At 61.8% G+C, this 174,131-nt stretch carries 144 protein-coding genes, 5 tRNA genes and 1 other annotated feature; of the genes, 78 read left to right on the forward strand and 71 right to left on the reverse strand.

Features of this window, described 5'->3' with window-relative positions; genetic code table 11:
• Window positions 1-15 precede the first annotated feature (15 nt).
• Window positions 16-663, reverse strand: coding sequence for an HAD family hydrolase (locus AACQ95_RS13590; RefSeq protein WP_241278759.1), 648 nt, complete (start codon window positions 661-663; stop codon window positions 16-18).
• Entirely contained in the window at window positions 663-1,607 is a 945-nt protein-coding gene (gene rluC / locus AACQ95_RS13595; RefSeq protein ID WP_216640157.1) for a 23S rRNA pseudouridine(955/2504/2580) synthase RluC, read from the reverse strand. The genes AACQ95_RS13590 and rluC overlap by 1 nt, the downstream gene beginning before the upstream one ends.
• 413 nt (window positions 1,608-2,020) lie before the next feature.
• Here rluC and rne point away from each other — a divergent pair, with 413 nt between their 5' ends.
• Window positions 2,021-5,185 (forward strand): ribonuclease E, encoded by a 3,165-nt coding sequence (rne, locus tag AACQ95_RS13600; RefSeq protein ID WP_241278760.1) that lies wholly within the window; start codon window positions 2,021-2,023, stop codon window positions 5,183-5,185.
• 822 nt (window positions 5,186-6,007) lie between these two features.
• Here the strand turns inward: rne and AACQ95_RS13605 are convergent.
• From AACQ95_RS13605 to apbC, 4 genes are all read right to left on the reverse strand, one after another.
• Window positions 6,008-7,480: an inorganic phosphate transporter gene (locus tag AACQ95_RS13605; RefSeq protein WP_042866360.1), complete on the reverse strand. Its 1,473-nt coding sequence runs from the start codon at window positions 7,478-7,480 to the stop codon at window positions 6,008-6,010.
• 422 nt (window positions 7,481-7,902) lie between these two features.
• Window positions 7,903-8,484: a dCTP deaminase gene (dcd, locus tag AACQ95_RS13610; RefSeq protein ID WP_043134827.1), complete on the reverse strand. Its 582-nt coding sequence runs from the start codon at window positions 8,482-8,484 to the stop codon at window positions 7,903-7,905.
• Between the two features lie 63 nt (window positions 8,485-8,547).
• On the reverse strand, window positions 8,548-9,192 hold the full coding sequence (gene udk / locus AACQ95_RS13615) for a uridine kinase (protein WP_042866357.1): 645 nt from the start codon (window positions 9,190-9,192) through the stop codon (window positions 8,548-8,550).
• Between the two features lie 109 nt (window positions 9,193-9,301).
• The gene (gene apbC / locus AACQ95_RS13620; protein ID WP_241278761.1) at window positions 9,302-10,384 is read right to left on the reverse strand and encodes an iron-sulfur cluster carrier protein ApbC; all 1,083 of its coding nucleotides are present in this window, start codon (window positions 10,382-10,384) and stop codon (window positions 9,302-9,304) included.
• A 186-nt stretch (window positions 10,385-10,570) separates the two neighbouring features.
• On the opposite strand from apbC, the gene metG reads away from it, so the two are divergent.
• Together metG and AACQ95_RS13630 are read left to right on the forward strand one after the other, a co-directional pair.
• Entirely contained in the window at window positions 10,571-12,604 is a 2,034-nt protein-coding gene (metG, locus tag AACQ95_RS13625) for a methionine--tRNA ligase (protein WP_241278762.1), read from the forward strand.
• A 195-nt stretch (window positions 12,605-12,799) separates the two neighbouring features.
• Window positions 12,800-13,435 carry a glutathione S-transferase family protein gene (locus AACQ95_RS13630; RefSeq protein WP_241278763.1) on the forward strand — a complete coding sequence of 212 codons (636 nt, stop codon included), beginning with the start codon at window positions 12,800-12,802 and terminating at the stop codon, window positions 13,433-13,435.
• A gap of 69 nt (window positions 13,436-13,504) precedes the next feature.
• Here AACQ95_RS13630 and AACQ95_RS13635 read toward each other — a convergent pair whose 3' ends face one another.
• On the reverse strand, window positions 13,505-13,777 hold the full coding sequence (locus AACQ95_RS13635) for an acylphosphatase (protein ID WP_043134832.1): 273 nt from the start codon (window positions 13,775-13,777) through the stop codon (window positions 13,505-13,507).
• An 85-nt stretch (window positions 13,778-13,862) separates the two neighbouring features.
• Between AACQ95_RS13635 and AACQ95_RS13640 the strand changes: the two genes are divergently transcribed.
• A complete protein-coding gene (locus tag AACQ95_RS13640; RefSeq protein WP_241278764.1) occupies window positions 13,863-15,293 on the forward strand; it encodes a methyl-accepting chemotaxis protein in 1,431 nt (476 codons plus the stop codon).
• Between the two features lie 114 nt (window positions 15,294-15,407).
• Window positions 15,408-16,598: a class I SAM-dependent methyltransferase gene (locus AACQ95_RS13645; protein WP_241278765.1), complete on the forward strand. Its 1,191-nt coding sequence runs from the start codon at window positions 15,408-15,410 to the stop codon at window positions 16,596-16,598.
• A gap of 461 nt (window positions 16,599-17,059) precedes the next feature.
• On the opposite strand, the gene AACQ95_RS13650 is transcribed toward AACQ95_RS13645, so the two are convergent.
• A complete protein-coding gene (locus AACQ95_RS13650; RefSeq protein WP_241278766.1) occupies window positions 17,060-17,704 on the reverse strand; it encodes a glutathione S-transferase family protein in 645 nt (214 codons plus the stop codon).
• 265 nt (window positions 17,705-17,969) lie between these two features.
• Here AACQ95_RS13650 and AACQ95_RS13655 point away from each other — a divergent pair, with 265 nt between their 5' ends.
• The 4 genes from AACQ95_RS13655 (at window position 17,970) to AACQ95_RS13670 (ending at window position 22,400) form a co-directional block, all read left to right on the forward strand.
• Window positions 17,970-19,154 carry an acyltransferase family protein gene (locus tag AACQ95_RS13655; protein ID WP_241278767.1) on the forward strand — a complete coding sequence of 395 codons (1,185 nt, stop codon included), beginning with the start codon at window positions 17,970-17,972 and terminating at the stop codon, window positions 19,152-19,154.
• 400 nt (window positions 19,155-19,554) lie between these two features.
• On the forward strand, window positions 19,555-20,592 hold the full coding sequence (gene selD, locus AACQ95_RS13660) for a selenide, water dikinase SelD (RefSeq protein ID WP_098984077.1): 1,038 nt from the start codon (window positions 19,555-19,557) through the stop codon (window positions 20,590-20,592).
• Window positions 20,593-20,620: 28 nt separating this feature from the next.
• The gene (gene mnmH, locus AACQ95_RS13665) at window positions 20,621-21,736 is read left to right on the forward strand and encodes a tRNA 2-selenouridine(34) synthase MnmH (protein WP_241278768.1); all 1,116 of its coding nucleotides are present in this window, start codon (window positions 20,621-20,623) and stop codon (window positions 21,734-21,736) included.
• 31 nt (window positions 21,737-21,767) lie between these two features.
• Window positions 21,768-22,400 carry an MBL fold metallo-hydrolase gene (locus tag AACQ95_RS13670; protein ID WP_241278769.1) on the forward strand — a complete coding sequence of 211 codons (633 nt, stop codon included), beginning with the start codon at window positions 21,768-21,770 and terminating at the stop codon, window positions 22,398-22,400.
• A gap of 1 nt (window position 22,401) precedes the next feature.
• Here AACQ95_RS13670 and AACQ95_RS13675 read toward each other — a convergent pair whose 3' ends face one another.
• From AACQ95_RS13675 to AACQ95_RS13705, 7 genes are all read right to left on the reverse strand, one after another.
• Window positions 22,402-23,403 (reverse strand): response regulator, encoded by a 1,002-nt coding sequence (locus tag AACQ95_RS13675; RefSeq protein ID WP_043555675.1) that lies wholly within the window; start codon window positions 23,401-23,403, stop codon window positions 22,402-22,404.
• Window positions 23,400-26,570, reverse strand: coding sequence for a hybrid sensor histidine kinase/response regulator (locus tag AACQ95_RS13680; RefSeq protein WP_241278770.1), 3,171 nt, complete (start codon window positions 26,568-26,570; stop codon window positions 23,400-23,402). Before AACQ95_RS13680 ends, AACQ95_RS13675 begins: the two co-directional genes overlap by 4 nt.
• Before the next feature lie 205 nt (window positions 26,571-26,775).
• A complete protein-coding gene (rplY, locus tag AACQ95_RS13685; RefSeq protein ID WP_042037696.1) occupies window positions 26,776-27,063 on the reverse strand; it encodes a 50S ribosomal protein L25 in 288 nt (95 codons plus the stop codon).
• Window positions 27,064-27,169: 106 nt separating this feature from the next.
• Window positions 27,170-28,027, reverse strand: coding sequence for a hypothetical protein (locus tag AACQ95_RS13690; RefSeq protein WP_241278771.1), 858 nt, complete (start codon window positions 28,025-28,027; stop codon window positions 27,170-27,172).
• Window positions 28,028-28,123: 96 nt separating this feature from the next.
• On the reverse strand, window positions 28,124-32,053 hold the full coding sequence (hrpA, locus tag AACQ95_RS13695; RefSeq protein WP_241278772.1) for an ATP-dependent RNA helicase HrpA: 3,930 nt from the start codon (window positions 32,051-32,053) through the stop codon (window positions 28,124-28,126).
• A 215-nt stretch (window positions 32,054-32,268) separates the two neighbouring features.
• A complete protein-coding gene (locus AACQ95_RS13700) occupies window positions 32,269-32,691 on the reverse strand; it encodes a CBS domain-containing protein (protein WP_043555667.1) in 423 nt (140 codons plus the stop codon).
• Window positions 32,692-32,776: 85 nt separating this feature from the next.
• The gene (locus AACQ95_RS13705; protein WP_043134848.1) at window positions 32,777-33,847 is read right to left on the reverse strand and encodes a helix-turn-helix transcriptional regulator; all 1,071 of its coding nucleotides are present in this window, start codon (window positions 33,845-33,847) and stop codon (window positions 32,777-32,779) included.
• Window positions 33,848-34,469: 622 nt separating this feature from the next.
• On the opposite strand from AACQ95_RS13705, the gene AACQ95_RS13710 reads away from it, so the two are divergent.
• A complete protein-coding gene (locus tag AACQ95_RS13710) occupies window positions 34,470-35,792 on the forward strand; it encodes a YjiH family protein (protein WP_241278773.1) in 1,323 nt (440 codons plus the stop codon).
• 305 nt (window positions 35,793-36,097) lie between these two features.
• On the opposite strand, the gene AACQ95_RS13715 is transcribed toward AACQ95_RS13710, so the two are convergent.
• From AACQ95_RS13715 to AACQ95_RS13730, 4 genes are all read right to left on the reverse strand, one after another.
• Window positions 36,098-36,427 (reverse strand): YbaB/EbfC family nucleoid-associated protein, encoded by a 330-nt coding sequence (locus AACQ95_RS13715; RefSeq protein WP_042037688.1) that lies wholly within the window; start codon window positions 36,425-36,427, stop codon window positions 36,098-36,100.
• A 125-nt stretch (window positions 36,428-36,552) separates the two neighbouring features.
• Complete coding sequence (gene dnaX, locus AACQ95_RS13720) at window positions 36,553-39,072, reverse strand: DNA polymerase III subunit gamma/tau (protein ID WP_241278774.1); 2,520 nt, start codon at window positions 39,070-39,072, stop codon at window positions 36,553-36,555.
• 179 nt (window positions 39,073-39,251) lie between these two features.
• The gene (apt, locus tag AACQ95_RS13725) at window positions 39,252-39,797 is read right to left on the reverse strand and encodes an adenine phosphoribosyltransferase (protein ID WP_043134853.1); all 546 of its coding nucleotides are present in this window, start codon (window positions 39,795-39,797) and stop codon (window positions 39,252-39,254) included.
• A 132-nt stretch (window positions 39,798-39,929) separates the two neighbouring features.
• The gene (locus AACQ95_RS13730) at window positions 39,930-40,307 is read right to left on the reverse strand and encodes a YbaN family protein (RefSeq protein ID WP_042871295.1); all 378 of its coding nucleotides are present in this window, start codon (window positions 40,305-40,307) and stop codon (window positions 39,930-39,932) included.
• Between the two features lie 176 nt (window positions 40,308-40,483).
• On the opposite strand from AACQ95_RS13730, the gene dusC reads away from it, so the two are divergent.
• The 3 genes from dusC to AACQ95_RS13745 all read left to right on the forward strand — a co-directional run bounded on the left by dusC (window position 40,484) and on the right by AACQ95_RS13745 (window position 42,747).
• Complete coding sequence (gene dusC, locus AACQ95_RS13735) at window positions 40,484-41,428, forward strand: tRNA dihydrouridine(16) synthase DusC (protein ID WP_241278775.1); 945 nt, start codon at window positions 40,484-40,486, stop codon at window positions 41,426-41,428.
• Window positions 41,429-41,525: 97 nt separating this feature from the next.
• Window positions 41,526-41,894: a TraR/DksA family transcriptional regulator gene (locus tag AACQ95_RS13740; protein ID WP_241278776.1), complete on the forward strand. Its 369-nt coding sequence runs from the start codon at window positions 41,526-41,528 to the stop codon at window positions 41,892-41,894.
• 94 nt (window positions 41,895-41,988) lie between these two features.
• Complete coding sequence (locus tag AACQ95_RS13745; RefSeq protein ID WP_241278777.1) at window positions 41,989-42,747, forward strand: substrate-binding periplasmic protein; 759 nt, start codon at window positions 41,989-41,991, stop codon at window positions 42,745-42,747.
• Window positions 42,748-42,804: 57 nt separating this feature from the next.
• On the opposite strand, the gene rnd is transcribed toward AACQ95_RS13745, so the two are convergent.
• From rnd to AACQ95_RS13780, 7 genes are all read right to left on the reverse strand, one after another.
• On the reverse strand, window positions 42,805-43,917 hold the full coding sequence (rnd, locus tag AACQ95_RS13750) for a ribonuclease D (RefSeq protein ID WP_241278778.1): 1,113 nt from the start codon (window positions 43,915-43,917) through the stop codon (window positions 42,805-42,807).
• Between the two features lie 81 nt (window positions 43,918-43,998).
• Window positions 43,999-45,678: a long-chain-fatty-acid--CoA ligase FadD gene (gene fadD / locus AACQ95_RS13755; protein WP_103470893.1), complete on the reverse strand. Its 1,680-nt coding sequence runs from the start codon at window positions 45,676-45,678 to the stop codon at window positions 43,999-44,001.
• A gap of 198 nt (window positions 45,679-45,876) precedes the next feature.
• Entirely contained in the window at window positions 45,877-46,728 is an 852-nt protein-coding gene (locus AACQ95_RS13760; protein WP_241278779.1) for an alpha/beta fold hydrolase, read from the reverse strand.
• Between the two features lie 8 nt (window positions 46,729-46,736).
• A complete protein-coding gene (locus AACQ95_RS13765) occupies window positions 46,737-47,252 on the reverse strand; it encodes a Slp family lipoprotein (RefSeq protein ID WP_098984091.1) in 516 nt (171 codons plus the stop codon).
• 106 nt (window positions 47,253-47,358) lie between these two features.
• Window positions 47,359-48,057, reverse strand: a complete 699-nt coding sequence (gene tsaB / locus AACQ95_RS13770) for a tRNA (adenosine(37)-N6)-threonylcarbamoyltransferase complex dimerization subunit type 1 TsaB (protein WP_241278780.1) — start codon at window positions 48,055-48,057, stop codon at window positions 47,359-47,361.
• Window positions 48,058-48,252: 195 nt separating this feature from the next.
• On the reverse strand, window positions 48,253-50,163 hold the full coding sequence (locus AACQ95_RS13775) for an ATP-dependent DNA helicase (RefSeq protein ID WP_241278781.1): 1,911 nt from the start codon (window positions 50,161-50,163) through the stop codon (window positions 48,253-48,255).
• Window positions 50,164-50,230: 67 nt separating this feature from the next.
• Window positions 50,231-50,473 carry a hypothetical protein gene (locus AACQ95_RS13780; RefSeq protein WP_043134867.1) on the reverse strand — a complete coding sequence of 81 codons (243 nt, stop codon included), beginning with the start codon at window positions 50,471-50,473 and terminating at the stop codon, window positions 50,231-50,233.
• 186 nt (window positions 50,474-50,659) lie between these two features.
• Window positions 50,660-50,788, forward strand: a sequence feature (His leader region).
• 25 nt (window positions 50,789-50,813) lie between these two features.
• Here AACQ95_RS13780 and hisG point away from each other — a divergent pair.
• The 11 genes from hisG (at window position 50,814) to hisIE (ending at window position 65,677) form a co-directional block, all read left to right on the forward strand.
• Window positions 50,814-51,710, forward strand: a complete 897-nt coding sequence (hisG, locus tag AACQ95_RS13785) for an ATP phosphoribosyltransferase (protein ID WP_043134870.1) — start codon at window positions 50,814-50,816, stop codon at window positions 51,708-51,710.
• A 12-nt stretch (window positions 51,711-51,722) separates the two neighbouring features.
• Complete coding sequence (gene hisD / locus AACQ95_RS13790; protein ID WP_241278782.1) at window positions 51,723-53,033, forward strand: histidinol dehydrogenase; 1,311 nt, start codon at window positions 51,723-51,725, stop codon at window positions 53,031-53,033.
• Window positions 53,030-54,130, forward strand: coding sequence for a histidinol-phosphate transaminase (hisC, locus tag AACQ95_RS13795; RefSeq protein ID WP_241278783.1), 1,101 nt, complete (start codon window positions 53,030-53,032; stop codon window positions 54,128-54,130). Before hisD ends, hisC begins: the two co-directional genes overlap by 4 nt.
• Window positions 54,131-54,141: 11 nt before the next feature.
• Window positions 54,142-55,251, forward strand: a complete 1,110-nt coding sequence (gene hisB / locus AACQ95_RS13800) for a bifunctional histidinol-phosphatase/imidazoleglycerol-phosphate dehydratase HisB (RefSeq protein ID WP_043134875.1) — start codon at window positions 54,142-54,144, stop codon at window positions 55,249-55,251.
• Between the two features lie 85 nt (window positions 55,252-55,336).
• Entirely contained in the window at window positions 55,337-55,960 is a 624-nt protein-coding gene (gene hisH, locus AACQ95_RS13805) for an imidazole glycerol phosphate synthase subunit HisH (RefSeq protein ID WP_241278784.1), read from the forward strand.
• Window positions 55,961-55,965: 5 nt separating this feature from the next.
• Window positions 55,966-56,712, forward strand: coding sequence for a 1-(5-phosphoribosyl)-5-[(5-phosphoribosylamino)methylideneamino]imidazole-4-carboxamide isomerase (hisA, locus tag AACQ95_RS13810; protein ID WP_241278785.1), 747 nt, complete (start codon window positions 55,966-55,968; stop codon window positions 56,710-56,712).
• A 153-nt stretch (window positions 56,713-56,865) separates the two neighbouring features.
• A complete protein-coding gene (locus AACQ95_RS13815) occupies window positions 56,866-57,975 on the forward strand; it encodes a response regulator (RefSeq protein WP_241278786.1) in 1,110 nt (369 codons plus the stop codon).
• Window positions 57,968-60,127 (forward strand): PAS domain-containing protein, encoded by a 2,160-nt coding sequence (locus AACQ95_RS13820; protein WP_241278787.1) that lies wholly within the window; start codon window positions 57,968-57,970, stop codon window positions 60,125-60,127. Before AACQ95_RS13815 ends, AACQ95_RS13820 begins: the two co-directional genes overlap by 8 nt.
• A complete protein-coding gene (locus AACQ95_RS13825; RefSeq protein WP_241278788.1) occupies window positions 60,124-64,095 on the forward strand; it encodes a PAS domain S-box protein in 3,972 nt (1,323 codons plus the stop codon). The genes AACQ95_RS13820 and AACQ95_RS13825 overlap by 4 nt, the downstream gene beginning before the upstream one ends.
• A 180-nt stretch (window positions 64,096-64,275) precedes the next feature.
• Window positions 64,276-65,049 carry an imidazole glycerol phosphate synthase subunit HisF gene (hisF, locus tag AACQ95_RS13830; protein WP_241278789.1) on the forward strand — a complete coding sequence of 258 codons (774 nt, stop codon included), beginning with the start codon at window positions 64,276-64,278 and terminating at the stop codon, window positions 65,047-65,049.
• Window positions 65,042-65,677, forward strand: a complete 636-nt coding sequence (gene hisIE, locus AACQ95_RS13835; protein ID WP_098984102.1) for a bifunctional phosphoribosyl-AMP cyclohydrolase/phosphoribosyl-ATP diphosphatase HisIE — start codon at window positions 65,042-65,044, stop codon at window positions 65,675-65,677. Before hisF ends, hisIE begins: the two co-directional genes overlap by 8 nt.
• Before the next feature lie 173 nt (window positions 65,678-65,850).
• Here hisIE and AACQ95_RS13845 read toward each other — a convergent pair whose 3' ends face one another.
• Entirely contained in the window at window positions 65,851-67,476 is a 1,626-nt protein-coding gene (locus AACQ95_RS13845; RefSeq protein WP_241278790.1) for an acyl-CoA synthetase, read from the reverse strand.
• A gap of 614 nt (window positions 67,477-68,090) precedes the next feature.
• Between AACQ95_RS13845 and AACQ95_RS13850 the strand changes: the two genes are divergently transcribed.
• Window positions 68,091-69,617 (forward strand): YfcC family protein, encoded by a 1,527-nt coding sequence (locus AACQ95_RS13850; protein ID WP_277604352.1) that lies wholly within the window; start codon window positions 68,091-68,093, stop codon window positions 69,615-69,617.
• Window positions 69,618-69,710: 93 nt separating this feature from the next.
• Here the strand turns inward: AACQ95_RS13850 and AACQ95_RS13855 are convergent, their stop codons facing one another.
• On the reverse strand, window positions 69,711-69,899 hold the full coding sequence (locus AACQ95_RS13855) for a hypothetical protein (RefSeq protein ID WP_043134896.1): 189 nt from the start codon (window positions 69,897-69,899) through the stop codon (window positions 69,711-69,713).
• A gap of 620 nt (window positions 69,900-70,519) precedes the next feature.
• Between AACQ95_RS13855 and AACQ95_RS13860 the strand changes: the two genes are divergently transcribed.
• Window positions 70,520-71,065, forward strand: coding sequence for a glycine zipper 2TM domain-containing protein (locus tag AACQ95_RS13860; protein ID WP_043134898.1), 546 nt, complete (start codon window positions 70,520-70,522; stop codon window positions 71,063-71,065).
• Window positions 71,066-71,228: 163 nt separating this feature from the next.
• Here AACQ95_RS13860 and AACQ95_RS13865 read toward each other — a convergent pair whose 3' ends face one another.
• The 5 genes from AACQ95_RS13865 to xdhA form a co-directional block, all read right to left on the reverse strand.
• A complete protein-coding gene (locus tag AACQ95_RS13865) occupies window positions 71,229-74,447 on the reverse strand; it encodes an ExeM/NucH family extracellular endonuclease (protein WP_241278792.1) in 3,219 nt (1,072 codons plus the stop codon).
• Between the two features lie 48 nt (window positions 74,448-74,495).
• Window positions 74,496-74,825 carry a hypothetical protein gene (locus tag AACQ95_RS13870; RefSeq protein ID WP_241278793.1) on the reverse strand — a complete coding sequence of 110 codons (330 nt, stop codon included), beginning with the start codon at window positions 74,823-74,825 and terminating at the stop codon, window positions 74,496-74,498.
• A 264-nt stretch (window positions 74,826-75,089) separates the two neighbouring features.
• Entirely contained in the window at window positions 75,090-75,575 is a 486-nt protein-coding gene (xdhC, locus tag AACQ95_RS13875) for a xanthine dehydrogenase iron sulfur-binding subunit XdhC (RefSeq protein WP_241278794.1), read from the reverse strand.
• Window positions 75,572-76,450 carry a xanthine dehydrogenase FAD-binding subunit XdhB gene (gene xdhB, locus AACQ95_RS13880; protein ID WP_241278795.1) on the reverse strand — a complete coding sequence of 293 codons (879 nt, stop codon included), beginning with the start codon at window positions 76,448-76,450 and terminating at the stop codon, window positions 75,572-75,574. Before xdhB ends, xdhC begins: the two co-directional genes overlap by 4 nt.
• A complete protein-coding gene (gene xdhA / locus AACQ95_RS13885) occupies window positions 76,443-78,761 on the reverse strand; it encodes a xanthine dehydrogenase molybdenum-binding subunit XdhA (RefSeq protein ID WP_241278796.1) in 2,319 nt (772 codons plus the stop codon). Before xdhA ends, xdhB begins: the two co-directional genes overlap by 8 nt.
• Between xdhA and AACQ95_RS13890 the strand changes: the two genes are divergently transcribed.
• Window positions 78,762-78,968, forward strand: a complete 207-nt coding sequence (locus tag AACQ95_RS13890) for a hypothetical protein (RefSeq protein ID WP_241278797.1) — start codon at window positions 78,762-78,764, stop codon at window positions 78,966-78,968.
• A 99-nt stretch (window positions 78,969-79,067) separates the two neighbouring features.
• Here AACQ95_RS13890 and AACQ95_RS13895 read toward each other — a convergent pair whose 3' ends face one another.
• The 8 genes from AACQ95_RS13895 to mocA form a co-directional block, all read right to left on the reverse strand.
• Window positions 79,068-80,369 (reverse strand): NCS2 family permease, encoded by a 1,302-nt coding sequence (locus AACQ95_RS13895; protein WP_172955440.1) that lies wholly within the window; start codon window positions 80,367-80,369, stop codon window positions 79,068-79,070.
• Window positions 80,370-80,735: 366 nt separating this feature from the next.
• Window positions 80,736-82,052: a guanine deaminase gene (gene guaD / locus AACQ95_RS13900; RefSeq protein ID WP_241278798.1), complete on the reverse strand. Its 1,317-nt coding sequence runs from the start codon at window positions 82,050-82,052 to the stop codon at window positions 80,736-80,738.
• A 51-nt stretch (window positions 82,053-82,103) separates the two neighbouring features.
• Complete coding sequence (locus AACQ95_RS13905) at window positions 82,104-83,621, reverse strand: nucleobase:cation symporter-2 family protein (RefSeq protein ID WP_241278799.1); 1,518 nt, start codon at window positions 83,619-83,621, stop codon at window positions 82,104-82,106.
• Between the two features lie 95 nt (window positions 83,622-83,716).
• The gene (locus AACQ95_RS13910) at window positions 83,717-86,614 is read right to left on the reverse strand and encodes a molybdopterin-dependent oxidoreductase Mo/Fe-S-binding subunit (protein WP_241278800.1); all 2,898 of its coding nucleotides are present in this window, start codon (window positions 86,612-86,614) and stop codon (window positions 83,717-83,719) included.
• Window positions 86,611-87,387, reverse strand: a complete 777-nt coding sequence (gene ygfM, locus AACQ95_RS13915) for a molybdopterin-dependent oxidoreductase FAD-binding subunit (protein ID WP_241278801.1) — start codon at window positions 87,385-87,387, stop codon at window positions 86,611-86,613. The genes AACQ95_RS13910 and ygfM overlap by 4 nt, the downstream gene beginning before the upstream one ends.
• 80 nt (window positions 87,388-87,467) lie before the next feature.
• Entirely contained in the window at window positions 87,468-88,796 is a 1,329-nt protein-coding gene (gene ssnA, locus AACQ95_RS13920; protein WP_241278802.1) for a putative aminohydrolase SsnA, read from the reverse strand.
• Between the two features lie 27 nt (window positions 88,797-88,823).
• Window positions 88,824-91,931 (reverse strand): putative selenate reductase subunit YgfK, encoded by a 3,108-nt coding sequence (gene ygfK / locus AACQ95_RS13925; RefSeq protein ID WP_241278803.1) that lies wholly within the window; start codon window positions 91,929-91,931, stop codon window positions 88,824-88,826.
• Between the two features lie 404 nt (window positions 91,932-92,335).
• Window positions 92,336-92,974, reverse strand: a complete 639-nt coding sequence (gene mocA, locus AACQ95_RS13930) for a molybdenum cofactor cytidylyltransferase (protein WP_339357902.1) — start codon at window positions 92,972-92,974, stop codon at window positions 92,336-92,338.
• Here mocA and yqeC point away from each other — a divergent pair.
• Entirely contained in the window at window positions 92,967-93,821 is an 855-nt protein-coding gene (gene yqeC, locus AACQ95_RS13935) for a selenium cofactor biosynthesis protein YqeC (protein ID WP_241278804.1), read from the forward strand. The genes mocA and yqeC overlap by 8 nt on opposite strands.
• Before the next feature lie 27 nt (window positions 93,822-93,848).
• A complete protein-coding gene (gene yqeB, locus AACQ95_RS13940) occupies window positions 93,849-95,441 on the forward strand; it encodes a selenium-dependent molybdenum cofactor biosynthesis protein YqeB (RefSeq protein ID WP_241278805.1) in 1,593 nt (530 codons plus the stop codon).
• A 69-nt stretch (window positions 95,442-95,510) separates the two neighbouring features.
• Here the strand turns inward: yqeB and AACQ95_RS13945 are convergent, their stop codons facing one another.
• The 12 genes from AACQ95_RS13945 to fadI all read right to left on the reverse strand — a co-directional run bounded on the left by AACQ95_RS13945 (window position 95,511) and on the right by fadI (window position 111,126).
• Window positions 95,511-96,434 carry a DMT family transporter gene (locus AACQ95_RS13945; protein WP_241278806.1) on the reverse strand — a complete coding sequence of 308 codons (924 nt, stop codon included), beginning with the start codon at window positions 96,432-96,434 and terminating at the stop codon, window positions 95,511-95,513.
• 154 nt (window positions 96,435-96,588) lie between these two features.
• Window positions 96,589-97,521, reverse strand: a complete 933-nt coding sequence (arcC, locus tag AACQ95_RS13950; protein ID WP_241278807.1) for a carbamate kinase — start codon at window positions 97,519-97,521, stop codon at window positions 96,589-96,591.
• A 95-nt stretch (window positions 97,522-97,616) separates the two neighbouring features.
• Window positions 97,617-99,041, reverse strand: coding sequence for a dihydropyrimidinase (gene hydA / locus AACQ95_RS13955; protein ID WP_241278808.1), 1,425 nt, complete (start codon window positions 99,039-99,041; stop codon window positions 97,617-97,619).
• Window positions 99,042-99,151: 110 nt separating this feature from the next.
• Window positions 99,152-100,369, reverse strand: coding sequence for a YgeY family selenium metabolism-linked hydrolase (locus AACQ95_RS13960; RefSeq protein ID WP_241278809.1), 1,218 nt, complete (start codon window positions 100,367-100,369; stop codon window positions 99,152-99,154).
• 124 nt (window positions 100,370-100,493) lie between these two features.
• Window positions 100,494-101,693 carry a diaminopropionate ammonia-lyase gene (dpaL, locus tag AACQ95_RS13965; RefSeq protein WP_241278810.1) on the reverse strand — a complete coding sequence of 400 codons (1,200 nt, stop codon included), beginning with the start codon at window positions 101,691-101,693 and terminating at the stop codon, window positions 100,494-100,496.
• A gap of 125 nt (window positions 101,694-101,818) precedes the next feature.
• Window positions 101,819-103,006 carry a knotted carbamoyltransferase YgeW gene (gene ygeW / locus AACQ95_RS13970; RefSeq protein ID WP_098984120.1) on the reverse strand — a complete coding sequence of 396 codons (1,188 nt, stop codon included), beginning with the start codon at window positions 103,004-103,006 and terminating at the stop codon, window positions 101,819-101,821.
• Between the two features lie 416 nt (window positions 103,007-103,422).
• Complete coding sequence (locus AACQ95_RS13975) at window positions 103,423-105,387, reverse strand: sigma 54-interacting transcriptional regulator (RefSeq protein ID WP_241278811.1); 1,965 nt, start codon at window positions 105,385-105,387, stop codon at window positions 103,423-103,425.
• A gap of 215 nt (window positions 105,388-105,602) precedes the next feature.
• Complete coding sequence (locus tag AACQ95_RS13980) at window positions 105,603-106,487, reverse strand: AEC family transporter (protein WP_043555611.1); 885 nt, start codon at window positions 106,485-106,487, stop codon at window positions 105,603-105,605.
• Window positions 106,488-106,499: 12 nt separating this feature from the next.
• On the reverse strand, window positions 106,500-107,057 hold the full coding sequence (locus tag AACQ95_RS13985) for a YaeQ family protein (RefSeq protein WP_103470832.1): 558 nt from the start codon (window positions 107,055-107,057) through the stop codon (window positions 106,500-106,502).
• Between the two features lie 193 nt (window positions 107,058-107,250).
• Complete coding sequence (locus tag AACQ95_RS13990) at window positions 107,251-107,391, reverse strand: TIGR02808 family protein (protein WP_005301193.1); 141 nt, start codon at window positions 107,389-107,391, stop codon at window positions 107,251-107,253.
• 301 nt (window positions 107,392-107,692) lie between these two features.
• A complete protein-coding gene (gene fadJ, locus AACQ95_RS13995; RefSeq protein ID WP_241278812.1) occupies window positions 107,693-109,816 on the reverse strand; it encodes a fatty acid oxidation complex subunit alpha FadJ in 2,124 nt (707 codons plus the stop codon).
• Window positions 109,816-111,126 (reverse strand): acetyl-CoA C-acyltransferase FadI, encoded by a 1,311-nt coding sequence (gene fadI, locus AACQ95_RS14000; protein WP_065402336.1) that lies wholly within the window; start codon window positions 111,124-111,126, stop codon window positions 109,816-109,818. The genes fadJ and fadI overlap by 1 nt, the downstream gene beginning before the upstream one ends.
• 182 nt (window positions 111,127-111,308) lie before the next feature.
• Here fadI and AACQ95_RS14005 point away from each other — a divergent pair, with 182 nt between their 5' ends.
• From AACQ95_RS14005 to AACQ95_RS14055, 11 genes are all read left to right on the forward strand, one after another.
• The gene (locus AACQ95_RS14005) at window positions 111,309-112,259 is read left to right on the forward strand and encodes an AAA family ATPase (RefSeq protein WP_103470834.1); all 951 of its coding nucleotides are present in this window, start codon (window positions 111,309-111,311) and stop codon (window positions 112,257-112,259) included.
• Window positions 112,256-113,146: a DUF58 domain-containing protein gene (locus tag AACQ95_RS14010; protein ID WP_241278850.1), complete on the forward strand. Its 891-nt coding sequence runs from the start codon at window positions 112,256-112,258 to the stop codon at window positions 113,144-113,146. The genes AACQ95_RS14005 and AACQ95_RS14010 overlap by 4 nt, the downstream gene beginning before the upstream one ends.
• A complete protein-coding gene (locus tag AACQ95_RS14015) occupies window positions 113,131-113,688 on the forward strand; it encodes a DUF4381 domain-containing protein (protein WP_241278813.1) in 558 nt (185 codons plus the stop codon). Before AACQ95_RS14010 ends, AACQ95_RS14015 begins: the two co-directional genes overlap by 16 nt.
• The gene (locus AACQ95_RS14020; protein WP_241278814.1) at window positions 113,685-114,692 is read left to right on the forward strand and encodes a VWA domain-containing protein; all 1,008 of its coding nucleotides are present in this window, start codon (window positions 113,685-113,687) and stop codon (window positions 114,690-114,692) included. Before AACQ95_RS14015 ends, AACQ95_RS14020 begins: the two co-directional genes overlap by 4 nt.
• Before the next feature lie 24 nt (window positions 114,693-114,716).
• Window positions 114,717-116,234, forward strand: coding sequence for a VWA domain-containing protein (locus AACQ95_RS14025; RefSeq protein WP_241278815.1), 1,518 nt, complete (start codon window positions 114,717-114,719; stop codon window positions 116,232-116,234).
• The gene (locus tag AACQ95_RS14030; protein WP_445290535.1) at window positions 116,231-117,760 is read left to right on the forward strand and encodes a BatD family protein; all 1,530 of its coding nucleotides are present in this window, start codon (window positions 116,231-116,233) and stop codon (window positions 117,758-117,760) included. Before AACQ95_RS14025 ends, AACQ95_RS14030 begins: the two co-directional genes overlap by 4 nt.
• Window positions 117,761-117,795: 35 nt before the next feature.
• Window positions 117,796-118,386, forward strand: a complete 591-nt coding sequence (locus AACQ95_RS14035) for a sigma-70 family RNA polymerase sigma factor (RefSeq protein ID WP_084214051.1) — start codon at window positions 117,796-117,798, stop codon at window positions 118,384-118,386.
• The gene (locus AACQ95_RS14040; RefSeq protein ID WP_241278816.1) at window positions 118,379-119,122 is read left to right on the forward strand and encodes a DUF3379 domain-containing protein; all 744 of its coding nucleotides are present in this window, start codon (window positions 118,379-118,381) and stop codon (window positions 119,120-119,122) included. The genes AACQ95_RS14035 and AACQ95_RS14040 overlap by 8 nt, the downstream gene beginning before the upstream one ends.
• A 409-nt stretch (window positions 119,123-119,531) precedes the next feature.
• The gene (locus AACQ95_RS14045; RefSeq protein WP_043555597.1) at window positions 119,532-120,830 is read left to right on the forward strand and encodes an outer membrane protein transport protein; all 1,299 of its coding nucleotides are present in this window, start codon (window positions 119,532-119,534) and stop codon (window positions 120,828-120,830) included.
• A 253-nt stretch (window positions 120,831-121,083) separates the two neighbouring features.
• The gene (locus AACQ95_RS14050; RefSeq protein WP_241278817.1) at window positions 121,084-122,340 is read left to right on the forward strand and encodes an outer membrane protein transport protein; all 1,257 of its coding nucleotides are present in this window, start codon (window positions 121,084-121,086) and stop codon (window positions 122,338-122,340) included.
• Window positions 122,341-122,469: 129 nt separating this feature from the next.
• Window positions 122,470-123,693 carry an EAL and HDOD domain-containing protein gene (locus AACQ95_RS14055; RefSeq protein ID WP_043137665.1) on the forward strand — a complete coding sequence of 408 codons (1,224 nt, stop codon included), beginning with the start codon at window positions 122,470-122,472 and terminating at the stop codon, window positions 123,691-123,693.
• On the opposite strand, the gene AACQ95_RS14060 is transcribed toward AACQ95_RS14055, so the two are convergent.
• Window positions 123,690-124,853: a thiolase family protein gene (locus tag AACQ95_RS14060; protein WP_043137724.1), complete on the reverse strand. Its 1,164-nt coding sequence runs from the start codon at window positions 124,851-124,853 to the stop codon at window positions 123,690-123,692. The genes AACQ95_RS14055 and AACQ95_RS14060 overlap by 4 nt on opposite strands.
• A 133-nt stretch (window positions 124,854-124,986) precedes the next feature.
• Here AACQ95_RS14060 and AACQ95_RS14065 point away from each other — a divergent pair, with 133 nt between their 5' ends.
• Complete coding sequence (locus tag AACQ95_RS14065; protein WP_043137723.1) at window positions 124,987-125,382, forward strand: MerR family transcriptional regulator; 396 nt, start codon at window positions 124,987-124,989, stop codon at window positions 125,380-125,382.
• 295 nt (window positions 125,383-125,677) lie between these two features.
• Here AACQ95_RS14065 and AACQ95_RS14070 read toward each other — a convergent pair whose 3' ends face one another.
• Complete coding sequence (locus AACQ95_RS14070; RefSeq protein WP_098984132.1) at window positions 125,678-126,922, reverse strand: dicarboxylate/amino acid:cation symporter; 1,245 nt, start codon at window positions 126,920-126,922, stop codon at window positions 125,678-125,680.
• A gap of 269 nt (window positions 126,923-127,191) precedes the next feature.
• On the opposite strand from AACQ95_RS14070, the gene ppnP reads away from it, so the two are divergent.
• From ppnP to AACQ95_RS14085, 3 genes are all read left to right on the forward strand, one after another.
• Window positions 127,192-127,476, forward strand: a complete 285-nt coding sequence (gene ppnP, locus AACQ95_RS14075; protein WP_181003535.1) for a pyrimidine/purine nucleoside phosphorylase — start codon at window positions 127,192-127,194, stop codon at window positions 127,474-127,476.
• Between the two features lie 213 nt (window positions 127,477-127,689).
• Complete coding sequence (locus tag AACQ95_RS14080) at window positions 127,690-129,072, forward strand: L-serine ammonia-lyase (RefSeq protein ID WP_065402345.1); 1,383 nt, start codon at window positions 127,690-127,692, stop codon at window positions 129,070-129,072.
• 276 nt (window positions 129,073-129,348) lie between these two features.
• Complete coding sequence (locus tag AACQ95_RS14085) at window positions 129,349-130,719, forward strand: L-serine ammonia-lyase (RefSeq protein WP_043138795.1); 1,371 nt, start codon at window positions 129,349-129,351, stop codon at window positions 130,717-130,719.
• Between the two features lie 175 nt (window positions 130,720-130,894).
• On the opposite strand, the gene AACQ95_RS14090 is transcribed toward AACQ95_RS14085, so the two are convergent.
• Together AACQ95_RS14090 and AACQ95_RS14095 are read right to left on the reverse strand one after the other, a co-directional pair.
• A complete protein-coding gene (locus AACQ95_RS14090; RefSeq protein WP_241278818.1) occupies window positions 130,895-131,854 on the reverse strand; it encodes a lytic murein transglycosylase in 960 nt (319 codons plus the stop codon).
• Complete coding sequence (locus AACQ95_RS14095) at window positions 131,854-132,132, reverse strand: YcgL domain-containing protein (RefSeq protein WP_043138797.1); 279 nt, start codon at window positions 132,130-132,132, stop codon at window positions 131,854-131,856. The genes AACQ95_RS14090 and AACQ95_RS14095 overlap by 1 nt, the downstream gene beginning before the upstream one ends.
• A 107-nt stretch (window positions 132,133-132,239) precedes the next feature.
• Here AACQ95_RS14095 and minC point away from each other — a divergent pair, with 107 nt between their 5' ends.
• From minC to mtgA, 5 genes are all read left to right on the forward strand, one after another.
• A complete protein-coding gene (minC, locus tag AACQ95_RS14100) occupies window positions 132,240-132,956 on the forward strand; it encodes a septum site-determining protein MinC (RefSeq protein WP_241278819.1) in 717 nt (238 codons plus the stop codon).
• A gap of 18 nt (window positions 132,957-132,974) precedes the next feature.
• Window positions 132,975-133,787, forward strand: coding sequence for a septum site-determining protein MinD (gene minD / locus AACQ95_RS14105; RefSeq protein WP_098984135.1), 813 nt, complete (start codon window positions 132,975-132,977; stop codon window positions 133,785-133,787).
• Between the two features lie 2 nt (window positions 133,788-133,789).
• On the forward strand, window positions 133,790-134,056 hold the full coding sequence (gene minE / locus AACQ95_RS14110) for a cell division topological specificity factor MinE (protein WP_005311265.1): 267 nt from the start codon (window positions 133,790-133,792) through the stop codon (window positions 134,054-134,056).
• Between the two features lie 195 nt (window positions 134,057-134,251).
• On the forward strand, window positions 134,252-134,578 hold the full coding sequence (locus AACQ95_RS14115) for an HI1450 family dsDNA-mimic protein (RefSeq protein ID WP_241278820.1): 327 nt from the start codon (window positions 134,252-134,254) through the stop codon (window positions 134,576-134,578).
• A gap of 53 nt (window positions 134,579-134,631) precedes the next feature.
• Entirely contained in the window at window positions 134,632-135,339 is a 708-nt protein-coding gene (gene mtgA, locus AACQ95_RS14120; protein ID WP_241278852.1) for a monofunctional biosynthetic peptidoglycan transglycosylase, read from the forward strand.
• Between the two features lie 117 nt (window positions 135,340-135,456).
• Here the strand turns inward: mtgA and AACQ95_RS14125 are convergent, their stop codons facing one another.
• The gene (locus AACQ95_RS14125; RefSeq protein WP_241278821.1) at window positions 135,457-135,594 is read right to left on the reverse strand and encodes a hypothetical protein; all 138 of its coding nucleotides are present in this window, start codon (window positions 135,592-135,594) and stop codon (window positions 135,457-135,459) included.
• 173 nt (window positions 135,595-135,767) lie between these two features.
• On the opposite strand from AACQ95_RS14125, the gene AACQ95_RS14130 reads away from it, so the two are divergent.
• Window positions 135,768-136,091, forward strand: a complete 324-nt coding sequence (locus tag AACQ95_RS14130; protein WP_043138804.1) for an HI1450 family dsDNA-mimic protein — start codon at window positions 135,768-135,770, stop codon at window positions 136,089-136,091.
• A 39-nt stretch (window positions 136,092-136,130) separates the two neighbouring features.
• Here AACQ95_RS14130 and AACQ95_RS14135 read toward each other — a convergent pair whose 3' ends face one another.
• Together AACQ95_RS14135 and AACQ95_RS14140 are read right to left on the reverse strand one after the other, a co-directional pair.
• Entirely contained in the window at window positions 136,131-136,442 is a 312-nt protein-coding gene (locus AACQ95_RS14135) for a DUF1289 domain-containing protein (RefSeq protein ID WP_043555578.1), read from the reverse strand.
• Window positions 136,443-137,315 (reverse strand): CvfB family protein, encoded by an 873-nt coding sequence (locus AACQ95_RS14140; protein ID WP_241278853.1) that lies wholly within the window; start codon window positions 137,313-137,315, stop codon window positions 136,443-136,445.
• A gap of 212 nt (window positions 137,316-137,527) precedes the next feature.
• On the opposite strand from AACQ95_RS14140, the gene AACQ95_RS14145 reads away from it, so the two are divergent.
• The 4 genes from AACQ95_RS14145 (at window position 137,528) to AACQ95_RS14160 (ending at window position 139,911) form a co-directional block, all read left to right on the forward strand.
• Window positions 137,528-138,742, forward strand: coding sequence for a UPF0149 family protein (locus tag AACQ95_RS14145; RefSeq protein ID WP_241278822.1), 1,215 nt, complete (start codon window positions 137,528-137,530; stop codon window positions 138,740-138,742).
• 170 nt (window positions 138,743-138,912) lie between these two features.
• Window positions 138,913-139,383: a MarR family winged helix-turn-helix transcriptional regulator gene (locus tag AACQ95_RS14150; protein WP_043138813.1), complete on the forward strand. Its 471-nt coding sequence runs from the start codon at window positions 138,913-138,915 to the stop codon at window positions 139,381-139,383.
• Complete coding sequence (locus tag AACQ95_RS14155) at window positions 139,380-139,568, forward strand: DUF4250 domain-containing protein (RefSeq protein ID WP_043138815.1); 189 nt, start codon at window positions 139,380-139,382, stop codon at window positions 139,566-139,568. Before AACQ95_RS14150 ends, AACQ95_RS14155 begins: the two co-directional genes overlap by 4 nt.
• Window positions 139,569-139,731: 163 nt before the next feature.
• Window positions 139,732-139,911, forward strand: coding sequence for a hypothetical protein (locus AACQ95_RS14160; RefSeq protein ID WP_043138817.1), 180 nt, complete (start codon window positions 139,732-139,734; stop codon window positions 139,909-139,911).
• A gap of 132 nt (window positions 139,912-140,043) precedes the next feature.
• Here the strand turns inward: AACQ95_RS14160 and AACQ95_RS14165 are convergent, their stop codons facing one another.
• Window positions 140,044-140,631 (reverse strand): FMN-dependent NADH-azoreductase, encoded by a 588-nt coding sequence (locus AACQ95_RS14165; RefSeq protein ID WP_241278823.1) that lies wholly within the window; start codon window positions 140,629-140,631, stop codon window positions 140,044-140,046.
• Between the two features lie 224 nt (window positions 140,632-140,855).
• Here AACQ95_RS14165 and AACQ95_RS14170 point away from each other — a divergent pair, with 224 nt between their 5' ends.
• From AACQ95_RS14170 to AACQ95_RS14190, 5 genes are all read left to right on the forward strand, one after another.
• Window positions 140,856-141,746, forward strand: coding sequence for a DMT family transporter (locus tag AACQ95_RS14170; RefSeq protein WP_241278854.1), 891 nt, complete (start codon window positions 140,856-140,858; stop codon window positions 141,744-141,746).
• A gap of 85 nt (window positions 141,747-141,831) precedes the next feature.
• On the forward strand, window positions 141,832-143,010 hold the full coding sequence (purT, locus tag AACQ95_RS14175) for a formate-dependent phosphoribosylglycinamide formyltransferase (protein ID WP_241278824.1): 1,179 nt from the start codon (window positions 141,832-141,834) through the stop codon (window positions 143,008-143,010).
• A 127-nt stretch (window positions 143,011-143,137) separates the two neighbouring features.
• Entirely contained in the window at window positions 143,138-143,797 is a 660-nt protein-coding gene (hxpB, locus tag AACQ95_RS14180) for a hexitol phosphatase HxpB (RefSeq protein ID WP_241278825.1), read from the forward strand.
• Window positions 143,798-143,951: 154 nt separating this feature from the next.
• Window positions 143,952-144,155, forward strand: coding sequence for a CPXCG motif-containing cysteine-rich protein (locus AACQ95_RS14185; RefSeq protein WP_005301298.1), 204 nt, complete (start codon window positions 143,952-143,954; stop codon window positions 144,153-144,155).
• A 63-nt stretch (window positions 144,156-144,218) separates the two neighbouring features.
• Window positions 144,219-144,698 carry a hypothetical protein gene (locus AACQ95_RS14190; RefSeq protein ID WP_241278826.1) on the forward strand — a complete coding sequence of 160 codons (480 nt, stop codon included), beginning with the start codon at window positions 144,219-144,221 and terminating at the stop codon, window positions 144,696-144,698.
• Between the two features lie 124 nt (window positions 144,699-144,822).
• On the opposite strand, the gene ribE2 is transcribed toward AACQ95_RS14190, so the two are convergent.
• Entirely contained in the window at window positions 144,823-145,440 is a 618-nt protein-coding gene (gene ribE2, locus AACQ95_RS14195) for a riboflavin synthase E2 (protein ID WP_241278827.1), read from the reverse strand.
• Window positions 145,441-145,570: 130 nt separating this feature from the next.
• Here ribE2 and AACQ95_RS14200 point away from each other — a divergent pair, with 130 nt between their 5' ends.
• The 7 genes from AACQ95_RS14200 (at window position 145,571) to AACQ95_RS14230 (ending at window position 147,957) form a co-directional block, all read left to right on the forward strand.
• On the forward strand, window positions 145,571-145,777 hold the full coding sequence (locus AACQ95_RS14200) for a YaeP family protein (protein WP_042037351.1): 207 nt from the start codon (window positions 145,571-145,573) through the stop codon (window positions 145,775-145,777).
• A 150-nt stretch (window positions 145,778-145,927) separates the two neighbouring features.
• The gene (locus tag AACQ95_RS14205) at window positions 145,928-147,307 is read left to right on the forward strand and encodes an MATE family efflux transporter (protein ID WP_241278828.1); all 1,380 of its coding nucleotides are present in this window, start codon (window positions 145,928-145,930) and stop codon (window positions 147,305-147,307) included.
• Between the two features lie 172 nt (window positions 147,308-147,479).
• Window positions 147,480-147,556: transfer RNA gene (locus tag AACQ95_RS14210), tRNA-Val, on the forward strand.
• Between the two features lie 11 nt (window positions 147,557-147,567).
• Window positions 147,568-147,644, forward strand: a tRNA-Val gene (locus AACQ95_RS14215).
• A gap of 15 nt (window positions 147,645-147,659) precedes the next feature.
• A tRNA-Val gene (locus AACQ95_RS14220) sits at window positions 147,660-147,736 on the forward strand.
• 33 nt (window positions 147,737-147,769) lie between these two features.
• A tRNA-Val gene (locus tag AACQ95_RS14225) sits at window positions 147,770-147,846 on the forward strand.
• A 34-nt stretch (window positions 147,847-147,880) separates the two neighbouring features.
• Window positions 147,881-147,957: transfer RNA gene (locus tag AACQ95_RS14230), tRNA-Val, on the forward strand.
• Window positions 147,958-148,089: 132 nt separating this feature from the next.
• On the opposite strand, the gene AACQ95_RS14235 is transcribed toward AACQ95_RS14230, so the two are convergent.
• Window positions 148,090-150,537, reverse strand: a complete 2,448-nt coding sequence (locus AACQ95_RS14235) for a DNA polymerase II (protein WP_241278829.1) — start codon at window positions 150,535-150,537, stop codon at window positions 148,090-148,092.
• A 183-nt stretch (window positions 150,538-150,720) separates the two neighbouring features.
• Between AACQ95_RS14235 and AACQ95_RS14240 the strand changes: the two genes are divergently transcribed.
• The 3 genes from AACQ95_RS14240 to AACQ95_RS14250 all read left to right on the forward strand — a co-directional run bounded on the left by AACQ95_RS14240 (window position 150,721) and on the right by AACQ95_RS14250 (window position 153,173).
• Complete coding sequence (locus AACQ95_RS14240; RefSeq protein ID WP_098984147.1) at window positions 150,721-151,212, forward strand: prolyl-tRNA synthetase associated domain-containing protein; 492 nt, start codon at window positions 150,721-150,723, stop codon at window positions 151,210-151,212.
• 216 nt (window positions 151,213-151,428) lie between these two features.
• Complete coding sequence (locus tag AACQ95_RS14245; protein ID WP_241278830.1) at window positions 151,429-152,667, forward strand: GGDEF domain-containing protein; 1,239 nt, start codon at window positions 151,429-151,431, stop codon at window positions 152,665-152,667.
• Window positions 152,664-153,173 (forward strand): GNAT family N-acetyltransferase, encoded by a 510-nt coding sequence (locus AACQ95_RS14250; RefSeq protein ID WP_241278831.1) that lies wholly within the window; start codon window positions 152,664-152,666, stop codon window positions 153,171-153,173. The genes AACQ95_RS14245 and AACQ95_RS14250 overlap by 4 nt, the downstream gene beginning before the upstream one ends.
• A gap of 96 nt (window positions 153,174-153,269) precedes the next feature.
• Here the strand turns inward: AACQ95_RS14250 and AACQ95_RS14255 are convergent, their stop codons facing one another.
• The 4 genes from AACQ95_RS14255 to AACQ95_RS14270 form a co-directional block, all read right to left on the reverse strand.
• A complete protein-coding gene (locus tag AACQ95_RS14255) occupies window positions 153,270-154,130 on the reverse strand; it encodes a PA4780 family RIO1-like protein kinase (protein WP_241278832.1) in 861 nt (286 codons plus the stop codon).
• 178 nt (window positions 154,131-154,308) lie between these two features.
• The gene (locus AACQ95_RS14260) at window positions 154,309-155,304 is read right to left on the reverse strand and encodes an LpxL/LpxP family acyltransferase (RefSeq protein ID WP_181003536.1); all 996 of its coding nucleotides are present in this window, start codon (window positions 155,302-155,304) and stop codon (window positions 154,309-154,311) included.
• 139 nt (window positions 155,305-155,443) lie between these two features.
• A complete protein-coding gene (lpxM, locus tag AACQ95_RS14265; RefSeq protein WP_241278833.1) occupies window positions 155,444-156,433 on the reverse strand; it encodes a lauroyl-Kdo(2)-lipid IV(A) myristoyltransferase in 990 nt (329 codons plus the stop codon).
• A gap of 276 nt (window positions 156,434-156,709) precedes the next feature.
• Entirely contained in the window at window positions 156,710-157,702 is a 993-nt protein-coding gene (locus AACQ95_RS14270) for a TDT family transporter (RefSeq protein ID WP_241278834.1), read from the reverse strand.
• 99 nt (window positions 157,703-157,801) lie between these two features.
• On the opposite strand from AACQ95_RS14270, the gene AACQ95_RS14275 reads away from it, so the two are divergent.
• Complete coding sequence (locus AACQ95_RS14275; protein ID WP_043555550.1) at window positions 157,802-158,731, forward strand: LysR substrate-binding domain-containing protein; 930 nt, start codon at window positions 157,802-157,804, stop codon at window positions 158,729-158,731.
• 101 nt (window positions 158,732-158,832) lie between these two features.
• Here the strand turns inward: AACQ95_RS14275 and AACQ95_RS14280 are convergent, their stop codons facing one another.
• The 3 genes from AACQ95_RS14280 to AACQ95_RS14290 form a co-directional block, all read right to left on the reverse strand.
• Window positions 158,833-159,822 (reverse strand): Gfo/Idh/MocA family protein, encoded by a 990-nt coding sequence (locus AACQ95_RS14280; RefSeq protein ID WP_241278835.1) that lies wholly within the window; start codon window positions 159,820-159,822, stop codon window positions 158,833-158,835.
• Window positions 159,823-159,843: 21 nt separating this feature from the next.
• Entirely contained in the window at window positions 159,844-160,689 is an 846-nt protein-coding gene (nfo, locus tag AACQ95_RS14285) for a deoxyribonuclease IV (RefSeq protein ID WP_241278836.1), read from the reverse strand.
• A gap of 142 nt (window positions 160,690-160,831) precedes the next feature.
• Window positions 160,832-161,752: a LysR family transcriptional regulator gene (locus AACQ95_RS14290; protein ID WP_339357904.1), complete on the reverse strand. Its 921-nt coding sequence runs from the start codon at window positions 161,750-161,752 to the stop codon at window positions 160,832-160,834.
• A 130-nt stretch (window positions 161,753-161,882) separates the two neighbouring features.
• Between AACQ95_RS14290 and AACQ95_RS14295 the strand changes: the two genes are divergently transcribed.
• The gene (locus AACQ95_RS14295) at window positions 161,883-162,641 is read left to right on the forward strand and encodes an SDR family NAD(P)-dependent oxidoreductase (RefSeq protein ID WP_241278838.1); all 759 of its coding nucleotides are present in this window, start codon (window positions 161,883-161,885) and stop codon (window positions 162,639-162,641) included.
• Between the two features lie 123 nt (window positions 162,642-162,764).
• Here the strand turns inward: AACQ95_RS14295 and AACQ95_RS14300 are convergent, their stop codons facing one another.
• Window positions 162,765-164,198, reverse strand: coding sequence for a glycoside hydrolase family 1 protein (locus AACQ95_RS14300; protein WP_241278839.1), 1,434 nt, complete (start codon window positions 164,196-164,198; stop codon window positions 162,765-162,767).
• Between the two features lie 165 nt (window positions 164,199-164,363).
• Between AACQ95_RS14300 and AACQ95_RS14305 the strand changes: the two genes are divergently transcribed.
• The 7 genes from AACQ95_RS14305 (at window position 164,364) to AACQ95_RS14335 (ending at window position 173,705) form a co-directional block, all read left to right on the forward strand.
• Complete coding sequence (locus AACQ95_RS14305) at window positions 164,364-165,242, forward strand: LysR family transcriptional regulator (RefSeq protein WP_103470861.1); 879 nt, start codon at window positions 164,364-164,366, stop codon at window positions 165,240-165,242.
• Between the two features lie 251 nt (window positions 165,243-165,493).
• Window positions 165,494-167,140, forward strand: coding sequence for a sensor domain-containing diguanylate cyclase (locus tag AACQ95_RS14310; protein WP_241278840.1), 1,647 nt, complete (start codon window positions 165,494-165,496; stop codon window positions 167,138-167,140).
• Between the two features lie 1,050 nt (window positions 167,141-168,190).
• Window positions 168,191-168,736 carry a phage tail protein gene (locus AACQ95_RS14315; RefSeq protein ID WP_241278841.1) on the forward strand — a complete coding sequence of 182 codons (546 nt, stop codon included), beginning with the start codon at window positions 168,191-168,193 and terminating at the stop codon, window positions 168,734-168,736.
• Between the two features lie 35 nt (window positions 168,737-168,771).
• On the forward strand, window positions 168,772-169,347 hold the full coding sequence (locus AACQ95_RS14320) for a phage tail protein (protein ID WP_241278842.1): 576 nt from the start codon (window positions 168,772-168,774) through the stop codon (window positions 169,345-169,347).
• 30 nt (window positions 169,348-169,377) lie between these two features.
• Window positions 169,378-169,929, forward strand: coding sequence for a phage tail protein (locus AACQ95_RS14325; protein ID WP_241278843.1), 552 nt, complete (start codon window positions 169,378-169,380; stop codon window positions 169,927-169,929).
• 35 nt (window positions 169,930-169,964) lie between these two features.
• Window positions 169,965-170,462, forward strand: a complete 498-nt coding sequence (locus AACQ95_RS14330) for a GNAT family N-acetyltransferase (protein WP_241278844.1) — start codon at window positions 169,965-169,967, stop codon at window positions 170,460-170,462.
• Between the two features lie 114 nt (window positions 170,463-170,576).
• Window positions 170,577-173,705, forward strand: a complete 3,129-nt coding sequence (locus AACQ95_RS14335; protein WP_277604356.1) for an autotransporter domain-containing protein — start codon at window positions 170,577-170,579, stop codon at window positions 173,703-173,705.
• Window positions 173,706-174,131: the final 426 nt, after the last annotated feature.

Raw genomic sequence — 174,131 nt, forward strand, 5'->3', positions numbered from 1 at the left:
CCGCTATATCGCAGGCTAACCCAACAACCGCTTGAGCTCATCCATGGTATCGACAACGGCAAGCGGATCATGTGCCTGCAACCGGCGCTTGTCATGCACGCCCCAGCTCACCCCGATCCGCGGCATGGCCAGCGCCTCTGCCATCGCCATGTCGTGGATGGAGTCGCCAATCATCACCGCCTGGTGCGCAGCCAAGCCCAGCTCATCCAGAATTTGCGTCAGCATCAAGGGATCGGGTTTGGAGTTGGCCTCGTCCGCACCACGGGTGGCGGCAAACAGCGGCCGCAGTCCGGTATCATCCAGCACCCGATCCAGGCCACGGCGCGACTTGCCGGTGGCCACCGCCAGCGCTATCCCCTGCCCGTGCCAGTGGTGCAGCAGCTCGCTCGCCCCGACAAACAGCGGGCTGGGCGTGGCGTCATGCACATAATGGTGACGATAGCGGGCGATCAGGGCGTTGGCCTGCTCACCACCCGGCGCCAGCGCAAACAGCTGTGGAATGCCGACCTCCAGGCTGAGCCCTATGATCTGATGCGTCTCTATCGCCGTGGGCACTGGCTCGCCACAATCGCGAGCCGCCCCCGCGACGCAGGCGACAATCCGGCCCACCGAGTCCATCAGGGTACCGTCCCAGTCGAAAATGGCGAGTCGGACCGCCTTCATCAGCGAGCCAGCTTGTTCAGGAAGTTGTCGAGTTCAGGCGCGAGCGGGGCTTCCACCTGCATCTCGCGGCCGTCGACCGGATGGGTAAAGCTCAGCTTCCAGGCATGCAAAAACAGCCGTTTCAGCCCTTGGCTGCGCATTTTCTCGTCAAAGGCCGCTTCCCCATACTTGTCATCACAGGCGATGGGATGACCGGCATGCTGGGTATGTACCCGGATCTGGTGGGTACGGCCGGTGATCGGGCTGCACTCGACCAGGGTGGCCTCGGCAAATTGACGGGCGATGCGGAAACGGGTTTCCGATGGCTTGCCGTCACTGCTGACCCGCACCACGCGTTCACCTGATTGCAGATCGTTCTTGCGCAGCGGCGCATTGACCACCTTGACGTGGGGCTGCCATTGGCCGCGCACCAGCGCCAGATACTGTTTGCGCATGGTCTTGACTCGCAGTTGCTCGTGCAGGCTGCGCAGGGCGCTGCGCTTCTTGGCAACCAGCAGTACGCCTGAGGTGTCGCGATCCAGCCTGTGTACCAGCTCCAGGAAGCGGGCATCCGGGCGCAGGGCGCGCAGCCCCTCGATGACGCCGAAGCTCAAGCCACTGCCGCCGTGCACGGCCATGCCGGACGGTTTGTTGAGCACTATCATGGCATCGTCTTCAAACAGGATCTGGCTCTCCAGACGCTGGATGCTGCCGAGGTTGGCCGAGGGCAGTTCGTTTTTCTCGGCAACCCGCACGGGAGGAACCCGCACCTCGTCGCCTGGGCACAGTTTGTATTCCGGTTTGATGCGCTTTTTGTTGACGCGCACTTCCCCTTTTCGAAGGATGCGATAAATCAGGCTCTTGGGGACGCCCTTTAGCTGAGTCTTGAGAAAATTGTCGATGCGCTGCCCTTCATGCTCAGCTTCGATGGTGAGCAGCTGCACTTGTTGTTGTATCTGTGTCATGGCGCGGATTTTAACACTGCCGGCGGTCCTTGGCTGCATGCTTTGTTGAAAAATGGCGCCTTGCTATAAAAGTGGTTTAAATGGGATAATAAACAAGGTTTTGTCATTGTGTTCAAGCCTTGTACTAAGTGGCCAAAATTTATGCCACCCAATCCCGAAACACCGTGTATATAAGAACATGACGGTTCCCGGGTGCGAGGTACAGCGCATGGAGAACACAAACAGAACCGATTATTTGTCTCCACACCGGCATCCTTAATTCATGCCTTCTCGAGAAGGCCGAACCAGAGCGCCCTTAGTTTGCGCCTCATGCATACCCCAACCGGGAGGTTGCCCAAGTATGCTGAAGACCCGAGGCCGGCGCCGGCAGGATCCTGTGGAGGAAATCAAAATGACAAAATAACGAGAACTCAATGAAAAGAATGCTAATCAACGCGACTCAGGAAGAGGAGTTGCGCGTAGCGCTGGTTGACGGACAACAGCTCTACGATTTGGATATTGAAAGTCCGGGACACGAGCAGAAAAAAGCGAACATCTACAAGGGTAAAATCACCCGCGTAGAACCCAGTCTCGAAGCTGCTTTTGTCGACTATGGCGCCGAGCGTCACGGTTTCCTGCCATTAAAGGAGATCGCCCGCAATTACTTCCCCTCCGGTTACTCCTATCAGGGTCGTCCCAATATCAAAGAAGTGGTCCGCGAAGGCCAGGAAGTGATCGTCCAGATCGATAAGGAAGAGCGTGGCACCAAGGGTGCAGCCCTCACCACCTTTATCAGCCTGGCCGGCAGCTACCTGGTGCTGATGCCGAACAACCCCCGTGCCGGTGGTATCTCCCGCCGCATCGAGGGTGATGAAAGGACAGAACTGAAAGAAGCCCTGAGCGGCCTGACAGTGCCGGACGGCATGGGTCTCATCGTGCGTACCGCCGGTGTGGGTAAATCCCCGGAAGAGCTGGAATGGGATCTCAACGTTCTGCTCAACCACTGGGATTCCATCCACAAGGCGTCACAGGACCGTACTGCCCCCGTGCTTATCCACCAGGAAAGCAACGTGATCGTGCGCGCCATTCGTGACTACCTGCGTCGCGATGTCGGCGAGATCCTGATCGACGACCCTGTCATCTTTGAACGTGCCCGTGCTCACATCGAGCTGGTTCGTCCCGATTTCCTCAACCGCGTGAAGCTGTACAAGGGTGAAGTTGCCCTGTTCAACCACTTCCAGATTGAGAGCCAAATCGAGTCGGCCTTCCAGCGCGAAGTGCGCCTGCCCTCCGGCGGCAGCATAGTCATAGACCCGACCGAAGCACTGACCTCCATCGATATCAACTCCTCCCGCGCCACCAAGGGCGGCGATATCGAAGAGACGGCGCTGCAAACCAACCTGGAAGCGGCCGACGAGATTGCCCGTCAATTGCGTCTGCGCGACCTGGGGGGTCTGATCGTCATCGACTTCATCGACATGACACCAGTTCGCCATCAACGCGAAGTGGAAAACCGTCTGCGTGAAGCCGTGCATCAGGATCGCGCCCGCATCCAGCTGGGCCGGATCTCCCGTTTCGGTCTGCTGGAGATGTCTCGCCAGCGTCTGCGTCCCTCCCTCAACGAGTCAAGCAGCCACATCTGCCCCCGTTGCCAGGGTCAAGGGGTCATTCGTGACAACGAATCACTGGCCTTGTCCATCCTGCGTCTCATCGAAGAAGAGGCCATGAAGGACAACACCGAGCAGGTTCATGCTCAGGTGCCGGTCGATGTTGCCGCCTATCTGCTCAACGAGAAGCGCGCCTCCATCGCCAGTTTGGAACAGCGTAATGAAGTACGTCTGTACATCATTCCGAACCAGCATCTGGAAACCCCGCACTACGAAGTGACCCGCATTCGTCAGAACGAGATCCCGGAAGCGGCCAGCTACGAGCTGAAAACCGAGATTGCCAAGCCGGTCTACCAGCCGAAGCAGGCTCAGGTGATCGAACGCGAGCAACCGCTGCTGCAAGGCTTCGTCCAGGCTCCTCAACCGGCCGCCCCTGCTGCTCCTGCGCCCGTCGCGGCACAGCCACAGGTTGCCGCCGAAGCGGGTCTGTTTGGCAAGCTGTTCAAGGCCATCTCCGGCTTGTTCGGTTCCGACACCGCCCCTGCCGACGTGAAGGCTCCTGCCGAGAAACCGGCTGCGCCGCGGGAAGCGCGCAAGGATGAAGGTCATCGTCACCAGCGTGATGAAAACCGTGGCCGTGGCCAGCGTCCCCGTCGCGACGACAACCGCAGCAACCGCAACACGGCGGAAGCCGGCGAGAAGCGCGAAGGTGCGGCCAATCGCGAGGGTGGTGAGAACCGCAATCGTCGTCCGCGTAAAGAACGCGAACCGCGTCAAGAGCGTGAGCCCCGTCAGGAACGTGAAGCCCGCGGTGAAGTGCGCACTGAACAGCGCATAGAACGTGAGCCCCGCGAACCTCGTCAGGAACGCGAACCGCGCGCCCCGCGTCCGGCTCGTGAGCCCCGTGCACCGCGTGAGCCCCGTGCCGAGCTGGTCGTTGAAGCGGTAGAAACCGTTGAAACTGCCGTCGTCAGTGCCGAGCCCCAGCAGGAAAAAGAGCAGAAAGTCGCCGAACGCCGCGAACGTCGTCAACTGCGCAAGCAGATCCGTGCCGATGTCCCGGCCAGCAACCCTGCTGCCCAGCCGACTGATGAGCCGGTTGCTGCCGTGGCCGATGCCGCTGACACAGTGGAACAGAGTGACGAACAGGCCGACGGCCAGCGTCGTTCCCGTCGTACGCCGCGCAGCCAGCGTATCGAAGGTCAACGCCGCAAGCGCATCAACGAAGATGCCCGCAGTCAGCGCGATGATGAAGAGCAGCAAGCAGACACCCCTATCCTGACCACGGCAGCCCAGGCTGATGCGGCTCAGGTGAAAGTGGAAGAGCCGGCTGTGCCCGTCATCACGATCCCTAGCGCCGAAGCCATTGCCGCCGCCGTACAAGCCTCTGCTGCACTGACCGAACATGTGGTAGTGGAAGCCGTTGCCGAGGAAGCCCGTGAGCAAGCCGAAGCCGTGGCGATCGCCGCCCCCGTCGTGACCGAAGCCCAGGTTGAAGCTGCCCCTGTTGTGGCTGCCGAGCCGGTTGTCGCAGACGTGGTGGCCACAGCTGTGGTTGCCGAAGCGAGCGTCGTTGTCGCACCTGCTGACGACGTCGTTGCGACTGTGGCCCCTGTCATCGAGGCGGCTGCCGAGGTTGTTGCCCCCGTTGTCGTGGAAGCTGCAGCTGAACCAGCGCCCCAGGTTGCTGAACCTGTTGCTGCCGTGGTCGCCGAGCCAGTCGCAGCCGTGGTTGTTGCTCAGGCAGAGCCGGTAGCACCCGCTGCCGTTGCTGCGCCTGTGGTCAACCAGGCCAAGAAAGGCGCCGGTCTGCTGGCCGGTGCCCGCAAGGCTTCTGCCCCGATGGCAACGCCGGCGGCGGCCCCAGCCCTGCCTGCGCAGGCACCTGTCGAGCAGGCACCGCTGGTGCGCAATGACGTGACAAGCTCTGGCCGTCATGGTGGCAGCACGGCTGCTGTCAACGTGGCAACCAGCCCGGCTGGTCGTCCTTGATTGCCAGCCAGCTAGCCTGATGGAAAAGAGCCACACACTGTGTGGCTCTTTTTTTATCTTCCGTTTGGGCTCGGGTATTAACCGAGTCACTGACTCCCAGCCTTCCCCCATCGCTTCTCTCTTGTCACCAGAGCTTCTCCTTCCACGTCCACCAATACAAGAAGAGAGTCGCCCTCTGTACGGCCCAATAAGCTGCAACGCCTGGTTACCTCTCTCTGTCACATCCGAGCCACTGGTGACCCAAGCCAAGATCTCGTCCTTTATCCCCCTGCTGCTGATGAGTCACCCTGTGTGCCCGTCAGACTTGTTGTCCATGCCCTGTGACGGTATCCGTCAATGAATAGCACCCTGGCCTGGAGAGATATCCTGGCCACCCATAAACTCGGCTTGCCCCAGGTGACAACGCTCCCGCGCGCAGCGCCAAGCACAGACAACAGAATGAGAGGTTGCCGCCTTCTCGCTCTCTTGCCTCCCCGCTTCAATCCCTATCAAACACTGAGTAAGACCTTCTGTCTTGTAACGGATGGTACACAGCGCAGCATAGGAGCGTCCGGGTTTGACGTCCCTATTGCTGTAGACAGTCGTTGAGTAGGCTGGATTATTCACTTCGCTCAATCTGTGTTGTTATGTGTTTAACACTACAAGTTTGATGGCATATAAAGAGTCAGCAGCATCAGAAGCAAGTCATCAACTCTCTTCCTGCCCGTCAGCCCGGGCCAGATGATCTGCACTCTCCCAGCCAAAAAACGGGGCTGCGCGGGATCTGCGGACATGAAAAAAGGGCCCGTAGGCCCTTCGTCAATATATGAGGTTGCGCTGCTATCAGCCGCCAAACAGGTGGTGGCTGATGAGGAACAGGCCACCAGAGAGCAGCATGGTGAGCGGCAGGGTCAGCACCCAGGCCATCAGTATGGTCTTGATGGTCTGGCTCTGCAGGCCTGACTTGTTCGCCACCATGGTCCCCGCTACCGCAGAGGAGAGGATATGGGTGGTGGAGACGGGCATACCGGTCAAACTGGCAACACCGATGGAGGCAGCTGCCGTGATCTGGGCGGCGATGCCCTGGCTGTACGTCATGCCGGTGGAGCCAATCTTCTCGCCGACCGTGTAGACGATGCGACGCCAGCCCACCATGGTACCGCAACCCAGCGCCAGTGCGATGGAGACGATAACCCAGGTCGGAGCATATTCGGCGGTCGCCGTCAGATCCTTGCGCCATTTAGCCAGATCGGTCAGCTCCTTGGCAGGCAACGGCAGCTTGGAGACCTTGCGCGCGGTGTCGTCGATACACAGCAGCAGACGGCGCACTTCACGACGGTCGGTCAGATCCAGCTCTTCATAGGTCCGTACCTGGCCGAGACGATTGTCCAGGGTTGCCATGGCTTGCAGTGCGCCATTCGCCGCACAATGGGTCATCAGCTCTTCCTGGGCCTGAGCAGGCACCTTGAAGTCCACCACATGAGCAACCTGCTCATGGTTGCGCTGATAGATCTCCATGATGCGCTGGTTGGCATCCTGGGTGCGATCCAGATCGTAGGAACGGCTGTTCATGTCCAGAGCGAAATAGGCGGGTGCCATGCAGATCAGCACCAGCATCACCAGACCGATGCCCTTCTGGCCATCGTTGGAGCCGTGCACGAAGCTCACGCCCATGGCGGAAGCGACCAGAGTGAGGCGAGCCCAGAACGGCGGATGCTTCTTGCCGTCCACCAGCAGGCGCTCTTCCGGGGTCTTGTGGATCTTGCTGCCCAGCCAGACTCGCTTCATGGCAAACAGCAACAGGGCTGCCACGACAAAGCCGACGGTCGGAGAGATGATCAGGGAAAGCATGATGTCGATCGCTTTGGCGACGTTGATACCCTGAGTCAGCGGCTGATGGTTGAGCCAGGCATAGGCACCGCCCACCCCCAGGATGGAACCGATCAGCGTGTGAGAACTGGAGGCCGGAATGCCCAGGAACCAGGTCCCCAGATTCCAGACAATGGCGGAAAACAGCAGGGAGAACACCATGATCAAACCCTGGGTGGAATCCATGCCCAACAGCAAATCAATCGGCAGCAAGTGGACAATGGCATAGGCTACGCCCAGACCGCCGAACATGACGCCAAAAAAGTTGAAGATCCCGGATGCGACGACCGCCAGGTGAGCCGGCATCGCCTTGGTATAGATAACCGTTGCTACCGCGTTGGCGGTATCGTGAAAGCCATTGATGAATTCATAGGCCAACACAAAAAAAACGGCCAATACCAAACCGATTGACCATAACAAACCCAAACCACTAAACATTTCAAACATAAAAACGAACCTGTTTATGAGTTGCGGCGGATTATGCCAGAAGGCTGGTTGCGCCATACCCGTTGTTGAAATATTTCAGTAAGAAAAAAAAAGAGCATTCTCTCAAAAAATAGCTTAGAGCCAGCAATCATGCGGCTTGTCCATGATTAATTAAACAGATCCAAGCTGACAAAAGCAGTCTCCAAACGGGAACAATTCATCACGATATCGCCCGGCGGCACCGGATCTTGCTCGGCGTCACCGTCAGCTTTCGACCGACAGAATCGCGACATCTGTACAAAGGGCAAGCAAAAGCAAGCCACTCCCCTGCCCCATCACACCCGTCCCATCTTGCCTTGCCGCCCAAATCCGACGGCGAAGGGCGCCAGTGGCGCCCTCTTGTTTAACAGATTGCAACCGGATCCGCTGTCGACCCGCCGATCTCAATCCTGATTCATACGGCTGGCAACGGCGCCCTGCTGGCTCTTGTACTTGGCATTTTCCCGCTTGTTGTAGGGACGTGCCGCTGCCCCGGAGAGCATCTCGAAGTTCAGTGCGCCTATCTTCATCTTGGGACGCAGCGCCAGCGGCAACTTGCCGCCGTTGTAGAACTCCAGCACGATGCGGCCGGACCAGCCCGGATCAATCCTGTGAGCGGTGACGTGCACCATCAAGCCGAGACGGGCCAGGGAGGAGCGGCCATCCAGCCAGCCGACGATGTCGGCTGGCAGAGTAACGGATTCATAAGTCACCGCCAGTGCCAGTTGGCCCGGGTGCAGATAGAAGGCTTCCCCATCTGCGATGTGGATCTCGTCGCTCATCACCCGATCGATGGCGTCGGCCATCTCGCTGCTCGGGCCGCTCAAGTCGATATAGGGGGCCGTGTGATCGCGAAACACTCTAAACTCGTTGCCCAGCAGCACATCGACGCTGACGCCACTGATCCGCTCAACACCGGGTCTTGGCTCAATGACGATCTTGCCTTCATCCAGATGACGTTCAATATCGGTATCACAAAGGCGCATTGGGCGACTCTCCTGACAAAATGTTCATTTAAAAAAGCCGGGCATCACCCGGCTTGTTTCATCTTAACCAATCAACATGTGGCGTATACGCGCCTTGAGCATGTCGATGGCGATGCGGTTCTTGCCACCGCGTGGCACTATCACGTCCGCGTACTGCTTGGAAGGCTCGATAAACTGCAGGAACATGGGACGTACCGTCTTCTGATACTGCTTGAGCACGGAATCCATGGTACGACCGCGCTCTTGCACGTCACGCACCAGACGGCGCAGCAGACAGATATCCAGCGGGGTATCCATGAAGATGGAGGCATCCATCAGATCCCGCAAGCGGCTGTCGGTCAGCAGCAGGATCCCTTCCAGAATGATCACTCGGCGCGGGGCGAAGGGGGTCACCTCGCTCATGCGGGTGTGCTCTGTGTAGGAGTACTGGGGAATGTTGACCGCGTCGCCTTTCACCAGCTGGCTCAGGTGCTGTACCAGCAGATCGTGATCCAGGGCATTGGGGTGGTCATAGTTGGTCTTGACCCGCTCTTCCATGGTCAGGTGGGTCTGATCACGGTAGTAGCAATCTTCGGTGATCACACCAATCTGACCCGCGCCCAGTTCGGCCACCAGCTCTTCATAAATGGTTTGGGCTATGAGGCTCTTGCCGGACGCGGATGCGCCAGCAATACCGATGATCACACACGAATGTTGAGTATCAGACATTGAAAATACCTAAAGAGAAGAGCAGTGGGGATTGTTTAAACCGATCCATTATATAAAAAAGGGTGAGCCATGCCCACCCTCAAATCCACCTCAACCACACGACAGCCGATTATTCATCCACCGCCATCGTATAAAGGGGGGTCGCAATCGGTTTACCGCTGAAATAGAGCTCGGCACCCACTCGACGAGCCAGTTTCATATAGGCCTGAGCCAGGCTTCCTTCCGGTGCGCCGAACACGGTCGGGCAGCCATCATCCATGTGCTGGCGGATATCTATGTGCAGCGGCAGCTGACCAAGCAGTGCCACATGATACTGCTCCGCCATCTTCTGGCCGCCGCCGGTACCGAACAGGGGCTCGTGATGACCGCAGGCGCTGCAGACGTGATAACTCATGTTTTCTATGATGCCGAGCACGGGCACATTGACCTTGTTGAACATGGCGACCCCCTTGCGGGCATCCGTCAGCGCCACGTCCTGGGGCGTGGTCACGATCACCGCCGCCGAGGTCGGCACCTGCTGGGCCAAGGTGAGCTGGATGTCACCCGTGCCTGGCGGCATGTCCACCACCAGATAATCCACTTCGCCCCAGCGGGTCTCGTGCAGGATCTGGGCCAGCGCCTTGCTCGCCATGGGGCCGCGCCAGATGGTGGCATCCTGCTCGTCCACCAGATAACCGATGCTGTTGCTCTTGAGGCCGCAGGCCATCACAGGCTCCATCAGCTTGCCGTCATGGCTGACGGGGCGCTCCTTGACCGTGCCCATCATGGTCGGAATGGAGGGGCCATAGATGTCCGCATCCAGAATGGCGACTCGCGCGCCCTCCTTTTGCAGCGCCAGCGCCAGGTTGACGGCCGTGGTGGACTTGCCCACCCCGCCCTTGCCTGAGGCGACCACCAGGATGTTGCGAATGCCCTGCACCGCCGCCAGCCCTTGCGCCCGCGGCAGGCTGGCCACCTCTATGTCACACACCCAGTCGATGCGGGTAGCGCCGGTGGCGCTGCGCAACCGGGCATCGAAGTCCTGCTTGATCTGCTCAAACAGGGAACGCCCAGCAAAGGGCAACACCAGCCTGATGGTCAGGCTTTGCCCTTGCTGCGCTGCACTGCGTACAAACCCGGCCGCAACCAGATCCTTGCCCCACCCTGTCGGCTTAAATTCGGCCAGGATCTGTTTTACTGAATCAATCACCATTAACTCCTCATTATCTTGTCATTATCTTGAGGTGAACGGTTACCGCACACAAATCAGTGGCTTGCCTGCTTGCCAACCAGCGCGAGCACCAGGGCGGACAGCGCCACAACCCTAGGCAGGCTACCCCCAATTCGGGTAACATGCACGGCACTGTATCATCCCAACAAGCACATCAAGAACGACTATATGGCAACTGATCCTCGTACAATGCTGGTAACCTGCGCCCTCCCCTATGCCAATGGCTCCATCCATCTTGGCCACATGCTGGAACACATCCAGGCCGATATCTGGGTTCGTTATCAGCGAATGCGCGGCCATCAGGTGCACTTCATCTGTGCCGATGATGCCCACGGCACCCCCATCATGCTCAAGGCACAACAGCTGGGGATCACCCCGGAAGAGATGATCGCGGCCGTCTCCAAAGAGCACCAGACCGACTTCGCCGGCTTCAACATAAGCTTTGACAACTATCACTCCACCCACAGCGACGAGAACCGCGAGCTGGCGGAGCTGATCTACGGTCGTCTGAAAGGCGGTGACTTCATCAAGGGTCGCACCATAACCCAGCTGTTCGATCCAGAAAAATCCATGTTCCTGCCGGACCGCTTCGTCAAGGGCACCTGCCCCAAGTGCAAGTCTCCGGAGCAGTACGGCGACAACTGCGACAGCTGCGGCGCCACCTACAGTCCGACCGAGCTCATAAATCCGAAATCCGCCGTCTCGGGCGCCACGCCTGTGATGAAGGACTCAGAGCACTTCTTCTTCGACCTGCCGCAGTTTGAAACCTGGCTGGCCGGCTGGGTGCGCGGTTCCGGCGCCATTCAGGAAGAGATGGCCAACAAGATGCAGGAGTGGTTCGAGAGCGGCCTGCAGCAGTGGGACATCACCCGCGACGCCCCCTATTTTGGTTTCGAGATCCCGGGCGCCCCCGGCAAGTACTTCTACGTCTGGCTGGATGCCCCCATCGGCTACATGGCGTCGTTCAAGAACCTGTGCAACAAGCGCGGCGACATCGATTTCGACAGCTACTGGAAGAAAGACTCCACCGCCGAGCTCTATCACTTCATCGGCAAGGACATCGCCTACTTCCACTGCCTGTTCTGGCCATCCATGCTGGAAGGCGCGGGTTTCCGCAAGCCGACCAAGGTCAACGTGCACGGCTATGTGACCGTCAACGGCGCCAAGATGTCCAAGTCCAAGGGCACCTTCATCAAGGCCTCCACCTACCTGAACCACCTGGATCCTGAGTGCCTGCGCTACTACTACGCCGCCAAGCTCAACAGCCGCATCGACGATCTGGACCTGAACCTGGATGACTTCGTGGCACGGGTCAACGCCGACGTGGTCAACAAGCTGGTCAATCTGGCCTCCCGCAATGCCGGCTTTATCGCCAAGCGGTTCGACGGCAAGCTGGCCGCGACCTGTGCCGAGCCCGAGCTCTATGCCGAGTTCGCCAACGCCAGTGCCTCCATCAGCGATGCCTATGAAGCACGCGAATTCAGCCGCGCCATCCGCGAGATCATGGCACTGGCCGACAAGGCCAACCGCTACGTGGACGAGAAGGCGCCCTGGGTGCTGGCCAAGCAGGAAGGCGCAGACGCCGAGCTGCAAGCGGTCTGCTCCGTGGGCATCAACCTGTTCCGGGTACTGATGGCCTACCTCAAGCCGGTCATGCCGCTGCTGGCCGAGCGCGCCGAACTCTTCCTGGGTGAGACCCTCACCTGGGATGGCGTGGCCCTGCCGCTGTGCAACCACCAGCTGGCCCCGTTCAAGGCGCTGTTCGCCCGCATCGAGCCCGCCAAGATTGAAGCCATGATAGAGGCCTCCAAGGAAGATCTGGCCAAGGAGCAGGCACCGAAAGTGACAGGCCCGCTGGCAGACGACCCCATCAGTGAAACCATCTCCTATGAAGATTTCGCCAAGCTGGATCTGCGGGTGGCGCTGATCAAGAAGGCCGAAGCCGTACCGGAAGCGGACAAGCTGCTCAAGCTGCAACTGGATCTGGGCGGTGAAACCCGTCAGGTATTCGCCGGGATCAAGTCCGCCTACAACCCGGAAGATCTGGAAGGCAAGCTGACCGTGATAGTGGCCAACCTGGCGCCGCGCAAGATGCGCTTTGGCATGTCCGAAGGCATGGTGCTGGCCGCAGGCCCGGGCGGCAAGGATCTCTGGATCTTGGAACCGCAGGAAGGCGCCCAGCCAGGCATGCGCGTCAAATAAGCGCGCTGGCTGCAACCCCCATGAAAAGAGAGGCCATCCGGCCTCTCTTTTTTTATCCCCTTTTCCCAGGGCATGGCAGCTGCACCCCATCGTCAGCACTCCCATATGGGCTTGTTGCCACCGCGCAATTTGCCTAGACTGCCTGTTCACCTCGGGTCGCACATGGGCCCCCCCACCATCAGGCAAGGAGCAAGCATGATCACCTTATACGGAACCCCAGTCAGTCGAGCCCTGCGCATATCCTGGTTACTGGAAGAGTTGGGCGTGGCGTGGCAATTTCAGTTTCTCGACTTCGCCAAGGGCGAGAATCGCAGCGACTGGTTTCTGGCGCTGAACCCGAGCGGCAAGATGCCGGTGCTCAAAGACGGGGATTTCGTGCTGACCGAATCCGCCGCCATCATGCAGTACCTGGCCGAAGTCTATGGCCCGGATTGGCTGCCAGCCAGAGGGACGCAAGCCTCGGCGCTGCACGCCAGGTGGGTCAGCTTCATCACCTGCGAGCTGGAGCAGCCGCTGTGGACCATAGGCAAGCACAAGTTTGCCCTGCCGGAGCCACAGCGCCTGCCAGCCATCTTCCCCACCGCCAAGTGGGAGTTCGACAAGGCGGCGGCCATCGCCGAGTCCTGGGTGCCCGAGCAGGGCTACCTGCTGGGGGCGCAGATCACCATAGCGGACCTGCTGCTGGCCCATACCCTGATGTGGGCCACCCGCTTCGAGCAGACCATTTTGCCCAAGCTGGCCGCCTATCGGGATCGTCTGGCCAAACGCCCCGCCCTGCAAGCCGTGCTGGCCAAGACCCAGGCCATCGCCGACGCCGCCCAGGCCGGCTGACGCCAACATGCACAAACGGGAGCCCCGATGGCTCCCGTTTTTATGCGTGGTATGGCGGTTTCACTCCGCTCAATTGGTATGAAAGCCACTCCCTTTGGGCGGCAGCGCCTCTTCATACTCCATCCGGGTCACCTCGGCGGTGCGCGGCCCGTGTTCCAGCCAGCCCAGCATCATCTGCACCCCGTGCTCGGGCCCGCAGATCAGGATCTCCACCGATCCGTCCTCCAGGTTGTAGGCGTGGCCACGCAGTCCCAGTTGCAGCGCCCGCTCCCGGGTGAAGTAGCGAAATCCCACCCCTTGCACCTGACCCCAGACGCGCACGACAAACGATTGCTCTCCCATTTCTCACACCTTCCCCTTAAGAAATTTCCCCCCAAGGCGATAATGAGCGCGACACTCTCTTCCCCTTGCAGGACGCAATACCATTATGAAAGAAGTAAAGTTTCGGTGGGTTGACCGTTATCTCATTCACCTCACGATCAGCGAAAAATTTCTCATCACCTTCTGGTGCCCTCTGTTGTTCATCGCCTTGCTCACCGGGTACCTGCTGGCCGACGGCCATGATCAGCAGATGCAGATTCGGCTGGATCAACTCAAGCAAAGGGTCGAGACCAGCGCCCAGCTGGTGAGCCAGCACGCCAGCCTCACCCTGCCCGCCGATCTCATCCTCAGCCCGACCGGCAGTGCCGGCCTGAGCCAGCAGGGCGACCACTACCGTTTCAGCGCCAGCGCAGGTCAGGCCGGTTTCGTGACCGGCAGCCTGGATGCGGGGCGTTACTCCATGTGGGACGGCCAGGGCACCACCCTCACCATCATCGCCGTGCTGGCAGCCTTGCTGGCCCTCATCACCCACTACCTGATGACCTTTGTCTCCGGCGCCCTCTACTCCACCAACAAGGCGTTGCAGACCGTGGCCGACGGGGATCTCACCTTCCGCCTCAATTTCTTCCCGGTGCGGGACGAGTTCTCCATCCTGGCGGGCAGCATAGACAGATTCACCGACCGCCAGCACAAGATAGTACAGCTAGTGGAAGAATCCGCCGAGGCGCTCACCATGGCCGCCGACGAATTTCGCGATCACGCCAGCGAAGGGGAAACCATGGCCCGCTCCCAGCGCCAGCACATGGACTCCCTGGCCGCCGCCATGGAGCAGATGTCCGCCGCCATTCGTGAAGTGGCCCGCAATGCCAACGACACCCTGCAGCAGACTCGCCAGTCCAGCGAAGAGGCGGCCAACGGCGCCGAGCGGGTGGCTCGCACCATCAGCGCCATCCGCACCCTGGCCGACGAGATAGGCAACGCCTCAGGCGCCGTCGAACGGCTGACCCACAACGCCAACCGCATCAACGAGGTGGTCAACGTCATCAACGCCATCTCCCAGCAGACCAACCTGCTGGCACTCAATGCCGCCATCGAGGCGGCCCGCGCCGGCGAGCAGGGTCGCGGCTTTGCGGTGGTGGCCGATGAGGTGCGCACCCTCGCCAGCCGCACCCAGCAAGCCACGGTGGAGATCCAGCAGATGATCGAAGAGCTGCAGGCAGGCACAGGTGCCCTTAACGACATCATGGAGAAGACAGTTGGCCGCGCCGCCAGCAGCCAAGCGCTGATCAGCGAAGTGGGGCTCGACATCGACAAGCTCAGCAACCACAGCGATGCCGTGCTGGAGATGAGCACCCAGATAGCCACCTCCAGCGAGGAGCAGAGCTCGGTCGCCGAGGAGATCACCCGCAACCTGGATCAGGTGCGCCACGAAGCGGGCCAGGTAGAGGAATCTGCCAGCGCCTCTGTGGCCGGCACCGCCGGCCTCAAGGCCACCGCCACCGAGCTGGCCCAGGCATTGAAGGGGCTCAAGATCTGATCTGAAGCTGATGCCGGATCAGACAAGCCGGGCTCTCTTGCCAAGGTTGTTTGAGTTTTACCAGCGGGCCACATAGAATGTGGCCCCTTTTCTTTTTACCATCGGCAAACATCCATGAGCGTTTTCATCTATCTCGTCAAAGGCCGCGAAAAATCCCTGCTGCGCCGTCACCCCTGGATCTTCTCCAAGGGGATTGAGCGGGTTGAAGGCAACCCCGTTGACGGCGATACCGTCGAGATTTACGCCAACGATGGCAAATGGCTCGCCCGTGGTGCCTGGTCAGGCAGCTCCCAGATCCGTGCCCGGGTCTGGACCTTCGATAAAGAGGAGACTGTCGATCTCGACTTCTTCCTGCGTCGCCTCAAATATGCCCAGGAGTCCCGGGATCCGCTGATCAAGCGCCAGGGCCTCACCGGCTATCGCCTCTGCGCCGCCGAATCCGACGGCCTGCCGGGTCTGACCATAGACCGTTATGCCGATTTCCTGGTGTGCCAGATCCTCTCAGCCGGTGCCGAGTTCCAGCGCGAGCTCATCACCCAGGCGCTGCGTACCCTCTACCCCGAGTGCAACATCTATGAGCGCTCCGACGTGGCGGTACGCAAGAAGGAAGGGCTGAAAGAGCGTACCGGCGTCATCCATGGCGAGACCCCGACCGAGCCTGTGGTGATCGAAGAAAACGGCGTCAAGATCCTGGTGGACGTCCGCAACGGCCACAAAACCGGCTTCTATCTGGATCAGCGCGACAACCGTCAGGCTGTCTCCAAGTACACCTCGGCTAAGCGGGTGCTCAACTGCTTCAGCTACACAGGTGGCTTTGGCATCTATGCCCTCAAGGGTGGCGCCAAGGAAGTGGTCAACGTGGATCTATCCCAGACTGCGCTGGACATCGCCCGCCAGAACGCCGAGCTGAATGGGCTGGATATCTCCAACACCCAGTTCATCCGTCACGATGTGTTCAAGCTGCTGCGCGAATACCGCGAGAAGGGCGAGAAATTCGACGTCATAGTGCTGGATCCGCCCAAGTTTGCCGAGAGCAAGGCCCAGCTGCTGGGTGCCTGCCGTGGCTACAAGGACATCAACATGCTGGCGTTCCAGCTGCTGGCGCCGGGTGGCGTGCTCTTGACCTACTCCTGCTCCGGCCTGATGGAGCAGAGCCTGTTCCAGAAGATAGTGGCCGATGCGGCGCTCGACGCCGGTCGCGATGCCCAGATCCTGGAGCTCCTGTCCCAGGCTTCCGATCACCCGATCGGCACCGCCTATCCGGAAGGTTTCTACCTCAAGGGTCTGGTGGTGCGCGCCCGCTAAGAGCCGCCAACCAGAGTTGGCCGCCTCTTGACCCCGGTTCCAGACCCGGGCTTGGTCCAGCAAGCCAGTCATCAAAAGGCCCGCTATCGCTAGCGGGCCTTTTTTGCGCTGTACTCCAAAGAGATAACGCCGCTCACTCCCTTTCCTCGGCTTGCCGCTGCCATCCCTCTAGCGTGCTTTTCCAGCCCTTTAACCAAGCTCTGTGCTCACAGCATCCCCCCAGGGAATGGTACTCAGCCCACCTAGGGGAACCTGACCGACCTTTTATTTATGCAAAAATATGAAAATAAAATCACCACCATTGGAAAATCCTCGGGGAAATATCGGCATATATCGCATCGAAAATCACTCTGCTGCATAAATCAGTTTTCCCCCTCTCCTGATCCCGGCCATTCCCCCATTTCGGCTGCACATCATCTCTGAGTCGGCAGCAGGCCTGTCGTCGGGCTCAAGCACCCGGCTCAGTCACGGGCCGGCGCCCCCAGCGGGAAATAGTGCCGAAATGGCCGCGCCTCATCCACCACGCGCACCACAGAGGGCCGGCTCAGCAGGCGGGCACGGTAGGCCCGCAGTCTGGCGTGGGAGTGCGGTATCTCATGGGCCCAGTCGGCATAGAAGAGCGAGGGGGCGGCAGCGCAATCGGCCAGGCTGAAGCCATCGCCGGCGATCCAGTGACGTCCTTCGAGTCGCTGATCGAGCCAGGGGTAGATCTGGTCGAGCAGCTCGCGGGCCTCCATCACGCCATAGCCGTCGCGCTCGGCCTGCGGGCGCAGCGCATCCAGCACCACTTTCTGCATCGGCGTCATCACATAGTTGTCGAAGACGCGATCCAGCATGTGAACCTCCAGACCCGCATCGCCAGCCAGGATCAGGCTGATGGGGCCCGGATGGTGCGCCTGCAGATGCGCGACTATGGTGCTGCTCTCGAGGATGCAGCGCCCGTCATCCAGCAGCACGGGGAAGCGCTTGAGCGGCCAGAGGGCGGCAAGCTCGGCGTTGGCCGCCGGGTTTTCAAGATTCTGATAGTCAAACGGAGTGGCATTCTCGTAGAGGGCGATCAGCACCTTCTGGCTGTAGGATGAGAAGGGATGGGCATAGAGTTTCATCGGGCGTGCTCCTTGCGATCAGATGGACGACATCCCTAGTCTAGATCCCCACGCCAGCCCCTGATCTTGCACCCATACAGCTGGCTGTTTTTGCGTAATAAACGCATATTTATGACGAAAATCACACCCGTATGACTCTCTTTTAGATAGGGTGATCCCGCCTGTGGCCAGCATGAGTCCAGGCTGCTGGGGCATCAGGCTCGATGCCCCAGCACAACAACAAAATCGATGTCAGGCCAAGCTGAACATCGCAAGGGATCCCGATATGAATCAATCATTGCCGCTGTTGACGCCGCTGCGGGGCATAGCTGCCCTGATGGTGGTGCTGTTCCATGCCCGCTTGCTGCTCTTTCCCCAGTGGATGGAGCCGATCGCCGGCCACACCCAACTCATCGAGAACGGCTACCTCTGGGTCGATCTCTTCTTTATTTTGAGCGGCCTGGTGCTGGCCCACGTCTACGGTGAGACCTTCAGCCGCACACCCCGCACCCAGGGCTATGGCCGTTTTCTCTGGCTGCGGCTGACCCGCGTCTACCCCCTCTACTTTGTGACCCTGGTGCTGCTGGTGGGCTGGGAGCTTTACAAGGCCCGCCATGGGGTAGGCTTCTATGCCGGCCCGCTGTTCAAGATGTGGGAGTGGGAGGGAATGCCTCCCTTCGGCTCCCCCTTCACCCCGGCCGAGGCCCTGCCAAGCGCATTCCTGCTGCTGCAGGTAGTGACCGATCACGGATTGACCTGGAACTTCGCCGCCTGGTCCCTGAGCGTGGAGTGGATAAGCTACCTGCTGTTCCCGCTGCTCATTCCGCTCGCCGTGACCCGCAGTCGCTGGAGCCATCTCGCGCCCCTGTTGGCGCTGACGGTGCTGGCCTTTATCGTGCACAGCCGGGGCACCCTGGATGTCACCAGCGGCGCGCTGGCGGTGGGACGCGGGGTGAGTGAATTCGTGCTCGGCCTCTGGCTGCTGCCCAGGGTCAGGGCCGCGCGACACTTGCCCATGATGCAACGGGATCTGCCGCTGCTGATCGCCTTTGTGCTGCCCTTCGCGCTGATGCAGTTCACCATGACGCCGCAGCTGACCCTGCTGCTGATCAGTTCCTACGTGCTGCTGATCTGGATTGCGGCCTCCCAGGGGGATCGCCGGAGCCCGCTGCTGCGTCTGCTGGACAACCGCTTCACCAACTGGCTGGGGGATCTCTCCTACTCCATCTACCTGCTGCACGCGCTGGTGCTGCTCACCGGGTGCGAAATGATTCACTATCTGGCGCCGGGGCTCACCGACTGGTGGTATGCCCAGACCCACCCGCTGCTGGGGGTAGTGGCGACCCTGTTGATGCTGGCCATACTGATCGGCCTCTCGGCCCTTAGCTACAACCTGCTGGAGCGACCGCTGCAACGGCGCCTGCGTCGCTGGGGCAAGGCTCGCCAGCCAGTGATGGAGCAAGCCGGGTAAGGTTCTCCACCCAAACATGGCCCCGAAGTGAGACAGGCTCGGCCTCATCGGGACAACACAGGGGGATATGCCTCACCACCAGCGCATGGCGAAGGCTGTCCCCTCTCTCATTTTTCCCGCCAATCCCCTGCGCTTTGTGTTAATTCCAGTTCGAACCAGAGAGGGCATTTGTGGCATAATGGCCCGTCCTGTGGCCCTTGGCGGGGCTGCTCTGGCGCACCATGTCGCCCCTCCTCCCCCGTCCGGCTTGGCGGCCTTCCCATGGCTGCCTGAAATCGTTGCCCCTGTTGGCACCGAGGCCACCCATTTTTTGCGGTATCTTGTCTGCCTGTCTACAAGGCGACGGATGACCGCCCATTGACCAAGACGGCTCCACAGAGCCTCTGCATAAGGGGTAAGTATGTCTTCCATTCGTCTGACCCAATACAGCCACGGCGCTGGCTGCGGCTGCAAAATTTCTCCCAAGGTGCTCGACACCATTCTCAAGAGCCAGATCCCGGGCTTTGACGACCCGACCCTGGTGGTCGGCAACAGCAGCAAGGATGACGCGGCCGTGGTCGATATCGGCAACGGTCAGGGTATCGTCTCTACCACCGACTTCTTCATGCCCATCGTCGATGACCCCTTCACCTTCGGTCGCATCGCCGCCACCAACGCCATCAGCGACATCTACGCCATGGGCGGCAAGCCCATCGTCGCCATCGCCATCCTCGGCTGGCCCATCAATACGCTCGCTCCCGAGATTGCGCAGCAGGTGATCGACGGCGGCCGTCAGGTGTGCCATGAAGCGGGCATCTCGCTCGCCGGCGGCCACAGCATAGACGCCCCCGAGCCCATCTTCGGCCTCGCGGTGACTGGCATAGTGCCGCTCGATGCCATCAAGCAGAATGACACCGCCCAGGTGGGCGACATCCTCTATCTGACCAAGCCCCTTGGCATCGGCATACTCACCACGGCCCAGAAGAAGGGCAAGCTCAAGCCAGAGCACGAGCAGCTGGCCCCCAACGCCATGTGCACCCTCAACAAGATTGGCCAGCGCTTTGCCGAACTGCCCGGCGTGCACGCCATGACGGACGTGACCGGATTTGGTCTGGCGGGTCACCTGCTGGAGATGTGCGAAGGATCAGGGGTGTGCGCCACCCTCGATTTCAAGGCGTTGCCACTGCTCGACGAGGTGGATTACTACCTGAGCGAGGGCTGCGTACCGGGCGGTACCCTGCGCAATTTCGACTCCTATGGCCACAAGCTCGATGCCATGGACGATCGTACCCGCAACATCATGTGCGACCCGCAGACCAGCGGCGGCCTGCTGGTAGCCGTCGGTAAAGAAAGTGAAGCCGAGCTCCTTGCCATCGCGACGCAAGCGGGGCTGACCCTCTCCCCCGTCGGCCAGCTGAAGGCGCGTACCGGTGATCAGTTTATCGAGGTTGTCCAATGAGTCAGCGGCTGCTTGCGGAGGCCATGCTATGAGCCAACTGCCACTGGCCACGGATCTGGCCCGGATTTTTCTGGACGATGTCCCGCTCATCGACTTGCGTGCGCCCATCGAGTTCAAGGAGGGGGCCTTCCCCTGCTCGACCAATCTGCCCTTGATGACAGACGATGAGCGGGCCCAGGTCGGGACCTGCTTCAAGAAGCAGGGTCAGGCGGCCGCCATCGAACTGGGTCACAAGCTGGTGGGGGGCGCCGTGCGGGCCGAACGCCTCGAAGGCTGGCTGGCGCAGTTGCGCCAGCAGCCCGACGCCCTGCTCTACTGCTTTCGCGGCGGTCTGCGCTCGCAAACCGTACAACTGTGGCTGCATGAGGCCGGGGTCACTCGTCCCCGCGTCGCCGGTGGCTACAAGGAGCTGCGGCGCTTCCTCATCGACACCCAGGACAAGGCCTCTGCCGAGTGCCACTGGACCGTGCTGACCGGCATGACAGGCTCCGGCAAGACCCATATGCTGGGCCAGGTGACCCAGGCGCTCGACCTGGAAGGCCATGCCCGCCACAGGGGCTCCTCGTTTGGCCAGCTGCCCGGCGGCCAGCCCGGCAACATCAACTTTGAAAACAACATGGCCATCGAGCTGCTCAAGCGCCGCCACAAGGGCGAACAGGCCTTCGTGGTAGAGGACGAGAGCCGGCTCATCGGTCGCTGCTGCCTGCCGAACACCCTGTTCGATGCCATGTGCGAGGCCCCGCTGGTGGTGGTGGATGTGCCGCAGAGCGAGCGAGCCGAACAGATCCGCCAGGACTATGTGCACGATCTCTGGCTGCGTTATCAGGCCATGTTCGGCGCTGAAGCCGGCTGGCCGCTGTTTGCCGCCTATCTCACAGATGCACTGGCCCGCCTCAAACGTCGCCTCGGCGATCAGGCTCACCGCGAGCTGGATGCGCTGATGCAGACGGCCCTCACCGAGCAGGCCAGCAGTGGCGCGACCGAGCTGCATCTGGCCTGGATCACCCTGCTGCTGACCCGTTACTACGACCCCATGTATCTCTATCAGCTTGGCAACAAGCGTGAGCGCATCGTGTTCCGGGGTGACAAGCAGGCCTGTCTCGACTATTTCGCCGAGCAGCACGCCAGAGCGCAACAGGGCTGACCCCGTCGCCTTTCCAACAAGAGGACCCCACATGTTGAAATTCGAGGTGATCCCGGTCACCCAGTTCGCCCAGAACTGCTCCCTCATCTGGTGTGACGAAACCCATCAGGCGGCGCTGATCGACCCGGGTGGCGAAGCGGACAAGCTGCTGGCCGCCATCGCCAAGCGAGGGCTTACCCTGACCCATATCCTGCTGACCCACGGTCATCTGGATCACGTGGGGGCTGCGGTCGAGCTGCGGGAAAAAACCGGCGTGACCATTACGGGGCCCCACAAGGAGGACGCCTTCTGGCTCGACATCCTGCCCCAGCAGAGCCAGATGTTCGGCTTTGCCCATACCCCCGCCTTCGCCCCCGACCAGTGGCTCGCCCAGGGTGACAAGGTGAGGGTGGGCAACTGCGAGCTGGAGGTCCATTTCTGCCCGGGCCACACTCCTGGCCACGTCATCCTGCTCAGCCAGAGCGAGCGGCTCGCCTGGGTCGGCGATGTGCTGTTTGCCGGCAGCATAGGCCGGACCGACTTCCCGCGCGGCGATCACGCCACCCTGATTCAGTCGATCACCGAGACCCTGCTGCCGCTGGGTGACGAGATCGTCTTCATCCCGGGCCACGGCCCCAGCTCCACCTTCGGCCGCGAGAAGGCAAGCAATCCCTACCTGACGTAACCTATCTGGTGATCCCCCGCTCCTCGCGGGTGTCCCACTGGGCCTTGAGGCGCAAGATCTCCGGCATGATCTCGAGAAAACATGCGAACAGCCGGGGATCAAAGTGCTGACCAGCACCGTCACGCATAGTGGCCAGCACCTGCTCCAGAGGCCAGGGATCCTTGTAAGGGCGACGCACGCTCAGGGCGTCAAACACATCGGCGATGGCCACGATCCGCGACGCCTCGGGGATCCCTTCGCCGGTTTCTCCTGCGGGGTAACCCGAGCCGTCCCACTTCTCGTGGTGATGCAGGGCAATCTCCGCCGCCATGCGGAAGATGAGCCCGTCGGATCGTTTCAAGATTTCGTAACCGATGCGCGGATGGGTGCGCATGATGGCCCACTCCTCTTCGGTGAGGGGGCCGGGCTTCTTGAGGATGTAGTCGGGGATCCCAATCTTGCCCATGTCGTGCATGGGGGCCGCCAGCTCCAGCAGCTCCGACTGCTCCGAACTCCAGCCCGCCGCGTCGGCCAGGGCTCGGGCATAGGCGGCCATGCGCCAGATATGTACCCCAGTGTCGGTGTCGTTGTAGTGACCCGCCTCGCTCAGCATCACGATGGCGGTGCGGTAGCTGCGCTCGAGCTGATCGAGGCGTACCAGAGAGAGGTGGTTGCGCACCCGGGCGCGCACCGTGCTTGGACAGACCGGCTTGTAAATGTAATCCACCCCGCCCGCCTCGAACCCCTGGCTCTCGCTGTCTGCGTTATCGCTCGCCGTGATGAACAGCACCGGGATCCCGGCGTGGGCCGGATCGGCCTTGAGCCGGCGACACACCTCGTAGCCATCCATGTCAGGCATGCGCACGTCAAGCAGGATCAGGGCGGGCTCGTGGCGCTCCACGGCGGCCAGCCCCTCCTCGCCTCCCTTGGCGAAAAAGAGGCTGTACTCCTCCTTGAGGATTTGCCGCAACAACCCGAGGTTGCTCGGCTCGTCATCGATGATCAACACTCGCGGTCGATTCATGATCCAGGTGCCTCCCGATTTTCCAGATACCCCTCCAGCTTGCAGGTCGCGAGCTGGATGTCGAACAGCTCCAGGGCCGCACTGATCTCGCTTACCAGCTCAGAAGGCAAGTAACTCTTGGCCTGGCCCAACGCCGGTTCAATCAGTTCCAGATCCTCGCTCATCAGGGCCTCACGCAGAGCATGCAGACACACCTCCTGCGCCTCACCCTGAGCCAGCGGGGAGTTGACAGCCCCCGGCTCGCGCCCGGCATAGATGTCGATGGCCTGTTGCGCCCGTTCCAGCGCCTCAAGGAAGGGGGCCATGAGCTGACTGGTGTCCCCCCCCTGCTCGATGGCCTCATTCAGTTCTGCACTGATGCGCGCCACATCGGTGAGCGACAGGCTGCCCGCCACCCCCTTGAGCTTGTGCGTCAGGCTCGCGGCGGCATCAGTCTCGTGCTGGGCTATGTAGTCCGGCAGCACGGTACCAACCGTCATGTAGTCATCGCGGAATCGGCGCAGGTATTTGAGATAGACGGAGGCCTCGCCCCAGTTGCGAAGCCCGGTATCGATATCAATGCCGGCCACCGGCTCCAGGGCAGACGGCACGTCATTGATCGTTAGCGGCACCACACTGTCGGGCAGGTAACGCAGCAGGGTCGCGATGAGCTGCTCCACATCGAGCGGCTTGGCGATGAAATCGTTCATGCCGCAGGCCAGCGCCGCCTCGCGTTGATCCTTGAACACCCCGGCGGTGAGTGCCAGCACGGGCGTTTCCTTGCGTCCCTGCAGCTGGCGCAGGCGACGGGTCGCCTCGTAACCATCCATCACCGGCATCTGTACGTCCATGAGTACCAGATCGATACGCTGCGCCGGGTCGGCAAGACAGGCCAGGGCCCGCTCCCCGTCGATGGCGGTGATCACCTCGGCCCCCTCCCGCTGCAGCAAGCGGGTTGCCACCTCCAGGTTGATGTCGCTGTCATCGACCAGCAGTATATGAACGCCAGGCAGGCGTAGGCGGCGCTGACCGCTCTTCAGCAGATCCACATGCTCGCGCTTCTCGTGGATGAGGCGCGCCACCGCGTTGTAGAGGCTGGAACCTGTGACCGGCTTGTGCAGCACCAGATCGACCTGCTCCGAGCCGGGGCTGCGCATCAACTCTTCCTGGGAATAGGCAGTCGCCATGATAATGATGGGCGAGCGCTCCTGCAGCTCGAAGGCACGGCGAATGGCCACGCAGGTCTCGAGCCCGTCCATGCCCGGCATGATCCAGTCGAGCAGGATCACGTCGAAACGCTCCCCCTGACGCAGCAGATGGTGCAAGGCCTGCTCGCCTGACTCCACCACCCGTGACTGCCAGCCGAGGGAGCCCACCGTCATCGACAGGGTATCGCGAGTCACCTGATTGTCGTCGGCGATCAGCAGCGAGACGTGCTGCAGCCGCTCGTGGAAGGCCTCAGGCTGCTCTACCTGCTCCAGCCGAACGCGGAACCAGAACTCGCTCCCCTTGCCCAGTTCGCTGGTGACGCCGATGTCGCCCCCCATCAGGCTCACCAGACGGCGACTGATGGTCAGGCCAAGCCCGGTTCCCCCAAAACGGCGGCTGGTAGAGGAATCGGCCTGGGAGAAGGCATTGAATATGTTGGCCTGCTGCTCGGGCGGAATGCCGATCCCGGTATCGCGCACCCGAAACAGCAAGGTGGCCATGCCATCTTGCTCGGCTTCCAGCTCGACCTTGACCTCCACCTCCCCGCGCTCGGTGAACTTGATGGCGTTGCCGGTCAAGTTGAGCAATACCTGCTCGAGGCGCAGGGCGTCCCCAACCAGATGGGCGGCCTGCTCGGGGGCGCTGCTCACTACCAGCTCGAGGTGCTTGTTGCCAACGCAGGTGGACATGATGGCCGCCACATGATCGAGCACCTCTTCCAGGCTGAATGGCACCTGCTCAAGCTCGAGCCGGCCCGACTCAATCTTGGAGAAATCGAGGATGTCGTTGATGATCCCGAGCAGAGCCTGCCCGGCCTGATGGATCTTGCGCACCAGGGCGCGCTGGCCATCGTCGAGCCCCCCCTGTTCAAGCAGGTAGGCCAACCCCATGATGGCGTTCATGGGAGTACGGATCTCGTGGCTCATGTTGGCGATGAAATCCCCTTTGACCCGCGCCAGCCTGGCCGCCTCCTGCTGCGCCAGCTGCTCCCGATGCCGGCTGAGCACCAGCGAGGCCACTCCGGCACCGAACAGCAACAGCAAGATGGCGCAGGTGACCGAGATGATCCCCCAGATGTGAGTGCGAATAGTCAGCAGCTCGCTGCGTGGCACCATGGAGGCAGCCTTCCAGACCAGCTGATCGTGATTCAGTGCCGGGTACAGAGTGGTCCAGCTCCACAGGCCGTCGGCTAGCTCAACCTGGCCGCTCGAAGCACCCAAGAATGCCTGCCAGGCCTGGGGAGAAAACTGCTTCAAGGTGAGGTCCGGACGCTCGAGCATGAAGCCCCACTCTTGTGCAGGATCCGGGCTGCGCAGCCAATAGCCATCCTGATTGAGCAGCATGGTGTGATCGGCGGCCTTGCCACTGCTGTTGGCGAATACCTTGAGCATACGGCCGGCCTGTACGTTGATAAGCAGCAAGCCCAGATCGCGATCCCCCAGGCGCAGGCGCTTGGCGATACGGATCATGGGATTGAAGGGGCGATCGATCACCCCCTGCTCGACGTTGAGATCGAGCGGCGAGACGTAGATCCGCTCCCAGGGCAGCGCCATGGCATCGCGGAAATAGTAACGATCCTTTTTGTTTTGCAGCTGGTCGTCAGCCACACGCTGCAGATGCTGGCCCTGACGATTGAAGCGCACCAGCTCCATGCCATCCGGTGCCAACCAACGCACTTGGGCATAGTCGGGATTGCGGTTCATCAGAACGGTGAACTGGGCGGCAATGTTGTCACGCTCGTCGCGACCCGCCGCCTCGAGCAGGATGGGCTCTTCAGACATGCTACGCACATGGCGCAGCGGCACCGCCAGCTCGTCGTCGAGGCGACCGCTGGCGAGCGTCAGGAAGGTGCTCTCATCGCTACGTACACGGTAGAGCTCGCGCTCGATCAGTGCGTCACCCAGCAGATACCCACCCACCAAAACCAGCACAAGAATGGGTGAGAACAGCAGGAAATATCCCCGTATGATTCCCTTCATCACGGTCAACATTACCCCGTATGTGGACTTGTTCGAATACTTTATATATGCCAGAGCACCACAACTGGTGTCCTGCTGTCAATCATGCCTACAAGTAAAGACTAACAGTACTATTTGAGTATTTTATTTTTATCGGGAAAAAACGCCGTAAAAACAAAGAGGCCACCCGATTGGGTGGCCTCTTTACAGGAACCTTCGTTGCCGATTAAACGCGAACGAAGTCCAGGTGAACCAGCTTCGGCTTAACCGGGTGACGCTGGATAGCCTTCACTTTAACGCTGACTTCTTCACCGTTGATGACCAGGGTCAGCACGGATTCGTAGAATTCCGGCTTCTCTTGGGCAATGATGAATTTTTTGTGGTCAACAGTGATGGACTGGGCTTCTTTGCCTGCACCGTAGATGATGGCAGGAACTTGGTCAGCGTGACGCAGGCGGCGGCTCGCACCTTTCCCCAGGTCAGAACGGACTTCAGCTTGGAATACGAAAGACATAGTGGTTATCTCATATAGATGAATTTATGGTGCTGACTGCGACCGGTCAGCACCTCGCAAAACGAGGGCGCATACTAGCACGGGCCCAGTACAGTGACAAGAAACCTTAACGCCCCTGCTCCAGCCGGGCAAACCGCTGTTGCCGCTCTGCCGCACTCAGGGCATCGAAGCGGGCCAGGGTCTGGGGCGCCGGACAGTAGAGGGTATCCCCCGCCTTGACCCGGATGCTGTTGCCCATCAGCGGGCGATTGTCATCGACTATGGCCAGCAGATAGCTGTAAGTGTCTCCCGCCGCCCCAGTGACAGTGCCATTCTGGGCCAGGGTGGCGGCGATGCGCCACAGTGTCTCCCCGGATGCCACCTGATGACAGACCCGCTTGCCATTGCCGGCCGCCGGCGCCGAGAGCGTCAGCGTCTCACCGCCGGAGGATGCGTTCACCGCCGGTGTTGTCTCACCATTAGCAACACGGACCAGCAGGGTATCCGGCGCCCGCCAGGTCGCGTTCAGAGCCAGGCTCACCGCCAGCCGTTCGGTGCCCAGGCTGGCGGCGCGCGGCTGACCCGGCATCACCGGCGGCGTGAATTCGGCCATGAAGGGTACTCCCAGACCGGCCACCTCCTGCTCGCCGTAATGCGGCGACATGACGGGCGCGACGGGTGCCAGACCATAGGCGGCCTCATCGATGCGCCTGAGCCTGGCCAGATACGCCTTGGAGAGCTGCGCTTCCCCTTCGAACAGATCGAAGGGCGGCACCAGCCGGGCCGGAAACAGCACCTGCCAGCGCCCCTTCTTCTGTTTGAGTTCGAGAGGGGGAAACTGATTGCCCCGCCAGGCCACAAACATGGCCGGCGGTGGGCGGTGCAGCGGGTAATATTCCGGGTTCAGCTGCACCCAGGTTTGCTCTGCAATAGGCTGGTAACCGCTGATCACCACCTGCGCCACACTCAACCAGATCCCCAGCATCCTTGCCTCCCTGACTTGTGGTTTGAAGGGGGCCGCCTGACTGGCAGCGCCGCCTCATAAAGCTATATCACGCAGTTAAAACAGACAGATAGCAGCTTAGCACTGGGCGATGGCGTTAAGCACCCGTTTATCTGACACCGGATAGGGGGTCCCCAGATTCTGGGCGAAGAAGGAGACCCGCAGCTCTTCGATCATCCAGCGGATATTGGCCACCTCAGCCGGGATCAGCTGGGATTTGGGGATCTTGGCGAGCAGTGCCTTGTAATCGGCCTCCACGCTCTGCACCTTGAGCATATAGACCCGATCCCGGTTGGGATCGATGGCCAGCTTCTCCATCCTGCGCTCGATGGCGCGCAGGTAGCGCAGCAAGTCCGGCAGCCGCTGCCAGCCGGTCTCGGTCACGAAGCCCTTGTGAATGAGGTTGCCCAGCTGCAACTGGATATCGGACATGGCAAAGGCGGTATCAAGCTGCATCTTGCCCTTGAGCCGCTTCTTGATCTCGTGAGACAGGGTCAGCACGGCTTCCACCTGGCTGGCCACTTCCACCACGGCATCGTTGAGCTCGGCGCGCACGAACTCCTTGAGTGCCTCGAACCCCGCCTCGTCCCAGGCCAGGCCGCCGTGGCGCTCGATGAGCTTGTCGCAGCCGCAGGCGATGCAGTCATCGATCAGCTCAGCCACCTTGCCAAAGGGGTTGAAGTAAAGACCCAGCTTGGCCTTGTTGGGCAGCTTCTCCTGCAGGTACTTGATGGGGGATGGCACGTTGAGCAGCACCAGCCGGCGCTGGCCCGCCCACATCAGCTGCTGCTGGGCTACCGGGCTCTCCACCAGCTGGATGGAGACAGAGTCCTTCTCATCCACCAGCGCCGGATAGGCCTTCACCTCGAAGCCGCCGCGCTTCTGGCTGTACTCCTGGGGCAGCTCGCCGAAACTCCACAGGGTAAGGCCGGACTGCTCTATGTCATCGTCCGCCACCTGGGAGAGGGTCTCCTGCACCTTGCCGCGCAGGGATTCCTTCAGCGCTTCCAGGTCTTTCCCTTCCGCCACTTTCTTCTGCTTGTCGTCCACCACCCGGAAGGTGAGTTTCAGGTGATCGGGCACAGATGCCCAATCCCAGGATTCGCGGGGCACGGAGACGCCTGTCATGCGGCGCAGCTGGCGCTCCATCTCGTCCAGCAGCGGCCCCTGCTCTGGGTTGAGGCTGGCGAGCAGCGCATCGGCGTAGTTGGGAGCCGGCACGAAATTCTTGCGCATCGGCTTTGGCATCGACTTGATGAGGGCCACCAGCAGCTCATGGCGCAGCCCGGGGATCAGCCACTCGAACCCTTTCACCTCCACCTGATTGAGCAGCGGCAACGGAATGTGCAGGGTGACGCCATCCGCCGCCTCCCCCGGTTCGAACTGATAGCTCAACTTGAGCTTGAGTCGCCCCTGCTGCCAGAAGTTGGGGTAGTCGAGATCGCTGATGTGGGCCGCATCCCCCTTCATCAGCATTTCTTTCTCGAAGTTGAGCTGCTCGGGATCCTGCTTTTGCGCCTCCTTCCACCACTTGTCGAAGTGACGGCTTGATATCACCTCCTGTGGCAAACGGGCATCGTAGAAGCGGAACAGGTCCTCGTCATCCACCAGGATGTCGCGGCGTCGCGACTTGTGCTCCAGCGCCTCCACCTCGGCGAGCAGCTTGCGGTTCTCGCCAAAGAAGCGGTGACGGGTCTCGAAATCCCCCTCCACCAGGGCGCGGCGAATAAACAGCTCGCGACACAGGGCCGGATCGAGGCGGCTGAAGTTGATGGTGCGCTCGTTGACCAGGGTCAGGCCATAGAGGGTCACCTTCTCCTTGGCCATGACGGCGCCACTTTTCTTCGACCAGTGCGGGTCGCTGTGGTGCAGCTTGATGAGGTGCGCCGCCAGCGGCTCCACCCATTCCGGCTCAATCTTGGCGTTGACCCGGGCGTAGAGGCGCGAGGTCTCCACCAGTTCGGCGGCCATCACCCACTTGGGCGGCTTCTTGAACAGGCCCGAGGCCGGGAACAGGTGGAAGCGGCCGTTGCGGGCGCCGAGAAACTCGGGTTTCTCCAGATCCTTGTTGCCGATATGGCTCAGGAGGCCGGTCAGCAGGGCACAGTGCACCGTCTTGAAATCCGCCGGTTCATGGTTGGCCTTGAAGCCCAGCTCCTTCACCGTCTGGCGCAGCTGGAAGTGGATATCCTGCCACTCGCGCACCCGCAGGTAGGAAAGAAACTCCTTCTGGCACATGCGGCGGAACGGGTTGCTGCCGAGCAGATCCTGTTGCTCTTTCAGGTAGTTCCACAGATTGACGAAGGCGAGGAAGTCCGAATCCTTGTCCTCGAAGCGTCTGTGCTGCTCGTCGGCGGCCTGCTTCTTCTCCATGGGCCGCTCGCGGGGATCCTGGATGCTGAGGCCGGCGGTGATCACCATGACTTCGCTCAGGCAGCCGGCTTGCGCCGCCGTGATCACCATCTTAGCCAGACGTGGATCAAGGGGAATGCGCGACAGCTGGCGACCTGTGTCGGTCAGCTGCAACTTGGGTTCGAGATCCTGCTCCTGGCCGGCTTGCTGGGCAGCGGCGTGACGGGCAGGCAGTTCGCGTACCGCCTCCAGCTCCTTGAGCAGGCTCAGGCCATCCTTGATGTGGCGCGATTCCGGCGGCTCGACGAAGGGGAAGGCCTCCATGTTGCCAAGGCCGAGCGCCAGCATCTGCAAGATGACGGAGGCCAGGTTGGTGCGCAGGATCTCCGGATCGGTAAAGGCGGGGCGGCCGTTGAAATCCTCTTCCGAGTAGAGACGGATACAGATACCGTCCGCCACCCGGCCGCAACGCCCCTTGCGCTGGTTGGCACTGGCCTGGGAGACAGGCTCGATGGGCAGGCGCTGCACCTTGGTTCGCCAGGAGTAGCGGCTGATACGGGCGGTACCCGGGTCTATCACATAGCGGATGCCCGGCACAGTGAGGGAGGTTTCCGCCACGTTGGTAGCCAGCACTATGCGCCGGCCGGCATGTTGCTGGAACACCTTGTTCTGCTCGGCGTTGGAGAGGCGGGCATAGAGCGGCAGCACCTCGGTATCCCGCAGATTGAGCTTGCGCAGGGCCTCAGTGGTATCGCGAATTTCCCGCTCGCCGTTCATGAAGATGAGGATATCCCCCAGCCCTTCGCGGGCCAGCTCTTCCACCGCATCGAAGATCCCCTGCAGCTCGTCGCGCTCCTCCAGCCCTTCACTCTTGTCACTGACGAGGGGGCGATAGCGCACATCGACGGGATAGGTGCGACCGGAGACCTCGATCACCGGCGCCTTGTTGAAATGGCGGGAGAAACGCTGGGGATCTATGGTGGCCGAGGTGATGATCACCTTGAGATCCGGGCGCCTTGGCAGCAGCTGCTTGAGGTAGCCCAGGATGAAGTCGATGTTGAGGCTGCGCTCGTGGGCCTCATCGATGATGATGGTGTCGTACTGGGTGAGCATACGATCGTGCTGGATTTCTGCCAGCAGGATACCGTCTGTCATCAGCTTGATGTGGGTCTGCTCGCTCACCTGATCGGTGAAGCGCACCTTGTAGCCCACGTAGTGACCCAGTTCGGATTGCATCTCCTCGGCGATGCGGGCCGCCACGGTACGGGCCGCGAGGCGCCGCGGCTGGGTGTGGCCGATAAAGCCCTTGACCCCGCGCCCGAGCGAGAGACAAATCTTGGGGATCTGGGTGGTCTTGCCCGAGCCGGTTTCGCCGGCGATGATCACCACCTGATGTTCGCTGATCGCCTTGGCGATCTCCGCCTGCTTCTGGCTGACCGGCAGGTTGGCGGGGTAGGTCACCTTGGGTACGCCCGCCAGACGGGACTGGTAGCGCGCCTGTGCAACATCCAGATCCGCGGCGATGGTCTCAAGCACGGCAGCCTGCTTGCCCTCAGGCAGCTTCTTGACCCCGTGCAGACGGCTGGAAAGGCGACGGGCATCGAGATTCATGCAGGCAGAAAGACGGCGGCGCAGCGCCTCGATAGAGAGAGACAAGGTACGAATTCCTTAAATGAGTGCCCAGAGGGGCCATATCGACAAGCGTCGGGAGATCCTAAAGAGCGAGGAAGAGAGGTGCAAGCCTTAAAGCGATGGGGGTGGCGATGAAAACCGGAATAACGGGCGCCTGGGCAGAAGCATCTGAATGGCGCGTCTGAATAAAAAGAGCAGGCACCCAGCCTGCTCCTGATAACGCATGGCGCCCAATCCGATCAGGCCCGGGCCTTGTGTACGAAACAGGTGCCCAGCTGGGCGTGGATCGCCAGCATCACATCGTGACGGCTGATCACCCCGAGCAGGTGCCCCTCCTCTACCACAGGATAGATCTTGGGCTTTTGCCCCATCATCATCTCGGCCAGCTCCAGAATGCTGGTGTCGGGTCCGACCGCCAGCACCTCCTTGCGCATCACATCCTTGACCTGGGCGACCTGCTCGCAGTGATAGGCTTCTTTCAACATGACGGCGATGCAGTCCTGTTCGGAAACCCAGCCGATCAGATGGCCTTGCGTATCCACCACGGGGCCACCAAGTTGGTGGCTGTTGAGAAACTTTTCGACCGCAGACTGCACCATCATGTCAGCGCTGAACGTGATGGGCCGGGTCTGCATGTAATCCTTTGCCTTGAGTGATTCCATTGTGCGTTCCCCCAACCAGCCTCCCGGGCGGGAGGCGCAAGCCGGGCACTATGTCCGGCTCACTCCAAGCATAGCTCGCACCGGATCAGGAGATGGACTGTAGCAACAGCAGCAGCTCGTTCTGACTGTGGCAGTCGGTCTTCTTGAAGACCCCTTTCAGGGTCGAGCGGACGGTTTCTACCTTGACACCGCGCAACTCGGCGATGTCGTTGCTGCTGTAACCCTTGCTCATCAGCACCAGCAGCTCCTTCTCGCCTATGGTGAGCGGATAGAGACTGGCTAGCGCTTCTATGTCGGGATTGAAGGAGTGCTCGGGATCCCGCAGCACCACTTCCACATAGCGCTCGAACCGGCTGAGACCGCTCATCAGGGTGCACTGGATCAGCAGCGGCCTTAAATTGGCCTGGCGGGGAATCGACATATAAGCGCTCGCCCCCGGCAACAAGTAGGCAAAGCCATTCAGGATCTCCTTGAACTGGCGTTGTTGATCCTTATTTTGCAGCGAGAAAATACCATTGATGGCCCGCAGTTCCACATTCTCATCGGAGATACGATTGAAGGCCACATTGGAATAATGGATATGGCCTTTGTCATCGACGATCGCGCTGGGCTTATTATGGTTTTTAACCAGTTGCTGCAGCTGATAGTTCTGGGTTTCCAGGGCCAGCAGGTTCCAATAATGGTGGCTCCAGGCCGCAAGACCAGAATAAACCTCCGTCAGCGAGGAGATATCCTGAGCGCTGAAGTCATCCTGGCTGGCACCGCGATAGGTGCACAGGCTGCTAAGGCCCCGCCCCTTCACCCGGCAGACGCCCCCGGCTGCAAACTGGGCGCCGAAACTGGCCAGCAGCCCGGTCGAATTGGACAGTGTCGTAGCATTGACTATGCCCTGGCAGCCCTTGTCCAGATAGTGATTGAACCACACATCCTGGCGATGGTGCTGCACATAGAACTGCTGCTGGGCCTCCGTCAGCCCACTGGAGAAGAGTTTTATCCCGTCGCTCTTGTCATCATCCCGTAACAGAAACAGCGAGGAACTCCCCGACACATCGGAGCGGAACTGATCCACCACCAACTTAATGTCAGAGTCATTAATACCGCACTCATATAACTGGCTTATATAGGGCGATACCCTTTCTTTTGCTAATGCCTTCACACCCGAACTCCTAATTCTTATTTTTATTGAAGTGGCATCTTACTCTGCAATGAGAAACCCGAAAAGTAGTCAAATGAACAAAGGTTTTATAACTGATCCATAAATAGTAATGATGAAAGTACATAAGGATGAGCGAAAGCGAAAATCTGAAATCCAAGTTAATGTTTTATATGATTTTTGTCGCTATAGATCTTTTTATCATCATCAGGGTTCCCGTCACGGCGAGATCAGTATCCCACGACAAACCTCGCATTTTTTCCCCTTTGGCCCCGACGACCGGCCCGGTTCCAATAAAGCTCCCGCCCCCTGCCTCCCCTGGCCTAGTTATTCTTGGTCTGGCGATGCCCGCACGACAGCGCCACATCTTGTCTGAGCGCGAGCCTCCCCTTTGCTGCCCATCTGCCCAGCCAGGCTGGCTATCCCACCCGCCACCCTTTGCCTCCCCTGCACCCAGCTCGCCATCGACGTTGCCATCCGCTCGCCCTCTCACGCCGGACTCAAGGCGCCAATGTTTCACGTTGGTTAATTTTGTGTTTAATTTATGAGCCAGCAACGATATTGTATATACAATTAGCTCAGTCAGATGTCGGGCAGGTGTCACACCACAAGGAGAAATGGAAGTATGGAACAGGACAATGTACTCATAGCCCCCACAAAATCAGGTGCCGGCATCAAGCTGTTGCTGACCAGCCTGCTTGGCATCGCCATCTTTTTCATCCCGTTCGAGCTGGCGGGACGCAGCACCATACTGGTGGATCATCTGGCTGGCTTGCTGATGGCACAGCGGCCATTGGCGGTGGGATTGATCCTGTTGCTGATCGCTTATGGGGCCGTGACTCCACTGCTGGATGGCCGCTGGCGCGCGCGTCCCATCGACCGGCTCCTGAGCCTGTTCAAGCTGCTCGGTCTTGGGCTGGCAGTGATGCATGTCGCCGAGCTGGGACCGGTCTGGCTGATGACCCCGGATCGCCTGCCCTTTCTGTTCGACAAGCTGGCCATGTCGGTCGGCCTCATAGTACCCATAGGTGCCATGGCCCTCACCTTCCTGCTCGGCTTCGGCCTGCTGGAACTGATCGGGGTACTGATGCAACCCGTGATGCGCCCGCTATGGCGCACACCGGGACACTCCGCCATCGATGCGGTGGCCTCGTTCGTTGGCAGCTATTCGGTTGGTCTGCTCATCACCAACCGGGTCTTCCTCGCGGGCAAATACACTGTGCGGGAAGCCGTCATCATAGCCACCGGGTTTTCCACCGTGTCGGCCGCCTTCATGATCATTGTGGCCAAGACCCTCAACCTGATGGAACACTGGAACTTCTATTTCTGGTCCACCCTGGTGATCACCTTTGTCATCACCGCCATTCTGGCGCGCGTGCCCCCCATCTCCAACATGGCCCATCACGGAGAGACCGATGAGCCACTGCCAGCCGGCATGCGCCGCTGGCAAGCCGCACTGGCATCCGGGCTGGCTCAATCCCGTCAGGCGGACCCAGTGCTGCGCCAGTTGCAGGACAACCTCAAAGATGGCCTCAGCATGGCGGCCGCCGTGGTGCCCACCATATTGTCGGTCGGCCTGCTCGGCCTGCTGCTGGCACAGCACACCCCCTTGTTCGATCTGCTGGGCTGGCTGCTCTGGCCCCTGACCTGGTTGCTTGATCTGGGCGAGCCACTGGAGACCGCCAGATCGCTCTCGGCCGGCTTGGCGGAGATGTTCCTGCCCGCCATCCTGCTCAAGGACGCGGATCTGCTGGTGCGCTATGTCACCGCCGTGGTGTCGGTCAGCTCTGTCCTCTTCTTCTCCGCTTCCATTCCCTGCATCCTGGCCACCAGGATCCCGGTGAGCGTGAGCCAGCTGGTGGTGATCTGGTTCCTGCGCACCCTGCTCGGCATAGTGCTGGCCGCACTCTGCGGCAAGCTGGCCATGGCGGCAGGCTGGCTGAGTTAAGCGAGGTGGCAACGCTGGTGATGAAGCGCAAGCGCGTGCACAAGTCAGGAAGGCGCCCGAGGGCGCCTTCATTTTTTGCGCAGCAGCCATGGCTCCTGCCGCAACAGGGGCTGGATTGGCACGCACGCATAAAAAAACGCAGCTGATACAGAGTGCCTGCATCAACTGCGTTCTGGTCATGCTTGATGGGGCTTGCCATGCCAGATGGGGAACGAATGAAACACCCACCCTGCGCCACATCACGGGAACATCAGACCGATCTGGCCCTTAGCCCGCGCCCCTGTCGAAGCATTGGATTGACATCCTTAGAAGGGCAGCTTCATGCCCGGGGGCAGTTGCATGCCACCAGTCAGTTCGCCCATCTTGGTCTTGTTCTGCTCTTCCACACGACGAACGGCATCGTTGACGGCGGCAGCGACCAGATCTTCGATCATCTCTTTGTCATCTTCCATCAGGCTCGGGTCGATCTCGATGCGACGCACGCTGTGGCTGCCGGCCATGGTGACCTTGACCATGCCAGCACCGGCTTCGCCGACCACTTCCATCTGGGCAAGCTGCTCTTGCATCTTCTGCATGCGCTCTTGCATCTGTTGGGCCTGCTTCATCAGGTTCCCCATTCCACCTTTACCAAACATATGTCGTCTCTCGTCTTGAAATCCGGCATCCAGCGCCGGGCTGTAGGTTTGTCTGTCCTAGATGGGGACAAGCAAACCGCTTTTCAACCGGGCACAAGGCCCGGCATGGGTGTTAAACATCGAATTCAATTGCTGAGCGGCTCTATGCTCTCGTGGTGGAGCACGGCGCCGAATCGCTGAACTAAAAACTGCACGTTAGGATCCTGCTCCAGATCCCGGCTTACCTGCTCGCGCACGCCCAGATAGAGGCGATGCTCTATCTCCAGCGGCGTCTCCTGATCGGGCACCAGGCCCAGGGTCACCTCCACCTGCACGGCCTGACCCAGCTCGGGGCCTATGATCTCGGCCAGATCGGCTCGGGCCCGATCGCTGATGAGGTGGCGCTGCTCAGGCTTGAGGGTCAGCAGCACAGTGTCTCCCTGCTGGCGCATGACGGAGTTGATCGCCAGCTGACGCAACCGGCCACCGACCCCGGTGCGGGCAATCAACTCGGCCCAGGGATCGCCGCAGTTGACCAGCAAGGAGGACGGGATCAGTCTGGCGACCTCTTCCCCCTCCTCGGGTTGGCTGTCGCTCTCCAGCTCATCCCAGTCGATGGTCTCCATCACGGAGGCCGCCGCCGGCTGTGGTTCGCTGGCGGCAGCAACCCGGGGCGTCGCGGGGGCGGCGCTGGGGCTGGGCACGGCAGGCGCGACCTGCACCCTCGCGGCCGGCGTACCGTCCAGATCCCAGGGCGGCAGATCGCCCGGGTTGGGACTCGCTCTGGCGGGAACCTGAGCCGGGGCAGCCTGACCATAGGCAGGTCCAGCGCTGGCCGCCGGCACCCGGTTAGGCATGGGCGCACTGGCAGCGGCATCGCTAAAGCCCTGGCTCAGATACTCTTCGTAGTCGCTGCCACTGTCGTCATAGGCATCGAGCGGCGGCAGATCCTCATAACCCGCTACCGCTGAACGCTGGGCTGGCGCCACGACGGCAGGTTGCCAAGCGGTGGATGCGGGCGCCGCAACCGGCTGCGCGATCGGACCGGCCTCGGGGGCCGCCACCGGCCGGGTGGGCGCAACGCGAGGAGGTGCAGATGCAACGGCAGTGGCTCCTGGCTCACCACGCAGGCGGCTGCGCAGCAAATTGCGCTTGCCTAGCAGGCTCTGCATGCTGGACGCGGCTGAGGGCGCAGCTTCCTGCTCGGCAACGGGAGCCGCCTCCATATGAGGCTCGGAGGATGGCGGTGCTGCCAATGAGACATCCTGCATCGCAGGGTCATTCTCGCTGACGGAGGCCATTGGCTCACTCGCGCCAGAGGATCCCTCATAGCCCATCTGCTGCGCCTCACGCAGCAACTCGTCCTGCTCGGCAAACAGCGGCGCACTCAGCGCGTCGCTGGCGCTCTCTTGCTCATCCGCAGCAGAGGGGATGACAGGCTCGGCCTGCACAAGGGTGTGCTCCCCCGAAGCGGGGGCTGGCTCAACCCCCTGTGGCTTTCCCAGCGGGGCCGGTGCGGTCCTTCCTGCCACGGCAAGCCCGGGCGGCAAAGCGGCAAGGTTGGCCGGATGTACGGCCTCACGGCGCGGGGAGAAGGCCAGCATGCGCAGGCAAGTCATCTCGAGCGCGGTGCGGCCATCGGGCGCCCAGGGCAGATCCTTGCGCCCCCCCAGCACTATCTGGTAGCAGAGCTGCACCTCTTCCGGGCTCATGGCCTGGGCCAGCTGCAACAGAGCATCGGCATCGGCCCCCTGCTCCTGTACGGTGGCAGGCAGCAGCTGGGCCATGGCGATGCGATGGAGCAGCCCTTCCAGCTCGGCGTGCAGCTGATCAAAATCGGGCCCCAGGGTCGCAATCTCGGTGATCTTGGCCATGGTCGCCGGGGCATCCTGGCGCAGGATAGCCTCCAGCAACTGGTGAAGGTGGCGATGATCCAGCGTCCCCAGCATGGCCAGCACGCTCTCGAGACGTACGCTGCCATTGCCGTGGGCCAGCGCCTGATCGGTCAGGCTCAGGGCATCGCGCATGCTGCCATCGGCCGATTTGGCCAGGGCCAGCAGGGCGCGCGGCTCGAACGGTTGCCCCTCCTGATCCAGCACCCATTCGAGCTGCTTGGCGATCTGGGTCTGATCCAGACTCTTGAGATGGAACTGCAGGCAGCGGGAAAGGATGGTGATGGGCAGCTTCTGCGGATCCGTGGTGGCCAGCAGGAACTTCACATAGGGGGGCGGCTCTTCCAGGGTTTTGAGCAGGGCGTTGAAGCTGTGGCGCGACAACATGTGCACCTCATCGATGAGGTAGACCTTGAAGCGGCCACGGGCCGGCCGGTACTGCACGTTGTCGAGCAGCTCGCGGGTGTCTTCCACCTTGGTGCGGGACGCCGCATCGATCTCCAGCAGATCGACAAAATTGCCCTGATCGATCTCGCGGCAGGTGTCGCACACACCGCACGGATGGCTGCTGATCCCCTGCTCGCAATTGAGACTCTTGGCCAGAATGCGGGCTATGGTGGTCTTGCCAACCCCACGGGTACCGCTCAGCAGATAGGCGTGATGCAGCCGTCCCTGATCCAGGGCGTTGGTCAAGGCGGTCAGCACATGGTGCTGGCCTACCACTTGTTCAAACGTATGGGGGCGCCATTTACGCGCCAGAACCTGATAGCTCATAAGTCTCGATGCAGGGATGACAAGGCATTGAGGCAGAATGCTAACACAAATGCCAGGCGGGCTGTATCGGCTATCGGCGAGGTCGGGAGGGATCGCTTGAATTTCAAACCGATGCCCGGAGGGGCACCGGTTTCGGGACACGCAGCAGGCTGACGAGGCCTGCGTTGCATCCTGGGGGATTACTCGCCGGCCAGTTCGACCAGTGAGACGACCTTGATGCCGGCCGCCGTCAGGCGCGCATCGCCGCCCAGAGATGGCAGGGAGATGATGAAGGCCGCATCGGCCACATCACCACCTGCACGGCGGATGAGCTTGACGGTCGCATCGACGGTGCCGCCGGTGGCCAGCAGATCGTCCACGACCAGCACCTTGTCACCCGGCACTATGGCATCTGTGTGCAGTTGCAGGGTGTCGGTACCGTATTCGAGGGCATAGGACTCCTCGATCACGTCGCGGGGCAACTTGCCCGGCTTGCGCACAGGCACAAACCCCAAGCCCATGGCGAAGGCGACCGGCGCACCAAAGATGAAGCCGCGGGCCTCGGTGCCGACGATCTTGGTGATCCCTTGATCACGATAATGCTCAGCCAGCAGATCGATGGTGGCCTTGAAGGCCTCCGCGTTCTCTATCAGGCTGGTGATGTCACGAAACAGAATGCCCGGCTTCGGATAGTCGGGGATGGTTTTGATGCTCGCTTCGATAAATTTCAGGGTATCCGGATTCATTGTTTGACCGCTTATTTTTTGAGCCCAGGCGTGGCCGTATTTCTCGATTCCCGCCAGCGGGAAATAAAAAGGCCCGTCACGCAAAATGACAGGCCGACTCCATAGCATTATTGCCGCAATAGCTTAGGGACTTCACTTCGCCATTGCAACTGGCTCCAGTACCGGCAGACGCATTAACCAGGTGAGCAGGATCACCATTATGGCAATGAGCAGCAGCCTGACCCACAGCAGGGGCACCACCGCCAGCGACACCGAGAAAGAGAGCAGGATGAAGATGATGGCCCTGCGCCGGGCGTGGCGGCGAATGCCGCGATACTGCTGCCAATCGGCGATGGGGGGACCAAACCAGGGGTGAGCCAGCAGCCAGCGGTGAAAACGGGGGGACGAGCGGGCAAACAGCGCCGCCGCCAACAACATGAAGGGGGTGGTCGGCAACAACGGCAACACGATTCCTATGATGCCGGTGACGAATGCCAACCAGCCCAATCCCATCAGACACCAACGTTTCATGGCCGCTCCTCTTCCATCCAGCTCTGCTTAGCCTAACAGAGTTGGCCCGAAAGCTGACAGCCCGGTCCCGCGAGCGGCGGCTGATTAGGCTCAACGAGTGGGCTGACGGCTGACAAGACCGGCCATTGCCACTACAATCTGCGCTCTTTTTTCTCCCCTTGTCTTCGGAAGCAGCTATGCGCGTTATTTTGGCCCCCATGCAGGGGGTGCTGGATCACCTGATGCGGGAGGTACTCACCTCCGTCAACGACTACGACCTCTGTGTCAGCGAATTTATCCGCGTGGTCGATCAGCTGCTGCCTGCCAAGGTGTTTTATCGCCTCTGCCCCGAACTCAAGCAGGGCGGCAAGACCCGCGCCGGCACCCCGGTACGGGTGCAACTGCTGGGGCAACACCCCGAATGGCTGGCCGAGAACGCGGTGCGCGCCATCGAACTAGGCTCCCCCGGGGTCGATCTCAACTTCGGCTGCCCCGCCCCCACGGTGAACAAGAGCAAGGGCGGCGCCGTCTTGCTCAAAGAGCCCGACACCATCTACCGCATCGTCAAGGCGGTACGGGAGGCTGTGCCTGCCCACCTGCCGGTCAGCGCCAAGATCCGCCTCGGATACGATGACAAGGATCTCTACCTGGAGAACGCCCAGGCCGTCTATCAGGCGGGGGCCAACGAGCTGGCGGTGCATGCCCGCACCAAGCGCGAAGGCTACAAGGCCCCGGCCCACTGGGAGTATGTGGACGCCATCCGCCGCGCCCTGCCCATCCCGGTCACCGCCAACGGCGAGATCTGGGATCATCAAGATGCGCTGACCTGTGCCCGCGTCTCCGGCTGTGATGCCCTCATGGTCGGGCGCGGCGCCATCTCCCTGCCCAACCTGGCCAACGTGATGAAGACAGGCTGCGCCCACATGAGCTGGGCCCAGGTGCTGCAGCTGATGGTGAACTACACGGAGCAGGATCTGGCCAGCGAGAAGGCGGACTACTACCCAAGCCGCATCAAGCAGTGGTTCAGCTACCTGAAGCGGGAATACCCGCAAGCCGACCTGCTGTTTCGCGACATCCGGCTGCACAAAGAGACGGATCCCATCCGGGAAGCCTTGCTGCAAGCCTCGAAAACTGTGATCTAACCGTCCTTTACTTGACGCATATCATCTTGATAATCCTGTCGTCTCCCTATACTGCCCTGGATTTGTAATTCGTCTGTTGGGGGCTAATGTGTGTGAAATGACGCAAGCTCGGTTGGCCGTGTGGCGTGATCGCCTGCTGACTGACTGGGCGCAAGTAAGAGATGAGTTGATCGGTCAGCTCAAAGCCTGTCGGCGTGACGAGTGGGCGGAAAAAGTGGATCACTGCGAACGGGATCAGCTGGTGGATCTGACCAGTCGCCTCGACTTGCCCAAGGTGGAGCAGAGCGTGGCCAGCCTCAAGCGGATCGATGCCGCCCTCTGTCAAATGGATCTGGGTCTCTATGGCCTCTGTTCCGATTGCGAAGAGCCGCTTGCCATCGAGCAGCTCGAACAGGATCCGACCCTGCAACGCTGCCCGCGCTGCGAAGCCCGCTATCGCAAGGGATTCCACGCCCACGAACTCTGAGGGATGCACATTCGTGCATCCTCGCTTCCGGGCTGGTTAGCCTGCCGTTTCTATCCAATAATCAACAACAACCACGCTGAACAGAGACAGATCCGTGTACAGAGTCTTGTTGTTATGGTGTCTGTGTTGCACCGCCTGGGCTCAGGAGTCACTGGTCGTGGGCTGGTCAAGCTGGCATCCGTTCAGCTTTCGCGATGAACAGCAGCAGTTGCAGGGGCTGGACATCGACTTGCTGGAGGCCATCTTCAGCCGGGCCGGTTTTGACGCCAGTTACAGCGAGATGCCCTGGGCCCGCGTGCTGCGCGAGCTGGAGTTCGGCTCCATACAGTTGGCCATGTCCGCCAGTCAAACCGCCCAGCGTGAACAGTTCGTCCGCTTTTCCATTCCCTATCGCAATGAAGAGACTGTGCTGCTCATCCGGCGCCAGGACACGTCACGCTGGCAGGGGATAACCCAGCTCTCCGATCTGCTGCCTCACACCGAATTCACCATAGGCATGCTGCGCGACTTTGACTATGGCGTGGATTTTCGTGCCTTCATGCAATCTCCCCAGCTGAAGGATCGCCTGCTCGTCAGGCTGCGGCTGGACCAGCTGGTGAAATTGCTGCTGGCAGGCCGCATCCAGGGTGTGGTCATGGATCCCATGGGGCTGCAGGAGCTGAGCCTCGTTGGCATGCCACTCGATGAGCTGGCCACACTGCTCACTATCCAGCAGACACCCGTGCATTTGATGCTGAGCCGCCGCACCACCACGCCCCAGCAGTTGCAACGGCTCGATGAGGCCATCCGGGCGCTGCTGCAGAGCCCGGAATATGGGCAGATCCTCGCACGCTACCGCTACCCGCTGCAGTGAGGCATAGTGAGACAGATAAAAAAATGGGCCCATCGGGCCCATTGTTGACTGTGTCGCTTATTGTGCCAGCAGGTGACCCACCAGCTCATGACGCCACCCTTGCAGCAGCATGGGCTTGTCGGCGCGAGCGCGCTCTTCATCGCTCATGCGCCAGCTCCAGGTGAAGTACTGGTGAATGATCTTCTTGCTCGCCACCAGTTCCGGCGGAATGTTGCTGGCCTTGGCCTTCTCTTCCACCATTCCCTTGATGCGCTTGAGCTCGGCCTTGTACTGGGGATAATCCACCAGCCGGCGAATGGGCTCTGGCCAGCTCGCAGGGTCGCTCTGCTGGGCCGTCGCGACTATGTCCAGCATCCGCTTGCCATGGATCTTGATTTCGATGGGAGCCAGCCCCAGCTCGTTGAGATCGCGCAGCGACGTGGGTTTGCGCTCCGCCACCTTGAACAGGTGCAGCTCCTTGACCACGAAGTTGAGGGCCAGATCCCGCCGTACCGCCTCTTGCTGGCGCCAGGCGGCCAGCTCGCGCAGTATGGCCAGTTCACGGCGCCCCAGTTGCCAGGCATTGATGATCTCGAGATAGGCCTGACGGGGATCGCTGCCCTGGGTTTTGCGGGCCGAGTGGTTCTGACACTCCTGCTCGAACCAGGCAAACTTGCCGCTCTCATGCAGCCGGGCCATCACCTTCTCGTAGAGCGGCATCAGGTAGAACACATCGGCCGCCGCGTATTCGAGCTGACGCTCGGTGAGCGGACGAGCGAGCCAGTCGGTACGGGCCTGATCCTTCTCCAACTCCACCCCGAGGAACTCCTTGACCAGGGCGCCGAAGCCCACCGAGACGCCGTGCCCCAGGAAGGCAGTCGCCAGCTGGGTGTCGTGCATCTGATTGGGCAGATGGCCGGCCTCGTGCTGGATCAGCTCCAGATCTTCGCCGGAGGCGTGCAATATGGCGATCTGCCCTGCCCGGCCAAGCCGTTGCCAGAGAGGGGTGAGATCCAGGGCCAGGGGATCCAGCAGGGCCAGGTGCTCGCCATCATAGATCTGGAACAGGCCCAGTTGGGGGTAATAGGTGCGGGTGCGAACGAATTCAGTATCTATGGCCAGGGGAACGTCGGCCAGGGAAGCGAGATACTGTTCCAGTTCGGCTTGCTGTGAAATGAGTTGATAGTGCATCTTTGCCTGCGCGTTGATCAGGGCCAAAAGAAAAAACCGTGGCATGACCCACGGTTTTGCATGACAGCGGCGCATCGCCCGCTATTGCTGCTTGGCAATTTCCTCGTCGCGCAGCACGCGGCGCAGGATCTTGCCCACATTGGTCTTGGGAAGTTCGTCGCGAAATTCTACCAGTTTCGGCACCTTATAGGCAGTCAGATGTGTGCGGCAGTGGGCAATAATCTCGTCCTCCTGCAGTTTTGCATCTTTCTTGACCACGAAGATCTTCACCAGCTCGCCGGACACCTTGTGCGGCACACCGACCGCCGCCACTTCCAGCACCTTGGGGTGAAGCGCCACCACGTCCTCGATCTCGTTCGGATAGACGTTGAAGCCCGAGACCAGGATCATGTCCTTCTTGCGATCGACGATCTTGAAGAAGCCCTGCTCGTCGCACACGGCGATATCGCCGGTACAGAGCCAACCATCCTGCATCACCTCGGCAGTAGCCTCTGGACGCTGCCAGTAACCCACCATCACCTGGGGGCCGCGCACCTGCATCTCGCCGGGCTTGCCAAATTCGGTGATCACCTGACCGGCGTCATCCACCAGCCGGATGTCGGTGGAGCAGACCGGCAGACCGATGGAGCCGTTGTAGTCGAGCAGATCGTAGGGGCAGACGCTCACCAGCGGCGAACACTCGGTCAGGCCATAACCTTCCAGCAGCGGGGTATCGGTCAGTCCCTTCCACTGTTCGGCCACCGCCCGTTGCACCGCCATGCCCCCCCCTATGGTCAGCTTCAGCTTGCTGAAATCCATCGACTGGAATTCGCCGTTGTTGACCAGGGCATTGAACAGGGTGTTGACCCCTGTGATGCAGGTGAAGGGGTATTTTCTGATCTCTTTGACGAAGCCCGGGATGTCGCGCGGGTTGCTGATGAGCAGGTTGTATCCCCCCATGCGCATGAACAGCAGGCAGTTCACGGTCAGGGCGAAGACGTGGTAGAGCGGCAGTGCCGTGACCACGAACTCCTTGCCCCGCTCCAGCATGGGGCCGTAGACGCCGAGGCACTGCTCGACGTTGGCGATCATGTTGCGATGGGTCAGCATGGCCCCCTTGGAGAGGCCTGTGGTGCCGCCTGTGTACTGCAGGAAGGCGAGATCGTCGTTGGTGATCTCGGGCTTGATGTACTGCAGGTAACGGCCCTTGGAGAGGGCCTGACGCATGGTGCTGGCATGGGGCAGGTTGTATTTGGGCACCAGCTTCTTGACGTATTTCACCACGAAGTTGACCAGCGTGCCCTTGGCCAGCCCCAGGTTGTCGCCCATGCGGGTCAGGATGACGTGCTTGATCGGGGTGTCGTAGACCACTTTTTCCAGGGTATGGGCAAAGTTGGAGACGATGACGATGGCCTTGGCGCCAGAGTCCTTGAGCTGATGCTCCAGCTCGCGCGGGGTATAGAGCGGGTTGACGTTCACCACTATCATGCCAGCGCGCAGTATGCCGAACACGGCGATGGGGTATTGCAACAGGTTCGGCATCATCACGGCCACCCGATCACCCTGGCTGAGCTTGAGCTCGTTTTGCAGGTAGGCGGCAAAGGCGCGGGACTGCTCTTCCAGTCGGCGGTAGGTGATGGTCTGCCCCATGTTGACGAAGGCAGGTTGATCGGCGAACTCGGTCACCGATGCCTCAAACATGTCGACCAGGGAGCTGTATTGGTCTGGGTTGATCTCGGCGGGGACTCCTTCCGGATAACGCTTCAGCCAGACTTTTTCCACGAACTTCTCCTGCATAACTAGCACCTGTGCGCTCACTGTGTTGCCTCCGTCCCTGTTCACATCCATTTAAATCGGTTGTTTTAAGCTCATGCTCTAATGCCGCACATATTTACATAGGGCAACATCAATTAACAGCAAATTAACAACGGAAAAGTGTGAGGGGGAAGACAAACCTGGAATTATTGAAAGCTGGTGATTCTACCGAATTTGACAAAATTTTTCGATACAAACGGCGGTATCGACCGAATTTTCCATATGAAAATGATGGTTTCCCGCCAAAACGACCATTTCTATTCGCTCGAATGCGCCATGACGCAACTGCCACTGCGCCAGCAGGCTGGCAAAGCCCTGCTCACCCCGGATGAAGAGCACAGGGCAGCGGATAGCCCGGATCAGCGCCTGGGCCTGGCCTTCGCTCATGCGAAGTGGCGACAGATCCCGCAATCTGGGGTCGCTGCGCCAATGCCAGCGCCCGGCCCGCTCCACCAGTTGTCGCTCGCAGATAAGGCGTGCCGAACCCGGGCCAATGTCGGCCACCTTGCAGCGCGCCGCCACCGCTTCATCGATGGACGCAAAGCCCTGGGAGGCTCGCTCACGGGTGCGGCTGCGATTTAACATCGCCCGCCGCAGCTGGGCCGGCACCTCCTCATCGGGCTGGCTCAAGGGGCCCAGCCCCTCCAGCATGATGAGCCGCTCCACCTGCTCGGGGAAGACACCGGCATAGGCGGAGGCGATCAGCGCCCCGAGGGAGTGACCGAGCAGGCTGAAATGCGACCAGCCTGCCGCCTGAACGATCTGGTAGAGATCATCCAGCCAGTCGACAAAAACATAGGGGGTGGTTTTGTGATCCGAGTGGCCATGGCCCGGCAGATCGACGCAGATCAGATGAAAATTAGCCAGATAGGGGGCCAGAGGCAGAAAGCTGGCGCCGTTGTCGAGCCAGCCGTGCAAGGCGATCAGCAGCGGCTTGCCCTGCTGCTCGTTGTCAAGCAAGGCCACCCGGCGACCATCGGTCAGGGTGACCATTTTCTCCTGCATGATGAGTGTCATGAGCAACCTTAGCGACGCAGCGGCCGTCTCGGCCAGAAGGGATCATAGAAGGGGTCGTAGAAGTAAGGGTCCATGTAGCGGATCTCCACCTCTTTCACCGGTGGCCACAGCTTGCTGGAGCTGACATCGAGCACGGAGAAGCGATACTTGTGCTGGCCAATCTGGCCATCCACCGGTTTGCCGATAGTGCCGAGCACCGTCAGGCTGCGCCCCTTGGCGTACAGGGTCGGATCGACGAAGCCCTTCATGACAGCGAAAAATCGACCCGGGCTCTGCTCGGTCTGCTCCGGCACGCCGTTGGGTTTGAGCGGCAGATAAACCATTTCGATGACACTCTTTTCCGTCAAATTGTGCACCGCCGAGATGACTCCGCTCCAGCGCGCCGGCTTGCCTTCCTGACCAGCCAGGGCAGGCTGATACGCCACCAGCTGGCTTTCCGGCTCATAGGCCAGCTCCTTGGGCACGGAGCTGCACGCGCCGAGCAACAAGCCCGCTACCCCTATCACAATCGCACGTTTCATCATGTCACTCTCCTGTTTGCCGAATACCGAACCTGTTACCAGACCCTGTCCGGCATGGGGATCCTGGTTTATGGCAGGAGCGACAGGCATGCCACGCCGCTTCCTGCCCTTATTCGCGACCCGGCAGTTTTTTCCAGGTTACCTTGTCTCGCAAGTATACCGGGGTGGCCTGCTCCACAGGTACAGCCTCCCCCGCCAGCAAGGCGGCACGCGCCAGCGGCAGCATGTCGACGGCCGCCGGGAAGCGCACCTGGCTCATGACAACCTCCTCGGCCAGACCACCCAGGATCTCGCCATAGGTCTCAAAGCCGGTGCCGACACGGGTCCAGCGACCCGCCAGCGGGCCAGACGCCACCAGCGCAGCCGGATCGCTCACGACCTCTTCACCCACCAGCTGCATGCGGCCCTCCTTCAGCGCGTACTGACCGAAGTAGACCTCCCCCATGCGCGCATCGATGGCGGTCAACACCCGCTCGGCGCCTTCCAGCCGATAAGCCCCCTGCGCCATGGCGGCCAGAGTGGAGATGCCGATGAGCGGCACGCCAACCCCGAAGGCCAGTCCCTGGGCCACGCTGATCCCGATCCGCACGCCGGTGAAAGAACCCGGACCACGCCCGAACGCTATGGCATCGAGCTCGCTCAAGGCTATCCCGGCATCGTCCAACACAGCCTGAACCATGGGCAAGATTTTACGGGTGTGATCCCGCGGCGCCTCTTCCCAGCGGGAGAACAGCTTGTCGCCCACCAGCAGGGCAGCGGAGCAGGCTTCGGTGGCGGTATCAACGGCCAGGATCTTCAACTCGTTCATGCTTTCCAATCTCTATAAAATCAGTCAATTACGTAACCGGCAAGCAAGTTGTGCTCGCCCGTTGTTCAATTCTGTCATCTATCTGCAAGCGGCTCGATGAAAAACCCTCGAAGCGGGCTGCGTGGCCGCCGCATCTCTTGAGAAAATAGCCTTGACTGCCATCAACAGGCCACTGGATACCCATCAGCGGAGCACCTATTCGCCGCGATCGAAGAAACTCCCCAGCGTCCCTAGCTCCCGGGTACGGGGAATGGCGGGCAGACTCTTGATAAAGGTGGCGCCGTAGGGTTTGTTGACCATGCGTGGATCACAGATGACCAGTACGCCGTGATCACTGCGATCACGAATGAGCCGCCCCACCCCCTGCTTGAGCGCTATCACCGCCTTGGGCAGTTGCAGCTCGGCGAAGGGATCGCCCCCCTTGAGCTTGCAATCATCGACTCGCGCCTTGAGCAGCGGGTCGTCCGGGCTGGCAAACGGTAGCTTGTCGATGATAACACACGACAACGCGGCCCCTCGCACGTCTATCCCCTCCCAGAAGCTGCTGGTGGCCACCAGCACGGCGCGGCCATTCTCCACGAACTCCTTGAGCAGCCGCTGCTTGTTGTCCTCCCCCTGCAGCAGCACGGTGCGGCCTATCTCGCGGCGCAACACCTCGGCCACCTGGCGCATCACCTGATGGCTGGTGCAGAGGAAGAAACAGCCCCCCGGCGTCTTGTTGATGAGGGGGATCATCAGCTGGGCCAGCTGCTCGCCCCGCCCGAAGGCGTTGGGCTCGGGCAGAAAACGGGGCACGCACAGCCGCGCCTGTTCGGCGTAATCAAACGGGCTGTCGAGGATGAGCTCGGCGCTGCCCGCGAGCCCGAGTTCGGCCACAAAGTGATCGAAGCGCATGTCCACCGTCAGGGTGGCGGAGGTAAAGATCCAGGCCACCTCGGGGCGCAGCACCTCGGCGCCAAAGCGCTCGGCCACCGACAGCGGGGTGATGTTGAGGGAGAAGTGCAGCCGCGAGCAGTCATACCAGTAGGAGAAGCCGGTCTGGTTGATGGTCAGCACCTCCTCAAGACGGGCGCGCAGCTCGCAGATCCGCTCGAAGGCGTGATCCAGCTGCTCACCGCGCCCCAGCGCGAGTTTGAGCACCTCGTAACAGAGCCCGAGGGCATCGTTGAGGCGGGCCAGCGCCTGGGCCCAGAGCGGCTGGCGCAACATGTCGCGGGTATTGCCACGGCCGCCGTCCACCCCGAAGGCGAGGCGCAGATCCTGGCTGGCGATGGAGAGCCGGTCCGCCGCCTTGCCAAGCTGCCCCATGTCGTGGGCCTCGGCGCGATAGGCAAGCTGGATATCCTGCGCCAGATCCTGGATGGTACGGCTGCCCACCGATTTGCCGAAGTAGTTGGTGGCGATCTCCGCCAACTGGTGCGCCTCGTCGAACACATAGACCTGGGCTTCTGGCACCAGCTCACCAAATCCCGTGTCTTTCACCGCCATATCGGCGAAGAAGAGGTGATGATTGATCACCACCACCTGGGCATCCATGGCACGGCGGCGGGCCACCACCAGATGGCAGTCGTCGTAATAGGGGCAGTCGCGGCCGAGGCAGTTGTCGTTGGTACTGGTGACGTGGGCCAGGATCTCGGCGTTCTCCTGCAGACCCGGGATATCACCCACATCGCCGTTGTCGGTGGCAGTGGACCAGGATTTGACCTTGACCAGATCGTTGAGGACTTCCGGCTTTTGCAGATGGGATTCGCTGAGCAGGCGGTTCATCCGCTCTATGCACAGGTAGTTGCTGCGCCCCTTGAGCAGGGCCACCGGCGGGGTGTAGGAGAGTGCCCCCGTGATGGTGGGGAGGTCTCGGTAGAAGAGCTGCTCCTGCAGGTTCTTGGAACCTGTGCTGATCACCACCCGCTTGCCGGACTCCAGCGCCGGCACCAGATAGGCATAGGTCTTGCCAGTGCCCGTGCCCGCCTCCACCAGCAGACGGCCACCGCTTTTGATGGCGCTGGAGACGGCCTCGGCCATGGCCAGTTGCGGGGCGCGGGCAACAAAGCCGTCGATGTGGCTGGCCAGAGGGCCATCTGGCTTGAACAGGGTCTGGATGGTCAAAAGGGCGTCCCGCAGCAAAAGCGGGCATTATGCCAAAAATGCGGTGAAAGCGGGACTGATAATGCGTTCAGACGAAGAGATCGATCTGGTGCTCGGGATCCGGCTTGTGATCGTCCTCTTCGGGCTTTGGCTGATCACGTTTGGCAGAGGGGTAGGCCTGCTGGCGCTGCTGGGACTCACCGTTGTCGGTGCTGGTCTTGCGCAACTGGTGCTTCTGGCTGATCTGGGTCACTTCCCGCTTGATGTCGTCAGGACTCGGGGTCGCTGGCGCCCGCGGCAAAATGGGAAACAACAGGTCCTGGCTGGGCATGATCTCGCCTCCTCTGGGGCATCTTGTCTAGTTATCGACCAAGAAACCGTTTTCTCAACTTTAATCGATGGAATCACATTTTCGAGTTGCTTTTTCCGTCAAGGAAGGTAGTTTAAATCGGGCGTCAACTACGACATCTTATTTGTAAAGGATTAGTTACATGAAGTTCACCCTGCTGAAGACTCATCACCACCATCATCATCCCGACTAGTCTTTCAGGAGGTTGACTGCTGGAAGACACTTAACTGGTGACTTCCAAAAGGACCGCAAGATTCATAAACCCTCGGAAGCACATACTTCCGAGGGTTTTTTCGTTTTTGACTAGAAGGAAATCGAGCAAATGGAAACACAACGCCTGCGTATCGCCATGCAAAAGTCCGGTCGTCTAAGCCAGGATTCCCAGGCCCTGTTCAAGAGCTGCGGCCTCAAGATCAACCTGCGCGAGCAGCGCCTTATCGCCCATGTGGAAAACATGCCCATCGACATACTGCGGGTGCGTGATGACGACATCCCCGGTCTGGTGATGGAAGGGGTGGTCGACCTTGGCATCATAGGTGAGAACGTGCTGGAAGAGGCGCAGCTCATTCGCGCCTCCCAGGGGCTGCCCGCGGAAGTGAAAACCCTCAAGCAGCTCGATTTCGGGGGCTGCCGCCTGTCGCTGGCGGTGCCGGACGATGTGGCCTACACGGGGCCGCAGAGCCTGGCGGGCAAGCGCATCGCCACCTCCTACCCAGGTCTGCTCAAGCGCTTCTTCGATGAGAAGGGGCTCAATTTCAAGAGCGTCATGCTGGGCGGCTCGGTGGAAGTGGCGCCGCGCGCTGGTCTGGCCGATGCCATCTGCGATCTGGTCTCCACAGGCGCGACCCTGGAGGCCAACGGCCTCAAAGAGGTGGAGGTGATCTACCGCTCCAAGGCGGTGCTGGTGCAGGCCCCCAACCCCTTGAATGAGGCCAAGCAGAAGCTGATCGACAAGCTGCTGCCCCGCATCCAGGGCATGCAACAGGCGCGCGAGAGCAAGTACATCATGCTACACGCCCCCAAAGACAAGCTCGATGCCATCACGGATCTGCTGCCCGGCGCCGAGCGCCCTACCATAATGCAGCTGGCCGGTGACACCAATCAGGTGGCGCTGCACGTGGTATCCAGCGAGACCCTGTTCTGGGAAACCATGGAGCAGCTCAAGGCCCTCGGTGCCAGCTCCATCCTGGTGCTGCCCATCGAAAAAATGATGGAATAAGGAGGGGACACCATGCAGACCCTGATCTGGAAGACCCTCTCCCCCGCCCAGCAAACCGACGTGCTGACCCGGCCCGCCCTCAATGACGAGGCGGACATAGGCGCCGTGGTCAAGGAGATCATCGCAGCCGTGCGCAGCCGTGGCGACGAGGCCCTGCGCGAGCTCGGCCTGCGTTTCGAACGCGCCCCCCGTGAACAACTGCGGGTCAGCGAGGCCGAAATCGAGGCCGCCTGTGCGCGGCTGGATGATGACATCAAGAGTGCCATCGAAGCCGCGATTGCCAATATTCGCACCTTCCACGCCGCCCAGGTGCAGCCGGTGGTGCGGGTCGAGACCCAGCCCGGCGTGGTATGCGAGCTGCGCACCCAGCCCATCAGCCGGGTCGGTCTTTATGTGCCGGGGGGCAGTGCACCGCTCCCCTCCACCGTCATGATGCTGGCCATTCCGGCACGCCTAGCTGGTTGCCGTGAGGTGGTGCTCTGCACCCCGTCGCCAGCCAGCGACGAGATACTGTTTGCCGCCCGCGCCTGCGGCGTCGAGAAGGTATTCGCCATCGGCGGCGCCCAGGCCATCGCCGCCATGGCCTATGGCAGCGAGAGCATCCCCAAGGTGGACAAGATCTTCGGTCCGGGCAACGCCTACGTGACAGAGGCCAAGGGCCAGGTCTCCCGTGACTGGCGCGGCGCCGCCATCGACATGCCTGCCGGCCCCTCCGAGGTGCTGGTGATTGCCGACGAGAGCGCCAATCCGGCGTTTGTGGCGGCAGATCTGCTTTCCCAGGCCGAGCACGGCCCCGACAGTCAGGTGGTGCTGGTCACCACCTCTCCGCTGCTGGCCGATGCCATTGCCGGCGAGATCAAGGGCCAGCTGGCCCGGCTCAGCCGCCGGGACATCGCTGCCAAGGCGCTGGGCGCCAGCCTGGTGATCCTCTGCGACAGCCTGGACGAGGCCTGCGCCATCTCCAACGCCTATGCCCCCGAGCACCTGATAGTTCAGACCCAGGCGCCGCGGGAACTGCTCGGCAAGCTCGAGAACGCCGGCTCCATCTTCCTCGGCCAGTGGACACCGGAGTCGGTCGGCGATTACGCCAGCGGCACCAACCACACCTTGCCCACTTACGGCTACGCCCGCACCTGCTCGAGCCTGGGGCTGGCCGATTACCAGCGCCGCTACACCGTGCAGGAGCTGAGCGTCGAGGGCATCCAGGGGCTCGGCCCCATAGTCCAGCGCATCGCCCAGGCAGAAGGGCTCGATGGCCACAAAAACGCCGTCACCCTCAGGTTGAGCGCACTTTCAAACCAGCCGCAGAAGGATTTGTCATGAGCATCGCCAATCTGGCCCGCCGCGTGGTGCGGGCCCTCACCCCTTACCAATCCGCCCGCCGCATCGGCGGCAAGGGCCACATCTGGCTCAATGCCAACGAGGCGCCGCAGGCCTACCCCTTCACCATCGAGGGGAGTCGCCTCAACCGCTACCCCGAGCCCCAACCGGCCGAGGTGATCAACGGCTACGCCGCCTATGCGGGTGTGAGCCCAAGTCAGGTGCTGGTGAGCCGGGGCGCCGACGAGGCCATAGAGCTGCTTGTTCGCACCTTCTGCGAGGCGGGGCAGGATCAGATCCTGATCTGCCCCCCCACCTACGGCATGTACGCCATCAGTGCCGAGACCTGTGGCGTGGGTATCGTCGAACAGCCTTTGACGGCCAGCCGTCAGCCGGACTGGTCCGCCATCGCCGACCGCCTCTCCGACGTCAAGCTGGTGTTCCTCTGCTCCCCCAACAACCCCACCGGGGATCTGATGGGTCGAGACGGCTTGATCGCCCTGCTGGAGAAGGCCAGAAAGCGCGCCATTATCGTGGTCGACGAGGCCTATATCGAGTTCTGTCCAGAGGCGTCCGTGGTGGACTTGCTGGCCCGTTTCCCCAATCTGGTGGTGACCCGCACCCTCTCCAAGGCCTTTGCCCTGGCCGGGATCCGCTGCGGCTTTACGCTGGCGAGCCCCGAGGTGATCGCCATGCTGGCCAAGGTGATAGCTCCCTACCCCATCCCGGATCCCATCGCCCAGATAGCGACGCAGGCGCTCTCCCCCATGGGACTGGAGCTAATGCAGGAGCGGGTCACCGAGCTCAACAAGCAGAAGGCGTTGATCAAGGCCGAGCTGGCCAGCCTGGCCTGCGTGCGGGAGCTTTTCGAGGACAAGGGCAACTTCATACTGGTGCGCTTCGTTGACGGCGCCACCGTCTTTGCCGCCATGAAGGCCGCCGGCATCATATTGCGGGATTTCTCCACCAAGCCGGGCCTGGACAACAGCATTCGCATCACCATCGGCTATCAGGGCGAAATGGATGCAGTGATCGCAGTATTGCGAGACGTCTCGGCCAACCAGATGCCACTCAACAACCCGTCTGCCGCCAGCGTATAAGGATGTCATTGATGAAGACCCCGTTTTTGTTTATCGACCGCGACGGCACCCTGATTGAAGAGCCGGTGACCGACAAACAGGTGGACAGCCTCGCCAAGCTGCGCTTCGAGCCCATGGTGATCCCTGTGCTGCGCGAGCTGCAGGCCGCCGGTTACGTGCTGGTGATGGTGACCAACCAGGATGGGCTGGGTACGGCCAGCCTGCCGCTGGAAAACTTCCAGCCGCCCCACGACCTGATGATGCACCTGTTTGAATCGCAAGGGGTCCACTGGGAACAGGTGCTTATCTGCCCCCACTTCCCGACCGACGGCTGCAGCTGCCGCAAACCCAATCTGGGACTGGTGAAGGAGTATCTGGCCTCCGGTCGCATCGATTTCGCCAACTCTTTCGTGATTGGTGACAGACAGACAGACCTGCAGCTCGCCGAGAACATGGGCATCGGTGGCATTCGCTATCAGCCGCAGGATCACGACTGGCTCGCCATCCGTGATCAGCTGCTGTCCAAGGGCCGCGTGGCCGAAGTGGAGCGCTATACCAAGGAGACCCGCATCCAGGTGGCGGTGGATCTCGACAAGAGCGGCGGCAACCAGATCGCCACCGGCATCGGCTTCTTCGATCACATGCTGGATCAGATAGCGACCCACGCCGGTTTCAGACTCAAGCTGAAGGTGAGCGGCGATCTGCACATCGACGATCACCACACGGTGGAAGATGTGGGGCTGGCGCTGGGTCAGGCCATGCGCCAGGCGCTCGGCAACAAGCGCGGCATAGGCCGTTTCGGCTTCGTGCTGGCGATGGATGAGGTACAGGCGGTGATCGATGCCCGCCCGCTCACCGAGCAGGAAGTGAGTACCGCCCTGGACTTGAGCGGCCGCCCCTACTTCGTGTTTGACTGCCCGAGCGGCTTTGGCCGCGACAGCGTGGGTGAGATGGCCACCGAGATGGTGCCCCACTTCTTCCGCTCCCTGTCGGACGCCATGGCCATCACATTGCAGATGAAAGTCGGCAGCGGCAACACCCACCACCAGGTGGAGGCGCTCTTCAAGGGCTTTGGCCGCGCTTTGCGCCAGGCCATCCGGGTGGAAGGGAGCGAGCTCCCCTCCAGCAAGGGAGTCTTGTAATGGCAACGAACTCTCAGAAGCTGGTGATTATCGATACCGCATCGATGGTGCGGATCTCGCCAATCGACATGGATAGGGACACACGATGAGCACTCAGAAACTGGTCATCATCGACACCGGCTGCGCCAATCTGGCCTCGGTCAGAATGGCGTTTGAGCGCCTCGGCGTGCAGCCGCTGGTTTCCAGCAAGGCGGCCGATATCGAGAGTGCCGACAAGCTGATCCTGCCCGGGGTCGGCACAGCCGTGGCGGCCATGAAAAACCTCAACGAGCGCAATCTGGTGCCCCTCATTCGCGCCGCCAAACAGCCGCTGCTGGGCTTTTGCCTCGGCATGCAGATGCTGGCGGAGGCGTCTGAAGAGAGCATGAGTGCAGATGGCAGCAGCGGCGATCTGATCGACTGCCTCGGCATAGTGCCGGGCAAGATCCGGCTGATGGAGGTGGGCAAGCTGCGCCTGCCCCACATGGGCTGGAACCAGATTGAGCACGACGAGCGCCATCCCCTGCTCAAGGGCATCCCAAGCGGCAGCTACTTCTACTTCGTCCACTCCTACGCCCTGGAGGTGACAGACGCGACGCTCGCCACCTGTGACTATGGCACGCCCTTTACCGCCATCGTCGGGCGGGACAACTTCTTCGGCGCCCAATTCCACCCGGAGCGCTCAGGCGCGGCGGGTGCCCGTTTACTGCAAAACTTTCTGGAGCTATGACAAGGATGATCATTCCTGCAATCGACCTTATCAAGGGTCAGGTGGTTCGCCTCTATCAGGGTGACTACGACCAGAAGACCGCCTACAGCGACAGCCCGCAGGCCCGCTTTGACGAATATGTCTCCCAGGGGGCGGTGCAACTGCACCTGGTGGATCTGGACGGTGCCAAAGAGACACAGGCCCGCCAACTCCCCCTGCTGACCCAGCTGCTGTCGGCCACCGAGGCGCCGGTACAGGTGGGCGGCGGGGTGCGCACCGAGCAGGATGTGGCGGATCTGCTGGCCGCCGGTGCCAGCCGGGTGGTGATTGGCTCCACCGCCGTCAAATCCCCGGATCTGGTGGCAAGCTGGATGGAGAAATATGGCCCCGAGCAGATAGTGCTGGCGCTGGACGTCAATATCGACGCCCAGGGCAATCGTCATATCGCCGTGGCGGGTTGGCAGGAGAACAGCGGCGTGACCATAGAGGCGCTGATCGAGCGCTTCCTGCCGGTCGGTCTCAAGCATGTGCTCTGCACCGACATCAGCCGCGATGGCACCTTAGCGGGCACCAACGTCGAGCTCTATCGGGATCTCTGCGCCCGTTACCCGAGCGTGGCCTTCCAGGCCTCGGGCGGGATTGGCGGGATCCAGGACATAGAGGCGCTCAAGGGCTCCGGGGTCAAGGGGATCATCCTTGGCCGCGCCCTGCTGGAGGGCAAATTCTCCGTGGGTGACGCCATCACCTGCTGGGCCAACGGCACGCCAGATTGACGGCTTGATCGGCCGCCGTGACATGAGAGCCTGCCTGGCCACAGGGGTCGGGCAGGGATCTCTCCATCCAGAGATAAGTCGGGGTAAGTCCTTATTACTTGGTAACAATTGACTCTATACTCGAACTCATTGAGACAACGTCACGGAGGACTTATGTTCACATCTCACGCCGCCACCATACTGATCGTCGATGACTCGCCCGAGAATCTGATGGTGCTGACCGATCTGCTCTCTCCCACCTATCGGGTGCTGGCCGCCCAGAGCGGAGAAAAGTGCCTGCGGATCGCCACTGGCAAGACGGCGCCGGATCTCATCCTGCTGGATGTGATGATGCCGGGCATGGATGGCTATGAGGTGCTCAAACAGTTGCGCATCACCCCCGAGACCAGCCGTATTCCCGTGGTGCTGCTCACCGCCCTCGCCGATCCCCAGAGTGAAGAGTACGGATTGTCGCTGGGAGCGGCCGATTACATCACCAAGCCCATCAAACCGGCCATCGTCCAGGCCCGGGTGCGTACCCAGCTGGAGGCCAAACAGGCCCGTGACGGCTTGCAGAGCCAGAACACGGCGCTGGAAGCCGAGGTGGCACGCCGCATGATGGAGAACGACCTGATCCAGCAGGTCTCCATCCGTGCCCTCGCCCACCTGGCGGAGATCCGCGACCCCGAAACCGGCAACCACATCTTGCGCACTCAGGGTTACGTGCGGCAACTGGCCAGCTCCCTCGCCACGCATCCCCGCTTTGCCGAGACCCTGACCCCCCGCTACATAGACCTGCTGAGCCGCTCGGCCCCCCTGCACGACATAGGCAAGGTGGGCATTCCCGATCACATACTGCTCAAGCCGGCCAAGTTGACGGTGGACGAGTGGGCAACCATGCGCACCCATGCCAAGCTCGGCAGCGATGCCATCGAGCAAGCGGAACAAGACATAGAACAACCCTTGGCATTCCTTACCCTGGCCAAGGAGATTGCCCACTGGCACCACGAGAAGTGGGACGGCAGCGGCTACCCTGACGGCCTGCACGGCGATGACATTCCCCTCTCGGCCCGGCTGATGGCGCTGGCCGACGTGTTTGACGCCCTCATCAGCGTAAGGGTCTACAAGGCCGCCATGTCCTATGACGAGGCGAGAACCCTGATCCTCACCGGCAGCGGCCAGCATTTCGATCCAGACGTGGTGGCGGCATTCGACAGCCATTTCGAACAGTTCGTCGCCATCGCCGAGCGCTACAAGGATGACAACGAGGCACAGCATGGCTGACCAGCCCCCGCTCACCCGGGCCTACATTCTCAACATAGTGCTGACCTATGCCGCAGTGGCCAGCCTGTGGATCCTGCTCTCCGACAAGGCGGTGGAGTGGCTGTTCAGCACTCAGGCCCAGTTTGCCCTGGCCAGCACCATCAAGGGTTGGCTGTTCATCCTCATCACGGCGCTCATGCTCTATGCCATGCTGCGCCGTCGCATCGACATGCCAGTGGTCACCCGTCAATTCTCTCGCCGTCAGCTCTTGCCCCTTATCCTGATCAACGGCCTGATCCTGGGACTCACCGGCATGGCCATCGCTCAGAGCCTGGGTCACACCCAGGACAAGGAGATAGCCAGGATCGAGGCCATCGCCGATCTCAAGAGCAAACAGATCACCGAGTGGCTCAATGCCCGTGAGCGCGATGCCCGCCTGCTGATCGAAAGCCCGCTCTATGCCAATCTCTATCGCCAGGGACAAGTTGCACATCCGGCGGATGGACATACCCCCCTGATGACCCGGCTGGCCGAGTTCATCTCCATCAGGGGATTCAGCGCGGCGACCGTATTCAGCCCGACCGGCACAGCCCTGTGGCAGACGCCCGGGGCCAGCGGCCTTGGTGCGCCGCTGCGTGAGGCCTTGGCTCAAGTGGAAACGGGCAATGTCATGCGGGTGGGGCCCTATCTCGATGAGCAGGGCCAGCCCAGGCTCGACTTCATAGCCCCGCTGTCCATGCCTGGCAGCGGCTCCCCTCTTGTCGTGCTGCAGATCAGCTCCAGCGACTGGCTCAACCACATTCTCAAGCAGTGGCCCATTCCGGCCAGCAGCGGGGAAGCCCTGCTGTTTCGAAAACTCGGCAATCAGGTACAGTTTCTCAATGACGTGCGCTATCGTCCCCACTCTGCCCTCACCCTGCAGATCCCCATCGACAACAAGACGCTGCTGGCGGCCCAGTTTCTCAACGGCGGTGCCAAAGAGGGGCTCAGGCAGACGTTCTTTGGCCAGGATTACCGGGGGGTCGAGGTCTTTGGCACCATCCACTCCGTCATCGGCACCGACTGGTATCTAATCGCCAAGATAGACAAGACGGAGCTCAACCATGCTGCTTTCAGGGAGAGTATCTGGATTGGGCTCATAGGCATGCTGGTGCTCTTCATCGCCAACGCCGGCATCATATTGCTACGCCAGCATACCCAGCTCTTCATGGCAGAGCAGATCCGCCAATCCCAGGCGGGACGCCTGCAGGCGTTGCAACTGCTCTCCGCCATTGCCGACAGCTCGGAAGACGCCATCTTCGCCAAGGACATGGAAGGCAAATACATCTTGTTCAACCGTGCCGCCAGCCAGTTCGTCGGCAAGCCGGCCGCCGATATGCTGGGTCAGGATGACATGGCCATCTTCCCACCCGACCAGGCCCGAATGTTGATGGATCTGGGCCAGCAGGTCATAGCCCGCAACAAGGTACAGACACAGGAGGAGTACCTCACCCTGCCCAGCGGCGATCGGGTGTTCCTCGCCACCAAAGGGCCGCTGCAAGACAACGAGGGCCAGGTGATCGGCATCTTCGGCATCTCCCGCGACATAACGGATTTCAAACGGGCCGAGGCGGGCCTCAAGGAACGGGAAGGTCTGTTTCGCGCCCTGGTGGAACAGTCCCTAGCCGGCATCTACATACTCCAGCAGGGCCAGCTCTGTTACATCAACCCGGGCTTCGCTCGCCTGTTCGGCTACAGCTCGACCAACTCCCTGCTGAAAGTCGGCACGCTGCACGCTCTGGCCAGCCCGAAAGACAGCGACAGGGTGGCGGAGCAATTGCTGCGCTGCGAGCAGGAAGATACCGAGATCCACACCCGGTTCACCGCCTTGCACCACGACCATCAGAACATAGAGGTGGAGCTGTATGGGCGGCGCGTCGACTATCGTGGCCAGCCCGCCGTTCTCGGCCTCTTGCTGGACGTGACCGAGCGGGAGCAGGTCGAGCAGGCCCTGACCCGTCAGGCCACGGAACTGCGCCAGCAAAACAGCGAGCTGGAGCGTTTCAACAAGGTGATGGTGGACAGGGAGCTGGCCATGTTGACCCTCAAGCACCAGATCAATGCGCTGTCACTTCAGCTTGGGCAGCAGCCGCCCTACCCTCAAGCCCCCACACCGCCAGAGGAGTCCCAATGATGAGCTGGTCTCAGCTGTGGCATACCCGTCAGTCCCGGCAACGGTGGGGGGTCTGCCTGCTGGCCATTCTGCTGCCCATTCTCATGTTGCAGATCCGGATACAGCTGCCCATCGCCTTTGGCGAGCGACCGTTGCTGGTACTCTTCATGCTGCCCATCATCATTTGCTCCCTGCTCGGTGGCCTGCTGCCGGGTCTGCTCAGCACCCTGGTGAGCGCCCTGGTCACCACCTACTTCCTGCTGCCCCCGCTCCATTCGCTGACCATTGCCGCCGGCCAGGATCTGGTGCAATGGGGAATACTGCTCGCCAACGGCGTCCTCATCAGCCTGCTCAGCGCCGCCATGCACAGCTCCCGCGCCAGGGAGACCCAGCGCTGGCAGGAGCTGATGAACATCCAGTCCCGTCTGCAGCAGAGCGAAACCCGCTTTCAGGCCACCTTCGAGCAGGCGGCGGTGGGCATTGCCCTGGTCGCCCCGGACGGCAAATGGCTGCGGGTCAACCAGCGGCTGTGCGACATGGTGGGTTACCAGGCCGATGAGCTGATGGGCATGACTTTCCAGCAGATCACCCACCCGGACGATCTCTTCATCGATCAAGCCTATGTTGGCCAGATGCTGGCGGGCGAGCGGCCTCACTACACCCTGGAAAAACGTTACCTGCGCAAGGGGGGTGACATCCTCTGGATCACCCTCACTGTGGCGCTGGTCCGGGATCTCAAGGGGGAGCCCGACTACTTCATCTCGATCATCGAGGACAACCAGCAACGCAAGGAGACCGAAGAGGCCCTGCGCCGCAACGAGGTGATCCTGCGCGAATCCCAGCATCTGGCCAAGATAGGCAACTGGCGCTGGCATATTGCCGACAACAGCCACTACTGGTCACCCGAGATCTACCGTATCTATGGCCGCGACCAGTCTCTGCCCCCCGCCGTCTATCCCGAGGTGAGGAAATATTTCACCCAGGAGGGGTGGCGCGCCATCGCCCAGGCCGTCGAGCATTGCCTGCAGACCGGCTATCCCTACGAGTGCGATGCCGAGGTGATCCACGAACAGGGGGAGCCCATCTGGATCATTGCCCGGGGCGCCGCCTTGCGCGATGGCAGTGGCACCATCGTCGAGCTGTACGGCACGGTACAGGACATCACGGAGCGCAAACTGACCGAGCAGCAGCTGTTGCAAAACCAGCAGGTGGCACTCGATACCCAGCGCCGTGCCCGCCTGGCGGCACTGAATCTGATGGACGATGCCATCAGCGCCCGCATCCGCGCAGAGACCACCAGCACAGCCCTGCGCAATAGCGAACAGCGCCTGCTGATGGCTCAGGAAGGGGCACACGTCGGCATCTGGGAGTGGGACATCCCGAGTGGCCAGCTGTTCTTCTCCCCCGAATGTGCCCGCCTCTATGGCCGCAGTGTGGAGCAGCTCAACACCTTCAGCACCTGGCAGAGTTGCGTGCATCCGGACGACAAGGCCCGCATCGACAAGCTGCTCTCCGACTTGCCCGCGGCGGGCAAACCCCTCGAGATAGAGTTTCGCATCCTGCTGCCCAGCGGTGACATTCGCTGGCTGGTGAGCAAGGGCAGCGTCTATCGGGATTCACAGCAGCGCCCGCTGCGCCTGCTCGGCATCAATCTGGACATCACGGAGCGCAAGCAGGCCGAACAACAGTTGCGACAACTGTCGCTGGCCCTGGAGCAGAGCCCGGATGGCGTCTTCATCACGGATACCCAGGCGCGCATCGAGTACGTCAACGTCGCCTTCCTGGCCGCCAGCGGATACCAGCAGAGCGAGGTCTTGGGCCAGACCCCTTCCCTGCTGCGCTCAGGTCTCACCCCCAAGGCGACCTATGTTGCCCTGTGGGACGCCATCCATCAGGGTCAGCGCTGGCATGGCGAGTTCATCAACCGCCGCAAGGATGGCTCCCACTATCAGGTGCTGGCCACCGTCTCCCCCATTCGGCAGGAGAACGGCGTCATCACCCACTATGTGACAGTGCAGGCGGACATCACGGAGAAGAAACAGCTCGGCGAGGAGCTGGATCAATACCGCTACCATCTGGAAGAGATGGTCAACGAGCGCACCCTGCAACTGGCCCAGGCCCATCAAAGGGCGGAGAGCGCGAACCGTGCCAAGAGCGCCTTCCTGGCCAACATGAGCCACGAGATCCGTACCCCCATGAATGCCATTTTGGGACTCACCTATCTGCTCAAGCGCGACACACCGGATCACACCCAGCACGATCGGCTGGAGAAGATAGACAACGCCGCCCAGCACCTGCTCACCATCATCAACGACATTCTGGATCTCTCCAAAATCGATGCGGGCAAGATGGTGCTGGAGCAGAGTGACTTCTCCCTCACCGCCATGCTGGACAACGTCAGCGCCCTGATGAGCGAGCAAGCCCGCGCCAAGGGGCTCACCATCATAGTCGACATAGGGGATACACCCGCCTGGGTCCATGGCGACATCACCCGCCTGCGCCAGGCGCTGCTCAACTACGCGGCCAATGCCATCAAGTTCACCGAGCAGGGCTCGGTCACCCTGCGGGTACGGATAGAACGTCCGCTGCCCACGGGGTATCTGCTGCGCTTCGAGGTGGAAGACACCGGCATCGGCATCAGTCCGGAACAGAGCGAGAAGCTGTTCCAGGCATTCGAGCAGGCCGACGTCTCCACCACCCGCAAGTACGGCGGTACCGGCCTTGGCCTGGCGATCACCAGCCGGCTCGCCACCCTGATGGGGGGTGAGGTCGGTCTGAGCAGCGTGCCGGGCAAGGGCAGCTGCTTCTGGTTTACCGCCCTGCTCTCCCTGGGGCAGAGCGAGCCGCAGCAAGCCGCGCGACTCGAGCAGACGGTGCAACAGACGCTCTTTTTCTCCAACCACGCCCGCGTGCTGCTGGTGGAGGACAACGCCATCAACCGCGAGGTGGTGCTGGAACTGCTCAACAACAGCGGCCTCGTCATCGAGACCGCCGTCAACGGCCAGGAAGCGCTGGAGCGCGTCAGCCAGCACGCCTTCGATCTGATCCTGATGGACATACAGATGCCCCTGATGGATGGCTACAGTGCCACTCGCGCCATCCGTGTCTTGCCGGGCTGGGAGCAGATCCCCATTCTGGCGCTGACCGCCAGTGCCTTTGAAGAGGACAGAAAAGCCTGTGAGGCGGCGGGCATGAACGATTTCATCGCCAAGCCCGTGACCCCCGCCAAGCTGTTTGAGGCGCTGCAACTGTGGCTGCCCGCCAGCACGCCGGTGCAGCCTCAATACCAGCGCCGGGCCAGCGATACCCTGATAGCCCCGCTCGCCCGGCTGCAATCCTTCCCCGGCCTGGATCTGCAACAGGGGCTGGCTGCGCTGCAGGGCAACCAGGTGAAATACGCCGCCTTGCTGCGCCATTTCGCCAGTGAACACAGCCAGGACATGCAACTGCTCAGCAGCCATCTGCAGGCGGGTGATCAGCCGGCCGCCACGCGCCTCGCCCACGCCTTGCGCGGCGTCGCCGCGACCCTGGGCTGGGTATCCCTGGCCGACCAGAGCCAGCGACTGGAACACGACCTGTCCCGCGATGGCAGCGAGCTGACCGATCAGATGGCGGAGATAACGAACGCACTCGGCGCCCTGCTTGAGCTGCTGGGTCAGGAAGAGCCTGAACCCGCCGCCGTGTCGGCCCCCCTCAACGGCCACTGGCAGCAGCAGTTGCTGCGCCAGATTGAAGGCCTGCTGCTGCAGAGCGACACAGCCGTCATTCCGCTGTTCGAGCAGTACGCCGGTCCCCTGCTCCTAGGCCTCGGACCCAAAGGGGATACGCTGGCACGCCAGTTGAAGGTGTTCGATTTCGACGGCGCCCTGCTTACCCTGCGCAGCCTGCAGGCAACGCAGGAACATACCACCGGATTTGAACCGGCTGGCCCGGATGCACCGACCCGGCATCCTGCGGCGACAAAGAGAGATAAAGGGTTGAATCACTGAATAAAGTCATGCATATAGTGTTGGTTCCCCTGTCGAACACGTCCCCTTGCGGCCACGTTGTCGCCCGGCTGGGCACCACCTGTTGAAGCATGCCGACGATCTTCACTCATTGGCCGTCTGACGCCCGCGTCACCCGGCAATAACGATGTTTTTAACCGTGCGTTACATGGAGCAACGAGCATGTTGTCAAAGCGTATTATCCCCTGTCTGGACGTCAAAGATGGCGTTGTGGTCAAGGGAGTGCAATTTCGAAATCACGAGGTGATGGGCGGTATCGTCGAGCTCGCCCGCCGCTACGCAGAGGAAGGGGCCGACGAACTGGTGTTCTATGACATCACCGCCTCGAGCGATGCCCGGGTGGTCGACAAGAGCTGGGTAAGCCGGGTGGCCGAGGTGATCGACATCCCCTTCTGCGTCGCCGGTGGCATCAAGAGCGTGGAGGATGCTCGCCAGATCCTGGAATTCGGGGCCGACAAGGTCTCCATCAACTCGCCAGCCCTGGCCGATCCAACTCTCATCACCCGACTGGCGGAGCGCTTCGGCGTGCAGTGCGTGGTGGTGGGTATCGACTCCTATTTTGATGCGCAGACCGGTCACTATCAGGTCAAACAGTTTACCGGTGACGAGAGCCGCACCCGCACCACAGCCTGGCATACCCTGGATTGGGTGCAGGAGGCGCAAAAGCGCGGCGCCGGCGAAATCGTGCTGAACGTGATGAACCAGGATGGCATGCGCCAGGGCTACGACCTCGAGCAGCTCAAGCTGGTGCGCGCCGTCTGCAAGGTGCCGCTGATCGCCTCCGGTGGTGCCGGCACCATGGCACACTTCCTCGATGCTTTTACTATCGCCGACGTGGACGGGGCCCTGGCCGCCTCCGTGTTCCACAAGGGCCTTATCCCCATTCCCGAATTGAAACGCTGGCTGAAAAATGAAGGAGTCGCCATCCGTGAATAATCAAGCTGTAAACAACGAGCTACCGCTCGCCGAGCGCCTGGACTGGGCAAAGTGTGATGGCATGATCCCCGCCATCGTCCAGCATGCCGCCAGCGGCGAGGTGCTGATGCAGGGCTTCATGACCCGCGAGGCGCTGGAAAAGACCCAGGCCAGCGGCCAGGTCACCTTCTTCAGCCGCAGCAAGCAGCGCCTCTGGACCAAGGGTGAAAGCTCGGGCCATGTGCTCAAGCTGGTCGCCATCAGCACCGACTGCGATCAGGACTCTCTGCTGATCGCCGCCAACCCCGTCGGCCCCACCTGCCATCTGGGCACCCCCTCCTGCTTCGACGGCCACCCTGTGCCACCGCTCGGCTTCCTGGCCGAGCTCGAGCAGATCCTGGCATCACGCAAAGGTGCCGACCCAGCCACCAGCTACACCGCCAGCCTGTATGCCAAGGGCACCAAGCGCATCGCCCAGAAGGTGGGTGAAGAGGGTGTGGAAGTGGCGCTGGCCGCCATGGCCAAGGATCGGGAGGAGCTCATCAACGAATCCGCCGATCTGCTCTACCACCTGACCGTACTGCTGCAAAACGAGGGGCTGGAGTTGAAGGATGTGGTGCAGCGCCTCTATGAGCGCCATAACAAGTGAACAACGAATCCCTCCTGACGGCTCTATCACCTCACAGTACTGCTGCAAAACGAGGAGCTGGAATTGAAGGATGTGGTGCAGCGGCTTCATTAGCGCCATAACAAGTGATCGTAAAACCGATTTGAAAAAAGCGGGCCCTGATGGGCCCGTTCTGTTTTACGGCTGTGGCAGCTTCAACTGCCCAGCTGCTGGCGCAGCATGTATTTTTGTACCTTGCCGGTGGAGGTTTTCGGCAGCGGGGTGAAGATGATGCGCTTGGGGGCTTTGAAGTGGGCCATCTGCTCGCGGCAAAACGCAATCAGCTCGGCCTGGGTGAGCTCGCGCCCCTCCTTGAGCTTCACAAAGGCGCAGGGCACCTCCCCCCACTTCTCGTCAGGCATGGCGATCACCGCCACCTCGTCCACATCGGGATGGCGATAGAGCACGTCCTCCACCTCCAGGCTGGAGATGTTCTCTCCGCCCGAGATGATGATGTCCTTGGATCTGTCCTTGATCTCCACATAACCGTCCGGGTGCCAGACCGCCAGATCGCCGCTGCGAAACCAGCCCTCCGCCATCGCCTCGGCGCTGGCAGAAGGGTTCTTGAGATAGCCCTTCATCACCACATTGCCGCGCAGCACTATCTCCCCCAGGGTCTTGCCATCCTGGGGAACCGGCTCGCCGCTGACCGGGTTGATGACCCGCATCTCCCCCTGCAGCGGGGATGCTACCCCCTGGCGCGCCTTGAGGCGCGACAGCGTGGTGGCATCCTGCCCCTGCCAGCTTCGCTGCGGTTCGCACAGCACGCAGGGGCCATAGGTTTCGGTGAGGCCGTAGACATGGGTCACGGCGATCCCCATGGCCTCCATGCCGGCGATCACGGTGGCGGGCGGCGCCGCCCCCGCCGTCATCACCTTGATGGGATGATTGAGCCCATATTTAAGCGCAGGGCCGGCGTTGTTGAGCATGTTGAGGACGATGGGCGCGGCGCAGAAGTGGCTCGCCTTGTGCTCGCGCAGGGCATCAAAGATGGCTCCCGCCTGCACATGGCGCAGGCAGACGCTCACCCCGGCGGTGGCCGCCAGGGTCCAGGGGAAGCACCAGCCGTTGCAGTGAAACATCGGCAGGGTCCAGAGATAGATGGGGTGTTTGGGCAGCTCCCAGGAGAGCACGTTGTTGACCGCATTGAGGTGGGCGCCGCGATGGTGATAGACCACCCCCTTGGGGTTGCCCGTGGTGCCCGAGGTGTAGTTCAGGGAGATCGCCTGCCACTCGTCATCCGGCAGCCAGCCGGGCTCATCCCCGTCCCCTTGGGTAAGAAACGCCTCATAGTCGAGCTCGCTTATCAGCTCCCCCTCCCGATAGAGGGGATCGTCGATGGCGATGAGCAGAGGCTGCGGCTTGACAAGGGCCAACGCCTTGCGCACCACGGCGCCGAACTCCCTGTCCACCAGCACCACCTTGCTCTGGGCATGCTGGAAGATGAAGGCCATGGACTCGACATCGAGCCGGGTGTTGAGGGTGTTGAGCACGGCGCCGCTCATGGGCACCCCGAAGTGGGCTTCGAACATGGCCGGGGTATTGGGGGCGACGATGGAGACTGTATCCCCCTCGCCTATGCCATGCCGACGCAGGGCCGAGGCGAGCTGGCGGCAGCGCCGCTCGGTCTGGGCCCAGTTTTGACGCAAGGCCCCATGGATCAGCGCCGGGTAGTCGGGATAGACCCGCGCAGCCCGAGCCAGGAAGCTGATGGGGGTCAGCGCCTCGAAATTGGCGGGGCTTTTATCAAGGCCGGCCTCATAGATGTTCTGCTCTGTCATCGGGTTCCTTCCTCGCAGGTGGCACAAAGCGGCTGGATCGGATTGGGCGGGAGATCTCGTCGGCATCATGCCCTGCGCCGATCTCTTATGGGGCTGACAGCCTAACAGCAGGGCCATGGCGGCAGGTATTAGCAAAACGTCTTAGGCGATGGCGCTGCTTGGGTTTTCACCCGGTCAGACCGGTCATGATGCGGGGCATTGCCAGCCTTGAATAATATGTATCCATTATCAAACCGGCATGGGTTGCCATGCATCCTTTACATCTTTATTTGCAGCCTGTGGCATTGTTGCAAATTATATCCACCAGATGAACCGGGATAATTATTGAATATAATGACCCAGCATGGGCACGATATTTAAATTAACGACAATTCCATCAGCCAATATATTCTGTGAGCCAGCCCATAAAGCGGGCCCCGCTTCGTATTCATCCCGACACCAGCAGGTTATGGTTACATGGTGAAACAATCTACCGCATGCCCAATATCAGGCCAGACTTCTCGCCAACGAGTGCGCCATTACCAGTAGATCTGCGCATTCCCGCCCCATGACGAAGGAACCCTGTCGACCCGATATTCCGCCGAGCCCGAACCTGCTTTATCGAGGAGCATTTTATGTGTGCCGAGCCGAATACCAAGCCACGCAGACAATTTCCCACTGCCTTTACCATTTTGTTTCTTATTATGTTGCTGGCCATTGCCCTGACCTGGATCATTCCGGCGGGGGCCTATTCCAAGCTCTCCTATAACTCGGCCAACCACACCCTGATGGTCAATAGCCCGCAGGGAGAAATAAGCCGGCTGCCCGCCACCCAGAGCGAGCTTGAAAAACTCAATATCAATATCGGGGTGGAACAGTTCACCAGCGGCACTATCCGCAAGCCCATCGCCATTCCCGGCACCTATGAGCGACTGGCACAGGCCCCCAAAGGGCTCGCCGACGTGGCGGTCAGCATGGTCAAGGGCACCATAGAGGGGGCTGACATCATAGTCTTCATCCTGGTGCTCGGCGGGCTCATCGGCGTCATCAACAAGACGGGGGCCTTCAGCGCCGGTCTGGTGGCGCTGTCGCGCAGGACCCGGGGCAACGAATTCATGTTCGTGGCGCTGGTCTGCTTCGTCATGGCGCTGGGGGGCACCACCTGCGGGCTGGAGGAAGAGGCGGTCGCCTTCTACCCCATACTGGTGCCCATCTTCCTGGCGCTCGGCTATGACGCCATCGTCTGCGTGGGAGCCATCTTCCTCGCCGCCTCCATGGGCACGACTTTCTCCACCATCAACCCCTTCTCGGTAGTGATCGCCTCCAACGCCGCCGGCATTCCCTTCACCGAGGGGCTGATCTTTCGCGCCGTCGGCTGTCTGGTGGGCACCCTGGTGGTCATTGGCTATCTCCACTGGTACTGCAAGAAGATCAAGGCCAACCCGGCCTTCTCCTATACCTATGAGGACAGAGAGAGCTTCCGGGCCCGCTTCCTCAAAGAGGGATCTCTCGATGAAGGAGTCCCCTTCACCCTGCGCCGCAAGATCATCCTGACCCTGTTCATCCTCGCCTTTCCGCTCATGGTGTGGGGCGTCTCCATGGCCGGCTGGTGGTTCCCGCAGATGGCGGCCTCCTTCCTCGCCGTCGCCATCATCATCATGTTCATCTCGGGGCTGAAGGAGAAAGAGGCGGTCGAGGCCTTCACCCAGGGCGCCTCCGAACTGGTGGCGGTGTCGCTGATCATAGGGCTGGCGCGCGGGGTCAATCTGGTGCTGGATCAGGGGATGATCTCGGACACCATACTGGCTTACGCCTCCAGTCTGGTTGCCGGCATGCACGGCGCCGTGTTCGCGGTGGCCCAGATGCTGGTGTTCACCCTGCTGGGGCTGGTGGTGCCCTCCTCCTCCGGATTGGCGGTGCTCTCCATGCCCATCATGGCGCCGCTGGCGGATACAGTGATGATCCCGCGCTACATCGTCGTGTCGGCCTACAACTGGGGGCAATACGCCATGCTGTTCCTGGCCCCCACCGGGCTGGTGCTGGTCACCCTGCAGATGCTCGGCATCCAGTTCAACCAGTGGGTCAGGTTCGTGCTGCCCATGGTGGGCTTCGTGCTGGGCTTTGGCGCCCTGATGCTGGTGGTGCAGGTGATGATGATCTGAGGCGAACCTCACTGCCAGAGCGCGCCCGGCCCACAGTGCCGGGCGCGCTCTGTGCGGTCCACGGCTCCAGGGAAACGCCCACTCACTCGTGCATCAATGACGCACCCGACCTTGCTGGCGAAAGCAGTAGAGCTTGAGGCTGATGTCGACTATGTCGGCGGGCAGCTCCTGCGCCACCTCGGAGAGGGGTTGATAAAGGGATGCCAGCAGTCGCTGTGCCTGCTGCTGGGTAATGATCTCGGCCTGTACGGCCGGCTGTATCCATCTTGGCAGCATCGACATAAGTCCCCCTTGCCGATTATTGCTTGACCACCACAGTCCCAACGCGTGCCGCGTCGGGATTGCCCCGGTATTGCCGTTTCACTTTCACTGGCCCCGAGATGATGACGGCGTTATCTGGCTCACCGGCACTGCATCGCGCCTGTCGGGGTGAGCCACTGTCGCTCATGGGCCCGTCACTCTCTCTGCCAAATGACCAAGCATAATGCTTGCCGTGATCTGTTATCGGCAGTCCCCCTGCGCCGGTAAAGCGATTTATCAAGCACTTGCGCACGAGTCGGTGCCTACGGGCAAGCCCTTAAAGCCCGCGTCGGGGGGCAAGCGCGGCAGAGTGCCGCTCTATGGCGGTGGCGCGGCAGTGGTTTGACGCAAAATGGATAAAAAGACCCCATATGAATCGCAAATTGCGACGCATCCACCCGCTCCGGAGTGACATGCCCATTGTCCAGTCCCAGCTCCACGGCCTTTGTCGCCAAAGCCCGACACCTTTTTGACGAGGGGCTTTTTGGTGAAGTCAGGGCTTGTCGTGCCCGCACGCTGGCCGCCTTGTTCATCCTCCGGGTTGTGCCAAGATCGCGGCAAGCAACAGCCGCATCAGGTGATGCATTTCAGGAGAACGCAAAATGAACAAATCCATGTTGGCAGGTGTCGGGATCGGTGTGGCCTCTGCGCTGGCATTGTCGGCCGCCGCCAGCGGATCCCTGTTTTCAGCCCAGCCTCAGTTTGCCGAGGTGCTGGCCAGCAAGCCGGTGACCGAGACCATCAAGACGCCCCGTCAGGAGTGCCACAACGTCACAGTGACCCACCGCAAACCCGTGCAGGATGAGAACAAGATCCTGGGGACCGTGGTTGGCGCCGCGCTGGGCGGCGTACTCGGCAACCAGTTTGGCGGCGGCAACGGCAAGAAGGTGGCCACGGCCGCGGGCGCCGTGGCCGGTGGCTATGCCGGCAACCAGGTGCAGGGCAACATGCAGGCGGGCGACACCTACACCAGCACCCAGCAGCGCTGCAAGACGGTGCAGGAGAGCAGCACCCGCACCCTTGGCTATGACGTCACCTACCGCCTCGCCGGTCAGGAAGGGGTCATCCGCATGGAGAAGGCCCCCGGTGCCACCATTCCGGTCAAGGATGGCAAGCTGGTGATCGACAGCGCCCAGAGTCAATCCTGACAGACTCTGCCCTATGAATACCCCAAGGCCCATCACACCGATGGGCCTTTTTGTTGCGCGCCAGCCACCTCGTCTGGCATGGCTGCCGGCCCAATCCAACCCCATCATGCCCAGCAAAAAGGGGCCCGCAGGCCCCTTGTATCACGCATATCCATGACGACTATCAGTGGCGGCCAAACGGCCACCAGGGCTTGTCGTTGTCCACTATGTCGACCCGGGTCTCCTGCAGGTTGCCGGGCTGGCCCCCCTGCAGCTGGCGCAGGCTTATCTTGAACTGCTCGGTGGGCTCCACAAACCAGTCATCCAGGATCAGCACCTTGACCGACTTGCTGCCCCCCTCACCGGCGGCCCAGCTCACCGACTGGCTGAACCAGGGCAGGAAATCCAGACCCCAGCGCGCCGTAACCCCCTCAAGGCCCAACTGGGCACGGGCCGGCTTGCTCAGATCGCCGCTGCGCACCACGGGGATCTCGGCAAACCACTGCCCCTCGTTCACCGTCATGCTGGCGCGAGCCAGCGCAATGGTGGACGGCGCCAGCTTGTCCTTGATGGTCACCAGAGTCTGACGCTGCTCGCCAAGGCTGGCGCCGCTGGCATCGAACAGTTCCAGAGTGAAGGTCTCATCCCCCTCGTGCAGGGTATCGCTCTTCACCGGGATGCTGATGGTCTGGCTGTCGCTCTGACCGGCCGCCCAGTTCAGGGTGCCGGTCAGTGGCGCCACGTCATTGGCGTCCGCGCTGCCGTAGGAAATGCGATAGCTGACGCTGGCCTCCCCATAAGTGCCGTCGCGACGCGCAACGCTCAGCGTGAGGGTACTGCCCTCCTCCACGCTGGCGACTGCGCTCTCCAGACTGATCACCCCGGCTGGCGGCAACGGATACTGGATCGCCACCAGCACGGGATCGTGATCCGAGGCGCTGAAGGGGCCGTCCGATTTGGCCAGCTGGCCTGTGTACTTGCTGCCGTACTCGAAGAAGTTGCTCTCGGCGGAGTTGATGTGCCAATCCTCTATGCCGATCACCTTGGCCGCCAGGCTCGGGCTCGCCAGGGCGTGATCCAGGTTGCCAAGCTCACCTTCATAGCTGTAGGAGTAGGTGTCGGTGCCGTGGAAGCGGGTGTTGAGGTTCACAAAACCATACCCCTTGCCAAGGGCGCTGCCACTCTCCTCATAGGGCTGGCCCGCCAGCGTGGTGAAGGAGGCGCTCATGATCTGGCGCGGCTGGGCCGCCGGATCATAGCTGGTCAACACCCGGATGGGATCCTCCATGCCATAGGCGTTCAGGTCGCCGATGAGCAGCAGATCCCCGCTCATGTCCTTGAGACTCTCCCCCAGCACCTTGGCGGCGGAGACCCGCAGCGCGTTGCAGTGACCCTGGCCATCCAGCGGATCGGCGGTTGCATAGTCGGGGTAATCCTCGAAGCAGGCGGAACCCTTGGACTTGAGGTGGTTGACCACCAGGGTCAGAGGCGCATCCCCCTTGGGCGAGCTGAACTGCTGCAACAGCGATTCGCGCATGCCCTGCTTGATGGCCACCGGCTTGCCGCTGGCGTCCACCGCCTCGGCCTGCTGCACCGGCAGCACTATGAGGCTGGCTGCCCCTTGCGGCGTCACGCTGGCGGGTCGGTAGATGAGACCCACGGTAATGGCATCTGTGCCTATGGGCTGACCATCCGGCGAGGCAATCCAGCGGTAGTGATCCGCCTCATCCGGCTGGGCGGCGTTGAGGGCCGCCACCAGGTTGGCGATGGCGGAGTTGTCGCCGTAGCCGTTGTTCTCTATCTCCATCAGCCCCACCACGTCGGCGTTGAGGCGGGTGATGGCGCTGACGATCTTGGTGCGCTGCTTCTCGAACTCCGCCACTGTCAGGGCGCCACGATTGCTGCCGGTGGGGTTGGCATCCCCGCTCACCACAGTGGTGAAGAAGTTGAGCACGTTGAAGCTGGCGACCCGCAGATCCCCCGCCTCGGCGAGTTCTGGGGTCTCTACCCTGTCCCAGCCGCTGTGATCTATGTCGCTGCTGTCGATGCGGTTATTCGCCACCAGCCGGAACAGGTTGTAGGAGTAGCCGAGCGCTCCCTCCAGGCCATTGAGTTTGTCGCCGATGCGCAGGTAGCCATCTTCGGCATTGAAGGCGGGATACCAGGGCAGCACCCCATCCGGCGTCTTGGCGTCCGTCTCCACCACCAGCTGATTTTGCTGGTTGCGCAGGGCCCACTGGCTCGCCTCCTCGCTCATGGCGGCAAACTTCTGGGTCGACTTGATGAGGGGCGCGCCATAAGCCAGCACCAGGTTGTTGCGCTTGCCGTCGTAATCGAAGCTGAAGTTGCGGGTCACCACCAGGCTGGACTCGGGCACCAGCCGCACCCGCATCCCCTCGTGGCGCTCCAGCAACTGGTTCAGGGTCTCGCCCGCCACCGGCACCAGATCCACCGCTGGCAGCAAGGCCACCATGGGCTGGGTCACCACCAGTTGATCGGCATTGAGCTGGGTCTGGTTGAAGTACTCCTTCACCTTGCCCGAGACGCACACCTCGGCCCCCGGCACTATGGCGCCGTTGGCCTGGGTGCTGTAGACGAACAGACCGTCCGAGCTGGCCGGATCCCCGTCCCCTTGCAGATCCTGGATGAAGAAGCCCTTGTAGAGACCGTTCACCACCTGGGTGACGATGCCACGGGTGGCATAGGCCTGCTCGGATTCAAACTTGCCGGCCGGCACCAGCGGGCTGCTGCTGCCGGGCCCCTGAATGGCGGGCACGGGTATCAGCTGATCGACCGGGCAGACGAAGGCCGGTGGCAGAGTGCCATCGCAGGGGCCATCGCCACTGCAACCCAGGCCGCTGGCGTCATCCTTCGCGGCGGCCACGTATTCAAGCGCCGGATCGAAGGGGCCGGTCGCATCAGTCCGGCCCGTGGTGACTGTGGCCTTGCGGCGCAGTGTCATGTCCAGGGTCGAGACACTGCCGGACACCCAGGCCGTGCCCGGATCCACCCCCACCTGGCCGAAGCTGTCCACTATCTCGCTGCCGCGATAAAGCACCAGGGCATCGTCACCGTTGAACACCAGGTTGCCGCTGGTCTGATTGGCCTTGGCCAGGATCTCGGCGTTGGCGGAGGGGTTGGCCAGCACCAGGCTGGCGCCCGGGGCCAGGGTGCCTTGCAGCGCCAGGCTGTTGGTGGGGGTATCGGTAAGAGGTTTGCCGTTGGCATAGAGCGCCAGCCGGTATTGAGAGAGATCGACGGGCGTCGCGCCCAGATTGCTCAGCTCCACCGCCTTGTTGTTGCTGGATCCTTCCAGGTATTCGCTGATCAGCAGTTGTGCCTGTGCCTGTCCTGACAGCGCCAACCCGACCGCGAGCGCCACCAGAGAGTGTCTTCCTGACATAGCCAATGTTCCTTTTCTTATTAGCAGATATGTTATTGGCGCCCCGCGTTAGGCGGGCCGCAGCACCTTGTTACAGCTATCAAAACCGTCGATACGGGCCCATGGCCAAATATCGCGCCTACTCTGCCCGTTTGGCCCCGGGGCCGCCGCGAGCTGGCTAACAATTACAGAAAATTGTTGCGAGCAGGTGACGAAAAATAATGTTTTTCCGCTGACATCTCTGCCACAAGATGAGCGGCGCACCACAGTTGGCATTTGCTGCCGCCAATATCCGGCAACGGCGCACAATATGGCGACACAAGCTGACATAGGGAGAAAAAACAGCAGCTTGAGAAAGGATCCCGCCAGCGATACCCAGGGCGAATCGCGATCGGCCATTCACGGGACAATTAGCTGGAAATAACGATGACGGCAGAGGATACCCGGCCATATGGCGTCACAGTATCGCCGGGCGAAAATACCGCTCACCCTCTCATGGATAAATATCACGCCATTAATATGAGACAGCCAAAATAAGGTTTTCCAGGCCCCGCCTGTTGTTTGCATGGCCGTCAGATGCCGCCTTGCCGGCGGTGATATCGGGAGCAGGCATGCCCCCAACATAGCCGCCCCGCACATGGCGTTCGGGGCGGCAACCTCACCCTAGCCCTTGCAGCACTTTTTCACCGCCCGCACCACGTTCTGGTAGCCGGTGCAGCGGCAGAGATTGCCGGAGAGGCCACGGCGGATCTCCTCGTTTGTCAACGGGCGGCGATCTGTCTTGTCGAGCAGGGCGGCGCTTGCCATCACAAGGCCGGGGGTGCAAAAGCCACACTGCACAGCCCCCTCGTCGATGAAGGCCTGCTGCACATCGGAGAGCTGGTTGCCCTGCCGCTCCCCCTCCACGGTGCGAATGGATTTGCCATCGGCCCAGACAGCCAGATAGAGGCAGCTGTCGATGGCTGTGCCATCCACCCGCACGGTACAGGCGCCGCATTCGCCGACGCTGCACCCCTCTTTCACGCTGATCAGCCCCTGGCCGCGCAGGAAGTGGAGCAGCGACATATTGGGGGACACAGCATAGGAGTAAGGCTTGCCGTTGATCTCGCACTGGATCGCAACAGTGGGACAGCTTTGCGGTTGCATCATAGGATCTTGCCTCCGGCACGTTCGACGGCGCAGGTGATCACCCGCTGCGCCAGGGTTTTGATCAGGTGCAGGCGAAACTCTTTTTCTGCCCGCCAGGAGGAGCGCGGCGTCACGTCGGCCACCACCGCCTCGGCAATCGCGGCCAGCGTGGCGCGAGTCAGGGGTTGCCCCTCAGCCGCCGCTTCGGCGTACGGGGTGCGCACCGGCGTCGGCGCCGCCACCCCGTAGGCCAGCCGCAGGCGCTTGAAGCGGCCATCCTCAATCTGGCAGTAGGCGGCGCAGCCTATGGTGGCTATGTCCATGGCCCCGCGCATGGCGTATTTGAAGTAGTGGGAGCCCACCTGGGGATGGGGATCGGGGGCAAAATGAAACGCCACCAGGATTTCTGCCGGTTGCAGTGCCACCTTGCCCGGCCCTGTGTGAAAACCGGCGATGGGGATGCGGCGCGTGCCGCCCGGCCCGGCGATTTCCAGCTCGGCCTCCAGCGCCACCGTCGGCGCCGCCGAGTCGGCACTGGTGGCACCATTGCAGATGTTGCCGCCATAGGTGGCGACGTTGCGGATCTGCGGACCGGCTATGGTGGCGGCCGCCTCGGCCAGCATGGGCAGGCGGCGCTGCACCAGTTCGTTCTCGATAAGCTCGGTAAAGGTGGTACCGGAGCCGATGCGAATAGAACCATCAGGCCGTTCACTCACCCCCTTCAATTCGGGCAAGTCGTGAATATCGACGATATGGCGATAGGCTGCGTTGAGGTGATGAAGCTGGATCATCACATCGGTACCGCCGGCCAGCAAGCGCGCTTGCGGGTCGGCTTGGCGCAGGGCCACGGCCTCGGCCACGCTGCGGGCCTTGTAATAACGGGCAATATCAAACATGGTGTTGCTCCTCCCCTGCTCCCTCGCCAATAAGACCCGCCTGCACAAACTCCCGAAACAGGGTCTTGGGGGTGATGGGCAGCTCGTTGATGGCCACCCCGGTCGCCATGCGAATGGCGTTACGAATCGCCGGGCCGGGGGAGATGATGGGCGGCTCCCCCAGTGATTTGTGGCCATAGACAGACTGGGGCTCGTAGGTCTGTACGAAGTCGCATTCGAGCTCCGGCAAATCCAGCATGGTGGGGAACTTGTAGTCGAGCAGGTTGGGGTTGCGCACCACGCCGCTCTTGGGGTCTATGATCATCTCCTCGAACAGGGACCAGCCGATCCCCATCCCCATGCCGCCGTGCACCTGCCCCTCTGCCAGCTGCGGATTGAGGATCTTGCCCGCATCGTGCAGGTTGATGATGCGGTTGATGGTCACCTTGCAGAGATCGATATCCACGCTGAGATCGACAAAGGTGCAGCCAAAGCTCGGCGGGTTGGTGGTGGTCTTGTGGGAAACCTCGGCAGTGATCTGGCCGCCTATGGTGAGGTGGTAGTAGGCATTGACCGACACCTCGGCGACGCTTATCAGCACCTTGTCCGGCGCACCCGCCAGCACCACGTAACCGTCGATCAGGGTCAGGGATCCCACATCCTGATGACAGAGCTGGGCCGCCAGCGACAGAATGCGGGCTCTCAGTTGCAGCGCCGCCTGATGGATGGCGGGGGCCGCCACATAGCTCTGGCGCGAGGCGAACGAGCCAGGGTCGTAGGCTGTGATGTCGGTATCCTGGGTCGAGATGACCCGGATCTGCTCAAACGGGATCCCTAAGGTCTGGGCCGCCATCTGGGCAAAGACGGTATCCGATCCCTGTCCTATCTCGGTGGCGCCTATCTGCAGGTTCACTGTGCCATCCTGATTGAGCAGCATGCGGGCGCCCGCAATTTCGACCCCCACCGGATAGGTGTTGGAGCCGTAGCTGAAGCAGGCCACGCCCACTCCTCGTCGCACCCGGCTCGCCGGATCCTGTGCCAGACACTCGGCCCGCAGCCGTTCCCACTCGAACTGCTCGCCGCCCCGGCGCAGGCACTCGGGCAATCCCGCACTGTAGATGGTCTTCTGGTTGACCTGATTGACATCCCCCTCCCGCGCCACGTTGGCGATGCGCACGGCGAGCGGATCCAGACCCAGCTCGGCGCAGGCATCATCCAGCATGCACTCGAGGGCAAAAATCACCTGGGGCGCGCCGTAACCGCGCATGGCACCGGCGGTGGGCAGGTTGCTGTAGAAGGTTTTGGCGTCATAGCCAAAGGCACTGCGCGGATAGAGGTAGCTGATTTTGTTGCCACCGGCGCTGGCGATGGAGTGGCCGTGGGAGGCATAACCGCCGGTGTTGGAGAGCACGTCCAGCTGATAGCCCTTGAGGGTGCCGTCGCGGTTGAGCCCTATCTTGCCGTCGATGGCAAAGCCGTGGCGGGTGCGGGAGGCAAAGAAGCACTCCTCACGGCTGAGCGTCACCTTGACCGGCACACCGCCCAGCTGGTGGCTCAGAAACGCCGCCATCGGCTCTTCCAGCACATCCTGCTTGTTGCCAAAACCGCCGCCCATGTAGGGCTTGATCACCCGCACGCTGGACCAGGGCAGGCCGAGGGATTTGGCCACCCGGCTGCGCACTATCTGGGGGATCTGGGTGCTGGAGACCACTATGATGTGGTCCGGCTGATCCATGTAGGCGTAACAGGTCACAGTCTCCAGATGGCAGTGCTGCACCACAGGTGTCTGGTAGTGCGCCTGAAACTGCAGATCGGCAGCGGCGATGGCCTGCTCCGGTTCATTGGCGCTGAGCTGGCTTTGGCGCAGCAGATTGCCGGTCGGGTGTATGGGGTAGGCGCCCTCGGCCAGCGCACTCTGGGCATCCGTCATCACCGGCAGCGGTTCGTAGGTGACCTTGACCAGGGCCGCCGCCTTCTCGGCGACCAGGGGATCGCGGGCCACGACTATGGCCACACCATCGCCGAAGTGGCGCACATGGTCGGTGAGCAGGCGCCTGTCTTTCACATCCCGTTTGGTCTCATCGAGAGACCAGGCGTGACCGGCGGTACGAAAACAGGTGGTGGGCACATCCTCATGGGTGAACACGGCTTCGACCCCGTGCAGGGCCAGCGCCTCGCTGGCGTCGATGGCAGTGACCTTGCCGTGGGCGATATTGCTTCGCACGTACTTGGCGTGGCGCATCCCGAGCATGATGTTGTCATCGGTATAGCGGGCGCTGCCGGTCACCTTGGCCTCGGCATCCACCCGCTTGAGCGGTAATCCTATGGACATATGCAAGTCCTTGCTTCAGGTAAGAAAATCCAGAACCAGGATAAAAAACAGCAAGATATGCGCCTGTTTCCCGCAGGCTGGCCAGCGATGGGGATAAGTGTGAAGAAGATCCCATCCGGCACCCAAGCCGGGCTCAAGGCGCAGCCGGATTGCCGATTTTTCATGCGCATCAAGCCACTGGCATGCGCCCCGTTATCAATCTGGTAATCCCCATTATCAAAATGGTACCTGCCGCGGCTGAAAAGCATCGGGGGCCACCTGCCGGTGGCCCCCGATGAGACGCTCGCAATGACACAGGCCCCTGGACTAGATGGCCCAGCCACCGGCGTAGAAGAGCACCAGCGCCAGGGCGATGATGACGGTGCCGACGTTGAGCTTGCGCCACTCGTTGGAGCAGATGCGGCCTATCACCAGGGCGCTGAAGCCCAGCATGATGCCGGTGACTATGTTGCAGGTGAGCACGATGAAGACGGCGCACAGCAGGCCGGACATGGCCCCTACGAAGTCATCGAAATCGAGCCGGGCAACGTTGCTCAGCATCAGGAGTCCCACGTACATCAGGGCCGGCGCCGTGGCATAGGCCGGCACTAGGTAGGAGAGTGGCGAGAGGAACAGCATCAAGAGGAACAAGGCTCCCACCACGGTGGCGGTGAGGCCGGTCTTGCCGCCCGCGGCCGTGCCCGCCGCCGATTCGATATAGACGGCGGCCGGCGCGGCCCCCACCAGGCCGGAGAAGATGCTGCTGATGGAGTCGGCGCTGAGCGCCTTGCCGCTGTTGATGATGTGGCCATCCTTGTCCAGCAGGTTGGCCTGCCCCGCCACCGCCCTGATGGTGCCGGTGGCATCGAACACGGCCGTCATCACCAGCGCCAGCACGCTGGGCAGTACCAGCGGCGAGAGCGCCCCCATGATGTCCAGACTGAAGATGAGGGACTTGCCCTGCTCATCGGCCAGACTCGGCATGGCAAACAGCCCCTGATAGGTCACCGCCGGATCGAAGATGAGGCCGAAGAGGGAGATGGCGATGATCACCAAGAGGATCCCGCCCGGCACCTTGAGCTTCTCCAGCCCGACGATCACCGCCAGGCCGATGAGAGACATGATGACCGGCATGGAGGTAAAGGCCCCCAGCGCCACCGGCAGCCCCTCCAGCGGGTTCTTGATCACCAGCCCTACCCCGTTGGCGGCGATCAGCAGCAGGAAGAGCCCTATGCCGATGCCGGTGCCGTGGGCTATCCCCATCGGCAGGTTGTCGAGGATCCAGCTGCGCACCCCGGTCACCGAGATGGCGGTAAACAGCACCCCCATCAGGAAGACGGCGCCGAGCGCCACCGGAATGGAGATGTGCTGCCCCAGTACCAGGCTGAAGGCGGTAAAGGCGGTAAGCGAAATGGCGCAGCCGATGGCCATGGGCAGCTTGGCCCAGAGCCCCATCAGGAGCGAACCAAAGCCCGCCACCAGACAGGTGGCCACGAACACGGCGCCGGGGGGAAAGCCCGCCTTGCCGAGCATGCCGGGCACCACTATCACCGAGTAGACCATGGCGAGGAAGGTGGTGAGCCCCGCCAGCACCTCCTGGCGCACATTGCTGCCGCGCTCGCTGATCATGAAGTAGCGATCCAGCGCACCGATTGAGGACGGCTGTCGCCCCGATGCCTCACCCTGGCCACTGGCCGCCTCTTTCACACTGTTTGTCCTGCTTGCCTGGGTCATAACCCACTCCTTCCAGCATCCCTGAATATGTGTGACGAAATGGCGGCCCGTGCCGTGGCTCTGTCATGCCACGATCGCAGGCGATATGGTGTTCGGAAGATCAACAAACGTTTGCTTTGCTGATCAAAAAAACCGGGCCATTTCACCTTCTGTTGCGGGGAAACCTTCCCCGCGCTTGCTCGCTTGCTTAAGTGCCGGCCTCCCTGTGGGCCCGCCAGCCACCGTATTCTATGGGGCTGCGCCCAGGCAGCCCCTCCATCCTTAGCCCCGTTCGTGTACCAGCTGACCATCCACATAGGTGCGGTAGATGGATCTGTCATCCCCCAGGGTCAAGAGCACAAACAGCTTGTCCCGCAAGGTGGTGGAGTTGTCATAACGCAGCTGCTGCAACGGGGTGGCGACGGGGTCGAGCACCACGAAGTCCGCCTCCTTGCCGATGGCAAAGCTGCCGATCTTCTCGTCCAGCCCCAGCGCATGGGCGCCGCCCAGGGTGGCGAGATAGAAGGCCTGATAGGCCGAGAGCCGCTCCCCCTGCAACTGCATCACCTTGTAAGCCTCGTTGAGGGTCTGCAGCATGTTGAAGGTGGTGCCGGCGCCGATATCCGTGCCCATCCCCACCTTCACCTGTTTGCGCCACGCCTTGTGCAGCTTGAACAGACCGCTGCCGAGATAAAGGTTGGAGGTGGGGCAGAAGGCGATGGTGGAGCCGGTCTCTTTCAGGCAATCCCACTCCTGCTCTTCCAGATGGACGCAGTGGGCAAACACGCAGTTGTGGCCGGTCAGCCCGTGCTGGTGATAGACATCGAGATAGCCCTGGTGCGCCGGAAAGAGGGATTTGACCCAGGCTATCTCCTCCTTGTTCTCGCACAGATGGGTGTGCAGATAGGTGGTGGGAAACTCTTCGCGCAGCCGTCTGGCCATAGCCAGTTGCTCCGGGGTCGAGGTGGGGGCAAAGCGCGGCGTGATGGCGTAAAGCAAACGGCCGTTGCCGTGCCAGCGCTCGATGAGTGCCTTGCTCTGTTCATAACTGCTCTGCGCGGTATCCAGCAGATAGTCGGGCGCGTTGCGATCCATCATCACTTTGCCCGCGATCATCCGCATGTTGATGCGGCTCGCCGCCTCGAACAGGGCATCCACCGACTCGGGGTGGACGGTACCGAACACCAGCGCCGTTGTGGTGCCGTTTCGCAGCAGCTGCTTGATGAAGAAGGTGGACATCTCGCGGGCGTACTCGAGGTCGTTGTAGCGCCGCTCTGCCGGAAAGGTGTGGCGGTTGAGCCACTCCAGCAACTGCTCGCCATAGGCCCCCACCATCTCGCTTTGCGGGTAGTGGATGTGGGTATCGACGAAGCCCGGCACTATCATCTTGCCGCGGTAATCGCGCACCCGCACCTCGGCCGGAATGCGATCCTTGCCCTCCTCCCACTGACCGAACCAGTCGATGCAGCCGTTGCGAATGATCAGCAGGCCGTCTTCGATGAGGCGGGCATTGGGCTCGATTTCCTCGGGCTGGTCCACCACCCGGCTGATATCGAAGAAACTGCCGCGCACCGCTTTGACGGAGTTGTCGTTTTTCATAACCGTGTCCCTGTTTCTCTTGTTCTGTTGACGTTCTTGTTGCATTGACAATCAGATGCGCTCGGCTTGAGGCGCGACCCCCGACTCGGGCTCAGCCGGCCTCTGCTCTTTGCGCGAACCCGGCTGGCCCGCGTTGCGGGCGGTGAAGATCACATCCGGCTTGTCGCTCAGCTGGATCAGCTCCACCGCCTCTGCATCCCTGGCGGCCGCCTTGCGTTTGCGACTCTGGGGCAGCACCAGGTTCATGATGATGGCGGTGATGCCGCCGGCGCAGATGGGGTTTTCCACCAGCATGTAGAGCCCGGCCGGCAGCACCTTGAAGACGTTCGGGTCGTAAGATACGCCGAGCCCCAATCCCAGCGAGGTGGCGACTATCAGGGTCTCCCGCCGATCGAAGCCGTGGCTGATGATGATGCGGCCACCGGCGATGGCGATCATGGAGAACATGATGACCATGGCCCCCCCCATCACCGGCGAAGGAATGGTGGTGAAGAAGCGTCCCACCACGGGGAAGAGGCCGAGCAGCACCAGGATCACGGCGATGAACTTGCCCACGTGGCGTGAGGCCACCCCCGTCATCTGGATGACGCCATTGTTCTGGGCGAAGGTGGTGAGCGGCAGGGAGCCGAGCGCCGAGGCGATCACCGACACCAGGCCGTCCGCCAGCACGCCTCCACTGAGGCGTTTTTGAAACTCGGGGCCCTGGATATCCCGGTGGGAAACCATGGCGGTGGCCGTGATGTCCCCCACCGCCTCCAGCACGCTCAACAGATAGATGGTGCCGGCCAGCACGAAGGCGTGAAAATCGAAGGAAAAGCCGTATTTGAACGGAATGGGAACCGTGATAAGTGGCAGGTTCTCCAGCGCGGAGAAGTCCACCATGCCTAGCATCAGGGCCACCACATAGCCCACCAGCAGACCGATGGCGATACCGCTCATGCGAAGCAGCGGGCTCCTGCTGCAGTTGAAGGCGACGATGACGCAGAGCACCAGCAGCCCCAGCCCGATGTTCTCGTATTTGCCGAAAGTGCCGCTGCTCATGGCGGAGAAGCCGCCGCCAAAGTCGATGATCCCCACCTTGATAAGGCTGAGGCCAATCATCAGCACCACGACCCCGCTCACGGTCGGGGTGATCACCCGCTTGAGGTAGGGCAGCACGAAGGAGGAGCCCACCACCAGGAAGGCCCCGACGAAGGAGACCCCCAGCAGGGTCGAGACGATCAGCTCCTCGTGCAGGCCATCCTTTTTCATGGCGCTGCCGAGCGCGATCATCACGGTGACGAAGGAGAAGTTGACCGACTGGATGGAGAGCAGGCCCGATCCTATTGGGCCGTAGCGGTTCACCTGCAACCAGGTGCCGATGCCGGAGGCGATCATCGCCATGGAGACCAGATAGGCGGTGGTTTCGGTGGAGAGGCCGAGGGCCCCGCCGACGATCAGCGCTGGGGTCACCATGGGCACAAAAATGGCCAGCAGGTGGGTCACGGCGCCCATCAGGGTTTGATAGAAGGGAGGCTTGTCGTCCAGCGCGTAAATCAGATCCGAGTGCTTGCGTGTTGTTTTAGACATCATGTTTGTCCCATCACACAGAATGTGGGCGGAGTACTCATTCCGCCGTCAGGTGCTGGGGGCGAGCCTGTGCCCGCCCCTCACCTTTTCTTTTGTTATGCCGACTCTTTTTGCTCCAGCTTGCCCAGTTCGCGCAGGATCTGCTCCGGCGTGAAGTGCCACTTGCGCAGCCAGACACCGCAGGCGTCATGGATGGCGGTGGCGATGGCGGGCGCGGCCCCGTTCACCCCTATCTCCGAGATGGACTTGGCGCCGTAGGGGCCGACCTTGTCATCGCTCGGCACCAGGAAGGCCCGAAAATCGCGCGGAATGTCGCCAATCTTGGGGGCGCCATAGCTCTTGAGATCCCGGGTGAGCGGAATGCCCCTGCCGTCGTAGCAGATCTCCTCCGTCATGGTGTGGCCTATGGCCCGCATGGTGGCGCCATAGATCTGGCCGAGTGCCAGTTCCGGGTTGATGGGGGTGCCGCAGTCGAGCAGGGCGTAGAACTTGTCGAGCCGGATCTGACCGGTCCTGACGTTGACCGCCACCTCGGCGAAGTTGGCCCCGTACGGGAAGGCGAGCTCGGAGGTGATGTAGCTGGCGGTGCCCACCAGAATGCCGAAGCCGGTGCCTGTCTCCGACTTGTGGGCGATCTTGGCAAAGGAGACCTCCCCCAGCTTGCCACGCACCAGGCCGGGGAACTCCAGCGCAACCTCTTCCACCGGTTCCCCCAGCATGGCGGCGCCGTGGAACAGGATCTTTGCCTTGAGGTTCTCGGCCGCCATCTTGGCCGCGTTGCCGGAGAAGCAGGTACCGGACGAGGCGTAGGCCCCCTTGTCGAACAGGGCGTGATCCGTGTCGCCCGAGATCACATGCACGTCGCTGAGCGGGCAACCCAGCACCTCGGCGGTCAGCTTGGCCACCACTGTATCCAGGCCGGTGCCGATATCGGCGCCACCTGAGTGGACAATAAAGGTGCCGTCCGATTCCAGCTTGACCATGCAGTTGGCCTGATCGATGTCCGGGATCCCCGATTTTTGCATGATGATGGCGACGCCACGACCGATGCGCCAATCCCCGTCGGCGGGTTTGGGGCTGTCCCAGGCAATCAGTTCACGACCCTGCCTGAGGATAGGTTCGAGGGCGCAGCTGGCCGCGTGGGGCACAGAGGTGGGCATCTTGCCCTCGCCGATGGCCCCCAGCACCTTGAGAATGTCCCCCTCATGGACCCGGTTGTGCTCCACCATGTCGAGCTGATCTATGCCCAGTTTCTCGGCCAGTTCGGCAATGGCCATGGTCAACGCGAAGTTACCCTTGGGCGCGCCGTAACCCTGATAGGCCCCGGTCGGGCAGATGTTGCTGTAGTAGGTGTTGACGGTAAAGCGCACGTTGTCGCACGGATAGAGCGGCAAGGAGAGCGCCGGGCCGTTGCTCGGTACCGTCAATGAGTGGTTGCCGTAAGGGCCTGTGTTGGCACGAAAATCCATCTCGATGGCGGTGATGGTGCCATCTTTCTTGGCCCCCACTTTCACCGTCACCTTGGCCACGTGGCGGGAGGTGTTGCTGATGAACTCCTCTTCACGGGTGTAGCGGAAGGTGACCGGACGGCCGGTGACCTTGGTCGCCCAGGCGCACACCTCTTCCAGCAGGATATCCTGCTTGGAACCAAAGCCGCCCCCTACCCGCTCCTTGATCACATGCACCTGATGTTGCTTCATGCCGACGATGCGCGCCACCTGACGGCGCACGTGCCAGGGCACCTGGGTGGAGGCATGAATGACCAGACGATCCCCATCCATGTAGGTGAAGCAGATGTGGGGCTCGGTCGGGCACTGCTGGGCCTGGGTCGATTCGTAGGTGCGCTCGACGATCTCGTCCGCCTCGGCAAAGCCATTGGCCACATCGCCAATCTGGCCATAGACGCTGGCTGCCAGGTTTTCGTGCGGGCGGGAGCCGATGGGGAAGTTGATGATCATGTGCTCGTCGCCGCGGCGTACCGAGCAGGCGTTTTGCTGTTCCAGATCCGCCGGGGCACCGGCCATGTAGATGATGGGCTCGTCGTGCACCAGGGGTGCATTGGGGGCCATCGCCTCATCGATATTCATGACCGCAGGCAGCACCTGATACTCGACCTCGATGAGTTTGAGGGCTGCCAGCGCGACCGCTTCGCTCTCGGCCACCACGGCGGCGACCCGGTCACCGACGTGACGTACCTTGCGGCTGAACATGCGGCGATCGAGCGGTGACGGCTCGGGGGCACTCTGGCCACCCGGGGTGTAAAACACATCCGGGCAGTTGAGATAGGTAATGACGTGCACCACACCCGGCAGCGCTTCGGCTCGGCTCACATCGAGTTTGGTGATCACCGCATGGGGATGGGGGCTGCGCAGCATCTTGATGATCAGCGCATCGTCGGTAACCCGATCCTCCACGTAGCAGGGCTTGGCCTGCACCATCTTGGCGGCGTCCACTTTCGGGCAGCTCTTGCCGATGTGGCGCAGGTCGTCTCGAAACTCCGGGGCGATCTGGCACAGGTAATCCGGGTCCTTCATCCGTGAGCAGGCAAGCTCGATGGCCTGATAGAACTGCTGGTAACCCCCGTCGCGGTGAAACAGGCCCGAGAGGGCATCGTCGATTTGATCACGGCTGGGCTCGGGATGGCGATCAAGCAGGTCTGTGACGATAAGCGCGGCGGCCGGATCGTTGTAACCGGATTGCACCACACCCACGTCCACCATGGCCTGCTGCACCAGGCTGAGCTGGTTCCAGCTGCCCAGCGACTCGGCGGTGCGCACCTGGGCCCCCTCCAGCTGGGCGGCGATCAGCAGGGAGGCGTTGATCACCTTGCCATTGAACAGGATGGCGTCGGAACCGGCAAAGCCGAAACCATCGTCACTGTTGCGTACCGAGTGCATCCGGCACTGGTTGAACAGCACCCGCTGGGCATTCTCGCCAGCCGGGGTGATGACGGTGCGCAGGGCACCGTTCAGGGTAAAATTGAGTTCCATCATGCCTGTACCTCCTGCTGCTGGCACTCCACCAGCAGATCCGCCACCACTACCCCGCTGATATAGCGCTTGTAGGCCACGCTGCCACCGAGATCCGCACGCGGCGCAATCAGCGCACTCACCGCCGCCTCCAGCGCCGCATCTCGCAGCTCATGACGCTCCACGTCCCGCAGGCGCATCGGCTGCGGGGTGACGCCAGCCAGGGCCACCCGCATCTCACCAATGCTGTCGAGGGCCACGGCGGCCGTCATCACCGCCAGACCATCGGCGTTGCGGCTGATGCGGCGGGTGGCGCAGCGCAGTTCAGGCTCCGGCAGCACAATCCCCAAAATGAGCGCATTGCGCTGCCCTGCCAGATAGGCGTCTATGGGTTGCAGCTGGTTGTTCTCCAGCACAACCACGGCTTCGAGCACCAGCAGCACCGGCAGCAGCGGGGAGTCCTGCTGCTGGCAGGCAAGTTCGCCGCCGACGGTGGCCTGATTGCGCAGATGGCGGGAGTAGACAAAGCCCAGCGCCTCGCACAGGGCGGCCGGGGTACGGGGGTCATCTTTCAGGGCTTGCAGGGTGACGGTGGCGCCGATATGGAGCTGACCGTGCTGCTGCTCAATCTGGCCAAGTCCCAGCCGGGCCAGCGAGATGGCGACCTTCTTGTCGGTGCGGGTCGGGGCGGCGTTGAGCTTGCTGCCGCCCCCCATGTAGACGGCGTCGCTGCCAAAGCGGGCCTTGAGTTCCAACGCCTGACCCAGTTGCTCGGGTCGGAAGAATTGCTCAATCATGTGTCGTCCTCACTCTTGCTGCCCGCCGCCGGGGCAATCCACTGGGCGGGCAATCCGGTCCAAAACTGTGGAAAATGGCCTTAGGCCAGCTGATCCATCCGTTGCCACAGGCGGCTCGCCACCTTGCTGGCCTGCTCATAAAGGGGCGCGACATCGAACGGGAACTCGCGGTCCTGATAGACCATGCGTCCCTCCACCATCACGCTGTTGACGCTGTTTGACCCCATGCCGAAGGCGAGATGGCCACCGAGGTTGCGCGGGGCCAGCGGGGTCGGTGCGTCGTAGTCGAAGAGTGTGAGGTCGGCCTTGTAGCCCGGCTCCAGGCGACCAAATTTGGCGCCGAAGTTGCGCTCCAGCAGGGTATTGCCGTTCCACAGGAAGCGGGCAAAGCTGTCTGGCCAAAGCGCCCCGCCAGCATCCTTGTGCTTGAAGTAGGCGAACTTGAGCTCTTCGAGCATGTCGGAGCCGATGCCGTCGGTGCCGAGCGCCAGATTGCGAAACTGTGGCAGGTGCAGGTTGTAGCCCACGTGGTTGTTCATGTTGGAGCGGGCGTTGTGCACCAGGAAGGCATCGCGGCTGTTGAGCAACTCGATGTCGGAGGGGCTCAGGTAGATGCCGTGGGCGATCAGGGTCTTGCTGTCGATGAGGCCAAACTCGTCCAGCCGGGCGATGGGCTCCTTGCCATGATGGTGGTGGCCGTGGGCCATGTCGTATCTGTCTTCCGCCACATGGATATGCAGACCGCGACCGGTCACCTGCACAGCTTCGCGCAGCATGGCCAGCCCTTCATCAGGTACGGTAAAGGGGGCGTGAGCGCCGATGTGCGCTTCCACCAGATAGGGGTCGTTCCCCTTGGCCTTGGCGGCATCAATGGCTTGCGCGAACAGGATGTTCTCCTCCACCCCGGCCTGCAGCTCGGCGAGGCCGCCGTTGCGATCCGTGGTCTCGAAGCAGGTCATGCCGCGCAGACCCGCCTCCACAAACCCTTTGCGCAACACGTTGAGGGAACCCTTGATGAAGTTGGGCGAGGCGTGGTGATCGATCACAGCGCTGCAACCGCTCTTGATCGCCTCCAGCGAGCAGATGAGGCCGCTGTAGTAGAGGGACTCCTCATCAAGCGCCCGATCGAGCCGCCACCAGAGGTTTTTCAGGGTGGAGATAAAGTCCGGGCAGGGGGCTATGTTGGCCATGATCCCCCGCGACAGACCGGAGTAGAAGTGGTTGTGGGCACAGACGATACCCGGCATCACCAGCTTGCCGCCCATCTCCCGATAATTGGCCTCCGGGTAGAAGGCCCGCAGATTGGGCCCCACCGCCTTGATAAGCGTCCCTTCGATGGCGATGTCCACCCCTTCCAGCACCCGGGTCGGCTCCAGCTGGACGGCGGTGACGTTCTTCAGAATAAACATGGTTTGCTCCTTCGCTTATTCGTTCGCTCAGGCCGCGACGGCCCCCAGCAGGTAGTGGTGATGGGCGTGGACATGGCTGATGATGCGGCACATGTCAGCGAGCGCCTCGGGGGCATCCTGGATCCGGCTCTGCTCGTCTATGGTCAGGCGATAGGTCTCGCCACCCTGACGGATCCTCAGTTCACCGCCATCGGCCAGATAGAACCCGGGGTTGCGGCTGTTGTCGAAGTCCTCGGGCAGGCTGAAGATGGTGACCTTGTCCTGATAGGGCTTGCCCTGCCAGGGGCAGAACTGGGCGCAGTTGCCGCACTCGTTGCAGTAGGCATCCAGGTGCAGGGTCTGGAACTGATCCTTGAAGCCAGGCACTGCGATGGCGACGTTGGCCCGGTTGGGACAGACATCCACGCACTTGCTGCAGAGGTAGTTGCACTCGAGGCAGCGGTGCGCCTCCTGCGCCACGAAGGCCTCCCGCTCGCCCTTGTCGACCAGGGTGACGGCGATACTTCCCTTGCGGCGGTAGATCTCATCCTTGCCCGATGGCTGGGTAGCCACGTCACTCTGCTGGCTGGCGATATGCTCACGGGCCAGCACCAGATCCGCGGCGCGGCGAGCGCCACCGATGGCCGCGACTATGGAGGATGGGCCGCTCTGCACGTCACCGATGAGGAAGACGTTGCGACGGCTGGTCTCGCCCTGGCTATCCACCTCGGGCCAGCCATCGCTGCCAAGGGGAATCCCCATCGCCTCGAGCACGTCACAATCGGGCTGCTCGCCGATGGCGGTGATCAGCGCATCCATCTGCATCACTTCTGTCTGATCTGTGGGTACAGGACGGCGGCGGCCCTGCTCGTCAGGTTCCCCCAGCGCCATCATCCGCACGACAAGCTTGCCATCTTTGTCAAAGTGCTCCGGATTGGTGAGGAAGCAAAAACGCACCCCATCCTCCACCGCTTCCAGATACTCCTCGCGATAGGCGGGCATCTCTTTCTCGCTGCGGCGGTAGATCACGGTCACATCGCTGACACCGGGCACCTTGAGGGCCGCGCGGGCGCAGTCCATGGCGGTGTTGCCGGCGCCGATCACAGCCACATGGCGGCCCAGCGGCAGCGGTTTGCCCTGATTGAAGCTGCGCAGGAAGTGGAAGGATTTGTAGACCCGATCATGACCCCCATCGAGGCGCATGCCACCGTTCTTGTCGGCACCTATGCCGACGAAGACATAGGCAAAGCCCTGGGCATGCAGCTTGTCGACAGTCAGGGCCGTATCGCAGCCAAACTCGAATTTGACCCCGTGGGCGGCGACAAAGTCGATGTCGTGCGCGATAAGCTCGGCCGGGATGCGGAACTCGGGGATGATATGTTTGACCACGCCACCGGCATCGGCTTCGCGCTCGAAGATGGTGACCGGATGGCCGGCACGGGCCAGGAAGTAACCGGCGGAGAGACCGGCCGGGCCGGCGCCAATCACGGCCACCGGGTACTTGTCACCACTGCCTGCCGGTTTGTGCCAGCGCGCCTTGTACCCTTCCCAGCCACGCTCCAACGCGACCTTCTTGAGTTCGCGGATATTGAGCGGGCTGTCGTAATCCAGACGGGTGCAGTTGTACTGGCACTGGTGATCGCAGATATGGCCTGTGATGGCGGGCAGGGCGTTGCGCTGATAAATCAGCTCGAGGGCAGCCACATATTCCCCCTCGCCCATCAGGCGAATGTACTCGGGGATATCCTGATGCACGGCGCAGGCGGTGACGCAGGGCGCCACATAGCAGTCGGTCAGCGGCAGGCCGCCGCCCACTTCGATGCGATCCCCGGACTTCCACTCCTTCTGGGTGTAATCCATGGTGAGCGCCCTGGCGGCAAGCCGCTCCAGCTTCTCTACATCCACCTGACTCATGCCCCAGCACTCTGAAGCGTCTATCTCTTTGAGGCACTCGAGCTGGCGCAGGTAGCCACCCGGTTTGAGCAGATCGGTCGCCATTGTGATGGGGCGAATGCCGGTCTCGAAGATATCCGCGATGTTGAACTTGCTGGCGCCACCCGAGTAGGAGATGGGCAGCTTGCCATCGAAGGCGCGTGACAGCACGGCGGCCACATTGATGGAGAGCGGGAACAGCGCCCGGCCGGACATGTACATTTCATCACCCGGCAGCGCCCCCTTGCGGTTGATGGTGCCGAGGGTGTTGGTGAGCTTGACCCCGAAGGTGAGCCCCTTCTCGGCACCTAGCGCCATCAATCGGACCAGCATGGCCTTGGCCTGCTCCAGCTTGAGGTCGTGATCGAACGACGCTTCGCTCAGACCTATGTAATCAAAGCCGCAGGTGTCGAGGATCTCGCGCACCCGCGGGTAGCCAAGCAGGGTCGGATTCAATTTGACGAAGGTGTTGAGCCCCTTCTCTTCCAGCATGTAGCGGCAGATGGCCTCAATCTCGTTCGGCGGGCAGCCGTGCATGGTGGAGAGGGTGACGCCGTGAACCAGATTGGCCGGGATGCAGTCCGCCAGCTGTTGCAGGCGATCACGACGAGCCCCCAGTCCCAGCTCGGCGATAAACTGCGGGTCGGCCACCAGTTCGCGCAGCACCTGCTGATACTCGGCAAATTTCGGGCTGGTGCTGGCATCCATCAGGCTGTGGATGAATTGCTGCATCGGCGGCTGTTTGATGCCATCAAGGTTGTAGCCCACGCTCATGTTGAAGATGAAGGATTTGGCCTCTCCATCGAGGCGGGGGTCAAACACCTCCTCCAGCAGATAGAGGGCAAACCAGGCTTTCAGGTACTCATCGAACGCCTTGGGCAGGGTGAACTCGGTGGACCACTCGGTGTTGAAGCACTCATCCTCGGCATCGATACAGGGCTTTGCCAGTTCAAGACGGTCCAGGATCTGCACCGTCTTGAGCTCGATAAAGCGCCCGCCGGTCAGCCAGGAGGTGACGATATTCTGGGCCAACTGGGTATGGGGGCCGGCTGCCGGGCCGATGGGGGTTTCGCAGGTTTCACCGAACACCTTGATCTTGCGCTCGTCCTGCTTGCGATAGAATTGCGCGGCGGGAATACCGAAAATGCTCTGACTCTCTTTATATTCCGCGAAAATACGGGTCAGAAGGTTCTTGAACGGAACGGGTCGCATAATATCGCCCATGATGATCTCCTTGCAGCGGCTCTGCTCATTGACTGGGTGAATAAATGGGGCTCATTCACAAGGCAGCCCCTTGAAACAGACAAGAGCAACAATCAGGCCAGTGCTGGCACATTTAAATTTGTGAGCGTAAAAGCGTGAGGCACCTCGAATTAATGAAATGTCGACAGGAAATACCTGTTTCGGGAATGAGAGCGGCTATCAATAACGCACATTAATAACGCAGTAATCGCGATAGATGCTGAGAAAGTCTCACGTTGGCGGGGTTGGAATATCAGTTTGATAATCTCGTTGCGCCTGCCTTTATCAGGCCACGCAGGGTGATAATGTCGGCCACCACAGCGGCAAAAATGCCGCGTTCGCCCTGGCTCCGACTTTCATAATTATGCACTCACCAACAGCCAGGCTCAGCCAGCACCGTCTGCCCGCAACAGCGCCTGATAACGCTCCGGGGTGTCCACATCCAGCAGGATGGCGTCACTTTGCACCTCGACGAAGCGATGGGGATGTGCCATCAGCCAGCGACGGATGGAGCCTTGTACCGGCGCCTCGGCCAGCGCCTTGCCAAGCGATGATGGCAGCAACACCGGGTGCCCTGACTCTCCCTGATAACGGGGGAAAAGTGTGTGGGGGCCCCGTGCCTGCCAGAGCGTCTGGTAGACATCGAGGGGAATGCAGGGCAGATCGCCGTGGGAGATGAAGAGGTAGTCGCTGCTGCTGGCCGCCAATGCCAGCCGGATGGAGCTACCGAGCCCCTGTGCATAATCATGGTTTTCCACCAGCAGGATCTCGGGTCTGTCTGCATAGCGAGCCATCAACTCATCACCGCGATGCCCCACCACCAGAATAATCCGGTCACAGAAAGCGAGGGCATTTTTGAGACTCTCATCAAGAATCGTGCTCTGGCGATACGGTAGCATCAGTTTCCACGCGCCCATTCGCGACGAGAGGCCGGCCGCCGTTATTATGCAGTCGCATCTCGTTCTGGAATGACAGTGCTGTTCACTGCCTGCGCCCTTATTTGAATCGGTCGTTGCCATGCCCATCCCCTCACCTGTCCAGCGTGCCTTTCCCGATATTGAGACACTATTAAACCCGCTCACCGAAAATATAGATAGCCGTACCACCTTAATTAGCCTCTGCGGCGCCGGCGGCAAAACCAGCACCCTGTTCTGGCTGGCGGAATATTTTTATAAACAAGGCAAAAGGGTGCTGATTACCACCAGCACCCGGATGTTTCTGCCAGCCCAGTCACACTATCGGGAATTGATCCTGGAAGCCGATCCCGTCCGCCAGCTCACCCGCTGTCAGCACCTGCCCGATGGCCCCACCCTGGTCGCCCTGTTCAGCCATCTCGATCAGGCCAGCGGCAAGGTAGCGGGCCCCACGCCCCAGCAGATTGATCTCATCAAGGGGCAGCAGCGCTTCGATCTCATCCTGGTGGAGGCGGACGGCGCCCATCACAAGTTATTGAAAGTGCCCGCTTTGCACGAACCTTGCATTCCCCAGAGCAGTGATTGGGTGATCGCCCTGGTGGGCGGCGCCATGGTGGGGGCCAAGGCCGACCCCCAGCAGATCCATCGCTGGGCCGAGCTCCAGTCCCTGTGCGGGATAGAGGCCGGTGAGCCGCTGGATTGGGCGCTATTTGACCGGCTGCTCGCCCACCCCCAGGGGGTGTTCAAGGGCACCCCGGCCAGGGCCCGGCGAGTCTGGTTTATCAATGGCGATTATCAAAATGAGGCGTCATGGCAGCCACAGTTGATAACGCTGCTGGCCCGTCACCCCGAGCTCCACGCCATCTGGCAGGGAGCGGTACGCGAGCCCATCGCCATTCGTCATGTGGTGAGCCAGGCCCCTCTGGATGGCGAACCGGTGGCGTCACCGCGCGCATGACCCGTTAAGGATGAAATGAGGTACCTTATGAATCTTTTTTCACACGCAGCCCGACTGGAACAAGCCAACACCCCGTTCGCGATGGCCCAGATCATCGAGAGCCGCGGCTCCACGCCCCGCCATCAGGCCCAGATGCTGGTGATGGCCGATGGCCAGATCCTCGGCACCATAGGCGGCGGCATGATAGAGCGGCTGGTGATAGAGGAAGCCGTCGCGGCCATTGGTGAGCGCAAGCCGCGCATCTTCCATGGCCGCATGGCCCGCAACGGCGAGCATGCGGTGGGCTCGGATTGCGGCGGCGCCATGTCGGTCTATATCGATGTCTACGGCCTGCGCCCCCGTCTGGTATTGATCGGTGGCGGCCATGTCAACCGGGCACTGGCCCATGCCGCTGCCCCCTTGGGCTTTGATATCCATGTCGGCGACTGTTTTGAAGGGAGTCTCAACCCAGAGCTCTTCCCCGCCGGTACCCATCTCAAGCAGGCCGAGAGCATGAGCGCGGTGATCGAGGCGCTGGCCATAGAGCCCGCCAACTTTGTCATCATAGCCACCAACCACCAGGACAAGGAGGCGCTGGAGCGGCTCATCTCCCGTCCCCTCGCCTACCTGGGGCTGCTCGCCAGCAAGCGCAAGGTACAGACCTTCACCCAGGCCCTGCGCCAGCAAGGCATCAGCCAGGAGCAGTTGCAACGGCTGCACGCCCCCATCGGCTACAACATAGGTGCCGAAACCCCCGAGGAGATCGCCATCAGCATACTCGCCGAGCTGCTGCAGGTGAAAAATGGCAAAGCGGGCGGCCTGATGCAGGACGATGTGCGCCTCAAGCGGGATAGGCTGGTGGTGATGCGCGGCTCCGGCGACATAGCCACCGGCGTCGCGCTGCGGCTCTACAATGCCGGCTTCAAGGTGGTGATGCTGGATCTCGACAAGCCCACGGTGATCCGCCGCACCGTCGCCTTCGCCCAGGGGATGTTTGACGGCGAAACCAGCGTCGAAGGGGTGCGTGCCAAGCGGGTCGACAGCGTCGAGCAGGCATTCGAGCAGCTGGAACTGGGCATAATCCCGCTGCTAGTTGACCCCGACTGCGCCACCCTCGCCGAATTCAAGCCCCGCTATCTGGTGGATGCCATCCTCGCCAAGCAGAACCTCGGCACCCACAGGGAGATGGCCCCCATTACTGTGGCCCTTGGCCCGGGCTTCGAGGCGGGGCGCGACTGTGATGCGGTGATCGAGACCAACCGTGGCCACCATCTGGGACGAGTCATCTATCAGGGCCCCGCCCAGCCCAATACCGGCATTCCCGGGGTGATAGAGGGACACTCGGCCCGCCGGGTGGTGCGCGCCCCCGCCCCTGGAATGATGCAGAGCCTGATCAAGCTCGGCGATCTGGTGCAGGAGGGGGACGTGATCGCCCACGTGGGGGACGCCCCCATCATCGCGCCGCTCTCTGGCATGGTGCGGGGACTGCTCAGCGATGGCATCGAGGTGACGGTCGGCTTCAAGATCGGTGACATAGACCCACGCGGCGAGCGCGCCGACCCCACTACCGTCTCTGACAAGGCCCGGGCGATCGGCGGCGCCGTGCTGGAAGCCATGATGCACCTGGCACAGCGCAGATAAGCCAGCTCGCCAACACAAGGGGCCCGCCATGATGGCGGGCCCTTTTCCATTCTCGTTCCTCTAATCGGCTCAACCCTGCTTGATCCGGGTCTCCCCCGCCACCGACACCACGGAACGCTTGCCCTTGCGGCTTATGACAACAAGCGCCAACACGATAAGGCCGATACCGCTCCCCTCCACCGGCCCCGGGTTTTCGCCAAGCAGCCACCAGGAGAGCAGCACGCCTGTTACCGGCACAGCCAGTGTGCTGAGCCCGGCAATCCCCGCCGGCAATTTTTTCAGCACGAACAGCCAGAGGCTCCAGGCCAGCGCAGTGGCGAAGATGGCGCTGTAGGCGAGCGCACCAAACACATAGGGCTGCCAGTCGATGGACCGCTCCGGCACCAGGGCCGCCACCAGTGCCATCACCAGGGTGGCGTAGATCATCTGCCAGGTGGTGAGGGACATGAGATCCACCCTGGGGTGGCGGGCATACATCCGCTTGGCGATGATGGCACTGATCCCCCAGCAGATGCCGGAGGCAATCCCGAGCAGCGCGCTCTTCATGGAATCCAGATGCAGCTGCCAGGGCTCTATCACCAGCAGCAGGCCGCAGGCCGCCACCCCGACCGCTACATAGTGAAGCCGTCGCATCCGCTCGCCGAGAAAGAGGGCCGCGAAGATCACCACCCAGAACGGCATGGTGTAGCTCAGGATCGCCACCTTGCCCGCCCCGCCGCTGATGAGCGCCCACTGGGCCAGCCCCACCATGCCGCAGGTCTGAAACAGGGCGATGGCCAGGGTATAGCGAAACGGGGTGGGTGTGAGGTATTGGCGGCCGCGCAGGCACTGCACCAGCAGCAACACCAGGGATCCGCACAGGCAGCGCAGGGCGGTGAACTCGAAGGCCCCCGCGTAGAGCATCACCTGTTTCATCACTATCCAGCTGTAACTCCAGATGGCGGTGAGCAGGACCAAGCCCCCCAGCGCCGCCATATTGATCTTTGTACTCATTGCTCTGCCTTGTCGCCTCTACTGCTGGCCAATCTTATGCCAAGGGGAGCCATCTTACGCCTCTCCTTTCGTCCTGCCCATCGTCGGGTGGCGGGTCTGTCGGCTAACACAAAGGGGGCCTTGGCCCCCCTGTTTGCAACCATCAAAGGCGAGGCTATTGGCTGATCAGGGTCCCCGTCTTGCCGGCGATCCCCTCGGCCGCCTTTTCCAGCAAGGTGATCAGGGATTTGCGCCCCGGCAAGGATGTGGCGAACGAGAGCGCCGCCTCCACCTTGGGCAGCATGGAGCCCTTGGCAAACTGCCCCTGGGCGATAAAGCCGTTGGCATCGGCCACGCTCAGGGTATCGAGCCACTGCACATCGGGCTTGCCGAAGTTGATGGCGACCTTCTCCACCGCGGTGAGGATGATCAGCATGTCGGCATCGATCAGCTCCGCCAACTTGGCGCTGGCCCAATCCTTGTCGATCACCGCGCTGGCACCGCGCAGATGATTGCCTTCGCGCAGCACAGGGATGCCGCCACCACCGACCGTGATCACCACCTGACCGGCGGCCAGCATGGCAGAGACTGTCCCCTTCTCTATGATGTCGACGGGTTTGGGGGATGCCACCACCCGGCGATAGCCACGGCCGGCATCCTCTTTGAGACGCTCGCCCCTGGCCATCAACGCCTCGGCCTCCTCCTTGCTAAAGAAGCCACCGATGGGCTTGCTCGGATCTAGGAAGGCGGGATCGTTTTTATCCACCTCAACTTGAGTCACCAGAGTAGCGACCGGCTTGTGAATGCCGCGCGCCAGCAAGGCCTCGCGCAGGGCGTTTTGCAGGTCATAACCGATATAACCCTGGCTCAGGGCGACGCAGACCGACATGGGCAGATGGGGAGCTTTGGGGTCGTGGCGGGCCGCCACCTCGAACGCCTGCTGGATCATCCCCACCTGGGGGCCGTTGCCGTGGGTCACCACCACTTCATGCCCCTGGGCAATCAGGTCGGCTATGGTGCCCGCCGTGCTCTGCACCGCCTTCATCTGCTCGGGCAGGTTGTTGCCAAGGGCATTGCCACCCAGAGCCAGTACGATTCGCTGTTTCATCTTGTTATCTCCAGTGATGAGACAAGCCGGCGCGATACCGGCCCACCTTTCGTTGTTCACATGCTCTTGTTGATTTGCGTGTTTCGAACTGCCTGTCAGCCCGCCACTGCGGAGCAAGGCGAGTGCAGATCCGGCGCCAAGGCCGGATCAAAAGGCGCTCTGGCCAAAAATCGGCCATGGCCCCGTTGCCCGGTGAACTCGCCGTCGCGGGCCACTGTCTCACCGCGGCTCAGGGTCATCCTGATCCGGCCGGGGCAGCGCATCCCCTCGTAGGGGCTGTAGTCGCCGTTGTCGTGCAGCGCGGCGTGGCGGATCCGGGTCTCGCCACGGGGATCCATTAGCACCAGATCGGCGTCAGACCCAAGTTGCAGGTTACCCTTGCGCGGCCAGAGGCCAAAGAGGCGCGCCGGATTGGCGCTGGTAAGCGCCACCAAGCGCGACGGCGAGATGCGCCCACCCAGCACCCCATGGGCAAACAGCAGCAGCATCCGGTTCTCCACACCTGGCAGCCCGTTGGGGCAGCGGCTGAAATCGCCGCCTGACAGGGTCATGCGCTGGGCGTGGGAGAAGTTGCAGTGATCGGTCGCCACCGTATCGATATCGCCGGCAGCGACGCCGACCCACAACTTGTCCTGCTCGCAGCGCCCGCGCAGCGGCGGGCTGAGCAGGTAGTCGACCCCGTTTTCGCGGTAGTAGCAGCTGTCATCGAGCAGCAGATATTGCGGGCAGGTCTCCACCCAGACCGGCTGCCCCTGGCGGCGCGCCAGTTTCAGGTACTCGAGCCCCAGCCCGTTGGAAAGGTGGACGATATAAAGCGGCGCATTGCCCGCCAGCGCCGCCAGATTGATCATCCGGGCCACCGCCTCGGCTTCGCACTCCAGCGGGCGGCTCTGGGGGTGATACCAGGGTTCATGGTGGCCCGCGGCCAGCAGGGCAGCCCGGCGCGCCGCTATGGCGGCGTCGTTCTCGGGATGGACTGTGGCGAGCGCCCCCACCTCTTTGAGGCGAGCCAGGGCGCGCAGCACGTCATGGTCCCCCAGCTTGTACTGGTAGGTGAGATAGAGCTTGAAGCTGCTGATCCCCTCCTCCTGCACCATGGCGGCCATCTCGTGGAGGATGGCGTCATCCACATGCTGGATCACGCCGTGAAAGCTGTAATCGATCACGGCCTGATCGGCGGCGTAATCGTGATAACGGGCCAGCTGGTGATTCAGCTTGCACCCCGCCGGGCCAAAACCCATGTGATCGACAATGGTGGTGGTGCCACCACAGGCGGCGGCACGGGTACCGCTGAAAAAGTCATCGCAACTGCGGGCAATCCCGACATCTATGTTGAAGTGGGTGTGGACGTCGATGCCGCCCGGCATCACGTAGCAGCCGCTGGCATCGAGCACCTCGGTCTCGCCATCGGGCTGGATATCGGCGGCGCGCTCACGGATCACCCCGTTTTCGATCAGCAGATCCTGACGATATTCCCCTTGTGCATCTACCAGGGTGCCGTTTTTCACAAGCCGTTTCATCCCCACCACCTCGAATATCGCATCGCTTCAAACAGCAAGGCCCCGCCTCAATGGAGACGGGGCACTTGCAACAGAGGGGCGGCGACAGCGCTCGCCGCCCGGCAGACCCCTCATTCGTCCAGCTCGGCCAGATAGAGCATGGGGATCACGGCGTACATGGCGGCGCACTTGACCAGATGCTCCTTCCAGGTCTTCTCGTTCGGCGCGTGGGCTTCCGGCTCCTTGCCCGGGCCAAAACCGATAACAGGAATACCGTGGCGACCCATGATGGAGACGCCGTTGGTGGAGAAGGTCCACTTGTCGACCACAGGCGCCTTGTTGAACAGCTGGGTGTAAGCCTTGGAGAGAGTCCGGACCGTGATGTGATCCTCTTCCACCTTCCAGGTCGGGAAGTAGCACTCGGTCGGGTAGACCAGCCCTGTGTAGGCCGGGCGGTCGTACTGGTACATGGAGACCTCGGCCCCGGCGGCTTGTACCGCAGGCAGGGCACGGATCTCGTCCAGCGCACCTTGCCAGCTCTCGCCCCAGGTGAGGCGGCGGTCGATGGAGACGGCGCAGCTGTCCGCCACGGCGCAGCGGCTCGGCGAAGTGAAGAAGATCTCGGAGACGGTCAGGGTGCCCTTGCCGAGGAAGTCGTCATGGCCGAGGTTGTGACTGAGCTCCTGCAATTCGCCGAGGATAGGGCCCATCTTGAAGATGGCGTTGTCACCGCGCTCCGGCGCCGAGCCGTGGCAGCTCACCCCCTGCACCTCGACGCGGATCTCCATGCGGCCGCGGTGGCCCCGGTAGATCTGGCAGTCGGTCGGCTCGGTACTGACCACGAATTCGGGGCGGATCTTGCTCTGCTCTATGATGTACTGCCAGCAGAGGCCGTCGCAGTCCTCCTCCTGCACTGTGCCTGTCACCAGCAGGGTATATTGATCTTCCAGCCCCATCTCCTTGATGATCTTGCCGGCATAGACCATGGAGGCCATGCCCCCTTCCTGATCGGAGGCGCCGCGGCCGCCGACTACCTCGTGATCCTCCATCCCTTCATAGGGATCGAAGGTCCAGTTGGCGCGGTTGCCGACCCCGACGGTATCTATGTGGGCATCCATGGCGATCAGATGCGGGCCCTGGCCGATATAGCCGAGAATGTTGCCCATGGGATCGATTTCGACCCTGTCGAAGCCGACCTTCTCCATCTCCTGCTTGATGCGCAGCACCACCCGCTTCTCGTCACAGCTTTCGCTCGGGATGGCTATCATGTCGCGCAGGAACTGACTCATCTCGGCCTTGTACTGGTGGGCCTTCTCCAACACCATTTCAAACGGAATCTGCTTGCTCATTGTGATTTCTCCAAACATTCGAGAGTGTGCTGCCTGTTCGTCGGCAGCGCCCTGACCCCTTCACCGCGTCCCGTTGGCGAGGCGCGATCTGTTCTTTAATTCGCAGTTCTTCAATTCGTGTTTCTTACTCGCAGGCGGGATGCTTGCCTTCCCACACCACTTCCCGGTAGTGGGCCACGTCGGTGTCCCCTTCGGTGTTGATCAGCAGCACCACAGAGTTGCGGTCCAGCCCGAGACGGGTCATCAGCGCCGCGCGATCCGGGTGGTGGCGCACCGCCGCCAGCACGCCGGTGCCGACCGAACCGGATTCGCCGGAGATGATGCGGGGATCGTCGCCAAGGGGGTTGCCGAGCACCCGCATGCCGAGCGCCGATACCTTGTCGTGACAGGAGATGAACTGGGTGGTGCAGCCGCGCAGCACGGGCCAGCCGAGGGGGTTGGGTTCGCCGCAGGCGAGACCGGCCATGATGGTGCGCATGTCGCCCCCCACGTTGACCATCTCCCCCGCCACGCCGGAGCGGTAGATGCAGTCGGCCTGATCCGGCTCGACCACGATACTGTGCAGGTTTTTCGCCCCGAAGCAGTCCACCAGATAGCCGAGCACGCCGCCCGCCAGCGCCCCGACCCCGGCCTGCAGCAGCACGTGGGTGGGCTGCTGGATGCCCATGGCCTGCATCTGCTCGACCGCTTCGTCGGCCAGGGTGGCGTAGCCCTGCATGATCCAGGTCGGGATCTGGGTGTAGCCCTCCCAGGCAGTGTCCTGGACTATGTGCCAGCCGCGCTCCTCGGCCATCTTCATGGTCAGGCGCACTGTGTCGTCGTAGTTCATGTCGGTGACGATGCACTCGGCCCCCAGCGCCAGAATGTGCTCCACCCGCTCCTGGGCCGAGCCCTTGGGCATGTAGACCACAGCATGCTGACCCACCTGCTTGGCGGCCCAGGCGACGCCGCGCCCGTGGTTGCCATCCGTGGTGGTGGCGAAGGTCATCGGCTCCTTGATGGTGCGCTTGATGAGATCGAAGGTGAAATCCTCCACCGCCACCCCGTATTTTTCGCAGAGCAAATTGGCGATGGCGTAGACGCCCCCCAGCATCTTGAAGGCGTTGAGGCCAAAGCGCTTGGACTCGTCCTTGACCAATATTTTTTTCACCCCGACATAGGCGGCCAGCGCGTTCAGATCGCACAGGGGGGTGGGTTCATAACCGGCCAGTTTCTTGTGAAAGGCGCGGGCCTTTTGCGCCTCTGCCCGGGAAAACAGAGACAGGGATTCACCGGTAAAGAAACGGTTATCGGCAATATCCATCTTCAGGGAGAATTGGGACATGAATACCTCACAGAGAGTCATCTCGCCGGGGATCATTGATTAAAAAGCGCCCAGGAGAGAGAACCCGTGATAATGATTGCGCCATGATGGCCGGGCGGGGAAATATTCCCGGCCCGGCCCAACCATTATTTGACGCGTTTTTGCGCCTCTTTGATTAATCCCTCGAGCGCAGCGCCCGGCGCCGAGAATTTACGGGCAACTATCATGGCGGCGATAATATAGGGCTTCCAGCTCGCCTCTTTATAAGTGGCGATGCGGTATTTCTCGAATACCCCTTCGCTCACCTCGCCCGCCTGACAGGAGACGCCGGTAATATCGGCGGGCAGGCAGTGCATATAGAGCGCCTCACCCCCCTTGGTGAGGGCCATCATCTCTTCGGTGCAGTGCCAATCCTGATGCTTGGCGTTTTGCGCCAGGCACTGCTTCTCCAGCTCCTTGAGGCCGGCGTGATCGTTGGCCCGCAGCAGCTCGGTGCGCTGCTCCATCACCTGGTAGGGAGCCCAGGACTTGGGATAGACGATGTCGGCATCCTTGAACGCCTCCTCCATGGAGGTGACCTGACGAAAGCTGCCCCCGGAGGCCTTGGCGTTCTCATGGGCCACCGCGATCACGTCCGGGATCAGGTCATACCCTTCGGGGTGGGCCAGGGTCACCTCCATGCCGAAGCGGGTCATCAGCCCTATGATGCCCTGGGGCACGGAGAGCGGCTTGCCGTAGCTCGGGGAGTAAGCCCAGGTCATGGCAATCTTCTTGCCCTTGAGGCTTTCCAGGCTGCCGAAGTGTTCCTGCAGCCAGGCGAGATCAGCCATGGACTGGGTCGGGTGATCAATGTCGCACTGCAGGTTGACCAGGGCCGGGCGCTGGGGCAGCACCCCCTTCTCGAACCCTTCGTCCAGTGCCGCGCCCACTTCACGCATGTAGGCGTTGCCCGCCCCCAGATACATGTCGTCGCGAATGCCGATGGCATCGGCGCAAAAGGAGATCATGTTGGCGGTTTCACGCACCGTCTCGCCGTGGGCAATCTGGGATTTGCCCTCGTCCAGATCCTGCTGGGTGAGGCCGAGCAGGTTGAGAGCGGAGGCATAGGAGAAACGGGTGCGGGTGGAGTTGTCACGAAACACCGAGATGCCAAGACCGGTATTGAACAGCCTGGTGGCTATGTTCTCGGCCCGCAGTCCCTTGAGGGCCTCGGCCAGCTTGAGGACCAGCGCCAGCTCCTGGGGGGTCTGCTCCCAGGTCAGCAGGAAGTCCTTTTCATGCAGGTTGGATTTGAGCTCATTGATCTCTTTGATTAACTGGTTCACTGCTTTCATCGTTAGCCCCAATCTGTTGATGAGATATGGATTGCTCCCCTTCCACTCACAAGGTCACCGAAAATAGGGCCATTGGGTGAGTTCATCGGTCAGCGTCAAACAAGAGCAATCAATAAGCGTGCCAATGCGCTATTTAAGGGGGAATAACGAGAAACAGGAAAATAGATGTGAGCCAGCGCACATGACAACGCCATTCAGGCATATGGCGTGGCACTTTCACGATAAATGCCGGCACGCCAAAGCCGTATTTAAAATAGTGCCAAGATGCGCACTGATAATTATCACCCTGGCTATCAGATGCGGGCCGTTAATTGATAGGCGATGCGAGGGAATTATCATAATGATAATGGCCTTGCCCCAGGCGCAGCCATTATCTGCGAGCAGGTCGCCGCTTGCGACCAGCGGCGGTGTGAGGATCAGGCCTGCACGGCGATCTCGTACTTCTTTATCTTGCGATAGAGGGTCGCAATCCCAATCCCCAACGCTTGGGCGGCCAGCTTCTTGTTGCCAAGACGCTGCAAGGTTTCCTCTATCACCTGCTTCTCCATGCTCTCCAGCCCGTTTTCCCCGAGGGGCAGCTCCAGGCTTCGCTCGGCCTGGCCTGCTCCCCGCGCCGCTGCGTGGCCTTGCAGGCTCCCCTCTCCCGGCAGAGGCCAGGGAACCCCGGCCGCACCCTGCGTACCAGGTGCAGGGCTGACAGCTGCATTATGGCCAAAGGAGGGATCGGAGACCGCTGCATTGGCGTAGGGCTCGGGCGCGAGCGGCGCCCGCGCTATGTGCGCCGCGCTGCCAGGTTGCTCGTCCGCCGCGCCGCGCTGGTTGCGCAGGATATTGGGGGGCAACAGTATGCTCTCGATCACCTCCCCCGCCTGCACCACGTTGACCAGGTATTCGATGAGGTTGCTGAGTTCGCGCACGTTGCCGGGCCAGCGATACCCCTCGAGCAGGCCCATCACCTCAGGGCTCAGTCCCGGATAGATGAGGCCGATGCGGCTGGTGTGCAGGTTGAGGAAGTAGTGGGTCAGCAGCGCCACGTCCCCTTCCCGCTCGCGCAGCGGCGGCAGGTGGATGGGGATGACGTTGAGGCGATAGAAGAGGTCTTCGCGAAACTTGCCCTCGGCAATGTACTGCTCCAGATGCTGGTGGGTCGCGGCTATGATGCGAATGTCCACCGGCACGGGCCGGCTGGCACCTATGGGCGTCACCTCCCGCAGCTCCAGCACCCGCAGCAGCTTGGCCTGCATGGTGAGCGGCATGTCTCCTATCTCGTCGAGAAACAGGGTGCCCTGATGGGCGGCCTGGATCAGCCCCTGCTTGCCGCCGCTGGAGGCGCCGGTGAAGGCCCCCTTCACGTAGCCAAACAGCTCGCTCTCCAGCAACTGCTCCGGAATGGCGGCGCAGTTGATGGCGATGAAGGGCTTGTCATGACGCGGGCTGAGGCGGTGAATGGCGCGGGCCACCACCTCCTTGCCGGTGCCGCTCTCGCCGCAGACCAGCACGCTGGAAGGGCTCAGGGCGATGCGATGGAGCAGTTTTTTCAGCGCCCGCATCGGCTTGCTTTCGCCGATCAGCAGCGCCATGCCCTCGTCCGGCTCCAGCGGCTGACTCAGGGCTGAGTGGGACTGGTGAAACGCCATCAGAAACAGCTGCTGGCCCTGCACGTGGTGCAGCTGGCCTATGATGAGCTCCTGACGATCCGCCAGTGTGATGATGTGCTGCATGTGCCCGGTCAGCCCCTGCTGGGCGAAGGTGAGCGGACGCACGCCAATCTCGCGCCCCAGCAACTGCTCCTGCTGGCAGTTGAGCTGCTTGAGCGCCACCTCGTTGGCATAGCGCACCTGGCTCTTCTCGTCGAGCAGCAGGCAGCCCTGATCCATGTGGCTCATCAGGTTCAGGAACACCTTGTTGACCCCGTCCGACAAGCCGCGGGAATCGAGCAGCTTGGCCACGAAGATGCTGGAGATGTGCTGCACATAGTCGCACACCTCCTGCAGATTGTTGTTGAGGCGCGCCTGCTGCTCGGCGTTGAAGGCCACCAGGCTGATGACCCCGATGCAGGTCTCCTCCACCATGATGGGCACCCCGAGGAAGGCGCGTTCCCGGCAGCTCTCCTTGCAGCTGCACCCCTCACAGACAGGATCCTCGCTGGTGTGGGTGACTATCTTCTCGCTCTGGTGTTCGATCACGTAGCGCAACAGGCGGGAGTCTCCCTCCAGCTGGCGGCCGAAAAACTTGCCGTAAGGCCCGGTTCCCGCCACCCGCACCATGTTGGCGTCGACGATTTCCACTTCCAGTTGCAGCACGCTGGCCAGCATCTTGGCAAAGCGCAAGATGGTGGGCTGGATCTGCATCAACAAACATTGGTTACTGACGGACATCATGTTGTTAATCCCTTGGCTCCCACCCTGGGTGGGATTCATGCTGGCCAGATACTATGCCAATTCGACGGCAGCGACTTCGCCGAGGATCACGAAAAGGGAACTTGCACCCACTCCGCTGCCGGGAGTGGGTGCTGGCGCAGCCTGGGGAAGATAAGCGCGAAGGAGCAAGCCGTGGACGCCAGCAGGCGTCCACGAAAACTGCGGAAAAAACCGGCTCAGCCGTTGATGTGCAGGGCCAGCCAGACCGCCAGCGGGATCACCACGACCGAGAGCGCATTGCCGCCGAGCACGATACTGGCCACCTTCTCGGGCTGGCACTGGTACTGCTCGCACAGCATGTAGTTGAGCACCGCCGGGGGCAGCGCTACCGACAGCATCAAGAGCGGGATCCAGGCCGGCTGCAGCGGCAGCAGCCAGACCGCGAGTCCAAGGGAGATCCCGCCCGCCAGCAGGTAGAGCAGGTTGCACTTGAGGGCGAGCCCCAGGTGATCCAGCTCCCCTTCCATCAGGCGGATGCCGAGGGCAAACAGCATCAAGGGCACCGAGATCTGGCCGAGCAGGGAGGCGCTGGTCACCAGGTATTCCGGCAGCGCAATGTGCAGGTTGGCCACCAGCAAGCCGGCAAAGGCGGCCCACAGCACAGGGCTGCGCAGCCAGAGCCAGCGGGAGGTGTTGGCCGAGAGGATGAACATGCCCACCGAGAAGTGGAGCAGGTTGGAGAGCACGAACAGTATGACGATGGCGCCCAGCTGCTGCTCGCCAAAGGCCAGCACCATCAGCGGAATGCCGAGGTTGCCCGTGTTGCGAAACATGGCGGGCAGGATCAAGGCCGGTCTGCTGATGCTTTTCAGTCTGAGCAGGGAGAGCAGCAGACCCGGCAACAGGATCACCAGGGCCCCCGCCGCGATGAGCGGCAAATGGGCCATCAGCGCCAGCGGATATTTGACCAGCGCCGAGAACACCAGCGCCGGGGTAAACAGCTCGATATTGGCCCGGTTGACATAGCCCAGCGCCCCGCCCGGTCGCAGCCGGCCATAGAGGGCACCCAGGCCCACCACGGCAAACACCGGGATGACGATATTGAGCAGTGCGCTGAACATGGGCGAGCCTCTTTACAGTTCGCGGGCGGCTGGCCCCATCAGCAAGACGGGATCCAGCGTCACTTCCAGCGTGCCGTTGCTGACCCAGAGCTGACCGTCGGAGATGGTGCAGGTGAGGTGCATGGTGCGCGCCACCATGGCGGTCAGCGGCAGGGTCTGGCTGTCGGAGAGCTCGATCACCGTGAGGTTGTCGTGCTGGCTGAGCTTGCCCTGATTCTGCTTCCACCAGACGTTGGTACCACGGCCACCGTAGAGGTAGAGCACCACATGGCGGGAGCGGTTGCACGCCTTCTTCAGACGACGCTCGTCGGGCTGGCCCAGCTCGATCCAGAGCTCGATTTCATCGGAATAGTTCTTGCGCCACAGCTCGGGCTCGTCGTCGGCAGAGAGCCCCTTGGTGAACTCCAGCCGCTCGGCGGCGTGCCAGGCGAAGGCTGCCAGCCGGATCATCATGCGCTCATCGGTCTCGGAAGGGTGACGAGCCAGGGTCAGTGAGACGTCCTGATATTGGTGGCGGTCCATGTCGGACAGGCTGAGTTGAGCCTTGAATACGGTTGCCTTGAGAGCCATAGAAACCTTGAATACCTTGAGTGGTCAATCCGGGGTGGAAAAACTGCGCGCCAGTGTAATCAAAATCGGCGATCGGTTCGACCACCTTGGCCAAACATTTGCCCTGAGCGGCGCGGATAAGTGCCGAAAAAGGCTCAAAAAACAAATGCCAGTCCGAAGACTGGCATTTGGCGGTATGAACGAAAGAAGCGGATCACTTCTCGGCGGACTTGACCCCGAAGGCATTGAGCAGCAAGCAGCAGGTCACTGCCACCGCCACAAACCCGCTCAGGAAGATAAAGGGCATGGCCCCGTATCCCAATACAGTCCAGATGGTTTGTTCAAGCAGACTCATTATGTGTCCTTCATCCAGTGAAATGGGTGTCCCTTTCGTGACGGGGTTATCCCCCCGTTCCTGATGATGCTATTTGACCCCAACCAGCGCCTGAGTCCTATGCCACCAAAGTAATAAATAGGGGGCTACTTTGCGCTGGATCAACAATTTGGCCCTTGGCCAGGACAAATATGGACGCAATTCAGCCAGTTGTCAGCCGACTGTGCCTGCCGCCCACGGCATGGATCGCGCAAAACGAAGGAGGCGACCCTGGGGTCGCCTCCTTGACATCAGCCCTGCCGTCACCGGCAAGGTGCGATGCTTAGTAGAAGCTCAGCTGCTCCGCCGCCATCGCCTTGAGGCGCTCACAGGGTGCAAAGCGGTCACCGTAGCGTTTCTGGTAGTGCTCGAGGCGCCCCACCAGATGTTCTATGCCGAGGCTGTCCATGTAGCGGAAGGGGCCGCCGAGGAAGGGCGGGAAGCCGATGCCGAAGATGGCGCCTATGTCGCCGTCACGGGCCGAGGCCACCACGCCGCTGTCCAGCGCCATGGCCGCTTCGTTGAGCATCATCAGCACGCAGCGTTCGGCAATCTCCATCCGGGATTGCTTGGGCACAGGCTTGACGCCCAGCACGGCGTAGACACTTTCGTCCACCTTCTTCTTGCCTTTGGCCGCCTTGCCATAGAGGTAGAAGCCCTTGCCGTTCTTGCGCCCCTTGCGATCGTTTTGCAGCAGCTTGTCAAACGCCGCCGGCGCCTGGAAGCGCTCGCCACCCAGCTCTTTCTCCAGGATGGGCGAGATCTTGGCGCCCACGTCTATCCCCACCTCGTCGAGCAGGGTGATGGGACCGACCGGGAAGCCGAAATCGAGCAGAGCGCCGTCCAGCACCTCCACCGGCTCCCCTTCCAGCACCAGCCGTGCCGCCTCGTTCATGTAGGGCGCCAGGATGCGATTGACGTAGAAACCGGCCTCGTCTTTCACCACGATCGGGGTCTTGCCCTGGGCACGGGCAAACGCCAGCGTGGTGGCCACCGTCTCGGGGCTGGTGCCGGCGTGGGGAATGATCTCGGCCAGCGGCATCTTATCCACCGGGCTGAAGTAGTGCAGCCCCACGATCCGCTCTGGGTGCGCCGCCCCGGCCGCTATCTGGTGGATGGGCAGGGAGGAGGTGTTGGAGGCAAACACTGTGTGCTCACCGCACTCGCGCTCCACCTCCTTCACCATCTGATGCTTGAGGGCGAGATCTTCAAACACCGCCTCCACCACCATGTCCACCCGGTGGAAACCCGAATAGTCCAGCGTGCCTGACAGCAGGCTCATCTGCTTCTCCAGCTCGCTGCGCAGGATGTGGCGACGCTTGAGCTTCTTGGCCAGGATCTCGTAGCTGTAGCGCATGGCATTGCCGATGCCGGCACTCGCCACGTCCTTGATCCGCACCGGCACCCCCGCCTTGGTGGCGGTGACGAAGGCGATGCCGCCCCCCATCAGGCCCCCGCCCAGCACGGCGGCGTGGGTGACCTTGCGCGGTTCGGCCCCCTGATAGGTGACCTCCTTCTTCATCTCTGTGGTGGCGAAGAAAATGGAGCGCAGGGCGGCGGATTCCGCCGTCATCACCAGCTCGCCAAAGTGGCGGGACTCGGCTGCGAGGCCGGCCTGCATGCCCTCTTCCACCCCGATGCGTACCACCTCGAGGATCCGCTCCGGCGCCGGGTAGTTGCCGCGGGTCTTGGCTTTGACCCCCTTGCGGGCCTGGTCGAACAGCACCTTGCGGCCCAGCGCATTGGTCTCCAGCAGCTTGCCCTGCAGATCCCGCTTCAGCTCGTGGCGGGGTTTGCCCTTCTTGGCCAGCTTGATGGCTGCTTCCAGCAGAATGGAGGGCGGCACCACATCGTCCACCAGCCCCAGTTTTTTGGCCTGTTTGGCCCGCACCTGCTTGCCGGTCAGCATCAGATCCAGCGCCTTGGCCACCCCGATGAGACGCGGCAGCCGCTGGGTCCCGCCGGAGCCCGGCAGCAAACCCAGTTGTACTTCCGGCAGCCCCAGCACGGTTTTGCCGTGATCTGTCACCACCCGGCCATGACAGGCCAGCGCCAGCTCCAGCCCGCCGCCGAGGCAGGGGCCGTGAATGGCGGCGATCACCGGGATGGCCAACGACTCGATCTCGGCAAAAATCACCTGCCCTTCCCGCGACAGCGTCTGGGCATCCTGGGCACTGGTGCAGGCCGCCAGCATGCTGATGTCGGCACCTGCGATGAAGGAGTCCTTCTTGCCGGAGGCCACCACCAGACCGATCAGTTCCTTGTTGGCCTTCACCTCGGCCAGCACGGTGCGGATCTCGTCCACGAAGGCGGCCTTCAGGGTATTCATGCTCTCGCCCGGCACATCCATGGTGAGGATACCGATGCCATCCTGGCGCACCGCCAGGGAAAAAGTCTTCTCGCTCATCACTCTACCTCCAACACCATGGCCACACCGAGCCCACCCGCCGCACAGGCGGTGTTAAGCCCCAATCCCCCACCCCGACGACGCAGCTCGTGCAGCGTCTGGGTGATCATGCGCGCACCGGTTGCGGCAAAGGGATGGCCATAGGCCAGGGAGCCACCGAGCACGTTGAACTTGTCCATGTCCACCTCGCCGATGGCCTGATCCCGACCCAATTTGCTCCGGGCAAACTCCAGGCTTGAAAACATCTTGAGGTTGGCCAGGGTCTGGGCGGCAAAGGCCTCGTGCATGTCGATCAGGGTCAGATCGGCCAGGGTGATGCCGGCGCGGTCCAGCGCCAGCGGCGTGGCATAGGAGGGGCCCATCAGCATGTCCTGCCAGACATCGATGGCAGAGAAGGCGAAGCTGCGGATATAGCCAAGCGGCTCGAGCCCCAGCTCTTTGGCCCGCCCTTCGCGCATCAGCAACACGGCGGCGGCGCCGTCGGTGAGCGGGGTGGCGTTGGCGGCGGTGACAGTGCCATGCACCCGGTCAAACACGGGTTTGAGCTTGGCGTAGCTCGCCAGATCGGACGCTTCGCGGATGTTGTTGTCCCGCTCCAGCGGCGACTTGTAGGGGGGCACGTGGGCGGTGAACACCTCGCCGCTCAGCTTGCCATCGGCCCAGGCTTGCGCCGCCAGGCTGTGGGAGCGGTGAGCCAGCGCGTCTTGCGCCTCGCGGCTGATCTGGTGGCTCTTGGCCATCTGCTCGGCGGTCTGCCCCATGGAGAGACCGGTGGAATACTCGGCCACGGCGGGCGGCACCGGCATCAGATCCTTGATCCTCAATGCCCGCAGAATATTGAAACGCTGCTGCAGGTTGCGAGCCTTGTTGAGATCCACCAGGGCGCGGGCCAGCGTCTTGCTGACGCCGATGGGCAGCACTGAGGAGGAATCGGCCCCGCCGGCGATGGCGATGTCGACCGTGCCGGCCATGATGGATTCGGTGACGTTGGCCACCGCCTGGAAACTGGTGGCGCAGGCGCGCGACACGCTATAGGCATCCGTGGTGACGCTCATGCCGGTGCCGAGCACGATTTCACGGGCTATGTTGGGCGCTTCCGGCATCTGTACCACCTGGCCGAACACCAGCTGGTCGATGAGTGCGGGATCGAGATCGGTACGGGCGAGCAGTTCACTCACCACCAGCTTGCCGAGATCCACTGCGGGCACGCCGTGAAAGGCGGTGGCCTGCTTGGCAAAGGGGGTACGCAGACCCGCCACGACGGCAATCCGTTCGCCCTGGCGAGTCGTCAGTTTCAATGGCTGTTTCATCCTGGCTCCTTGGGTTAAAAGGCAGAGGTCTGACCTCATTGGGCCACATCTTAACAATCCACTCACAAATTTCATACGGCTGATTGAAACTAAATTGCCCCCATCTTTGCCCCCTCCCTCGCCCTCGGGGGCCAACTGGAGTATAAAAAGATCAACCTCCATAAAAACAACGGGTTCATCACATGGCAGCGGCCGAGTTCAGAGCGCTTGGGGACTATCTTGGCAGTCAGATTCTGGGACAGGGAGCACTGATAGAGGGGCTGCTGATCGCCCTGCTATGTGAAGGACATGTGTTAATCGAAGGGGCCCCCGGTCTTGCCAAGACCCGCGCCGTCAAGGCGCTGGCCGGTGCCGTGGAGGGGCGCTTCGCCCGCATCCAGTTTACCCCCGACCTGCTGCCTGCCGATCTCACCGGCAGCGAGGTGTTTCATCCCCAGGATGCGAGCTTCGTGTTCCAGCCCGGCCCATTGTTCAACCACCTGGTGCTGGCGGACGAGATCAACCGGGCCCCCGCCAAGGTGCAATCCGCGCTGCTGGAGGCCATGGCCGAGCACCAGATCACGGTGGGCAAGAAGAGCTGGCGCCTGCCACCGCTGTTTATGGTGGCGGCCACGCAAAATCCGATAGAACAGGAGGGGACCTACCCGTTGCCGGAGGCCCAACTCGACCGCTTCCTGCTCAAGCTGCTGGTAGATTACCCCAGCCCCGCCATGGAGCTGGCTATCCTCCAGCTCAACGCCCGGGGCGAACAGCTGACGCCACCGCCGGTCACCCTGAGCCAGGCCGACCTGCTGGCGGCCCGCTCGGCGGTACAGGCAGTCCAGATGCAGGGGCGGCTCGAACACTATCTGGTGCAACTGGTGTGCGCCACCCGCCCGGGCAGCGGCCTGTGCCCCGAGCTTGAGCCCCTCATCGCCGTGGGGGCCAGCCCCAGGGCCAGCATAGGCCTGGCCCGCGCCGCCCGTGCCCAGGCCTGGCTCGCCGGACGGGACTTCGTGCTGCCGGAGGACATACAACAGCTGGCGCCGGCCATACTGCGCCACCGCCTCATTCCCAGCTATCAGGCGCTGGCAGACAACCTGGACAACGACACCCTGATCGCCCGGCTGCTGGACGCGATACCGTGCCCTTGACTCCCCAGCCGGATCCCCGCGCGCATCCCGCTATTGCCCTCACCCTGGCCCAGTTGCTGGCCATCCGGCTGTGGGCGAGACAGGGGCCGAGGGCGCGGGTCCAACCGGCCCAGCAGGGCAGGCTTGGCCGCATGCCGGGGCTCACCTTTCGCGAGCTGCGCGCCTATCAGGCGGGGGATGAGGTGCGCCACATCGACTGGCGGGTCACAGCCCGGCTCGGTCGCCCCTACACCAGGCTCTACAGCGAGGAGCAGGATCAGGCCCACTGGCTGCTGCTCGATCTCTCCCCCGCCATGTACTTCGGCTCACAGCTGCAACTCAAGGCCCGCCTGGGCTGCGAGCTGGCAGCAGCCCTCTTGTGGCAGGGTGAGAAACAGGCCAACACCCTGATCTGCCACGGTGTTGAGTGCCATGTCCAGCCCCAGCGCGGCTCCCTGGTACCCTTGCTGGAGGCCCTTTGCCACCACTACGACCAGGGGCTGGATCGTGCGCCCCTGCCGCACTCGCTGGCGCGGACTCTGGCTCGGCTCACCCTGCCCCACGGCGCCAGGTTGACGATCATCACGGATCACCAGCCCTGCGATGAGGCCCTCCGCCAGCAGTTGCAACTGCTCGGTCGCCGCCACGACATCCACTGCTGGCAGATCCGGGATCCACTGGAGGCAGGCCTGCCCGCGCAGGGACGACTGGCGGTGCAGGCGGGCAGACAGCGCGGCTGGCTCGATGCCACTCAGCCCGGCTTTGCCCACCGCTACCAGCGGGCGGCCGAGCGGCTGGCCAGGCAGTGCCATCAGCAACTGCTGCCGCTGGTGCAGCGTCTCTACCGGCTCGACAACGGCCAGCCGCTGCAGCGTCAGTGGCAGGAGGGCGCATGTCGCCAGTTCTGAGCCTGCTCGCCGCCGTCTCAAGCGCGCCCCCCATGTCTGTGCTGGTGGCGCAGCTGCGCGATATCCATCCTGGCCCCATGTTGACCCAGGCAGCGGATCCCCGCCTTCAGGGCTGGTGGGCGCTGCTGATCATGCTGCTGATGGGGGCGCTGATCGGTGCAGCCCTGCTCAGCCTGCTGCGCTATCGCCGCTGGCAGCGACAAATCGACTGGGAGGCGCCCGAGCTGGTACCCAGATTGCAGGCAGTGCTGCGCGAGGCCGCCCTTGGCCGCTGGCCCGAGGCGCGCACCTTGCAAGGAGAAGCCTGGCTCGCGTTTCTGGACAGACAGGGCGGCAGCCAGTTCCGTGAATTTGCGGCCCTCTGGCCACACTGGCTCTACGGCCAGGGGATACCGGATGCCCGCCAGTGCGAGGCGCTGCGCCGCGCCTACCTCAGCTGGGGGCGAGCCTGCTGCTGCCTGCCACCTGGGGTGATAGCTCTCAGACGCCGCTGGCAACAGAGCCTGACGCGCCTGCGCATCAGGACCGGGAGATCGTCATGATCCTCGCCTGGCCCTGGTTTGCGCTGACCCTGGCGCTGCCACTCCTGGTGCGCTTCGGCCTGCCGCCACGTTCAACCGACCCGCACAACGGCACTGCGCTGGCACACGACGGCTTTCCTCTGTTGCGTGCCCATGCCGGCCAGCCACTGTGGCGCATGGCCCTGTGCTGGTGCGCCCTGGTGCTGGCGCTGTGTCGTCCCCAATGGCAAGAGCCGCCCATCGTCAGTTACCAGAGCAGCCGGGATCTGATCCTGGCGGTGGATCTCTCCGACAGCATGCGCACCCAGGACATGCTGGATGAGGGGGAGCAGCGGGACAGGCTCAGTGCGGTGCGCCAGCAGATAAGTCAGCTGATCCAGGCGCGCCCCGGCGATCGCATCGCCCTCATCGTCTTCGCCGATCACGCCTACCTGCTCTCGCCCCTGACCCAGGAGACCCAGGCCCTGCTCACCCTGGCCCGCGAGCTGGACTTCGATCTGGTGGGCCGCACCACGGCACTGGGGGAAGCCATACTGCTGGCTCGCCAGCACGCCGACCCCAAGCGTCCCACCGCCCTGCTGCTGGTCACCGACGGGCGCAACACGGCGGGCAGCGCCGATCCCCTGAGCGAGGCCAAACGGGCCGCCGCCAGCGGCATGACCCTCTATACCCTGGGGGTGGGGGCCGATCCCGATACCTTCGCCGAGGCAATGGCCCCGGCACTGGCTCCGGCACAGAGCGATCCCAGCGCCGAGCTGGACGAGGCCCTGCTGCAACAGCTGGCCAAGGTGGGCCATGGCCGCTATTTCCGCGCCCGCACCCAAAGCGATCTCGCTGCCATCAACCAGACCCTGGATACCCTGGAGCCCGTCGCCACGCCCCACACCCGCTATCGGCCAAACGTGGAGCTCTACCCCTGGCCGCTGGCATTGGCCTGGCTGCTGCTGATCTGGCCCGCCCGGCTGCGCTGGCCCCGCTCCTTGCGTCTGCGCTTGCGACCGCCACGGGAGCAGGCTCATGATTAAGCCCCCCTGCCAGGCATGGCCGTCATGGAGCTGATCCTGTTGCGCCCGCTCTGGCTGCTGGCCCTGCTGCCCTGGCTGTGGCAGGGCTGGCGTCGCCGCCGCCAGCCACAGCTGCTCGCCCCCGCCATGCAGGCCTACCTGCTGCCGGGCCGCCGACGTACCCTGCCCTGGCTCTGGCTGGCGGGCCTGCCCGTCATACTGGCCCTCAGCGGCCCCGCCCTGCGCCAGCAGAGCCATGCCATACCAACGCCGGCCCTCGACATCTGGTTGCTGGATCTCTCTCGCTCCATGCTGGCCACCGATCTGCTGCCGGACAGGGCCACCCGGGTGCGAGTACTGCTGCAGGATATGCTGGCCGAGGCCCGCTCGAACCAGGAGGGACGCCCCATCGCCCTCATACTGTTTGCCGGCGATGCCTACCTCGCCATGCCCGCCACCCGGGATCACCAGGCCATGGCGCTGCTGTTGCCCGACCTGCGCCCGGCCATCATGCCCAAACAAGGGAGTGCGCCCGAGCGCGCCGTGGCGCTGGCGCTCGGCCAAGTCCCCCCGGGCCAGCAGGCACGCCTGCTGCTGGTCACCGACGGTCTCTCGGCGAGGCAGGCAGACCGGATCCGTGCGCTCTGGCCCTGTCAGGGCAGCCTGTTTTGTCATGAGCGGGCGGCGCCCCGTCTCGACATACTGCTCGCCAACGGCGGCAAGATCAGCAGGCTGCCGCCGGCCGCCAGCGAGGTACAAGGCGTTGGCGCCCCCTTCGGCCGCGAGCTGCCCGCCCCCGATGTGGCAACCATGCAACAACTTGCCAGCGAGCTTGGCGGTCAGTTGCAATGGCTACAGGCCGGGCTGCCACGCTTTGCGCCCCTGCCCATGAGCCAGACGCTGACGGCCCATCAGTCGCGGGATCTCGGCCCCTGGTTGCTGCTGCCCCTGCTGCCGCTCGCCCTGCTGGCTCGCGTCGGCACGCTCTGGCTGCTTCTGCTGGTCGCAGGCGCGGGTCTTTTCACCCCACCTCCCTCGCAGGCCAGCCCAGCCCCTGCGTTCTCCGCACAGGAGAGCCAGGCCTGGCAAGCGTTCCAGCAGGGGCACTATCTGGCGGCGGCTCGCCGCTTCCAGGACCCCGTCTGGCAGGGGAATGCCTGGTACAGAGCCGGTGACTACGCCCGGGCCGTCACCGCCTACGCCAGTGCGAACAGTGCCACCGCCCACTACAACCGGGGCAACGCGCTGGTGCAGCTCGGGGATCTGGTCGCCGCCGAGCAAGCCTATCTGGCGGCGCTGGCGTTGGAGCCGGGCCACCAGGATGCGCTCTACAACCTCGCCCTGCTGCGGGCCCAGCCGCCCCAGGCCAGCCCGGCAGCGCAGGATCCCAAGCCCATCGACGCCCCCGAGCAGGCCGCCACCCCGGACGCGCCGCTGCCGCCAGCCCCCCCTGTGGTGCTGCTGGAGCAGCGGCTGCGCAAGGAGGCCCAGCGTCGCCAGCAGATCAAAGAAGAGGTAAAAGGCGCCTGGCCTTCAGCGCTGAAAGGGGATGACATCTGGTGAAGAGCAATCCTCTGCTGCATGGGCTGTCTTGCTGGCTGCTGCTCTGCCTGCTGTCAACCCCGGCCCTGGCCGCGCCGCCCAGGGCCGAGCTGTTGCCGGGGGCCGACAGCCGTGACTGGCTGCTGATCATAGAGGCGGACGGGGAGCGCCAGAGCAATGAACTCGCCATTGCTCCCCTGCTGCGCCAGTTCGCGGTGGGCAAGGTGACCATGAGCCGGGTCACCACTCCCGTGCACAGCCTGACCCGCTGGCAGATCCCGCTGCACACTCTGGATACGGGCCCCGGGGTCGTGCCCTCCCTGTCACTTGGGCCGGAGCAGACCCCGGCCTTGCCCCTGCCAAAGCGCAGCCAGGCGGGCACGCTGGCAGCGCAACCCAGCCAGCCCATCTCCCCCATAGAGCTGCAGGCCAGGGTGCTGCATCAGGGGCCGCTCTATCCGGGCCAGCCCTTCATCTATCAGCTCAGCCTCTGGCTGCCCGCCAACATGGAGGCCCCCAACCTCACAGAGCCGGCCAGCGACGCTTTCACCATCCGCCGCCTGGGCAACGATCAGTGGCAGGCTCCGGCGGGGGCGGGATTGCCGGGTCGGCTGACCCGCAACTGGCTGCTGCAGGCCAGGGAGCCCGGGCTGCATCCGCTGGTGTCGCCGCGCTTTCAGGGCCGTCTTCCCCAGGATAACGGCACCAGTGACCCCCTCTCGGCCAGAGCGGCCACCCTGTTTGTGAAAATCGATCAGGCGCCGCAGCAACCCGTGGCCAGCCAGCTGACTCTGAGCCAGCAGTTGAGCCCAGCCTCGGGTGCCAGGGAGGGCGAGCCTGTGATCCGCACCCTGACGCTGGTAATGGAGGGCGGCGATGGCAACCGGCTCACCCTGCCCGGACTCACCGGGCCCGTGGCCCTGCCCGCCGGCATGCAGGCAAGACCGGATGGGGAACAGCAGCAGGAGCGCTTTCTCGCCAAGGGGGCGCTGCGCTTCGAGCGCCAGTGGCGCCAGGCCCTGACGGCCACGGCGCCAGGCGACTACCTGCTGCCGGCCATCACCCTGCCCTGGTTCAACACCCGGAGCGGGCGCATCGAATACGCCCGCCTGCCCGCCACCCCGCTGCGCATAGAGGCGGGCGCACAGGCACAGGAAGCCTTCACAGAACCAAACCATGAGAGCCTTCACTGGGCGATCTGGGCCCTGCTGCTGCGGGCTCTCTGGCAAGGGTGGCCACGCTGGCACGCCTTCTATCGCTTGCAGCAGGCACTGCGGCGCGAGGATGCGAACCACGCCAGAGCGGCCCTGCTGGCATGGGCCAGCCAGCGCTGGCCAAGGCGCCATACGCACCTCACCGGCTTGCCCTGTCGCCATGCCCCTGCGCTTGCCGCCGGACTCGCCGCGCTGGATCGCGCCTGTTTTGCTACCCAGGCTACCCTCGCCGACCATCAGCGCCCATGGCAAGGCCTCGCCGGCCCGCTATGCGCGTATGAAACTTTTGCGATAGCCTATGGCATCAGGCAACTGGCCCGCCTGGGTCACTGACCCTTGAGGACCCCATATAAAAAGGAAGCCCAGCGATGGCGTTAGGTTTTTTCAGAAAAAAAGGTGCCACGGTCGGAAAGGATCCCACGGCTTCCCCGGTCTATGGAGACATGGCAGACAAACAGACCAAATACGAAGCCCTGGTGCATGCCCTGCACGGGGACATTTATCGCTACGCCTACTGGCTGTGCCGGGATCCGCAGGTGGCGGAGGATCTGGTGCAGGAGACCTTCCTGCGCGCCTGGAAGGGCATAGACTCGCTGCTCGATGACAAGGCCGCCAAGGCCTGGCTCATCACCATATTGCGACGGGAAAATGCCCGCAGGTTCGAGCGCAAGCAGTTCGATCTCATCGATCTCGACGAGCATCCCCAAAGCGATCCGGATGCCTTGCACAACGAGCAGGAGATGGAGAACGAGTGGCTCAGACGCCACATAGCCCGCCTGCCCGCCGAGTATCAGGAGCCCCTGCTGTTGCAGGTGCTGGGGGGCTTCAGCGGCGACGAGATAGCGGCGCAACTGGGATTGAACAAGAACACCGTCATGACTCGCCTGTTTCGGGCCCGCAACCAGATCAAAGAGGCCATGGAGTCAGCGACACAACAGAGAGGACACACCAATGGATGAGCTGGAATTTCGCCGTCGGGCCATCGCCCATCCGCTGGAGCATGATCCCGCCTTTGTCGACGCGGCGCAGGCCTCCCCCGCCAATCGCAAGCATCTGGACGAGATGAAGCAACTGGATCGTCGCCTGCATCAGGCGCTGGAGGTCGAGGTACCGGCCGGGCTGGCCGAGCGCCTCCTGCTCAGACAGGCGCTGGAGGCCGAGCAGGAAAGCCGGGTTCCCCTGCCGGTGCGCCCGCGCAGCCACTGGCGTCCGCTGGCCATGGCAGCTTCGGTCGCCTTCCTGCTCGGCATGAGCACCCGCTGGCTCAGCTGGCCGCTGACACCGCCCGCTGAACTCTCCCTCGCCCAGGTCGCCATGGCCCACGTCTACGGTGAGGAACCCTTCATCAAGGATGTAGATGAGAAGGTGAGCCTGCGCACCATCAACGCCAAGATGGAGAAATACGGCGCCACCCTGATGGGCATGCAGGGCCTGAAGGTCACCTACGTCAATCACTGTGCCTTCTACCAGGGACCGGCGCTGCACATGGTGTTCCAGGGCAAGATGGGGCCCGTGACCCTGTTCCTGGTGCCCAAGCATGTGCCGCTCACCCTGCAGCCCACTTTCGAAGATGGCCAGCTCAAGGGGGAGATAGTGCAACTCAAGGGGGCCAACATGGTGTTGATCGGCGACATGCAGGAGCCGCTGGATCCGGTGGCGCAGGCGCTGGAATCCCGTCTGCACTGGTCGATTTAACAGGGGTTAACCCAATCCTGACTCGCACCGCATAGAGTCAACTGCACGGGCAGACAATCCGGTTGTCTGCCCGTTCCTCTCCATTCCCACCACAATCCTCACTCATTTGCCGCCCAATCACCGCAAATGGTCAAAATTATTTTTGTGACGCAGATCATCCTTAACGCTCAGATTTCACTCAATAAGTGGCAAAAGAGACTATTTAAACGCCAAGTTAAAACAAATGATTAACACAATAGACACTTTTATGTATTCTGCTGTCACTGGTCTGATTTCTTACCTCCTACCAGATCCATAGAATCACGCCAGAATTGAATGGGAAGAAGCTGAAATAACAACAGATCTTGTCGTATACGGTGGCAAAAAAGCCCTGATGCTGACAGAAAATCTGCCTACAAGAGAGAACACTATGACAACTGCCTTTTTCAAAAAGAGCCTGATCGCTGCCGCCGTCACCCTGGCCAGTACCCAAACCTTCGCCGCCGCGTTCCAGTTGAACGAACACTCAGCCTCCGGTCTGGGTCGCGCGTATGCAGGGGAAGCCGCCGTGGCGGACAACGCCTCCGTGTTGTCCCGCAACCCGGCAGCCATGACCCGCTTTGACAAGATGGCACTCTCCGTCTCCGGCACCTATATCAAGCCGGACGTGGATGTAAATGGTGATATCTATGCCGGCTCCACCAAGTTGGCAAGCGCCAGCGAAAGCGGTATCGCACCGAGCGCCTTCGTGCCTGCTACCTACTTCATCCAGCCGCTGAACGACCAGTGGGCCTGGGGCATCGGCATGTTCTCCAACTACGGTCTGGCCACCGAGTACTCCGACAACTTCAACGGGGGCTCAGTTGCCGGCAACACAGAACTGCTGACCTTCAATATCAACCCGAACATCGCCTACCGCGTCAACCAGCACTTCAGCTTCGGTGCCGGTCTGAACCTGGTGTATGCCAAGGCTGAATTGAACCGCCGCGCCGGTGTACTGGCCGCCGTACCGCCGCTTAGTGGCGTGCCGGGTATCGGCAAGGACACCATCGTCAGCCACCTGAAAGGAGATGACTGGGGTTACGGCTGGAACGTGGGCACCATGTATGAGGTGAACGAGAACAACCGTTTCGCGCTGACCTATCGCTCCCAGGTAGATCTGAAGTTCAAGGGTGACTATCAGGGCACCTCCTCCGGCTTCAAGACCGTCAGTGGCGAACTGCCGCTGGATCTGCCGGCTCAGGCCGAGTTCGCCGGTTACCACCGTCTGAACCAGCAATTTGCCGTTCACTACTCCGTCAACTGGACCGACTGGAGCGCCTTCCAGGAGCTCAAGGCCACCAGCGACCAGTGCAAGAGCACCGACGGCGCTGGCGTCTGCCTGTACAAGCCGGAGAAGTTCAAGGACTCCACCCGTTACTCCCTGGGCGGTACCTGGTACGTCAACCCATCATGGGAAGCGCGTATCGGCTTCGCCTACGACAAGACCCCGATCGAGCCGGAATACCGCAGCCTGAGCATCCCGGATTCCGATCGCGTATGGTACAGCGCCGGTGCCACCTACCACATCGACAAGGACATGAGCGTCGACTTCGGCATGGCCTATCTGGACGGCAAGAAAGTTGACGTCAACGAGAAGCTGGTTGAAAGCAATGAAGCGCTGCGCTGGAAAGGCACCTCCCACGGCAACGCCTTCCTCGCCTCCGCTCAGTTCAACATGAAATTCTGATCATCAGCCTATCGACAAGAGCGCCTGCGGGCGCTCTTTTTTTATGCCAAATTCCATTTTCAGCGTACAGCTGTAGCAAACAGCTGTACACTTTTCCTTTTTTATCAAGCTATTAGCCCCCTATCTCTCAGCATTTAATCTTGTTTTTCTCCCCACGGCTCCCCTGCCGTTGCCTTACTGGTCATACCATATAAAATCCTGCACCCAACCATAAGACAGATTGAACACCGAGTTCACTTTCAAGGACCATTCAATGCACTCCATCATGAAGCCGTCTCTCATCGCCCTGCTGGTGCTGTCAAGCCAGGCCCAGGCGGCAGGTTTCCAGCTGGCCGAACAATCCGCCACCGGCATGGGCCGCGCCTTCGCAGGCGAGGCCGCCATCGCCGACAATGCCAGCGTGCTCTCCCGCAACGCCGCCGCCATGACCCGTTTCGATCGCATGGCCTTCTCCGGCGGCTTCATCTATGTGCGCCCCGACGTCAACATCGAAGGGATCACCCGGGTGCCCACCGCCATCGGGCCCGTCACGCTGGATGCGAGTGCCCACGACATTGCCGATGATGCCTGGGTACCGAATGCCTATCTGATAGTACCGCTCAATGAACAGTGGCGACTGGGGCTGGCGGCAACCTCCTACTACGGCCTCGGCGTCGAGATGCCGGACAATTACAATGCCGGTCACTTCGGCAATGTCTCCGACATCAAAACCCTGGATCTGGGGGCCTCGCTGGCCTATCGCATCAACCGTGTCTGGTCAGTCGGTGCCGGCCTCTCCGCCATTCAGGGAGAAGGAGAAGTGGGCGGTACCTTCCCCTCCAACAACAAGATCGCCAAGCACCTGAAGGGGGATGGCTGGGCCATGGGCTGGAACCTGGGCACCCTGCTGGAGCTGTCGGACGCGACGCGTATCGGCCTCTCCTACCGCCACGACGTGACCCTGAAGCTCTCTGGCGATGCCATCGGCATCGATCAAAATGGTCAGCCATTTACCGATACCGGCAGCCTGGAGCTGCCCCTGCCCGCCACCGCCGAGCTGGCGCTGTTCCACCAGCTGACACCCAGCCTGGCGCTGCACTCAAGCATCAACTGGACCAACTGGAGCAAGTTCGTGCAGCTCGAATCCGAGCTCGACCACCACGGTGTCATGCACATCAAAGACGAGCACTGGGAAGACAGCTGGCGCTACGCCCTGGGCCTGACCTATCAGCTGGCACCGCAATGGCAACTGCGCTCCGGCCTGGCCTATGACCGCAGTCCGGTGCCGGCGGATCGCCGCACCATCTCCATCCCTGACTCTGATCGGGTCTGGTACAGCGCCGGGGTGGGTTACCAGATCGACCGCAACCTCTCGCTGGATCTGGGCCTGACCCTGATCGATGGCAAGAAGGTGGATGTGACCGAAACCATGCAGCTGAAACCCGGGATCCCGCAGACTACCTCCACCTTCCAGGGTACCTCGGAAGGGGATGCCTGGCTGGCCGGCCTGCAGTTGAATTACCTCTTCTAGTCCAAGCCGGGGCAGATCCTCCTCCCATACAAGCACTATGCCAGTTATTGACCGTTTCCGGCCCGGCAGCACTGGCATAGTGCGCATCTTCACAATAAAATCAATCCAGTACCCACACTGGAGAGATGCATGTATTCATACGTAGCAAGGCAGCCCATCCTGGATCGGGAGTTGAATACCCACGCCTATGAGCTGCTGTTTCGCGACAGTCTGAATAATGTCTTTCCGGTGATCTCCTCTCAACAAGCCACAGCCAGACTGGTGGTCGAGCAGTTCCTGCAACAGAACATAGATCAGCTGCTCGGTGGCCGTCCCTGCTTCATCAACTTCCCCCACTCCCTGTTGCTGGAGGGGCTGGCCGAGTGCCTGCCACAGGAGAAGGTGGTGATCGAGATCCTGGAGGATGCCGATCCCGATGATGCCCTGCTGGTCAAGGTGCAGCAGTTGCATGAGCTGGGTTATCAGCTGGCGCTGGACGACTTCACCATGTCGGACGAGTGGGAGCGCTTCCTGCCCTATATCCACATCATCAAGTTCGATCTGCGCGCCACCTCGCTGTTGCGGATCAAGATGTTCATCCAGCAGCATAAGCATCTGAAACTCACCTACCTGGCTGAGAAGGTGGAAGACAAGGCGGAGTTCGAGCGGGCAAAACGGCTCGGTATCGATCTGTTCCAGGGCTTCTTCTTCAGCCGGCCCGAGATGGTGAAACAGGCCACCATGGAGCCCGCCCAGGTGGTGGTGATGCAACTGCTCAACGTGGTCAATCAGGAGGAGCCCGACCTCAATCGCATCGAGCAACTGCTGAGTCAGGACATCTCCCTGTCGCTCAAGCTGCTGCGTTACGTCAACCACCTGAAGAGTCACGCCAATCCCATCTCCTCCTTTCGCCAGGCCGCCGTCTATCTTGGCCACGCCCAGCTCAAACGCTTCGTGACCCTGGTCGCCGCCACCAGTGCTGGCCACGGCAAGAGCGCCGAGCTCTATCAGATGTCGATGATCCGGGCCCGTTTCTGCGAGCTGCTGGCCCACGCCCATGCCCCTACCCAGCAGGCACAGCAAGCCTTCATCACAGGCTTGTTCTCGCTGTTGGATGTGCTGATGGAACAGCCGATGGACAAGCTGCTCGGCACCATTCCCCTGATCGAGGAGATCCGGGTCGCCCTGCTGGAACGCAAGGGCAACCTGGGGTTTTATCTCTCGTTCTGTGAGGATTATGAGAGTGCGAACTGGCAACGCATCACCGCCAGAACGGCCCGGCTCGGGCTCAATGAAGAGAAGGTCAGCCAGCTCTATCTGGCCGCCACGGCCTGGGTCAACCAGCAACTCCAGGCCATGGCGGACACGGATTAGCCCAGCTCGAGGGCAACCGCCGTCGCCTCTCCCCCACCGATACACAGGCTAGCCACTCCCCGCTTCAGGCCGCGCGCGCGCAGCGCATGAATGAGGGTGACCAGGATCCGGGCGCCGCTCGCCCCCAGGGGATGGCCCAGCGCGCAGGCCCCGCCGTTCACGTTCACCTTGTCATGGGGCAGTTTGCAGCCCGCCATCGCCAGCAGGCTGACCATGGCAAACGCCTCATTGATCTCGAACAGGTCCACCTCTTCCACTCGCCAGCCCACCTTGGCCAGCAGGCCCTTGATGGCACCGATCGGTGCACTGGTAAACTCGGCAGGCGCGGCGGCATGGCTCTGATAACCCACCAACCGGGCCAGCACCGGCAGGCCCAGTTGCGCCGCCGTCTCGGCCCGCATCAGGATCAGCGCCGCCGCCCCATCCGAGATGGAGCTGGCGTTGGCCGCCGTGATGGTGCCGGTCTTGCTGAATGCCGGTTTCAGATGGGGGATCTTCTCGGGCCTGGCCTTGGCAGGCTGTTCATCCTCGGCGAGCAGCAGGGCATCTCCGGCCATCACGGGTGCCAGCTCGGCCTCGAAGGCACCGCTCTGTTGCGCCGCCAGGGCCCGCTCGAGCGAGGCGATGGCAAAGGCATCCATGTCGGCGCGGGTCAGTCCGGCGCGATCGGCGCTCAGCTGGGCATAATGGCCCATCAGCTGGCCCTCATAGGCATCCTGCAAGCCATCGAGGAACATGTGATCCAGCACGCTCTGGTGCCCCATCCGAAAACCGCTGCGCGCCTTGTCGAGCAGATAGGGCGCGCGACTCATGCTCTCCATTCCTCCGGCGATCACTATGTTAGTGTCACCGAGGCGCAAGCCGTCTGCCGCCAGCATCACCGCCTTCATGCCGGAGCCACACACCTTGTTGACCGTGGTGCAGGGCACGCTGTCCGGCAAGCCGGCCTTCAGAACGGCCTGACGGGCGGGCGCCTGCCCCACTCCGGCGCTGAGCACATTGCCCAGATAGGCTTCATCGATTTGATCGCCTCTGAGCCCGGCCTGCGCCATGGCGGCGGCGATGGCACAAGCACCCAGCTCGGGGGCCGTCTGGTTGGCCAGGGCCCCCTGAAAGGCCCCCATGGGGGTACGTTTGGCTGCAACAATCACTATATCCATCAATTGCACTCTCCTTGTTACATAGACATAACATATGCTGCCACCGCAGCAGGAACAAGACTTGCGGGGCAGTTGACGTTTGGGTAAGGTGCCAGCCTGCATTGACAACCAAGATGGCAGCCAAGACAGCCGTATGACCAAATCCAAGGATGACACGCGGACCTACAGCATCAGCGAACTGGCCCGTGAATTTGATGTTACGACCCGAAGTATTCGTTTTTATGAAGATCAGGGACTTTTGAATCCGGCCCGTCAGGGACAGACCCGGATCTACAGCCGGCAGGACAGAGTGCGTCTCAAGCTGACCCTGCGCGGCAAGCGTCTGGGCTTCAGCCTGGCGGATATCCGCGATCTGTTCGATCTCTACGATGCGGACAAGAGCAGTCGAACCCAGCTGCAGACCATGCTGGGACTGGTGGCCGACAAGCGGGAGATGCTGGAGCAGCAGCTGGAAGACATCAAGATGGTGCTGCTGGAGCTCGATGCCGCCGAGCAGCGTTGTCAGCAGGCACTGACCCAACTGCGATGAGTCCCTCTCAGCCGTCATAAAGAGAGGGGCCCGCAAGCCCCGCTGGAACTCGACGCCGCCGAGCAGCGTTGCCAGCAGGCACTGACCCAACTGTGATGAGTCCCTCTCAGCCGTCATAAAGAGAGGGGCCCGCAGGCCCCGCTGAAACTCGATGCCGCCGAGCAGCGCTGCCAGCTGGCGCTGGGCCAGCTGACTCCCTGAGTCGGTAAGAAAGGGGCGACAATCCCGGCCCGAGGAAAATAAAAAGAGGGAGGCTTGCGCCTCCCTCTTGTCATTCATGGCAGTGAGCCTGCTCTCAGGCTTCCTTGCTCCAGCGATCCGGATCGTAATCCGGGCTGTAGCGGTCGACGATAATGGCGCAGGCCGCATCCCCCGTGATGTTCAGGGCGGTGCGGATCATGTCGAACAGGCGATCCAGTGCAAACAGCAGCGGCAAGCCCTCGATGGGGATCCCGGCGGCCAGCAGCACGGCCACCACCAGGAAGCTCGGGCCCGGCACACCGGCCTGACCAATGGCTCCCAGGGTCGCGGTCACTATGATGGCGGCCCAGGCACCCATGGAGAGATCTATGTTGTAGACCTGGGCGAAGAAGATGGCGACCAGACCGTAATAGATGGCGTTGCCGCTCATGTTGATGGTGGCACCGAGCGGCAGCACGAAGGACGCCGTGGCGTTGGTCACCTTCAGATCCTGCTCGCAGGTTTCCATGTTGACCGGCAGGGTCGCCATGGAAGAGGCGGTGGAAAAGGCGACGATCTGCGGCTTCTTCATCGCCGACAGGTACTTGCGCACCGGGGTGTTGGAGAAGATCGCGATCAGCAGTGGATAGACCACGAAGGCGAAGATCAGGATGGCGGCCAGATAGACCAGGAACAGCTTGAGCACCAGGGTCAGCACGTCGAAGCCGTAGGTACCTATGGCCTCGGCCATCAGACCGAACACCCCGAGCGGTGCTATCAACATCACCTTGTTGATCATCCAGACGAAGGCATCCACCAGGGTGTTGAGCCCGTCCACCAGCGGCTTGGCGCGCTCACGAGGCTGCTTGGCCAGCGCGATGCCGAGGAACATGCAGAACACCAGGATCTGCAAAATGTTGGCCTCGTTCAGTGCCTGGAACACATTGGTCGGGATCATGCCGAGCAGGGTCGACACCGCATCCGGCAAGGCGCCCTTGTCGGCGTAGTCACCGGAGAACATGGAGGCCATGGAGCCAAACTCGACCCCGACGCCCGGTTTGAAGATTTGCCCCATGACCAGCGCCAGCAGCACGGCCAGCGCAGAGGTACCGAGGAAGAAGATCAGGGTGGTGACCCCTATCTTGCCCGCCGCCGGGCTGGCGCCCAGGTTGGCCGCACCCGACAGTATGGCGACGGCCACCAGCGGGATCACCAGCATCTTGATCAGCTGGATAAAGAGGGTGCCGAGCGGCGCAAAGACGGTGGCTTGTTCACCCATGAACGCCCCCACCAGTGCTCCCAGCACCATGGCGACCACCACCTGGAAGCCAACGTTCTTGATGAGTCCTTTTGTTAACACAGAATGTTCCTTTAATTAGCAGATATTCACACTTTCCCAGTGCAATTAACCAAACAGGGGAAGAACCTCTGCTCATTCCCCTGAGCGCGCGCTTTATCTCATATTTATCTGCTGTTTTAAATCGCCGGATCGTTAACGGGAGTTATTGATAAGTTTGCAACAAAGTGTTGATTCAAAAGGGTCATGGCGATTTTTACCGCTTTGTTCATGACAACTGGCAAAACATTGTGCTATTTTTGCTGTGCAAACATGCATACAGGGATGAAAACATGCTGAAAGTTAACGAATATTTTGACGGAAATGTAAAATCCATCGCTTTCGAGCAAAAAGGCGACAAAGCCACAGTCGGTGTGATGGATGCGGGCGACTACCAGTTCAATACCGCCGCCCCCGAGCGGATGACTGTGGTCAAGGGAGCCCTCACCATACAGCTGGCCGATGAAGATGAATGGCACACCTACAGCCAGGGCCAATCCTTCGACGTGGCGGGCCACTCTTCTTTCAAGCTGGAGGTGAAGACCCCCACCGCCTATCTGTGCGAATTCCTCGACTGAGCGACCGAACACAGATTGAGTGGCTGAACAGTGCCGGGGAGCGAGCCCAAGTCTCGCTCCTTCTCTTTGATGCCCGCGCACTCATTCCAACCTTTATTGCCCGCTGCCAGCCACTCATTTGTATGCCGCCATCACACGCCTCAGCTTCCCCGCTTTCCATCGACTACAAAAAAATTACAATGTTTAGACAAAACCCATAATCGGAGTGGTGTCATGATCAGTGTCTTCGACCTGTTTTCCATCGGGATCGGCCCTTCTTCTTCCCACACAGTGGGGCCGATGCGGGCCTCCTGCGCCTTTGTCAAAGAGCTCAAGCGGCAGGATCTGCTACCCAGGATCGAACGGGTAGAAGTGGAGTGCTACGGCTCCCTCGGTCAGACCGGCAAGGGCCACGGCACCGGCAAGGCCATCATTCTGGGGCTGGCCGGTTTTGAACCTGAATCGGTGGACATAGAGGCCATTCCCGCCTTCCTCGGCGAGGTGGATCGCAACCAGTCGCTGCTGCTGGCCGGCGAGCAGCCATGCCAGTTCGCCCGCAGCGGCGCCATCATCTTCAATCGCCGCAAGACACTGCCCGCCCACTCCAACGGCATGACGCTGCGGGCCTTCGCCAGCGGCGCCCTGCTGTTCGAGCAGACCTACTACTCGGTCGGTGGCGGCTTCATCATAGAAGAGAGCCACTTCGCCAACGCCAAGGAAGAGGCGGCCCGCTTCGATGCCGCCCACCCCATTCCCTACCCGTTCGAGAGCGGCGCCCAGCTGCTGGCCCACTGTCAGGAGAGCGGTCTCTCCATCTCGGGGCTCATGCTGGCCAACGAGAAGGTGTTTCGCAGCGAACAGGAGATAAAAGCGGGACTGCGCAAGATCTGGCAGGCGATGCAGGCCTGTGTCGAGCGCGGCTGTCGCAGTGAGGGTGTGCTGCCCGGCGGCCTCAAAGTGAAACGCCGGGCCCCGGCCCTCCACCGTCAGCTCAGTTGTGAGACCAACTTCAACAAGGATCCCCTGATGGTGATCGAGTGGGTGGACCTGTTTGCGCTGGCCGTCAACGAAGAGAACGCCGCCGGAGGCCGGGTGGTGACAGCCCCCACCAACGGCGCCGCCGGCATCATTCCCGCCGTGCTGCACTACTATGATCGCTTCGTGCGCAAGGTGGATGATGAACTGCTGCTGAGCTACTTCCTCACCGCCGCCGCCATCGGCATCCTATATAAGAAGAACGCCTCGCTGTCGGGGGCCGAAGTGGGCTGCCAGGGGGAAGTGGGTGTCGCCTGCTCCATGGCCGCCGGCGCCCTGACCGAGATCCTGGGGGGCAGCCCCGCCATCGTCGAGAATGCCGCCGAGATAGGCATGGAGCACAACCTGGGCCTCACCTGCGATCCTGTGGGCGGGCTGGTGCAGGTGCCCTGCATAGAGCGCAACGCCATGGGCGCGGTCAAGGCCATCAATGCCGCCCGCCTGGCCTTGCGCGGCACGGGCGAGCACAAGGTATCCCTGGACAAGGTGATCAAGACCATGTGGGAAACCGGCAACGACATGAAGACCAAGTACAAGGAAACCGCCCGCGGCGGCCTGGCGGTTAACATTACAGAATGTTAAAAACAGCCAATTGACTCCACTTTGTCCCCCTATACCCGGCCTGGCCGGGTATTTTTATGGGCAAACGCTTAACAAAATGGATAAGCATCAAAATAAATTTTATACTCGCGCCTCTGATTCAACAAAAATAGATCTATTTCAACTTTTTTTAGGCTTTGAACCGTTACACTGCGGTTATCTGGTTCATTGACCTCGGCGACGACGCCCTCGTCCCATGGATCACCCCGTTTCTGCGAGTGGGCATGGCGCCCCCTTCTATCCTGAGGTAATTGTTACATGATCAGCGTTTTTGATATCTTCAAAATCGGTGTTGGCCCCTCCTCTTCCCACACTGTCGGCCCGATGAAGGCTGCCAAACAGTTCGTGGATGAACTGCGTGCAGGCGGCAAGATCCGTGACATCACCCGGATCCAGGTCGATGTCTATGGCTCACTCTCCTGGACCGGTAAAGGTCATCACACCGATACCGCTATCATCATGGGTCTGGCGGGTAACCTGCCGGAAAACGTCGACATCGACGCCATCCCTGAATTCATCTCCCGCGTAGAGCAGACCGGCCGCCTGCCGATCGGCCTGCACTGCCACACCGTCAGCTTCCCGCGCGATGCCATGGTATTCCATGACGAAGCCCTGCCGCTGCACGAGAACGGCATGAAACTGACCGCGCTGGTCGAAGATCAGGCCGTCTACAGCAAGACCTACTACTCCATCGGTGGTGGTTTCATCGTCGACGAAGAGAACTTCGGCAAGGCCGACAGCGGCGACATGTCCGTCAGCTACCCGTTCAAGAGTGCGGCTGAGCTGATCGCCCACTGCAGCCAGACCGGCCTCTCCATCTCCACCCTGATGCTGGAGAACGAGAAGTGCTTCAACACCCCGGAAGAGATCTACAAGAAGCTCGGCAAGATCTGGAACACAATGCGCGAAGGGATCGAGCGTGGTTGCCGCACCGAAGGTGTGCTGGCCGGCCCGCTGCGTGTGCCCCGTCGTGCGGCGCCCCTCTACCGTCAGCTGACCACCAACGAGAATCTCTCCAACGATCCGATGAACATCATCGACTGGGTCAACATGTTTGCCCTGGCGGTGAGTGAAGAGAACGCCGCCGGTGGCCGCGTGGTCACCGCCCCGACCAACGGCGCCGCCGGCATCATCCCGGCCGTGCTGGCTTACTACGACAAGTTCATCCAGCCGGTGGGTCGCGACGAGTACACCCGTTTCTATCTGGCCGCCGGTGCCGTGGGCATGCTCTACAAGATGAACGCCTCCATCTCGGGTGCCGAAGTGGGTTGCCAGGGTGAAGTGGGTGTCTCCTGCTCCATGGCCGCCGCGGGTCTGACCGAACTGATGGGCGGCAGCCCGGAGCACGTGTGTGAAGCCGCCGAGATCGGCATGGAGCACAACCTGGGTCTGACCTGTGACCCGGTTGCCGGTCAGGTGCAGGTACCCTGCATCGAGCGCAATGCCATCGCGGCCATGAAGGCGGTCAACGCTTCCCGCATGGCCCTGCGTCGCACCTCCAAGCCGCGCGTCTCCCTGGACAAGGTCATCGAGACCATGTACATCACCGGCAAGGACATGGACTCCAAGTACCGTGAAACCTCCCGTGGTGGCCTGGCCATCAAGGTGATGCAGGTTGCCTGCGAATAAGCAGCATTTGCCAGAAATACAAAAAGGCGGGAATTCCCGCCTTTTTGTTGCCCGTTATTTCGATTGTCCCGCCTGGCTCATCACCCCTGCTCATCCCATATTCCCGCGACCCATGCACCTTTCCAGATAAACACAGCGTTCAACACGTCACCCGAGCCGCCCGGCGCTGCGCCGGTTATTCCACGATGCGATCGGCCAGGGTGCCCACCGCCACCACGAAATAGTGGGAGCGATTCCAGTGGCGCAATACCAGATAGTTGGGATAAGCCAGGTAGGCGCGGCCCTTGGCATCATCGGGGCGCACCAGAGAGGCCTGCATCTCGACCCTGGGCAAGGGTGAACCGTCGAGCTGACGTACGCCGAGAGCCTGCCACGCCGACAGCAGTCGGGTCTGCTCCAGTCCGAGCAGGGCGGGATCCAGCCCCTCGGGCACCTTGACCTGGCGTCCCCAGGTTTCATCCCCGTGCCAGCCATTCTGCCGCAGATAATTGGCTGCCGAACCAAACACATCCGCCAGATTGCCCCACAAGTCCTTCTTGCCGTCCCCATCCTGATCGACCGCATATTTGAGGAAGGAAGAGGGCATGAACTGCACCTGCCCCATGGCGCCGGCCCAGGAGCCCTTGAAGGCGGCGGGGGTCACATGCCCCTGCTCTATGATGCGCAGCGCATCCAGCAGCTGACCCTTGAAAAAGTCCTCCCGCCGACCATCCCAGGCCAGGGTCGCCAGCGAGGAGATCAGCGGATATGTGCCGGTCAATTTACCGAAATTGGTTTCTATGCCCCACAAGGCGACAATAAATCGGGGTTGCACGTCATATTCCGCCCCTATTTTTGTGAGCAGCGGCAAATGCTGACGATATAAGGCCTTGGCCTGATTGACTTTCCATTGCGGAACCGCGCGGGGAATATAGCTGTCCAGCGTCAGTTTAAATTCAGGCTGGTTTTTATCGTGCTTGATGGCGGGCTCTATGACCCTAATATCGGCAAAGGCGGCCGCCACGGTTTCGGGCTTGATCCCGGCGGCCAGAGCCTGCTGTTTGAGTCCAGTGACATAGGTGTCAAAATCGGGGCTGGCCTGCAAGGGGGCACTTAACAGCCCGCTCAATAATAACAGTGCCAGCCGACCCTTCATCAGCCCGAGGCCTTTAATTGTGCCTTGTGCTGCTCCAGCAGATTTTCCGGCGGCGGTGGCACCTGCAGATAGAAGCCCTGGCTTTTCAGTGCCTCCATCACCCGGCTGGTCGAGGCGATCCCCAAGGGCCTGGCTGGGTCCAGCTTGGTCATCAATACCAGCTCGGGGCGACCAAATGTACTCATCAGCACCTCGGGTACACGGGAAAAATCCTCTCTTCTTTCAACAAAAAGATAGGTCTCGGCTTTTTTGCGACTTTTATAGACTGCACATAACATGGAAATTGATATAATCCGACGGGTTTATTGCCTCTGATGGTGGCAAACTATAACATCAGGAATTGAATAACAATAACGGATTACCGTCTCTGTCTCGGGGAAGATTCATGGTTGAGCGCGATAACGAATTGAAAGGGACCACCTTCACTATTTCTGTGTTGCATATCAGCGATGGCAAGCCTGAGCGGATCCGCCAGTTGCTGGCGGCAAAGGTCGCCCAGGCACCCCAGTTTTTTAATTGTGCCCCCCTCGTCATCAATGTGGAACGACTGACGGATATTCCTGACTTCGAACAGCTCAAAGAGCTGGTGGAGTCGGAGGATTTCGTGCTGGTCGGGATCACGGGGACACAAAACGAGGCGATGAAGACGGCCGCCAAGGCGGCGGGTCTGGCGGTGATGGCGTCCGGCAAGAGCCGCAAGGCCGAGCTTCCGCCGGAAAAAGCGCCAATCCCGGCACCCGTGATCGAGGTCAAAGCCGCCCCGGCGCCTCTGGTGCCGAGCAAGGTACACGTGGGCCCGGTGCGCTCCGGTCAGCAGCTCTATGCCGCCGGCACCTCGCTGGTGATACTGGGCTCGGTGAGCCCGGGTGCCGAAGTCATCGCCGACGACAGCATTCATATCTATGGCACCCTGCGCGGCAGGGCCATAGCCGGTGCCAAGGGCAACACCCAGGCACGGATCTATTGCCAGCAATTACAGGCCGAACTGCTATCCATCGCAGGCACGTTCCAACTGAGCGATGCACTGCCGGCCGGCCTGATACAACAGCCGGTACATGTCCGGCTGGATAACGAACAACTCCGAATAGACCATATCAAATAGAGTTACAAGGAAGCGAGAATGGCGCGAATCATAGTCGTTACATCGGGTAAAGGTGGCGTTGGCAAGACCACAACCAGCGCGGCCCTGAGCACAGGTTTGGCTCAGCGTGGCCACAAGACTGTGGTCATCGATTTTGACATTGGCCTGAGGAATCTGGATCTCATCATGGGCTGCGAGCGGCGCGTGGTGTATGACTTCGTCAATGTGATCAACGGTGAGGCCAACCTCAATCAGGCCCTCATCAAGGACAAGCGCAGCGAGAATCTGTTCATCCTGCCGGCCTCCCAGACCCGGGACAAGGACGCCCTGACCCGTGAAGGGGTCGAGAAGATCCTGGATCAGCTGGCGGAGATGAAGTTCGACTACATCGTCTGCGACTCGCCGGCCGGGATCGAAGCGGGTGCCCTGATGGCGCTCTACTTTGCCGACGAGGCCATCGTCACCACCAACCCGGAAGTCTCTTCCGTGCGTGACTCGGATCGCATCCTCGGCATCCTGGCCTCCAAGTCCCGTCGTGCCGAGCGCGGCGAAGACCCGATCAAGGAGCACCTGCTGCTCACTCGCTACTGCCCGACCCGCGTCAGCCGTGGCGACATGCTGAGCGTGCAGGATGTGCAGGAGATCCTGGCCATCAAGCTGCTCGGGGTGATCCCGGAGTCCCAGGCTGTGCTGCGCGCCTCCAACTCGGGGGAGCCGGTTATTCTGGACAAGGAGTCCGATGCCGGTCAGGCCTATGAGGATGCCGTTGCCCGCCTGCTGGGCGACACCAAGGATTTTCGTTTTCTGGAAGAAGAAAAGAAGGGCTTCTTTAGCCGACTGTTCGGGAGTTAAACATGTCATTATTGGATTATTTTCGTTCCAACAAGAAACAAAACACCGCACAACTGGCCAAAGAGCGGTTGCAGATCATAGTCGCGCACGAGCGTTCATCCAGAGGGGGGCCGGATTACCTGCCCCAGCTCAAACAGGACCTGCTCGACGTGATCCGCAAATATGTGCAGATAGACCCTGACAAGATCACGGTCCAGCTGGACAAGAAGAGTGATGAGCTGTCGGTGCTGGAGCTCAACATCACCTTCGCCGACGACAAGAAGGGATGAGCTGACGCCCCATGCGTGACCCTTTCCCTCAATGAAGACCGGATCCTGTAGCAGGATCCGGTTTTTTATTGTCACAAACGGGGCCGACTCGCGGAGCCGGATCTCGCCAAGGGCGCGGGGGCCAGCTAGAATACCGCGCGCCACCGTCCGGCATCGCCGGCGGGGCTTCTCTTTTTTATTATCTGGAACAGACCAATGTCTTTGAACGACGAAATGCACAGCGTCGAGGAACTGCTCGACACCGCCCTCGAACTCTTCATGGAGCTGGCCTCCGACAACCTGCCGAAGCAGGAGATAGCCCTGTTCAACCAAGCGTTCAACGATCGCGGCCTGCTGGCGGAAACCGATCCGGCCGATGACTGGGAAGTGGACGTGGGGTTTGCCGTGAGCGATGCCGAGTATGCCGAGATCTGGGTCGGGCTTGGCAATGCCGAGCAAGAGTATGAGCACCTGTTTGCCCGCATGCTGCTCTCCCGCCGCGTTGACGAGAAGTTCTGCCACATCGAATGGCTGCCCCAATAATTCCGGATCCCGATGATCCTGGCCAGTATGTCTGGGAACCCGAGCCCGACCCCGTGCGACCGGCGCTGAAACGCCGCCTGCTGGGCTGGCTCGGCAAGCTGCTGCTGGCAGCGTTGGTCAGCTCCATCGTCTCGGTGGCGCTGCTGCGCTTCATCGATCCCCCCATGTGGACCTGGCGCATCGAGCGGGCCCTGTTTCCGCCCGCCAAGGTGGCGGAGGTCAAGCACGACTGGGTGCCGCTCGAGCGTATTTCGCGGGAGCTGCAGCTGGCGGTGATCGCCGCCGAGGATCAGCGCTTCCCCGATCATAACGGCTTCGACATGAATGCCATCAGCTCGGCGCTCAAGCACAACCAGCGCAGCGAGCGGGTGCGTGGCGCCAGCACCCTGAGCCAGCAGACGGCCAAGAACCTCTTCATGTGGAGCGATCGCAGCTTCTTGCGCAAGGGGATCGAGGCCTGGTTCACCCTGCTGATGGAGCTGGGCTGGGACAAGTCCCGCATCCTCGAGGTATACCTGAACATCGTGGAGTTCGGTCCCGGCATCTATGGCGCCGAAGCCGCCGCCAGGCACTACTTTGGCAAACCGGCCGCCCGCCTGACCCGCTACGAAGCCTCCCTGCTGGCCGCTGCCCTGCCCAATCCCTGGCGCTATCGGGTCAAGCCGCCCTCCCCTTATGTGCAGCAGCGCTCGGCCTGGATCCGCCGCCAGATGGGGCAGCTGGGTCAGGTCACCCTCAACAGGGTGCATCAGGCCGACTAAGGCATTCGGGCTCGGTGGGCGATGCTCGAGCCTGTGGGCTCGAGGCCCTCCCTCTCCCAGATCACAGCAGATCAATCAGAGTCCGGTGGAAAGGTTTCGGCCAGCGGGCCCGGAAGATCAATCAGAGTCCGGTGAAGAGGTCTCGGCCGGCGGGCCCAGATGACCGCCTACCGTGCCCTGGTGCAGCGGCAGATAGTGCCACCACCAGGTCTCCCGCCGTCGCTTGATCTGCTGTCGCCGCACCCGTCGCTTCATGGCCTCACTCCTGTGAACAGGGCCCGGGCTCAGCCAGCCCAGGTTAACCACCTCTTCAACCATACCTCCTGCCCGCTTCGTTGGACAGGCAGCAAATGGCCATCCGCACTGGTCTGGCCGCCACCGTCAATACTTGCTACAGTAGCGAACCTCGATGTATCTGGAGTGATTTCATGGAACAGCGTACCCCGGATCAGCTGGTCGAATGGGCCTATGATCAGTTTCTTGAGCAGGCCGCAGACATGCTGGCCCCCGAACAAATCGTCGACATCACCCTGGAGTTTGAACAGCGTGGCGCCGTCGAGGCGACTCTGCCCAACGGAGACTGGTCAACCGAACTCGGTGTGCCGGTCGACATGGAGCGCTGGGTCGAAGTGTGGGTCGGCTTGCTGGACCATCAGGATGAGTTTGAGGTGATCTATGCCACCTTCCTGCTGCCCCGTTATCTGAACGAGCACCATGTCCATGTGCGCTGGCACCGCCAGCAACAGGCATAAAAAAGGCGCCCTTGGCGCCTTTCTTGTTTTTGTTCTCTGCTAAGCCTGCGCCGCTATGGCCTTGGCCAGACAGCGACGACACCAGCAGGCGCTCGCCTCGCTCATGGGCAAGACGGGCAGCTGGCTGCACCAGCACTGATCTATGGTCTGACCGGCGGAGACGGCGCAAAACGCCGGCTCGCCACAGCCCGGGCACGCATGGGTGCTTGTTGACCCATCCAGCTCGGCCATCACCGCCAGCTGGGCATCGCTCTCCATGGCCGACCAGTGCCCGATCTCGGTCAGGGTACGGCCACAGCCGAGGCAGAGCCCATCCCGGGCCTGACACAGGCCGATACAGGGACTCGGCACTTATTCGCCGTCCGGCGCGTTATCGGCAGCAACGAGCGTGATGCAGTTGTCTTCGATGACAATCTTGCCCTGCTTGTAGAGGCCGCCGATGGCCTTCTTGAAGGTACCCTTGCTCATGTTGAACATCTTGTAGATGAGCTCGGGTTCGCTCTTGTCGCCCACCGCCAGACTGCCACCCTGCTTCATCAGCCGGGTCAGGATCCGGCCACCGGCGTCGTCCATCCGATCCATACCCGGCTTTTGCAGGGTCAAGTCCAGCTTGCCGTCGTCGCGCACCTGCTTGACCCAGGCGGTCAGCGGTCGCCCCGTCATCACTCGGCCAAATACCTCGTTCTTGAACAGCATGCCGGAATATTCACCGTTGACGATCGCCTTGATGCCAAGCGGCGTGTGTTCGCCCGGCAGCGCCGTCACCTCGTCACCGGCCTTGAAGGGAGGCTTGTCGGTGCGCAGGAAACGTTCCAGCCGGCTGGTGCCCACCATGCGCCCCTCGTTGTCGAGCATCAGGTGCACCAGATAGACGTGGCCCACCTGCATCGGCTTGTTCTGCTCGCGGGTCGGCACGAACAGATCCTTTTTCATGCCCCAGTCGAGGAAGGCCCCGATCTTGTTGGCATTGACCACCTTGAGGCCGACTATGTCGCCCACCATGGCGAACGGCTTGTCGGTGGTGATCACCGGCTCGCAGTCGGCATCCAGATAGAGAAAGACTTCCACACCGTCATCCTCGGCCACGCCTTCCGGCAGCTGGCGCTTGGGCAGCAACAGCTCGCCATATTCGTCGGCCGCAAGCCAGGCGCCCCTCTCTTCGAGCTCGATTACTGTGAGGGTGTTCATCTTGCCAATCTGTAACATGGTGATCTCTTCTTTCATTATCCGGATGGTCAATTTTTCATTGCCCGTATGGGCGCGCATGTTACCTCAAGAGCGGTAACCGGGCCTAGTCCCTTGCCCTTCTCTCACACGATTTTCGGGGCGGCCGGCCTGGTTGGTGGCGATATAATCGTCAGTCAGCCAGGGCTTTGCTGCAAATAACCCCACTTTTGGGTAGACTGCGCCGCTGTTCAAATCCAGAGGAACTGTCGATGAATCCATCCACTCGTACCCGTCATCTCAATCAATGGATCCAGACCCACAGTGGGCAGGACATGACCTACCCGGCGCTGCACGGTTTTCTGTGCGCCCGTCTGGTGGGACCGGATGCCCCTGACTGGCAGGCCCCGCTGGCCGGTCTGTTGCCACATGACGCCGAGCTGGATGAGAAGAGCGCAGAGGCGCTGCACCATCTGATCGCCGAACTGGAAACCCAGGCGGACGAGGCCCAGCTCGCCTTGCCAAGTCAGTGCCGTCTCTCCACCGAGACCCCGGAGCAGGTGTTCGCGCAGAGCCACCCTCTAGGCCAGTGGTGTTACGGCTTCAGCCAGGGGTTTGCCAGCTGGCCCAAGCCGAAGGATCTGAACGATCCCACCACCCAGTACCGCTTCAGTCTGGCCGCCGAGCTCAGCCTGTTTCGCGACAAGCCCATGGCCCAGATGCTGCACGCGGCCGCCGGCAGCGAGCTGCCCTTCATGGAATTTTGCAAACGCCAGCGTCAGAACATGAAGACGGCGCTCAACCAGCTGCTGCAGCTGGATGAGTATCAGGCGGTGCCCGGCGCTCAGGCAGCCCTCGATAGCGAGCAGGCCGAGCAGTGGCAGCAGTGGTTCGAACTGGCCGATGCCTGCCGCGATCCCCAGGCTCGCCTCGGCTGGTTTGACAAGGTGATTGACGATGCCGAGCCTCTGTTCGATGCCGCCTTCTGGCAGCAGATGGCCGGCCACGGCTGGAGTGCCCACGAGGCCCGCCCCCTGCTTGCCGCCAGGGCCGGCCGGGCCGACTGCCTGCTGCGCCTCGGTCAGCTCGAACAGGCGCGCAGCGAATATCTGGCCCTGCTCGAGCTGTGCATCGCCGACGAGCTGGGTTGCCGTTATCCCCTCTCCAGCCTCTATGCCCTGCAAGGGGATTGGGCCGCCCTGCGCGACTTGCTGGTCCGCTTCGACGAGGCCTCCAGCTGGCTGCTCTACAACAGGGCGCTGATGGCGTTTGTCTGTGACGGCCCCGAGGTGGCGCAGCCACGGCTGGATGCGGCCATCAAGGCCAATGCCCATGTGCCGGCCTGTCTGCTGGGTCAGCGCAAGCTGCCCAAGCAGGAGCCACAGAGCTGGCAGGCGGGCAGTCGCGATGAGGCAGCGCTCTACACATTGCAGAGCCGCGAAGTCTGGCTCAAGCACAACGCCTTGATCTGGTTGCGTAAAGGCTGAGCAACCCGAGGCAAAAATCAGCTTCGAACAGACCCGGTTGCGGCGGATGACGTGCGCAACCGCACATTTCTCTGGTGCATGTTCAGACAAATGTCCTTGTGTTACGTATCATCAAGGTCAAAGTATCAAGAGAAACTGCACCCGATGCAGCCGTCACAGCAGGATGTCATATGTCAAAGATCATAGAGCTGCTTGCGCACTATCCCCCCTATCAGCTGGTTCACGCCGCCGAGATGGTGCGCGACACTTTTGAGCAGTTTTACCAGCAGCGCTATCAGCTGACGGTGCCCCAGTGGCGCCTGATGATGGTGCTTGGCCCCAACTACCCCATCAGCCAGAAAGAGCTGGTAGAGGCGAGCGGGATGGACAAGGTGCGGATCTCCCGCGAAATCCACCGCCTGGTGGAGAAGGGGATCCTGTTTACCGAGAGCAGCGAACAGGACAAGCGGGTCAGTCTGGTGTCACTCACCCAGGCCGGGCTCACCCTGTTCCAGCAACTCAAGAGCGAAGCGGGCAGCTGGCAGCATACCCTCACCGACTATCTGCCCAGCGAGGCGCGCCAGACCATTCGCCTGCACCTGCAAAGCGTCAGCGACGCCATCGAACAGCTCCATCTGCTGGATAACGAGCACACCTCATGAACCTGAACAACTTCGCCACCATGGACGTCAACATGCTGCTGAGCCTGATCAACATGCAGCTGCGTGATCGTTACGATGATCTGGATGATCTCTGCAAGGCGCAGGATCTCGACCAGGCGGCCCTGATCGCCAGGCTTGCCAGCGGCGACTTCCACTACCGACCGGATCAGAAACAGTTCAGATAGGGATCCGGATCACAACCCGACCCATGTCGCTGGCTCCGGCCGCAAAAGCTGCTATGGTGATGGCTACCCCGGTCGACTGACCTTCGGCAAGAAGTATGGATACATCTTGCTGTCACAGACCGCGGTTAGCCTTCCACTCACCAGCCGCAGCCAAGGATGACCCATGATGTTCCTGACCCGACAGACCAGCCTGATCACCCTCTGTGCCCTTCTCATGATCAGCCTGTTCTCCCCCCGCCTGCCCGACAGTGCCGAACAGTGGCTCAGCACCCTGTTGCTGGGCTCTCTGGTCGCCGTGTGCCTGATGGTGGGCAGCGGCTGTCGCCGCTTCATTCGGGATTGACTCGCGCCCTCTGCCCCTGTTGACCCCGTCTTCGCCCGCACAGAAACAACAACGCAGCCCTTGGGCTGCGTTGTTTCGTTTGGTACGACACGGCTCTGCGTTATGCCGCACCCGCCATGGCCTGTCTCTTGATCAGAGTGCCAGGGTCTCCAGCTGGCCTTTGGCCTGCTCTATGCCCTTGGCCTGGGCGTCCGGGCCCATGCCCATGCCCTCGGCGTAGATGAAGTCTACGTCCTTGATGCCGATGAAGCCCAGCACGGTGCGCATGTAGGGGGTCACCAGATCGGTGGCGCTGCCGACGTGCATGCCGCCACGGGGGCTGATCACCAGGGCGCGGGTGTTCTCCACCAGACCGACCGGACCGGTTTCGGTGTAACGGAAGGTCACGCCGGCACGGGCCACCAGATCGATCCAGTTTTTCAACTGGGTCGGGATGTTGAAGTTGTACATGGGGGCGGCAATCACCACCAGGTCGCTCGCCTTCAATTCGGCGACCAGCTCGTCGGACTGGGCCATGACGGCCAGCTGACGTTCATTGAGGCTGTCACCACCGCGCAAACCCGAGGCCAGCTCGCCATCCAGTACCGGCAGGTTGAGGGCCGCCAGATCACGCACTGTGACGGTATCGGACTGATGGTCGGCCAGGAAACCGTCGATCAGGGCGTTGGATTGGGAATACTGGCCCAGGATGCTGGACTTGAGAACGAGGATGTTAGCCATGGTGAAACTCCATTAGGTGGTCGGTTGAACAGCGGTGCTGTCGATGGAGGTCACTCTAAACGCTGAGCTTATATGCGGATAGCGAAAATAGATGCTCAACTTGTTCAAAAATTTTGACCTTAGTTCATTCTCTCGCCAACGGACCGCAGCCAGCCGCCCAAGGCTTGGCAGAACAAACGATTGCCGTTATGATCCGCCGCACTTTTTTCAGTGACCCGGATCCCATGGCACACTCGCGCAGGCACTCTCCTTTTGCCGGTGCAGTCTGGATGATGGTGGCAGGCCTCTGCTTCGCCGCCGTCAACAGCCTGAGCCAGTACGTCAGCTTCAAACTTGGCCTCCCCTCGACCCAGGTCGCCTTTCATCAATACCTGATCGCCCTGATCTGTCTGCTGCCCTGGCTTGTCCGCCACGGCTTGCGCCAGTCCCTGATGACCAATCAGCTGAGGCTGCACCTGCTGCGGGTGCTGCTGGCCGTGATCGGCATCCAGTTCTGGCTGTGGGCGCTGGCGGTGCCTGTGCCCATCTGGCAGGGGATAGCCCTCTTGATGACCTCCCCGCTGTTTGCCACCCTGGGATCGGCCCTGCTGCTCAAGGAGCAGGTGAGCCGGGCGCGCATCCTGGCAACCCTGGCGGGCTTTGTCGGCGCCATGGTGATCCTGGCCCCCTGGACCGATGATTTCAGCTGGGCCTCCCTGCTGCCAGTGGCGGCCGCCCTGTTCTGGGCCGGTTACTCCCTGCTGGTGCGCTATCAGGCGGCGAGCGAATCGTCCCACACCATAGTGGTCTACCTGCTCATCTTCAGCACCCCGTTCAACGCCATGCTGGCCCTGCCTGAGTGGCAATGGCCGAGCGAAACCCAGTGGCTGCTGGTGGCCGTGTCAGGGGTGCTGTCTGCGCTGGCCCAGATGTCCATCGCCCGCGCCTACAGCGTGGCCGAGGCCTCCTTCGTCCAGCCTTTTGACTTTGCCAAGCTGCCGATGAACGTGCTGGCAGGCTGGCTGGTGTTTGGCTGGGCACCGCCCGGCCGATTGTGGCTCGGCGCTACCATCATCATTGGCGCCATCACGCTGCTCACCCATCTGGAGCAGCGCGCCCACAAATCCGTTTCCTGAGGTACGCCATGCGTGCCTCTTTTTTTGCCCGCTATTCCCGCAATAGCGGCCATCAACTGTGACCAACGACATCAGGAGAGATCACATGTTTGGAACCGCCACCCGCCCCGGCGCCACCCGCGCCCTGCTGCTTGGCTCGGGGGAACTCGGCAAGGAGGTCGCCATCGAGTTGCAACGGCTCGGGATCGAGGTGATCGCCGCCGACCGCTACCCCAATGCTCCCGCCATGCAGGTGGCGCACAAAGCCCACGTGCTGGACATGCTCGACGGTAACGCCCTGCGTGCCCTGGTGGCCGAGGTCAAGCCGGACCTTATCATCCCCGAAATCGAGGCCATCGCCACCGATACCCTGGCCTTGCTTGAGCAGGAGGGGGTCAAGGTGGTGCCGAACGCCCGCGCCACCCAGCTCACCATGAACCGGGAGGGGATCCGCCGGCTCGCCGCCGAAGAGTTGGGCTTGCCCACCTCCCCCTATCGCTTCGCCCAGAGCAAGGAGGAGTTCATCGCAGCCGTCGAGGCGATCGGCCTGCCCTGCGTGGTGAAACCCGTGATGAGCTCGTCCGGCAAGGGGCAGAGCGTGCTGCGCGATCTCGCCAAACTGGACGACAGCTGGATCTATGCCCAGGAGGGTGGCCGCGCCGGTCGCGGCAAGGTGATCGTCGAGGGCTTGGTCCCCTTTGAATACGAGATCACCCTGCTCACGGTACGCGCCGTGGATGGCATCCACTTCTGCGAGCCCATAGGCCATCGTCAGGAAGATGGCGACTACCGCGAATCCTGGCAGCCGCAAGCCATGAGCGAGCTGGCACTGGCCCGCTCCAAAGCCGTGGCGGCCAAGGTGGTCGAGGCGCTGGGCGGTTACGGCCTGTTCGGGGTCGAGCTCTTCATCAAGGGCGACGAGGTGTGGTTCAGCGAAGTCTCGCCCCGCCCGCACGACACCGGCATGGTGACCCTGATCTCTCAGGATCTCTCCGAGTTCGCGCTGCACGTGCGCGCCATCCTGGGGCTGCCGGTCGGCACCATCACCCAGTACGGGCCGAGCGCCTCCGCCGTGGTGCTGCGCGATGGCCACAGCCAAAATATCCGCTATCAGGGGATTGGCGAGGCGCTGGCTCTGGTGCCGGGTGCCCAGCTGCGGCTGTTTGGCAAGCCGGAGATAGCCGGTCGCCGCCGTCTCGGCGTGGCGCTCGCCCGCGCCCAGGATTGCCCGGATGCGGTGGAAAAGGCCAAGACGGTGGCCGCCAAGGTAGAAGTGATTTTCTAACCCTCATTTTTTGTCACAGCAAAACAAACGTTTGCCGATGTGATCGGGCGCAAGGGGCATGGCAATGCCCCTTTTGCATTTGCCCGTCGTGCTTATAATCCCCCTTCAAATTTGTCAGGAGTACAAGATGTTAGCTGCCGTAATCTTCGATATGGATGGTGTTCTGATCGACTCGGAACCCTTTTGGCAACGGGCCCAGATGGCTGTCTTCTCCGAGCTGGGTCACCCCCACAGCGAGGAGGATTGCAACTCCACCATAGGCGTGCGCATCGATCAGCTGGTGGCACACTGGTATCGGCTGCGCCCCTGGGTGGGCCCCAGTCAGGAAGAGGTGGTGCAGCGTATTCTGGATCGGGTCAACGCCCTCATCCTGAGCGAAGGCGAGGCCAAGGCCGGCGTGCTGGACGCGCTGACCCTGATGGAAGCACAGGGGCTTAAAGTGGGTCTGGCGACTTCTTCCCCCTTCGCCATGGTGGAGGCGGTGCTCGGCAAGCTCGGTATCCGCGATCGCTTCCTGGCGGTACACTCCGCCGAGGTGGAGCGCTTCGGCAAGCCGCACCCGGATGTCTATATCCACGCCGCCGAGAAGCTCGGCGCCCTGCCGGTGCAGTGTCTGGCCATAGAGGACAGTTTTACCGGCCTGCTGGCGGCCAAGGCGGCCTCCATGAAGGCGCTCATAGTGCCGGATCCCGCCCTGGTGGGCGATCCGCGTCTGGCCATCGCCGATCACCAGCTCGGCTCGCTGGCCGAACTGGATGCCGACACGCTGGCCAGCTGGGTGGCGTGAACGCGCGCGGGAGCCAGGGGCGCATAGGGCCAGAAAACCTGACACGGCGGCGCCCTTGATCTCTGTCATAAACGTGCGCTTGCTCGCGGTCAACCCCCTCCCGGCCGACTAGAATCAGGGAAGATAGGCGGCCCACGGGCCCGAGGAGGTCACCATGATCGAGTACACCAGCAAGCGTATCGTCTGCCCCCACTGTGGCCATCACACCCGGGTCGAGCTGGATGCCAGCCAGGGGGATCAGGAGTTCTACGAGGATTGCATGGCCTGCTGCAACCCCATCCACCTGCGGCTGCACCGGGACGAAGCCCGCGACTGCCTGCAGCTGTTTGTGGATGCAGACGACGAGCAGATGTTTTAGCTTGTAAATCATCTTCTTATGCTCGAATGACAAGCGAAACACGGGTCATGAGGATACGAATTGATGATGCGCAGATTTATAGCAGCTGCTTTAACTTATTCCCTGTCTGTGTCTGCAGAGCAACCCGCTGTCGACTCCAGTCTGGCAATGCTACGGGCCATAGACAGTGTCAAAATTGAGCTATCCCTTGCTAGTTGTCACAATAGAAATGCAAGCGTTGCTTGTGTCAGTCTCACCATGAAGAATGTACAAAGTATGATTTCCTATGGGTATAAGACCGTAAAGCGGCACGGTATAAAATGGCAGGGCCAATATCCTACGGAAGATAAGACAGATGCCCAGACAGCTGCTGACGTGAGTGCAATTCACGATGCTTTATACTTTGTCGCTGTCAGCACATGCGATGGCAGGAGTGACCTATCACAGGCATGTATTATTGCGGAAAAATTGGCGCTTGATGACCTGATGAGACAGGGCATTGCCCTAGAGACTACAGAGAATCTTCAGCATCAACAGGGTTTAACTATGCCACCGAAAGCCTAATCCCTCCTCTCCTGCCGAGCAGCTGTTGTGACGGCGAGTGAAAGCGATCAAGAGATCACAAAGGGCCTGCAGGATGCAGGCCCTTTTCTATGGCAAATCGCCAGGGGGAGTTGAGCCAGGCAGATCACCCCGGCTGGCGCGCCGCCAGCACCCGCTCCACCGTGTCGACGATGGCCTGGGTCTGGGGATCTATCTCGATGTTGGTGTGCCAGCCGGCTTTGACCCAGCCGAGGTTGGTGCGGGCCAGGGTCTCCGGGATCAGGTTGACGCAAAAGGTGTTCTCACGCACCTCACCCACGGTCAGGCTGATGCCGTCGATACCGATGTAGCCCTTGGTCAGCACATATTTCATCAGCTCGGGGGCGAGGCGATACCACACCTGGCGATTGTTGGGGGTGTCGATGACGGAGATCACCTCAGCCGTGCCCATGATGTGGCCGGACATGGCATGACCGCCGATCTCGTCGCCAAAACGGGCCGCCCGCTCCACGTTGACCTTGTCCCCCGTTTGCAGCTGGCCCAGGTTGGTCAGACGCAGTGTCTCCTGCATCAGATCGAAGCTGACCAGATCCCCTTCCACCCGGGTGACGGTCAGGCAGCAGCCGTTGTGGGCCACGGAGGCGCCGAGCGCCAACCCCTCACCCCAGGCCTGGCTGGGCATGCGGATCAGGTGGGTGCGAAAGTTGGGCAGCTCTTCGATGGCCACCAGTTCGGCGGTCCCCTGCACTATGCCGGTGAACATGTCTCGTCTCCTGCTACGAAAAAAGGCAGGTTAACCCCGCGTCGCGGCACTGACAAGCGCGCCAGCTGACAAGCCAGCCCTCGATCGCTATAGTGACGGCGTTCACATTCGGGTTAACGAGGAAAAAGAAATGCAGGTATATCAATGTTGTGAGGCCATTCGCATCGCCTATAACCAGATAGGCTCAGGTGATCAGGGCTATGTGCCGCAGGCCATAGCCGCGACCATACGGGCGCTCAACGCCGTGGCCTCTGACGAGCGGGTGCCGGCCGATCTGCGCGAGCAGGCCGCCTATGCCGCCGCCAATCTGCTGATCAGCGATCACGAAGACGCCTGATCCCGCCACAAAGCCACGCCTCAACCGTTTCACGATGGTTGATTTTCAGGCTAGAATGACACCCCCGCATGTTGTCTCCCCACAGTGGGGAGACAAAAGCCCATCCGTTATCCGTTCTTTCTCATTTATCTGATCCACTCGGAGGTGTCAGTGCAACGTTATTGGTCCGAGGCGAGGCAGCTCGTTCGTTTAGCCAGCCCCATTCTGGTGGCCCAGGTCGCCCAGGTCGCCATGAGCTTCGTCGATACCGTGATGGCGGGCCAGGTCAGCGCCGTGGATCTCGCGGCAGTGTCGGTCGCCTCCAGCTTCTGGCTGCCGATCATCTTGCTGACCCAGGGCATCATAATGGCGCTCACCCCCATAGTTTCCCAGCTCAATGGCGCCCGCAAACGGGATGAAGTACGCCCCGCCGTGCACCAGGGCTTCTGGCTGGCGCTGATGGTGATCCCCTTCGCCATGCTGGCGCTCTATTTCAGCCCGCTGGCACTGCATCTGATGGACGTGGATCCTGTCATGGCGGACAAGACCACCGGCTTCCTGCACGCCATCATGTGGGGTCTGCCCGCCTTCGTGCTGTTCCAGGTGCTGCGCAACTTCAGTGAGGGACTCTCCCATACCATGCCGACCATGGTGATAGGTTTCGTGGGGCTGGCGGTCAATATTCCCGCGAACTACGTCTTCATCCACGGTCACTTCGGCATGCCCAAGCTCGGCGGTGTCGGCTGCGGCGTCGCCACCGCCATAGTGCTCTGGGCCATGCTGCTGGCGATGATCCTCTACGTGAAGTTATCCTCCCACTTCAAGAAGATTGACCTGTTCGCTCAACTCGCCCGTCCCAATGGCAGCCGGATCTGGCGCCTGTTCCGGCTCGGCTTTCCCATCGCCATGGCCATCTTCTGCGAGGTGACCCTGTTTACCGTGGTGGCCCTGATGCTGGCCCCCTTCGGCGCCGAGACGGTGGCGAGCCACCAGATAGCCCTGAATTTCTCCAGCCTGGTGTTCATGCTGCCGCTCTCCATCGGGGTGGGCGTGACCATCCGGGTCGGCCACAGCATAGGCGAAGGCCAGCCTGCTCACGCCAGGGTCGCCGCCCGTACCGGCCTGATGCTGGGCATGGCGGTCGCCGCCGGCACCGCCGCCCTCACTGTGCTGCTGCGCGAGCATATCGCGGGGATCTACACCGACGACATGCAGGTGATCACGCTGGCTGCCACCTTGCTGTTCTTTGCCGCCATCTACCAGATCTCCGATTCGGTACAGGTGGTGGCGGCCGCGGCCCTACGCGGTTACAAGGACACCAAGGCTATCTTCTACGTCACCATAGTCGCCTACTGGGGTCTCGGGCTGCCCACCGGCATGATCCTGGGGCTGACCGACTGGCTGCTGCCACGGATGGGGCCGCAGGGCTTCTGGGTCGGCTTCATCGTCGGCCTGACCGGCGCCGCCCTGATGCTGGGCGCCCGCCTGCGCCTCATCTATGGCCGCTTCGCCAGTCCAGAGGCCTGTACCGCCCTCTCCCGGGCCCAGTAAATGTGTGCTCGGCGAGCCGCTCACGAGAGTGGCTCGCCTGCAAAATCAACAGGCTGCGCAAGAACTGGGCAAACAGTCTCCTTTGTGTGTGCGGCCTGTTGACAGCCTTGGGGGGCATGGGTAGTATGCCGACCACGCCAGCGACGTCGTGTTCGCTTGCGTGCTGAAAAGCGGGTTTATAGCTCAGTTGGTTAGAGCACTACCTTGACATGGTAGGGGTCGTTGGTTCGAATCCAATTAAACCCACCACTTTTCGTGATGCGTCCTTAGCTCAGCTGGTTAGAGCACCACCTTGACATGGTGGGGGTCGGTGGTTCGAATCCACTAGGACGCACCATCACGACACTGTTATGCGTCCTTAGCTCAGCTGGTTAGAGCATCACCTTGACATGGTGGGGGTCGGTGGTTCGAATCCACTAGGACGCACCATAACAGTTAATAGTTTGATGAAATTGCAGATGTGGGTTTATAGCTCAGTTGGTTAGAGCACTACCTTGACATGGTAGGGGTCGTTGGTTCGAATCCAATTAAACCCACCACTCCCCTGCAACACAAAGTCGCCTTGCGCACCCTGCGTCCTTAGCTCAGCTGGTTAGAGCATCACCTTGACATGGTGGGGGTCGGTGGTTCGAATCCACTAGGACGCACCAGATTAAAGAAGCCCGCTTAACAGCGGGCTTTTTGCATTTCGGCTTCTTGCCAATCGGGAGCAGAGGTCAGCTTGCACCCGCCTGAGCTCACCTCCCCGCTTCCTTTCACTCCACGCCTTGCACGCCTTCGGATTAGAAGAGATCCAGCTGCTGGCCGCAGATCCGGTCGAATGACTCGCCGATGAAGGGCAGTATGGCGTCGGCGATGGGCCTCAGCTGCTTGTCGATGTAGTGCTCGTAATCGATGGCGCTACGCCTGTATTCCAGCGGTTCCGGGCCGCCCAGCGTCATCAGATAGGCGATGGTGCCCCTGTGCTGATAGCGCTGGGGCTGACCGCGGCGCAGGTTCTCCTCATCGGCCAGACGCGCCGCCCGCACGTGGGGTGGCACGTTCTTCTGGTACTCCTCCAGCTTCTGGCGCAGCCGCTTGCGGTAGATGAGCAAGTCATCGTGCAGGCCGGCCCGGGTCTCATCCACTATGGTGCGCACGTAGCCGCTGGGGTCCTGGTCGTGAAACACCAGCTCGTAGAGACGGGTCTGGAACTGCTTGGCCAGCATGGTCCAGTCGGTGCGCACCGATTCCAGCCCCTTGAACACCAGATGCTCTTCCTCCCCTCGCCCCTCTTCCTGTTTTCCAACCAGGCCTGCGTAGCGCTTCTTGCTGCCTTTCTCCAGCCCGCGGATGGTAGGCATCAGGAAACGGCGGTAATGGGTCTCGTACTGGATCTCCAGATGACTCGGCAGGTCGAATTCGCGCCTGATCAGCGCACTCCAGTTGTCGTTGATCATCCGGGCCAGCTCATGGCCAATCTCGTCCGCCGCCTCGGGGCTGGTGTCCCGATTAAGGTGGACGAAGGTGGAGTCGGTGTCGCCGTAGATCACCTCGAACCCCTGCGCCTCTATCCACTCCCGGGTCTGCTGCATGATGCTGTGGCCACGCAAGGTGATGGAAGAGGCAAGCCTGGGATCATAGAAGCGACAGCCCCCCGAGCCCAGCACGCCGTAGAAGGAGTTCATGATGATCTTGATGGCCTGGGAGAGAGCCTTGTTGCTGGCCGCCTTGGCCCTGTCTCGCGCCGCCCACAGGGTGGCGATGAGATCCGGCAAAAAGTGGCGAGTACGGGAGAACAGGGCGCCACGAAAGCCGGGAATGGCCTCGTCCGGGTGCTGCAACCCCTCCACCAGCCCCATGGGATCGATGCAGAAGGTGCGGATGATGCTGGGATAGAGGCTCTTGAAATCGAGCACCAGCACGTGGCGATAGAGACCGGGTTTGGAGTCCATCACATAGCCGCCCGGGCTCGCCAGCCCGCCGTCGGCAGGCAGGTTGGGCGCCACATAGCCGCCGCGATGGAGCCGCGGCAGGTAGAGGTTGGTGAAGGCCGCCACCGAGCCCCCCACCCGATCGAGTTCGAGGCCGGTGAGGGAGGCGCGTTCGATGGCAAAGGGAATGAGGTGGCAGTAGTCGAAGATCTCCCACACCAGCCTGCAATCTTCCAGGTTGTAGCGGGCGAGCGCCTCCTTGTCGGAGTGGAACAGCTCGGTGATCTTCTCCCCCCGGTTCGCCACATCCTCGATATCCTTGCCGCGACCGAGCAGCTCGCTTGCCACCGCATCCAGGCTGTAGCTGGCAAACTGCCAGGTGGCGCTTTTGAGGGTGTCGATGCCGTCGAGCACCATGCGGCCCGGGATGATGACGTTGCCGGTCTGGGGATCGTTGCGTGACGAGCGCCAAAAGCAGAGATCGCGCCCCCGCCCGAGGCGCAGCCGCCGCTTGTTGAGTTCGGCGCGGCGCAGCAGCAGGCGAAAGTCGAAATTGACCACGTTCCAGCCGATCACCAGATCGGGGTCGTGCTGGCTGAACCAGGTTTCCAGCGCGCTCAGCAGGGCATTTTCATCCGCCACCCACTCGATGCGGGTCTCCCACGCCTCGGCACCGGCTTCGGGGACGCCTATCATGATGACCCGCGCATCCTCACGGCTGTAGAGCCCCACCGAGAAGAGGGCCCCGTCCATGGCACACTCCACGTCCAGCGACACCCAGGAGAGGCTCGGCGTCACCGCCTGCGGGGCGCAGCGCGCCTCATTCACCTCCCAGTAGCCGCGCTTGCCCCCCTTCTGCCGTGCATGGCCGCCGAAACGGACCGCGGCCGTGATGAAGCGCTCCATCAGGAAACGCTCCGGCAGCCGGATATCCGCCTCGAAGTGCTCCAGCCCGCGGATCAGCAGCAGCTCGATGGCGCGGTGAAAGGCGCTCAGGGTGGAGAAATAGCAGCCCACCACGGCACGCCCGTCGAAGGTGTGCATGGGCAGACGGCGAAATCGCCCGCTCACGCCCGCCCCCTTGAACAGCTCGGCCGCCTCCTGCATATGACTCTGTGGCAGGAAGAACACGGGCTCCTGCCCCGGCACCACCAGCCGCACCGGCCCCTGCTCGCTCCAGAGCCACATCACTATCTCGGTGCGTCCCCCTTGCCCGGCCCGGCCGCGCACGTCCCGGCCATGACGGGTCAGGATGAAACCGTCGCGAGGCGGCGTGGCAGGAGAAGTGGTCGTCACTGTGGGCTGGGTCGCAGTCATTCAGGATAAAGGGGTCGGCCTTGGGATGAGACTATTGTACGTTCATACAGTGCCTGGCCGCAATTGCCACGCCAGCCTGCGCGGCAGGAGCCAAGCTGGTAAGCTCGACCCTCTGCCCATGCGCCGGGAGCCCAGTTATCGCCGCCATTCCCTGCGCCTGTTCACCCGACACGAGGAGCCCTGGTGACACTCTATTCCCTGCTGGACCGGCTGGCCATTTCCTATCAGCGCATCGACCATGCCCCCGTCTTCACCTGTGAGGAGGCGAGCAAGCTGCTGCCCGACCTGCCCGCCGCCAGGACCAAGAACCTGTTTTTGCGCGACCCCAAAAGCGAGCGGCTGTTTCTGGTAGTGACACCTGAAGAAAGCCGGGTCGATCTCAAGGCGCTGGCCAGGGCGCTCGGGGTCAAGCGGCTGAGCTTTGGCTCCCCCGAACGGCTGGCTGCCGTGCTCGGCCTCACCCCGGGCGCCGTGACCCTGCTCGCCATGGTGCGCGACACAGAGCGGGCGGTGACCCTGGTGGTGGACCACACCATCTGGCAAGCCGAACGGGTGCAGTGCCACCCGCTGGTCAACACAGCCACCCTCATCATCACGCTGGACGATGTGCGCCGCCTGCTGGCCCATCTCGGCCGGGAGGCCACCGTCATGGCGCTGCCGGTGCAGCCAACCTGACACTCCCCAGACGGGTGGCGTGATCGACAAACCCCGTCTCGTGCCCTTGATGAATCGCGTCAGCTGCCGCCATCGATCCGGTTGTGGCCAGGATCGGGATCCAGCCGCTCAAGCCATTGATAATGGGTCGGATTCATGTTGTGATCCGGCATTGTCATGGAGACCCTTAGGGTCGAGACACAGTGACCGGCAGGACGAGCCCAGAGAGACCCCTAGATGCAAAATCTGTTTTCCTCAGCGCAATTGTTGAGCCTGGTGCTGTTCGTCACGCTGTCGCACGTCGGGGTCGCGGCCATTTTCGCCTATGTGTGGCATACCCAGCGCCGCATCCGGGCCCTGCTCTACTGGTCGGCCAGCGAGCTGGCCATTGCCGCCGCCTTCGGCTGCCTGCTGATCCGCCCGCTCGCGGGGGAGACCTCCCTCGCCAATATTCTGCTGACCAACCTGCTGCTGATCGCCACCCCCTTGCTCTATGAGCGGGGCCTGCGTCATTTCTTTCGACGTGAGGCGGACCGGCTGGGCTGGCTCTGTCCCGCCATCGCCCTCACCGGCTTCGCGCTGTTTGCCCTGACCGCCAGCCTGCGGCCGCTGTCCGATGTGCACAGCCGGATCATAGTGCTCTCCGCCGTGCTCTCGCTGCAGATGGCTGTGCTGATCTGGCAGCTCTGGCGTTATCAACGGCTGGCCCCCGGCTATCGGGTGCTGCGCTTTGCCGTCCTGCTGCTCGGCCTGCAACTGCTGTTGCAACTGCTGCGGATCGCCAAGCACCTCTGGCTGCCCGAGTTCGCGGCCACCACCTTTACCGATCCCCTGCTTGGGCCCGTGATCCTGCTCAGCCTGCTCTTCACCATAGCCCGCAGCTATCTGTTGCTCAGCCTGGTGCACACTCGCCAGCAGCAGGCGCTGCTGGCGACCCAGCGCGAGCTGGAACGGCGCGCCAATCTGGACGCCCTGACCGGACTGGACAGCCGCCACCATTTCGAGCTGCAGCTGGCGGCGCGCGCATGCCGACACACCCGCCCATGCCAGCTGCTGCTGATCGATCTGGACAACTTCAAGCTGATCAACGACCGGCACGGTCATCCCGCCGGTGATGCCATGCTGCGGGTGGTTGGCCGGGTGATCCGGGAGAACCTGCCCCCGGCGGGGCTGGCCGGGCGCCTCGGTGGCGACGAACTGGCCTTGCTGGTGATGGAGACGCCGCAGACGTTGCCCGGCTACTGCCACGCCCTGCAGCAAGAGGTCACGGAGGCGACCCGCTGGCTGGCGGGCGGCCCCATCAGCCTCAGCATGGGCCTCACCTCGCTGCAGCCGGGGGAGAGCTTCGAGCAGGCCTATCTGCGGGCGGATCAGGCGCTCTACGCCGCCAAGCAGACGGGACGGCAGCGGGCCTGCGTGCAGGAGCCCCACCACAGCGCGCCCCAGCCACTGCAGACGGCAGAGCAGCGCTCATGACGGCCGCCATAGAGTGCCGGGCCGCACAGCTTTGTGATGCGCCCGCCTATCGCCGTTATGTGGCCGAATGTGGCGCCGCCGGGTTGCCGCTCTATCAGGTGGCGCAATTTGACCCGGATCAGTGGCTGCTGGATCTGCTCGCCCATGCCGATGGACGGCATCTGCCGCCGGACTACCCGCCCACCACCACCTACTTTGCCCTTGAGAGGGGGGAGATCCTCGGAGCCCTGCGCCTGCGCCACGGCGACAATCCGGCCACCCTGGCCTGGCTTGGCCACATAGGCTACGAGACCCGCCCCTCCCGCCGTGGTGAAGGGGTGGCCCGCACCCTGCTGCGCTGGTTGCAGCAAGCTGTGCTGACCGAGCCACTGCTCATCAGCTGCGACGAAGCCAACGGCGCCTCCCTCAGGGTCATAGCGGCCGCCAACGGACAATGTCTGGATCGCCGCTACCATGCAGGGGATGACTGCTGGGTGCGGTTTTACCGGCTATCTCCCGCACTATGACCACCTGCCTGACTCGGCACGGGTACAGGTCGCGGCCATAAAAAGAGCGCCTCCAGGGCGCTCATGGTGTGACTGATGAGGTGATGATGACGAGGATCAGTAGCTGTCTTCCTGCTCGGCCTTCATCCGCGCCTGACGGGCCAGCGCCTCCTCTTCGGCGCTCTCGATCTCGTGCAGCACGGCATCGATGTCGATGGCCTCGGTGCTCTCCTCGAACAGGCCGGTCAGCTCGCTCTCGGGGGTGAGCTTGCCATCTTCGAACAGCGCCCACATCTCCTTGGCGTAGCGGGTCTTGAGCAGCTCGGGGGCATACATGCCGTAGTAGTTGCGCATGTTGTTGACGTCCCGCTCCAGCATGGCCTTGGCCTGGTTGTTGGCGGCGGCATCCACCACCTGGGGCAGGTCTATGATGACGGGCCCCAGGGCATCCACCAGCACGTTGAATTCGGAAAGGTCGCCGTGGATGAGGCCGGCACAGAGCATGCGCACCACGTAGCGGATCACCTTGGCGTGATCGGCGATGGCCTGCTCGGGCGAGAGCGCCACATCGTTGAGACGGGGGGCCACGTTGCCCTCCTCGTCGGTGATGAGCTCCATCAGCAGGACGCCGTCGAGGCAGACATAGGGCTGCGGCACCCGCACCCCGGCCGCCGCCAGCTTGAACAGGGCGTCGACTTCTGTGTTCTGCCACACCTCTTCGTGCTGCTTGCGACCGTACTTGGAGCCCTTCTCCATGGCGCGGGCGCTGCGGCTGTTGCGTACCTTGCGCCCTTCCTGATAGACCACGGCCTGCTTGAAGCTGCGCTTGGACGCCTCTTTATAGACCTTGGCGCAGCGGATCTCGTCACCGCAGCGCACCACATAGACGTCGGCCTCTTTGCCGCTCATCAGCCGGCTGATGACGTCATCGACCAGGCCGTCATCAACCAGAGGTTGGATTCGATTTGGAATTTTCATGGCCGCCCTTTTACCCTATTTGCGCATCAGAAGATAGCCCCTGCGGGGCCAGCTTGCATATCCCTGTTATCTGGCGCCCCGCGGCGCCCTGATTGCCGACTTTTTGCCCACCAAACTGCCTGAAGGACAAGCAGTTGTCACCCGCCTCTGCTCAACACGCCAGCCGGTGTATTTCCCTTCAGGGTTCGGGGGGCAGACCGCTGCGGATCCGCTTAATGCCCTCTTCGTAGAGACCGTCCGGCCCCGCCTGATGCTCCTGGGTTTCGAAGATCTTGAGAAACCACATGTACTGCTCGGGATGACGGCGCAGCTGCCGCTCCACCATGCGGTTCATGGCGTTGACATCGGCATTCAGGTCCCCGCTGGGATAAGGATCGAACGGCGGTTCAATCTCCAGCCGGTAGCAGCCCTCCTCCTCGTCGTAGCAGGCGAGGATGGGCACGGCCCTGGCACCGGTCAGCTTCACCAGCTTGGGCAGCGCCGGCAGGGTCGCCTTGGGGTGGCCGAAGAAGGGGATGAACAGGCTGGCCTCGCGGCCATGATCCTGATCCGGCAGGTAGAAGAAGCTGGCGCCGCTGCGAATGGCCTTGATGGCCGGCTTGATGCCGACGCTGCGCTCGTACACCTTGCCCCCCTTGGCCCGCTCGCGGTTGATGTACCAGTCAAATACCTGATCTTTCGGGCTCTTCATCATGGTGCACAGCACAAGCCCCTCGTCGGTCAGGTAGCGGCCTATCATGTCCACCGCCCAGGTGTGGGGCACCACCAATATCATGGGACGCCCGGCAGCCTGCTCCGCCGCTATATGTTCCCAACCCCGCACCTTGATGCGGCGCTTGAGGTGGGCGGCGCTGCGCAGGGTCAGCTCGCCAAAGCCCATGAAGGTCTTGAGGCCGGTGCGGATCGCCTTGAGCAGCAGGGTGCGGCGCCCGGCCGCATCCAGCTCGGGAAAGCAGATCTTGAGGTTGGTCTCGGCGATATAGGCCTGTTTCCTGGAGAAGCGCAGCAAGGCAGGTGCCATGACATTGGCAAAACGATCGCGCAGCCCGTGGGGAACCAGCGCCAGCAGGCACAACAGACCGAGCGCCAGCCAGCTGCCCCACCAGCGCGGGTGAAGCAGGTGGGCATGAAATGAGGTGTCAAAAACCGGATCGTGTGAGGACATGGCCGCCATCAAGTCATAGAAAAGAAACGGTTATTTTAATTATCCTGATATTTTTTTCCACTTTGGGGTGCAAGGGAGTGTGCCATCCCGGGTGCGGCGCCCACAAAAATGGCCCCGAAGGGCCATGACAAACAGCAGTGACACCCCCTCAGGGGCGAGGGGGAAGATCTCCCCGGATCCGTTTAATGCCCTCCTCGTAGAGGCCATCCGGCCCCTCCTGATCCTCGCGGGTATCGAAGATCTTGAGGAACCACATGTACTGGCCGGGATGACGGGTCAGCTGCTGCTGCACCATGTCATTCATGCGGCAGGTGTCCGCCATCAGATCGGTGCTGGGATAATCCGTAAACGGCGCCTCTATCTCCAGACGGTAGCAGTAGTGCGCCTCGTCATAGCAGGCCAGCAAGGGCACGGCCCGGGCACCGCTGACCTGCACCAGACGTGGCAGGGCCGGCAGGGTCGCCTTGGGGTAGCCGAAGAAGGGGGCAAAGATGCTCTTCTCGCGGCCATGATCCTGATCCGGCAGATAGAAGAAGCTGTGTCCCCCCTTGATGGTCCGGATCACCGCCTTGATGCCGGCGCTGCGCTCGTAGACGCGGCAACCGTTCTTGGCCCGGGCCCGGTTGAGGTGCCAGTCAAAGACCGGATTGCGGGAGCTCTTCATCATGGTGCACATGGGCACACCACGCTGGGTGAAGTAGTAGCCGGCGGCATCGACCGGCCAGCTGTGGGGCACCACCAGGATCACGGGGCGGCCGGCGACCTGTTCGGCCTCGATATGTTCCCAGCCGCTCACCTGGATGCGGCTCATCAGGTAGGCGGGGCTGCGCACCGTGAACTCACCGAAGCCGAGCAGGGTCTTGAGACCGATGCGAATGGAGGTCATCAGAATGGCATCGCGCTCGGCGTCGCTCTTGTCGGCAAAGCAGATATCCAGGTTGGTCCTGGCGATATAAATCTGCTTCTTGGACACCTTGACGATCAGCGGCGCCAGCCATTCTGCCAGCTTGTCACGCCAGCGGGGCGGCACGAAGGCGAGCAGACAAAGCGCACCGAGCGCCAGCCAGCTCGGCCAGTAACGCGGGCGCAGCAAACGGGTCTGAAAAGAGGAGTCAAACACAGGATCTTGGGCAGACATGAATGAGGTCAAACGAAGAAAATGGGGTTGCATTGTATTCGTCCTGACAGGTAATACCAGTGAAATTCATCGTGAGCCCCCCACTGTGAGCGCTGGTTCAAAAAATGGATCCGCCAGGGGCTGACACCCCCGCGTTCGACCCGCGAGAAGAGACAAAAAAGCGCTCCACCCATGGTGGAGCGCTTTCGCTGCTGTCTGGTCAGCGGAGCATGTCATCACGCATGCCCTTCTCGTTGACTGACCCCTTATCCCCTTGCTCTCCAGCAGAGTCTTTGCCTAGCGGCGGGCACCGTGCCGGGCCATGCCGGACGCCATGCTGCTGTCACCCAGCGGCAGGAAGAACATCAGATAACGCAGGGCCACGTAGCCGACAATCAGGGTGGCGGCGCCCAGCTCGAAGTGGGCAAGCAGATTGATCTGTTCCACATAGTGAGTCGCTTGCGGCCACTGCTCCAGCAGGTGCCCCACCTTGAACAGGGCGGTTGCACCTATCACCAGCGGGAAGGTGAAGGCGGCATAGCCCGGTGAGAACGGCAGACGCAGCAGCTTGATGAAGGCCAGGTAGATGATGCCGGTCATCAGGATGGCGATCCCCAGCAGCACGGCCACCAGCAGCAGGGAAGGATCCTCGGTCACCGTCAGGTAGCCGGCCAGTGACAGGCTGGCAGGGGCCGCCAGAATGGCGATGGTCGGCTTGGCCGCATCCGGCACTTCATGGCTGAAGATGAGACGGTAGAGCATCAGCGGCAGCATCAGAGCGTAGCAGAGCATGCCGAACCAGAGCAGACCGTCGGCCAGCGCGGCAAACTGGCCGCCGGGAAAGGCGACGTCAGCCACGATAATGCCCACAGGCGGTACGAACCAGCTCGGTACCATGTGATGGATCTCGAACTGTCTGGCCCTGTGCCAGAGGAAGGTCGCCAGGAAGAGAAGGTGCAGCACCACGGCAAACAACCAGAGCCCCTCGCCAAGGCCCGGGCTCAGCATGCCGATCGCCTTGGAAACCACCATGGTGCCCATGGCATAGGTGGGGACCACGCTGCCCACCACGGGGTGAGCCAGATCCTGCCACAGCAGGCGCGGATGGAGCAGAAACTTGAAGGTGAGGATCACCAGCAGCACGGCGGCGACGGCGGCGCCCAGCAGCTGCAGGCGGCCATCGAACTGACCGGCATTTTCCCAGCACCAACCAAGACTGGCGATCCCGAGGGCCAGGCCCGCCATGGGGGTCGGGGCTTTGCCCAAGGATTGACGGGTTCTTGCGATCATGTCTGAAACCTCTTGTGAGAGACGATGTGCATAGGATAAAGAGCGGCTATCGTTTACGATATCTAAATGAATTGAATCAATCGTTCAGGTTAACCAAACATGAAACTGACCCTGCAACAACTCAAGGTGTTCGCCACCATAGCCCGCTACGGCAATCTGGGACTGGCCGCCAACGAGCTCTGCCTCAGCAAGGGCGCCGTCTCCCAGTCGTTGCAGGAGCTGGAGCGCCAGCTCGCCACCCCCTTGTTCGATCGCATCCACCCCAGATTGCAGCTCAACAACGAGGGGCGCCTGCTGCAACCGGCCGCCGAGGAGCTGCTGACCCGGATGCAGGATATCGAGACCCTGTTCAGCCCGGATGCGGAGCCGAGCGGCCAGCTGCGCCTCGGTGCCAGCCAGACCATAGGCAACTATCTGCTCCCTACCCTGCTGGCCAGCAGCAAGCAGGAGCTGGGCCTGCCCCCCAGGGTCACCATCACCAACACCCACAAGCTCTGCCACCTGCTGGCCAACTTCGAGCTGGATCTGGCATTGATAGAGGGGCAGAACCACCACCCGGATCTGGTCAGCGAGCCCTGGCTCAATGACGAGATGCTGATCGTGGCCCACCCCGACCACCCCCTCGCCCGGCGCAATCGCCTGTCGCTCAGCCAGCTGAGCGATGAGACCTGGGTGCTGCGCGAACCCCAGTCGGGCAGTCGCGAGCAGTTCGAGCTGCAGATCCAGCCCGAGTTGCCCCGCTGGCAGGCGGGGCTCGAGCTCAACACCCTGGAGGCCGTGATGCTGGCGGTTGAAAAAGGGCTGGGGATCTCCTTCATCTCCCGCCTGGCGGTGTCGGATCGGTTGCAGGCCGGTCGGCTGGTGGCCTTCTCCCTTGCCCGGCGCTTCCCCCGCCAGCTCTCCCTCATCTGGCATCGGCAGAAATACCACTCGGCCACCCTGCGCCGCTTCCTGCAGTTTTGCCGCGCGCAGGAGGGAGCCCTGCCTCAGCCTCAGGTGACCACAGCCGGGTCGCCAACGAGCAGATAGGGTGAGCGTCTGAGGCATGACGGCTCGCCGCTTGCCGCTCAAGCCGGCAAGAGATCAGACAAAAAGGGAGGGCGCCTCGGCGCCCTCTCTGCACATCATGATCACGAGCCGGCTTGCAAGCCGCGCTCGACCCACCCCAGCACTTGTCTGGTCAGGGCCTGCGGCACCCAGGGGGAATCGCTCAACCCCTGCCTGACACAGGCGGCGAAATGATCCGCCTCGTGCTGCATGCCACCGCCCGCCACCGGCTCCGCTATGTCTCCCGGCCAGGCAGGCAAGGGATCGCCCGTGAGCCAGCATACCTGCTGGGGGTTCCACCACTTGCCGACCAGTTGCAGGGCCCAGCCCTCGCCGCCCAGATACGCCGCCTTGTCGAGATCCTGGACGATGGAGGCATCCAGCTCGGCCACGAGGGGGCCGGCAAAGCGGAAGCTGGCGGCCTCATCCACCTCGCCAGCCTGGCGGGAAAGAGCGACCTGCGGCTCACCCGCAGCCAGCCCCAGCTGGTGGCAGATGGCGGCGTAGAGCCAGAGTGGATAGACACCCACATCCCAGGCGGCGCCGCCGGCCAATGCGGGATCAAACAGCTTGCCGCCTCGCTCCTGCACCGAGCCGAAGGCCGCCCGTAACCGGTTGGGAGCAGGCAGGGCGCCGAGCCGCCGCATCAATTCGCGCATGGCGGGGAAGCACATCACCTTCATCGCCTCCATCAGCAGCAGGCCGCGCGTCCGGGCGAGCTGCACCAGCGCATCCCAGTCTGCGACCTGAGTCACCGCCGGCTTTTCCACCAGCACGTGCTTGCCCGCCAGCAACATCTGCCTGATCAGGCCGGCGTGCTCCGGGTGGATCACCGCCACGTAGACGGCCTCCACCTCGGCGCTGGCCGCCAGCGCCTGATAGCTGTCATAGGCAAGGGGCAGTCCCTGTTCATCGGCAAAGGCCCGGGCCCGCGTCTGATCACGAGCAGCGATCGCCACCACCCGGCTGCCACTGGCGTGATCATTCACGTCCCGGCAGAAACGACGGGCGATGGCCCCCGCCCCGGCAATGCCCCAGCGCAGTGGCGCCGCGCTCAGTTCCTCTGTTTGCATCCGTTCTTTCTCCTGCACGGGTTATGCCTTGGCCAGACTGCGCAGCCAGCGGATCTCGTCGCCCCAGATAGACTCGTCTATGGTCTCCAGGATCAGCGGAATGCCGTCGAAACGCTCGTCATTCATGATGTGGTGGAATACCGCCTCCCCCAGATTGCCCTGCTGCAGGCTGTGGTGGCGATCGACCCGGCTGCCGAAGGTGCACTTGGCACCGTTGATGTGCATCCCCTTCAGATACTGGAAACCGACGATGCGGTCGAAGTCGGCGAACACCTGGGCACAGGACTCGGGCGTGCGCAGATCGTAACCGGCGGCGAAGGCGTGGCAGGTATCGAAACAGACACCGACCCGGCTCTTGTCTTCCACCCCGTCGATGAGGGCGGCCAGGTGTTCAAACGACCAGCCGAGGTTGCTGCCCTGCCCTGCTGTGTTCTCGATCACCGCCGTCACCCCCTGGCTGCGCTCCAGCGCCCAGTTGATGGATTCGCTCACCAGCTTCAGGCTGGCCGCTTCCGGGATCTGTTTCAGGTGGCTGCCGGGGTGGAAGTTGAGGTAGCAAAGCCCCAGCTGCTCGCAGCGCTTGAGCTCATCGAGGAAGGCATCGCGGGATTTGGCGAGGCCGTCGGGATCCGGATGCCCCAGATTGATGAGGTAGCTGTCGTGAGGCAGGATCTGCTCGGGGCGAAAACCGGCTTTCTCGCAGGCCTGCTTGAAGGCGCGGATGCTGGCCTCGGAGAGCGGCGCCGCCTGCCATTGGCGCTGATTCTTGGTAAACAGGGCGAAGGCGTTGGCGCCGATGGCTTCTGCGCGGGCTATGGTGTTCTCCACCCCGCCGGCGGCACTGACGTGGGCTCCGATATATTTCATGAGATCTCCTCTGCTCTGTGAGAGCGCCATTATGCCGATCTCCCCCGCCCACGCCAAACCGGGATCCTCGATGGCCGTCATAGAGGTTCTGATCACAGGCTCCCCGCATGACGGATGTAGGTCATCCGTTACCGACCCCGCATCAGGTGACGACCGCCGAGTCACCAGCCAGCGCCTCATCCAGCACCTCGCTCAGCCAGTGGATAAAGGCTCTCACCCGGGGCGAGAGCTGGCGACGATGGGCATAGAGGGCATGGATCGGCAAGGGCGGCGCCTGCCACTGCGGCAGTATGGCCACCAGCTCCCCACTGGCGAGCAGCGGCTCGACCCCGACTCCTGGCAGCTGGATGATCCCCAGCCCCGCCTGCGCCGCCGCCAGATAGGCTTCGCTGTCGCTCACCGTGAGGGTCCCCGCCATCGCCAGCACGGTGCGAGTGCCATCGGCCTGCACATACTCGAAACCGGCCTCCCGACTCCCGGGCCCGGCCCCATAGTGCACCAGCCTGTGCTGCGCCAGATCCGCCAGCGTCTGCGGTGTGCCGTGGCGAGCCAGATAGGTGGCGCTGGCGCAGTTGATCTGGCGGTAGTGACCCAGGGGGCGCGCCACCAGGCTGGAGGACTCCAGCGCCCCCACCCTCACCACGCAGTCGAAGCCCTCACGCACCAGATCGACCCGCCGATCCGTGCTGCTCAGCATCAGCTGCAGGTCTGGATGGGCCGCCAGAAAACCGGGCAGCGCCGGGATGACCAGATGGCGCGCCATCCGGCTTGGCATGTCCACCCGCAGCTGGCCGCTGAGTTGCCCCCCCTGCCGGAACAGCCCGTTGAACTCCTCCATGTCGGCCAGCAGCTCCTGGCTGCGGGCATAGCAGAGCTGACCATCCGTGGTCAGCTGCACCCGCCTGGTGGTGCGATGGAGCAAGCGGGTGCCCAGCTGTTCTTCCAGCCGGCGTATGGCCGCGGAGAGCGTTGCCTTGGGCATGCCCAGCTGCTCGGCGCTGCGGGTGAAGCTCTCAAGCTCGGCCACCCGCATGAACATTCTCATCGCATCCAGTTGATCCATGGCATCATTGTCACTTTGAACGGAACAGTGCATCTATTATTACCATCTTTATCCATGGTGCACGCACCAATAGAGTGGCACTAGCGGCTCGTCCCGAGCCCGCCTCCACCCCATTGACAGGAGTCGTACCATGACCCGTTCCATCGCCCTCATCACAGGCGCCAGCCGCGGCCTCGGCAAACACTCGGCCCTGGCCCTCGCCGCCAAAGGCGTCGATCTCATCATCACCTATCGCAGCCAGGCCGAAGAGGCGGCCACAGTGGTGGCGCAGGCCAATGCGCTCGGCGTCAAGGCCCACGCCTTGCCACTCGATGTGGCCGACAGCGCCTCCTTCGCCACCTTCGCGGCCGAGGTGCGCCAGTTGCTGCAGCGGGAGTGGCAACGCGAGCGGTTCGACTTTCTGGTCAACAATGCCGGCATCGGCATCCACGCCAGCTTCGAGCAGACCACTGAGCAGCAGTTCGATACCCTCATGAACATTCACCTCAAGGGGACCTTCTTCCTGACCCAGCAGTTGCTGCCCCTGATCCGCGATGGTGGGCGCATCATCAATCTCTCGACCGGCCTCACCCGTTTCGCGCTGCCCGGTTACGCTGCCTACGCCGCCATGAAGGGGGGAATAGAGGTGTTGACCCGCTATCTGGCCAAGGAGCTGGGCCCGCGCGGGATCGCCGTCAACGTGGTGGCCCCCGGTGCCATCGAGACTGATTTTGGTGGGGGTGTGGTGCGGGACAACCAGGCCGTCAACGACTTCATCGCCAGCCAGACCGCGCTCGGGCGAGTCGGCCAGCCCGACGACATAGGCGGCGTGATAGCAGCCCTGCTCTCGGATGACAATCGCTGGGTCAATGCCCAGCGCATCGAGGCCTCGGGCGGCATGTTTATCTAGCGCCCATCGCAGCATGCTCCTGCATCGCACAAGAGGTCGGCGGTAAAACGAAAGGCCTCCTCACACGAGGGGGCCTTTTCCGTAGCAGAGCCTGTTGTTCCAACACAATCCGAACCGAGTGATTTACAGCGTTTTGCCGCCGCTTGCGATCACCGATTGATACCAGTGGAAGCTCTCTTTCTTGATGCGACGCAAGGAGCCGCCCTGCTCATCGCGATCCACATAGACGAAGCCGTAACGCTTCTGGTAGCCGTTGAGCCAGCTCAGGATATCGGTGAAGGACCAGGCGCAGTAACCAATCAGCTCGACCCCGTCCTGCAATGCCTGCTGGCAGGCAACGAGATGACTCTTGAGGTAGGCGATGCGGTAATCATCGTGCACCTTGTCATCCGCCCCCAGCTGGTCAAACTCGCCGAGACCGTTCTCGGTGATCATCAGCGGCAAGCCGTAGCGGGAGGAGAGGCGGCGCAGGGCGATGCGCATCCCGGTCGGGTCTATGGCCCAGTCCCAGTTGCTGGTCTCAAGGTGCGGGTTGGGCGCCGTCTTGTAGAGGCCGGGAATACCGCTCGAGGGGGTGGTGCCCTTCTGCCCCGTGGTGTTGATGCGCTGCAGGGTCTGGCCGCCGAGGGGGTTGTCGGTAAAGGTCAGGGTGTAGTAGTAGTTGACGCCTATGTAATCCGGCGTGCCTTCACGCAGCAGCTCAAGATCTCCCGGCAGTATTTCCGGTGCCTCGCCATTTTCTTTCAGGTAGGCGAGCGCCGCTTGGGGGTAGCGACCGAAGCAGTAAGCGTCCAGCCACCAGTAGTTGGTGAACTCCTCGGCATTTTCGAACGCCAGCATGTCTTTGGGATCACATGACGCCGGATAGGCGGGCGAATAGGCGAAGCTCGGGCCTATCAGGCCGTTCGGCACGTGCTGGCGAAACGCTTTGATCACCCGGGCGTTGGCCAGGAAGGCGATGTGGTTGGCGGCGAAGAAGCGCTTGCGATCCTGCACTGCGGGGGGATGGGTGCCGAGCTGATAGGCGTTGGTCAGGTTGTAGTTCTGCTCGTTGAGCGATACCCAGTACTTCACCTTGCCGGCGAAGCGCTGATACAGGGTCACGCAGTAGCGCTCGAAGTCGTCGATGATGCGTCTGTCTTCCCAGCCGCCGTACTCATCCTGCAACGCCTGGGGCAAGTCCCAGTGATAGAGGGTCAGCACGGGTTCGATCTTGTGCGCCAGCAGGGTGTCGATGAGTTTTTCGTAGAAGGCGAGACCCGCCTCGTTCACTTCACCCCGGCCGGTCGGGTAGATGCGCGGCCAGCTCACCGAGAAGCGGTAAGCCTTGAGCCCCATCTCGGCCATCAACGCCACATCTTCTTCCATGCGGTGATAGTGATCGACCGCCACATCGCCGTTGCTGCCTTCAAAGGTCTTGCCCGGCAGCTTGGTGAACAGATCCCACACAGAGGGGCCCTTGCCGTCGGCATTCCAGGCCCCTTCCACCTGATAGGCGGCGGAGGCGGCGCCCCACAGAAAGTCTTTCGGGAAGTCGTTGAACATATGGTGATGCATCTGGTGTTGCTCCCTCTGCGCGTATGGTGTCAGCCATCTCTGATAAGTCGGCGCCCCAGTCAAGGCGCCCCAAATAAATTGGCATAAGCATCGAACAGTTCTAAAATTCCGTCCAATGACAAATATGGCCATTCAACATTCCCAACAGGAATGAAAGGAGCTGTGGTGGAGCTACGGGATCTGAAAGCCTTCGTGACCCTGGGGGAGGTGCTGCACTTCGGTCAGGCGGCGGTGCGTCAGCATGTCACCCAGTCGGCCCTGAGCAAGCAGATAAGGCGGCTGGAGGAAGAGTTCGGCGGTGAGCTGTTCGAGCGCAACGCCAGCAGCACCCGCCTGACCGTGCTGGGACGGGCGCTCTATGCGGATGCCAGCGCCCTGGTGGCCCAGAGCGAACAGCTAGGGCGCACCGCCCGCGATGTGCTGGCAGGCAACAGCGGCACCCTGCGCATCGGCTTCGGCGTGGCCACCAAGATACTGGTGCCCGCCGCCATCGCCCGCTTTCGCGCCGAGCGGCCGCAGGTGACCATAGAGCTCAACGACCTCTCCACCCATCACCAATTGCTGGCCCTGAGCGAAGGCAGGCTGGATCTCGGCTTTTGCCGCCTGCCCGCCCCCAAGGGGTGGCACTGCCTGCCTGTGGTGCAGGCGCACTTTGTCGCCGTACTGCCAGCCAGCTACAGCGGCATAAATGAACTCGCGGATCTGGTGGACAAGCCGCTGGCCATACTGCGCCGGGACAAGGCACCCTCGTTTTACGACAACCTGATGCACTACCTGGCCCAGAGCGGCGTGCGCTTTCGCGATATCCAGTACGTCAACGACTTCGCCGCCGGGGTCGCCACCGCGGCGGCGGATATAGCCTGGACCCTGGTGCCCTCCTCCACCACCATAGAGCACCCGGATGTGCTTACCCTGCCCCTGCGCGAAGCCGAAGCAAGCTGGACCATAGGCCTCCTTCGCCCGCCCCACAGCAAGGGCCCGCTCATCGATGCCTTCTGGCAGATTGTCGCGGCCATGGTCGCGCCAACGGGCGAGCCGGATTGACCTTTGCCGCGCGCACTCGCCGCCTCGCCCACCCCAGGGAGAGGCCCTGTCAGGGATGACGGCCCCACGACTGCCTTTATTGCGTGATCCGTGCCTGCCAGTGATGGGGAATAGAGAAGATCATCTTTTCGATCAAGGCATTGAGATGGGTGGGCCAGGCCGGATAGTAGTAGCTTTTCGGCATTGGGCTCCATTAGAATCAGCCGGCTCATTTCCACTACCGCCCCCTGATACCGGACGCCTTCCCGCTCATGCTACTTCCTCGGTTCCTGAAAATTGACCTGCGCAGCCTCATACTCGCACTGGCCGTCATCAGTGTCATGGCGACCCTGAGCAACAGTTTTTATGCCACCTACGAGGCGCAGCGGGCACTGCTGATCAGCAACACCCTGGATGCCAATCGCGTCTACGCGGCCAAGCTGGCCGAGATGACCAACACCGTGCTCCAGTCCAGTCAAAGCCAGCTGGCCTACAGCGCCGCCCTGCTCGCCCCCGCCATGAAGGATGACAGCACCCTCTTGAGTGAAATGCAGCGACTGCAACAGCAGACGGCGACCTTCAACTCGGTGGCCGTCGTGAATGCCGATGCCGTGGTCGTGGCCGCCTATCCCGATACGCTGCAGATCAAGGGCGCCAGGCTCACTTCCCAGAGCGCCAGGCTCTCCATCACGACCCGCCAGCCGGTGATCACGGATCCTTTCGTTTCTCTCTCTGGCAACTATCTCATCAGCATCTCCTACCCCATCTTCGACAAGGAGCAGGCCTATCTGGGCTATGTGGCGGGCACCATCTACCTCCAGTCACACAACATGCTCTCCGGCATACTGGGCCAGCACTACTATCAGGATGGCTCCTCCCTCTATGTGGTGGATCGCAACAGAACCCGCATCTATCACCCGGACAGTGCCAGGGTCGGTGAAAAAATCCGTGACAACGGGGTGGTCGATCGGGTGTTGAATGGCGAAGAGGGGGCACTCGCACTGACTGACGAGACGGGTACAGAGATGCTGGCCGGCTTCGCCCCCATCCCGCAGACCCACTGGGGGGTGGTGGCACAGCGTCCCCGCGCCGCTACTCTGGCCGGGCTGGATCAGCAGATGATGCACGTGCTGCTCAAGATCATTCCCATCAACCTGCTGATCCTGCTGTTCATCTGGATTTCCGCCATCTTCATCTCCAGGCCGCTGTGGCAGCTGGCCCACAAGGCCAAGCTGATGGATCAGCAAGAGTCGCTGAAGAACATCGCCAGGATCCGGGTCTGGTACTTCGAGGCCGCCCAGCTCAAGCAGGCCATGCTCAAGGGGCTGGGGCTGCTCAATACCAGGATCACCCAGCTGCACAATGACAGCCATACCGATGCCATGACGGGCCTGTTCAACCGCCGGGGCATGCAGCAGGTGCTCGACAGCTATCAGGCGCTGGGCCAGCCACTCGCCGTGATAGCGCTGGATATAGATCACTTCAAGCAGATCAATGACGGCTTCGGCCATGATGTCGGGGACCAGGTGCTGGCCGCCCTCGCGGCCTTGATGCAACAAGGCGCCAGACAGGCGGATGCCGTGTGTCGTAGCGGCGGTGAAGAGTTTCTGGTCTTGCTGCCCGGCCTGCCGCTCCCCCTCGCCTTCGAAATCGCCGAGCGGTTGCGCCAGCGGGTCGCCGCACATCCGATGCCCGGCGCCGGCCACATCACCATCTCGCTCGGGGTCGCCCATTGGCCCGGCAGCGATGACGATCTCAACGCCGTGTTGAAACAGGCCGACAAGGCACTTTATGAAGCCAAGCGACGGGGCCGCAATCGCACCGTGCTGGCCAGTCGCGATCAGCAACCCCTCCATGACGATGGATCGCAACCCCTGTCACCGCCAGAGGATCCCCCAAAGCGCGGGCATCCCGACTAGGCCGGTGTCATCCGGGCCAGTCGTCTGGTTCCCCTGCTACCCGCACACATGAGGCATGCACAGCCTGCTATCTATTACGGCAGCCGTACCTTGCCCACCGCCGGGGCATCAAGGATGTCATACCAGAATAGAGAAAACGGTGGGCCACCTTGCAGCAGGATCGGAAAACGTGCGAAGAGGGTTATTGATTTACTTGAAAGAGGTCTTAGTCATCCACATAAAGTGGATGACCAAGAGGACGGAAAGGGTATTAGAGACTGATTAATTGGATTGGTCGCCTTTACCAGGCTGCCACATAGTGGGTTACAACAGTATATCCTTTTCCCAAGAGTGGTGATGGAACAGTCAAGGTGTCGCACTCTATTAGTGATTCGCTATTTAGCGAGCATGTCTTCCAGTTTTAACTCAGCAGCCAATAAACAACGCAATCTTATTATTGAGCACCTCTGGCCATGGTATCACCTAAAAAAGATGGCCCGGAGGATTCGACAACGACATCTCATGTATCTCATATTCGAGTTTATACCTTAGCTAGTCTGCTAGGAATTTTACTACGATCAGCCACATATTTTGATTAGGCATGATAGATCAGTTTAATACGCTCCTGGCCTGTGATGACGGCATAACTATCCATTGTTCGATATCGAGTCAGATAGCATTGATGTCAATCATTGCAGTAGATATAGAAGCAAAGTGACGCAAGTACCCACCCTTTCAGTTGGCCAGTTCACTTTGATAGTGCAGCGTGCGCGCTGCATTTCAACGCCTACATTCGACGATATAGCGTGCGGATGGGATACAGGTTGAGGGATAGATGCTGGTTACAGCATGGTGTTTTTCTACGATTTACGCTAAGTCACTTCAGTGCTTTTTATGAAAATAGATGTTGAGTAAATACATCAACTATTCGAGGTTCGTAGCAAGCGCAATTAAACATTAAAAAACGCACTTGCCAAATGAATCCAAACCTGTCTATTGTCTACAAGCGCTTGCTACTCTCCTGCAGTAAATGGATTTCGGCGCCATTATCTTGTTCAAGGAGAAAAGAACATGGATCCCTTTCTTGGTGAAATTCGCCTGTTCCCTTGGGGCTGGGCACCTGAAGGCTGGCTTCCCTGTGAGGGGCAGGTTTTGCCATTCAACAGCAATGTCGCGCTGGCCTCCCTACTGGGCAAAAACTTTGGCGGCAACGGCACCACCACCTTCGGCCTGCCAGATCTGCGTGGACGGGTTGCCCTGGGGCAGAACTTTCAGGCTTCGACTCTCCCTCCGATCATGGATGTGCACGCACTGGGTAGCGTTGGCGGTAGCGAGACTGTAGCGCTGCCGCAAAGCTCGGTGGCCCTGCATAACCACGCCACACATGTCTCCACCGACCCAGGTAACGATGACCCGGGCGGCAACATTCCCGCCGTCAGCTCGAACTCCAAAGGCGTCGTGGCAAAACCAACCTACACACCGGCCACGGGCACCCTGACTGCCCTCAACAATGCGACCGTTACCCCAACGCCTGGCACACCCATGCCGAACATGCAGCCCTCCATTGTCGGGTATTTTTGCATTGCTACAACGGGTATCTATCCACCGCGCCAGTAATCGCTGTTTACAGACTCTCAAGCAAGGAAACTGACATGTCTGAAGCCTTCGTCGGAGAAATTCGCATGTTTGCCGGTAACTATGCGCCTGAAGGTTGGGCGTTGTGTGACGGTAGAACCCTGTCGATCAATAACTATCAAGCTCTGTATTCGTTACTGGGCACCCTGTATGGCGGCAACGGCAGCACCACATTCGGCCTGCCTGACTACCGGGGTCGCCTGCTGGTGGGCCAGGGCAGCGGGACGGGCCTGTCCCCGAGGACGCTGACCCAGACCTTTGGTACGGAAACCGTGACCATGCAGCCGGAAAACACAGCGCCCCATAGCCATGCCTTTTGGGTGAGCACCAACGATGCCGAATCGGCCAGTCCGTCCCCCAGCACAACACCGAACGGCATGACCTTCGGTAAATTCACGGGTGCGGGGATCATCACCGGGCTGTACAGCGCAGGAACCGGAACCTCTGCCACCGTCACGATGAATCCGCAGTTTCTCGACTCGGCACTGATCCCGGCCGGTGGTGCTGCAACCCCCCATAGCAACCTGATGGGGTCATTGGCCGTCAACTACATCATTTGCCTGGTCGGCCTCTATCCGACCCGACACCAGTGACCCTCTCTACTCAATCTGGAATGAACGATCATGGATGCTTTTATCGGTGAAATCAGACTGTTCCCCTACAACTTCGTCCCGCAAAACTGGGCGTACTGCGATGGCTCGCTCATCACCGTCCAGCAGAATCCTGCGCTCTATTCGGTGATTGGCACGCTTTATGGCGGCACACCAGGGCAGAACTTCAAACTGCCCAATCTCAACGGGCGCGTGGCCATGGGGGCCGGGGCCGGCCCCGGGCTGACCGACAGGCCCGTTGGCACGACCATGGGAGCCGACCGGATAACCATGGTGGCCAGCAACTTCGCCCCGCATACCCATCAGGTGTTGGCCAAGGACGGCAGCGAATCGGCGGCTGCTCTGGATATTCCCAACAACACCGCCTACCTGGCGCAACCCCGCAACATACGCCTGTACAACAACACCGCACCGACGGCGACAAACCAGACACTGGCTGCCACCACGGTGAGCAACGCCGGTAGTGGCGCAACGTCGACGGCCTTGCGTAACACCCTGCAACCCTTCCAGACGCTGTCCTACTGTATATGCTTGGATGGCGAGTACCCGATCAAATCCTCATGACTCATAGCACCCCTCTCCCTTTGCCAGCAGGCAACGTGGCCGTACTGCGCCAGCAGAACGGCCACGACCTGGGATTTCTTCAGAAGCTGTACGCCTCACGCCGCTGGGCCGAAGTCAGCGCAGTACCTGGCTGGAACGATGCCCAGCGCCGGGCGTTCCTGTATTCACAGGCCGAACTGCAACGCCAGCATTATGAAAATCACTTTCCCACCGCGGACTTTTTGATCGTTGAGCAGGCCGGCAGCCCGATCGGGCGTTTGTGCGTGAATCGCGAGGCCCATGATATGCGCATCGTCGATATTGCCCTGCTCCCCGCCTGGCACGGCCGGGGCATAGGTACTCAGTTGCTGCGCACCCTGCTCGCCGAGGCGGATGCCGATCGTCAGTCCTGCAGCCTGAGCGTCGAACAAGGCAGCCCGGCCCGCAGACTCTATGAACGACTTGGCTTCCAGCCCTGTGCCGATAGCGGCCTTTATACCCAGATGCAGCGACCTGCCAGGCCTGCTGTCAAACAGAACCTCGACAACCCTTGAACACCATGCAAGACCAGTGGATTGGACTAGCTGTAACCATGCCGTAACCGTAGGACCTTTATCAACATCACGTTGGATACGACCCACGAACCGGTCGCAAGGCAGGAAGCCCTCATGAGCACACTACTTACCGCACCAGGTACCAGAGTAAAACACCCGCTGATGTCACTGTTTATGTTGCTGGTCATGTTGGCACTGCCCACCCAGGCAATGGCCGCGGCTCCCGTGATCACCAGTCCAGCTTCGGGCAGTACCTTACCCAGCGTGGCGGTAGGTCAGTCCATGAGTATCCCCATCAGCTCGACCGGCGGCGCCTTGCCGCTGGACCAATGGGTGGAGTGCGATGCCAACGACCCGGACTACGATGGCGTGACGCCCTGCCTGCCCCCCGGCCTGATCCTAGACCCGTCGCCGGGCAGCCCGACCACCACGCTCCACGGCGCGCCAACTACGGCCGGCACCTACACATTCAGCATCACCCTGAATGACGGCCTGAATCAGGGCGGTGTCGCCACCTATACCCTGGTGGTCACCAGCTCCGCAGTACCGACCCTGACTTCCGCTGCACCGAACAGTGGTTCCACCACTGGTGCCACCTCAGTCACCCTGACCGGCACCAATCTGACTGGCGCTACCGCCGTAAGCTTTGGCGGAACAGCGGCCACCGGCTACACAGTCAACAATGCCACCACCATCACCGCGACCACCCCGGCCCACGCCGCCGGCGCGGTGAACGTGGTAGTCACCACACCTGGTGGCAGCGCGACCCTGACCAACGGCTATACATACACAGTACCGGCACCGATCGCAGGCCCGGTCAGCGCTACGGTTGCCGCCAACAGCAGTGCCAACCCGATCACCCTGGCCCTCAGTGGCGGCACGGCCACCAGCGTCGCCGTGGCCAGCGCCGCCAGTCATGGCACTGCCACCGCCAGCGGCACCAGCATCACCTACACCCCGACCGCCGGATTCTCCGGTGCCGACAGCTTCACCTACACCGCCACCAACGCCAGCGGCACCTCCAGCCCGGCTACGGTGACCATCACCGTCAGCCCGCCGAGCATCAGCCTGAGCCCCACCACGTTGAGCAACGGCACTGTTGGCACCAGCTACAGCGCGACGCTCACCGCCTCCGGCGGCACAGCACCCTACACCTATGCGATCACCGCCGGTAGTCTGCCAGCTGGCCTCAGCCTGAATACCGGCACAGGTGCCATCAGTGGCACGCCGAGCGCCAGCGGCGCAAGCAACCTGACCGTGACCGCCACCGATGCCAACAGCGCGACCGGCTCCCAGGCCTATACCCTCACCATCGATGCCCAGGCACCAGTTGCCGGTGCCGTCAGCGCCACTGTCGCTGCCAACAGCAGTGCCAACCCGATCACCCTGGCCCTCAGTGGCGGCGCTGCCACCAGCGTCGCCGTGGCCAGCGCCGCCAGCAATGGCACTGCCACCGCCAGCGGCACCAGCATCACCTACACCCCGACCGCCGGGTTCTCCGGTGCCGACAGCTTCACCTACACCGCCACCAATGCCAGCGGCACCTCCGGCCCGGCTACGGTGACCATCACCGTCAACCCGCCGAGCATCAGTCTGATCACCACAACATTGAGCAACGGCACTATCGGCATCAGCTACAGTGCGACGCTCACCGCCTCCGGCGGCACCGCGCCCTACACCTATGCGATCACCGCCGGCGCCCTGCCTGAGGGCCTGAGCCTGAATGCCGCCAGCGGCCTCATCAGTGGTACGCCAAGCACCGCCGGTACTACCGACCTGACCATCACAGTCACTGATGCCAACGGCGCCACCAGCTTGCAAAACTTCTCGGTCACCATCTCTGCCATGGAGATCTCCGTGCCAGCATCCAGCCAGATCCTGGCCGTGGGACAGTCTGCCACAGTTGACCTGACCCAAGGTGCCACCGGTGGCCCGTTCACCCAGGCAACTCTGGGTTCGGTCACCCCTGCCTCCGCCGGGCGAGTAACGATGACGGGCCCATTCTCGATGCGTTTCGCACCGTCGGTCGCCTTCGCTGGGACGGCAATCGTCAGCTTCAGCCTGCGGAACGGTAGCGGTGCCAGCTCAGCCAGCACCGTCAGCTTCATCATTAAGGAACGTCCAGACCCGACCAAGGATGCCGAAGTTATCGGCCTGCTTAACGCTCAAACCCGAACAGCAGAGCGCTTCGCCGGCACTCAGATGGACAACTTCAACCGACGTCTTGAGCAGTTGCATCAAACAAATTGCGACCGTAATTCGTTCAATGCCAGTTTACGCAAGGATGACAGTGCCATGCCTCTGGGCGAGATCGCCAAAGCTATCCAGAGTCAGCAAGGAGATTCCGCCAACCAGGCACAACTGGAAAAAGGCAAGGCCGCAACCTCGGTGCAGAACGGCTGCAAACAGGACGCCTTGGCATTCTGGAGCGACGGCTTCGTCAACATCGGCTCTACCCATGCGCAGGGCGCGCAAGACAACAGCTTCACTACGCTGGGCCTGAGCGCCGGTGCAGACTATCGCCTATCACCAACTGCCATCGTCGGTGTCGGTATCGGCTACGGCAACGACCGCAGTGATATCGGCAAGAACAACACTCGCAGTGATGGGAAGGCCATCGGTATCGCCACTTATCTAAGCCTGAACCAGGCGCCGCAGGTATATGTCGACGGCCTGCTAGGCTACAACCGTATCAGTTTTGATTCACGCCGTTACATCACCGACAGCGCAGATGACTATGCCAGTGGCTCGCGGGATGCAGATCAATTGTTCGCATCCCTGACTGCCAGCTATGAATACCGCAAGGGGCCGTTGTCGCTGGCGCCTTACGGCCGCTTGAACGCCAGCACAACCCTCATGGAGGCTTACCGTGAAAGTGGTGGCGGCATTTACGGTCTGTCCTATGAAGAGCAACGCCAAGAGAATTTCACATCCTACCTCGGTGTGCGTACTAGCTATGACCTGATGGCTCCGCTTGGTGTGGTGACACCCAAGGTTGGCCTGGCTTGGGGCCACAACTTCAGTCGTAGTAGCGACTACAAGATGCGCTATACCGATCAGGGCGACGAAGGCATGCTTTACAGCCTCAAGCCCGATGCTCAGGACAGCGATTTAGCCGGCCTGGATATGGGTATCGACTTCAACCTGGGACACGCCTGGCAGCTAGGGGTTTCATACAAAATCAATCTTGGATCAAATGAACGCAACGACACTTTCCGAGTGGGCTTAAATGGCAGGTTCTGAACCCAGGTCTGGGAGATAGCAACAAAACAACACTCCGCCATACTCCGGCGGAGTGTTGAGCATTCACCGTGATGAAGTAACCGCTCTAGTTCTTCTGGTTGCTGAGCGCTTTTGGTGCCCAGGAAAGTGCCCTCTCTTTCAGGGTGCGCTCACTGAGTTCTGAGAGTACAGGGGATGAAATAGCAGAAGGAGCCATCAGGGCTGACTGAGGGGCAGGATTGGCCGCAGATTGCATCTGTTGTTGTGGCTGCTGAGGTTACGATAGGGAGTTTGACTGAGGTTCTGGCTGGGCAGCTACTTGAATCGCCCCTACTTTCCTAGACACCTCAAGAGCCTCAAACTGAGGTCATTCAGGAGGTGTTATGAGCAAGCAGCAACGTTACACGGAAGAATTTAAACTGGCCGCCGTCAAGCAGGTGACTGAGC

The organism is Aeromonas sp. MR19, assembly GCF_963899305.1.
GTDB lineage: Bacteria > Pseudomonadota > Gammaproteobacteria > Enterobacterales > Aeromonadaceae > Aeromonas > Aeromonas bestiarum.

Excerpts from the sequence above, each read along its gene's own strand:
- AACQ95_RS13895 (WP_172955440.1), bottom strand. The coding sequence starts at position 80,369 with ATGATCAGCGAGCGCGGCAGCAATGTGCGCCAGGAGGTGCTGGCGGGG.
- yqeB (WP_241278805.1), top strand. The coding sequence starts at position 93,849 with ATGAATCTTTTTTCACACGCAGCCCGACTGGAACAAGCCAACACCCCG.
- mnmH (WP_241278768.1), top strand. The coding sequence starts at position 20,621 with ATGAGCCAACTGCCACTGGCCACGGATCTGGCCCGGATTTTTCTGGAC.
- AACQ95_RS13945 (WP_241278806.1), bottom strand. The coding sequence starts at position 96,434 with ATGAGTACAAAGATCAATATGGCGGCGCTGGGGGGCTTGGTCCTGCTC.
- AACQ95_RS14295 (WP_241278838.1), top strand. The coding sequence starts at position 161,883 with ATGACCCGTTCCATCGCCCTCATCACAGGCGCCAGCCGCGGCCTCGGC.
- AACQ95_RS13760 (WP_241278779.1), bottom strand. The coding sequence starts at position 46,728 with ATGACACTCATCATGCAGGAGAAAATGGTCACCCTGACCGATGGTCGC.
- AACQ95_RS14005 (WP_103470834.1), top strand. The coding sequence starts at position 111,309 with ATGGCAGCGGCCGAGTTCAGAGCGCTTGGGGACTATCTTGGCAGTCAG.
- metG (WP_241278762.1), top strand. The coding sequence starts at position 10,571 with ATGGCAACTGATCCTCGTACAATGCTGGTAACCTGCGCCCTCCCCTAT.
- AACQ95_RS14025 (WP_241278815.1), top strand. The coding sequence starts at position 114,717 with ATGGAGCTGATCCTGTTGCGCCCGCTCTGGCTGCTGGCCCTGCTGCCC.
- AACQ95_RS14065 (WP_043137723.1), top strand. The coding sequence starts at position 124,987 with ATGACCAAATCCAAGGATGACACGCGGACCTACAGCATCAGCGAACTG.
- AACQ95_RS14055 (WP_043137665.1), top strand. The coding sequence starts at position 122,470 with ATGTATTCATACGTAGCAAGGCAGCCCATCCTGGATCGGGAGTTGAAT.
- AACQ95_RS14315 (WP_241278841.1), top strand. The coding sequence starts at position 168,191 with ATGGATCCCTTTCTTGGTGAAATTCGCCTGTTCCCTTGGGGCTGGGCA.
- AACQ95_RS13680 (WP_241278770.1), bottom strand. The coding sequence starts at position 26,570 with ATGAAGGGAATCATACGGGGATATTTCCTGCTGTTCTCACCCATTCTT.
- AACQ95_RS14300 (WP_241278839.1), bottom strand. The coding sequence starts at position 164,198 with ATGCATCACCATATGTTCAACGACTTCCCGAAAGACTTTCTGTGGGGC.
- AACQ95_RS13645 (WP_241278765.1), top strand. The coding sequence starts at position 15,408 with ATGAGCGTTTTCATCTATCTCGTCAAAGGCCGCGAAAAATCCCTGCTG.
- AACQ95_RS13850 (WP_277604352.1), top strand. The coding sequence starts at position 68,091 with ATGTGTGCCGAGCCGAATACCAAGCCACGCAGACAATTTCCCACTGCC.
- rluC (WP_216640157.1), bottom strand. The coding sequence starts at position 1,607 with ATGACACAGATACAACAACAAGTGCAGCTGCTCACCATCGAAGCTGAG.
- apbC (WP_241278761.1), bottom strand. The coding sequence starts at position 10,384 with ATGGTGATTGATTCAGTAAAACAGATCCTGGCCGAATTTAAGCCGACA.
- AACQ95_RS13975 (WP_241278811.1), bottom strand. The coding sequence starts at position 105,387 with ATGATGTCCGTCAGTAACCAATGTTTGTTGATGCAGATCCAGCCCACC.
- AACQ95_RS13730 (WP_042871295.1), bottom strand. The coding sequence starts at position 40,307 with ATGAAACGTTGGTGTCTGATGGGATTGGGCTGGTTGGCATTCGTCACC.
- hisD (WP_241278782.1), top strand. The coding sequence starts at position 51,723 with ATGCAGACCCTGATCTGGAAGACCCTCTCCCCCGCCCAGCAAACCGAC.
- hisG (WP_043134870.1), top strand. The coding sequence starts at position 50,814 with ATGGAAACACAACGCCTGCGTATCGCCATGCAAAAGTCCGGTCGTCTA.
- AACQ95_RS14245 (WP_241278830.1), top strand. The coding sequence starts at position 151,429 with ATGCAAAATCTGTTTTCCTCAGCGCAATTGTTGAGCCTGGTGCTGTTC.
- AACQ95_RS13640 (WP_241278764.1), top strand. The coding sequence starts at position 13,863 with ATGAAAGAAGTAAAGTTTCGGTGGGTTGACCGTTATCTCATTCACCTC.
- fadJ (WP_241278812.1), bottom strand. The coding sequence starts at position 109,816 with ATGAGCGAGAAGACTTTTTCCCTGGCGGTGCGCCAGGATGGCATCGGT.
- AACQ95_RS14235 (WP_241278829.1), bottom strand. The coding sequence starts at position 150,537 with ATGACTGCGACCCAGCCCACAGTGACGACCACTTCTCCTGCCACGCCG.
- AACQ95_RS14160 (WP_043138817.1), top strand. The coding sequence starts at position 139,732 with ATGATGTTCCTGACCCGACAGACCAGCCTGATCACCCTCTGTGCCCTT.
- AACQ95_RS13700 (WP_043555667.1), bottom strand. The coding sequence starts at position 32,691 with ATGGAATCACTCAAGGCAAAGGATTACATGCAGACCCGGCCCATCACG.
- hisC (WP_241278783.1), top strand. The coding sequence starts at position 53,030 with ATGAGCATCGCCAATCTGGCCCGCCGCGTGGTGCGGGCCCTCACCCCT.
- selD (WP_098984077.1), top strand. The coding sequence starts at position 19,555 with ATGTCTTCCATTCGTCTGACCCAATACAGCCACGGCGCTGGCTGCGGC.
- xdhB (WP_241278795.1), bottom strand. The coding sequence starts at position 76,450 with ATGTTTGATATTGCCCGTTATTACAAGGCCCGCAGCGTGGCCGAGGCC.
- AACQ95_RS13710 (WP_241278773.1), top strand. The coding sequence starts at position 34,470 with ATGGAACAGGACAATGTACTCATAGCCCCCACAAAATCAGGTGCCGGC.
- hisF (WP_241278789.1), top strand. The coding sequence starts at position 64,276 with ATGTTGTCAAAGCGTATTATCCCCTGTCTGGACGTCAAAGATGGCGTT.
- AACQ95_RS13630 (WP_241278763.1), top strand. The coding sequence starts at position 12,800 with ATGATCACCTTATACGGAACCCCAGTCAGTCGAGCCCTGCGCATATCC.
- minD (WP_098984135.1), top strand. The coding sequence starts at position 132,975 with ATGGCGCGAATCATAGTCGTTACATCGGGTAAAGGTGGCGTTGGCAAG.
- AACQ95_RS14170 (WP_241278854.1), top strand. The coding sequence starts at position 140,856 with ATGGCACACTCGCGCAGGCACTCTCCTTTTGCCGGTGCAGTCTGGATG.
- AACQ95_RS14130 (WP_043138804.1), top strand. The coding sequence starts at position 135,768 with ATGGAACAGCGTACCCCGGATCAGCTGGTCGAATGGGCCTATGATCAG.
- AACQ95_RS13870 (WP_241278793.1), bottom strand. The coding sequence starts at position 74,825 with ATGGCCGATCGCGATTCGCCCTGGGTATCGCTGGCGGGATCCTTTCTC.
- AACQ95_RS14185 (WP_005301298.1), top strand. The coding sequence starts at position 143,952 with ATGATCGAGTACACCAGCAAGCGTATCGTCTGCCCCCACTGTGGCCAT.
- AACQ95_RS14200 (WP_042037351.1), top strand. The coding sequence starts at position 145,571 with ATGCAGGTATATCAATGTTGTGAGGCCATTCGCATCGCCTATAACCAG.
- hisH (WP_241278784.1), top strand. The coding sequence starts at position 55,337 with ATGAGCACTCAGAAACTGGTCATCATCGACACCGGCTGCGCCAATCTG.
- AACQ95_RS13820 (WP_241278787.1), top strand. The coding sequence starts at position 57,968 with ATGGCTGACCAGCCCCCGCTCACCCGGGCCTACATTCTCAACATAGTG.
- AACQ95_RS14035 (WP_084214051.1), top strand. The coding sequence starts at position 117,796 with ATGGCGTTAGGTTTTTTCAGAAAAAAAGGTGCCACGGTCGGAAAGGAT.
- AACQ95_RS13905 (WP_241278799.1), bottom strand. The coding sequence starts at position 83,621 with ATGTCTAAAACAACACGCAAGCACTCGGATCTGATTTACGCGCTGGAC.
- AACQ95_RS14290 (WP_339357904.1), bottom strand. The coding sequence starts at position 161,752 with ATGGATCAACTGGATGCGATGAGAATGTTCATGCGGGTGGCCGAGCTT.
- AACQ95_RS13815 (WP_241278786.1), top strand. The coding sequence starts at position 56,866 with ATGTTCACATCTCACGCCGCCACCATACTGATCGTCGATGACTCGCCC.
- hydA (WP_241278808.1), bottom strand. The coding sequence starts at position 99,041 with ATGAAACGGCTTGTGAAAAACGGCACCCTGGTAGATGCACAAGGGGAA.
- AACQ95_RS13990 (WP_005301193.1), bottom strand. The coding sequence starts at position 107,391 with ATGAGTCTGCTTGAACAAACCATCTGGACTGTATTGGGATACGGGGCC.
- apt (WP_043134853.1), bottom strand. The coding sequence starts at position 39,797 with ATGAATCCGGATACCCTGAAATTTATCGAAGCGAGCATCAAAACCATC.
- AACQ95_RS14040 (WP_241278816.1), top strand. The coding sequence starts at position 118,379 with ATGGATGAGCTGGAATTTCGCCGTCGGGCCATCGCCCATCCGCTGGAG.
- AACQ95_RS14140 (WP_241278853.1), bottom strand. The coding sequence starts at position 137,315 with ATGAAAGAAGAGATCACCATGTTACAGATTGGCAAGATGAACACCCTC.
- minE (WP_005311265.1), top strand. The coding sequence starts at position 133,790 with ATGTCATTATTGGATTATTTTCGTTCCAACAAGAAACAAAACACCGCA.
- AACQ95_RS14125 (WP_241278821.1), bottom strand. The coding sequence starts at position 135,594 with ATGAAGCGACGGGTGCGGCGACAGCAGATCAAGCGACGGCGGGAGACC.
- AACQ95_RS14250 (WP_241278831.1), top strand. The coding sequence starts at position 152,664 with ATGACGGCCGCCATAGAGTGCCGGGCCGCACAGCTTTGTGATGCGCCC.
- AACQ95_RS14165 (WP_241278823.1), bottom strand. The coding sequence starts at position 140,631 with ATGGCTAACATCCTCGTTCTCAAGTCCAGCATCCTGGGCCAGTATTCC.
- AACQ95_RS14050 (WP_241278817.1), top strand. The coding sequence starts at position 121,084 with ATGCACTCCATCATGAAGCCGTCTCTCATCGCCCTGCTGGTGCTGTCA.
- AACQ95_RS13855 (WP_043134896.1), bottom strand. The coding sequence starts at position 69,899 with ATGTCGATGCTGCCAAGATGGATACAGCCGGCCGTACAGGCCGAGATC.
- AACQ95_RS14255 (WP_241278832.1), bottom strand. The coding sequence starts at position 154,130 with ATGAAAATTCCAAATCGAATCCAACCTCTGGTTGATGACGGCCTGGTC.
- AACQ95_RS14095 (WP_043138797.1), bottom strand. The coding sequence starts at position 132,132 with ATGTTATGTGCAGTCTATAAAAGTCGCAAAAAAGCCGAGACCTATCTT.
- AACQ95_RS14270 (WP_241278834.1), bottom strand. The coding sequence starts at position 157,702 with ATGATCGCAAGAACCCGTCAATCCTTGGGCAAAGCCCCGACCCCCATG.
- AACQ95_RS14145 (WP_241278822.1), top strand. The coding sequence starts at position 137,528 with ATGAATCCATCCACTCGTACCCGTCATCTCAATCAATGGATCCAGACC.
- AACQ95_RS13825 (WP_241278788.1), top strand. The coding sequence starts at position 60,124 with ATGATGAGCTGGTCTCAGCTGTGGCATACCCGTCAGTCCCGGCAACGG.
- AACQ95_RS13675 (WP_043555675.1), bottom strand. The coding sequence starts at position 23,403 with ATGAATCGACCGCGAGTGTTGATCATCGATGACGAGCCGAGCAACCTC.
- AACQ95_RS13650 (WP_241278766.1), bottom strand. The coding sequence starts at position 17,704 with ATGAAACTCTATGCCCATCCCTTCTCATCCTACAGCCAGAAGGTGCTG.
- AACQ95_RS14020 (WP_241278814.1), top strand. The coding sequence starts at position 113,685 with ATGATCCTCGCCTGGCCCTGGTTTGCGCTGACCCTGGCGCTGCCACTC.
- hxpB (WP_241278825.1), top strand. The coding sequence starts at position 143,138 with ATGTTAGCTGCCGTAATCTTCGATATGGATGGTGTTCTGATCGACTCG.
- dcd (WP_043134827.1), bottom strand. The coding sequence starts at position 8,484 with ATGCGCCTTTGTGATACCGATATTGAACGTCATCTGGATGAAGGCAAG.
- AACQ95_RS13715 (WP_042037688.1), bottom strand. The coding sequence starts at position 36,427 with ATGTTTGGTAAAGGTGGAATGGGGAACCTGATGAAGCAGGCCCAACAG.
- AACQ95_RS14310 (WP_241278840.1), top strand. The coding sequence starts at position 165,494 with ATGCTACTTCCTCGGTTCCTGAAAATTGACCTGCGCAGCCTCATACTC.
- purT (WP_241278824.1), top strand. The coding sequence starts at position 141,832 with ATGTTTGGAACCGCCACCCGCCCCGGCGCCACCCGCGCCCTGCTGCTT.
- AACQ95_RS13860 (WP_043134898.1), top strand. The coding sequence starts at position 70,520 with ATGAACAAATCCATGTTGGCAGGTGTCGGGATCGGTGTGGCCTCTGCG.
- AACQ95_RS14115 (WP_241278820.1), top strand. The coding sequence starts at position 134,252 with ATGTCTTTGAACGACGAAATGCACAGCGTCGAGGAACTGCTCGACACC.
- AACQ95_RS13590 (WP_241278759.1), bottom strand. The coding sequence starts at position 663 with ATGAAGGCGGTCCGACTCGCCATTTTCGACTGGGACGGTACCCTGATG.
- lpxM (WP_241278833.1), bottom strand. The coding sequence starts at position 156,433 with ATGTCTGCCCAAGATCCTGTGTTTGACTCCTCTTTTCAGACCCGTTTG.
- hisB (WP_043134875.1), top strand. The coding sequence starts at position 54,142 with ATGAAGACCCCGTTTTTGTTTATCGACCGCGACGGCACCCTGATTGAA.
- AACQ95_RS13605 (WP_042866360.1), bottom strand. The coding sequence starts at position 7,480 with ATGTTTGAAATGTTTAGTGGTTTGGGTTTGTTATGGTCAATCGGTTTG.
- dnaX (WP_241278774.1), bottom strand. The coding sequence starts at position 39,072 with ATGAGCTATCAGGTTCTGGCGCGTAAATGGCGCCCCCATACGTTTGAA.
- AACQ95_RS14060 (WP_043137724.1), bottom strand. The coding sequence starts at position 124,853 with ATGGATATAGTGATTGTTGCAGCCAAACGTACCCCCATGGGGGCCTTT.
- minC (WP_241278819.1), top strand. The coding sequence starts at position 132,240 with ATGGTTGAGCGCGATAACGAATTGAAAGGGACCACCTTCACTATTTCT.
- AACQ95_RS14335 (WP_277604356.1), top strand. The coding sequence starts at position 170,577 with ATGAGCACACTACTTACCGCACCAGGTACCAGAGTAAAACACCCGCTG.
- AACQ95_RS13635 (WP_043134832.1), bottom strand. The coding sequence starts at position 13,777 with ATGGGAGAGCAATCGTTTGTCGTGCGCGTCTGGGGTCAGGTGCAAGGG.
- AACQ95_RS13960 (WP_241278809.1), bottom strand. The coding sequence starts at position 100,369 with ATGAGCAAGCAGATTCCGTTTGAAATGGTGTTGGAGAAGGCCCACCAG.
- ygfK (WP_241278803.1), bottom strand. The coding sequence starts at position 91,931 with ATGGGCGATATTATGCGACCCGTTCCGTTCAAGAACCTTCTGACCCGT.
- rne (WP_241278760.1), top strand. The coding sequence starts at position 2,021 with ATGAAAAGAATGCTAATCAACGCGACTCAGGAAGAGGAGTTGCGCGTA.
- xdhA (WP_241278796.1), bottom strand. The coding sequence starts at position 78,761 with ATGTCCATAGGATTACCGCTCAAGCGGGTGGATGCCGAGGCCAAGGTG.
- ssnA (WP_241278802.1), bottom strand. The coding sequence starts at position 88,796 with ATGTTTATTCTGAAGAACGTCACCGCCGTCCAGCTGGAGCCGACCCGG.
- ppnP (WP_181003535.1), top strand. The coding sequence starts at position 127,192 with ATGCTGAAAGTTAACGAATATTTTGACGGAAATGTAAAATCCATCGCT.
- AACQ95_RS13910 (WP_241278800.1), bottom strand. The coding sequence starts at position 86,614 with ATGATGGAACTCAATTTTACCCTGAACGGTGCCCTGCGCACCGTCATC.
- AACQ95_RS13980 (WP_043555611.1), bottom strand. The coding sequence starts at position 106,487 with ATGTTCAGCGCACTGCTCAATATCGTCATCCCGGTGTTTGCCGTGGTG.
- yqeC (WP_241278804.1), top strand. The coding sequence starts at position 92,967 with ATGCCCATCCCCTCACCTGTCCAGCGTGCCTTTCCCGATATTGAGACA.
- AACQ95_RS14090 (WP_241278818.1), bottom strand. The coding sequence starts at position 131,854 with ATGAAGGGTCGGCTGGCACTGTTATTATTGAGCGGGCTGTTAAGTGCC.
- guaD (WP_241278798.1), bottom strand. The coding sequence starts at position 82,052 with ATGAAAAACGACAACTCCGTCAAAGCGGTGCGCGGCAGTTTCTTCGAT.
- AACQ95_RS14085 (WP_043138795.1), top strand. The coding sequence starts at position 129,349 with ATGATCAGCGTTTTTGATATCTTCAAAATCGGTGTTGGCCCCTCCTCT.
- AACQ95_RS14190 (WP_241278826.1), top strand. The coding sequence starts at position 144,219 with ATGATGCGCAGATTTATAGCAGCTGCTTTAACTTATTCCCTGTCTGTG.
- AACQ95_RS14280 (WP_241278835.1), bottom strand. The coding sequence starts at position 159,822 with ATGCAAACAGAGGAACTGAGCGCGGCGCCACTGCGCTGGGGCATTGCC.
- udk (WP_042866357.1), bottom strand. The coding sequence starts at position 9,192 with ATGTCTGATACTCAACATTCGTGTGTGATCATCGGTATTGCTGGCGCA.
- arcC (WP_241278807.1), bottom strand. The coding sequence starts at position 97,521 with ATGAAACAGCGAATCGTACTGGCTCTGGGTGGCAATGCCCTTGGCAAC.
- ygeW (WP_098984120.1), bottom strand. The coding sequence starts at position 103,006 with ATGAAAGCAGTGAACCAGTTAATCAAAGAGATCAATGAGCTCAAATCC.
- AACQ95_RS14045 (WP_043555597.1), top strand. The coding sequence starts at position 119,532 with ATGACAACTGCCTTTTTCAAAAAGAGCCTGATCGCTGCCGCCGTCACC.
- AACQ95_RS13865 (WP_241278792.1), bottom strand. The coding sequence starts at position 74,447 with ATGTCAGGAAGACACTCTCTGGTGGCGCTCGCGGTCGGGTTGGCGCTG.
- AACQ95_RS14325 (WP_241278843.1), top strand. The coding sequence starts at position 169,378 with ATGGATGCTTTTATCGGTGAAATCAGACTGTTCCCCTACAACTTCGTC.
- fadI (WP_065402336.1), bottom strand. The coding sequence starts at position 111,126 with ATGAAACAGCCATTGAAACTGACGACTCGCCAGGGCGAACGGATTGCC.
- AACQ95_RS14080 (WP_065402345.1), top strand. The coding sequence starts at position 127,690 with ATGATCAGTGTCTTCGACCTGTTTTCCATCGGGATCGGCCCTTCTTCT.
- mocA (WP_339357902.1), bottom strand. The coding sequence starts at position 92,974 with ATGGGCATGGCAACGACCGATTCAAATAAGGGCGCAGGCAGTGAACAG.
- AACQ95_RS14320 (WP_241278842.1), top strand. The coding sequence starts at position 168,772 with ATGTCTGAAGCCTTCGTCGGAGAAATTCGCATGTTTGCCGGTAACTAT.
- AACQ95_RS14260 (WP_181003536.1), bottom strand. The coding sequence starts at position 155,304 with ATGGCGGCCATGTCCTCACACGATCCGGTTTTTGACACCTCATTTCAT.
- AACQ95_RS14275 (WP_043555550.1), top strand. The coding sequence starts at position 157,802 with ATGAAACTGACCCTGCAACAACTCAAGGTGTTCGCCACCATAGCCCGC.
- AACQ95_RS13845 (WP_241278790.1), bottom strand. The coding sequence starts at position 67,476 with ATGACAGAGCAGAACATCTATGAGGCCGGCCTTGATAAAAGCCCCGCC.
- AACQ95_RS14150 (WP_043138813.1), top strand. The coding sequence starts at position 138,913 with ATGTCAAAGATCATAGAGCTGCTTGCGCACTATCCCCCCTATCAGCTG.
- AACQ95_RS14155 (WP_043138815.1), top strand. The coding sequence starts at position 139,380 with ATGAACCTGAACAACTTCGCCACCATGGACGTCAACATGCTGCTGAGC.
- dpaL (WP_241278810.1), bottom strand. The coding sequence starts at position 101,693 with ATGTCCCAATTCTCCCTGAAGATGGATATTGCCGATAACCGTTTCTTT.
- ribE2 (WP_241278827.1), bottom strand. The coding sequence starts at position 145,440 with ATGTTCACCGGCATAGTGCAGGGGACCGCCGAACTGGTGGCCATCGAA.
- tsaB (WP_241278780.1), bottom strand. The coding sequence starts at position 48,057 with ATGAACGAGTTGAAGATCCTGGCCGTTGATACCGCCACCGAAGCCTGC.
- rnd (WP_241278778.1), bottom strand. The coding sequence starts at position 43,917 with ATGCACTATCAACTCATTTCACAGCAAGCCGAACTGGAACAGTATCTC.
- nfo (WP_241278836.1), bottom strand. The coding sequence starts at position 160,689 with ATGAAATATATCGGAGCCCACGTCAGTGCCGCCGGCGGGGTGGAGAAC.
- AACQ95_RS13780 (WP_043134867.1), bottom strand. The coding sequence starts at position 50,473 with ATGCCCAGCCAGGACCTGTTGTTTCCCATTTTGCCGCGGGCGCCAGCG.
- hisA (WP_241278785.1), top strand. The coding sequence starts at position 55,966 with ATGATCATTCCTGCAATCGACCTTATCAAGGGTCAGGTGGTTCGCCTC.
- AACQ95_RS13890 (WP_241278797.1), top strand. The coding sequence starts at position 78,762 with ATGCAAGTCCTTGCTTCAGGTAAGAAAATCCAGAACCAGGATAAAAAA.
- AACQ95_RS13690 (WP_241278771.1), bottom strand. The coding sequence starts at position 28,027 with ATGCTGGGGATCTGGTTGAGTGTGGCGCAGGTGGTGATCAGCGGTTAC.
- AACQ95_RS13655 (WP_241278767.1), top strand. The coding sequence starts at position 17,970 with ATGAATCAATCATTGCCGCTGTTGACGCCGCTGCGGGGCATAGCTGCC.
- xdhC (WP_241278794.1), bottom strand. The coding sequence starts at position 75,575 with ATGATGCAACCGCAAAGCTGTCCCACTGTTGCGATCCAGTGCGAGATC.
- AACQ95_RS13765 (WP_098984091.1), bottom strand. The coding sequence starts at position 47,252 with ATGATGAAACGTGCGATTGTGATAGGGGTAGCGGGCTTGTTGCTCGGC.
- AACQ95_RS14015 (WP_241278813.1), top strand. The coding sequence starts at position 113,131 with ATGTCGCCAGTTCTGAGCCTGCTCGCCGCCGTCTCAAGCGCGCCCCCC.
- AACQ95_RS13670 (WP_241278769.1), top strand. The coding sequence starts at position 21,768 with ATGTTGAAATTCGAGGTGATCCCGGTCACCCAGTTCGCCCAGAACTGC.
- AACQ95_RS13985 (WP_103470832.1), bottom strand. The coding sequence starts at position 107,057 with ATGGCTCTCAAGGCAACCGTATTCAAGGCTCAACTCAGCCTGTCCGAC.
- ygfM (WP_241278801.1), bottom strand. The coding sequence starts at position 87,387 with ATGATTGAGCAATTCTTCCGACCCGAGCAACTGGGTCAGGCGTTGGAA.
- rplY (WP_042037696.1), bottom strand. The coding sequence starts at position 27,063 with ATGTCTTTCGTATTCCAAGCTGAAGTCCGTTCTGACCTGGGGAAAGGT.
- AACQ95_RS13740 (WP_241278776.1), top strand. The coding sequence starts at position 41,526 with ATGACGCAAGCTCGGTTGGCCGTGTGGCGTGATCGCCTGCTGACTGAC.
- dusC (WP_241278775.1), top strand. The coding sequence starts at position 40,484 with ATGCGCGTTATTTTGGCCCCCATGCAGGGGGTGCTGGATCACCTGATG.